This window comes from Catenuloplanes indicus (assembly GCF_030813715.1).
GTDB lineage: Bacteria > Actinomycetota > Actinomycetes > Mycobacteriales > Micromonosporaceae > Catenuloplanes > Catenuloplanes indicus.
On sequence record NZ_JAUSUZ010000001.1, the window covers coordinates 7732501 to 7959626 of the forward strand.

The window sequence follows — 227126 nt, forward strand, 5'->3', positions numbered from 1 at the left end:
GTTCTCCCCGAAATGCATTTAGGTGCAGCGTTGCGTGTTTCTTGCCGGAGGTAGAGCACTGGATGGCCTAGGGGCCCTACAAGGTTACTGAAGTCAGCCAAACTCCGAATGCCGGTAAGTGAGAGCGTGGCAGTGAGACTGCGGGGGATAAGCTTCGTAGTCGAGAGGGAAACAGCCCAGATCGCCAGCTAAGGCCCCTAAGCGTGTGCTAAGTGGAAAAGGATGTGGGATCGCATTGACAACCAGGAGGTTGGCTTAGAAGCAGCCACCCTTTAAAGAGTGCGTAATAGCTCACTGGTCAAGTGGTTCCGCGCCGACAATGTAGCGGGGCTCAAGTACACCGCCGAAGCTGTGGCATTCACACTTTGTGTGGATGGGTAGGGGAGCGTCGTTCAGCGGGTGAAGCTGCCGGGTGACCGAGTGGTGGACGCTGGACGAGTGAGAATGCAGGCATGAGTAGCGAATGAAGGGTGAGAATCCCTTCCGCCGGATGACCAAGGGTTCCAGGGCCAGGCTAATCCGCCCTGGGTGAGTCGGGACCTAAGGCGAGGCCGAGAGGCGTAGTCGATGGACAACGGGTTGATATTCCCGTACCCGCGAAGAAGCGTCCCTGCCGAACCTCACTGTGCTAACCACGCGAACTGATTGACGTCTTCGGACTGATAAAGGGGAGTCTGGGATCCTGGTGGGTAGTAGGCAAGCGATGGGGTGACGCAGGAAGGTAGCTGAGCCCGGTGAGTGGTTGTGCCGGGGTAAGCGTGTAGGCCGTGTCATAGGCAAATCCGTGACGCATATAGGCTGAGACGTGATGCCGAGCCGATTCAGGTGAAGTCAGTGATCCTATGCTGCCGAGAAAAGCCTCTAGCGAGCTTTGAGCGGCCCGTACCCTAAACCGACACAGGTGGTCAGGTAGAGAATACCGAGGCGACGGGTGAACTGTGGTTAAGGAACTCGGCAAATTGCCCCCGTAACTTAGGGAGAAGGGGGGCCGGACGCGTGAAGCCACTTGCTGGTGGAGCGTGGTATGGCCGCAGAGAGCAGGGGGAAGCGACTGTTTACTAAAAACACAGGTCCATGCGAAGTCGTAAGACGATGTATATGGACTGACGCCTGCCCGGTGCTGGAACGTTAAGGGGACCGGTTAGCCAGTGATGGCGAGGCTGAGAACTTAAGCGCCAGTAAACGGCGGTGGTAACTATAACCATCCTAAGGTAGCGAAATTCCTTGTCGGGTAAGTTCCGACCTGCACGAATGGCGTAACGACTTCCCCACTGTCTCAACCACAGGCCCGGCGAAATTGCAGTACGAGTAAAGATGCTCGTTACGCGCGGCAGGACGGAAAGACCCCGGGACCTTTACTATAGCTTGACATTGGTATTTGGGTTGGCTTGTGTAGGATAGGTGGGAGCCGGTGAAGCTCGGACGCCAGTTCGGGTGGAGGCAATCTTGAAATACCACTCTGGTTGATCTGGGTATCTAACTTCGGGCCCTTATCGGGTTCAGGGACAGTGTCTGGTGGGTAGTTTAACTGGGGCGGTTGCCTCCTAAAGGGTAACGGAGGCGCCCAAAGGTTCCCTCAGCCTGGTTGGCAATCAGGTGTTGAGTGTAAGTGCACAAGGGAGCTTGACTGTGAGACTGACGGGTCGAGCAGGGACGAAAGTCGGGACTAGTGATCCGGCACTTGCGTGTGGAAGCGGTGTCGCTCAACGGATAAAAGGTACCCCGGGGATAACAGGCTGATCTTCCCCAAGAGTCCATATCGACGGGATGGTTTGGCACCTCGATGTCGGCTCGTCGCATCCTGGGGCTGTAGCAGGTCCCAAGGGTTGGGCTGTTCGCCCATTAAAGCGGTACGCGAGCTGGGTTTAGAACGTCGTGAGACAGTTCGGTCCCTATCCGCCGCGCGCGTAGGATACTTGAGAAGGGCTGTCCCTAGTACGAGAGGACCGGGACGGACGAACCTCTGGTGTGCCAGTTGTCCTGCCATGGGCATGGCTGGTTGGCTACGTTCGGAAGGGATAACCGCTGAAAGCATCTAAGCGGGAAGCTCGCTTCAAGATGAGGTATCCCACCCACTTCGGTGGGGTAAGGCTCCCAGTAGATGACTGGGTTGATAGGCCGGAGATGTAAGCACGGTAACGTGTTGAGTTGACCGGTACTAATAGGCCGAGGACTTGACTACACAAACTTTTCGAGACTGCTCGCGTCCACTGTGTGATATCTGAACAAACAACCGTGAACACCCCGGTTTGTAAAGTTCATAGTGTTACGGCGGTAATAGCGGAGGGGAAACGCCCGGTCACATTCCGAACCCGGAAGCTAAGCCCTCCAGCGCCGATGGTACTGCACTCGGGAGGGTGTGGGAGAGTAGGACACCGCCGGACTTCTTTACAATTGAGGGCCACCCTTCCCGGGGCGGCCCTTAGTTGTATTTACGGGCTCGCCCGGGCCGGGCGTCATGGATCGACAGTTTCGTCGGCGCTGCGAGCCGCAGCGCCCCCAGGAAGGATGTACTCGTGAACCCAGGACCGGACGGCGACAACCCGCGTTCCCGGCGGGATGACGGCCGCGACGGGCGGGGCCGCGACGACGCGCGCGGCAACCGCGACTCTCGAGGCGGCGACCGCGACTTCCGGGGCGGCGACTCCCGCGGCGCCGGCTTCCGCAGCGGTGGAGACCGCGACGCCCGTGGCGGTGGTTTCCGCTCCGGCGGCGACCGTGACTCCCGTGGTGGCTTCCGGTCCGGTGGTGACTCCCGTGGCGGTGGCTTCCGGGCCGGTGGCGGCGACCGTGACGGTGGCGGGTTCCGTGGTGGAGACCGGGACTCGCGTGGCGGCGGATTCCGCTCGGGCGGCGACCGTGACGGTGGCTTCCGCGGTGGCGGTGGTGACCGCGCCGGTGGGTTCCGCTCCGGCGGTGACCGTGACTCCCGTGGCGGCGGTTTCCGGTCCGGCGGCGACCGCGATTCCCGTGGTGGTGGCTTCCGCAGCGGTGGGGGCGACCGAGAGGGCGGCTTCCGCGGTGGCGACTCGCGCGGTGGCGGCTTCCGGGACCGGGACGGTCAGGGCAGCGGCTTCCGCAGCGGCGGTGGCGACCGCGCCGGTGGGTTCCGCTCCGGTGGTGACCGTGACTCGCGCGGTGGCGGTTTCCGTTCCGGCGGTGACCGTGAGGGTGGCTTCCGCGGCGGTGACCGGGACTCGCGCGGCGGTGGTTTCCGCAGTGGCGGGGACCGGGACGGTCAGGGCAGCGGCTTCCGCAGCGGCGGTGGCGACCGCGCGGGCGGGTTCCGCTCCGGTGGTGACCGTGACTCGCGCGGTGGCGGTTTCCGTTCCGGCGGCGACCGTGAGGGTGGCTTCCGCGGCGGTGACCGGGACTCGCGCGGCGGTGGTTTCCGCAGTGGCGGGGACCGGGACGGTCAGGGCAGCGGCTTCCGCAGCGGCGGTGGCGACCGCGCCGGTGGGTTCCGCTCCGGTGGTGACCGTGACTCGCGCGGCGGTGGCTTCCGTTCCGGCGGTGACCGTGACTCCCGTGGCGGTGGTTTCCGCAGTGGCGGGGACCGGGACGGTCAGGGCGGCGGCTTCCGCAGCGGCGGTGGCGACCGCGCGGGCGGGTTCCGCTCCGGTGGTGACCGTGACTCGCGCGGCGGCGGTTTCCGTTCCGGCGGCGACCGCGATTCCCGTGGCGGTGGCTTCCGGTCCGGCGGCGGTGACCGTGAGGGCGGCGGGTTCCGTGGCGGTGACCGGGACTCTCGTGGCGGTGGCTTCCGGGACCGTGCGGGCCAGGGCAGTGGCGGCGGCGAGCGCGCCGGCGGGGACCGCGAGGGCGGCTTCCGCGGCGGTGACTCCCGCGGTGCCGGCCGCGAGGGTGGCTACCGTGGCGGTGATCGTGACACACGCGGTGGTGGCTTCCGCAGCGGCGGCGGCGACCGCGCGGGCGGGTTCCGCAGTGGCGGCGACCGTGAGGGTGGTTTCCGTGGCGGTGACCGGGACTCGCGCGGCGGCGGCTTCCGCAGCGGCGGCGAGCGATCCGGTGGGTTCCGTGGCGGCGACCGCGAGGGCGGTCCTCGTGGCGGTGACTCGCGCGGTGGCGGCTTCCGGGACCGCGAGGGTCAGGGTGGCTTCCGCAGCGGCGGCGACCGTGACTCCCGTGGCGGTGGCTTCCGGTCCGGCGGCGACCGTGACTCGCGCGGCGGTGGTTTCCGCGGTGGTGACCGGGACTCGCGCGGCGGTGGCTTCCGCGAGCGTGAGGGCGGTGCCCGCGGTGGTGACTCGCGGGGCGGGTTCCGGGAGCGCGAAGGCGGGTTCCGCAACGACCGTGGCGGGTTCCGCGAGCGTGAGGGCCAGGGTGTCCGCGATGGTGACCGGGTCGAGCGCGGCGACGAGCGCGTCGAGGCGGCCCAGGTCGCGCCCACGATCCCGGACGAGGTCGAGGCGACCGAGTTGGACCGGGACGTACGCGCGGAGCTGCTCTCGCTGAACAAGCCGGTGCAGGAGAGCGTGGCCCGGCACCTGGTGATGACCGGCCGGCTGATCGACGAGGAGCCGGAGCTCGCGCTCGCGCACGCGCTGGCGGCCCGGCGTCTCGCGTCCCGGATCGCGGTGGTGCGGGAGGCCGTGGGGCTCGCCGCGTACCACGCGGGGGAGTGGCAGACCGCGATCGCGGAGATCCGGACGTACCACCGGATGACCGGCAAGCAGTCGCACGTGGCCGTGCTGGCCGACTGCGAGCGGGCGCTGGGCCGTCCGGAGCGAGCGATCGACCTGTTCCGCAACACGGACAGCGCGGCGCTGCCCAAGGACACGGCCGTGGAGCTGCTGATCGTGGCCGCCGGTGCGCGCGGTGACATGGGCCAGAACGACGCGGCCGTGTCGATGCTGCAGGTTCGTGAGCTGACCGCGGAGGGCAAGGTCGAGCCGTGGACGGCCCGGCTGCGCTACGCCTACGCGGACGCGCTGCTGGCGACCGACCGTCGCGAGGAGGCGCGTGAGTGGTTCGCCCGCGCGGCGACCGCGGACGAGGACGGCGCGACCGACGCGGCCGAGCGTCTGCTCGAACTGGACGGCGTCGAGATCGAGGGCGAGGACGAGCCCGACGGCGACTCCGCCATGTCTGCGGCCGCCGGCCGTGACGCGGACGCGCCCGGCGACTCGGACGACGACGAGTCGGACGATGACGACGAGTCGGACGACGATGACGATGACGACGAGTCGGACGACGACGATGACGACGACGAGGAGTCGGACGAGGACGACGAGCTGACGGGCGCCGCCGCGGAAGCCGGGGCCTCCGACACCGCCGCGGACGAGGACGACGAGGACGCGAAGCTGAAGGCCAAGGAGGCGGAGGAGTCCGCCGCACCGCGCGACCTCGGCCCGAAGTTCGACGACGGCAGCACTCGCTGAGCCGTACCCGTCGCTGATCAGAGAAAGGCCCCGACCACCCGGCCGGGGCCTTTTCGCATGCCGCCGGCGGCTACGAGACGACGGCCAGCGGGGCGGACAGCTCCGGTGCGACGTTGCGCGTGCACGAGGCCGGATTCTGCGAGTGGGCGATGACGGCGTCCAGCCGGTTCCGCGTGGAGATCAGCTCTTGGATCTGCCGGTCGATGCGGTCCCGTTCGGCCTTCATCAGCGCGGTCGACTCCTCGCTCGGCTCGTTCGCGTCGACGCACGGCATCAGCGCCGCGATGTGCCGGCTGGACAGACCGGCCGCGTAGAGCTGCTGGATCAGCCGCACGCGCTCGACCGCGGCCTCCGGGTAGTGCCGCTGCCCGCTGGCGCTGCGCGTCGCGTGCAGCAGGCCCTGCTCCTCGTAGTAGCGCAGCGCGCGCACGCTCACGCCGCCGCGCGTGGCCAGATCGCCGATGCGTATCACGGAAGGGCTCCCGCAGGGTGTCGAAGGTACCTTTGACGTCAACGTCAGGTCCCAGCGTAGCTCCCGGCCCGGCGCGCAACCCGCGGGCGTGCTACGCCCGGACGGTCTGCGCCACGGGTGGGTAGACCAGGTGGCCGCAGGTGGCCGGCGACGCGCCGGCGCACTCCTCGATCACCTGGTCGAGACGGTCCCTGGTGGTGATCAGCTCGCGGATCTGCCGGTCGATCCGGTCTCGTTCCGTCCGCAGCAGCGTCATCGCCTCGTCGGTGGCTTCCTGTGCGTCGACGCACGGGAGCAGCACGGAGAGCGAACGGCTGGACAGCCCGGCCGCGAACAGGTCCTGGATCAGGCCGACCCGGTCGACCGCGGCCTCGGGATAGAACCGCTGGCCACCACCGGTACGGGCGGCGGGAAGCAGGCCCTGCTCCTCGTAGTAGCGCAGCGCGCGGGTGCTGACGCCGGTCTTCGCGGCGAGGTCGCCGATGCGGATCACTGAGCGCTCCCGGGAGGTGTCGGTCGTCACGAGACTTGCCTTTGACGTCAACGTGAAGTTTTAGCGTAACCCCGGCAGGATTCACTACGTACAGGGAGCAATGGTCATGGATCTGAAGAATTCGGTCGTGCTTGTCACCGGGGCGAACCGCGGGCTGGGCCGGCACTTCGCACGCGAGCTGCTGGCGCGGGGCGCCGCCAAGGTCTACGCGACCGCGCGCCGGCCGGAGGCCGTGGACCTGCCCGGTGCCGAGGTCATCGGCCTGGACGTGACGGATCCGGCGCAGGTAAGCAGAGCAGCGGAGATCGCCACGGACGTGACGCTGCTGGTCAACAACGCGGGCAACTCGTCGTTCGCGAACCTGGTGGACGGCGACGAGGCGGAGATCCGCGGTCAGCTGGACGCGTTCTTCTGGGGTCCGCTGTGGATGGTGCGCGCGTTCGCGCCGATCCTGCGGGCGAACGGCGGCGGTGGTGTTCTCAACATCAACTCGGCGATGTCCTGGGTGGCCGGTGACCGGGCGAACGCCTACCACGTGGCGAAGGCCGCGCAGTGGGCGATGACCAACGCGGTCCGGGCCGAGCTGGCCGGGCAGGGCACGCACGTGGCGGGCGCGTACTTCGGCATGACGGACACCGGGCACCAGGACTTCTGGACCGGGCCGCTGAACGACGCGGCGGACATCGCGCGGCGCACGCTGGCCGCGTTCGAGGACGGTCAGGTGGAGATCATCCCGGACGAGCTGGGCGCGGCCGCGAAGGCGATGCTGGCCGGCCCGCCGCAGGCCTACCCCACGGCAGGGTGACGCGCGCCTGGAATGATCGGGGGCGGAACAGCGACGGCCGAGGAGGCAGCGTGAGCGATCGTCTGATCGACGGGTACGACCTGGTGATCTTCGACCTGGACGGGGTGGTCTACCTGATCGACCAGCCGATCCCGGGCGCGGTCGAGGCCATCGCGCGGCTCCACGAGGCCGGCGTCCCGGTCGCCTACGCCACGAACAACGCGTCCCGCCGGGCCGCCGACGTGGCCGCGCTGCTGACCGGCATGGGTATCCCGGCCACGCCGGAGGAGGTGCTGACCTCGGCCGGCGCGTCCGCGGCCGTGCTCGCGGACCGGCTCCCGGCCGGCGCTACGGTGCTGGTGGTCGGCGCGGACGCGCTGCGCGCCGAGATCGAGGCGGTCGGCCTGACCGTGGTGAGCAAGGCGGAGGACCGGCCGGCCGCGGTCGCGCAGGGCTACGGTCCCGCGGTCGGCTGGGCGGACCTCGCCGAGGCCAGCGTGGCGATCCGGGCCGGCGCGATGTGGCTGGCCACGAACACGGACAAGACGCTGCCCAGCCCGCGCGGCCCGCTGCCGGGCAACGGCTCGCTGGTGGCCGCGCTGCGGCACGCGCTCGGCCGGGACCCGGACGTGATCGTCGGCAAGCCCGCGCCCGCGTTGTTCACCACCGCGGCCGAGCGGGTCGGTGCGACGAAGGCGCTGGTGGTCGGCGACCGGCTGGACACCGATCTGGAGGGCGCGGTCCGGGCCGGCATGGACGGGCTGCTCGTGCTCACCGGCGTACACACGGTCGAGGACCTGCGCAACGCGCCGGCCGAGCAGAAGGCCACGTTCGTCGCGCCCGACCTCTCCGGCCTCTTCGCACCGGCGGTCAAGGCCGACGACTACAAGGCATAGAACCATCGCCGGGTACGCCGTGAGGCGCGGGTGACCGGAGAGGGCGGGGCCGGCCGGACACGCTCTGTCGTCCGGCCGGCCCCGCCCTCGCAGGAAGTGGCGCCGAGCCCGGGGAGCGGAGCGACGGCCAGGACTACAGCAGTTTGCGGAGCTTGAGCAGGTCGAACGGGTTGGCGCCGATCTTGACCTGGCCGGAGCCGATCGCCTTCATCACGTCGAGCTGCCCGTTGATCAGGGCGATCAGGTCGTCGCTGTTCGCGGTGAGGGAGATCTTCGCCTTCGGGTCGTCGCCGTCGGCGATGTCGACCAGGCGGCCGTCCACCAGCGTGCCGTGGAACGCGGTGGCCAGGTCCGGGACGCGGGCGGCGAGCGTGCGGTTGAGGTCGATGCGCTGCTGGGCGTCCGCGTTCGCGGCGAGCCGCGCCGCGAGAGTGTTCAATGCCGCCCGAACCTCGTCTACGCTGGCCACGCCTGATCCTCTCCACGCCGGTCACCGAACCTCCCGCACGGTACCGCACGGGTCCGGCGACGTCGCCCGGTAGCGTGGCACGCGCGGGGGACCGTATCGGAACAGTGAGGGGACGACCGGATGCCGAAGGAAGCGTGGCGGGCCTACCTGGACCTCGCCCTGGGACTGACCGAGAACTCGCGCAAGCAGGCCACCAGAACCGCGATGAGGCTGGTGGGCAAGGGCGGCGCGACCGCGGTCCAGCTGCAGGCACTCGTCGAGGACGCGCTGGCGGCCGGCACCGCGAACCGGGCCGTGGTCGAGCGCCTGGTCCGCACCGAGGTCGACCGGGCACTGACCGCGGTCGGGCTGGTCACGTCCGACGAGGTCGCGTCGCTGCGGCGGCGGGTGGCCGAGCTGGAGGGCCGGCTCGCGGCCCGGCCGGTGGACGTACCCGGTGACCTGACCGTCGAACCCGCGGTGGAGGCGGCTGCGGCCGTGTCCGCGGCGAACCCGGCCCCGGTCACGGTGAAGAAGGTCGTCGCGAAGAAGGCGGTGGCGAAGAAGGCGGTGGCGAAGGCGCCGGGCGGCGGCACGGCCGTGCCGGACGCGACGGCCGCGCCCGCGGCCCCGGCCGAGGACGAGCCGGTCGTGGAGACGCCCGCCACGACGCCGGCCGCGAAGATCACGCCGCCGCGCAAGGTCGCCAAGAAGGTACCCACGATCAAGGCCACGCCGCCGGCGAAGAAGGCCGTGCCGACGCCCGCCGACCTGCCGCCCGCGGCGAAGAAGGCACCGGCCAGGCGCGCGAAGAAGGCGGTACCGCCGCTCTTCGACGACGGGACCACCCGCGCATGAGCACGCCGTTCCCGGTCCCGCGCCCACCGGCCGTGCCGCGGCCGCCGCTGCCGGCGAACGCGCCGCCGGTGCGGATGACCGAGCCCGGCGACGGGACCACCGGGCACCCGGCCGTGGACGCGATGCTGGCCTCGCTGGCGAACGCGGCGTCGCTGTCCCCGGCCGACCAGATCGCCGAGTACGAGGCCGCGCACCAGATCCTGCGCGAGACGCTCGCCACCATCGACCAGGCCTGACCGGCCCTCCCCCCCCGAAAGACACGTGAAGAAGACCGCATGGCACGCCGCATCCGTCTAGACGCCGAACTCGTCCGCCGCGGCCTGGCCCGCTCCCGGGAGCAGGCCGCCTCGCTGATCGAGGCCGGTCGCGTCGAGGTCCGGGGCGTGGTCGCCCGCAAGGCCGCCGCGCAGCTCGACCCCGCCGAGCCGATCGTGGTCACCGGCGCGGACCCGGTCGACGAGTACGTGTCCCGCGGCGGGCACAAGCTGGCCGGTGCGCTCGCCGCGTTCGGGCCCCGGGGCCTGGCGGTGGCCGGGCGGCGGTGCCTGGACGCGGGCGCGTCCACCGGCGGTTTCACCGACGTGCTGCTGCGTGCGGACGCGGCCGAGGTGGTCGCGGTGGACGTCGGCTACGGGCAGCTGGCGTGGAAGCTCCGTACCGACGAGCGGGTGCGGGTCTTCGAACGCACGAACGTGCGCACGCTCACGCCGGAGACCATCGGTGGCCCGGTCGACCTGGTCGTGTCCGACCTGTCCTTCATCTCGCTGCGCCTGGTGCTGCCCGCGCTGGCCGGCTGCACGCTACCGGACGCGGACCTGGCGCTGATGGTCAAGCCGCAGTTCGAGGTCGGCAAGGAGCGGGTCGGCGAGGGCGGCGTGGTCCGCGACCCGGCGCTGCGTGCGGAGGCGGTGCTCGACGTGTGTGCCGCCGCGCTGGAGCTGGGCCTCGGGCTGGCCGGGGTGGCCGCGAGCCCGCTGCCCGGGCCGAGCGGGAACGTCGAGTTCTTCGTGTGGCTGCGGCGCGGCGAACCGGCCGCGGATCCGGGCCACGTGCGCGCGGTCGTCGAGGCCGGACCCACGGGTACGGTGGCGGAGCACGCGCCGCAGACCGGCGCGGAATCGCTTGTTGACAGGGGAGTGACGAGTGACGAGCACCGCTAACCGGTCGGCGCTGCTGGTGACCCACACGGGGCGCCGGCACAGCACGGAGCACGCGGCGTCGATAGCGAACGACCTCGTGCGCGCGGGCTTCGAGGTGCGGGTGGTGGCCTCCGAGATCGGCGATCTGGACCTGCCGCCCGGCGTGACGCCGGTGTTCGGCCCGTCCGCGGCCGAGGGCGTGGAGATCGTGTTCGCGCTCGGCGGTGACGGCACGTTCCTGCGTGCGGCCGAGCTGGCCCGGCCGAACAAGGCGCCGCTGCTCGGCATCAACCTCGGCAAGGTCGGCTTCCTGGCCGAGGCCGAGATCAGCGACATCGACCAGGCCGTGGCGGACGTGGTGCGCGGTGCGTACACCGTGGACGAGCGGCTCACCCTGGACGTCAAGGCCGAGCTGGACGGCGAGCTGATCGCGGAGAGCTGGGCGCTCAACGAGGTCACGGTGGAGAAGGGCCAGCGCGCGCAGATGCTGGAGCTGCGCGTGGACGTGGACGGGCGGCCGCTGTCCCGGTACGGCTGCGACGGCGTGGTCTGCGCGACCCCGACCGGCTCGACCGCGTACGCGTTCTCGGCCGGCGGCCCGGTGGTCTGGCCCGAGGTGGAGGCGCTGCTGCTGGTGCCGGTCGCGGCGCACGCGCTGTTCAGCAAGCCGCTGGTGACCGCGCCCACGTCCACGTTCGTGATCACGGTGGATCCGTACACGTCGGTCGCCACGCTCTGCGCGGACGGCCACCGCGTGTTCGACCTGCCGCCCGGCGCGAAGGTCACCGTCCGGCGCGGTGCGCAACCGGTGCGTGTCGTCCAGCTGGCGCCGCGACCGTTCACCGATCGGCTGGTGGCGAAATTCGACCTCCCGGTTCTCGGCTGGCGGGGTACGAAGCGGCGGTAATCACGGTGTTCCCGGCAATTGGCGCACCGCTCGGCTGGAAATGTGTCAGAGGACGCGGCTACTGTCTTTGCCTGTGCTGGAAGAGCTGCGTATCACCGGCCTGGGCGTCATCGAGGACACCACACTGCCGCTGACCGGCGGGATGAACGTGATAACCGGTGAGACCGGCGCCGGGAAGACCATGGTCGTGACCGGCCTCGGCCTGCTGTTCGGCGGGCGGGCCGACGCCGGTCGCGTGCGAAGCGACCCGGGCCGCGCGGTCGTCGAGGGGCGGTTGCGCCTGACCGGCAAGATCGCCGACGCCGTGCTGGCCCGGATCACCGACGCGGGCGCGGAGGCGGACGACGACGGCGCGGTCATGCTGTCGCGCACCGTCACCATCGAGGGCCGCTCCCGGGCCCACGTCGGCGGCCGGTCCGCGCCGGTCGCCGTGCTGACCGACGTCGGTGAGCGCGTGCTGGCCGTGCACGGTCAGTCCGACCAGCTGCGCCTGCTGCGGCCGGCGGAGCAGCGCGCCGCGCTCGACCGGTTCGCCGGTCCGGAGCACGAGAAGCTGCTGGAGACGTTCCGGGAGACGTTCACCAAGTGGCGTCGCACCGCGGACGACCTGGCCGACCGGCGCCGCAACGCGCGCGACCGCAACCAGGAGGCCGACCTCCTCAAGCTCGGGCTGGACGAGATCACCCGGGTCGACCCGCAGCCGGGGGAGGATGACGAGCTGAAGGCGGAGGCGCAGCGCCTCGAGCACGCGGAGGGTCTGCGGACCGCGGCCGCGCTGGCCTACCAGTCGGTGGCCGGCGGCGCCGAGGCCGGCGACGAGACGCCGGACGCGACCAGCCTGCTCGGCGTCGCCCGGCGCACGCTGGAGGGGCAGGCGGGCGTCGACGCGAAGCTCGGCGACCTCGCGGGCCGGATCGAGGAGGCCGCCACGCTGGTCGCGGACGTGACCGCGGAGCTGTCGTCCTATCTGGACGCGCTGGACGCGGACCCGAACCGGCTGGCCGCGATCTACGAGCGGCGGGCGCTGCTGCGCGGGCTGACCCGAAAGTACGCGGACGACATCGACGGCGTGATCGCCTGGGCGGAGACCGCGCGGACCCGGCTCGGCGAGCTGGACACGTCCGACGAGCTGCTCGAGGAGCTGGAGAGGGAGCGCCAGCGGCTCGAGGCGGAGGTGGCGGAGCAGGCAGCCCGGCTGACCGCGGCCCGCACCGAGGCGGCCGGCCGGTTCGCCGAGCAGGTCAGCGTCGAGCTGGCCGGGCTGGCGATGCCGCACGCGCGGGTCGAGGTCGCGGTGCTGCCCCGGACCGCGGGCAAGAGCGAGCCGTCGGTGACCGTGGACGGCACCGAGGTCGGCGTGACCGCGGACGGCGCGGACGAGGTCGAGCTGCGCCTGCTGGCCCACCCGGGCGCACCGGCGCTGCCGCTGCAACGCGGCGCGTCCGGCGGTGAGCTGTCCCGGGTGATGCTGGCGATCGAGGTGGTCTTCGCCGGTGCCGGTGGCCCGCCGACGCTGGTCTTCGACGAGGTCGACTCCGGTGTGGGCGGCACCGCCGCGGTGGAGATCGGGCGGCGGCTGGCCCGGCTGGCGCGCAGCCACCAGGTGCTGGTGGTGACGCACCTGCCGCAGGTGGCCGCGTTCGCGGACCGGCACCTGGTGGTGGCGAAGGACACCGGCGGCGCGGTGACCACCAGCGGCGTGCGGGTCGTCGAGGACACGGACCGGGCCCGGGAACTCTCCCGCATGCTCGCCGGCCTGCCCGACTCCGACCTGGGCATCGCACACGCGGAGGAGCTGCTGGCGGTCGCCGACCGCGAGAAGCGGCGCTGAGATCCGGCTTCTGCTGCCGGGCTCCCGTCCGGGAGCCCGGCAGCTCGCCACCGAGCCTGGCTGCGGCCTGCTCTCCCGGCCCCGCGGGGCCGGCGGTTCGCCGCCGGGGATCCGGCGGGTCCGCTGCCCGGCTGCCGCGCGACCGGCTGATCGCTGCTCGGCCACTCCGCCAGCGGCGGTCAGCTGCCCGGCGCCACGAGCCCGGCGGTCGCCACGAGGCCATGCCGCAGCGGCGGTCTGCTGCCTGTCGCCAGGAGGCTGGCGGTCGCCAGGAGGCCATGCCGCCAGCGGCGGTCTGCCACCCGCGGACACGAGGGTGGCGGTTGCCATCCGGCCACGCCGCCAGCGGCGGTCTGTGGTCCTGCCGGGCCGGGGGCCGGCGGTTGCTGCCTGGCCACGCCGCCGGCGGCGCCCTGCGACCCGGCCGGGCCGGGGACGGCGGGTTGTGTCCGGCCACGCCGGGACCGGCAAGGAGGAGCGCCAGCGACGACTGGTGCCCAATGCCACTTAGCTTATTTTGATCTTGATGGTGGGTGGAGGCGGATGGTGGCGGGGCCGGTGTGTCGGGTGCTGGCGGGTTCGTCGCGTCGTTTGGGCCGGTACATGTTGCGGCGGCAGCGTTTGACGGCGCGGGGGCAGGTGCGGTGGCGTCGGGTGGGGTTGAGTTCCCGGGTGATGTGGGTCCAGATGGTGGGTAGCTGGGTGGTCCAGTCCTCAGGGGGAAATGGCCGCTGAGCCGGTGGCTGAGCGGCGGACGAGGCGCAGGGTGTCGGTGAAGCTGATCCGGTCGGGGTCGATCGCGGCGGCGTCGGCGGCGGCGGTGATCAGGACGGTGAGTGCGTGCTGGACGAGCAGCCAGGCCCAGATTTCCTGGTGGACGAGGTCGGGCAGTTTCGAGCGCAGGATCCGGCCGGGCCCGCGGAGGTGGGTTTTGAGCTGGTCGTTGGCGGTTTCGTGTTCCCATCGCAGGTGGTATGCCTCGGCGAGTTCGTCCGGGCCGGCCTGGGCGGGGTCGGTGATGGTGGTGGCCAGGGTGATCAGCTCACCGGTGCCGTTACCGGCCCGGTCCGGGACGTCGTACTCGACGATCCGGACCAGGTGGGCGGCGGGCAGGCCACGGTCGTTGATCGCGTCGTCGCAGGTGTCCAGGGTCCCGCCGGCCGCGGCGGCCAGGATCCGGTCCCGGCGGCCACCGCGGATCGTCTTGTCCATCAACACGGTCAGATAGGTGCCGTCGCCGAGGATCTCGATCACCGGGAGCCTGATCCCGGCCTGGATCCGCCACAGCAGGTCCGCGCCGGTCGCCTGCGCCCGGTCCCACGCCGTAAACGAGTAGAAGGCACGGTCGGCGGTCAGCAGTTCCCCGCGTCGCAGCCGCGAATACAACGGCATGGCCAGGGTCTGTTCGGCGACCGCATACGCGCCGACCTCCGCCGCCAGGAACGCGTGTGTCCCGCACTCGGTCAACGCCACGACCCGGGCTTTCGGGAACGCCGACGGGCCACCACCGGTCCGGGAGTACCCGAACTCGGCCGCGTTCTCCATCGTGTCCGGCACGTCCACGTCGAACCCGTCGATGGCAAGGACCCGCCGGTCCCGCAACCACGCACCTGACGTGACCGGTGACGCGACCGGCCGGGCGACCCGCTCGAACACCTCCGCCAGCACATCCCGGCCCAGCCGCTTCCTGGCCTGAGAAATCCCACCCGGCGTCGGCGCCAACCAGCCCGCATCCCAGCACCCGAACCGGTCCAGTCCACCGGTCACCTTCTTCGCGACCTCGGCATAGTCATCATCCGCGAACAGCCACAACCCCATCGTCAGATACGCCGTCACATGCGGCGGCAACTTCCCATCCGACCGTTTCGCACCCACACCGCACTGCGCCACCGCCCCATCAACCGCATCCCGCGGCACCGCCGTCACCAGCACACCGACCGACACCTGATCCGGCCGCACCCCCACACCCGACACCACACCATCGAAGCAGACAAAGCCACCAGACCACCCACCAGGCAACCAAGATCAAAATAAGCTAAGTGGCATTGGACTGGTGCCCGCGGGAGCATGCGGACCTCGGCCACGCCGGAAGTGGGAAGAGAAAAAGACGCAGCGTGACGTGACTGCGGACACAGGCGAAAATGATTTGGCTGGAAATCAGCTGGTCAAAGCCGATTTGTCGGCATGTCGTGCGAACACGAGGTCGAGTCAACGTGTCACCATGATGGCGATGCGCCTACCCACTCTTCGCCGCACCCGGGCCGCCGAACCCGGGATCGTCGCCGGCACCGCTCGGCTCGATCGGCGTACGAAGCGGCTGACCGGCCGGCTGCGACCCGGCGACATCGCCGTGATCGACCACGTCGACCTGGACCGGGTCGCGGCCGACTCGCTGGTCGCGGTCGGCGTGGCCGCGGTGCTGAACGCGAAGCCGTCGATCTCCGGGCGTTACCCGAATCTGGGGCCCGAGGTGCTGGTGAAGGCCGGTATCCCGCTGCTGGACGATCTCGGCGAGGGCGTCTTCCAGCAGATCCGCGAGGGCGACACGGTACGGGTCGACGGGAACACCGTGTACGCCGGGTCCGAGGCGCTGGTGCACGGCACCCGGCAGGACGCGGAGACCGTGGCGAAGGCGATGGCGGACGCGCGCGAGGGGCTGTCGGTGCAGCTCGAGGCGTTCGCGGCGAACACAATGGACTATCTGAAGCAGGAACGCGACCTGCTGCTCGACGGCGTCGGCGTGCCCGAGATCGAGACCAGGATCGACAAGCGCCACGTGCTGATCGTGGTGCGCGGGTACGACTACAAGGCCGACCTGGACGTGCTGCGGCCGTACATCCGGGAGTACCGGCCGGTGCTGATCGGCGTGGACGGCGGCGCGGACGCGCTGATCGAGGCCGGCTACACCCCCGACATGATCATCGGGGACATGGACTCGGTGAGCGACGACGTGCTGCGCTGCGGCGCGGAGATCGTGGTGCACGCCTATCCGGACGGCCGGGCACCGGGCCTGCCGCGCGTGCACCAGCTCGGCGTGCCGGCGATCACCTTCCCGGCCGCGGCCACCAGCGAGGACATCGCGCTGCTGCTGGCCGACGAGAAGGGCGCGGAGCTGATCGTGGCGGTCGGCACCCACTACACGCTGGTCGAGTTCCTGGACAAGGGGCGCGGCGGTATGGCGTCGACGTTCCTCACCCGGCTGCGGGTCGGCGGCAAGCTGGTCGACGCGAAGGGCGTGAGCCGGCTCTACAAGCAGACCATCCCGGGATCGTCGCTGCTGCTGCTCGCCGGGTCGGCGATCGCGGCGATGACGGCCGCGGTGACGGTCTCCACCGTGGGCAAGGCGTACCTCGGTGTGGTCTCCGAGTGGTGGGACAATCTCGTGTTCCAGCTCGGTCAGCTGTTCTAGGGAAAGCGCTACCTGTGATCAATTTCCGGTACCATGTCGTGTCGCTCACCGCGGTCTTCCTCGCGCTGGCGATCGGGCTGGTGGTCGGCACCGCCGCGCTGAACGGGCCGGCCGTCGACGCGCTGGACGGCCAGGTGCAGAAGCTCAGCAAGGACAACAGCCAGCTGCGGGACAGCGTCGGCCAGCTGCAGAACGAGGTCAACTCCCAGGAGGACTTCGCGGTCGGCGCGGCACCGATGCTGCTCGGCGGCAAGCTGACCGGCCGGCGAGTGGCGCTGGTGGTGCTGCCGACCGGTGGTGACTACGCGGAGCAGCTGCGCACCATGCTGGCCACGGCCGGTGCGACCGTGACCGGGCGGGTGGACATCAGCGAGAGCTTCACCGAGCCGGACAACAGCGTGAACCTGCTGGACCTGGCGCACCGCGCGGTGCAGACGTCACTGCCGGCGGCCGGGCTGCCCAGCAACGCGGACGGCGTGGAGACCTCGGCCGCGCTGCTGGCGACCGCGCTCTACGACCGGACGCCACCGGCCACCGACTCGGACCGCAACGCGGTGCTGGCCGCGTACGCGGCCGCGAACTACATCACGGTCGAGGACGACAAGGTCACCGGCCCGGCCGAGGCCGTGGTGATCGTGGGTGGGCTGCCGCCGACCGACGAGCGTGCGGACGAGAAGAACACCTCGACGGTGACGCTGGTGGCGCAGTTCGACGCGGCCGGGAAGCTGGTCGTGGGCGGCAACGGCGTCGGTGACGGCAACGTGGTCGCGGCGATCCGCGGCGACGCGGCCCTGTCCAAGACGATCTCCACGGTGGACAACGTGAACACCGCGCAGGGCTCGGTGGTGACCTGCCTGGCGCTGACCGACCTGCTCGGCACGAACAAGGTCGGGCACTACGGGCTCGGCGCGGGCGCCACGTCGATACTGCCCACTCCCGCTCAGTGATCGCCCGGTTCCTAGAATCGCGTCATGCCCGTTCCTAGGATTCTGGTGTTCGCCGCCGGTGCACTCGCCGCGCGTGCCACGCTGACCGCGGTCCGCCGCAGTCCGGTCAACCCCTCGCTGGAGCGGGCCAACTTCCGCGGCCGCACGGTCACGCTGGCCGGTGGGCCCGCGCTCGCCGCCGGTGCCTCGGTCGCGGCCGCGTCCGGCGCGCTCAGCGGCCCGGCCGCCGCGGCCGCGCTGACCGCCGGGCTCACCGCCGGTGCGGTCGGCCTCTACGACGACGTGGTCGGTAACCGGCCGGAGCAGAAGGCCGCGAAGGGTTTCGCCGGTCACCTGCGCGCGCTGCGGCAGGGCCGGGTCACCAGCGGGCTCGTGAAGATCGCCGGGGTGGGCGGGGCCGGGCTGGCCGCGTCCGCGCTGCTCACGCTGGACCGGCCGCGCCGGTCACGGTGGCGCACGGTGGCGGACGTGGCGCTCGGCGCGGGCGTCATCGCGGGTACGGCGAACCTGGTCAACCTGCTCGACCTGCGCCCCGGCCGGGCGATCAAGGCAAGCGCGCTGATCGCCGCGCCGCTGCTGCCGATGGCCGCCGCGGGCGGGCTCGCCGCCGGTGCGACCGGCGCCGCGGCCGGGCTGCTGCCCGACGACCTGGACGAGCAGATCATGCTCGGCGACTCCGGCGCGAACGCGCTCGGCGCGCTGCTCGGCGTCGCGATCGCGGCCAAGGCCGGCCCGGTCGGCCGTGCGGTGATCTTCGCGGGCCTGGCCGGGCTGACCGCGGCCAGCGAGCGGGTCAGCTTCACCGCGGTCATCCAGCGCACCCCCGGCCTGCGCGAACTCGACGAGCTCGGGCGGCGGCAGAGCTGACGTGGCGCCCGGCGTGAGGTCGCGGACCGTCGTCGGAGCCGCCGCGCTGATCGCGGTGCTCACCGTGGTGAGCCGCGTGGCGGGCTTCGCGCGGACCACCGTGTTCGCCTGGACGGTCGGCCCGACCGACCTGGGCGACACCTATCTGGCGGCGAACACGCTGCCGAACATCATCTTCGAGCTGGTGGCCGGCGGCGCGCTGGCCAGCCTGGTGGTGCCGCTGCTGGCCAGGGCCGTGGCGGCGGGTGATCGGGAGCGGGTCGGGCGAATCACCTCGGCGCTGCTCGGCTGGGTGCTGGTACTGCTGGTGCCGGTCGCGGTCGTGGTGGCGCTCGCGGCCGGCCCGCTCGTCAAGGTGATCATGCCGTCGGCGACGCCCGCGGAACTCGAGACCGGCGCGCGCCTGCTGCGGGTGTTCGCGCCGCAGCTGCCGCTCTACGGCGTCGGCGTGGTGCTCACCGGCGTGCTCCAGTCGCACCGCCGGTTCGCCTGGCCGGTGATCGCACCATTGCTGTCCAGCCTCACGGTGATCGGGGTCTACGCGGCGTTCGGCCTCACCGAGGGCACCCGGACCGGCATCGCGGACGTGTCCGGCACCGGTGAGCTGATCCTGTCCGCCGGCACCACCGGCGGCGTGCTCGTGCTCTCCGGATGCCTGCTGATCCCGCTGTCGCGGCTGCGGCTGCCGCTGCGGCCCACGCTGAGCCTGCCGGACGACGCCCGCGCGCAGGTCGTCTCGCTCGGCTGGGCCGGTCTGGTCACGGTCGGCGCGCAGCAGCTCGCGATGCTGGTCGTGATCGGTCAGGCAAGCGGCGGGCCGGACGGCACCACCGTGCTGTTCAACCTGGCGCAGACCGTGTTCCTGCTGCCGTGGGCGGTGCTCGCGGTGCCGCTCGCGACCGCGGCCTACCCCGGGCTGACCACCGCGGACGACGACGGATACCGCACCGTTCTGGCGCGGACCGCCCGCCAGACCACGCTGGTGAGCTGCCTGGGCGCGGCCGGGCTCACCGCGGTCGCGATTCCCGCGGCGGCCGTGCTCGCCGGCGAGCCGGCGATGGCGCAGGGCGTGGTCGCGTTCGCGCCCGGACTGATCGGTTACGGACTCTTCGCGCTGCTGTCCCGAGCGCTCTACGCCCGTGGGCGGGCACCGGCCGTCGCGGTCGCGACCGGGGCCGGGTGGGCCGTGGTCGCCGCGCTCGCCGTCGTGCTGTCGCGCGCCACCGCGCCGGAGCACCGGGTGCTCGTGCTCGGCCTGGCGCACACCGCCGGCATGCTGGTGCTCGGTGCGCTGCTGCTGGCCGCGGTGCGGCGCACAACCGGCCCGGACGCGCTAGCCGGCCTGGCCCGTACGCTCCCGGCCGGGCTGTTCGGTGCGGTTGCCGCCGGTACGGCCGGGTACGCGCTGGCCGCGCTCACCGACCCGACCCCGGCGCCCGGCTTCGCGGTGTTGCAAGGCATGCTGTGCGGGTTCGTCGGGGTCGCGGTGTTCCTCGGTGTCGCCTTCGTGCTCGACCGGGACCAGGTCAGAAACCTCGCCCGGCGTGGCGGCGCGCGGCCCGGTGCGCCTGGGTCGGGTACCTTGCCGGACGGTGAGAACGACGCGCGGACTTCCGCCGCGCGGGACGGAGGGGACCGCACGTGACCGCAGGCGACTGGGCCGGTGGGGTGGCGCTCGTGCTCGCGTCCAGCACCGGTGGCGTGGGGCAGCACGTGGCCTCGCTGTGCCGGGGGCTGACCGCGGCCGGCATCACGGTCACGGTCTGCGGGCCGGACGCGACCGAGCGGCTGTTCCACTTCTCCGAGCTGGGCGCGCGGTTCGTCCCGGTGGAGATCCCGGCCAACCCGGCGCCGTCGGACGCGCGCGCGGTCAGCGCGCTGCGCGCCGCACTCGCCGCGGACGGGATCGACGTGGTGCACGCGCACGGTCTGCGCGCCGGATTCGTCGCGACGCTCGCCCGCCCGCGCCAGCCGCTCGTGGTCACCTGGCACAACGCGATGCTCGCCGGTGGCCTGCGCGGCCGGGTCGCCCAGCTGCTGGAGCGCGCGGTCGCGGCCGCCGCCCGGGTCACGCTCGGCGCGTCCGAGGACCTGGTCGACCGGGCGCGCGCGGTCGGTGCGCGGGACGCCCGGCTCGGCCCGGTCGCCGCGCCCGCGCTCGGCCCGGCCCGGCGCAGCCGCGCGGCCGTGCGCGCCGAGTTCGGCGTCGGGCCGGACACGCCGCTGATCCTGTCCGTCGGCCGGCTGCACCCGCAGAAGCGCTACGACGTGCTGGTCGCCGCGGCCGGCCGGTGGCGGGAGCGCCGCCCCACGCCGGTGGTGCTGATCGCCGGCACCGGCCCCAGCTACCTGCCGCTGGCCGCCAGCATCTCCGCCGCGCACGCGCCGGTCACGCTGCTCGGCCACCGCACCGACGTGGCCGACCTGCTGGCCGGCGCGGACCTCGCGGTCGTCACCAGCGACTGGGAGGCGCGGCAGCTGTTCGCGCAGGAGGCGCTGCAGGCCGGCCTGCCATTGGTCGCGACCGCGGTCGGCGGGCTGCCCGGCCTGGTCGGCGACGCGGCCGTGCTGGTGCCGGCCGGTGACGTGGAGGCGGTCGACGCGGCCGTGCGCCGCCTGCTGGACGATCCGGACCTGCGCGGCGACCTGAGCACCCGGGCTCGCGCGCACGCGGCCGCGTGGCCGACCGAGACGGACACGGTCGACGCGGTCCGGGCGGTCTACGCCGAGCTGGCGCCCCGCGGGGAACACGGCTGATGCTGCGCCGCCTCACACCGTGGCTGATCGTGCTGGCCGTGGTGATCGGCAGCATGGTCGCGCTCAGCGTCCGCCCGGTCTCCGCCACCGTGGACACCGACGCCGACTACGTGGTCATCGTGGGCGTGCCCGGCCTGCGCTGGGACGACCTCGACCCGGCGACGACGCCGTCGCTGTGGGCGCTGGCCGAGCGGGGCGCGATCGGCGCGCTGTCCGTCCGGTCCGCGAGCGAGCCGACCTGCCCGGTCGACGGCTGGCTCACGCTCGGCGCCGGCAACTACGCCAGCTGGGGTGACGAGTCGGACGGCGCGGACGTCTGCGCGCCGCTCGACGTGGAGATCGGTGAACCGGACGGCATCGGCGCGAACGTCTCCCGCCAGCCGGTCGCGGTCGACTACAACGCACGCCAGCCGTGGGGTGCGGTGCCCGGCGCGCTCGCCGAGTCGGTGCGCTGCACCACCGCGGTCGGGCCGGGTGCGGCGGTCGCCGCGGCCCGCCCGTTCGGCCGGGTCGACCGCTACCGGGCGACGCTGCCGGCCGACGCCGCGCCCGTGCTCTCCCAGTGCGTGCTCAGCATCGTGGACGCGGGCACGGTCGCCGGGACCGGCGCGGCGCGCGCGACCGCGGTCGAGGCCGCCGACGACCTGCTCGGCCGGGTGCTCGCGGCACGCCCGGACCGGTCGCTGGTGCTGGTCGCCGGGCTCGCAGACACCGGCACGGACCAGCGGCTGCACGTGGCGATCGCGGACGGGCCGGGCTGGGACCGGTCCTGGCTCACGTCCGGCAGCACCGCGCGGGACGGCTACGTCGCGCTGGTAGACCTGGCGCCGACCGTGCTGACCGCGCTCGGCCGGGAGCTGCCGGCCGGCCGGTTCGACGGGCACGCGGCCACCGCGGTGGACGGCCGGCCCGGCGCGCTCGTGGACGCGATCGCGCGCCCGGCGGACGCGGACCGGGAGGCGCGCGCCCAGGGCCGTACCTCGGAATGGTTCTTCTCGATCCTGACCGCCGTGCAGATCGCGCTGTACGCGCTGCTGGTGCCGCTGCTGCGGCGCACCTACGCGCACAGCGGGCCGCCCGGGCCGCCGCTGCCGCCGCGCTGGCTGATGGACGGCGCCGAGCTGGCCCTGATCGCGGCCGCGTTGCTCACCCCGGCCGCGCTGGTCGCGGACCTGGTGCCGTGGTGGCGCGCGGGCCGGCCGTCGCTGACGTTCGCGACCGTGACGGTGCTGCTGACGCTGGCCGGAACGCTCGCGGTGCGGCTGGCCCGCCCGTACCGGTCGACGCTGTGGCCGCTCGGCACGGTGGCCGCGACCTCCGCGGTGGTGGTGATCGCGGACGTGCTGTCCGGCTCGACGTTGCAGCTCAACGGCGTGGCCGGCTACTCGACGCTGGCCGGTGCCCGGTACGCCGGGATCGGCACGGTCGGGCTCGGCGTGCTCAGCGCCGGCATCCTGCTCGCGGCGGCCGCGCTCGGCCAGACGATGCGGCACCTCCGTCCGCTGATCATGGTGGTGCTGGGCGGCGCGGCCGTGATGGTGGTCGGCAGCCCGTTCCTGGGCGCGCACGCGGTCGGCGCGGTCGCGCTGACCGCCGGTGTCTGCGTGGCGACCGCGCTCTGCACCGGCGGCTGGATCGGCTTCGGCCGGATCGCGGCCACCTCCGCGGCCGGCCTGGTGGTGACGTTCGGCTTCGCGCTGCTGGACGTGCGGCGCCCGGAGGCCGAGCGCGGCAGCCTCGGCCGGATCCTGGCGTCGCTGGTGGACGGCACCAGCGGCATCGCGGTGCAGCGCGCCACCGGCTCGAACGTGGCGGCGCTGGTCAGCCCGCTGACGCTGCTGGTGCTGACGGTGGCCACGCTGGTCTGGTTCGTGCTGCTGCGGCCGTGGGGCGGTCTGCTGCGGCTGTACGGGCTGAAACCGGCGGTCCGGGCCGCGCTGGCCGGCACCGCGGTCACCACGCTGGCGGCCGGCGTGCTGGGCGGGTCGGCGCTGCACGTCGCGGGCGCGGCCGCCGCGGTGGCCGGCCCGCTGGCCGCGCTCACCGCGCTGCGCGTGCTCGACCACGCCGCGATCCGCACGCGCCCGCCGACGGTGCCGGCCAACCCCGCCGAGCGTACGGACGGGGCCGCCACCACCGACCGGAACGAGGGCGTCACGGCAGGTGATGACGTGGCCCTGCGTAACAAATCCGACGAGAGCTGACCAGCACCCGGGCGAGTGAACGCCGCGGGTGGCGAGCAGTGTTGATCTTTGTGGGTCTGACCTGCGGAAGTGGCTCGAGCTGCGGATCGACGCGAAGCGATCATGGTGGCCGGGCCGGGGGGCCGCACGCGGATGGTGTTACCGTGGAATCCCGTGGATCGCGTGATCACGACAGCCGCGTTAACTTCCGCTGACACTTCGGGCAGCCGGGACGAGATCGGGCTCGAGGGCGTCGCGCCGGTTCGTATTGGCAGCCAGACGACCACGGGAGCAGGCCTTGAGCCCTTCGACTCAGACCAGGCACATCTTTGTCACGGGGGGCGTCGCCTCCTCGCTCGGTAAGGGCCTCACCGCCGCCAGCCTGGGCAACCTTCTGACCGCGCGTGGCCTGCGGGTCGTGATGCAGAAGCTGGACCCCTACCTCAACGTCGACCCGGGCACGATGAACCCGTTCCAGCACGGCGAGGTCTTCGTGACCGAGGACGGCGCGGAGACGGACCTCGACGTCGGGCACTACGAGCGATTCCTGGACCGGCCGCTGTCCGCGAAGGCGAACGTCACCACCGGCCAGGTCTACTCCGCGGTGATCGCCAAGGAGCGGCGCGGCGAGTACCTCGGCGACACCGTGCAGGTCATCCCGCACGTGACGAACGAGATCAAGGAGCGCATCTTCGCGATGGCCGACCCGGACGAGGACGGCCGCGTGCCGGACGTCGTCATCACCGAGGTCGGCGGCACGGTCGGTGACATGGAGTCGCTGCCGTTCCTGGAGGCGATCCGCCAGGTCCGGCACGAGATCGGCCGGGACCGGTGTTTCTACCTGCACGTCTCGCTGGTGCCGTACCTGGCGCCGAGCGGCGAGCTGAAGACCAAGCCGACCCAGCACTCGGTGGCGGCGCTGCGCAACATCGGCATCCAGCCGGACGCGCTGGTCTGCCGCTCCGACCGGGAGATCCCGGAGAAGCTCAAGGTCAAGCTGTCGCTCTACTGCGACGTCGACCGCGAGGCCGTGGTGGCCTGCCCGGACGCGCCGAGCATCTACGACATCCCGAAGGTGCTGCACGCCGAGGGGCTGGACGCCTACGTCGTACGGCGGCTGGGCCTGTCCTTCCGGGACGTGCACTGGAAGGCCTGGGACGACCTGCTGGGCCGCGTGCACCAGCCGTCCGGCGAGGTCACGATCGCGCTGGTCGGTAAGTACGTGGACCTGCCGGACGCGTACCTGTCGGTGACCGAGGCGATCCGGGCGGCCGCGTTCGGGCACCGGGTCAAGGCGAACCTGCGCTGGGTGCCGAGCGACTCCTGCGAGACCCCGGCCGGTGCCGCGGCCGCGCTGGCCGGCGTGGACGGCATCGTGATCCCGGGCGGCTTCGGCGTGCGCGGCATCGAGGGCAAGATCGGCACGGCCACGTTCGCCCGGGAGAACAAGGTCCCGGTGCTCGGCCTCTGCCTCGGCCTGCAGTGCATGACCATCGAGGTGGCGCGCAACCTGGCCGGCCTGGACGGCGCGAACTCGCTGGAGTTCGAGGACACGGTCAAGCACCCGGTCATCTCCACCATGGCGGACCAGCAGGACATCGTCTCCGGCAAGGGCGACCTGGGCGGCACCATGCGGCTGGGCGCGTACCCGGCCGCGCTGACGCCCGGCTCGATCGTCGAGGAGGCGTACGGTGCGCCGGAGATCTCCGAGCGGCACCGCCACCGGTACGAGGTCAACAACGACTACCGGCCCCGCCTCGAGGCCGCCGGCCTGCGCTTCTCCGGCACCTCGCCGGACGGGCGGCTGGTCGAGTTCATCGAGCTGGACCGCGAGGTGCACCCGTTCTTCGTGGCCACCCAGGCGCACCCGGAGCTGAAGAGCCGGCCGACCCGGCCGCACCCGCTGTTCGCCGCGTTCGTGGCCGCGTCCGTGCGGTTCGCCAAGGCGGGCGAGCTGCCGCTGGAGATCCCGGCGGTCGGGGACGAGGCGCAGGCGCCGGAGCAGGGTCGTAAGCGCCGGGTCGGGGCGTCGAAGTGACCGGCTTCGCGCACTCCGTGGTCAGCCGCACCGAGCGGTTCAGCGGGCGGGTGTTCTCGGTCGTCACCGACCGGGTCACCATGCCCGGCGGCGGCGCGGCGGACCGCGACTACCTGCGGCACGTCGGCGCGGTCGGCGTGGTCGCGCTGGACGACCGGGGCCGGGTGGTGCTGATCAACCAGTACCGGCACGCGGTCGGCGGCCGGCTCTGGGAACTGCCCGCCGGGCTGCGCGACGTGCAGGGCGAGGACCTCTCCGCCGGCGCGCTGCGCGAGCTGGCCGAGGAGGCCGACCTGCGGGCCGGGCGGATCGACGTGCTGCTCGACCTGCACACGTCGCCGGGCATGACGAACGAGCAGATCCGCATCTTCCTGGCCCGGGACCTGACGCCGGTCCCGGCGGCCGAGCGGCACGACCGCACGGACGAGGAGGCGGAGATCGAGGTGCGGTGGGTGCCGCTGGACGACGCGGTCGCGATGGTCTTCGCCGGGGAGATCACCAACGCGGCGGCGGTCAGCGGTCTGCTCGCCGCCGCGCGCGCCCGGGATCTGGAGTGGGCGCCGCTCCGCCCCGCGGATACGCCGACACCTGCCTGAAACAAGGTATGCCGACGGCCGACGTTTCCTTCGAAACGTCGGCCGTAGCGCGTTTCGCCTTCATGATCTAAAGTGCGCGTCGGAGAGCGGGGGTCACCGTTCGCTCGTAGACTGCGGTTAAACGCGCGTGAAAGGGTCATCGACGTGAAGGTCGGCATTCCCCGCGAGGTCAAGAACAACGAGTTCCGGGTCGCGATCACGCCGGCCGGCGTGCACGAGTTCACCCGTCACGGCCATGAGGTCTTCATCGAGGCCGGCGCGGGTGCCGGCTCGTCCATCACCGACGAGGAGTACACGTCCGCGGGCGCGACCATCCTGCCGGGCGCGGACGACGTGTGGGGCACGGCCGAGCTGGTGCTCAAGGTCAAGGAGCCGATCGCGGAGGAGTACCACCGCATGCGCGAGGGGCAGGTGCTGTTCACGTACCTGCACCTGGCCGCGTCCAAGGAGTGCACGGACGCGCTGATCGAGCGGAAGGTCACCGGCATCGCGTACGAGACGGTGGAGACGCCTGACCGGCAGCTGCCGCTGCTCGCGCCGATGTCCGAGGTGGCCGGCCGGCTCGCCCCGCAGGTCGGTGCGTACCACCTGATGCGGTCCGGCGGCGGGCGCGGCGTGCTGCTCGGCGGCGTCTCCGGCGTCTACGCGGCCAAGACCGTGGTGATCGGCGCCGGCGTCTCGGGCATGAACGCGGCCGCGATCGCGCTCGGCCTGCAGTCCGAGGTGCTGCTGCTGGACATGAACATCAACCGGCTGCGCGGCGCGGACGCGATCTACCGCGGGCACCTGCAGACCGTGGCGTCCAACACGTACGAGGTGGAGCGCGCGGTGCTGGACGCCGACCTGGTGATCGGCGCGGTGCTGGTGCCGGGCGCGAAGGCCCCGACGCTGATCTCCAACGAGCTCGTCTCCCGGATGAAGCCGGGCAGCGTGCTGGTCGACATCTCCATCGACCAGGGCGGCTGTTTCGAGGACTCGCGGCCGACCACGCACGCGGACCCGGTCTACCGGGTGCACGACTCGATCTTCTACTGCGTGGCGAACATGCCCGGCGCGGTGCCGCACACCAGCACGTACGCGCTGACCAACGTGACGCTGCCGTACGCGCTGGCGCTGGCCGACCAGGGCTGGCGGGACGCGCTGCGCGCGGACGCGTCGCTGGCGAAGGGCCTGAACACGCACGCGGGCGAGGTCACCTACGGCCCGGTCGCGGAGGCGCACGGGATGACCGTGCGGCCGCTGACCGAGGTGCTCGCCTGACGGGTTGTCGTACCCCTGGTCTAGGGTCAGCGGCGTGTTGGCGACCGACCGGGCCGTGCGCGGCTACCTCGACCACCTGACGGTCGAGCGCGCGCTCTCGGCGAACACGCTGATGTCGTACCGGCGGGATCTCGATCGTTATCTGGAGTTCCTGGCCGGTGCCGAGATCAGCTCGCTCGGCGCGGTCACCGCGAGCGACCTGGACCGGCACCTGAGCGGGTTGCGGACCGGCGACGACGAGCACCCGCCGCTGTCCGCGTCGTCCGCCGCACGCGCCATGTCCGCGGTGCGCGGCCTGCATCGTTTCGCCGTGCGCGAGGGGATCGCGGCGGACGACCCGTCCCGCGACGTCAAGCCGCCGGTCCCGCCGCGCCGGCTGCCCAAGGCGCTGGAGGTCGACGAGATCGAGCGGCTGCTCGCGGTGCCGGCCACGGACACGCCGCGCGGGCTGCGCGACCGGGCGCTGCTGGAGTTCCTCTACGGCACCGGCGCGCGCATCTCCGAGGCGGTCGGCGCGGCCGTCGACGACGTCGACCTGGACGACGCGACCGTGCTGCTGCGCGGCAAGGGCGGCCGGTCCCGGCTGGTCCCGATCGGGGGGTACGCGCGGGACGCGCTCGGTGCGTACCTGGTGCAGGGCCGGCCGACGCTGGTCCAGGCCGGCCGCGGTACCCCGGCGGTGTTCTGCAACGCGCGCGGCGGGCCGCTGTCCCGGCAGAGCGCCTGGACCATCCTGCACCGCGCGGCCGGGGCGGCGGGCCTGCCGGTCGACGGCCCGCGCGCGGTCTCGCCGCACACGCTGCGCCACTCGTTCGCCACCCACCTGCTCGACGGCGGCGCCGACGTCCGCGTGGTCCAGGAACTGCTCGGCCACGCCTCGGTGACCACCACGCAGATATACACCCTGGTCACCGTGGACCGGCTGCGCGAGATCTACGCCACCGCGCACCCCCGCGCGCTCGCCTGAACCGGTCTGTATACACCGTCCCCGCGCGCGACACGCCGGGAAGGGTGGGCGGTGTGTGGGCGGGCGGTGTCGTAGAGTCGGGAATCGGCGTGGATCTCATGGAGGGCGCCGGTCGGCTGAGACGCTCCACCGGGTGTAGCGTCGGGCAGTCGTGGGAGGGGGCGCAGAGGACATGGCGGGCAACGGTGACCGTGCCGAGGCGTGGACCTCGGTCCTCCGAGAGCAGCAGAGTTCCCTGGACATCGGCGCCGAGCTCGGGCCGAGCGATCCCGCGGCGTACACGATGCGCAAGCCGATCCCGGAGCCGATGCCGACCGACCGGCACGGGCCCGCGCGGATCATCGCGATGGCGAACCAGAAGGGCGGCGTGGGCAAGACCACGACCACCATCAACCTGGGTGCCGCGCTCGCCGAGTACGGCCGGAAGGTGCTGGTCGTCGACTTCGACCCGCAGGGCGCGCTCTCCGTCGGTCTCGGCGTGAACCCGCACAATCTGGACCTCTCCGTCTACAACCTGCTGATGCAGGACGACGTGACGGCCGAGGACGTGCTGATCAAGACGGACATCGCCGGCCTGCACCTGCTCCCGGCGAACATCGACCTGTCCGCGGCCGAGATCCAGCTGGTGAACGAGGTAGCGCGGGAGATGGCGCTGGCCCGGGTGCTGCGCTCGGTCCGCAAGGAGTACGACTACATCCTGATCGACTGCCAGCCCTCGCTCGGCCTGCTCGCGATAAACGCCCTCACCGTCGCGCACGGTGTCCTGATCCCGCTGGAGTGCGAGTTCTTCAGCCTCCGCGGTGTGGCGTTGCTGCTCGACACGATCGACAAGGTGCGCGAGCGGCTGAACTTCGACCTGGAGCTGGAGGGCATCCTCGCCACCATGTACGACTCCCGCACCACGCACTGCCGCCAGGTGTTGCAGCGCGTCGTGGAGGCGTTCGGCGACAAGGTGTACCAGACCGTGATCACGAAGACCGTGAAGTTCCCGGAGTCGACCGTGGCCGGTGCGCCGATCACCTCGCTCGACCCGGCGTCCTCCGGCGCCCGCAACTACCGCCAGCTGGCCCGAGAGGTCATCGCGGCCCAGGCCGAGCGCGGATAGGCGCCGGTGCTCTTCGCTCTCGCCACGCCGGTCGCATTCATCGGCTTCGCGCTCTCGTTCCTGCTGGCCGTCGTGGTGCGCGCGACGGCGATCCGGCTGGCGATCCGGGCGACGGGCCTCGAACAGCGGCGCACCCGGATCGCGTTCCAGCCGCGACACGACTTCGACGTGTTCGGCGTGGTCGCCTGCCTGATCGGCGGCATGGGCTGGGGCAAGGGCCTCGAGGTCGACGACCTGCCGTCCTATCGCGGGCGCGGGCGCAAGGCGATCGTCTACGCGGCCGGGCCGGTCTCCGTGTTCGTGCTGTCCCAGCTCGTGCTGCTCGGGTTCGCGCTCGGCTTCCCGGACTACCGGGCGCTGATGTCCGCGGTCGGGCCGCTGAACGTGAAGCTCGGCCTGCCTATGTCGCTGGGCACCGACCCGGCCGGCATCGGCGCGGAGATCACCGCGGCGATCGGGATCGGTCTGTTCACGTTCGCGCTGTTCGACCTGATTCCGCTGCCGCCGCTGGACGGCTGGGGCCTGCTCTGGTGCAGCCTGAAGCGGCCCGGCACATCCGCCCAGAGCGCCCGGCTGTGGCTGGTCGACAAGAACATCGGTGTGGTGCTGCTCTTCCTGCTGCAGATCTTCCCGTTCGGCGGGCTGGCCTGGGTGTTGCTCAATCCGATCGGCACGCCGCTGCTGGGGATCTGGGCCTGGTGAGCGTCGATCACGTCACCGGGTCGGATTCTGCACAGCCCGGAGATGACACGTCCGGCTACGGTCAGCCGATGACGGACGGGCCGACGCAGGAGACCGTGGAGACCACCAGCGGTTTCCGGGTTCGGTTGCACAATTTTGAGGGTCCGTTCGACCTGCTGCTCCAGCTGATCGGCAAGCACAAGCTGGACGTCACCGAGATCGCGCTGCACACGGTCACGGACGAGTTCATCGCGTACATCCGGGCGATGGGCGACGACTGGGACCTGGACGAGACCAGTGAGTTCCTGATCATCGCGGCCACGCTGCTGGACCTGAAGGCGGCCCGGCTGCTGCCCGCGGCCGAGGTGGAGAACGAGGAGGACCTGGCGCTCCTCGAGGCCCGTGACCTGCTCTTCGCCCGGCTGCTGCAGTACAAGGCGTACAAGGAGGCGTCCGCGGTCATCGCGGATCTGGAGCGCGACGGCGCCCGGCGCTACCCGCGCGCGGTCAGCCTGGAGCCACGGTACGCGGAGGCGCTGCCCGACCTGATCTTCGGCTTCGGGCCGGACCGGATACTCAAGATAGCGATCAAGGCGTTCACGCCGAAGATCCCGCCGACCGTCGCGGTGCACCACATCCACCAGGTGCGGGTCAACGTACGCGAGCACGCGGACATCGTGCAGAAGATGCTGCGCCGCGCCGGGATCGCCACGTTCGACGTGCTCTGCGCGGACTGCGAGAACACGCTGGAGATGGTGGCCCGGTTCCTGGCACTGCTGGAGCTCTACCGGGAGGGCCTGGTCGAGTTCGCGCAGCCGGAGTCGCTGGGCGTGCTGACCGTGAAGTGGACCGGCGGCGACGAGGACGTCGATCTGCAGGTCGACGACTACGAGGGCACGAAGGACGTGGACACGGCCAAGGACGACCCGGTCCGGCCGGGCGCGGCGCAGGAAACGGAGGACGGGGCGTGACCAGCGAGGACGAGCGCGGATCGCTGGCGGACGCGGCGGCCGCGTGGGTCCCGCCCTGGGACCGCCCGAAGCCGCCCGCAGCCGACGATCAAGACCGGCCGGCCCCCGAGGGTACGGACGCGCGCGCCGCGGACCCCGCCGTCCGGCCCGCGGGCGACGCCGGTGTGGGTGCTGACGAGGCCGCCGGTGTGCGCGCCGGGGCGGCTGCCACGGAGCCGCCCGCCGGGGACGGGTCCGTGCCCGGTTCCGGCGATGTGGCCGAGCCGGTCACCGGCGACGGCCCGGAGCGGGTGCCGGGGGCGAGCGCCACCGTCGGTGACGGGGCGTCCCCGCCGGTCTCGGAGACCGAGCCGTCGCGCGCGGCCGCCGTACCCCTGCAGAAGTCGAAGCCGCAGGACACGACGGCGGAGGTGGCCGGCGGGGCGGCATCGGAGGCGCGGGCCGCGCCGAAGCGCCGGCGGGCGAAGCCCAAGCCGGCGGAGCCGGAACCGGATCCGGTGTCGCTGATCGACGACGCGGAACTGCGCGGCGCGCTGGAGGCGATCCTGCTGGTCGTGGACGAGCCGGTCGCCGAGGTGATGCTGTCCCAGGTGCTGGAGCAGCCCACCGAGCGGGTGACGCAGATGCTGTACCTGCTGTCCGGCGAGTACACCGATCGCGGGCACGGCTTCGACCTGCGGCGGGTGGCCGGCGGCTGGCGGCTGTACACCCGTCCGGAGTACGCGGCGTACGTCGAACGGTTCGTGCTGGACGGGCAGACCGCGCGGCTGACGCAGGCCGCGCTGGAGACGCTCGCGGTCGTCGCCTACAAGCAGCCGTGCAGCAGGTCACAGGTCTCCGCCATCCGCGGTGTGAACTGTGACGGCGTGATGCGTACGCTTGTCACCCGGGGGCTTGTCGAGGAGTGCGGCGCGGACGTGTCCGGCGCCTACCTCTACAAGACCACCACCCTGTTTCTCGAGAAACTCGGCATCGACTCGGTCGCGCAGCTCCCCCCGCTCGCGCCGTTCCTGCCGGACAATGTGGAAGAGATCGTCACCGATGCCTGAGAACGACGGCGCCGAACGGCTGCAGAAGGTCATGGCCGTGGCCGGTGTCGGGTCCCGCCGCGCCTGCGAGACACTCATCGCGCGCGGCAAGGTCACCGTGGACGGGCGTCTTGCCCGCCTGGGTGACCGCGCGAACCCGGCCACCTCCGTGATCATGGTCAACGGCGAGCGACTCGCCGCCGACCAGACCCTGGTCTACCTCGCGATGAACAAGCCCCGCGGCGTGGTCTCGACCATGGCCGACGAGAAGGGGCGCTCCGCGATCTCCGACTTCCTCGGCCGGGTCGAGCAGCGCGTCTACCACGTCGGGCGGCTGGACCAGGACTCCGAGGGCCTGCTGCTGCTCACCAACGACGGCACGCTCGCGCACAAGCTCACCCACCCGTCGTACGGCGTGGCCAAGACCTACCTGTGCGAGGTCGCCGGCCCGCTGCCGCGCGCGGTCGGCCGGCGGCTGCTGGCCGGCGTCGAGCTGGAGGACGGCCCGGCGAAGGCGGACGCGTTCAAGCTGGTCGACACGCTGGGCAAGACCGCGCAGATCGAGATCACGCTGCACGAGGGGCGCAAGCACATCGTGCGCCGGCTGATGGACGAGGTCGGGCACCCGGTGTCCCGGCTGGTCCGCACGTCGATCGGCCCGATCAAGCTGGGTGACCTGCGCTCCGGCCGTACCCGCCGGCTGAACAACGGCGAGATCGCGGCGCTGTTCGCGGCTGTCGAGGACTGACCCAGTTCGGTGGTGTGCCGGGTCACCGGGCATCATTGAACAGTTGTCCTGGGCATGGCGAGTGGAGGAACGGTGGAAGAAAACGGGCGATGTGTGGTGGCCGTCGACGGGCCGTCCGGGTCCGGGAAGTCCACCGTTTCGCGGCGGCTGGCGACCGCGCTCGACGCGCGTTACCTGGACACCGGGGCCATGTACCGGGCGGTGACCTGGGGTGTCATCCGGGCGGGTGTGCCGCTCTCCGATCCGGCGGCCGTCGCCGCGGTCGTCGCCGGTCTTTCGCTGGAGATCGGCACCGACCCTTCCGCACCTTTTGTCCGGGTGGACGGCGTCTCCGTCGACGGCCCGATCCGCGGCGCCGAGGTGACCGCGCACGTGTCCGCGGTCGCGTCCGTCGCAGCGGTGCGGCAGCAGCTGGTCGCCCAGCAGCGGGCGATCATCGCGGACGCCGGGCGGATCGTGGTCGAAGGACGCGACATCGGGACGGTCGTGGCGCCGGACGCGTCGCTGAAGGTGTACCTGACCGCGTCCGCGGAGGCGCGTGCGCAGCGGCGCAGCCTGGAGAACGCGGCGGACGTCGCGGCCACCCAGGCCGACCTGGCCCGGCGCGACAAGATCGACTCCAGTCGTGCGGTGGATCCGCTGACCCAGGCGGAGGACGCGGTCGTGCTGGACACCACCGCGATGGGCATCGACGAGGCCGTGGCGCGTCTTCGCGAGCTACTTGATACGCGGGTGACCGCATGACGTCAGTTGAGGTTTCGGAAATGTCGGAAATAGTGGATTCGCCGGCCTCGGTGTCCGTGGTCAATCCGGTCGTGGCCGTGGTCGGCCGGCCCAACGTCGGCAAGTCGACGCTGGTCAACCGGATCATCGGTCGTCGCCAGGCGGTCGTGCAGGACACGCCGGGCGTGACCCGCGACCGCGTGCCGTACGACGCGGAGTGGCTCGGCCGCCAGTTCACCGTGGTCGACACCGGCGGCTGGGAGCCGGACGCGAAGGACCGCGCCGCCGCGATCGCCGCCCAGGCCGAGGCCGCGATCGCCACCGCCGACGTGGTGCTGTTCGTGGTGGACGCGGTCGTCGGCAGCACGAACGTGGACGAGGCCGCGGTCAAGATGCTGCGCCGCAGCCACAAGCCGGTCATCCTGGTCGCGAACAAGGTCGACAACCAGAACCTCGAGGTCGAGGCGACCAGCCTGTGGTCGCTCGGGCTCGGCCAGCCGTACCCGGTCTCCGCGCTGCACGGCCGCGGCTCCGGCGAACTGCTGGACGCGCTGCTCGACGCGATGCCGTCCGCGCCGCGCGTGGTCGAGGAGACCGAGCGCGGCCCGCGCCGCGTCGCACTGGTGGGCCGGCCGAACGTCGGTAAGTCCAGCCTGCTCAACCGGCTCGCCAAGGAGGAGCGCGCGGTCGTCGACTCGGTCGCCGGCACCACCGTCGACCCGGTGGACAGCCTGGTCGAGCTGGGCGGCGAGGTCTGGCAGTTCGTCGACACCGCCGGGCTGCGCAAGCGCGTCGGCCAGGCCAGCGGCACGGAATACTACGCGTCGCTGCGGACCAACGCGGCGCTGGAGGCCGCCGAGGTCGCGGTGGTGCTGCTCGACGCGTCCGAGGTGATCAGCGAGCAGGACCAGCGCATCCTGAGCATGGTCGTCGAGTCCGGGCGTGCCGTCGTCATCGCGTTCAACAAGTGGGATCTGGTCGACGCGGACCGCCGCCACTACCTGGACAAGGAGATCGAGCGCGAACTGCGCCGCATCCCGTGGGCCGTCCGGGTGAACATCTCCGCGAAGTCCGGGCGCGCGGTCGACAAGCTGGCACCGGCGATCCGCACGGCGCTGGAGAGCTGGGAACTGCGCGTCCCGACCGGTCACCTCAACCAGTGGCTGACCGCGCTCACCCAGGCCACGCCGCACCCGGTGCGTGGCGGTCGCGCACCGCGCATCCTGTTCGCCACCCAGCCGGGCGTGTCGCCGCCGCGGTTCGTGCTGTTCACGACCGGGCCGCTGGACGCGGGCTACCAGCGGTTCGTGGAGCGGAAGCTGCGCGAGGAGTTCGGCTTCGAGGGGTCGCCGATCGAGATCGCGGTCAAGCCGCGGAAGCAGGTCGGGCCGGGCGGGCGCGGCAAGGCGCACGGCTGACCCACCTGCTCTGCACGAAAGGCCACGCCGGCGGTACGGCGTGGCCTTTCGTTTCTTCGGCGTGGTGCCGTTTCGGAGTCAGCGGAGGCCGAGGGTGAGCGTGCCGCGCGGGTGGCCGCGTTCGCTCCCGGCGTGCGCGGCCGCGGCGAGCGGGTGGCCGCGCCGAGGCGTGACCAGGACGCCGTGATCGGTGACCCGGCGTGCGATCTCCGCCGGGGGCGCGCGCGTCCGCTCGCCCCCGGTCGGCGATCGTGACGTTCCGGTCGGTGGTGCGGCGCAAGGACTTGCCGGTAGCGGCGTCACGCGACGCGGCGGCCGATGTCGTGGAGCGGCTCGCCGTGGATGACGTGATGCGACGGTTGTCGCGGCCGGTGGGCGGTGGGGAGATCGACGCGGTGCCGAGGCCGGGGGACCACGGTCGTCGCGGCGCTGCCCCTGGCCGGTGGCGTGGCCGCCGGGCCGGCCGCCGTGACGCGGGCCGGTGCGGTGTAGCGGGCACGGCTCAACGCGCGGGAGCTGGAGGTGCTGGACGGGATCGCGCGCGGCCTGCGTAACCGGGCGAACGCGGCGGAGCTGCGGCTGAGTGAGCACACGGTCAAGTTCCACGTGCTCAACCTGCTGGGAAGCTGGGCGCCGGTTCGCGTGGTGAGGCCGCCGCGCCCATGCCTGTCAACCGAGGTTGACGAACGTACAGCTGTCAACTACGGTTGACAGCATGAGTGAGGGAACGGATCTCGCCACCGCGGCGGCCGGGCCCGACGTGAAGGTCGGGTTGCGGGCCACGGTGGCACTGCGGAAGCTGGCCGAGCGCCTGGAGGCGCTCCAGGTCGCGAACGCGCGACGCCAGGGCTGGTCCTGGCAGGAGATCGCCGATGCGCTGGAGGTCTCCCGGCAGGCCGTGCACAAGAAGCACGCCGGACGAGCGAGGGGGAACGGGGATGTTTGAGCGATTCACCGCCGAGGCGCGGGCCGTGGTCGTCCAGGCCCAGGCCGAGGCGCGCGAGCTGGGGCACACGAGGATCGGCACCGAGCACGTGCTGCTCGCGCTGCTCGGCGCGGACGCGGGGGAGGCCGGATACGTGCTGCGTGGCGCCGGGCTCGACCGGGACGACGTCCGGGCGCGCATCCAGGCGCTGCTCGACAAGCCCGCGCTCGGGCCGGAGGACGCGGCCGCACTGCGCGCGATCGGGATCGACCTGGACGCGGTACTGGCCCGGATGGACGAGACGTTCGGCATGCAGCCGGTGGAGCCGCAGCCGGAGCCGGGCCGCCGGTGGTGGCAGCTGCCGAAGGGCGGGCACATCCCGTTCAGCTCGCACGCGAAGAAAACGCTCGAGCTGGCGCTGCGCGAGGCGCTCGCGCTGCGCTCCCGCGAGCTGCGGCCGGAACACATCCTGCTCGGCCTGCTGCGCGAGAAGCAAGGGCTCGGCGCACGCGTGCTGGCCGACGCCGGGCTCGACCTCGAGGTGCTGCGCCAGGACGTGCTGGCCACCCTCCCCAAGGCGGCCTGACCGTCCGGGGCCGGCTTGACCGTCCGGGGCCGGCTTGCCCGGCCGCTGCCGGCCCCGGCCCGCAGGGCCGCCACCGGCTGCGCACCGCGACACCCGTGCTCGTCGCGGTGTGCAGCAGCCGTCAGAGCAGCGGCGGGCTCACGCCTCGATCAGCTCGTCCGCGGTCAGTTCCCGCGCGACCAGCCATGCGCCCAGTTCCGGGATGCCGCCCAGCGTGCGCCCGTGTGCCGACACGCTCACGCCGAGCAGCTCGAAGACCCGGATCCGACGCTCCTCGATCTGGATCCGCCACCGCCGCCCGTCCCGGTCCGGTGGCGTGATCAACACGCGCACCGCGGCAGCCTAACCCTCTGAAGACCCAAAAATCAGGAAGAATCGGGGGTACGGGCGCCCCGCGCATCGATCCGGCGAAAAAATCGGCCGCGCCGGTCAGGCTTCGCATCCGCCCTGGTCGCGACCGCCTTCGGCGGGTGCACGACGCCGCCGGTCGCGTCGCTGATGTGGTGGATCGTGGCGTTTGTGGCGTGCCGATCCGGGCGTATCGGTCTAGGGTGGACGTCGCGGGGAAAGAACTGAGGAGGCGACCGGGGAGGCTCTTGTGGCGGTAAGGCCGTGGCATCTGTTCGGCGTGATCGTCGCGTTCGGCGTCGGTCCCGCGGTCTGGATCGGCGGCAGCCTGGTCCCGCAACCGGCCTCCGGCACCACGCCGTCGCCGTCCGCGTCCAGCACGTCCGCGTCGCCGACACCCACGGCCAGTGCCGCACCGGCCACCGCCGACGCCGCCGTCCAGCCGACCGGGGTGCCCGGCACCTGGGTGCCCACCGCGAACCCGGCACCCACCAGCGCCGTGCCGGCCACGCCCGCCGCGACACCGGCCACGCCCGCCCCGCCGGCCGGCACGCCGAGCCCCACCCGCCCGCCGGCCACCGGCTCGCCGCGCCCGTCCTGGTCGATCATCCTGCCGCCGATCTTCCCGCCGCCGAGCACCCCACCGGACGACGACGCGCCCTGACCGGCCGCGCGCCGGTCAGAACGTCAGCATGTGCAGGCGGAGCCGGCCGGCGCCCGCACCGGTCGACACCATCACCCAGCCCTCCCCGACGCCGGTCAGCCAGCCGCCCCGCCGGGCCAGTTGCCGCCCGGTCCGCGCGTCGTAGACCAGCACGTACGGCCGGTCGCCGGTCGCGCCCAGCACCGCCACCAGGTCGCCGTGCGCCACCGCCTCCCAGCTCGCGGACGTGGTCGCCAGCCCGGTGTCCGGCGCGCTCCACAGCCGCCGGCCGTCGGCCAGCGCGAGGAGCGCGATCGGCCCGGTCTCCGCGTTTGCCCGGACCAGCAGCGACTCGTCGTCGCCCGCGATCGGCACGCCCTGTTCCGGAGTGGTCCAGCGGGTCTCGCCGGTGGTTACGTCGACCAGCGTGGCCTGCCCGGAGCGGGTCACCGCGGCCACCTCGTTCCCCACGCCGAACAGCTCGGAGCTGCCGGAGTAGATCCTCGGGAAGGAACGGGTGCACTCGCCGCCGGCCGTCCGCCCGCTGTGGATCGCGCCGTCCCAGGCGGCCGCGCCGGTGCGCGCGTGCACCGCGGTCACCGTCACCGTGCAGTCGCGGTCGCCACGCGGCGGGTCATGATCCGTGACGACCAGTGTGTCCCCGGCCGCGAACGTGTACCAGGCCCGCTGCTCCGCCCGGCCCGGCAGCACCGTCCCGGTCGTGGTGTCCAGCAGCGCGGCCCGGACCCCCGGCTCGGACACGCTGACCGGCAGGTACGCGGACGCGGGCGGTGCCAGCGGCCGGCGCGCGCCGATCACGTTCTCGTGCACGCTCACGTGCGTGGCGTCCATGGTCCAGAGCGTCGCGCCGTCCGCGACCCGGCGCTTGGTGAGCACGCAGTCCGCCGGCGTGTCCCGGCGGTCCGGGCAGGAGTCCAGGTAGAGCGCGTCCGCGCGGGCCACCATGCGCACCGGACCGGCCGCGGACCACAGCGTGCGCCCGCTCGCCGGGTCGATCACGTCTACCGGCCCGTCCGTCCCGGCCTGCACCACCGCGACGCCACCGGCCACGGTCAGCGCGGTGTCCTCGGCCGGGTACGGCAGCTGCCACACCCGCCCGCCGTCGCCGCGGCGCAGGCCGAGCAGCGAGGTGCCGTCCAGCACCACCGCGGTGTCGCCGAACACCCACGCGTCCCGTGAGCCGTTCGCGGTGTCCACCGTCCACGCGATCGTGCCGCCCTCGCCGTCCAGCCCGCCCGGGCCGGTGACCGGGTCACCCACCAGGCGCATCACCAGCGGCACCACGGCGATCGTGGCGCACGCACCGACGATCAGGATCAGCAGGGCCGCCAACCGGGCGCGGTTCACCGGTACACCCCGTCTCAGGTCCGAAGGTAAGGAACGACCCGTCACGCTAGCGCCCGGCGTCAATCGTCGTCATCGCCGGGACCGTGCTGCGCCGGTACGCCGCCGGAGCAGCGGATCCGCAGCTCGGACTCGTCGCCGGCGCCTTCGAACTCGACCCTGACCTCGCGGGCCGGCCCACGCTCGACCCTCGCGATTGACCAGCCCTGCGCCGCCGACCAGGTGACCAGCTCCGCGCGGCCGTCCGCGGCGCACGCGGCCACGGCCGTGCCACCGGCCACCGCGAACGACCGGCGGTCATCCAGCGGCGCGGTCGGCTCCGGAGGCACGGCCGACGGGGACGGCGACGGGGACGGCGACGGGGACGGCGGCGCGGGCGGCGGCAGCGAGTCCAGCGCGGCCAGCACCTCCCGCTCGGAGAGCACGCCGCCGGGCGTACCCGTGATGCTCTCGCCGATCAGGCGGATCGCGGCCAGGCCGATGAGCGTGGCGGCGACCGCGGCGGCCAGCCACCCGGCGACGGCGATCACGGTACGGCGACTCATGCCCCGACTATGCCGCACGCCTCGCTAACGGCCGGACAGGCCAGGGATAAGGGACGGTCAAGGTGGCCGGGGCCGGTCCGGCCGGCGGCTACCCTGCCAGTCGTGGCCCGACTGCTCCTGATCGAGGACGACCTGACGATCCGCCTGCCGCTGGTCCGCGCGCTCACCGAGAGGGGGCACGCGGTCGCGGCGGCCGGCACCGCGATGGACGGCGTCCGCCTCGCCGTCGACGAACGCCCCGACCTGGTCGTGCTCGACCTCGGCCTGCCCGACCTGGACGGCCGGGAGATGCTCCGGATGCTGCGTGCGGTCAGCACGGTCCCGGTGATCGTCGCCACCGCGCGCGACGACGAGACCGAGATCGTCCGGGTGCTGGACGCGGGCGCGGATGACTACCTGGTCAAGCCGTTCAGTGCGGCACAGCTGGACGCCCGGGTGCGCGCGGTGCTCCGGCGCGGCGCACCGGCCGGCGACGGCGACGCCGCGATCACGGTCGGCCAGCTGCGCATCGACCCACGTGCCCGCGAGGTCACGCTGGCCGGTGCGCCGGTCGAGCTGACGCCGCGCGAGTTCGACCTGCTGTACCACCTGGCCGGGCGGGCCGGCGAGGTGGTCACCAAGCGCGAACTGCTCAGCGAGGTGTGGCGGATCCCGTACGGCGGCGCGGACAAGACCGTCGACGTGCACATCTCCTGGCTGCGCCGCAAGCTCGGCGAGAACGCGGCCGCGCCGCGATACCTGCACACGGTCCGCGGCGTCGGCGTGCGGCTGAGCGCGCCGTGAGGGGCCGGCTCGCGCTGCTGGTCGCCGCGACCACCGGCCTCACCATGATCGCTTTTCTGGTGCCGCTGGCACTGCTGCTCCGCGACGTCGCGGCCGACCGGGCCACCGTCACTGCGACCGCGGACGCGCAGGCCATCGTGTCCGTGGTCGGCGCCGCCGACGCAGCGACCGTGCGCCTGACCGTGGAGCGTCTCGCGCTCGCCTCCGGCCGCCCGGTGACCGTGTTCCTCGCGGACGGCACCGTACTCGGCGACCCGGTCGCGCCCACGCCCGCCACCCGGCTCGGCGCGACCGGCCGCAGCCTCACGGCGGAGACCGCGGACGGCGGCCGGGAGATCGTCATTGCGGTCCAGGGCCGCGCCGAGGGTACGGCCGTGATCCGCACCCTGGTCCCGGCCGCCGAGCTGACCCGCGGCGTACCCCGGTCCTGGCTGCTCCTCGCCGTGCTCGCGATCGTGCTCGTGTTGCTCGGGCTGGCCGTCGCGGACCGGCTGGCCCGCGCGCTGGTCCGGCCGATCGTCGCGCTCTCCCAGGTCTCGCACCGGCTGGCCGGCGCGGAACTGACCGCGCGCGCCGAACCGGACGGTCCACCCGAGGTACGCGAGGTCGCCGGAGCGCTGAACCACCTGGCCGCCCGCATCCAGGAGCTGCTGCACGCCGAACGCGAACACGTCGCCGACCTGTCCCACCGGCTGCGCACGCCGCTGACCGCGCTTCGGCTCGAGGCCGAGTCGATGCGCGACCGCGACGAGGCCGCCCGGATCCAGGCGGCCGCGGACGGCGTGGAGAGCGCGGTCACCGCCGTGATCCGCGCGGCGCGCGCCGCGACCGCGGCCGGTCCGGTCGCGCCGGGGGAGTGCGACGCCGCGGCCGTGGTGGCGGAACGCGTCGAGTTCTGGCGCGTGCTGGCCGAGGACACCGGCCGCGACGTGACCACCGAGATCGCGCCGGGCCCGCTGCCGGTCGCGCTGACCGCGGACGACCTGGCGGCCGCGGCCGACGCGCTGCTCGGCAACGTCTTCGCTCACACACCCGACGAAACCCCGTTCACGGTACGGCTGCGCCGCACGCCCGGCGGCGGTGCGGCACTCACCGTGGCGGACCGGGGTCCGGGCATCCCGGCCGGGCTGGTGCGCCGCGGGAAGAGCGGCGGCGGCTCGACCGGCCTCGGCCTGGACATCGCCCGCCGCGCGGCCCAGGCGGCCGGCGGAAGCCTGGAACTCGGCACGGCCGAACCCGGCGGCGCCGCGATCACGCTGCATCTCGGCGTGCCAGGAGCCTAAACGGCCCGGCCCGGCCCGGCGCCGCAGGTGCGCCGTGCCTCGGCCCGCCGAGCGGGCTGAACGGCGCTCTCCTGGCGATACCGGTCCGCTGGCGTTCACGGGTGGCCGGTTCGGCCTCGACGCTGGCGACTTGCGACGGCGTCAGCCCGGGGAAAGCGCAGAACGTCGCTACGGGTTTCGCGGCTAGCCGCCTTTATGATGAGATTTCGGGCGCGGAGTGCGCGATCATGAACCCTGCCGGTGCGGCCACCGGCCCGCTGGCCGCACCGGTGATTGCCGAAATGGGTTCGACCGGCGGCTGTGCTGGCAAGCGAACCACCGGCCCGCTGGCGCGGACCGGTGGTCGGCTCGGGCGGAGTCCACCGTGCCCCGGGCCGTTGGATCGGCTGGGGGATGCCCGAGGCGCCGGGATCAGTCGTCGTCGCGGTCGTCGCCACCGCGGCGGCCGCTGCGGTCGTCGTCATCGCCGCCGTGCCGGCCCTTGCCGTCATCGCTGCTGCCGTCGCTGCGGTCGCCGCCGTGACCGCCGCGGTCGTCGAGTTCGTCGTCGATCACGCGGCCGGTGGCCTTCTCGATATTGATCTCGCGACGCCCGTGGTCCGTGGTGAACTCGACCTTCCAGGTCGGGACGTCGTTCACGTCGTCGCTCTCCACCTCGCGTACGGTGCCGGAACCCAGGTGGGCCCGCGCGATCGCCACCGCCTGCTCCCGGCTCACCGGGCCGCCGGCGACCGGGGGCGTCGCCGGTGCGGTGGACACGGACGACGACGGCGACCCGGACGGATCGCCGGACGACGGGGCCGGCCCGGGCGTGCCCGGCTCGCCGGACGACGGGTCCACGGGCGGCGTGGCGGAGTCGTCGGAGGACGGTGCCGGGGACGGCGTGGCCGCCGTGCCCAGGCCGCTCGTGGCGCTGCCGGAGCCGTCGCTCAGGCCGGCGGCCACCGCGGTGCCGCCGAAGCCCAGCACCAGCGCGGCTCCGGCCGCCGCGGCCAGCATGGTCGTGCGCTTCATGGTCGTACCTCCGTTGGTCGATCGATCGTCGGTTGTCGACGACCACCGAAGGTTCGTCCGCGACCGGATAGCGGCGCGCTGTGCGACGGCTAAGGCGAGGTTAAGACATCAGCGCCGCCACCAGCACCGATGCGACCGACAGCGTGGTCGCGGCGGTGCGCAGCGCGTGCCACCGGGCCCACGGCACCTCGAACCACCGGCGTACCGAGCTGGCCTCCGCGTCGGTCGCGGAGTGCAGGTCGACCGCGTCCAGCCGGTTGTTCAGCGGGATGTTCGCGCCGACGGTGACGCCGAAGCCGCCCACGACGTACAGCGCGCAGGCCGCGAGCAGCAGCCCGCCCTCGGCGGACCAGCCGTCCTGCAGGCGGAGGATCAGCGCCAGCGGCAGCAGCACCAGTGGGCCGAGGAACGCGGCCAGGAACACCGGGTTCACGATCGCCACGTTGATCGACTGCATGGCGCGCAGGTATCCGATGTCGCCGAGGCGGCCGAGGCCCCGGTTCGTGACGAACGAGAACGAGAAGAACAGGCCGGCGATGAGCGCGGTCAGCGTGCCGGCCAGCACCAGCGTCGCGTCGGCGAGAAGATCCATGACGGCGACGGTACGCGGCGCGGCCAGGTCCGGCGTACCCGCGAAGGTGTGTGATTACCGGCCGAACGTGCCATCCGGATCGATCGACAACCTTGTCTCCGTCCGGACGCCGGTAGCAGAATCGGCGGATGGGCGACCGCCGTGAGCCGAGCATCCACCAGCTGCGCCTGCTCCTCGGCCTCGCCGCCCACCTCCACTTCGGACGCGCGGCCGAGGCGCTGCGGATCAGTCAGTCCGCGCTCAGCATGCAGATCCGCGCGCTGGAGGACCGGCTCGGCGTGCGGCTGGTCGAGCGCACCAGCCGGACCGCGGAGCTGACCACGGCCGGGCGCGCGCTGCTGCCCGTGATCGAGGAGACCGTCGCGGCCGTCGACCGGTTGCTCGAGGCGGCCGCCGCGCGCAGCGCCGACCTGGACCGCGAGCTGGTCGTCGGCGCGGTCGACACCGAGGCCGCGATGCCGCACACCGCCGCGATCCTGCGCCGGGTGCAGACCGGCGACCCGTCGATCCGGGTGAGCGTGCGCAGCATCGGGTTCGTCGACCAGATCCGCGCGCTGACCAGCGGCAAGGTGGACGTGGCGTTCCTCCGGCCGCCGCTGCCGCCGGGCATCGAGTCGCTCCAACTGGCCACCGAGCCGCGCGTCGCCTGCCTGCCGGTGAACGATCCGCTGGCCCGCGCCGGCCGCCCGGTGCCGCTGGCCCGGCTGGCCCGGCACCCCGTCCTGGACGTGCCGGCCGGCGTACCGCGGGACTGGTGGTCGTTCTGGGCCGCCGACCCGCGGCCGGACGGGACGCCGGTCACCTACGGCCCGGTCGTCGGCGACCTGGAGACGCTGCTCCGGGCGGTCGCGGACGGGCGCGGTATCGCGTTCCTGCCGGCGGCCGCGCGCACCACGTTCGCCCGGCCCGGCGTGGCCTACGTGGACGTCACCGGCCTGCCACCGTCCACCTCCGCGCTGGCCTGGCTCGCGGAGAACTCGTCCGCCCCGGCGATCGCGGCGATCCGGGCGGCCGCCGGGAGCCTGCTGAAGGCGTGACACCGTGCCCGCCACCGCGTCGGCGGTGGCGGGCACGCCCCCGTCAGAACCAGCCGGCCGTGTCGTCCAGCCGGTCCGCGAACTCCAGCCCGGCGATCACCTGCAGCGCCTGGGCCTGCGTGACCGGAGTGCCGGCGTCGGCGCGTTCGCCGCCGTCGCTGGTCGCGGTGACGAGCACGTCGTTGTGCTTCAGGTCGACGCTCCAGAGATCGCCCGCCGAGACCGCGTTGACCTGGTACGGGCCGGCCGTCTGCAGCCGCGGACCGTCGCCGGCGGTCCTGGTGCCGGTGGCGTCGAGCCCCAGCCGGCGCTGCCCGTCGCCGACGACCAGCCGCCCGTACGCGAACAGGCCGACCTCGCTGTCCGCACGGAGCGTCACGCCGGTCTCCCGCAGCTGCAGCCCGGCGGGCAGGCCGGCCGCCCCGAACGGCAGCACGATCCGCCGGCTCTGGTCGAAACGCACGCGCGTGAGCAGGGAGAGATCGGCCGGCCGGGAGCCGGCCGACACCGACGCGCGTGCCCACAGCCCGTCCGCGGGCTGCCAGGTGATCACGTTGAGGGCCGCCTCGGGGACGACGCTCATCTTCGCCGGCCGGTCACCCACGGTGGTGGGTGACGGATCAGGCAGCGGTACGTCCGGCAGCCCGGCGACGTCCAGCGGCGGCAGATCCTCCTCGGCACGGGCGACGTCGATCGTGATGTTCCCGTCCGGACGGAGGGCGGTGGCACTCTCGGCGCCCGGCCGGGACCGCCAGCCGGCCTCGTAGGCGTCGCCGGCCAGCGCGTCGATGGAGAAGTGCACGGTCAGGGGATCGGTACCGACCAGGTCCGGTCGCGCCGCCGCACCGGGCTGCCCGGCGTCCGGCATCCGGGCCAGGTCGCCGGTGAGCGGACCGGGCGCCTGCGACGGGCCGGTGGACGAGGCGGGCGGCACCGGCGGCTGCCGGTCGGGCAGCACCGTGGCCGCCGCCGCGCCGACCGCGACCACGGCCACCGCCGCGAGCGTCGCGGTGGCGATCCGCCGCCGGGTCCGCAGCCGCCGTCCCCGTACCAGCGCGGCGGCCAGCAGCAGCCCGGCCTCGACCGGCGGTCCGGCGTCCGCGCGGGCCCGGAGGCTGTCGGTCAGTAGCGTGTCACGATCGGCGGACATCGGCGGTCTCCCCTCGGCCGGTCAGGGCCTGCAACCTGTCCAGGGCGCGTTTTGCCTGGGTACGGACGGTGCCCTGGCTGCACTGCAACAGCTCCGCGATGGTCGCGTCGTCGTAGTCCTCGTAGTACCGCAGCACGATCACGGTCCGCTGCCGCGGTGACAGCCGGGTGACCAGCCGCCACATCGCGTCCCGCTCGTCGGTCTCGGCCGCGGGGTCCCGCACGGTCGCGGTCTCCCGCACCGTGTCCACGCTGACCTCGCGGTTCATCAGCCGGCGTCGCCACGAGTGGTGCGCGTTGACCAGCATCCGCCGCACGTAGAGGTCCGGCCGGTCCACCGCGCCCACCCGCCGCCACCGCACGTAGGCGCTGGCCAGCACGTCCTGCACCAGATCCTCGGCCCGGTGCTCGTCGCCCGTCAGCAGCCGCGCGAACCGCACCAGGGCCGGGCCCCGCGCCAGCACGTACTCATCGAACGTCACGACACATGAAACGCGCTCACCCGGCCGCCGCGTAGACAGCGTGCCGGGAAATCCGGTCGAGAATCTCGGTGAGCACGTCCGGGCCGGTCGCGAAGTTGATCCGGATGAATCCGGCGGTGTCCGGGGAGAACTCCGCGCCGGCGCCGACCTTGACGCCCGCGTCGCGGAGCAGCCGGCCGGCCGGGTCCGGGCCGAGCGGTGAGCCGGTGCAGTCGAGCCAGGCGAGGTAGGTCGCGTCCGGTGTGCGGTAGCCGGTCTCCCACGGCAGCGTCGCCGCCCACTCGGTGATCCGGGCGCGGTTCTCGGTGAGCAGGGCCATCAGGCCGTCCAGCCAGGGGCCGGCCTCCCGCCATGCCGTGGTGGTGGCGACCCGGCCGTGCAGGCCGGGCTGGCCGAGGTAGTCGAGCGGCAGCGCGGCCAGCCGCTCCCACAGCACGCCGTCGCCGATGTGGGCGACCGCGCAGCGTACCCCCGCGATGTTGAAGGCCTTGGTGGCGGACGTCGCGGTGACCGTGCGGGCCGCGGCGTCCGCGGACAGCGACGCGAACGGGATGTGCCGGTGCGGCGCGTGGACCAGGTCGGCGTGGATCTCGTCCGCGAGGACCAGCAGGTCGAGTTCGGCGGCGGCGGTCGCGAGCGCGTCCAGTTCCGCGCGGGTGAAGACGTGGCCGGTCGGATTGTGCGGGTTGACCACGACCAGCATGGCGCACCCGCGCAGCGTCTCCCGCAGATCGAAACCGTCCGGCGGTACGACCGGGAGCGGCACGACGTGGCGTCCGGCCCGGGTGATCGAGGCCAGGAACGGCGGATAGTTCGGCAGGTGGATCGCGATCCGGTCGCCGGGTCGGGTCGCGTGCTCGATCACGACCTGGAGCGTCTGGATCAGGTCGGATAGGACCCGGGTGCGGCCGGGCGCCGGGGTCCAGCCGTGCCGGGCGGCCATCCGTTCCTCGAACGCGGCGATCACCGGGTCACCGTCCGGCCAGTGCGGATAGCCGAGGTCGGTGAGCTCGGCGAGGCGGCGGCGGATGACCGGGGCGGGCGCGAAGTCCATGTCCGCGACCCAGGCGCCGAGCGTGCCGGGCGGCAGCGAGCCCCACTTCACGCCGTGCCCGGACCGCAGCCGGGCGGTGTCCACCGCGAAGTCGCTCACGGCCGGACCCCGCTCACCAGCGCGTCCCGGAGGATCTCCATCTGGCCGTGGTGCTGGGCCAGTTCCTCCAGCACGTGCAGCAGCGCGCCGCCGCGGGTGAGCGTGCGCGGCGGACCGGCGTAGCCGGCCGGGGGAGTCCCGTGCAGTGGTGCGTCACCGTCCAGGCCGGTGACGTCCGCGGCGAGCCGGTCGCGCAGCGCGCGCACCTCGGCCAGCAGTGGCGCGACCGGGCCGGCCGCGGTGAACTCAGCGTCGCGGTCACGGTGCACGGCCCGGCCCGCGACGAGCGCGCCGGACCAGTAGTCGGCCACGCCCACACAGTGCGTGAGCAGCGCGAACGGTGAGTTGGCGCCGGGCAGCGGCGGCGTCGTGCCGGCCAGTTCGTCGCCGAGCCCGGCCACGATGGCGGACATGCCGTCGAGCGCGCGCCCGACGAAGTAGAGGTAGTCGTCGGTTGATATCAAACCGGCCTCCCGGGGGTTTAGCGTCACCGCCTTAGCCGGTGACGGCAAGAACCATTGCGCGGGTACGTGTCACCTGTCAAGGTGGTGACGTGGAGTTCGTGTTCATCGGCGGGAACCTGGCGCTCGACCTGCTCGGCACGCTCAAGTGGCGCCGCACCGAGCCGCTCGAGGGCCTGCGCACAACCGACGACGCCGCCCGCTGGGCGGTCGAGGCCGGGCTGGTCACGTCCCGCCCGAAGCTGACCCCGATCGACGTGGAAGCGCTCCGCGCGCTCCGGGAGAGCATCTATCGCCTGGTCACCGCGCTGCGGGAAGGGACGCCGATCCCGCGCGCCGACCAGGCCGCGGTCAACGAGGCCGCGGCCGGCCCGCGCGTGCTCACCCGGCTCGTCGGCCTGGACGCCCGCCGCACCGGTACGGCCGCGGCGATCGAGGCCGAGGTGGCCGTCGCCGCGATCACGGTGATCGCCGACCTGTACGCCAGCCGCGGACCACGCCTGCGGGAGTGCGAGCGCCAGGACTGCACCCGGCTGTTCCTCGACCGCTCCCGCGGCCGCACCCGCACCTGGTGCGGCATGAGCGAGTGCGGCAACCGCGTCAAGGCCGCCGGCTACCGCGCCCGCAAGGCGGCGGTGCGGACGGCGTGACGTGGTTCGGTGGCAGGCTGTCGTGCCCGCCGGGTGGCCGTCCGGGGACGGGACGCGACGGACCGGGTGTCCGTCGCCGACCGGAGACCGGGTGGCCAGGATGAGGCGCGAGGGAGAGGAGCATCGTGACCGGCACGATCGACGCGCGGCTGGCCGCCGTCTACCGCTACGAGATCCTGGATACCCCACGGGACGGCACGTTCGAGGGCTTCGCGCGTGTTGCGGCGCGTCAGTTCCGGGTGCCGATCGCCACCGTGACCATCGTGGACGCCGACCGGGTCTGGTTCGCGGCCGCGGAGGGCCTGCCCGGTGTCGCGCAGATCGGCACCGAGCCGGGCCTGTGTGCGTCCGCCGTGCTGCAGGCCGGGCCGTACGTGGTGAACGACGCGCTGGTCGACCCACGCACGATGGACCACCCGCTGGTCCGCGGCGAACTCGGCCTCCGTTTCTACGCGGCCGCGCCGATCACCACCCGCGACGGTCACCGGCTCGGCACGGTCAACGTGATCGACTCCGCCCCGCGTGACGTCACCGAGGACGAGGCCATGCTGCTCACCGACCTGGCCTGCCTGGTCGCCCAGCACCTCGATCTGCGGCTGGCCACGCTGCTCGCGGTCCGCGCCGAGCAGACGCTGCGCCACGACGCGGATGCCCGCGCCACCGCGTCCGCCGCACTCGTCAACCGCATGCGCGCGGCCGGTGCCGCCCAGCGCGAGGCCGCCACCCTCCCGGAGTTCTGCCAGCTCGGCGGCGCCGGCGGCTGCGGCGCGGCGGCCGAGCTCAAGGTGGCGGACACCTGGGGCGACCACGCCTGGGGATGCCCGGCCCACGTCGAGGAGGTCCTCACCCACGCCTCCTCCGTCTTCCTGGCCAGCCAGGAACTCAACGGCCTCGCCGGCTACCGCGCCCGCTGAGCCACCGCTCAGTCGCTGCCGGCTGCTGGCAGCGACACGGGATTCGGCGCCCGCGGGCTCTGCGTACCGCGGTGGTCGTGTGTCGTGGGCGGCTGCCGCGCGAGCGCGAGAACGAGAGCGGTCGCTCCGCTCGACCGGCTCCCGGCGGCTGCCACGCTCAGCAATTCCGTGGTCGCGGCGTTGCGCCCGGTGGCACGGATGCTCAGGGCATCCAAGCGGTCGCGAAGACGACGAAGTCGGTGGCGGCCGCGGCGTCCGTCACGACGAACGCGATGCTGAGCAGCGCCAGCGCGAACAATCCGGCGCGGGTGCGCCGCGTCGTCCCGGCCGGATCGGTCATCGCCCGGACCCGGCCGACCGCGTGCCCGCGCCGCGACCCGTGCATACCCTGCACACCCGGGGCCTCGGCCCCGCAGCCGCGCCGACCCCGGGCTGTGCCGGTTGCGCGGCCTCCGGCCGCCGGGGTGACGGTTGCGTAACCTTCGGGCGCTGGATTGCCGGTCGCGCAACCGTCGGTCACCGGGATGCCGGATACGCGACCCTCGGTCACCGCGGTGCCGGTTGTGCGGCCTTCGGCCGCTGGAGTGCCGGTTGCGCGACCTTCGGACGCCGCGGTGCCGGTTGTGCGGCCTTCGGCCGGCTGGGGGCCGGATATGCGACCCCCGGCCGGCGGGATGCTGGACGCGCGGCCCTCGGAAGAGGCGGTGCTCGGCACGTGCGCCCCGGCCGGCGGCGTACCCGGGGTGAACGTCGGATGGTCGAGCGTGGCGAGGGCGGCCTTGGCGACGCTGCGGGCCGTCAGGTGGCGGTCGCCGACCTCGGTGGCGGCCTCCTCGTCGGCCCAGCGTTCCACCAGGTACGAGACCGCGTCGCGGGCCGGCAGCAGGATCGGGTTGAGTGCGGCCGCGGTGGAGGCCATCGCGGTCAGGCGGTGGTGGCGGCGGGCCAGGTGGGCGCGTTCGTGGGCCAGCACGACGCGACGTTCGTCCGCGGTGAGCAACCTGATCATGCCGGTGGTCAGGAGGATGTGGCCGGGACGGCCGGGGACCGCGATCGCGAACGGTGCGGACCAGTCGGCGACCACCACGCCGTCGCCGCCGGCGCGGCCGCCGTGGTCGACGGCGTCGCGGAGGCCGCGGTGGACGGCGTCGCGGCGGCGGACGTCCACGCCGTACCGGATCAGGGCGATCAGCAGCAGTACGACCGCGGTGATCGCGACCACGTCCGGCACCGGTTCGGGGAGCCGGGGGCGGCCGGGCTCGTTGCGGGCGACCAGTGGCGGTGGCAGGCGGTCGAGCAGCGTGGCGACCAGCAGGATCAGCGAGGCGGTCGAGGTCACGGCCGCGAGGAGCGCGGCACCGGCCAGCGCGCGGGCCGCGGCGGCGGGTGCGGATCCGGTCGCGATCGGGCGGGCCAGCAGCGCAAGCGCGGCGGACAGCACGATCGGGACGTAGACCCACACGGTCACGGGCGGCCCGTTTCCAGGAACGCGCGCAGCGTCGCCGCGTCCGCGTCGTCGAGGGTGGCGGCGAACTGCTGGAGCACTCGCTCCCGGTCGGGCCGGCCGGCCAGCGTGGCGCGCATCGTCTCGGCCGCGAACGCGGCCTCGTCCTTGGCCGGCCAGTAGACGTGGCCGCGGCCCTCCGGCCGCCGCACCAGCCGGCCCTTGTCCTGGAGCCGGCCCAGGATGGTGAGCACCGTGTTGTACGCCAGCGTGCCGCCCAGCGCGGCCTGCACCTCCGACGGTGTCAGCGGGCGCCCGGCCGCCCACAGCGCGGCCATCACCTCCGCCTCCAGCGCTCCCGGTGCCCGTCGTCCCTCACCGCTCACCGCACACCTCCCCAGGTTCCCGTCACTGTAACGCCGCACGGCGCCGGTGCAGGAACGCGCGGGCCGGGCCGTTCGCGGTGCGCGCGATCGCCTCGTCGTAGGCCGCGGCCGACTCCGCCGTGCGCCCGAGCCGGCGCAGCAGGTCGGCCCGGACCGCGTGGAACAGCTGGTACTCGTGCAGCGGCAGCGCGTCGACCAGCGCGAGCGCGGTCTCCGGGCCGGACACCTCGGCGACCGCGATCGCGCGGTTCAGTTCCGCGACCGGGCCGGGCGCGACCACGAGCAGCCGGTCGTAGAGCGTCACCACCTGAGCCCAGTCCGTCTCCGCCGCGGTGTGCACCGCGCTGATCGCGGCCTGGATCTGGTACGGCCCCGGCCGCCCGGCCCGCAGGCAGGCCCGGACCAGCTCCCGCCCCTCGGCGGCCAGCGCGGCGTCCCACAGTGACCGGTCCTGGTCGGCCAGCAGCACGAGGTCGCCGGCCGCGTCCACCCGCGCGGGCCGGCGTGCCTCGGCGAGCAGCATCAGCGCGAGCAGCCCGGTCGCCTCCGGCTCGTGCGGCATCAGGTGCACCAGCAGTCGGCCGAGCCGGATCGCCTCGGCCGCGAGGTCGTCCCGGGTCAGCGCGTCCCCGGCGGTGGCGGTGTGCCCCTCGTTGAAGATCAGGTAGATCGCCGCGAGCACCGCCTCCAGGCGCTCCGGCAGTTCGTCGCCGGACGGGATCCGGTACGGGATGCGCGCGTCCCTGATCTTCGCCTTCGCCCGGACCAGGCGCTGCGCCATCGTCGCCTCCGGCACCAGGAACGCGCGGGCGATCTCACCGGTGCTGAGCCCGCCGAGCAGCCGCAGCGTGAGCGCCACCCGGGCCGGCAGGCTCAGCGCCGGGTGGCAGCAGGTGAAGATCAGCCGGAGCCGGTCGTCGCCGTACTCGTCGTCGGCCGGGGATCCGGCGCCGGCCGGTGGGTGCAGCAGCGCCACCTTCCGCCGGCCGGCCGCCTCGCGCCGGAGCCGGTCGACGGCCCGGTTCCGCGCGGCCGTGATGATCCAGCCGGCCGGGCTGGGCGGCGGCCCGTGCTCGGTCCAGCGCCGGGCCGCCGCCGCGAACGCGTCCTGCACCACGTCCTCGGCCAGCTCGAGATCACCGTACGCGCGGGTGAGCACGGAGACGGCCCGGCCGTACTCGGCCCGGTAGATCGCGTCGAGTTCGCTCGCCTTCACCGTGCCGACCCTGCCATCCCCGGCTGAGAACTCGCTGCCGGGACGCGGTCACGACCAGTGGAACGCGCGCACCTCGATCGGCAGGCCCATCACCGTGGTGAGGCGCTTGGTCCAGTGCAGCGCGGTGTCCAGGTCCGGTACGTCGATGATGGTGATCCCGCCGAGGTGCTCCTTGCCCTCGACGTACGGCCCGTCGGTGATCATCGTGCCGCGCACCACGGTCGCGGACTCCGGCGCGGTCAGGCCGCCGCTGAACACCCAGACGCCGGCCTCGCGCATGGCGTCCTCGATCGCGCCGAGCTCGCGCATGATCGGTTCGAGGATCTCCGGCTCCGGCGCGGGGCCGTCCGGCTGTTCGATGCTGAGCAGGTACTTCGGCATGTCGTCCTCCGTCGTTCGCGGGTGTTCTCACCACCTACACGAACGAGCGGCGCCCCGATCGACATGCGGGCGAAAAAAAATACGGGCCGCCCCCGGAAGGAGGCGGCCCGGTACGGAAGATCAGCGCGCCGAGACGACGACCGTCTTCATGATCTTGTCAGCGAACGTCTGGTTCTTGTCGTCCCAGATCGGCCACAGGTAACCGATGTAGCACGGGAAGCTGTCCAGGATGTGCACGATGCCCCGGACGAAGACGAGCAGCGGGCCGATCGGCTGGCCGTCGTTCTCGCTGATCAGCTTGATGCCGAGGGCCTTCTTGCCCCAGCTCTGACCGGTCCTGCCCTGGAGCCAGACCTGGTTGTAGATGCCGAGCAGGCCGCCGAGCGCGAGGAAGATGAAGTACAGCGCGTTCGGCGCGGCCGGGGTCGCGATGCCGGTGGTCGGGTCGACCTGGGTGTTCATCGTGCCGCCGAGGATCACGGCGAGGATCGAGAACGGCGCGACGACCAGGATGTCGACCAGCGTGGCGCCGACCCGGTGGAACCAGCTGGCGTACTCCTGCGGCGCACCGTAGCCGCCGTAGCCGCCGGTCTGCGGGGTGCCGTAGGCGGGCTGGCCGTACGCGGGCGACTGCGGCTGCCCGTACGACGGCTGCTGCGGCTGGCCGTAGGACGGCTGCTGCGGCTGGCCGTAGGACGGCTGCTGCGGCTGGCCGTAGGACGGCTGCTGCGGCTGCTGCCCGTAGGAGGGCTGCTGCGGCTGCTGACCGTAGCCGGGCTGCTGACCGTACGACGGCTGCTGACCGTAGCCCGGCTGCTGGCCCTGGCCGTAGTTGGGCTGCTGCCCGTACGGCTGGCCCTGGTTCGGCGGGTATGTCACGTAAAGCTCCTTGAAGGATCAGCTCAGCACGAGCCGGTTCAATTGGAACACCCAGCTCGCCACGGCGAGGAGAGCGACACTCGACCCCAGCCACCGTCGCGCGGCGCCCCCGATGGGCCGCGGCGCCGCCATGATCCCTGCGGCCCGCAGTGCCAGCAACGGCACCACGGAGATCGCGAGCGCCGCCAGGGCCAGAACGCCCGGGTTGGCGGCGGCCGCGCCGGCCACGTCACCGTGGACCAGCGCGACGGAGGCGGTCGTCAGACCGCAGAACGGGCAGGGCACGCCGGTCACCGCGTACAGCGGGCACGGCGCACCCAACCCGGTCGCGGAGGTGAACGCGGGCCACACGAGCGCCGCGGCCCCGGCGGCGAGGCCGAGCAGGCCCAGCCGTTCCGGTACCGAGACATACCGCGTGGTCACGTTCATCCGTCCTGCTCAGGTGGAAGGGGCGACTGATAGTAGGACAACGGTCACTGCATCGGCCACCCCGTACACCTGGTGAGGTCAGGGGGTCCTTCGCAGCCACTGCTGGTTGGCCCCACCATTACAGCCGTACTGTGCAAGTCTCGCGCCGTCCGAGGCCGAGGCACTGATCACATCGAGGCAGCGGCCGCTGTGCCGGGCCACCAGCCGCACGTAGCCGGAGCCGGCGTCCTGCACCTGCCACTGCTGGTTCGTCCCGAGCCCGCACGCGTACTGGATCACGCGCGCGCCGTCCGCGGTGCTGCCGGACGTGACGTCCAGGCAGCGGGCGCTGTGCCGGGCCTGGATCTGCACGTACCCGCTGCCCAGCGGCTTGAGGAAGAACTGCTGGTTGTGCCCGGTGCCGCAGGCGTACTGCACGGCCTCCGCGCTGTTGGCCGCACTGCCGTTCACCACGTCCGCGCACTTGCCGGAGTGCCGGGCGGCGAGGGCGACGTAACCGGACGTCAGACCGGACACCGCGCCCGCGGCCGCGTCGATCGACAGCTCCGGGTAGTAGGACAGGCTCATCGTGGCCGGGGACGGGAACGAGATGGGCAGCCAGACGTACTGCGAGTCGTTGACCGTGCCGCCGATCGAGTTGCCCCAGCGGTCGCCCAGGTACAGGAACGCGTTGCCGACCGGCAGCACGAACGTGCTCTGCGATCCGAACGTCACGCTGTCGCCCACGTTCTGCCAGGCGCTCCACGTACCCGTGATGGATGTTGCGGTGGAGTATTTCGCCTGGTTGGGGTTCCAGCCGGTGGCGCCGGAGGTGAGCATGAAGTAGACGCCGTCGCGCTTGAACAGCGCCGGGGCCTCGCGGTGGTCACCGGGCCAGGACCGCACCAGCGCGGCCGTGTTCGTGTAGTCCGCGGTCAGCCGGTAGACGTGCAGGTCGTAGTTCTCGTTCGCCGCGGAGATCATGTAGCCGGTGCCGTCGGTGTCCACGAACGCGGTGATGTCCCGCGACATGTGCTGGCCGAGCGGCCGGAAGCTGCCCCGGTACGTGTAGTCGCCGTCGACCGTGCCGGACACCGCGACCGCCGCGCGCGCCTCGCCGTAGTCGACGCCGTTCTCCTTGTGCATCCACATCACGAACTGTCCGGTGCTCGCGTTGTAGATCACCTTGGGCCGCTCGATGTTCGCGACCCGCAGCTCCGCGGCCGACGACTGGGTCAGCACGTCGTTGCGGAACTCCCAGTTCCGCAGATCCGTGGAGCGGTAGACAGAGACGGCCCGGAACGTGTTGTCAGCGTTCCGGTTCTCGCCGAACCAGTAGTAGTAGGAGCCGTGCTTCAGGATGCCGCCGCCGTGCGCGTGCACGGGATTCCCGGCGGTGTCCCGGAACTGCACGGCGTTGGTCACCGTGACCGGCGCGGCCGACGCGGGCGCGGGCGGCGCGAGGAGCGCCGCCACGGCGGCGAGGACCACCAGAGCGGCGACACGGGTACGGGTGGACACACCGACCTCCTTGCGGGCGTTATGGGACGGTCGGATCCCAGGTGATGGACGGCCCGCCGCGTGGCGGCCGGCGGGAGTAGCGGGGGCTCTCGCCGAGGCGCACGCGGATCTCCTCCCCGTCCGGGAGCACCGCCACCACCTCGTCTCCCTGCTGAGCCGCTGCCGGCACGACGCCGGAGACGTCGCGGGACAGCGTGACGAGAGCGACGTACCAGGCCGCGGTGCCGTCGACCACCGGCCCGGTCAGATACGGCGTGGCGGACCGGCTCCCGAACGCGTTCGCGCCGGACATCCGCTGCACGCCCGCGGCTGACCAGCCCAGCAGCCCCACGACCCGGCTGGTCAACCCGTCAGGACCGACGACCTCGGCGGTACGGTCGTGCGCGCGCCCCGCGGGCGTCCCGGCGCCCGCGATCGCGAACCCGCCGGTCCGCGGCGTCCACCCGGCCGGACCGGTGATCCGCTCGATGCGCAGCTCGCCCGCGTCCCCGCACAGCACGCTCGAGGTCTCCACCCGCACGTCCCCGTCGGTGTAGTAGGACGCGGCGAACCGGTCCGCACACCCGATCCGGTGGATGCGCCGCCGCCTGGTCACCGCGCCGCCGCCCGGCGGCACCAGCCCGGTGTGCCCGTCCACGTCCGCCGACCACGCCCGCGCCTCGGTCTCCGGCGCGGTGTGCGTGCTGTACCCGACCTTCGCGTAGTGCGGATCGTCCCGCTCCGGGTCCTCGCCCAGCTCGGCCGGCACCTTGATGTGGTCGCTGCCGTGGTTGTACAGCCGCACCACGCCGTCCGCCCGGGTGCCGTGCAGCAGCCAGCCCGGCGCCGGGAGCGTGCGGATGAAGCTCGCGCGTTCGACCGCGGCCGGCTCCTCGGTCGCGGTCCACACCGGATGATCCGCGGGCAGCAGCAGACCTACGAAACCCTTGGCCGCCCAGTACGGCGAGGCCGGCCCGGAGTACGGCTGGGTGATCGGCGGGAACTGGCCGTGGTACCCGAGCCGCAGCAGCCCGGCCTCGTCCGGCGTGCCGCGGTCCGCGAAGTAGCGCAGCGCGCCGGACGCGAGCCGCCGCGTCTCGCCCGGCGGCAGCGGCGTGGCGTCCGCGAGCGCGCCGGTCCAGAGCGCGGCAGCGGCCGCGTACCGGTAGGTCAGCGACCGGCCCTGGTGCATCGGCGCGCCGTCCGCGCCGAACATCAGGCGGAAGTCGCCGAGGAACGCGTGCAGCCGCTCCCGGTAGCGCGCCGCCCGGTCACTGCCCGCCGCGCCCGGCATCCGGGCCCAGAGCAGCGGGTAGAGATGCATCGCCCAGCCGGCGTAGTGGTCGAAGTGCTGGCCGGCGCCGTCGGAGTACCAGCCGTCGCCCCGGTACCACTCCTCGATCGCGTCCAGGCCGGCGTCGATCTCCCGCTGTGCGAAGCGGCCGCCGGTGTCCGCCAGGAACTGCTCGACGATCACCTGGAACAGCAGCCAGTTGCACGGCCACGGGCGCTTGCCGACGATCTGCTCCAGCCAGCGGTGCACCGACCGCTGGGTGTCGCGGCCGAGCCGGTCCCACAGCCAGGGGCGGGTCTCGGCCAGCATCAGCGCGACGGACGCGGCCTCGACGATCGACTGCGCGTAGTCCTCGATCGGCGGCCAGGCGTACCGGTCGCCCGGATCCGTGCCGGCGGCCAGTCCTTCGGCGTACCGCTCGATCAGGATCTCGGCTCTGGGCGTTTCCCCACGATCGCCCGCGATCCGAGTGCCGGCCAGCAGGAACGTGCGGGCGAAGCCCTCGAGGCCGTCCGACTCGACGCCGGCCCGGCTGGTCCGGCCGGGCAGCCGGAACTGGGCAAAACCGGGCGCGGCGAACGGTACGACGGACTCCAGCAGGTGGTCCGCCATCGTCTCCCAGTGCGCGCGGGTCCAGCCGGTGTACGGCGAGCGGGTCCGGTCTTCCGGGGGGAGGTCCACGACGGCACCTTAGTTCTCACGCTGGAAACACTTCAATGCTTGACGAATGAAAGTCCATTGATTACCGTGCCCGTCTATGGATCGCCGGTCATCGATCACCGCGATCGTCCGCGCCGTGCTGGCGGCCGGTCCACTGCGCCGCGCCGACCTGGAGGCGCGGACCGGCCTGTCCCAACCCACGATCGCGAAACTGACCCGGTCCCTGATCGACGCCGGCTACCTCACCGAGACGACCGAGGGCGGCGGCCCCGGGCGGATCGGCCGGCCCGCGGCCGCGCTCGACGTGCGCGCCGACCGCGAGTTCTTCGCCGGCGTCAAGGTCACCCCCGGCGAGCTGATCGGCGTCGTCACCGATCTGCGCGCGGTCGTGCGCGTCACCGCCCACGCCCCGCTCGGCGACGCCCGCACACCCCCCGACGTGGTCCGCGCGATCACCCACCTGGTAGCCGGCCTGCGTGAACGTGTCGGTCCGGTGAGCGGGCTGGGGGTCTCGGTCGCCGGTGACGTCGACCGGAGTACCGGGCTCGCGCGTTACGAGCCGTTTCTCGGCTGGCGGGACGTCCCGCTCGCCGCGCTGTGCGCGGCCGCGACCGGCCTGCCCACGGTGGTGGACAACGACATCCGCGCGCTCACCGAGGCGGAGAACTGGTTCGGCGCGGGCGCGGGCGCCCGGTCGTTCCTGCTGGTCGCGGTCGGATCCGGGGTCACCAGCGGGCTCGTCGTCGACGGCCGGGTGCTGACCGGCGCGCACGGCGTGGCCGGCGAACTGGGCCATGTCCCGGTCGACCGCCGCGGTCCCAAGTGCTACTGCGGCGCACGCGGCTGCCTCGAGGCGATCGCGTCCGAGCCCGCGCTGCTGCGCCGCATCGCCGAGACCACCGGCACCCCCGCGATCACGCTGGATCGCGCCATCGAGTTGGCCCGCCTCGGCGACCCGCGGGTCGGCGAGGCATTCGCCGAGGCGGGCCGCGCCATCGGGCAGGCGGTCGGCGGAGTGATCAACCTGTTCGGCCCCGAACTGGTCGTCTTCTCCGCCGACCACCTCGACGGCTTCGCCCTCCTCGACCCCCACATCCGCACCGCCATCGACACCCACGCCTATGGCGCCGCCGCCCGCGCCACCGTCGCCGTCCGCCCTCTCCCGTTCGACCAGTGGGCCCGCGGTGCCGCCACCGTCGCCATCACCCACCACCTGACCTCCACCCCCATCTGACCCCACCCCGCCACCCACGCCGCACTGCCACCCACGCCGCACTGCCGCCCACGCCGCGCTGCTGCCGGTGTCACCCCGCCACCCGCTGCCCGCCCCACCACCCGCACCGCAGCGCTGCCGGCCCTCGCCCACCACTCGTGCCGCGCTGCTGTCGGCGTCGCCCGCGGGCGGCGTCCCGGCCGCGTCGGGTCGCGCACCACGCCTGTTCCCGCCGAGGGCTAGGGGGCTGGGCGGCGAGGGCGCGGGCGTGGCTGGTGGGGCGGCTGCGGCGCGGGCTCGGCGGCGGGCAGCGGTGGGGGAGGGGGTGGGGGTGTGGTGACCGGCGGCGGCACTGGGGCCCGCGGGAGCACTGGGGAAGTGGGCACGCCGGAAGTGGGAAGAGCGGCTCGTTGCCCTTGATCTTTATGGGGGTGGTGGGGTTTTCGGGTCCCGCGGGCGGGCAAGAGGATCTACGCTACCTCGGTGGATCGATGAAGATCCGCGGTAGGCCGGCCGGTGCGGGTCCGTGCGGGAAAGCCGAATGAAACGCGGTGGCCTGCCGATCGGGAGGGTGTTCATCGACCTTCAGGGGTGGGACGGCTGAGCGCACGGGCAGGGGCGGACGGCGGCGACCGGTGGCGTGACCGGTTGTGGTGGATGTTCGCGCTCGTCGGGGTGGTGGCGACCGGGCTGTACGTGGCCGATGTCGCGCCGCTGGTGGACTTCGCGCTGATCGGTGCGGGCGCGATCGCGGCCTGTTTCGCCAGCCCGGCCATGCACGACATCAGGCCGGCCCGGGCCTGGCACACGCTGGGGATCGCCGGCGCGTTCATGCTGACCGGGGCGATCCTGCGGCCGATCGTGGTGCCGTACGGGTCGGCGCTGCCGGCGGAGGCGTTCACCGTGCCGGGGTACGTGCTGATGATCGCCGCGCTGGCCGACTTCGCGTACGGGCGGCGGGCGATCGACCGGCACTCGGTGATCGACGGGCTGATCGTCTGTGTCGGCGCGACCACCGTGTTCACGCTGCTGTTCGCGATCCCGGCGATCTCGATCCCGGGCCGGCCGGTGCTGATCTCGGTGCTGGCCGGGCTCTATCCGACGTTCGACGCGATCCTGGTGCTGCTGGTGGTGATGCTGGCGTTCAGCACGGCGGCGCGGCGGGCCTCGTTCCGGCTGCTGCTCGGCATGATGGTGCTCATCTTCATCGGGGACCTGGCGTACGCGACCATCGGCAACCAGGGCGAGTTCTACACGTCGCCGGTGCTGGACGTGCCGTTCCTGCTGGCGTTCACGCTGGGCGGCGCGTCCGCGCTGCATCCGACCGCGCGGGAGCTGGTCCGGGCGGTGCCGCTGCCGGTGCAGCCGTGGTCGCTCGCCCGGCTCGCGGTGATCATTCCGGCGGTGGCGGCGCCGTTCGTGCTGACCGTCGCGGGCGCGGCGCGCACCGGCGTGGAGCGCTGGATCGTCGGGCTCGGCGGCGCGGTGATCGTGCTGCTGCTGATCCTGCGCGCGGTCAGCGCGGTGCAGGCGAACGCGGCGGCGCAGGCCCGGTTCGAGTACCAGGCCACGCACGACGAGCTGACCGGGCTGCCGAACCGGCGGCGGCTCACCCAGATCCTGGAGGAGCTGCTCGCGGACCCGTCCGGTCGCGGCGCGGTCTGGGTGTTCTTCCTCGACCTGGACGGCTTCAAGATTGTCAACGACTCGTGGGGGCACCCGTCCGGTGACCGGCTGATCCGGCGGATCGGCCAGCGTCTGCGGGACACGCTGCCGCCGGAGGCCACGATCGCGCGAATCGGCGGCGACGAGTTCGTGGTGATCCGGCGCGGCACCGAGGCGGAGGCGCTGGAGCAGGCGCAGCAGATCGTGGACTGCGTGGAGCCGCCGACCCGGGTCGGGCCGGCCGAGGTGGTGATCACCGCGTCGATGGGGATCGTGGCCGCGACGCGGCCGGACGACACCGCGGACTCGCTGCTGCGGGACGCGGACACCGCGATGTACCGGACCAAGGCGGCCGGGCGCGGGAAGTGGACCGTGTTCGACGCGTCCATGCGCGAGGCCGTGCAGGAGCGGCTGGAGATCGAGAGCGCACTGCGGGCCGCGCTGGCCGACGGCCAGCTCCAGGTGTTCTACCAGCCGATCGTCGACCTGGAGAGCGGGCGGCCGCGCGGCGCGGAGGCGCTGGTCCGGTGGGAGCACCCGGAGAAGGGCCCGATCGGGCCGAACGTGTTCATCCCGGTCGCGGAGGAGTCCCGGCTGATCACCGGCATCGGCGCGTTCGTGCTGCGCGACGCGGTGCGGCAGCTGGCGGCGTGGCGGGCCGACGGCGTGGTCGGCGACGACTTCTGGATGTCGATCAACGTGTCGCCGCGCCAGCTGACCGAACCGTGCTTCACCGGCGTGGTGGCGGAGGCGTTGCGCACGCACGGCGTACCGGCGCGGTGCGTGGCCCTGGAGATCACCGAGTCGGTGATGGTGGAGGGCGGCGACATCAGCGAGGGTGCGCTGCGCGACCTGCGCGCGCTCGGCGTCTCGATCTCGGTGGACGACTTCGGCACCGGCTTCTCGTCGCTCGGCTACCTGCGGCGGCACCCGGTCACCAGCGTGAAGATCGACCGTTCGTTCGTCTCCGGGCTCGGTGCCAGCAGCTCGGACGAGGAGATCGTCCGCGCGGTGGTCGCGATGAGCACCGCGCTCGGGCTGGCCGTGGTCGCCGAGGGCGTGGAGAGCACGGCGCAGCGGGACGTGCTCGGCCGGCTCGGCGTGCGGCTCTGCCAGGGATGGCTGTGGGGCAAGGCGGTGGACGCCCGTGCGTTCGCGGAGCGTTGGTCGGTTGATCACACCGTGAAAGCACGCTAAGAGAACGCTCTCAGATTTAGGGATCCTTAGGGTACGGACCCGTTGACCTGCCATTGTGCGGTTGGACAGACTCGCTTACGTCCAATTCAGCGGAGTCGCCGGAAAGTTGGCGGCTTGTGTGGTAAGAGGCGGTTTGCACATGGCGTCCCGGAGAAAGTTCCTCGGTCTCGCGGCGATCGGTGCGGTGGCGGTCGGCGCCCCGCTCGTGGCCACGGCCATCAACTCACGGGCGTTCGCCGCCGACGGTCTGCCGATGACGATCGTCAACTCGTCCGGGACGTTCGGCAACAACGAGATATTCGTCTACGTCGTCGGCACCGAGTTGGCCACCGGCCGCCAGGGCTACGTCAAGCAGAGCGGCGTCTTCACGCCCTGCTCCCCGTCGGACAACGGTGCCGACGGGTTCGCCGACCTGTCGGTGAAGCTGAACGCGACCGGCACCACCACGATCAACCTGCCGAAGATGTCCGGCCGGGTGTACTTCGCGATCAAGGACAAGCTGAAGTTCAAGGTGGTCACGGACGGCGCCGGCAACTCCGCGCTGCAGTACCCGGCCGGCTGGGTGGCGAACGACCCCAGCTTCTCCGTGCTGCACGACTGCGTCGAGTTCACCCACAGCGACGCCGGGATGTTCTGCAACTCGACCATGGTCGACATGTTCAGCATCCCGCTCGGGATCAAGCTGACCGGCTCGAAGGAGCAGGTTACCGGCGTGCTCAAACCGGGCGGCCGGGACGCGATCTTCGCGGCGGCCCGCGCGCTGCCGGACTTCCGGCGTCTGGTCATCGGCGACGACCTGCGGGTGATCGCGCCCGGTCACGGCATCGGCGCCGGCCTGTTCTCCGCGTCGTACTTCGACTCCGCGATCGACGAGGTGTGGGCCAAGTACGCCACCACGGACCTCAAGGCCACCACCAACGCGGGTACGTTCACCGGCCGCGTCACCGGCGGGCTGTTCACGTTCGACAAGGGCGTCAAGGCGTTCGCGAAGCCGACCACCAAGGACGTGCTCTTCTGCGACGGCGCGCTGGCCGCCCCGAACGACGGCATCACCGGCCCGGTCGCGGCCATCCTCGGCGCCGGCTTCAACCGCTCGACGCTGATCAGCCAGCCGAACCAGCCGAGCACCGACCCGTCCACGTTCTACCGGGCGCCGATCAGCAACCACTACTCGCGGATCATCCACGAGCAGACGGTGGACGGTAAGGCGTACGGGTTCGCGTTCGACGACGTGGTCGACTTCGCGTCCTACATCCAGGACACGGCGCCGCGGGCGTGGGAGGTCACGATCGAGCCGTTCGGGTCCGCGAACCCGAACCCCGGTCCGTCCGCCTCGGCGGCCGCCACCGCGACGGCCACGGCGTCCGCGGTCGCCACCGCACCGGGCGGCACCCGGAGCGCGTTCGCCGCGCTGCCGGCCGCGACCGCGGACGCGCAGGCCGGCACGCAGGTCGAGGGCAGCACGGTGGCGTACGTCGCGAACGGCGACTGGCTGCGCTTCGACAACGTGGCGTTCGGCACCGACCCGGTCCGGCAGTTCACGGTGCGGGCCGCGTCCGGCGCGCCGACCGGCGTCTCCGGCCTGATCGAGGTGCGCCTCGGCTCGCGCTCCGCCGCCCCGGTGGGCACGATCGCGGTCGGCAACACCGGCGGCTGGCAGTCCTGGCGCTCGGTCGCCGGCGCGCTCGGCGGCGGCGGTGTCACCGGCACCCACACGGTCTTCCTGACGTTCGCCAGTGGCCAGCCGGCCGACTTCGTGAACGTCGACTGGCTTCAGTTCGCCCGCTGATCACGCGCACCCGCCGGGACTCGGCCGCAGTGGGCGGCGGCCGGTCCCCAGGCCACGACTTGTGGGCAGTGGCCGGTCCTTAGGGGTGGCGGGAGCGCGTGCGGCGGGGTTGATGGCGGCACCCGGTTGCGTCGATCGGTCAGGATCGGCGGGGCCGGGTGCCGCCCCTTTCCCGTGCCGCTCCCGCGGCCGACGGCCACGATCCTGCGGCGGTACGGGCGCCGAGCGCGATATTTTCGTCCCGCCGGTGTCCGGTGGCGGCGGGTGGCTCCGACGTCTCCTGCGAAACCGTCACCGCACCACCGGAGGAGACCGCGATGAAGTACATGATCCTCAGCTACGCCGCCCAGCTCGACTACGACGAGATGGGCGGGCGGGACACCGGGCGGCCGGCCTGGACGCCCGAGGAGATGGCCGCGATGGGCGAGTTCATGGTCGCGTTCAACCAGAAGCTGGCCGAGTCCGGCGAGCTGGTCGAGACGCGCGCGCTCGCCGCACCGGTGCTCACCCGCCGGGTCGCGCCGGACCTGGCCGGCGGGCTGCCGGTGGTCACGGACGGGCCGTACGCGGAGACCCAGGAGGTCCTGGCCGGCTACTGGATCGTCGACGTGGACGGCATCGACCGGGCCACCGAGATCGCCGCCATGCTGAACGACACACCGGCCCCGGCGCACGTCCGGGCCGGGGCGTACGCGGACGTCCGCCCGCTCATGGACGAGCGCGCCGAGCTGCTCGAGTCGTGACCGTCCCGCTCGAGGACCTGTTGCGTGAGCTGGCGCCGCAGGTCCTCGGCGCGGTGGTCCGCCGGTACGGCCACTTCGACACGGCCGAGGACGCGGTGCAGGAGGCGCTGCTCGCGGCGGTCCGGGACTGGCCGCGCCGGGGCCGCCCCGACGACCCGCGTGCCTGGCTGATCACGGTGGCCGCGCGCCGGCTGACCGATCTGCTGCGCGCGGACTCGTCGCGCCTCCGTCGCGAGTGGACGGTCGCGCTGCGCCGCGACGACGCCGACGTCCCGGACGCGGACGACTCGCTCGTGCTGCTGTTCCTCTGCTGTCATCCGGCGCTGTCCGTACCGGCGCAGCTGTCCCTGACGTTGAAGGCGGTCGGCGGGCTGAGCACGGCCGAGGTGGCCCGCGCGCTGTTGGTCCCGGAAGCCACGATCACCCGCCGGATCACGCGCGCGAAGACCGCGATCCGGGACAGCGGCGCCACGTTCCGGCTGCCGTCCCGCGCCGAATGGGACGACCGGCTCGCGGTCGTCCTCCGCGTCCTCTACCTGATCTTCAACGAGGGGTACGCGAGCACCGCCGGCCCGTCGCTGCAACGCGTCGAGCTGGCCGCCGAGGCGATCCGGCTGACCCGGCTGGTGCACCGCCTGCTGCCCGCGGACAGCGAGGTGCTCGGTCTGCTCGCGCTGATGCTGCTCACCCACGCCCGGTGCGCGGCCCGGACCGCCCCGGACGGTGCGCTGATCCCGATGGACGCGCAGGACCGCACGCTCTGGGACGCGGCCGCGATCGACGAGGGCATCGCGCTGATCACGGCCGCGCTGCCGGCCGGGCCGACCGGCCCGTACCAGCTGCAGGCCGCGATCGCGGCGGTGCACGACGAGGCGCCGTCCGCTGCGGACACCGACTGGCCGCAGATCGAGGCGCTGTACGGCCTGCTGCTGCGCGTCGACGCGTCCCCGGTCGTCCGGCTCAACCATGCGGTCGCGGCCGCGATGGCCCGGGGCCCGGCCGCCGGGCTCGCGCTGCTCGACGACGTGCCGCCCGCGTCGCACCGCTGGTACGCGGCCCGCGCCCACCTGCTGGAGAAGGCCGGTGACCCGGCCGGTGCCCGGGACGCCTATCTGGCCGCGGCGGCCCGCACGTCCAGCGTCCCGGAACAGCGTTACCTGCGGGAACGTGCCGGACGCCTGAGCGGCGAGTGAAAGCCGGTCCCGGTGGGTAACCGGGTGTTCACCCTCACCCGCACGACCATCCGAGGTGGCGAGCATGGCCACGGACCGAAACGGGGATCCCATTCAGCCGAGCAGTCCCGCGACCCCCGACGATGACGATGAGCTCGACGCCCTGCGGCGCCGCGTCGCGGAGCGCGCCGGCGAGATCGAGCGCCTCAGCGCCCGGATCAACGACCTGCACGGCGAGATCGTGGCCTACCGCCGGAGCCTGGGTGGCCACTGACCGAACGGGACGGTTCCCGGTCGGCCGAGGCATCCCGGCGGTACGGCCGGCTCGGATCCGTACCGTTGCAGGGTTTTTGTCCGTGCGGCCCGCGCGGTGGCCGGGCCGGATGCCAGCATGCCGGGCATGGACGCGCAACGCTTGCTCGACGAGATCCGCGCCGCCGCCGCACCGGGCCCGAACCCGCTGGTCGACGCGGTCGCGGCGGGCCGGGCCCCGCTGACGGCCGTGGCCGCGCTCGCCGCCGAGGAACAGCTGATCATCCCCAGTGACCGGCGCAGCTTCCTGATCCTGGCCAGCCGCGCCGACGACCCGGAGTTCTTCATCAGCCTGGCCCAGGGCGAGGACCTGGTGCTGCCGCTGGCCGGCCGGCTCGCCGCCGCGACCGGCGTCGACCTCAGCGACTACCAGCCGCGGGCCGGCTGCCAGGGTTACGCCGCCTACGTGGCCTGGCTGGCGCTGCACGCGGACCCGGCCGAGGCCGCGCTCGCCCTGGTGGCGAACTTCGCCGCCTGGGGCGAGTACTGCCGGGCCCTCGCCGCCGGGCTGCGCGCCAACTACGGCTTCGACGACGCGGCCTGCGCCTTCCTCGACTTCTTCGCGACCCCCGCCCCCGAGCTGGAGGCCCAGGCCCTCCGCGCAGCCACCGGGAAACCCCTGCCCACGGCCCATCGCTACGCGCGCCTGCTGCACGAGTTCGAGACCACGTTCTGGCGCACCCTCGCCGGCTACTGACCCGGCAACCCGGCCAGCACGATCCGCAGCGCACCGGCCGCGTCGGTCTCGTCGTGGACCCGGCGGTCCGGCGTGTGCACCACGAACCGGCCCGCGGCGTGCGGTATCGGCGCCCGGCGTGGCGGGCGGAACGTATCCGTCATGCCGTCATGGTGCCGCCGGGACGCATTCCGCGGCACCCGCCGGATCGAGGCGCCGCCGGTCGGCGCCTCGATCCGGGGAGTGCGGGTCAGGCGATGACGCGGAGACGGACGGTCTGGGGGAGCGCGGCGAGCTGGTTGATCAGCTCGGAGGTGAAGTCGATGCCGATGTCGGTGAGCAGGTAGCCGTACTCGCCCTTGGTGGCCAGCAGCTGACCCTCGACGTTCACCGAGTGCTCCGCGAGCACGCTGTTGACCTGCGCGAGCACGCCCGGGGTGTTGCGGTGCAGGTAGACCAGGCGGTGACCGTCGCCGTGCGGCGGCAGCGCGACGGACGGCAGGTTCACGCTGAGCGTGGTGTTGCCCTCGGTCAGGTAGGTCGCCAGCTTGTTGGAGACGAACGCGCCGATGTCGGCCTGCGCCTCCTCGGTCGAGCCGCCGATGTGCGGGGTGAGGATCACGTTCGGCAGGCCGCGCAGTCCGGACTGGAACTCGTCGCCGCGGCCCTTCGGCTCGACCGGGAACACGTCGACGGCCGCGCCCGCGATGTGGCCGCTCTCCAGGTGCCGGCGCAGCGCGTCGTGGTCGATGACGAGGCCGCGGGACAGGTTCAGGAAGATGCTGCCCGGCTTCATCCGGGCGAACTGCTCGTCGCCGAAGAAGCCGCTGTTGCCCGGCCGGCCGTCCACGTGGATGGTCACGATGTCCGCCACGTCCAGCAGCTCGTTGAGCGTGCTGCACCGGCGCGCGTTGCCGAGCGACAGCTTGTCCGCGCTGTCGTAGAAGTAGACGCGCATGCCCAGCGCCTCGGCCAGCACGGACAGCTGGGTGCCGATGTTGCCGTACCCGACGATGCCGAGCCGCCGGCCGCGGACCTCGTGGCTGCCGTCGGCCGCCTTGTCCCAGATGCCGGCGTGCATGCCGTTGTTCTTCTCGGTCAGCCGGCGGGTCAGCGCGATGATCTCGGCGAGCGCCAGCTCGACCACGCTGCGGGTGTTGGAGAACGGTGCGTTGAACACCGCGATGCCGGCCTCGGACGCCGCGACCTGGTCGATCTGGTCGGTGCCGATGCAGAACGCGCCGATCGCGGCCAGATCCTTCGCGGCCTCGATGACGCGCGCGGTCACCTTCGTCTTGGACCGGATGCCGAGCAGCGACACGCCCTCGATCCGCGAGATCAGCTCCTCCTCGTCGAGCGCGGAGGAGACAGACTCGACGACATAGCCCTCGGACTCGAACCGGGCCACCGCGTCGGGGTGGATGTTCTCCAGGAGAAGGACTCGCGCCTTACCGTCGTCGATCATGCGGGTTGATTCCTCAATTTCCCTGCTGCTTGGTGCGGTCGCTCCCACCTTAGCGAGGTACGCATGCGGGTTTCCGTGACCGGCGGCACGGGTCCCACATTGCGTGACGCACGACTCCCGCGGTATCCAGGGATGTCGATCGGTATTGATGGGGTATGCACAGGTGGCTTCCGTTTTCGACCGTTCTGCTTCCGCTGCTGGCGGCACCGGCCCGGGCGTCCGCCCAGGCCGGTGCCGGTCACCCGGATCGGTGACCCGAGCCGGGCCCGGCCGCGCTGCGCCTCGCCCCCTACGACGGGCCGGCCGGCACCGGCCGGTTCCCGCCGCAGGGCATCCGGGTTCTGGACCTCCGGCTCGGCGGATCCACCGGTTCGCTCAGCCGCCCAGCTCCCGCTTGCGGCGCAGCAGCGCGGCGCGGTGTGCGCGCGCCCGCACCAGGTTCACCGCGGCCACGGTGAGCAGGGTCGCGGCGAGCGTCAGCGCGGCCGGCCGGGCCTGGTCGCGGGCGACCGAGACCGCGGTGACGAACGCGGCCAGCACCGTGCACGCGGTCAGCGACAGCCAGGCCGCGATCACCCGGTCCCGGGCGAACAGCGGGTGACGGCGGGTGAGCAGCCAGGCCGCATACGCCACCCAGGCCAGCCCGATCGCGATGACGCCGGCGAACGCGGCCCGGGTTGCCGCGGGCAGCGCCGGTTCGGTCGCCCACAGCGAGGCGACCACGGCGGCGACGGTGAGGCCGCCGAGCCCGGCGGCGACCGCGGCGATGCGGCGGGCCAGGGACAGCCGGGGGGAGAGCGTGCTGAGCAGGTCGTCGGCGTTCATCGCTGAGGTCCCTTCCGGGTGAGGGCGTCGCGCAGCAGCCGGCGGCCGCGGGCGAGGCGTGACTTGACCGTGCCGACCGGGACGTCGCAGATCTCGGCGCAGGACTCCAGGGAGAGGTCCTGAAGGTAGAAGAGGATCAGCAGCTCGCGTTCGCGGACCGGGACGCCGGCCAGCCCGGCCGCGATCGTGGCGCGGTCCGCGACCAGGTCGCCGACGTCGGGTTCGGGCGCGGTGGTCTCGGCGGCCGGCTGCGCGTACTCCGCGCGGAGCCGGTTGGTGACGGCCCGCCGGGCGATGCGGAACAGCCACGGCGCGAACCGCGCGGGCTCGCGGAGGCGGGGCAGGCCGCGGACGACGGCGAGCCACACCTCCTGGGCCACGTCGTCCGCGTCGCGGGGGCCGATCATGCGGCGGGCGAACGTGTGTACCGGATCGTGCCAGGCCCGGACCAGGTCGGCGAACGCGTCCCGCTCGCCGAGCTGGGCGCGGACGACCAGCAGTTCATCGTGCATCGGTGCCTCCTTTCCCGGGTTCAGTCGGGGAAGGAGGCATCCGGGTTCACGCGGCGTCGGGTGCCAGGTACTGCCGGGCCCACTCGGGGACGCGCTTGGCCTTCTTGTAGCGACGGGTCACCCGGATGCGCGGGGCCTCGACGCACTGGCCGCTGATCGACAGCTGCTGGAACTCGCCGTCGTCGAAGACCACGGTGACGTTGTCCGGCGCGATCGTGCGGCCCGGGTGGTCCGTCTCGACGACGGGCACGCCGGAGACGGGGTAGTGGTACTCGTCGGTGGTGCTCACGTGAGGGGTCTCCCGATCGGTCGGAACCAGAGATTCACTCTACGGCCGAGGCCGCACCGGCGCAGTCTCCGTGACGTCTGTGGCGGCTGTGGTGTCGCGCCTGTTTCGACGGCGTGTGCGCACCCGCCGTACGACCCCGGACCCGCGGCGGAGCGCGGTCACGACGAGAGTTCGGCCGCGGCGGCGCGCAGGTAGGCGTCGACCGCGCCCCGGTCGAGGCCGCGCAGCACCACCGGGAACGCGGCGCCGCGTGCCTCGGCGGCCACGGCCGCGCGCAGCGCCGGGTCGCCGGAGCGGCGCGCGGTGTCGACCCGGGCGACCAGTGCCTGCACGTGGCCGATGTCGTAGCCGCGCAGCACCACGAGGAACTGCGGCGTGCCGGTGTAGCCCTGCGGGCCCGGGGCCTCGGTGGCCCGGCGGGCCCGCCGGAGCGTCACGACGAGCACGGTGAGAGCGACCAGCGCGGCCAGCGTGCCCAGCGTGCCGAGTGCCGGCGGGAGCGTCGATGTCACCCGCACACCGTAGCCGCGGGCGTCAATCCGCCAGCAGCTCGCGGACCCGGGGGATGACCTGCGTGCCGTACAGCTCGATCGAGCGGCTCATCGCGTCGTGCGGGAGCGTGCCGTTGGAGTACTTCAGGTCGAACCGCTGGATGCCGAGCGCCTTGATCGTCCGGGCGATCTTCTGCGCCACCGTCTCCGGCGAGCCGACGTGCAGCGCGCCCTCGGCGATGTCCGAGTCGAAGCGGCGGCGGGTCATCGGCGGCCAGCCGCGCTCCCGGCCGATCCGGTCCATGATCACGCGCAGGTGCGGCCAGAGCGTGTCCGCCGCCTCCCGGTCGGTCTCCGCGACGAACCCGGGCGCGTGCACCGCGACCGGCAGCTTCGGCGTGCCCAGCTCGGTCAGCGCCCGGTGGTACAGCTCGACGTACGGCGCGAACCGGGCCGGCTCACCACCGATGATCGCCAGCACCAGCGGCAGTTTGTACGACGCCGCGCGCACCACCGACTCCGGGCTGCCGCCGACGCCGATCCACGTGGTGATCCGGCCCGACTCGGTCTTCGGGTAGACCTCCTGCTTCGCCAGCGCCGCGCGGACCGTGCCGGACCAGGTGACCGGGCCCTCGTCGAGCAGGTGCGACATCAGGTCCAGCTTCTCGACGAACAGCTTCTCGTAGTCGCGCAGCTCGTACCCGAACAGCGGGAACGACTCGGTGAACGAGCCCCGGCCCAGCGTGATCTCGGCGCGTCCGTGCGAGATCGCGTCCAGCGTGGCGAACCGCTCGAACACCCGCACCGGGTCGTCCGAGCTGAGCACGGTCACGGCCGTACCCAGCCGGATCGTGGAGGTGCGTGCCGCGATCGCGGCCAGCACGATCTCCGGCGCGGACACCGCGTAGTCGTCCCGGTGGTGCTCGCCGACGCCGAACGCGTCCACCCCTACCTGCTCGGCCAGCACGGCCTGCTCCACCACGTCGCGGATGACCTGCGCGTACGGCAACCGTTTGCCGTCCGGGCCGGCCGTCACGTCGCCGAAGGTGTCCAGCCCGAACCGCACGCTCTGTTCCTCGTTCACGGGTCCCAGTCAACCGCTCGATTCCCGGCAGCTGCAAATCCAGATCAAACGCATGCACCGGTACGAATCTCGCGCGCCGGATTCCGTACCGCTGCAACGGTTTTAGGGTGGTGTTCATGTCTCTCGATGTGATCAGATCATCACTGCCCGCATTGCTCGCCCGTTTCTCCGTGCCCGGCGCGGTGCTGGCGGTGTCCGCGGGCGGTGAACGGTTCGCGCTCGCGCACGGCGTGCTCAACTCGCGGACCGGCGTCGAGGTGACCACCGACTCGCTCTTCCAGGTCGGCTCGATCACCAAGGTCTGGACCACCACGCTGATCATGCAGCTGGCCGCGGAGGGCCTGCTCGAACTGGACGCCCCGGTCCGCGCCTACCTGCCGTCCTTCCGGCTCGGCTCGGAAACCGCCGCGGCGACCGTGACGATCCGCCACCTGCTCTGCCACACCGGCGGTTTCGAGGGCGACCTGTTCACCGACACCGGCCGCGGCGACGACTGCGTGGCCCGGTTCGTCGACACGCTCGGCGACACCCCGCAGCTCTTCCCGCCCGGCACCATGCTCTCCTACAACAACGCCGGTTTCGCCGTCCTCGGCCGCGTCGTCGAGGTGCTACGCGACCGCCCGTTCGACGTCTGCCTGCGCGAGTCGATCGCCGCCCCGCTCGGCATCACCGCGCTCGCCACCGACGCCTACGAGGCGGTTCTGCACCGCACCGCGGTCGGCCACATCGCCCCGTCCCTCGGCGCCCCGCTCGCCCCCGCCCCGGTCTGGGCGCTGCCCCGCTCCAACGCCCCGGCCGGCAGCATGCTCGCGATGAGCGCCGGCGACCTGCTGCTCTTCGCCCGCATGCACATGTCCGGCGGCGACGGCCTGCTCTCCCCGGCCAGCGTCAAGGCGATGCAGCAGCGCGCCGCCGACCGCCCCGCCCCCGGCCTGCCCGGCGCCGGCTGGGGCCTCGGCTGGGAGATCATGAACGACACCGGCACCGTCATCGGCCACGACGGCGGCACCATCGGCCAGGCCGCCTTCCTCCGCGTCATCCCGGACCGCGACGTCGCGATAGCCTTGCTCACCAACGGCGGCGACGCGGCCTCGCTCTACCACGCGCTGCTACCACCGCTGATCGAGGAGCTGACCGGCATCACGCTCCCCGCGCCCGCCCGGCCGCCGGCGCGGCCCGAGCCGATCGACGCCACCCGCTACCTCGGCACCTACTCCTCCCGCGTCGCCGACCTCACCGTCACCCAGGACCCGGCCGGCCGCCTCTGGCTGCACGACACCCCGAAGGGCATCTTCACCCAGCTCGGCCCGCCCACCCCGCCCCAGGAACTCGTCCGCCTCACCGGCGACACGCTGATCGTCCGCGACCACCCCGGCACCGCACACCCGGTCTACGCCTTCCTCGGCACCGACACCGACGGCCGCGCCCTCTTCCTCCACGGCGGCCGCGCCACCAGACGCGTCCCCCGGCCCCGTCAGCGATAGGCGACCGCCGGCACGCCGGGCGCCGGCCGCGCCCGGTAACCCCAGCGCCCCAGCGCCTGGACGAGCGCGGCCACGCCCGGCGGGTTGGCCGAGTGGACGACGACCGTCCCGATGCTGAACGGCTCCCCGTCGAACGCCGCCCGCTCGAGCAGCGCGACGACCGGCCAGACCGTGTCCGTGCCGCCGAGGTCGTGATCGAGCCACAGCTCGTCGATGTGCTCCCCGCGATGCCGGTCGAGCAGCACGACGCCCTCGGCACCGCTGCGGGCCACGAGCACGGCGCGCTCATCGGTGAAGGACCGAAGATCGTCGACGAGGATGGTCGGCACGCGGCCACTATTCGGCCCACGCGCCAGTCCGGCTGAACGGCGACGGCCGCGTGCTTCGCTCGCCACCCCGGGCGGGGCCAATGCCCGGGATGATCTTCCATCCGTGTGGGATCGAAGATCCAGGTGTGGTGGTGGCCGCTTCGATCCGGGCGAAGCGGCCACCAGCGGCATCCAGATCTCGCACCGCACCACCGAGCCAGCGACCGCCGCACCCCGCGCCCTAAATATCGCGATATCGGGGACGAGGCGTCCGGCGACTCTCCGGCCGGCCTGGCGCGAAGGCGGCGCCGCCGGCCCTGAGTGATCAATCAGTGGTGCGAAAAGGAGATCACATATCGAAGTTGACCTCCTTTTTGCGCCACTGATTGATCACTCAGCCGGGCAGGCGGGATTCCTGCGGACACCGACACTCGAAGGTGGAGCGAGATACGGCGATATTTCGGACGCGGGCTTCGCACGCGCTCCGAAGCAGCTACGGCGCATCGCCATTGCGCAGAGCAGCGCCGCGCCGTGCGGTCCGACGCTGCGCTTCGCGCGTTTGCGCTGTGCTGCGCTTCGCGCGTTCGTGTGGTGCCCGGCGTGCCCGTGCCAGGCCGGGTCGGGCCTCCGCCGGGCCGGGCCTCCGCCGGGTCGGGCCTGCGGGCCGGGTCGGGTTTCCGCGCGGCCCGGTCTCCGGAGCGGGGCGGGGCGTGCGCCGTCAGGGTTTGAGCCTTGCGCCGCTTGCGACGTATTTCGGCTGGTTGCCAGGGGTGCAAGCAAATGTAGGTGTTCGGGTAGGGCAGGTGTTCCAGGTAAGCAGAGCAAAGCGATGACGGTGCAGGGCGCGCACCCACCGACTGGCAGGGAGGAGCGCCAGCGACGACCGGTGCCCGCGGGAGCGTGCGGGAAGCGGCCACGCCGGGAGTGGGAAAAGCGGTTCGTCAGTCTGCCGCGGTGACGCGGTTGCGGCCGGCGCGCTTGGCGGCGTAGAGGCGGGCGTCGGCGCGGGGGAGCAGGAGTGCGGGGTCGCCGTGGTCGTGTTCGGCGACGCCGATGCTGACCGTGACGGCGAGGCCGGGCTGGAGGGCGGACCAGTCGTGGTTCGCGACGACCAGGCGCAGCTTCTCGGCCAGGTGGGCGGCCTCGGGCAGGTCGACGCCCTCGAACGCGATCAGGAACTCCTCGCCGCCGAGGCGGGCGACCAGGTCGATGCCGCGGACGTGTTCGCGGAGCAGCGCGCCGATCCGGCGCAGCACGTCGTCGCCGGCGGCGTGGCCGTAGCGGTCGTTGACCAGCTTGAAGTGGTCGACGTCGGCGATCGCGAGGCAGAACGGGCGGCCGGTGGCGTCCGCGAGCGCGGCCATCTCCGGGAGGCGCTGGTCGGCGGCGCGGCGGTTGGCGAGGCCGGTGAGCGCGTCGGTGAGCGCCTGCTGCTCCAGTTCGGCGCTGCGCATGCGGTGCAGCTCGGACTCCAGGCGCGCGTTGTCGGCCTCGAGGCGCGCGTTGTCCAGCTCGAACAGGTGGACCATCATCCGGGCGCGGACCGCGGCGACGTCGTTGTGCGCCTCCCGCTCCAGCGCGTGGTACGACCGGTAGTGCGCCAGCGCGGCCTTGAAGTCGCCGATCCGCTCGTACGCCTGGGACAGCTGGAGGTGGATGGCCATGGTCATCGGCTTCTCCTTGGCCTCGGTGACGCGTTCCAGCGCCTCCAGCAGGCCGAGCACCGCGATCGCGCAGTCACCGCGGAGCAGCCGGATCTGCGCCTGATGCTGCAGCGCGGCCGACTCCAGCGACCGGTAGCCGTGCGCGAGCGCGATCATCCGCGAGTTCTCCACCAGCGTGAACGCCTCGCCGTAGTCGCCCCGGTGGGCCATCAGCATGCCGTAGTTGTCCAGCACGATCGACTGCCGGTACGGGTGGTTGGCGGCCTGGGCCAGCTCCAGCGCGGTCCGCACGTGGCCGAGCGCGATCTCCAGCAGCTCCTCCGCCTCCGCCTCCCGGCCCAGCTCGCGCAGCTGCGGGATGCGGAACACCGCGTTGTCGCCCAGGTTGTTGAGCACGCAGAAACGGGCCTCGTCGTCGCCCGGGTCGACCACCGCGAGCGCGTGCCGCAGGCACTCGTTGCTGGCCGCGAGGTCCCCCATGGCCGCGTGCACCACGCCGGTGCGGTTGTGCACCCAGTAGAGCAGCGCACGGTCGTCCAGCCGCTGCGCGATCCGGCGGGCCCGGTCCAGCGCGTCCAGCGCCTCCTCGTGCAGCCCGAGGTCGTTGAAAGGGATCGCCTGCACGGTCAGCGTCTCGCAGATGCCACGCTCGTCGCCGATCGACTCGAACAGCCCGGCCGCCTGCGTGCAGGCGGTGATCGCGGCCTCCTGCTCGCCGACGCGCAGCAGCTGGTTCGCGGCCAGGCGCAGCGCGGACGCCTGACCGGCCACGTCGCCGCGCTCGGCGCTGAACTCCGCGGCACGCCGCGCGAGCGTGACCCCGGCCCGGTAGTCGCCGCGCTGCCGGGCGGCCTCCGCCTCGTCGTAGAGCGAGGCGGGCCGTCTGTCAGCCTCCGTGACGCCGCTGGTCGACAAGCCGTGCCTCCTTCGCGCACGCAGGCGGCCTCTCCGGCCGTTTCGTGCGGCCCCTTCGGCCCAACCTAGGGCATCCGGAGGAATTACCACCAACTGAGACCCCCGTCACACGAACGGTGATTGAGGTTGCCCGAGGTCAATGCCCATGTCATCGATTTCGTCCGGATCCGCTACGGTGCGGTATTGCACGTGATCTCCGGGGGGACTTGGAACGGCCCCGACCACACGAGACCGAAGGGAAGCCGACCTTGACGCCCACCTCCGTCCGCAGCGGTGCCTCCACCGCCCAACCGACCGATCCGCGGTGCCTGCACTGCAAGGAGCCCTTGGTCCAGGACGACATCTGGGGCTGGATGCACGAGGGCCAGCGATACCTGTGCCGCGACCCGCGCACCGGTGAGCTGCTGACCCAGGCGGCCACGCTCATCTGAGACCCCGGGCGGCCCCACCGGGTCGCCCGGGTTCTCCCGGCTATGCCGGAAATGCCGATATTCCCGCTTCCGGCGCGGTCACCTGCCGCATGCTCCCGCGGGCACCGGTCGGCCGCGGGCGGCCTCCCTGCACGTCGCGCGGTGGTCCGGAAAACCCGGGGCGTGCTCGCCCGGCTCGGCCCCGTTGTTCACATCCGGCCGTAGCGGCGGGACGTGTCCGGATCGCGCCTGACGGCCTCGGCGAGATCCGGCGCGAGCAGCGCGCGGAGCCCGCCGGGAGCGTCCCCGCGCACCGCGCCGGGCTCGTCGTGCAGGGCTGCTGCGACGAACGTGAGCGCGGCGCGCATCGCCGCGGTCGCCTCCGGCTCGTCGTGATCGGCGTCGCGGACCAGGTGGTAGTCGTGGGCCACGTCCAGATCCCACAGCTCGCGATGCAACCGCTCGGTGCCGTCGTGCAGCGCGAACACGTCGCGGTCGCCGCAGCGCAGCATGATCTTCAGGCCGCTCCGCCGGATCGAGTCCGCGTTCCCGCGCAGCCGGTGCCGCACGCTGCTGTGCTCCCAGCCCGCCGCGGCCATCGCGTCCCGCAGCTCGCCCAGCACGCCGATCGTGTTCCGCGGCCCGGGCTCGTCGTCGAGCAACGCCGGGGACACCGCCGCGACCGCACGCCACCGGTGCGGGCTCGCGAACGCGATCTTCAGCGCGCCGTAGCCGCCCATCGACGCGCCCAGCAGCGCGACCCGCTCCAGGTCCGTGCCCAGCCGCCGGTGCAGCACGTCCGGGAACGTCTGCGCCACGAACGTCTCCCACCCGCCCAGGTAGAAACCGCCCACGGTCGGCGTCGAGGCGCACGCGACCACGGCCGGCGCCAGCTCGCCCCGGTCCAGGAGCCGGTCCACGAGCGGCCGGATCCGGGTGACCAGATCGGCCGAGGAGAACGCGCCGTGCAGCAGCACGATCAGCGGAAGCCCGGCACCCGCCCCGGACGGCCGCAGTGCCCGCCAGCGCACGTCCCCGGCGACATCGTCGACGATCTCGGTATCCACCCGGTGCAGCGTGCCAGAACCGCGGCGGTGCGGGAACCGGATATTCCGGCTAGGAGAGCGCGGTGACCAGGGACTCGGCGAGTACGTACCCGGCCGGCAGCGCGGCGCCGCCGGGAGCCTGGCCGGCGTCGACCCGGTAGTACATCTCGGTCTCCCGGCCGGTGCGCCGCGACGGGCCGGTGACGGTCCAGCAGGCGCCGGTCAGGACCTGATTGCGCCTCGCGTACGCCACCGGCTCCGGGTCCGACCGGGACCGGTAGATCCCCGCCGACCGCCAGCGGACCTTCCACCGGCAGGGCTCGGCCCGGCCGTCCGCGGTGGGCGGTGGCGCTGACGGCGCGGCGCCGGTCGGGGCCGGCGTGGGCGCGACCGAGGCGACCGGCTCCCGGCCCTCGTCGCCCGCCACCCGATCGGTGCCGGTCCCGCCGCTCCCGGACCGGCCGGCGGCCGGCGGCAGCTCGCCGTGCCCACCGGCGGGCTGCCCGTCGGCGGGCTGCCCGTCGACGGCCGGAGCGGCGGGCTGCCCGCCGTGGTCAGGTGCGGTTTCCCGGCCCGCCGGCGGGCTGGTCGCGGGCAGGCCGGTCGTCACGTCCGCCACCGGGCCGGGGCTCGCCGTGACCGCCGGCTGCGGAACGTCCGCCACCGGCTTCGACAGGTAGACCTGGTGCACGGTGATGGCGAGGCCGATCGGTCCCGCGATGCCCACGACGAAGGTGAACGTCGCGCGCGCCGCCCGGAAGGCGCCGGTGCGCCGGTTGCGTCGCCCCTGGCGGCGTCCGTTTTGTGGCATATCGCCACACTAATCCACCCGGGCAACGGCGGCCCCGCGACGGGCGATCAGGTAGAGGTCGTGCGGGGCGCCGGTGAGCTGACGACCGGTGGGCCAGATGACGCGCAGCGAGCGGTGCAGCGGTACACCAGGGACCGGTACCTCGACGAGCGTGCCGGCGGCCAGTTCCGCGGAGACCGCCAGCGAGCTGAGCACGGCCGCGCCGCTGCCGGCCAGGATCGCGTGCTTGATCGCGGTGGTGGAGGAGAGCTCGAGCAGCGGCGGCGCCACCGAGGTGACGCCGTGGGTGCGCAGCGCGGCCTCCAGTGCGCGCCGGGTGCCGGACAGTGCCTCCCGGGCGACCAGCGGCGTGGCCGCCAGCTCGGCCGCGGTGATGCCGCGCCGGCGGCGTGCCCACGGGTGGCCCGGTCCGGCCACCGCGACCAGCCGGTCCGTGGCGACGGTCTCCGCGTGCAGGCCGGCCGGCAGGTCCGGGCCCTCGACGAAGCCGAGGTCCGCGCCGCCGTCCAGGACCAGCGTCGCCACGGACGCGGAGTTCGCGGCCTGCAGCGCCACCGCGAGACCGGGGTGGCCGGCGCGGACCGCGACCAGCCAGCCGGGCAGCAGGTACTCCGCGACGGTCTGGCTGGCGGCGATCAGCAGCCGGCCGCCGGCGGTCTGGCGCAGCGTGGCGACGCCCTCGGCGAGCGCGGTGGCGGCGTCGAGCGCCGTCCGTGCCCAGTCCGCGACGAGCGCGCCGTCCGCGGTGAGCGTGGAACCGCGCGGGCCGCGGTCGAGCAGCGTCAGGCCGAGCGTGCGTTCCAGCCGGCGCAGGCGGGCGCTCGCCGCCGGCTGGGAGACGCGGTGTTCCCGGGCGGCGCGGCCGACGCTGCCCAGCCGGGCGACGGAGAGCAGCAGGTCGAAGCCGGTCAGATCGGAAACCGGCGGCGGCAGAGGCATAAGCGCAGGTTATGACCTCAGGCGGACGCGCCGCCTACCGGACCGCCGCACACCCGGCCAGCCTGGGGATCATGAACTTCGGGCCGAACTGGTTCGCGACCGTGATGGGCACCGGCGTGCTCGCCACCGCCGCGCTGTCGCTGCCGCAGCACCTCCCCGGCGTGCACCGGGCCGCCACCGTGGTCTGGACGGTCGCGGTCGCGCTGCTGGCCGTGCTCACCGTGGGCTTCGCCCGGCACCTGCGCCGGCACCGCCGCACCTACCTGGACGATCCGGCCGCGGCGCACTTCTGGGGCGCGCCGCCGATGGCGGTCATGACGATCGGCGCGGGCGCGCTGATGGCCGGCGTGCCCGGCGCGGTCCCGGTCGCCGCGGCCTGTTGGCTGATCGGTGCCGCCGGTGGGCTGGTCACGGCCGTGCTGATCCCGTACCGGACGATGACCCGGGGGTGGGGTGGGCCCGGTGAGGCCCCCGGCGGGCGGCTGATGCCGGTGGTGCCGCCGATGGTCGCGGCCGCGCAGGGCGCGCTGCTCGCGGCGCACCTGCCGGACGGTGAGCCGCGCGCCCAGCTGCTGATCGCGTGCGCGGCCATGTTCGGCGCGAGCCTGGCCGCCGCGGCCGTGGTGATCGGTCAGGTGTGGGCGCGGCTGGCCGCACACGGGCCGGGTACGGCCGCCGGCGTACCCACGCTGTGGATCGTGCTCGGCCCGCTCGGGCAGTCGATGACGGCGGCGCACCTGCTGGCCGCCGCGGCCCCGGCGCACCTGGCCGAGGTGGCGAACGCGGCCGCGGTGCTCTACGCCGTACCGGTGCTGGGGTGTGCTCTGCTCTGGTTGTCGCTGGCGGCCGCGCTGACGCTGCGGGCCGCGCGGGACGGGCTGCCGTTCACGCCCGGGTGGTGGGCGTTCACGTTCCCGGTCGGCACGCTGGTCACCGGCGTGGCGGGGCTGTCCGGGCGCACCGGCTCGGCACCGCTGGCCGCGCTCGCCCTCGCGCTGTTCGCGCTGCTGCTGTGCGGGTGGGTGGTCGCGGCCGGTGGGACGCTGCGCTGGCTCAGAACGACTTCCGCAGCTGCTGTGTGATCAGGTCGTACCCGGACGAGTCGTACAGCCCGACCGCGGCCTTGTTGGTGCCGAACACGTTCAGCTCCAGCGCCGCGCAGCCACGGGTCCGCGCCTCGGCCTCCACCGCGGACAGCAGCGCCCGGCCGAGACCCTGCCCGCGATGGCCGGCGTCCACGGTGAGCATGTGCAGGTAGCCGCAGCCGGCGATGCCGTGCGGATGCCGCAGCCCGAACCAGGCCGCGCCGATCCGCCCGCCGTCCGACTCGCCGACCACCAATACGTGACCCGGCGTGTCGAAGCCGAGCGGAAGCAGCGCGCAGATGCCGTCGAACGCCTTCGACCGCGCCACCCCGGCCGCGATCCCCACGGACGTGACCAGCGAGTCCACCGTCAGATCCAGCACCGAGGCCCGGAAAGCGCCGAACTCGCCGGCGTGCATCGGGCGCAGCGTCACGGTCGTCATGCCCGCACCCTAAGCCTCCGCCAGGGCCGGCGAACCGGGGCACACAAAGGCCGGGCAAAAGGACGAATCAGGCGCGGCTCAGCAGGCGCTCGGCGAACCGGGCCTCCATCCGCGCCACGGCCCGGACCAGCGGCGCCAGCGTCAGCGCGAACAGCAGCCCGGTCGCCATGTAGAGCCAGATCCGGGTCTCGGCCGCCGAGCCCAGCCCGATCAGGGCGGGCAGCCCTTCGGCGCCCGGCCCGTACGGCACCGCCCAGTCCCACAGCGACGCGCTCAGCCCGGCGGCCGCGGCGGACCACCAGGTCACCACGAGCGCGCACGAGACCGTGCTCGGCACGACCCGGAGCAGCCCGTGCGCCAGCGCCCGCCGGCGCCGCCGGCGTTCCGGGGCCGGGACCGGGCGGCCGAGCACGCGCGCGGCACGCCGCCGTTCCGCGTCCGCCACCCGCGCGGACCCGGCGAGCGCACCGGCCAGGATCGGCACGCCGACCAGCAGCACGGCCGTGCCCAGGCCGAGCACGACCGCGGTGGCGAGGCCCACGGACGTGAGCACGCCGATCGGGAACCCGGTCAGCACGTAGCGCGTGTCAATCCCGAGCTGCCGCAGCGAGATGTCCGGGCCGGCGGTAACGATCACGGTCGTCATACCGTCGACGCTATCGATCGCGGCACCACCGGCCCATCCGGTGAACCCCTAGATACGGGGTAGGGCAAGCCCTACCTACGACAGCCCGAGTGCCCGCCGCCAGACGCTGTCGTGCTCCTCGATGTAGGCGGTGTCGTCGCGCCAGGCGTCGCCGTGGCCGGTGCGCCAGTGGGTCAGCCACGGCTCCACGCCGAGGCCGGCCTGCTCGCGCAGGAAGTCGTGCATCGCGCGGGTACGCCGGGCCAGCAACGGGACCAGCGCCTCGCGCATCGCCTCGTCCGCGCCGTACGCGTCCGCGAACACGCCCAGCCGCCGGCCGTGATCCCACCCGGACCAGCGGGCCAGCGGCAGGAAACCGTGCGCCGCGTAGGCCAGGTCCCACAGGCGTGACCCGGGCGCGGTCCCGTCCCAGTCGATGAACGTCAGCCGCTCGCCGGCCACCAGGTTCCACGGCGCGAGGTCGTTGTGCGTGATCAGCTCGGTCCGGTCCGGCGGGACCAGCGTGTTCCACACCGCGTCGTCCGGCGGTACGAAGCCCGCGGCCGCGTCGTGCAGGTCCCGGATCACCCGCGCCACCGCCCGGAGCGTGCCGTCGCCGGCGAGCAGCGGCAGGTCGTCGCCCCACGGGACGGTGCCCTCCGCGAACGTCAGCACCTCGCGCCCGCGTTCGTCGAACCCGAGCGGACGCGGCGCGTGCGCGAACCCTGCGCCGTGCAGGTGCTCCAGGAACGCGTGCACCGACGGCGTCCACGGCCCGGCCGGCCGCCGCACGGTGTCGCCGACGCGCACGATGTCGCCGCTCACGTTGCCGCGCGGCAGCAGGATCTCTTCGTTCACGGCTGCGGTCCTCCCGCTTCCGGCCACCCGTTCTCCGCACGCCAGGCGGCGGCGTCGATGCGGTAGAGGACGCACGGCTGGAGCGGGTCGTCCGGCGGTATGTTGGGGTGCCGGAAGTCCTCCGCGGGATCGTGGGTGAGGCCGAGGCGCCGCATGACCGCGCGGGACCGCGCGTTGGTGTGCGCGGTGAACGAGACCAGGCCGGGCAGCGCCAGCGCGGTGAACGCGTGGGCCAGCACGGCGCGGGCCGCCTCGGTGGCGTAGCCGTGGCCCCAGGCATGCCGGGCCAGCCGCCAGCCGACCTCCGTCGCGGGCGTGAAGTGGGCCTCGAAGCGGGGCCGGGCCAGGCCGACGAAGCCGATGAAGCCGTCCGGTGCGTCGACGGCCCAGAGCCCGAAGCCCTGACGCGCGAGGTCGCCGTCGATCCGGTCGATCATCGCGTCGGACTGCTCGCGGCTCAGCGTCGCCGGGAAGTGCCGCATCACCTCGGGATCGGCGTTCAGCGCGGCGAACGGCTCCCGGTCCGCATCCCGCCAGCGCCGCAGTGTCAACCGTTCGGTACGCAGCTCGGTCACCCGGTGATCGTACGGGTCTCAGTCGCGGTCCCGGTCGATGCGCAGGTCGCGTTCCAGTTCGGCGAGGAGCGTGCGGAGGTCGTCGATGCGCTGGCTGATCGCGATCCGGTCGATCTCGTCGGGGACACCGTCACCGTCCACGTCGTACCCGGACGAGAGGCCTTCGGTGATCTCCAGGCGGCGGGCCTCCTCCATGGAGTTGACGATGACCGCGATCAGGATGTTGACCAGCAGGTTCGCGGTGATCAGGACATAGCTGACGTAGTACAGCAGCGTCCACGGCGAGTAGGCCATGCCCTGCGCGATCAGGTCCGGCAGGTTCTCCTGGGAGAGCAGTACGAAGAGCGTGATCGCGGCGCGGCCGACCGTGCCGTACTCGGCCGGGAACTCGTCGGCGAAGATCAGCCAGCCGGCCATGCCGTACAGGTAGACGGTGACCAGGGCGAGCGCGAGGAACCCGCCGATACCGGGGAGGCTGCGCAGCAGCGCGGTGACGATGACGCGCAGGCCCGGGGAGAAGCGGACCAGGCGCAGCACCCGCGCGATCCGCAGGATGCGCAGCAGCGCGGAGTCGCCGTGCAGGCCGGGGATGAAGACCGCGGCGATCACGAGGAAGTCGAAGACGTTCCAGCCGTTGCGGAAGAAGTCCTGCGGGCGCCGGCCGTGCGCCAGGATCCGGATCGCTATCTCGACGACGAACACCGCGCGGAAGCTCAGCTCCAGCCCGTGCAGGATCGGCTCCCACGTGCCGAGGTGCGGGTACGTCTCGATGCCGAGCACCACGGCGTTCGCGCCGATCACCACCACGATCACGATCTCGAAGGCGCGGTGGTCGCGGATCGCGGCGCAGACGCGGGCGAGCGGGGAATGCGTGATCATGGATGCAGGGTAGATTCCTCAGCGTGATCGAGTTGTCCCGCCCGGTGGTCGTCGCGCCGATGGCCGGGGGACCGTCCACGGTCGCGCTGGTCGTCGAGGCGGCCCGCGCCGGTGGTCTCGGATTCCTGGCGGCCGGCTACCGTACGCCGGAGGCGACCGCGCGCGAGGTGGCCGAGGCACGCGCGGCCGGCGTGCCGTTCGGGCTCAACATCTTCGTGCCGGACCTCGCGCCCGCCGATGCCGCCGAGGTGGCGAGATACCGGGCGACGCTGGAGGCGGACCACGGGCCGCTGCCCGCACCGCCGCTCACGGACGACGACCACTTCGCGGCGAAGGTACGGATCGCCGCCGGTGTGCCGTTCGTCAGCTTCACGTTCGGGCTGCCGCCCACGGACGTGATCACGGCACTGCGGGGGAGCGGCAGCGCCGTCCTGCTCACCGTGACGAACGCCGGCGAGGCCCGGCGCGCGCTCGCGCTCGGCCCGGACGCGCTGATCGCGCAGGCCGGCACCGCGGGCGGCCACTCCGGCACGTTCGACCCGGCCGGCTACGACGGCTCCGGCACCGCGCTCACGCTACTGCGCACCGTGCCCCGGACGGTACCGGTCGTCGCGGCCGGTGGCACCGGCACCGCGGCCGGTGTGCGGGCGCTGCTGGACGCGGGTGCGACCGCGGTCCAGGCCGGCACCGCGTTCCTGCTCGCGAACGAGGCGGGTACCCGCGCACCGCACCGCACCGCGCTGAGCGAGGGCAGGGAGACCGTGGTCACCCGCGCGTTCACCGGCCGGCCAGCCCGCGCGCTGCGCAACCGCTTCACCGACGCGTACGGCCCGCACGCACCGCTCGCGTACCCCGCGGTCCACCACCTGACCGCGCCGATCCGGGCAGCCGCGGCGGCCCGCGGCGACGCCGAGTCGATCAATTTGTGGGCCGGCACCGGGCATGCGAACGCACGTCCCGGGCCGGCCGGTGAGATCCTGCGCACGCTGGCCGGTTGCAAATAGTCACAACACGCCCCTGAACTGGTGGTTCTCAGGAATCATCCAGGGAGAGCCCATATGGTTGCCCGTCGAGGGGAGTACCCCACAAAGATCGTTCCGGTCAGTACGGGTGCACCCATGTGACCCCCGGACGGTCGCCGTGCCCGAGTCGTCGCACGGTGGGGGAGACCTCAGGCGATTTCGCGTGCGCCTGAGGAGGCACACCCGTGGATGTCCTGTCCGCTCCGCTCCAGACGATCGGATCCCCCGGCCTGTGGGGCATCACGCTCGTCATCCTGCTCGGCCTGCTGGCCGTCGACTTCGTGATCACCCGGCGGCCGCACGACGTGCACATGCGGGAGGCCGTCGGCTGGACCATTTTCTACCTGGCCCTCCCGGTCGCGTTCGGCCTGATCATCTGGCCGCTCTACGGCGCCACCCCGTCGATCGAGTTCTTCACCGGCTACGTCGTGGAGAAGTCCCTCTCGGTCGACAACCTCTTCGTCTTCATGCTGCTCCTGGCCGCCTTCGCGGTGCCGAAGGAGCTGGCCCAGCGGGTCCTGCTCTACGGTATCGTCGGCGCGCTAGTCCTCCGGGCCGTCTTCATCGCCATGGGCGCGGCCGTGCTCAGCACCGGCACCTGGGCGTTCCTGCTGTTCGGCGGCATCCTGCTGGTCACCGCGGTCAAGGTGATGCGCGACGCGGTCAAGGGCGCGGACCACGAGGTCGACATCGACGGCATGCGCAGCGTCAAGATCCTGCGCCGCCTGATGCCGGTCACGAAGCAGTACCACGGCTCCAAGCTGTCGATCGTCGAGCACGGCAAGCGCACGCTCACCCCGATGGCGCTGGTCGTGGTCGCGGTGTTCATGACCGACATCGTGTTCGCGGTCGACTCGGTGCCGGCCGTCTACGGCGTGACCGAGGACCCGTACATCGTGTTCGCCACGAACGCGTTCGCGCTGCTCGGCCTGCGCGCGCTGTACTTCGTGCTGCAGAACGCGCTCAGCAAGCTCCGCCACCTCAACCACGGCCTGGCGATCATCCTGGCGTTCATCGGCTTCAAGCTGGTGCTGCACTGGGCGCACACGGTCTGGTCCTGGGTGCCGGACGTGCCGACCCCGCTGTCCCTCGCGTTCATCATCCTGACGCTGGTCACGGTCACGCTCACGTCGCTGGCGGCCAACCGCCGGGACGAGGCCGCGGCGGCCGGGCACAAGCCCGAGCCGGACAAGGCGCGCGTATAGCGGGAAACCGCTACGTGGCCGGGGGTCCGCCCCCGGCCACGTAGCGTTCCGGCGCCGTCACCAGCGTCGACGCGATCAGCGCGACCGGCCGGTCCGGATCCCCGGCCAGCTCGCGCAGCACGTCCAGCGCGACCGTGCCCGGCATCTCGGCCAGCGCCTGCACCAGCCGGATCCGCACCGCCCGGTCCGCCGCGTGCGTGGCCAGCTCGGCGGTCAGCGCCGCCATGATCCGGCCGGCCCAGGCCGGGTCCCGCGCCAGCGTGCCCAGATGCTCGCTCGCCTCCACCTCGTTCGGGCCGTGCACCACCATGGCCAGCAGCGTCGGCACGGCCGCGGTCACGCCGCGCGACCCCAGCGCCAGCGCCGCATACCGCCGGATCGCCGGGTCCGGATCGTCCAGCGCGCCGGTCAGCATCGCGGTCGCCTCCCCGCCGGGGAGCTCCGCCAGTGCCTGCACGGCCCGGCGCCGCACCTCGGCGTCGCCGGCGGCCAGGCCGGACGCCAGGCTAGCGGCACCGTCGCCGCCGGTCCGGGCCAGCGCCCAGCGCAGCGCGCCGGCGACGTACGGGTCCGCCTCGGTCAGCACCGCGCCGGCCAGCAGCCCGGCCGGGAGCGGCGTGGCCAGCACGGCCTGCTGCCGCCGCTCCGCGCTGCGCGACCGCAGCCCGTGCAGCAGCTCGACCACGCGTGCCACGTCCTCCCAGCCGGCCGGCTCGGCCGCGCCCACGGTCCGGAGCCGGTCGAGCAGCTCACGGTCCCGGAGCAGCCGCTCCTCGGTCTCCCGGACGAGGTCGCCGACCAGAGCGGACGGCGTGAAACCGGGGTCGTCCAGCGTGCGCGCGATCTGCCGCAGCGACAGCCCCAGCGACCGCAGCCCCTCGACGTGGAAGATCCGGCGGACGTCCGCCGGCGTGTACTCCCGGTAGTTACCCACGGTCCGGCCGGTCGGCCGCACCAGCCCGAGCGTGTCGTAGTGCCGCAGCATCCGGGCACTCACCCCCGAGCGGCGCGCCACCTCACCGATCAGCACCCGCGGCCCCCTGCCCGGCGTGGTCGAGCGCGACGACCCGGGTCGCCTCGTGGACGGACAGGTCGAATCCGGCGTCCGGGTCGTGCAGCAGCCGCTCCGTGGCGCGCGCGTGTGCGCGCACCGCCGGATCGGGGTGTGTCCTCGCGGCCGCCAGGACCGGCCCGGCCACGTCGTCCAGCGCGACGATCGCGCGGCTCAGGCTCAGCCGCACCTCCCGGTCGCCGCGGCCGAACTCGGCGGCCAGCTCCGCGGCGAGCGCGGCCCGCTCGGCGTCCGGCACCAGCACCACCGCGGTACGCCACGCGGTGCGCGCCACCTCGTCGTCCACGTCGTGCAGCAGCGACCGGGTGATCGCCGGCCAGGCGCTCCGGTCGCCGATCTTGGACAGCGTGTGCAGCGCCTGACCGCGGGCCTGGGCGCGCTCGGCGGTCAGCTCGGCGCGCAGCCGCGGCACCGTGACGTCCGCCGGGAGCCGGGTCAGCGCCCAGGTGAGCATGTCACGGACGAAGAAGTCCGGCTCGAGGCCGGCGCGCGTCACCAGCGCGTCGGTGAGCGCGGCGTCCGGGCGCGTCCCGATCGCCAGCGCCGCCTGCAGCCGGGTCGCCGGATTGCCGGCCGCGAGCGCGTCGCGCAGTCGTTGCGGGTTCATCGTGACCACCTCCGCCCACCAGTGAAGACCTTGTCACAGTGACAAGGTCAAGCCCGCGGTTCCCCGGAACGGGGTGGCGGCGGGCGCCGCGGGCGTGTGTACTGGGCGGCGAGCCACGGGTAGGGAGGCGCCATGGACAACGATCCGGCCAGGACGCTCGGCATGGTCGTCGGCCGCGGGCTCTGCCTGCTGGTCTGCCTCGGCGTGGTCGCGGCGATCGCCTTCGGCATCTACAAGCTGACGACCAAGAACCGGGCAAGTCCCCAGGGGTACGGTGGCCAGCAGGGCTATCCGGGTCAGCAGGGCTATTCGCAATCGTCTTACCCGCCGCCGGGTTATCCGCCGCCGTCCTCGGGTGATCCGCAGTCGTCCTATCCGCCGCTGCCGAGCTACCCGCCCCCATCCGGTGATCCGCAGCCGCCCTACCCGGGCCAGCCGGGTTATCCGGGCCAGCCGGGTTATCCGGGCCAGCCGGGTTATCCGGGCCAGCCGGGTTATCCGGGCCAGCCGGGTTATCCGGGCCAGCCGGGTTATCCAGGCCCGTCGTCCTACGACCCGCCGCCCTCGCACCCCGGCCCGGGGCCCCAGTCCTACGATCCGCCGGCGTCCGGTCCGTCCCCGGACTCCTCGCCGTCGTCGTCGCCGGATTCGTCCTCCGGCTCGTCGTCCTCCGGCTCGTCGTCGTCCTCCGATTGAAGCCGCGGGCCGGTCTGCGGCGGTGCCGCCCGCGCTTGCGGCGTCAGGCCATCCAGGCCCCGGCGACCCGCCGCCGCTGACCGCAGCCGGACCGCCCGGCACGCTCACCGGTCACCGCGCCGCCGGCGGGGCGACCCGGCCGGCGAACGCGGCCGCCACCGCGTCCAGGTGCGCGCCCGTGTGCGCGGCCGTGATCGTGATGCGCAGCCCGCAGCGGGCCGCCGGTGGCACCACCGGGTTGACGTAGACGCCCGCGGCCAGCAGCCCCCGCCACGCCGCGAGTGTCGAGGCGAGATCCGGCAGCGGCAGCGCGACGATCGGCCCGGCCCCGGCCGGCACCGCGTGCCCCTGCGTGCCGAGCACGGCCCGCAGCCGGGCCGCGCCCGCGATCGCCCGCTCGCCGCGCCACGGCTCGGCCGCCGCGATCCGCAGCGCGGCCAGTGCGGCCGCGACCGACGCCGGTGGCGCGACCGCGCTGAAGATCTCCGGCCGTGCGTGGTGCCGCAGGTAGTCCAGTACCTCCGGCGGCCCGAGGACCGCGCCGCCGACCGACGCCAGCGCCTTGCTGAACGTCACCGTCAGCAGGTCCACGCCGGTCACGTCCAGCGGCCGGACGCCGAAGCCGTGCGCGTCGTCGACGAGCAGGCGGGCACCGTACCGGCGGCAGGTGGTGATCATCGCGGGCAGCGGGCAGGCGTCGCCGCTCATCGAGTAGAGCCCGTCCACCACCACGAGCCGCGCCGCGTCGCCGGGGCACGCGGCCAGCCGCCGGGCCAGGTCGTCCGCGGCGTTGTGCCGGAACCGCAGCGCCCGTCCCGGCCCGAGCCCGGCGCCGTCGTACGCGGACGCGTGCGCCTCCGCGTCCACCAGCACCGCGTCCCGCCGCCCGGTCAGCCCTGCGATCGCGCCCACGTTCGCCTGGTAGCCGGCCGGGAACAGCAGCGCCTCCGGCAGCCCGGCGAACGCGGCCAGCTCACGCTCCAGCTCCGCGTGCAGCGGCGTGCCACCGTTCAGCATCCGGGACCCGGACCGCGACGTGCCGTAGCGCGCCGCCGCGTCCCGGGCCGCGCGGATCACCCGCGGGTCCGCGGCGAGTCCCAGGTAGTCGCTGGACCCGCACATGATCACGGTGCGCCCGTCCAGCTCCGCGACCGGCCCGCCCGGCCCGGCGAACACCGGGTAGTACGGGTACACCCCGGCCGCCCGCGCGGCCCGGGCCACGTCGTAGTCCCGGCACCGTGCGAAGAGATCGACGCTCATGGAGTGCAGCGTGGCACCGGCGTGCCAGCCGGTGCCACGGAGCGTCACTTCCAGACGTACCTGCCGGCCGTGGCCAGCGAGCCCGCGAACGCGGCGTTGACCTGCGCGATCTCCGTGCTGTTCGGGTTCGGGTTGCGGCAGGAGACCGGCGCGCTGGAGCCGGACATGAGGTCGGTGCACAGCCCGGTGCGACGGTCCGGCAGTCCGAGCAGGTGGCCGAACTCGTGCGCGGCGATCCGCGGCTGGTAGTAGCCCTGGCCGGTCGCCTCGCGGCCCATGTACCAGCGGCCGTTGCCGAGCGAGTTGACGTACGCGCGCGGCCAGCCGTTGTCCGCGTAGACCCGGATGTTCGGTGTGCGCCCGGCGGTGACCGGCTGCAGCTGCACGTTGGTGACGCGCGCGTTCCAGATCTGCGCGCCCTGGTGTACGACGGACACGAACTCCTGCGCCGCGCTGGCGTCGTAGTAGAGGACGCGCACGGCCGCCTGGGCGGCCTGGGCCGGGTGTGCCGCGACCAGCATGCCGCCGAGCAGTAACGCGAACGCGGCGCACAGCGCGGACAGTCTTCGCAGGACCATCACGGAACCTCGCAATCGAGTGGCGAACGGTGTCTCGACGCTATCCAGCGCACAGATGATTGTGGATATATCGGTTTCGGCCTACCGTCCGTGTGATAGCGGATAATCCGGCGGAGGACAGAAATCAGGGGGTACGCCCGTGCGCGCGATCCAGATCACCGAGTTCGGCGGCCCGGAGCTGCTGACCGTCTCCGAGGTGCCGGACCCGGTGCCCGGTGACGGCGAGGTCGTGCTGGACGTGCTCGCGGCCGGTGTCAACTACGCCGACACCCACCAGACCGATGACTCCTATCTGGCGAGACAGGAGCTGCCGCTGATCCCGGGCGGCGAGGCGATCGTGCGCGGCCCGGACGGCCGCCGCTACGCCACCATGGTCGGCTCCGGCGCGTACGCGGAGAAGGTCGCCGCCCGCCCGGACCGGCTGATCCCGGTGCCGGACGCGGTCGACGACGCGGCCGCGCTCGGCACGCTGGTCCAGGGATCCACCGCGTACCTGCTGCTGCACCAGGCCGCGCGCCTGGAACCGGGCGAGTCGGTGGTGGTGCACGCGGGCGCGGGCGGCACCGGCTCGCAGGCGATCCAGCTGGCCCGTCGGGCCGGCGCCGGCCGGATCATCGCGACCGCGTCCACCGCGGAGAAGCGCGCGATCGCCCGCGAGCTGGGCGCGGACGTGGCCGTCGACCCCGCGCCGGACGCGCTGCGGGACGCGCTGATCGAGGCGAACGGCGGCCGGAAGGTCGACGTGGTGCTGGAGATGACCGGCGGCGCGGTCTTCGGCGAGAGCCTGCGCGCGCTGGCCCCGCTCGGGCGGCTGGTGCACTTCGGCATGGCCGGCCGGACGCCGCCGGCACCGGTCGTCCCGGCCGCGCTGATGCGCGCGGGCCGCAGCGTGATCGGCTTCTGGCTGATCCACGTGATCCGCCGCCGCCCGGACCTCTACACGAAGGCGATCGGCGAGCTGCTCGGCGCGATCGCGGACGGCTCGCTGCGCGCGCTCAACGGCGGCGAGTACCCGCTCGACCGGGCCGCGGACGCACACCGCGCGCTGCTCGCCCGTACCACCGCGGGGAAGTTGATACTCCGGCCCTGAAACGGTCTCAGCGGTCGACGGTGTCGGCCGGGGCCATCACGCGCAACGCGTTCGCGTCCAGGCCGATCCGCATCGGGGTGCGGCCGCGCGGCTCGCCGTCCACCTCGACCGGCGCGGGCCGGTCCGTCTCCACCCACAGTTCCCCGACCGGCAGGAACACGTCGTCGTCGAGCGTGCGCCGATGCCCGATCGAGGCGTTCCGCAGCGTCTCCCGCACCAGCCCGAACCTCCCCCGGCCACCCACCGGGTACGCCACCAGGAGCCGGTCGTCCGCGTCCGTGTCCTTCGTGATCGGCCGCCCGGCGTGGAAGCCGCCGTTCGCCACGTAGAGCTGGTGCGTGCGGAACTCGTGCTGCACGCCCTCCGCGCGTACGCGCACGCGCATCGGCCGGTGCCGCATCAGGAGCAGCGCACCGGTCAGCGGGTACGCCCAGCGCCCGGCGAGCCGCTTCAGCGGCGGCGGTGCCGCGTGCATCACGGCCGCGGACAGCCCGACGCCGACGTGGTTGGTGAACGGCATGTCCCCGGCCAGGCCCAGGTCGACGTCGACCACCTTGCCCTCGGCCAGCGTGCGGATCGCCTCGTCGAGATCGATCGGCACCCGTACCGTGCGGGCGAAGTTGTTCGTGGTACCGAGCGGCAGCAGACCGAGCGCGTTCTCCCGGTGCGCCATCATCCGTGCGGCCGTGCTGATCGTGCCGTCCCCGCCACCGGCCACCACCAGGTCCGCGCCGGACTCCCGCGCGGTGATCAGCGTCCGCTCCAGGTGCTTGGGCTTGTCCACCGGGTACGACGCGATCAGGTCGAACCCGGCCGCCAGCAGCCGGGTGCGGGCGCCCTCGTAGAGCAGCCGGCCGCGCCGGGAGTGCGTGTTGACCACCAGCACCGCTCGCCGGTCCCGGTGAATGTCCTCGGTCAAGCGTTGCTTCGTGCGCATCGGTGCGCAGCCTACCGAATGATCAACTAGTCGGCGCGGCGCACACCCGCGAAGAAGCGGTCCGCCACGAGCGTGTGCAGCGGGAAGCCGAGCTCGGCCGGGCCGTCCAGCACGTAGTGGCCGAGGGACTCGTCGTTCGCGAACGCGGCGGGCGCCACCCCGATCGGTGGCAGCAGGCCGAAGACGAGCAGGGTGCCGTCCGGCGCGCTGTGCACGTCGAACAGCGTGACCGTGGCCGGGTCCGCGTCCACGCCGGTCTCCTCGCGCAGCTCGCGCACCACCGCGGCCTGCCAGCTCTCGCCCACGTCGATGTAGCCGCCGGGCAGCGCGGGCCGGCCGTACGCGGGCGGGATGCCGCGGCGCACCACCAGCAGCCCGTCGCCGGCCGGCTGCACCGCGACCGCGACCGGGGCCGGATTGCGGTAGGTGACGTTGCCGCAGGCGGCACAGCGCCGGGGCCACGGCGCGTCCGGCGCGAACGCGGCGCCGCAGAACGAACAGTGGGCGTGCATGTCCCCGAGCCTTTCACGAAACGCCGGTCCGGGGCCGTACCGGCTGGGATCATGTTTGCTGTGAAGGCTCCGGTGCCCGTCGACGAGCCGCAGCGGGTGGCGGCCCTGCGCGAGACGGCGATCCTCGACACGCCGCCGGAGGCCGAGTTCGACGACATCGCCGTGCTCGCCTCCGAGATCTGCGGCACGCCGATCGCGCTGGTCAGCCTGGTCGACGCGGACCGGCAGTGGTTCAAGGCCAGGATCGGCACGGACCTGCCGCAGACCGGCCGGGACGTGTCCATGTGCGCCCACGCGGTGGCCGCCCGCACCATGCTTGAGGTCGACGACACCGCCGGCGACGCGCGTTTCGCGGACAACCCGCTGGTCACCGAGCAGGGCGTCCGGTTCTACGCGGGCGCGCCGCTGATGATGCAGGACGGGCACGCGATCGGCACGGTCTGCGTGATGGACCACCGGCCGCGCGAGCTGACCGCCGACCAGCGCCGCGCGCTGCGCTCGCTGGCCCGGCACGCCGCCGCGCACCTGGAACTGCGCCGGTACGCGGCCCGTGTGCTGGACGCCGCCGACCGCCTGCGCGAGCTGGACCGGCTCAAGGACTCGTTCCTGGCCAGCGTGAGCCACGAACTCCGTACCCCGCTGTCGTTGATCCGGGGTTATCTGGAGGTGCTGCTGGACGACGGTGCCGACCCGGACACGGCCCGCCGCTTCCACGCGGTCATGCAGCGCAACGCGGACCGGCTGCTGCGGCTCATCGACGACCTGCTGCTGGTCGCCCGCATGCACGAGGACGGGCTGGAGCTGGAGAGCACCTCGGCGGACCTGTCCGAGCTGGCGTTCCAGGTGGTGGCCGCGTCCCGGCCGCTGGCCGAGCACAAGCGCATCACCGTGGTCGAGCACACCGGCACGCCGATCGCGATCTCCGGCGACCCGCGGCGGCTGTCCCAGGCGTTCAGCCACCTGCTGTTCAACGCGATCAAGTTCACTCCGGAGGGCGGCCGGATCGCGGTCGTGACCAGCGGCGACGACGAGCCGGTGCTGACCGTGATGGACACCGGCGTCGGCATCCCGCAGGCCGACCTGCCGTTCCTGTTCGACCGGTTCCACCGCAGCAGCACCTCGGACCTGCTGGCCACCCAGGGTTCCGGCGTGGGCCTGACCATCGTCAAGGCGATCGTCGACGCGCATCGCGGCACGATCACGATCGAGAGCGAGCCGGACGAGGGGACCACCGTGCGCGTGACGCTGCCCCGGGCGTTGCCGTGAAGGTCACGGACCGGGTCGAGCGGCCGGAGCGGCTGGCCGCGGTCGCCGCGACCGGGCTGACCGGCCGGCGCGACGTGCCCGGCCTGGACCGGCTGACCGGGCTCGCGTCCCGGCTGCTCGGCGTGCCTACCACGCTGGTCTCGCTGGTCACCGCGGACCGCCAGGTGTTCCCCGGCCGGACCGGGATGGCGCTCGGTGAGACGCCGCTGTCCCACTCGTTCTGCCGGCACGTGGTCGCGGACGACGCACCGATGATCGTCACGGACGCCCGTACCGACCCGCGGGTCAGCGACAACCCGGCGGTCCCGGAACTGGGCGTGATCGCGTACGCGGGCATGCCGATCCGGGTCGCGGGCGAGACGCTCGGCGCGTTCTGCGCGATCGACTCGGTGCCGCGCGCCTGGACCGGCACCGAGCTGGCCGTGCTGGAGGACCTGACCGCCGCGGTCGAGTCGGAGATCGCGCTGGACCGGGCCGCGCACGACGCGGAGCGCTCGGCCACCGCGTTCAAGGCGGTGCTGGACGTGGCGCACGACGCGTTCGTCAGCATCGGCCCGGACGGCGTCGTGCTGGAGTGGAACCACGCGGCGGAGAACCTGTTCGGCTGGACCCGCGCGGAGGCGATCGGCCGCGAACTCACCGGCCTGATCATCCCGCCCGAGCACCGCGCCGCGCACGACGCCGGCCTGGCCCGGGTGCGCGCCACCGGCGTCTCCACGCTGGCCGGCCGGCGCATCGAACTGCCCGCGCTGCACCGCTGCGGCCGCCGCTTCCCGATCGAGCTGACGCTGCAGGTCACGGCCGGCCGGTTCCACGGGTTCCTGCGCGACATCAGCGAGCGGCGGGCGGCCGAGGACCTGCTGCGCCGGCAGGCCGAGCTGATCGACGCCGCGCCCGCCGCGATCATCGTCCGGGACCGGGACGGCACGATCCGCTCGTGGAACCGGGGCGCGGAGGAGACGTACGGCTGGCCCGCGACCGCGGTACTCGGCCGCAACATCCACCGGCTGCTGGCCACCGAGTTCCCGGCCGGCCGGGAACAGGTCGAGCGCGCGCTCACCGAGCACGGCGCCTGGCACGGCGAGCTGATCCACCGGCGCGCGGACGGCACCGAGCTGGTCGAACTGAGCCGGCAGACCCTGCGGGCCGGCCCGGACGGCGCCGCCGAGATCATCGAGACGAACGCGGACATCACCGAACGCCGGCACGCCGAGCGCGCGCTGCAGGTCACCGAGCGGCAGTTCCGCACGCAGTTCCACCAGTCCACGATCGGTCAGCTGATCATGGACGCCGGTGGCACGATCATGCATGCGAACAGCGCGTTCGCCGCGATGCTCGGGCTGACGCCACCGGAGGTGGCCGGCCGGCACATCGCCGACGTCACCCACCCCGAGGACCGCGAGGAGGACGCCCGCAGACGGGCCGGGCTGAACGGCGCCGACTTCGCCTCCTACGAGCGGGTGAAACGGCTGCTGGACGTGCACGGACACCCGGTCGACGTGCGCGTCGCGGTCCGGATGGTCCGCGATCACGACGGCACCCCGCTGCACCTGCAGGCCGTCGTCCAGGACATCACCGCGCAACTGCACGCACAGCGCGAACGCGACGCCGCGCTGGCCGCGCTCACCGACCGCAACCGTCAGCTGGAGCAGGCCAACCTGCTCAAGCTCGACCTGATGGGCATGCTCTCGCACGACATCGGCACACCCCTGGCCACCATCATCGGGTACGGCGAGGTGCTCACCGACTCCCCGCTGGCCCCGCGCCAGCAGGCCGCGATGGACCGGATCCTGCGCGGCGCCCGCCGGATCGACGAGCTGCGCCACAACGTGCTCGCCATGTGCGCGCTCGACGCCGACCGTCTGGAGACCCGCCGCGAGCCGGTGCTGCTCGCCACCGCGCTGGCCGACGCGGTCCGCGCCGCCGACATGACGGTGCCGATCTCCTGCCCGCCCGGGATCGTGGTCCTGGCCAACCCGGCCCACCTGCAGCAGATCGTGGTCAACTTCCTGTCCAACGCGGCGAAGTACGGCGGCGGCGCCACGCTCGTCACGGCCGTGGCCGGGGCGGAGACGGTGGAGATCGGCGTCCACGACTCCGGCCCCGGCGTGCCGGCGACGCTGCGCGCCCACCTCTTCGAGCGCTACACCCGCGCCGCGGACGTCACCGCCACCGGCCACGGCCTCGGCCTGCACATCGTGGCCAGCCTCGCGGAGGCGAACGGCGGCTCCGTCGCCCACCGCGACAACCACCCCACCGGCAGCATCTTCACACTCACCCTGCACCCGGCACCGCGCGCCTGAACCGCCGCGCCGCTGCGCTCCCGCGTGCCACCAGGCTCCCGCACGTGGCCGCGCTCCCGCACGCCGTCGTGCCGGGCGGGGGTGACGCCGGTTCAGGCGGCGCTGCGGGCCGCCGTGACGGCCGCGACCGTCTCCGTGGTCTCGTCGCGGCGCGGAGTCGCGGCGGGCGCGTCGCGGCGCGGCGAGCGGGTGGAGAGCCAGCAGCCGGTGGCGATCAGCGCGAACCCGGCGATCGTCCCGGTGCCGACCGGCTCGCCCAGCAGCGCCACGCCGAGCAGCACCGCCACCACCGGGTTGACGTAGGTGACCAGCCCGGCGCGGGCCGCGCCGATCTGGGCGATCAGGCCGTAGAAGGCCAGCAGCGCGACCGCGGTGCAGAGCACGCCGAGCGCGATCAGCGCGGCCCAGGACACCGGCCGGACCGGGCCGGCCGGCAGCGCGAACAGAGCGAACGGCAGCAGCACCAGCGAGCTGATCGTGGTGGTGCCGGCGGTCAGCGCGACCGGTGGCACGTCGGCGGCGTGCCGCTGCACCAGCATGGTGGCGACCGCGTAGCCGAGCGTGGCCAGCAGCACCATGCCGGCGCCGAGCAGGCCCAGCCGGTCGCCGGACAGGTCCGCGCCGACCAGCACCGCGACGCCGGCGAAGCCGAGACCCAGGCCGGCCACCCGGGCCGGGCCCAGCGGCTCGCTGCGCAGCATCAGCAGCGCGATCACGGCCGGCTCGATCGCGATCAGCAAGCCGGTCATCGAGGAGCTGATGTGCACCTCGCCGTACGTGATGAGGAGGAACGGCCCGACGATGTGCACCAGCGCGATCGCGGCCACGATCGGCAGCCGGCCGCGCAGCGCGCCGAGTGTGCCGCGGGCGGCTGCGAGCGGCAGCAGCACCAGCGCCGCGACGGCGAGCCGGCCGAAGACCACGGCCAGCGGCGACAGGTCCTCGATAGCGACCTTGATCAGCAGGTACGGCATGCCCCAGAGCAGGGACGCGGTGAGGAAGAGGATCCAGGCTCGTCTGTTCACGGGAGCAGTCTTACGCCGTACCGTTGTAAGTTGTAGTGATGATTTTCTGGGGTCGTTTTAAGGGATGCTTATGATCGACATCAACCGGCTCCGGGTGCTGCGGGAGGTCGCGCGGCACGGCAGCTTCAACCAGGCCGCGGCCGCGCTGCGGATGACCGCGTCCGCCGTGTCCCAGCACGTGGCGGCGCTGGAGCGCGCGGTCGGCGCCGCCGTGGTCGAGCGCAGCACGCGCGGCGTGCGGCTCACCGAGGCCGGCCGGATCCTGGCCGAGACGGCGGACACGGTCACCGCCGAGCTCGACCGGGCCACCCGCGACGTGCGCAAACTCGCCGGTGACACGGACCGGCACCTGTCGGTCGCCACGTTCACCAGCGGCGGTCAGCGGCTGCTCCCGGCCGCGCTGGGCCGGTTCTCCGAGCACCATCCGGACGTGCTGTTCACCGTGATGGAGAACGACACCGAGCAGAGCCTGCCGCAGGTCAGCGCGGGCGTGGCGGACCTGGCCATCGCGTACCACCTGGACGGCCCGCCACCGGACCGCCCCGGCCTGTCCTGGACGCCGTTGCTGGACGACCCGCTGTGGGCGGTGCTGCCGGCCGGGCACCCGCTCGGCGACCGGGACGAGGTCGCGCTCGGCGAGTTGTCGGCCGAGCGGTGGATCCTCGGCTGCGTCGAGCTTGACGACATCCTCGGGCACCATGCGGCGCTGGCCGGATTCGAGCCGGTCATCGCGTGCCGCGGCACCGACTACGTCTTCGCCCAGTCGCTCGTCCGGGCCGGCATCGGCGTCAGCCTGGTCCCGCAGGTCGCGCTGGCCGGCGATCGCGGCGGGCTGGCCGTGGTGCCGTTGCGGCAGCCGGGCCCGGTCAGGTACGTGGGCGTGGCCACCCCGGCCCGGCGGGTTCGTCCGCTGGCGGCCGCGCTGCTGCGCGCGCTCCAGGAGACCGTGGCCGCGCTGCCGATGTAAAACTTTCTAGACATGATGTCCGGCTTCCTTTACCTTGGTGATGTCAAAGATTCTGTACATCACCGGCAGCCGGGAGTCCGTCATGACGCTGGAGGAGAGACGCGCCTGGATCAGGCTCGTCGTCGCGGTGCTCGCCTACGCGGCGTACGCCGTGGTCGTCGCGGCGCGCGCGGCCGGTGGCCCGCTCACCGACGTGCCGTACGGTGGCGTGCTGCTGCTGTCCGTCGGCGGCGCGATAGCCGCGAGCGTGCTCGCCGAGACGTTCCTCGGCGGCCGCTCCCGTGAGATCGACGTGCGCGACCGGGAGATCGGCCGGTTCGGCGACCACACCGCACAGTCGTTCGTGGTCATCGGCGCGGTCGCCGGCATGCTGATGGCGATCGCCGGCTGGGACCACTTCTGGATCGCCAACGTCATCTACCTGTGCTTCGTGCTCTCCGCCGTGCTCGGCGGCGTCACCAAGGTGATCCTCTACCGCACGGGCATGCCGTGGTGAAGCCGACACGGGTGACGAACAGCATCCGCGCGCTCCGCTTCGCCGCCGGTGAGATGACCCAGGCCGACCTGGCCCGCCGGATCGGCGTCACCCGCCAGACCGTCATCGCGATCGAGCAGGGCCGCTACTCGCCCTCGCTGGAGATGGCCTTCCAGATCGCCCACGTCTTCGGCGTGCCGCTCGAGGACGTCTTCCAGTACCCCTCGTCACCGGGAGAGCCCACATGAGAGCCATGATCAATCGACGGTACGGGGATCCGTCCGCCGTCCTGCAACCGGCCGACCTGCCCCGTCCCACGCCCGGCCGCGGCGAGGTGCTGGTCGAGGTCCACGCCGCCGCCGTCGACCCGGGCGTGTGGATCCTGATCACCGGCCGCCCACCCGCCGCGCGCCTGGCGTTCGGCGTGCGCCGCCCCCGGCAACCGGTTCGCGGCCGGGACCTGGCCGGTGTCGTCGTCGCGGCCGGTCCCGGCGTCACCGCGTTCACGGCCGGTGACGAGGTCTACGGCACCAGCGGCCGCGGCTCGTTCGCGGAGTTCACCGTGGCGCCGGTGCGCCGGCTGGCCCGCAAGCCCGCGCGGCTGTCGTTCACCGAGGCCGCGGCGATCCCGGTCTCCGGCCAGACCGCGCTGGACGCGATCCGCGCCGCCGGCCCGCTCACCGGCCGCCGAATAATGATCATCGGGGCGGGCGGCGGCATCGGTGCGTTCGCGGTCCAGCTCGCGGTCGCCGCCGGCGCACACGTCACCGCGGTCTGCGGCCCCGGCAAAGCACCGCTGATGGAGTCGCTCGGCGCGGACCGCGTCATCGACTACACCCGCGCGGAGATCGACAGCCACGGCCCGGTGCACGACGTCATCCTGGACACCGCCGGCTGCCGGCCGTTCCCGCTGCTCCGCCGCGCGCTGACGCCGACCGGCACGGTCCTGCTGGCCGGCGGCGGCCACGACGCACCCGGCTTCCTCGGCGGCTTCACCCGCCAGCTGCGCGCCCCGCTGGCCGGCCTGTTCGGCCGCCGGCGCCTGCGCCCGGTGGCCGGCCACGAACGCGCGGCCGGTCTGGAGGAGATCAACCGGCTGGTCGAGGCGGGGCGGCTCACCCCGGTGATCGACCGGACGTTCCCGCTCACCGAGGCCGCGGCGGCCGTCGGCTATCTCGCCCGGGGCCACCCCACCGGCAAGATCGTGGTCACCGTCGAGCGATCGTAGTGATCTCCGCCGGGGTGAGCGGCCGGTCGTAGGCGCGGATGTCGTCGATCGCGCCGCCGAACCGGTCCGTCCAGGCGCCGTCGACCAGCGCGCGCCCGGCCAGCAGCGGCCCGGACGCGTTCCAGCGCACCGGCCGGCCGACCGTGTCCTCGGCCGTACCGTCGACGAACAACGTGACCCGCCCGGTCGCCGCGTCGTACGTCACCGCCAGATGCGTCCACGTCCGCAGCCGCGGCGTGGACGTCGACGTGACCATGTCGACGTCCGGCCCGCGCGAGTCGGTCCGCGGGAACAGCGCCCGCCAGGTGTCCGTCACCCGGTCGTACCGCACGACGAACCCGCTGGTCGTCGTCCCCGGCTGGGAGAGAATGCCCCGGTTGCCGCGCCGGTCGTTGATGAAGACCCAGGCCATGACCGAAAAACTCTGATCGGTACGGACCGCCGGACGCACCGACGCGGCATAGCTGTCCGAGGTGGACGCGGACAGCTGCACCGCGTGCCCGGACCCGTCATGCCCGGCCGGTGCCCAGCCGGTGATCGGCGAGAGCAGCGCGCCGTTGCCCCCACCGGAGCCGTCCACCAGCGTACGCCCGGTACCGACATCCGCCGGCCACCACAGCGCGAGACCGTCGGTGACACCGTCCGGCGGCGTCATCCGGGCCGGCCGCGGGGGAGCGGCCACCGGCCCACCCGCCCCGGAAGCGGGCGCGGCCGGAGTCGGCGGCACGGCCGGTTCCAGATTGTCCACCAGCAGCGTCCGGGTGGCCGGCACGGCGGCGACACCGATCATCAACGCACCGGTGGCGAGCGCGGCCACCGTGATCCGCCGCCGCCGCGCATTCCGGCGGTGCATCAGCTCCAGCCCGGTCGGCGGGGCCTTCCCGGCGTTCTTGCCGGCCGGTTCGGGTCTTCCGGCGTTCGGGCCGTCCGGTTCGGTCATCGCGGCGTCCTGGCCGGCCGGTGCCGTTTTGTCGGCGTTCTTGCCGCCCGGGTCCGCCCTCTCGGCATCCTTGCCGGCCGGCTCGGCCTTCGCGGCGGCTTCACCGCCCGGCGAGGACACCGGCGCCGGCTCACCCACGGAAAGGCCGCCCGGCGCCTCACCGGCCGGAGGAAGGTCTTCGTCGATCGCACCGGACCCCGGGCCGTCGCCGAACGAGCCGCCCGGGAGCGGGCCGGCCATCGTCCCGGGCTCATCGCTCGTGCCCGCGTCGCTTGTGTCCGCGCCTTCGGCACTCGCGTCCGCGTCGACATCACCAGGGTCGCTTGAGCTGGTCCTCTGCGCGCCACTCGCGCCCGTGCTGATCGAGTTCGCGCCACCGGCGCCGGTCATCCCGGTTGCGCCGGTGCCGCCCGCGCGTGCGTCGCCGGCACTCGCGACGCTCGCGTGTGCGCTGCTCCCGCCCGCGTTGGCGCCGCCGGTGCCGGTGCCGCTCGCCCCCGGATCGGCCGCGATACCGGCGCTGCCCGCAGTACCGGCGGTGCCTGTGACGCTTGCGTTGCTGGCACTGCTGGCACTGCTGGCACTGCTGGCACTGCTGGCACTGCTGGCACTGCTGGTACTGCTGGTACTGCTGGTACTGCTGGTACTGCTGGCGCTGCCTGCGTCGCTGGCGATACCGGCGCTGGCACTGCCCGCGATACCGGCGCTGCCCGCGCTGCCGGGACTGCCCGTGCTGCCCGCGTCTTGGTTGGTCGCGCTACTCGCGCCACCGTCCCCTTCGCCGGTGTTGGTGGAGCCTGTGCTGTCCGCGCCTGTGCCGGCGTCGATCGCTCTTGCTCCGATCGCGCCGTCGCGGCCCGCGCCGCCGCCGTCGCCCGCACGCGTGGCGTTGATCATGGGGAAGTGGTCCGCCGCAACGCCGGCCGAGTCGGCCTCGATAGCGTCGTCACCGTTTCGCACGCGGTCGTCCGCTGCCGTGCCGTTGTTCACGGAATCAACCGCACCCGCGCGATCCGTCGTGGGGCCCCGGCCGCTCGCGGTCGTGCCGCTCGCGGTCGTGCCGCCCGCGAGGCCCGGCACGCTGTCGCTGACGACCGGCGGCGCCGGCCTTGCCGCACCGGTCGCGGAATCAGCCGTCGAGGTGACATCCGTGGCACCGGTCCGCGCCTCGGCGGTGCCGTGCGAACCCGCCCGGCCGCCCGGCCGGTGCCGATTCGGGCGCTCCCCGTCCGTACCGCCGGAGGGGTTCTGTGCCGTGCCCGCCTCGCCGGAACGCGCGGGAGAGCCGGACCCGGCATCGGGAATCGCGGCCGCACCCCACCGGCGGCGCTGCCGCCCGATCCCGAAGACCGATCCACGCTCCGCCCTGGACGCCGCCGGCGGCCGCGCACCGCCGTCATCGCCCGCCGGCGTGCCGGCCGACGATCCCGCCGGCGTGCCGGCCGATGACCCCGCCGGCTCCCCGGCGGACGGACCCGCCGGGGAGCCGGGCGGCGAACCGCCGGCCGGCCCCGCCGGAGAACCGGCCGACGTGTCCGCCGGCGCGGACGACGGCGTCCCCGCGGAATCGGGCGTCCGCCTCGCGCCCGGGACCACCGACGGTGGCTCCTGCCACGTGTCCGGTGCGGACACCGGGTAGCCGGCCGCTGCCTGCACCTCGCGCAGCCGCGCCGCGAACGCGCGCGCCGACCCGGCCTCGATCGCCGACGGTACGCCCAGCGCCGCGCCGAGCACGTCGGCCAGTCCCGGTACGGCCTGCACGCCGGCGGTCGCCAGACCCGCTCGCACGCCGAAGCCGGGTTGCGGCACCGTGCCGGTGAGCAGTGCGAACAGGACCTCGCCGAGCGCGGAGACGTCCTCGGTGCGGGATGCGTCCGCCGATCCGACGCGGAAGTCGGACAGCATCGGGTTGCCGTCCAGGTCGAGGAGCACGTTGGACAGCCGGACCGCGCCGTGCGGCACGCCGAGCCCGTGTGCGTAGGTGAGCGCGTCCGCCAGCCGTACGCCGGCGGCCAGCACCCACGCCTGGTCGACCGGGCCGGTACGCAGCAGCGCCTCGCCGAGCGTGCCACCCTCGGCGAGCCGCATCGCCTGCCAGGCGCGGCCGGTCGGGGTGACGCCGACCGCGTACACGGCCGCGATCGACGGGTGCCCGCCGAGCCGCCCGATCGCCACGCACGCGTCCTGGAACGCGAGCACGGCCGCCTCGCTCCGCACGTACCGGTGGAAGAGTTTCAGCGCGACCCAGCGCGCGGCGCGCTCGTCCCAGGCCCGATAGACGGTGGCGCCGCCGCCGGAGCCGATCCGATGGGTGCCGGTGTATCCGGCGGGGGTGTCGATCCCCGGACCGCTCATCACGTCCACGTGCTGCTCCGCCTTCCGCAACGGCTTCCGAACGCCGGACGACCCGGATGACCCGGACGATCCGAACGCCTGACGATCCGAACGCCTGACGACGAAGCAAACGCGACACCCCGCGCTCCGGCAACGGCCCCGCGACGGGCGGAAAAGCGCTCGCGATTGAATCGGGGGATGCGTCCCGAACCCGGCCAGGTCCTGCACTTCTCCGAGGACCCCGGCATCGCCCGTTTCGTGCCGCACGTCGCCGCGACCAGTACCCGGACCGAGCCGCTGGTCTGGGCCGTCGATCACGACCGGGCACCGGACTACTGGTTCCCCCGCCAGTGTCCGCGTGCCATGGCCTGGCTGATAGCCGGCACCACCGGCGACGACCGGGACCGGATCCTCGGCCCGGGCGGCGGCACGCGGGTGCACGCGATCGAGTACGGCTGGCTGGAGGCGATCCGCACGGTCCACCTCTACGCGTACCGCCTCCCGGCGGACCGGTTCACCCCGATCGGTGACCCGGAGCCGCACGCGCACGCCGCCCGCGAGCCGGTCACCCCGCTCGGCCCGCCCGAGCCGGTCGGCGACCTGTTCGCGCTGCACGACGAGGCCGGTATCCAGCTGCGCGTCCTGCCCACGCTGTGGCCGTTCTGGGACGCGGTCACCGCCTCCTCCCTCGGCTTCAGCGGCATCCGCCTCAGGAACGCCCGGCCACGGGCGGATTGACCCGGGTGCTTCGGGCAGTTGCCGAGCACCTGCTCGGTGCGCACGATCAGCCGTTCCCCGTCCTGCCGGGCCACGCCGCCGACCCGGATCCGGCGCCGTGCAGCGGGTCGCCGGGCGCGGGCAGCGCGTCGACCGCGATGGTCCGCTCGTCGGCCGCCTGCACGAACCCGGGCCGTCCGGTGAGGACCGTGGACCAGAGCGCGCCGTGGCCGTTCGCGGCCCCGGCGATCAGCATGTGCTGGGCGCGCAGGAACGGGACGAACCCGAGCGGGATCTCCGCCCCGAACATCGGCGAACCGCGCCCGGGCCCGCCCTCGCCGGCCCGCTCCTGCACCGCCTGCTCGCCGGCGTGGTCGCCGCCCGCGGCCCGTCCGGCCGAAAACTCGATCATGAGCCCTCCCCAGTTCTGGATTCTGGAGGACAAAATCAGCGCAGAAAATGCCGTCAGGGGCGCAGCGCCCGGAGTCCGATCGTGGCGGTGGCGCGCAGCGTGGCGGCCGGCGCGCGCCCGCCTGCGCGTTGACCCGGATGCCCGCGATCAGCCCGGAGATCGTCCAGGCCAGGTCCGCCGGGCTCTGCTCCCGGGTGATCGAGCCGTCGGCCTGCCCGGCGCGCACCGCGAGCGCGATCGCGTCCTGCCGGCGCCGACGGCCGTGCAGAGCTGCTCGGTCGTGGTGTCCGCGAAGCCGTGCCGGCGGAACGTGGCGGCGGCGGCCGCGAGCGCGGTGGTCTCGTCGAACGTGCGGGGCCGGGCCATGCGCCCGGCCCTATACCATTTTTGACTTTGGAATACAGAACCGCTCAGCGGTCCTCGAGGTCGCCTTCGGTACGCAGGTACGCCTCGCGCAGCCCGTCCAGCGTGGCCTGGTCCGGGTGCTCCCACATGCCCCGGTCCGCGGCCTCCAGCAGCCGCTCCGCGATGCCGTGCAGCGCCCATGGGTTCGACTGCTCGAAGAACTTCCGGTTCTCCTCGTCCAGCACGTAGGTCTGGGCGAGCGTGTCGTACATCCAGTCCGCGACCACGCCCGCGGTCGCGTCGTAGCCGAACAGGTAGTCCACGGTCGCGGCCAGCTCGAACGCGCCCTTGTAGCCGTGCCGGCGCATCGCCGCGATCCAGCGCGGGTTGACCACCCGGGCCCGGAACACGCGCGCGGTCTCCTCGGAGAGCGCGCGGGTGCGGACCGCGGAGGGCTGGGTGCTGTCGCCGATGTACGCGCGCGGTGCGGTCCCGGTCAGCGCGCGCACCGTGGCGATCATGCCGCCGTGGTACTGGAAGTAGTCGTCCGAGTCCGCGATGTCGTGCTCACGCGTGTCCACGTTCTTCGCCGCGATCGACATGCGCTTGTAGACCGTTTCCATGTCGGCCCGCGCCGCCACGCCGTCCAGCCCGCGGCCGTAGGCGTAGCCGCCCCACACCGCGTACACCTCGGCCAGGTCCGCGTCGCCGCGCCAGTTCCGGCTGTCGATCAGCGGCAGGATGCCGGCACCGTAGGCGCCCGGCTTCGACCCGAAGACCCGCAGCGTGGCCCGCCGTTCGTCACCGTGAGCGGCGAGATCGGCCGCCACGTGCGCCCGGACGAAGTTGAGTTCCGGCGACTCGTCGAGCGAGGCGACCAACTGCACCGCGTCGTCCAGCAGCGCCACCACGTGCGGGAACGCGTCCCGGAAGAACCCGCTGATCCGGATCGTCACGTCCACCCGGGGCCGGCCCAGCTCGTCCAGCGGGATCACCGCGAGCCCGTTCACCCGGCGCGACGCCTCGTCCCAGGTCGGCCGTACGCCGAGCAGCGCCAGGATCTCCGCCACGTCGTCACCGGCCGTGCGCATCGCGGCCGTGCCCCACACCGACAGCCCGACCGACCGCGGCCACTCGCCGGTGTCCGCGCGGTAGCGGCCGACCAGCGAGTCGGCCATCGCCTGCCCGGTCTCCCAGGCCAGCCGGCTCGGGATCGCCTTCGGGTCCACCGAGTAGAAGTTCCGGCCGGTCGGCAGCACGTTGATCAGGCCGCGCAGCGGCGACCCGCTCGGCCCGGCCGGCACGTAGCCGCCGTCCAGCGCGTGCAGCAGGTGCGCCATCTCGTCCGTGGTGCGATCCAGCCGCGGCACGATCTCCGTCGCGGCAAAAACCAAGATCTTTTCAACCAGCTCCGGGGTACGTACGGCCGCGCGCGACACCGCACTCCGAGCGGCGGCGGGGTCCCACCCTGCCGTTTCCATCTCCTCGACCAGGGACTTCGCCACCGCTTCCACCGCGTCCACGTCGGACATCGACTCCGAGCCGTCCTCGGCCAGGCCCAGCGCCTCGCGCAGCCCGGGCAGCGCCGCGACCTGGCCGCCCCACATCTGCCGGGCCCGCAGCATCGCCAGCACCAGGTTGACCCGGGCCTCGCCGCGCGGCGGCTCGCCGAGCACGTGCAGCCCGTCGCGGATCTGCACGTCCTTGACCTCGCACAGCCAGCCGTCCACGTGCAGCAGGAAGTCGTCGAACTCCGCGTCGTGCGGCCGGTCCGTGATGCCCAGGTCGTGGTCGAGCTTCGCGGCCTGCAGCAGCGTCCAGATCTGCGCGCGGATCGCCGGGAGCTTCGCCGGGTCCAGCGCCGCGATGTTCGCGTGCTCGTCCAGCAGCTGCTCCAGCCGGGCCATGTCACCGTACGACTCCGCGCGCGCCATCGGCGGCACCAGGTGGTCGACCAGCGTGGCGTGCGCGCGGCGCTTCGCCTGCGTACCCTCGCCGGGGTCGTTGACCAGGAACGGGTAGATCAGCGGCAGGTTGCCGAGCGCCGCGTCCGGCCCGCACGCGGCGGACAGGCCCACGGTCTTGCCGGGCAGCCACTCCAGGTTGCCGTGCTTGCCGATGTGCACGACCGCGTGCGCGCCGAAGTTCGCCGCCAGCCAGCGGTAGGCGGCCAGGTAGTGGTGGCTCGCCGGCAGGTCCGGGTCGTGGTAGATCGCCACCGGGTTCTCGCCGAACCCGCGCGGCGGCTGCACCATCACCACCACGTTGTTGCCGCGCAGCGCGGCCAGCACGATCTCGCCGTCCGGGTCCTGCGAGCGGTCGACGTAGAGCTCACCCGGCGCCGGTCCCCAATGCTGCTCGGTGACCTCGCGCAGCTCCGCCGGCAGCGTGGCGAACCAGGCGCGGTACTCCGCGGCCGGGATCCGCACCGGGTTGCCCTCCAGCTGCTCCTCGGTCAGCCAGTTCGGGTCCTGGCCACCGGCCGCGATCAGCGCGTGCATCAGCGCGTCGCCGTCCTGCGCCGCCACGCCGGGGAAGTCGCCCACGTCGTACCCGCGCTCGGTCATCGCCTTGATCAGGCGCACGGCGGAGGCCGGGGTGTCCAGGCCGACCGCGTTGCCGATCCGGGAGTGCTTGGTCGGGTACGCCGACAGCATCAGCACGATCCGCCGCTCGGCCGGCGGGACGTGCCGCAGCCGCGCGTGCCCGAACGCGATGCCGGCCACCCGCCGCGCCCGCTCCGGATCCGCGACGTAGACGGTCAGCCCGTCCGCATCGGTCTCCTTGAACGAGAACGGCACCGTGATGATCCGCCCGTCGAACTCCGGCACCGCGACCTGGGTCGCCGCGTCCAGCGGCGACAGCCCGTCGTCGTTGCCGTCCCAGGTGGCCCGGTCGCTGGTCAGGCACAGTCCTTGCAGGATCGGCACGTCGAGCGCGGCCAGCGCGCCCACGTCCCACGCGTCGTCCTCGCCGCCCGCCTGCGCCGCCGCCGGCGCGATGCCCCCCGCGCCGCCCGCGGCCAGCACGGTCACGATCAGCGCGTCCGCCTCCCGGAGCGAGTCGAGAAGATCCTCCCCGGGAGTACGCAGCGAGGCGCAGAAGATCGGCAGCGCCTTCGCACCGGCCTCCTCGACCGCGTCCGCCAGCGCGTGCACGAACCCGGTGTTCCCGGCCATGTGGTGCGCCCGGTAGTACAGGATCGCGATCCTCGGCCCGTGCTCGTTCGCGCTCCTCTCCCGGGGCAGGCGCCCCCAGGCCGGAGCCGGTTCCGGCGCCGCGAACCCGTGCCCGGTCAGCAGGATCGTGTCGCTCAGGAAGTGGTGCAGCTCGGCCAGGTTCGCCGGGCCGCCGTGCGCCAGGTACATGTGCGCCTCGGCCGCCAGGTTCGGCGCCACCGTGGACCGCCGCATCAGCTCCGCGTCCGGCGCCTGCTCGCCACCCAGCACCACGACCGGCCGGTCCTGCGCCCGCAGCGCGTCCAGCCCTTCCTCCCACGCTCGGTAGCCGCCCAGGATCCGGACCACCACCAGCTCCGCACCGTCGAGCAGACCCTCGAGATCTTCCACCGCGGTACGGGCCGGGTTCGCCAGCCGGAAGTCCGCCCCGCTGGCACGGGCACTGAGCAGGTCGGTGTCGGACGTCGACAGCAACAGGACGCGGGCCACCGCGGGCTCCTCCCTGGGGTCCGCGCCCCAGATCGTGACGGTTGTCGCGGCGACCGGAGTCTCCTGGCTCCCGGATCGACGCTCGCCCCCACCTTCCCGCCGTACCGTCCGGCAGTGGTCTTGCTGGGGTCCGCTCCCCGGTGACAGTGGCGGGACCGCGCCGGCCTCGCACCGGACTTCCTCCACCGTCGCCGCGCGCTTGTGCAGCCCTCCCACTTTCCCGACCCCGCCACCCACCCGTCAAGCCACCCCCAGTGATCTTGCTCGCCCTCCCCGCTCTCCGAACGCGCCGCGTCTCGCTGTGGCGCTCCGGTCTCGCGGTGGTGACCCGGCTTCGCTGCGCCCTCGGTTTCGCTGCCCCCGGCTTCGCTGCGGTCAGCCGGCTCCGTACGGGCAGCCGGGCGCTCCGCGCTCGAAATATCGCAATATCCCACCCCGCGCGACAGGCGCCGTCGCCGGCGAACGACGCTGCTCAGCCCTGTGTGATCAATCAGTGGAGCGTTTGGGATATCAACTTCGCTAGATGACCTCCTTTTCGCTCCACTGATTGATCACACAGGCTTCAGACCCGCAGCGGATGCGATCACCAAGTGCGGCAGCGGCAGGCTTTATCCGGAAATTTCGGGCGGCTGGCACACCTGTCCGGTGCGGTTCGTGCTTGAGAACGTCGGCATCCGCCGGTTCCGCGGTTGCGGTCGGGTCCCGGGGTGAACGCGCCGGGCACGTTGCGCCCGACATTTCGACATTTACAGGTCTCGCGGTTGCGGTCGCCCCTCGCGCCAGACACACCGGGCGCTTCGCGCCCGACATTTCGGCGTTTAGCGCCGCTGGCCCCGCAGCGCCCCGCGCTTCGGCCCGAAACGTCAGTAGCGGCCGGGCCTCGGCATCGATCCCTCACCCCGGCCCCGGAACGCTCGGACCCGCGGACGGTGAGGCGTGCCTACGGCAGTGGTACGGACCCGGTGCGTGCGGCGGGCGCGGTTGTGACGCACGTCGGGTCGTGGTGGCCGAAGGTGAAACGGTCTCCGCGACAACCCGTAGTATCCGCCGCATGTCCCCGCTTCCCGCTTCCGATCACCGGACCGTGCCGCAGCCGGCACCCTCCGGCGTCTCCGGCGGCGTGACGCGCACCGGTCCGGATGCCTGCCCGACCGCGCTCCAGGTCCACGCGGCCGCGGACGGCGGCCTGGCCAGGGTGCGGATTCCCGGCGGCGTGATCACCGCGGACCAGGCCCGGGTGCTGGCCCGCGCCGCCCGCGACCTCGGCGACGGCCACCTCGACCAGACCTCACGCGGCAACCTCCAGCTCCGCGCGCTCCCGCCCGGTGCCGAGATCGAACTCGGCGCCCGGCTGGCCGACGCCGGCCTGCTGCCCTCCGCCACCCACGAACGCGCCCGCAACATCGTCGCCTCCCCGCTGAGCGGCCTCGACGGTGCCACGCTGATCGACGTGCGCCCCTTGATCGACGCGCTCGACCGGGCTCTGCTGGCCTCGCCCGCGCTGGCCGCGCTCTCCGGCCGCTTCCTGTTCGCCCTCGACGACGGGCGCGGCGATGTGGCCGCCCTCCGCGCCGACGTCTGCCTCGCCGCCACGAACACCACCGAGTTCGCGCTGCTGCTCAACGGCGTCGACCACGGCCTCCGCGTCCCCATCACCGCCGGAGCGAACAGTCCCGCACCCGCCGGCGCGAACAGTTCCGCGCCCGCCGAGGCGAACGGCCCCGGTCCCGCCGAGGCGAACGGCCCCGCGTCCGCCGAGGCGACGCTTTCAGGTGGCGCCCAGGTGGCCGGTGTCATGGTCGCGGCCGCGGAGGCCTTTCTCGCCGAGCGCGCGGCGCAGGGTTCCGCTGGCTGGCGCATGTCCGAGATCGATCAGGGCGCGGACCGCGTCGCCGCACGTCTCGGCGCGACCGTCGCCGCACGTCTCGGCGCGACCGCCGCCGCGGTCACCCCGGCCTGGACGCCGCCTGATCCGCCCGCCGGCGTGATCACCGGTGCCACTGGCGCCACCGCGCTCGCCGCGATCATCCCGCTCGGCCGGATCTCCGCGACCCAGCTCGACCTGCTCGCCGCCGTCGCCGCCGAGGGCGCGGGCGAACTGCGCTGCACGCCGTGGCGCGGCGTCGTCATCCCCGGCCTGCCGGACGCCGCCCGGCTGCCCGCCCTGGCCGCCGCCGGACTCGCCGTCGACAAGCACTCGCCCTGGTACGGCATGACCGCCTGCGCCGGCCGGCCGGGCTGCGCGAAGTCCCGCGCCGACGTGCGCGCGGACGCCACCACGGTCGCGCTCGGCCTGCCGCAAACCGCGCCGGGTCCGCTGCCGGTCCACTGGGCCGGCTGTGAGCGCGGCTGTGGTCACCCCGCCACCCCGCACGTGCGCGTCCTCGCCGAGCCCGGCGGCTACCGCGTCGACGTGCCCGGCCGCACGCCCGCGGTGGCCCTCACCGATCCCGGCCGTCTCGCGGCGGCCGTCGCGGCCGCGCGGGCGGCCGGCACCTCGAACACCGCACAGGAGACCGGCGCGTGACCGATTATGACTATGTCCGGGACGGCGCGGAGATCTACCGCCGCTCGTTCGCCACGATCCGGGCCGAGGCGCGGCTGGACGGGCTGCCGACGGACGTCGCGCGCGTCGCGGTCCGGATGATCCACTCCTGTGGGATGACCGATCTGGTGGACGACCTCGCGTACTCCCGGGACGTGGTGGCCAAGGCCACCGCGGCGCTGCGCGCGGGCGCGCCGATCCTCTGCGACGCGCACATGGTCGCGGCCGGTGTCACCCGGAAGCGGCTGCCCGCGGACAACGAGGTCGTCTGCACGCTGCGCGACCCGCGCGTACCGGCGCTGGCGGACGAGCTGGGCACCACGCGTTCCGCGGCGGCGCTGGCACTCTGGCGGGACCGCCTCGACGGCGCCGTGGTCGCGATCGGCAACGCGCCGACCGCGCTGTTCCGGCTGCTGGAGATGCTGGACGCGGGCGCGCCCCGGCCGGCCGCGATCATCGGCATCCCGGTCGGTTTCATCGGCGCGGCCGAGTCGAAAGAGGCGCTCGCCGTACACCCGATGGGTTGTGAATTTCTGGTTGTGCACGGCCGCCGAGGCGGCAGCGCGATGACCGCGGCGGCGCTCAACGCCATCGCCAGCGAGGAGGAATGATGAGCGGTCGGCTCTACGGCGTCGGGCTCGGACCGGGCGATCCGGAGCTGGTGACCGTCAAGGCCGCCCGCCTGATCGGCGCCGCCGACGTGATCGCCTTCCACAGTGCCCGGCACGGGCGCAGCATCGCGCGCGGGATCGCCGCACCCTACCGGCGGGACGGCCAGATCGAGGAGGCACTGGTCTACCCGGTGACCACCGAGACCACGAACCATCCGGGCGGCTACCGCGGCGCGCTGGAGGACTTCTACGCGGAGGCGGCCGCCCGGCTCGCCGCGCACCTCGACGCGGGCCGCGACGTGGTGGTGCTGTGCGAGGGCGACCCGTTCTTCTACGGCTCCTACATGCACATGCACAAACGCCTTTCCGCACGGTACGTCACGGAGGTCGTCCCCGGCGTCACCTCGATCGCGGGCGCCGCGGCCGAACTCGGCCGTCCCCTGGTCGAGGCCGAGGAGACGCTGACCGTGCTGCCCGGCACGCTGCCGCCCGCGGATCTGGCCGCCCGGCTCGCGTCGGCCGACTCCGCCGCGATCATGAAGCTGGGCCGGACGTTCGGCGCGGTCCGCGACGCGCTGGAGACCGCCGGCCGGCTCGACGACGCCTGGTACGTCGAGCGCGCCACCACCGCGCAGCAGCGCATCGCGCCGCTGTCCGAGGTGGACCCGGCGACCGTGCCGTACTTCTCGGTCGCGCTGCTGCCCAGCCGTGTGCACGCGGCGACCGCGGCCGCGCTGGCCTCGGCTGCCTCGGCGGAGGAGCCGGCCGGTGCGGTGACCGTCGTCGGGCTCGGGCCGGCCGGCCGCGAGTGGCTGACGCCGCAGGCACAGGAGGCGTTGAGCGCGGCCACCGACCTGGTCGGGTACGGTCCGTACCTGGACCGGATCCCCGGTAACCCGCGGCAGGTCCGGCACCCCAGCGACAACCGGGTCGAGTCGGAGCGCGCCGAGTTCGCGCTGACGCTCGCGTCCCGCGGCCGGCGGGTGGCCGTGGTGTCGTCCGGCGACCCCGGCGTCTTCGCGATGGCCAGCGCGGTGCTCGAGGTCGCCGCGACCGAGCCGTACGCGTCGGTCCCGGTCACCGTGCTGCCCGGCCTGACCGCGGCGCAGGCGGTGGCGAGCCGGGTCGGCGCGCCGCTCGGCCACGACTACGCGACCATCTCGCTCTCCGACCGCCTCAAGCCGTGGGACGTGATCGCGGAGCGGCTGTCCGCCGCGGCCCGCGCGGACCTGGTCATCGCGGTCTACAACCCGGCGTCGAAGTCCCGCACCTGGCAGGTGGAGAAGGCCCGCGACCTGCTGCTCGAGCACCGCTCACCGGACACGCCGGTGGTGCTGGGCCGCGACGTCGGCGGCCCGGGCGAGCGGATCAGCGTGGTCCGCCTCGCCGACCTGGACCCGGACGCGGTCGACATGCGCACGCTGCTGATCATCGGCTCCTCGCAGACCCGCCACGTGAACGGCACGGTCTTCACACCGCGCCGCTACCCGGCGGACTGAGCCGCAGACCCGTCACCCAGGCCACCGCGTCCGGCGCGGTGGCCACCGACGGCACGCCCGGGGACACCGGTGGCCGGTCGACCATCACCACCGGGAGGCGGAGCAGCCGGGCCGCGTCCAGCTTGGCCGCGACCGCGGGGCTGCCGCTGTCCTTGGTGACGACGACGTCGATCCGGTGTGCGCGCAGCAGCGCCTCCTCGCCGTCGGCCGTGAACGGGCCGCGCTCCAGCAGCACCGTCATCCGCGCCGGGACCGGCGGCTCCGGTGGCTCGACGGCCCGGACCAGGAACCAGACCCGGTCCAGGCCGGCGAACGCGGCCAGCGTCTGCCGGCCGGTGGTGAGCAGCGCGCGGCGCCCGACGCCGGGCAGCACGGCCGCGGCCTCCGCGATCGACGGGACCCGTCGCCAGTCGTCACCGGCCCGCTCGGTCCAGCCGGGCCGGCGCAGCACGAGCAGCGGTACGCCCACGTCGTGGCAGGCCCGGACCGCGGACGCGCTGATCACGGCCGCGAACGGATGGGTGGCGTCGACGACCGCGTCCACCCGGGACGCACGCAGCCATGCGGCGAGCCCGGCCGCGCCACCGAAGCCACCGATCCGCACCTCGCCCGGCGGCAGCAGCGGTGTGCTGGTGCGGCCGGCCAGCGAGCTGACCACCGCCAGGCCGGGCAGCGCGACCAGCGCGGCGGCCAGCGTCCGGGCCTCGGCGGTGCCGCCGAGGATGAGCACGCGCATGCCGTTGATTTGATCATGTGTTGCCGACCCGGGCGGATCGCGGTGCGCGTCACCAGGCATGCTGAGGACCGTGACATCTCCGGGGAAGCTGCGCTACGGCTGGACCACCGGCGCGTGTGCCACCGCCGCGACCACCGCGGCCTACCAGGCGCTGCTCACCGGCGAGTTCCCGGACCCGGTCACGATCACGCTGCCCAAGGGCCAGCGGCCGGCGTTCGCGCTGGCCCGCGAGGAACTGGCGGACGATCACGCCCGGGCCGGCGTCGTCAAGGACGCGGGCGACGACCCGGACGTCACGCACGGCGCGCTGGTGCAGGCGACGGTGCGGCGCGCGCGGCCGGGCAGCGGCGTGACGTTCCGGGCCGGCGAGGGCGTCGGCACGGTCACCAAGCCGGGCCTGCCGCTGGCGGTCGGCGAGCCGGCGATCAATCCGGTGCCGCGCGCGATGATGACCGCCGCGGTCGCGGAGCTCGCGGGCCGATACGGCGACCCCGGCGACGTGGAGATCGAGATCTCCGTGGAAAACGGCGCCGAACTGGCCCGGAAGACCTGGAACCCGCGGCTCGGCATCCTCGGCGGGCTGTCCGTCCTGGGTACCACCGGCATCGTCGTGCCGTACTCCTGTGCGGCCTGGATCGACAGCATCCGGCGCGGCGTGGACGTGGCGCGCGCGGCCGGCCGGACGCACGTGGCCGGCTGCACCGGCAGCACCTCCGAGCGGGTCGCGGCCGAGGTGCACGGCCTTCCGGAGGACGCGCTGCTGGACATGGGCGACTTCGCCGGTGCGGTGCTGAAGTACCTGCGGCGGCACCCGGTACCGCGGCTGACCATCGCGGGCGGCGTCGGCAAACTGTCCAAACTGGCCGACGGCCATCTCGACCTGCACAGCGGGCGCAGTCAGGTGAACCTGGCCGCGCTGGCCGCGCTGGTCCGCGCGCACGACGGCCCGGCGGAGCTGGCGGCCGGGATCGCGCACGCGAACACCGCGCTGGACGCGCTCCAGCAGAGCCGGCGGTACGGCTTCCCGCTAGGTGACCTGATCGCGGCCGGGGCGCGGCGTACCGCGGTCGCAGTCCTGCGCGAGGCGCCGGTCGAGGTCGACGTGATCGTCATCGACCGGGCCGGGACCATCGTCGGCCAGGACCCGCCAGTCCGACGCGCGGACCAGGGCGCGGGCGACCCTCCCGTACCGCCCGGGGTCGGTGGTTGAAAAGATCTTGACGGCGGCGCCGCGGTGGTCGGCCCACAGCTCCCAGGCGCGCGGCCGGCGGGCGACCAGGAGCGCGGCGGCCAGCAGCACGACCGCGGCACACAGCACGACGGCGGCCGCCCGGGCGCCGGCCGCGATCCAGGCGACCGGCACGGCGAACGCGGCGAGCAGCGAGAGCGAGACCAGGCGGGGGAGCGCGCGGGGCAGCGGTGGCCGGGTGGTGCGCGGCGTACCCAGCTCGCCGAGCGGCCAGGAACGCCCGCCGGTGGTGATAGTGTCGGCCGTGACGCGCACCCCGTCGCCGGGGTCGTCGAAGAAGACGATCATCGGGATCCTTCAATCCGGTTTTGCGCGACGTTACCGCCCCGACACGAACCGGAAAACCGGTGGCTCGCGCGGCGGACGGGGGCGAATACTCCGCGCATGGGGTTCGAGAAGGCGCGTGAGCTGTTCGCGGCCGGTCTGGCCGGTGGCGACGAGGTCGGCGCGTCGTTCTGCGTGGTGCGGCACGGTGAGGTGGTCCTGGACCTGTGGGGCGGCCACGCGGACCGGGCGCGCACCCGGCCGTGGGAACGCGACACGATCGTCAACGTCTGGTCCGTCACGAAGACCGTCGCGGCGCTCACGACGCTGATCGTCGCGGACGAGCACGGCATCGCGCCGGAGGAGAAGGTCACCCGTTTCTGGCCCGAGTTCGCGGCCGGCGGAAAACGGGACATCACGCTCGCGCACGTGCTCAGCCACTCGTCCGGCCTGTCCGGATGGCGGGAACCGCTGGCCACCGAGGACCTCTACGACTGGGCGAAGTGCACGTCGCTGCTGGCCGCGCAGGAGCCGTTCTGGACGCCCGGCACCGCACCCGGCTATCACGCGGTAACCCAGGGCTATCTGCTCGGCGAGATCGTCCGGCGGATCACCGGCGACACCATCGGCACGGTCCTCCGGCAGCGTGTCGCGGCCGATTTCCACATCGGACTGGCGGCCGGCGAGGACGCGCGCGTCGCCGAGCTGGTGCCGCCGGAGACACCGCCGTTCAGCGGCGGTGGGCTCACCGAGATCCAGCGCAACGCCGCGCACAACCCGCCGATCCCGCCCGAGGTCACTGCCACCCGCGCCTGGCGGGCCGCGGAGATCCCGGCCGGCGGCGGGCACGGCAACGCGCGATCGATCGCGCTGGCCCTGTCCACGCTGACCGATCCGGACCGTGAACACCTGGCGGTGCAAGCCCTGCACGAGCATTCCGCGGGTACGGACCTGGTGCTCGGCATGCCGATCCGCTGGGGCCTCGGTTTCGCGCTCGGCGGCACGTTCCTGCCGAATCCGCGCACCATGTGCTGGGGCGGCTCCGGCGGCGCGTTCGTCGCGGTCGACCTGGACACCCGCGCGGTCCTGGCCTACGCGATGAACCGGATGTCCGGCGAGATCACCGACATGCGCGGCCTGCTGCTCGCGCTGGCCGCATGGGAGTCACTCGATCGGTGACTTCCCGGCGCCGGCCCGCGACGTCCTCGCCCGGGTGGCTCACCGCGACGGCCCGGCCGTCGCCGCGGACGCCGCCGTGCTCGTCGACGTCCACGCGCTCTGCACGGAGGGAGGATCCATCGACCGCCCGCCCGGTAACATCATCAGATGGCGCACTTCTTCGAGACGCTGGTGGACCGGAAGATTCGTGAGGCGCTGGAGCGGGGCGAGTTCGACAACCTGCGTGGTGCCGGGAAGCCGCTGCCCGGGCACGGTGGCGACTACGACGAGGACTGGTACGTCAAGGAGCTCGTCGAGCGCGAGCAGGTGGGCGGCGCGGTCTTGCCGGGCACGCTCGTGCTGCGCAAGGACATCGAGGATCTACCGCGGACGCTGAGCCGGGTGCGGCAGGAGCGTGAGGTGCGGCGGATCGTGGCGGAGCTGAACGAGCGGATCGCCGACAATCACCGCGGGCTGCTCTCCGGGCCGCCGACGATCGTCAAGCGACTCAACGCGGAAGAGATCGTGCGCGAATGGCGCGAGCGCGTGCGGTAGGCTTGCGCGTCGGGCATCCAAAGGCACGCAGGAAGGCAGAGCGTGCTGCCCGTTGCATATTAGACTTACAGGGGGCGGTTTTGTCAAGCACCGTGGAGCAGAAATCGTCGCTCGGTGAGGAACAGGCCTACCTCGACGCGCTCTACCGCCGACTCGACGGCATGCGCGCGGAAGCGGCCGCCCGGCTCGCCGAGAAGATGCGGGAATCGGGCGGCACGCCACAGGAGCGGTCCCAGCGGGACAGTGCCGTCACCATGTACACCGACCAGGTCGCGGTCCTCGGCGCGGTCGAGAACGGCCTCTGCTTCGGCCGGCTGGACTTCGCCGGTGAGGCGGAGAGACGGTACATCGGCCGGATCGGCGTCTTCGACGACCGGGGCGACTACGAGCCGCTGCTGGTCGACTGGCGTGCCCCGGCGGCCCGCCCGTTCTACCTGGCCACCGCGGCCGCGCCGCTCGGGGTGGTGCGGCGCCGGCACATCCGCACCGCCGGGCGTACCGTGGCCGCGCTCGACGACGAGGTGCTGGATCTGGACGACGCCGGCGCCGGCGCGCACGACCTGACCGGTGAGGCCACGCTGCTGGCCGCGCTGGACGCGCGCCGCACCGGGCGGATGCGGGACATCGTCGAGACGATCCAGGCCGAGCAGGACCGGATCATCCGCGCGGACCTGTCCGGCACGCTGGTCGTGCAGGGCGGGCCCGGCACCGGCAAGACCGCGGTCGCGCTGCACCGCGCGGCGTACCTGCTCTACACGTACCGGCAGCAGCTCTCCAAGCAGGTGGTGCTGATCCTCGGGCCGAACCCGACGTTCCTCGGCTACATCGGCCAGGTGCTGCCGTCGCTGGCCGAGACCGGCGTACTGCTGCGCACGCTCGGCGGCATGTTCCCGGGCGTGAACGCACGCCGCGCCGAGCCGGACGAGGTCGCGGAGATCAAGGGCCGCGCGGTGATGGCCGACGTGATCGCGGCCGCTGTCGCGGACCGTCAGCGCGTGCCGGACGAGCCGATCGAGATCAACATCGAGGGCGAGACACAGTTGCTGCTGCAACCGGCCACCGTCCGCGCGGCCCGCGACCAGGTCCGCCGCACCGGCAAGCTGCACAACCTGGCCCGGCCGGACTTCGACACCGAGATCATCCACGCGCTGTCGCTGCAGCTGGCGGAGAAGATCGGCACCGACCCGTACGCGAACGACGCGCTCGGCGGCGAGGACGCGCCCGGCGACCCGATCATCTTCGACGAGGCCGACCTCGCGCAGATCCGCCGCGAGCTGCGCCGCGAGCCAGAGGTTCTGGCCGTGCTCGACTGGCTCTGGCCGGTCCTCACGCCGCAGCAGATCGTGGCCGGCCTCTACGCCTCGCTCACCCGGATGACCGCGGCCGCGTCCGGGCTGCTCACGCTGGCCGAGCAGGAGGCGCTGCTGCGCGAACCGAAGGGCGGCTTCAGCCCGGCCGACGTGCCGCTGCTGGACGAGGCCGCGGAACTGCTCGGCGAGGAGGAGAACACCCGCCGCGAGCGTGTCGCCGAGCTGGAGCGGCTGTTCCAGCTGGAGTACGCGCAGGGTGCGATCGACATCGCGCTCGGCTCGCGAAGCGTCGACCTGGAGGACGAGGACGACCCGGAGCTGCTGATGGGCACCGACCTGCTGGACGCGAGCCGGATGGCCGAACGCCAGCAGTTCGACGCCGCGCTCACCGCCGCGCAGCGCGCCGCCGCGGACCGTACCTGGGCGTTCGGGCACGTCATCGTGGACGAGGCGCAAGAACTCAGCCCGATGGCGTGGCGCCTGCTGATGCGCCGCTGCCCGAGCCGCTCGATGACCGTCGTCGGCGACGTCGCCCAGACCGGCGACCTCGGCGGCACCTCGTCCTGGGACGACGCGCTCGCGCCGTACCTGGAACGCCGCTACCGCCTCACCGAGCTCACCGTCAGTTACCGTACGCCGGGGGAGATCATGGACCTCGCGGCCCCGGTGCTGGCCCGGGTCAACCCGGCCCTGGCCGTGCCGCGCGCGGTCCGGCACACCGGCGTCCGGCCGTGGCGGCTCACCGGTGACCTGTCCATGCTGGTCAAGGCGGTGTCGGAGTGGTCCGGTGACGGGCGCCTCGGCGTCATCGTCCCGGCCGGGCTGCTCGGCGCGGCCACCGCGGCGCTTCCCGAGGCGGCCTCCGGGGCACGCGCGGACCTGACCAGCCCGGTCGTGGTGCTCACCGTGCGTCAGTCCAAGGGCCTCGAGTTCGACGCGGTCATCGTCTACGACCCGGACCGCATCGTCGCGGAATCGCCGCGCGGCGACGGTGACCTCTACGTCGCGCTGACGCGCGCCACCCAGACCCTGGGCCTGGTCTCGCCGGGGCCGATCGCGTCACTGCCGGATTAGGGCCGAAGGCGGATGTACCCGCTTCCGGCGTGGCCGCTGTCCGCACGAGAAAGGCGTTTACCCCGCTCGGCGGTGGGTGGCCGGGGCGGCAGCCGGGCTCCCTGACCGGACCGTGGGTGGTCGCGGAGAACCGCGATCACCCGGCCGGGTCCGGTTCCGGCCGCGTGTTCCAGATCCGACAGCGGGTTTGTAAGAACGCGGACGTATCACACACAGGAAATCAAATCCCTGGATATGTTCCCGTGCGGGCCCGGCACTGCGCCGGGCTCGGAGGGGGGTTACATCCATGCGACTCACCACACCGGGCGGCCGGCTGCGGTCGGCACTGATCGGCGGCGCCGCGCTCAGCCTGGCCCTGGCCGGGCTCGGCGCACCCGCCGCCGCGGTACCGGCCGACTCGGCCGCCGCGCCGGTCGCTCCGCACACCACGGTCGCGGACGACAACGCGCCGCCGCGCGCGGTCGTCCCGGCGCGTGCGGCCGCGGCCGGCGGGGCCGGGATCTCCGGCACGACCGGCTCCGGCGTGCTCACGCCGACCACGTCACCCGCGGTCACCGGCGCGCGCGCCCCGGGCGCCGGGCTGTCCGGCGGCTTCGGCACGGACACCGTCATCGGCACCGACAACCGTACCCGGGTCAACCCGACCACCCCGTTCCCGACCAGCGCGATCGTGCAGATCATCCGCGTCGACGGCAGCACCACCTGGGGCTGCACCGGCTGGGTCTACGGCGCCAACATCATCGCGACGGCCGGGCACTGCGTGCACCCGGGCGGCGGCGCCAACGGTGGCGGCGGCAACGGCTTCTACCCTCGGGCCAACTACACGATCATCCCCGCGCGCAACGGCACCACCAACCCGTTCGGCACCTGCACCGCCACCCAGCTGATGTCCGTCAACGGCTGGATGGCCGACGGCAGCGCCGACTACGACTACGGCGCCATCCGGCTGAGCTGCAACGCGGGCGCCAGCACCGGCACGTTCGGCTTCTGGTGGCAGAGCGCGTCGCTGACCGGCACCGCGACCACGGTCTCCGGCTACCCCTGCGACAAGACGTTCGGCGAGCAGTGGCGGCACGCGGGCATGACGGTGACGTCCACCGCGGCCCGGCGCGTCTACTACCAGAACGACACGGCCGGTTGCCAGAGCGGCTCCCCGGTCTACCAGACCCGCGCGGCCGGCAGCTCGTTCTGCGTCGGCCAGTGCACGATGGCGATCCACGCGTACGGCGGCTCCAGCAACTCCGGCACCCGGATCACCGAGCCGGTCTACAACAACCTCATCTCCTGGCGCGGCTGATCCACTCCCGTGGGCAGGGCCGGCCCGCACCGGGCCGGCCCTGCCCACGGGCGGATTCGCCGTTGCCCGGTGAAGCGTTCGGCGGCCTGCTGCGTCGCGCCGGCGCCCCGGCGGCGCGCGGCCCGGGAACCGGCGCCCCGGCGGCGTGCCTCGGAACCGGCGTCCCGGCGGGGTGCGTCCGAACGGTAGGCCCGGCACATTCCCGACCGAGGAGGCTCCCGTGCGTGTTCCCCGCCCGATGACACTGGTCCTGCTGGCCACGGTGCCGCTGCTGCTCGGTCTCGCGTTGATCGTCGCGGACGGCGACCGCCCGTCCTCGGACACCGGCCCGGCCGCCTCACCGGCCGGTCCGCCGGCCGTCGGCACGGTCACCGGCTTGGTCACCGACGCCGGTGGGGCTCCGGTCGCCGGCGTCGGAGTCCAGGTCAGCTCCCTGGACGACCCGCCGCTCCCGATCCCGGAGACCGGCGTGATCACCGGCGCCGACGGCCGTTACGAGTGGCGGCTGCGAGCCGGCCGCTACGAGTTCAGCGCGGCCACCGGCACCACCCGCGCCGCGCTGCCGGCGACGGTGCTCCCCGGCGGGACCGTCACCCTCGATCTTCCACTGACCTGAGCCGGGGTTCCGCCCGGGATCACCAGGTGTGCGCGCGGAACCAGGAGCGCGCCGCCCGCGTGTTCAGCAACAGCAGGTAGAGCGCCGGCCCGGCGAGGCCCGCGGCCTGTGACAGCTCCCCGGTGGACGCGACCGTGACCGCGACGCCCGCCACGCCGGCCAGACTCAAGATGATCATCAGAACGCGTGCCCACTGCCGCCCGCGCTGCAACGTCCGCCCGATCACGAACGAGATCAGCGCGGACACCGCCAGCACGCCGGCCACCACGTACGACACCGCGGTCAGCCGCGCCGGGTCGACGAACTGCGCGTCCCCGGCGAACAGGTCCGCCGGCGCCACCCACAGGATCAGCGCCACCCCGGCCAGCTGCACCAGCCCGCTCAGGTAGTGCAGAAACGCCAGCACGTGCACTCCGGGCGGCGCGGACCGCCGCACCGCCCGCACCGGCGCGGCCGGGTAGGCCGGGTACTGATAGGGCTGCGCGTATCCGTACGACATCGTTCGCTCCTCGTCGTTGGGCTCGGGCTACAGCCTCGCCGCGGCCGCCCCACGCCGAATCCCCGAAAGGTGCCAGTCAGGAGCGGCAGCGGTCCGGGCTGTAGAGGTGGCTGTCGGGGAAGGCGGCGGCGGTGAGGGCGGGGCCGACGATGATCACGGCGGTGCGCTTGATGCCGGCGTCGTGGACCAGCGGGGCGATCGTGCTCAGGGTCCCGCGGAGAATCTGTTCGTCCGGGCGCGACGCGCGGGCCACGACCGCGACCGGGCAGTCCGCGCCGTAGTGCGGGAGCAGTTCGGTGACCAGGTGGTCGATCCGCTGGACGGCCAGGTGCAGCACGAGCGTGGCGCCGGACGCGGCCAGCGTGGGCAGCTGCTCGCGCGGCGGCATCGCGGTGGCGCGCTCGGCGGTGCGGGTCAGGATGACGGTCTGCGCGACCTCCGGCACGGTCAGCTCGCGGCACAGGCTCGCGGCCGCGGCGGCGAACGCGGGCACGCCCGGGACCACGTCGTACGGGATGCCGGCCGCGTCCAGCCGGCGCATCTGCTCGGCCATCGCGGAGAAGACCGACGGGTCGCCGGAGTGCAGCCGCGCCACGTCGTGACCGGCCGCGTGCGCCGCGACCAGCTCGAGGACGATCTCGTCGAGCGACATCCGGGCGGTGTCGATCAGCCGGGCGCCGGGCGGGCACCAGGTGAGCATCTCCGGCGGGACCAGGCTGCCGGCGTAGAGGCAGACCGGGCTGGCCGCGATCAGGTCGCGGCCGCGCACGGTGATCAGGTCGGCGGCGCCCGGGCCGGCGCCGATGAAGTGCACGGTCATGCTCTGCGTACCGTCCATTGGGTTACCGGGAGCGCCGGGCGCCAGGCGGTGAACCCGCCCACCGCACCGGCGCGGGATATCTCGATGCGGGTCAGGTCGCCGCCGAGCGCGTCGCGCGCGGCCGTGACCACGCGCTCGGACTCGATCGTGACCGCGTTGACGACCAGCCGGCCGCCGGGGCGCAGCGCGGCCCAGCACCGCTCGATCATGCCGGGTGCGGTGACGCCGCCGCCGACGAAGATCGCGTCCGGGTCCTCCAGGCCGTCCAGCGCGGCCGGCGCCGCACCGAGGACCAGGGCCAGCGACGGTACGCCGAGCGCCGCCGCGTTCCCGGTCAGCCGCGCGGCCCGCACCTGGTCCGCCTCGATCGCCACGGCCCGGCACGACGGTGCGGCGCGCATCCACTCGATCGCGATGCTGCCCGCGCCCGCGCCGACGTCCCAGAGCAGCTGCCCCGGGACCGGCGCGAGCCGGGCCAGCGTGATCGCGCGGATCTCCCGCTTGGTCAGCTGGCCGTCGTGGTCGTAGGCGTCGTCCGGCAGGCCGGGGACCGTGGGCAGCAGCGCGGCGTCCGGTCCGGCGACGCACTCGACCGCGAGCACGTTCAGCGGCGCGGCCTCGGGCAGCGGCCAGCCGGCGGCCGTGCCGGTCACGGCGCGTTCACCCGGCCCGTCCAGGTTCTCCAGCACGGTGAGCGCGCTCTCGCCGTACCCGCGGCGGGTCAGCAGCCCGGCCACGGCGGCGGGTGAGCGGCCGTCGGCGCTCAGCACCAGGATCCGGCGGCCGGGCTGGATCGTCGCGTGCAGCGCGTCGAGCGGCCGGCCGACCACGCTCACCACCGTGGTCTCCTCGACCGGCCAGCCGAGCCGGGCGCAGGCCAGGGAGATCGACGACGGGTGCGGCACGACCCGGAAACCGTGTGCGCCGGCCAGCCGGGCGAGCGTGCCGCCGATGCCGAAGTGCATCGGGTCGCCGCTGGCCAGCACGCACACCACGCGATCCGCGAACGAGGCGAGCAGTCCGGGCAGCGCGGGCCGCAGGGGCGACGGCCACGATACGCGCCGCGCCGTGACCTCCGCCGGGATCAGCGCGAGCTGCCGGTCGCCGCCGAGCAGCACATCGGCGTCCGCGACCGCGGCCCGGCCGGCCGGGCCCAGCCCGTCCCACCCGTCGGCCCCGATCCCGACCACGGTGACGCTCATCCGACGTTGCCCAGCACCCGGGTCAGCGTGATCTCGAGGATGACGCGGTGCGGGTTGACCCGGGGCGTGCGGTAGCGCTCGGCGTAGCGGCGTTCCGCGTCCGCGACGAACTCCGGCTCGGTGCGCACCCGCGCGCGGCCCTCGACCGTCGACCAGCGGCGGCCGTCGACCGAGCAGAGCGCGACCGTGCCGGTGGCCGCGGCGTTACGGGCCTTCGTGCTGGTGGCGGACGTGAGTACCAGCGCGGTACCGGCAGCCCAGTTGATCACCGCGCCGACCGGGGTGACGTGCGGCGTGCCGTCCGGGCGGATCGTGGTGAGCGTGCACAGGTGCCGCTCGGTCCAGAACTCCCGGAACTCGTCCCCGACGTCCGCCGGACCCCGCCGGCGCTGCACGCTGCTCACCGCACGACAGTGCCAGACCGTCCACCCGCCGTGCATCCGGCCCCGCGTCGCGGTGACGCAGCACCCAGCGGCGGACGGTTCGGGGGCGTCCGTCGCGCCGCGGGAACGGCAGATGACCGGCGCCTCGCTCCGGTCCCCACCTCGATAACGCTCTAGTTGTTGGGGCGGCGGCCGGGGCGGGGGTAGAAGCCGCGGCCGGGCCGGATCAGGCGGCGGCGCGGGCCGCCGGGGACCGCGCAGGACGGCAGGCCGCGGTCGCCGACCACGAGCTGCGACCGGCGGCGGCCGGGAATGATCGCGACGGCGTCCGGCACCGGCTCATCGTCTCGGGCCCCCGCCGCACGCGTCGCGGCGGCCCCGCGAGCGGGAGGAGCATCCCGGACGGCAGCGTCGCGGGCGGTAGCGTCGCGGGCGGTAGCGTCCCGTCCGGCAGCGTCGCGGCCGGTGGCCTCACGAGTAGCGGCGTCACGGGGGGCGGCGTCGCGAGTAGCGGCGTCGTGGACGGCAGTGTCGCGGGCGGCGGAGTCCCGGGAGGCAGCCCCGGCGGTGTCCGCGTCACGTGCCGGAACGCCGTCCCGGCCGTCGCGCGACGTGGCGGTGGCCGGGTCGCCCGCGCTCGTCTCCGGAGTTTCGATGATCTCGCTGTCGGCCGGCCGGGTGAGCAGCAGCACGCCCGTGATCGCCAGCACGCCCCCGGTCGCCGCCACGCCGCCACCGGCCGCACCGCCGACGAACCGCTCGTCCAGCAGCAGCATGCCGATCACCGCGGACGCGACCGGATTCGACAGCGACACCGTGGCCAGCGGCGCGCCGAGCCCGCCGTCGCGGTACGCGGCCTGGGAGAGCAGCACCCCGGCCGACATGAACGCGGCCAGCGTGAACGCGGCGGGGGACAGCACCGCGAGCGGCCCGGACGCGGTGACCTGCAGCGACACGGTCTGGGTGAGTGCGGACGAGCAGGCGAACGCGATGCCGGACGCCACCGCGTAGAGCAGCCCGGACGACGTGGCCGCGTGGATCTGCCGGGCCAGCAGTGTCAGGCCGAGCACGGTGCCGCCGCCCAGCATGGCCACGGTCAGCACCTCGGTGGAGTCAAGCTCCCGGGCGCTGCCCATCGGCGCGGTGATGACCAGCAGGCCGAGGCCGGCGATGGTGAGCGCGGCGCCGCGCCAGTGCACGGCGGCGACCCGGCGGCCGATCACGGCCGCGCCCATCGGCAGCGCGAAGACCAGCGTGAGCAGGCCGAGCGGCTGGACGATGCTGAGCGGCCCGAACGCGAGCGCGCCGACGTGCAGGCCGGCGCCGGCGCCGTTCAGCGCCACGGAGAGCCACCAGTGCGGGATGCGGAGCGACGCGAGGATGCCGGTGCCGTGCGCGGCCACCCGCTCCTGGACCACCGCGCCCGCGGCGTAGGCGCTCGCGGAGGCGATGCTGAGCGCGATGGCTATCGCCAGGGCGTTCATATCGCTGACCAGACCGGACCGTGCGTCGTCATGCTCTCAACGATCCCCCATTGATCGGCGGCAGTCGTCCGGATAACGAGTGATTGTTGCGTAGAGCACGTGTCATACCTCAGATTGTGACCGTCATCCCTAGGGATGACTCCACTCGTGCACCGGGCGGTTCGTGTGCATGTGGTCGAGGTAGCGGCCGAGCATCTCGTGCAGCGCCCCGGTACGCGAGAGGTTGCCGCGCTCCTCCAGGTCACGGACCGTCTCGACCTGCCAGGTGGCGCCGTTCGCGGAGGCCAGGCAGCGCGCCTCGATCACGCCGAGCAGCCGGTCACGCTCGTCCGCGCGGACACCCCAGGCGTCCAGCCCCTGGTACGCCAGCGGCAGCAGCCGGCGCAGCACCAGCTCGGTGACCGGGAGCGTGCCCGCGTCCGGCCAGTAGACGGACGCGCCGATGCCGTGCCGGGACGCGGCGTGGAAGTTCTCCTCCGCGGCGCCGAACGACATCCGGGACCAGAGCGGGCGCTCCGACTCGGCCAGCGCGCGGACCAGCCCGAAGTAGAACGCGCCGTTCGCCAGCGTGTCGACCACGGTCGGGCCGGCCGGGAGCGTCCGGTTCTCCACGCGCAGGTGCGGCACGCCGTCCACGATGTCGTACACCGGGCGGTTCCAGCGGTAGATGGTGCCGTTGTGCAGGCGCAGCTCGGGCAGCGACGGCGTCTCGCCGCGGGACAGCGTCTCGACCGGGTCGTCGTCCTCGCAGACCGGCAGCAGCGCGGGGAAGTACCGGACGTTCTCCTCGAACAGGTCGAACACCGAGGTGATCCACCGCTCGCCGAACCACACCCGCGGGCGTACCCCCTGGGCCTTGATCTCTTCCGATCTGGTGTCCGTGGCCTGCTCGAAGAGCGGGATCCGGGTCTCCCGCCACAGTTCCCGGCCGAGCAGGTAGGGGGAGTTGGCGCCGAGCGCGACCTGTACGCCCGCGATGCTCTGTGCCGCGTTCCAGTACGGGGCGAAGTCCTCCGGACTGACCTGCAGGTGGAACTGGGTGCTGGTGCAGGCGGCCTCCGGCACGACCGTGTCCGCGGTCAGCTCCAGCCGCTCCGCGCCGTCGATCCGGATGTCCAGGTCCTCGCCGCGGGCCGCGAAGATCTGCTCGTTGAGCAGCTGGTAGCGCGGGTTCACCGAGAGCGAGTCGAGCGTGAGGTGCTCCGGCCGCAGCGTGGGCAGGATGCCGATCATCGCCATTCGCGCGCCGACCGCGCGGGCCTTGGTGTCGGCCTCGTTCAGGCTGTCCCGCAGGTGCTTCTCGAAGCCGGTGAGCCCGCCGTCGGAGAGCGCAAGCGGCGGTACGTTTATCTCGATGTTGAACTGGCCCAGCTCGGTCTGGAACGCCGGGTCCGCGATCGCGGCGAGCACGTCCGCGTTGCGCATGGCCGGGTCCGCCGCCGGGTCCACCAGGTTGAACTCGATCTCCAGCCCGGTCAGTGGCCGGTCCGCGTCGAAGCGGTGCTCGGCCAGCATCTCGGCCAGGACGTCCAAGCAGCGCCGGATCTTCTGCCGGTACCTCGCTCGGTCCTCGCGGGTGAACTCCCGCGGTCCGACCTCCTCGCCCATGAGCGCCGCCGCCTTCCAGAAACGTCTCAGGCACCTCTTATTACGATCTGCTACCTAACATTTCCAACCGGCGGAGGAATCATGCGACGCGCCACGCTGTCCCTGTTCACCATCGTGGCGATCGCGGAGGCCGGCTCCTGGACCGGCCTGCTGATCGGCATGTTCTTCAAGTACGTCGTGGTCGGCAACGAGATCGGGGTGAAGATCTTCGGGCCCATCCACGGTGCGCTGTTCACCGCGTACGTGGTGCTGACCCTGGCGGTCGCCTGGCTGAACCGGTGGCGCTGGACGACCGCCCTGGTCGCGCTGCTCGCGTCGATCCCGCCGCTGGCCACGCTCGCCTTCGAGCGCTGGGCCCGGCAGAGAGGGCTACTGGAGAACCACCCAGGCGGTCACCGCGAGCGCGATGATGAGCAGACCGGCGATGGCCTGCAGCAGCATGCCCGGGCCGAGGTGTGACCAGATGGTCGGCGGGTGCGGCTCTATCACCTGCTGCGTGGTGATGTTGACGATCCGCTCGACCCGCGGCTGAAGCTGCGGGTCCTTCTGCCGGCGTACGGTGACCTGGACGTGGTCCTGCCGGATGATGGCGCTCTGCCCCACGTGCCCGTGCAGCTCCATCTCGTAGAGCTGCCCGTCGTCGCCGCGGATGCGCATCGGCGTGACCAGGAACTCCGGTCCCTTCTTCAGCTCCTTGAACTTTCGCCGCGTTGCACCCTTGCCCGCCGCGCCGCGGACCAGCGTGAGCAGTGCGGTGCCGACCAGCTGGGCCGTGGTCGCGGCCACGAAGACGAGCATCAGGATCGGCTGGTCGACCTTGAGTTCGCGGGTGTAGCCGGCGAGGTAGTTGAGGAACCGGCCGGTCACCACGGGACCGAATCGGCGGACGACGGGCTCCGGGAAGAGCTCCTTGTCCCAGACTGCCTCGGGCATGGGTGTCACTCCGTTTCTGCTGCCACAGGTTGAACGCCAGGTGAGCGTGGCACCCTTCGATTCTACTTTCGGTAGCCGATAGGCGACATTGAGTGAATCGCGCGTGAGAACAAGCTCTAACAACCGCAAAACGCGCATACGGTACGGGTGTGCCGCGCGCGGGTCCGGCTTTCCGCCGCGCCGACCCCGGGTTCGGGGGACAATATCGGGCATAGGCCGCGGATCATCTGGGGGCACAAAAGTGATGAGCAGCCACTCGTACATCAATCCGGAGAGCGTCTTCGCGCAGACGGCGCTGGAGATGGTGGCGACCCACGGGCCGGAGGACGGGGCCTCGGACGACACCATGTGCGACCGCTGTCAGCAGCCGCTGCCCTGCCCGCCGGTGCGCAACGCGATCCCGGTGCTCGAGGCGGCGGGCCTGCCGGTCTACCCGGCCGGCAGTGCGGAGGCACGCCGCGCCGCGGCCGAGTCCGCGCTGGGCCGCACGTCCGGGCCGCCGTCCGGCGTCACGCTGCCCGGCTCCTCCGGGCCGTCACGCCCCGGCCTGCCCGAGCCGTCGCTGTCCGAGTCGTTACTGCCCGGCCTGCCCGAGGGCGTGCTGCCCGGCCTGCCGGAGGATGCGCTGTCCGGCCAGCCGGAGAAGGGGTCGCGCGGCCGGCCCGAGGGCGCGGAGGAGCCGGTGGAAGCGGCGGTGGGGGCGCCGGCCGCGGAAGGGGACGGGCCCGCGCCGCCGGCCGGCCCGCCGATGTGGCCGGACCCGTCCTCGGTTCGCGCGGTCGCCTGACCGGCTAGCCGGCGTCCGTCTGCAGGGCGGCCCAGACGACCTTGCCGCCGTCGGGCAGCGCGAGGCTGCCCCAGGCCTGGGACATCTCGCCGACCAGCAACAGCCCGCGACCGCCCGGCGTGTGCGGGTCCGGATGGGTGGCGACGGCCGGGCGAGGGCTGCCGTCGCGGACGGCGAGCAGCAGTTTCCCGTCCGCGATGGCGAGCGTCATGTGCATCGGCGTGCCCGCGTGCCGGACCGCGTTCGTGACCAGCTCGCTGGCGATCACGCAGGCGGTGTCCGCGACCGCGGGCACGTTCCATCGGGTACAGGCGTCGACGACCAGGTGCCGGGCGGTACGACTGGAGTCCGCGACCGGTGGCAGCGATGCCCGGACCGTATGGTGCGAGGGCTGGGCTGTCATCACTGGCGACGGTCTTCCCGCTCGGCGGTACGCGTTCGGAGCAGGTCAGCAATACCCACGATGACGGAACGTGAAACAATCCGTCATAAAGTAACTTTAAGTACCTACTCAGTTGCTCCATGTGCCTGAGTTTTCGCTGAGGGCGGAGGGCGGATCCAGGCCCGCCGTGGCTAACGTCGACCGCATGACGGGGGAGACCACACCGCCGGTCGGGCTGCGCGCGCTCGCGCCCCACCTGCGCGCGCACTGGCCCACACTGGCGGTCGTCGCGCTGCTGTCGATGCTGGGCGCGGCCGCCTCGCTGGTCCAGCCGCTGCTCACCCGCGACCTGCTGGACGCGATCGGCGCGTCCGAAGCGGTCGGCGGCCTGGTCGCGCTGCTGGCCGTGCTGGTGCTGGCCGCCGCGGGCATCAACGCGGTGCGGGACTACCTGCTCCAGCGCACCGCCGAGGGCGTGGTGCTCGGCACCCGGCGCCGGCTCGCCCACCACCTGCTGCGCCTGCCGATCGCGGAGTACGACGCACGGCGTACCGGCGATCTGCTCTCCCGCGTCGGCGCGGACACCACGCTGTTGCGCGCGGTGGTCACGTCCGGGCTGTTCGACATCGCGGCCGGTGTGGTGATGGTGATCGGCGCGATCGTCGCGATGGCGCTGCTCGATCCGCTGCTGCTCGGCGTCACGCTGGTCGCGCTCACGCTCGGCATGGGGATCGCGATCACCGCGTCCCGGCGGGTGCGCGCGCTGTCCCGCGCCACCCAGGCCCGGATCGGCGAGATGACCTCCACGGTGGAGCGGGCGATCTCCGCGGCGCGCACGATCCGCGCCGCGCGCGCCGAGGGCCGCGAGGCCGGCCTGGTGGTGGCGAGCGCCGAGGGGGCGTACGCGGCGGGCCTGCGGGTGGCCCGGCTGCAGGCGCTGATCTCCCCGGTGGCGACCACGGCCACCCAGGGCGCGTTCCTGGCCGTGCTGGGCGTGGGCGGCGCGCGGGTCGCGGCCGGCGACATCACGGTCGGCGACCTGGTGGCGTTCATTCTCTTCCTGTTCTTCCTGGTCATGCCGCTCGGCCAGGCGATCGGGGCGTATACGCAACTGCAGACCGGCCTCGGCGCGCTGGAGCGGATCGAGGAGGTGCTGCGCATCCCGGCGGAGGAGAACGGCGCGGACTCCACGGAGCCGGGCGCGGGTCGTACCGCGGTGGAGTTCGTGAATGTCGGTTTCGGTTATCCGGCGGCGGACGGGCCGGTGCTGAGCGACGTCAGTTTCACCGTGCCGTACGGTACCCGGACCGCGCTGGTCGGCCCGTCCGGCGCGGGTAAGTCCACGCTGCTCGCGCTGGTCGAGCGGTTCTACGAGACCACGGCCGGCACGATCCGGGTGGACGGGCGGGACGTGCGCGCGCAGAGCCGTGACGCGCTGCGGTCCCGGCTCGGCTACGTGGAGCAGGAGGCGCCGGTGCTGGCCGGCACGATCCGGGAGAATCTGCTGCTCGCCGCGCCGGGAACGGACGACACCCGGCTGCTGGAGGTGCTGGAGTCGGTCAACCTGACCGGCATCGTCACCCGCACCGAACAGGGGCTGGACGCGCAGGTCGGCGAGGGCGGCGTGCTGCTCTCCGGCGGCGAGCGGCAGCGGCTCGCGATCGCCCGCGCGCTGCTCACCGACGCGCCGATCCTGCTGATGGACGAGCCGACCAGCAACCTGGACGCGCGCAACGAGGCCGCGCTGCGCCGCGCGATCGACGCCGCGGCCGAGTCCCGCACGCTGCTGGTGGTCGCGCACCGGCTCTCCACCGTGGTCGAGTCCGACCAGATCGTGGTGATGGAGTCCGGCCGGGTAGTGGCGACCGGGCGGCACGAGGAGCTGGTCGAGTCCAGCCCGCTCTACCGGGAGCTGGCCGCGCATCAACTACTGGTCTCGGAGGCGGAGCCTCTCCGGTGAGGGGTGGGTGGCCGGGGCGGAAGCCGGGGATTCGACAGATGCCCCTCACCACTCAGCGGCATGATGAAGTAGCGTTTCGCACCATGGGTGTGTCGTCACGGTTGAAGAGCCGCTTCCAGAAGTTCCTGCAGCGCCCAGGGACGACCGTCGATCTCGCGCCGCTGCAGAAGCGGCTGCCGGCGGTCGAGGCGCTGGAGGAGGAGCTCAAGGAGCTCGACGACGCCGCGCTGACCGAGCGGGCCGGCGAGGCGAGCGAGATCGTCGAGATCTGCGCGATCGGTCGAGAGGCCGCCCGGCGCGGTCTCGATCAGCGGCCGTACGACGAGCAGATCCTCGGCGTGATGGCGCTGCTCTCCGGCAAGGTCGCCGAGATGGCCACCGGTGAGGGCAAGACGCTCACCGCCGCGATCGCCGCCTACGGCCACGTCCGCCAGGGCCGCGGCCCGGTGCACGTGCTCACCGTCAACGACTACCTCGCGGCCCGCGACGCGGACTGGATGCGTCCGGTCCTGACGCTGCTCGGCCTCACGGTCGACTCGGTCACCGAGGCGTCCACGCCCGAGGAGCGCCGCGCGGCCTACGGCTGCGACGTCACCTACGTCTCCGTCTCCGAGGCCGGCTTCGACTACCTGCGCGACCAGCTGGTCGTCGACATCGCCGACCGGGTGCAGCGCGAGCTGTCCACCGCGATCGTCGACGAGGCCGACTCGATCCTGATCGACGAGGCACGTGTGCCGATGGTGCTGGCCGGCACCGTGCCCGGCGAGCAGGACCCGGTGCACGCCGCCGCCGCGCTGGTCAAGGGCCTGAAGCGGAACCGCGACTACGAGATCGCGGAGGACGGCCGCAGCGTCGCGTTCACCACCGAGGGCACCGAGAAGATCGAGAAGAAGCTCGACGGCATCGACCTCTACGCCGACGAGAACTTCGACCAGCTATCCGCGCTCAACGTGGCGCTGCACGCCCACGCGCTGCTGCACCGCGACATCGACTACATCGTCCGCAACGGCGCCGTCGAGCTGGTCGACGAGTCGCGCGGCCGGGTCGCCCAGCGCCGCCGCTGGCCGGACGGGCTGCAGGCCGCGGTCGAGGCGAAGGAAGGGCTCTCCGCGACCAGCGAGGGCGAGGTGCTGCAGACCATCACGGTGCAGTCGTTCATCGCGCTCTACCGGACGGTCTGTGGCATGACCGCCACCGCGGTGCTGGTCGGCGACCAGCTCCGCGAGTTCTTCAAGCTCGAGGTCGCGGTCATCCCGCCGCACAAGCCGAACATCCGCGAGGACCTTCCCGACCGCATCTTCGCGACGCGGCAGGAGAAGGAGGACGCGCTCGTCGTCGAGATCGGCAAGGCGCACGAGGAGGGCCGCCCGGTCCTGATCGGCACGCGCGACGTGAAGGAGTCGGAGACGCTCGCGGCCGCGCTCGAGGCGAAGGGCATCTCCTGCGTCGTGCTGAACGCGAAGAACGACGCCGAGGAGGCGGCGATCATCGCGGAGGCCGGCAAGCGCGGTGCGGTCACGGTCTCCACCCAGATGGCCGGCCGCGGCGTCGACATCCGGCTCGGCGGCAGCGACGAGGCCGACCACGACGAGGTCGCCGAGCTGGGCGGGCTCTACATGATCGGCACCGGCCGGTTCGACAGCGGCCGCATCGACGACCAGCTGCGCGGCCGCGCGGGCCGGCAGGGCGACCCGGGCACGTCCGTCTTCTACGGCAGCCTGGAGGACGACCTGATCGTGCGGAACGCGGGCGACATGATCCCGCCGTCGCCGCACATGGACATGGACGGCGTGGTCACCGACGAGCGGGTGGACTACGCGGTCGGCCACGCGCAGCGCGTCGCCGAGGGCGTCGGCCACGAGATCCACCGCAACACCTGGCGGTACAACGTGGTCATCGAGCAGCAGCGGGTGGCGCTCTCCGAGCGTCGCGAGCGCCTGCTCACCACGGATGTCGCGGCGGACATGCTGCGGTCGAAGTTCCCGGAGGAGACCGCGGAGATCGACGACGAGGTGCTGAGCAAGGTCTCCCGGTCGATCGCGCTCTACCACCTCGACCGGCTCTGGGCCGAGCACCTGTCCTACCTGTCCGAGGTGCGCGAGGGCGTGCACCTGCGCGCGCTCGGCAAGCTCGACCCGCTGGACGAGTTCCACCGGGCCGCGGTGCCGGCGTTCGGCAAGATCATGCCGGAGATCGAGGACCGGACGGTCGACACCTTCGCCGAGATCGACGAGGTCACCGACACCTGGGAACCGGCTCAGGCCAACCTGGTGCGCCCGTCCGCCACCTGGACGTACCTGGTGCACGACAACCCGTTCGGCTCCGAGCTCGACCGGCTCATCGCTGCGGTCGGCCGTCGCCTCGTCACCGGCCGGAAATAAACGACATACCTCGCACGGGTGAAGCCCGCCTTGTCCGGATTGAACCGGTAGGGCGGGCTTCATGCTGTCTCATTCACTACCCACCGCATCGCAGGCGTCAGCCCAGCGTGATGTGGTTGCCGCCTCATGAAAATTCTCGGAATCCGTTAATCCCTCCATGGCTACCGGTGCGTACACCGTGGCGAACACAGCAGGCGTGCGGATGAGCCCCGCACGCGAGCGGGTTCACGCAGATTTCTGGACTTCACCGGGCGATGGGGACAGCAGGGATGACCGTGGGTTGCGCGAAACGACTTCATAGCTGAGGCCGTACGAGGAACGCGCCGGCCGTCAGGGATCCGGCCGGCGCGCAGCGGTGGTGGCGCGAATGCAGAAGATCGAGGAGCGATGGCTAAACGCAAGCAGGTTCAACGGTCCACCCGCGAGACCGGCCCCGCCGTGGCCCCGGCCGACGGCGAGAAGAAGAAGGGCATGTCGGCCGGGATGTCCTGGCTGATCGTCGGCCTCGGCGTCGTCGCCTCGCTGTGGGCCATCGGCGCGCTGACCAACGCGGGCGTCGTCCCGGCCGCGTACCTCTTCGCGTACCTGGACTTCTACGCCGGTGTGGTCGTGCTGGTGTCCCTGTCGATCACGGTCATGGTCGGCCTGGCCGCCACCGACCGGCTGATCCTCACGCCCAAGCACCGCGTGCTCGTCCAGGGCGTGCACCGCACCACCGGCACCATCGCGGTGTCGTTCCTGCTGCTGCACGTCATGGTGAAGATCCTCGAGGCGCACGCTTCCGTCATCGACCTGGTCATCCCGTTCCTGAACCCGAACACGCTGTACGTCGGCATGGGCACGATCGCCGCGTGGTGCCTGGTCGGCACGTTCTGGAGCGGCGTCGCCCGGGTGAAGTTCGCCGGCAAGGGCAAGCCGTGGATGTGGCGTGCCGTGCACTCCGTCGGCTACCTCGCCTGGCCGCCCGCGCTCGGCCACGGCCTGCTGGCCGGCCGCGCGGCCGCCACCTGGGTCATCGTCTCCTACATCCTGTGCGTGGTCGGCGTCGTCATCGCGATGCTGGTCCGGGTGATCGGCGTCTACAACAAGCGCATCTCGCAGCCGAAGGCCGTGCCGTCCGCCGCGAAGGCCGCGGGCAAGGCACAGGCCGGCCCGCTGGAGGCCGCGAACGGCGCACGGGCGACCTCGAACCGCCCGGTGTACCGCGGCGCGGTCCGTAACCAGCCGTCCGCCGAGGAGTCGCTCAGCGCGCCGCGCGGCGCCGCCTGGGGCGGCTTCTCCGACGAGGGCGCCGAGCAGCGCCGCCAGCGCCAGACGCCGCTCCCGGCGAACGCGCTGGAGGAGACGCAGCTGATGTCCAAGATCTCCCGGGACGTGGTGGAGGAGGCGGAGGAGCTGGTTCAGGCCGCGGCCCGCCGCGCCCCGGCCACGGCCACGCTGGACGAGGACCTGATCGAAACCCGGCCGGCCCGCCGTGCGCCCGCGCCGCGCGAGCCGGAGCCGGTCGACGACTACGAGGACGAGGCGCCGCGTCGTCCCGCCCGCCGCCCGCTCGTCCCCGAGCTGGTGGAGGAGGAGACGCCGGCTCCGCGCCGCCCGCGCCGGGAGGACGACTACGAGGACGCGCCGCCGGTCCGCCGCGCCGGCCGCGACCCGGAGCCGGAGTTCGACGACGACTACGAGGACGAGGTCCCCGCGCCGCGCCGCACCCGCCGGCCGGCCGCGGAGGCCCCGGCCAAGCCCGCGCCGCGCCGGTCCCGGCGCACCGAGGACGAGGAGGAGTTCGGCGAGGCGCAGATCTCGGCCGCGGCCACGCCGCCGCGCCGTACCCGCCGCGCCGTGGAGGAGCCGGAGGAGACCGCCGCGCCACGCCGCGCCCGCCGGGCCGCGGAGGAGGACGACGATGCGTACGTGACCGGCGAGTACGAGACCGTGTCCCGCCGCAGCCGCCGGGCCGCCGTGGACGAGGAGGACGAGGTCGCGGCCGCCACCGCGCCGCGCCGGGCCCGCCGCGCCGTGGACGAGGACGAGGAGGACGAGGTCGCGATCGCCACCCGGCCGCGCCGCGCCCGCCGCGCCGCCGAGGAGGACGACGAGGAGGAGGCCGCCCGCCCGCGCCGCTCGCACCGCGCCACCGAGGACGCCGAGCCGGAGGTGGCCGAGGTCGCCCCGCCGCGCCGGGCCCGCCGGGCCGCCCCCGCGCCGGCCCCGGAGCCGGAGGAGGAGGCCGCGGTCGACGAGTACTGGCGCCCGCCGGCGAACCCGGTCAGCCGGTACGAGGAGGAGCAGGCCCGCCCGGACTTCAACGGCGACGACACCCCGACGCTGGTCGATCTGACCGCCCGCCGGGCCGCCCGCTCGGCCCGCCCGGCGAAGGAGGCCAAGACCCGGCGTCCGGGCCGCGCCGCCGCCGACGAGGTCTCGGACGACGAGTTCTGGGCGCGCATGCGTGGCGAGGCCAAGTAGAGTCGCTTTCTCGTCCCGGGGAGCCCACTCCCCGCACGACCCGTACAGCACGTGAAGGAGACAAGCGGTGAGCACAGGCGTTGTGCCTCCGGTGGGGTGCATCGGCCCGGCCCGGTTGACGGCGGGATTCGAGGACTTCGGCCGTCTGGACCTCTATGCCCACCTGGAGGTCCACGGCGACCTGCGCCCGCTGTCCGCCGACGATCTGATCGACCTCGCCGAGAAGATCAAGCTCACCGGCCGCGGTGGGGCGGGCTTCCCGTTCCACCGCAAGGTGAAGGCCGTCGTCGAGTCCGCGGACCGGCAGGACCGCGCACCGGTCGTGGTGGTCAACGCCACCGAGGGTGAGCCGCCCTCGTGGAAGGACAAGATGCTGCTCACCCGGGCACCGCATCTGATCCTGGACGGGGCTGCGCTCGCCGCCTGGGCGCTGGAGGCCGAGGAGATCGTCATCGGCGTGGCCGACGACGGCGTCGGCCAGAGCTCGCTGGAGGAGGCGCTGGCCGAGCGCCGCATGCCGGCCCCGACCCGGATCGTGACCGTCCCCCACCGGTTCATCGCCGGTGAGGGCGGCGCGCTGGTCCGCGGCATCAACGGCGAGGCGCACATCCCGCCGGGAATCAAGCAGCGCTCGTCGGAGAGCGGCGTCAACGGCCAGCCGACGCTGCTGTCGAACGCGGAGACGTACTCGCAGATCGCGGTCGCGGCCCGGCTGGGACCGCAGGAGTACACCGCGGTCGGCACGAAGAAGGAGCCGGGCACGGTCCTGCTCACGGTCGGCGGCTCCGCCGCGCAGCACATGGTGCTGGAGTGCCCGACCGGCGTGCCGCTGCGCGAGGTGCTGGACATCTGCGGCGCCACCGAAGGCCCCGGCATCCTGGTCGGCGGCTACCACGGCAAGTGGATCACCTGGGAGAACGCGCAGAAGGCGGAGATCTCCCGGGAGAGCTTCGCCGCGATCGGCGGCACGCTCGGCGCCGGCATGATCATCCCGCTGGGCAACGACACCTGCCCGCTCGGCGAGGCCAGCCGGATCGTCCGCTACCTGGCCGGTGAGTCGGCCGGACAGTGCGGCCCGTGCCGGCTCGGCCTGCCCGACGTGGCCAACCAGTTCCAGCTGCTCACCGCGTCCGGCTCGGCCGCGGCCGAGCAGGCGGTGCGGAACGCGGCCGGCATGGTCCGCGGCCGCGGCGCGTGCAGCCACCCGGACGGCACGTCCCGGTTCGCGCTCACCGCGCTGGAGGTGTTCGCCGAGGACATCAAGCGTCACCGGCTCGGCGAGGGCTGCGGCAAGCCGGTCAAGAAGCTGCTGCCGATCCCGAACGAGCTGCCCGGCGGCCCGAGCATCGGCAAGCTCAAGCTGGACTGGGCGCGCTGCGACGGTCACGGGCTCTGCGCCGAGGTCTTCCCCGAGCTGATCAAACTGGACGGCAACGGCTACCCGACGTTCCCGGACGCGCCGGTCCCGATCTGGCTGGAGTCGGCCGCGCGCAAGGCGATCCTGGTCTGCCCCGCGCTCGCACTGCACCTGGACAAGGGCGGCAGCGACCGGGACAAGGGCAAGCCGAAGCCCGCGCCCCGGCGGCGCTGAGTTTAGAGTTCGGCCAGGGCCGGGTACACCCTCCTCAACGGACGCACTCGCACCCCTCGAGGAGGGCCGCACCCATGGCTTACCAGACCGGTCGCCGCAGCAACGTCTCGACCGCCCGCATCCTGACGATCATCGCCTTCGTCTGCGCGGCGCTCGCCCTGTTCGTCTCGCCGCTGATCTTCGGCCTCGCGGCCATCGTGCTCGGCGCGGTCGGCGCGTCCATGGGCGACAAGCCGCTCGGCTGGTACGCCGCGGCCGCCGGTGGCGTGGCCCTGCTCCTCGGCTACCTGCTCGCCATGGCCATCCTCTGAGATTCTCCCGAGAGCCGGCCGTGAGGTCTCCTCACGGCCGGCTCTCCGCGTTCTCCAGCAGTGCGCGCATCGCGGGCAGCGAGAAGAAGTCCGCGGTGGCGAGCGCGCTCGGCGAGCCGTCCTCCGGCCGGGCACCGGCGCCGAGCAGGATCGTCACCGTCTCCGCGTTCTGCCGGAAGACCGCGGCCGCGAGCGCGGTCTGCCCACGATCGTTCACCCGCGTGTGGTCGGCGCCCCGGGCCAGCAGCGCGGCCACGGTCTCCGGGTGGTTGTGGTAGGCCGCCAGGATCAGCAGCGTGTCACCCTTGTCGTTGGTCAGGTTCGCCGGCACGCCGGCGTCCACGTTCGCGGCGAGCTCCTCGGTGTCCCCGCTGCGGGCCAGGTCGAACATGCGGTGGGCGAATTCCAGCGTCGCCTCGTCGAGCTCGTGCGTAGTCACGCCCCGACCCTAGTAGCTACTCCCGGGGCGCGCCGATGTTGACCATCCAGCCGATGCCGAACCGGTCGGTGAGCTGCCCGTACTCGTCGCCCCACATCTGTGTGGCCAGCGGCGTGTGCACGGTCGCGCCGTCCGACAGCCGCTCCCACTGTGCGCGCAGTGACTCCGCCTCGTCGCCGCTGAGACAGATCGTGATCACCGAGCCGGACGTGATCTCCACGTCCGGCGGCGTGTCCGCGGCCATCAGCGTCATCCCGGACGGCGTCTCCAGCTGCCCGTGCATCACCTGGTCGGCGAGCGGCCCCTCCTGCCCGTACTGGCCGAACGTCATCACCTGTACCTCGCCGCCGAGCGCGCCGCGGTAGAACTCCAGCGCCTCCCTCGCCTGGCCGCGGAAGTTGATGTACGGGTTGAGCCGAGCCACCATGACATGCCTCCTGAGCTGCGTGGACGTTCGTCGGTCGCAGCCTAGCCCGCACTCGCGTACCCGGTGCGCGGTTCGTCGTTACGCCATCGGCACAAGACACTGTGGAGTGGTCCGGATGTGCCTAGATTGGGATCCATGAGCAGACTCCCGGTCTGGTTCGAGGCGCGCGGCGCCGGACCAGTGATCATCTTCCCGTGCCGGACGCGCAAGGAGCACGCGGATCTCGCCGAGCGGCTGGCCGACCGGTTCCGGGTGGTGCGCTACCTGCCCCGGCACGTCACCGGCATCGACGCGCCCGAGGGCGACGCCGAGGACTGGGTGACCTGGGAGGAGCAGGAGGACGGCCCGGCGTTCTGGGGCGGCAAGCCGATCGAGGACTTCCCGGTCGAGCTGGAGGTCGCCGACCTGCACCGGGTCGCGGACGAGGCCGGCGCCGCACGCTTCGTGCTGGCCGGCTACTCCGGCACGGCCGCGCTCGCCGCGTTCCTCGCGCCGCTCACGCCGCGCGCGGCCGGCCTGCTCGCCGGTGGCTTCCCGATCCTCGGGTCGAAGGAGTACTGGATGGGCTCCGCCGAGGGTGCCCGGCTCGCGTACCTGACCGCCGGTCTGCGCGCGCTGGCCGACAACGCGTTCGCCACCGCGCTGATGTACCGGGCCTGGCACGACCGCGACGACCGGCCCGCGCTGACGGCGCTCCCCGGACCCAAGATCGTCTGGTACGGCGCGAACGACGGCGAGCCCGGCTGCCTGCTGCACGAGTCACGTCCCGGCATCCGGCTGGCCCGCCGCCTCCGCGAGACCCGCGCCGAGCTGGAGGCGTGCGGCGTCACGGTCCTGGAGCTGCCCGGCCTCGACCACCTGTCCGTGCAGGCCGCACCGGACACGGTCGCCGCCCGCCTGCGCGTGCTGCTGGCCGGCCGCACCTGGTGAGGCCGGAACCCGGCGCCGTGTAACCGGTTACGGGATGGTCGACTCGTGCTGCCACAGATGGCCGCAGACCAGGTCGAGGCCGCGCTGCAGGTGCCGGCGGTAGGTGCTGAACGACAGTCCCAGGCGCTCCGCGGCGGCGACCTGGGTGGGCAGCCGGTGGAAGAACGCGGTCGCGACGACGCGGTGCAGACGCGCCTCGCGCGGATCGTCGCGCAGCGTGTCGACGGCGTCGGTCAGCACCTCGCGGAGCGCGTCGACCAGGTCACCGGCGCCGCCGGACTCCGCGGAGCGGGACGCCGCCACGGTCATCCGGGTGCCGAGCAGCGGGCTGGTGGCCAGCGCGGCCGGGCGGTGGAAGTCGCGCAGCGCGTCACGGACGGCCGCGTCGAAGTCCGGGCGGGACAGCGCGGGCGCGACCGGCGGCGCCGGCGTCACCGGCGGCGTGGCCAGCGCGAACCAGACGTCCCGCGGGGTCACCCGCCAGTCGCAGGCGAACAGCGTGTACTCCCGGCCGCCGGCCGTGGTGGTGACGCCGGCCGGGTGGTGGCCGACCAGGCCGAGCAGGCGCTCCCACTTCGGTGCGCCGGCCGCGGGCACGTAGGTCCAGGCCAGCCGGCCGGACGTGATCCACAGTGCGTAGACGCGCAGCTGGAGCGTGTGCATCGCGGACGTCACCTCGTCGTACGCGGTGCTGTCGATCATGAAGCGCAGCATGCCGACGTGCTCGCCCGCACCGAGCGGCCGGGTGCGCTCCGCATGCGCGAGCGCGGCCGCGGCCAGCGGATCCGCGGTGGCGAGTGTGGCCGCGTCCGGGGCGTCGCCCGGCAGGCGCAGCCAGAGCAGGAAGCCGGCGGCCGAGTCGTCGGTGGACCGGCGGTAGACGCGGAACGAGCCCGGCTGCGCGCCCAGCCAGAACGTCACGGTCGCGGCGGCCTCCTCGCCCTGGGCCGCGCGCGTCATCGCGGTGATCGCGTCGTGGTCACCGGGCCGCAGGCCGTCCTCGTAGCCGTGGCCGTGCCGGGGGAGCAGCGTCAGCCACTCCGCGGCCGGGCCGTATCGCTGCAGGTGGGCCAGTGCGCGGGCGGCGGCGAGCGAGTCCGCCGGCGTGGCCGCCGCGCGTACCCGGGAGAGCAGGTGGTCGCCGATCGCGTGGTGCATGCGCTCGTACTCGGCCGGATCGCGCCAGCGCAGGTCGGCGTCGACGGCCTCGCGGACCATCTCGTGCAGCGTCACCCCGGGCCGGCCGTCCTCGGTGAACGGCAGGCCGCGCAGCCAGCGCATCAGCGCGCCCGGATCGACGCCGCCGGTCCGGCCGAGCACGTCGGCGAGCAGCGCCTCCGTGGTGTGCGGCGCGTGCGCGCAGATCTCCAGCGCGCGGCGGTGCGACGCCGACGGTACGTCACCGATCAGCGCGCTGAGCAGCGACGCCAGCACCTCCGGCGCCGGCCGCCACGGCCGTCCGGACCGCTCCCCGCCCGGCGGTCCACCGGGCACCGTTCCGCCCCGCGCGCCGCCGGTCGGCGCCGTGCCCGGAACGCCGGCGGGCGGTTCCGTGCCCGGTGCGCCGCCGGGCGCCGCCGTGGCCGGCGGGACCGTGGGTGCGGCGTCGCCGGGCAGGGAGCCGTCCGGGAGGGTGGCGGCGAGGGTGAGCGCGAGCGGGTGACCGCCGGTGAAGGACAGCACGGCCGGCCGGGACCCCGCGGGTACGCCGCGCAGCTCCAGCAGCCGGTCCGCCTCGGCCGGGCTCAGGTCGCCGAGTTCACGGGACTCGGCCACGCACGGTTCCCGGCCCGCGACCACCACGGTGGTGCCGGCCGGCAGCCGGGGCAGGAACACGTCCCGCAGCCAGCCCTCCAGGCCCTGGCAGTGCTCGAACGCGTCGACCAGCAGCACGGAGCCGCCGGCCCGGCGCACCTCGGCGGTGAACGCGGCCGGGGACGGCTCGATCGTCCGGCCGTCCACCTCGGATACGGTGCGGCCCGCGTCCCGCGCCTCGTCCGCGAGGCGGCGCAGCAGCGTGGACTTGCCGATGCCACCCGGGCCGTGCAGGCCGAGCACCCCGCCGTCGCGCAGCACGGCGCGGAACGCGTCCAGCTCGCGCTCGCGGCCGACGAAGAACCGGTCACGCGCCGCGCGCAGGCGCTCGCCGAGCGACATCGCGGGCATCATGACCTGGCCGCCAGCATTCATGGACCGGGATCCTAGCCCTGACTCCGACACGCCGACGATTGCGCAGAGTGACGGACGATCCGCCGGCATGTCGGTAGGCCGCCGAGCGGCGTGCCGGGTGACGCGGATTTCTTTTCCGCGTATCCCTATCAAACCTATAGGGTTTATCGGCTACACTCGGCAGTGCTTCGGTTGTTCGACGAGTGCTGAGGACCTCAACGATGAGCGCACTAGACCTGGAAGCGCCCGGCCGCGTCGGCCGGTTGCGCGATATCGCCCGCCGGGCCGCCGCCGACCCCGCCTCCTGGGGTGTGTCGCCGCGGTTCGACGCCACCGCCCGGTGGTACGCGCGGTTGTTCGCCGCCGGCGACCACGAGGCCTGGCTGCTGACCTGGCTGCCCGGTCAGTCCACCGACCTGCACGACCACGGTGGCTCCGCCGGCGCGTTCGTCCTGGTCTCCGGCGCGCTCACCGAGGAGACCGTGCACGCCGGTGCGGACGGTGCCGCGCTGCGGTCCACCTCGTTCACCGCCGGTGACGCGCGTCCGTTCGGGTCGCAGCACGTGCACCGGATCGTGAACACCTCGGCCGAGCCCGCGGTCAGCCTGCACGTCTACGGACCCGCGCTCACCCGGATGACGCGGTACCGGTTGCAGGACGGCGCGCTGCGCGTCCTCGAGATCGACCGCGCGGGGGTGGCCTGGTGATCACGCCGTGGAACAGCTCGGTCCTCGGGTCGTGTCCGGCCCACCACACCGCGCCGGCCGGCTCGACCGGCATCGCCGACGTGCTGGAGAACGCGCGCCGCCGCCTGCGCCGGCTGGAGCCGGAGGACGCACACCTGGCCGTCCACGCCGGCGCGATGCTGGTCGACATTCGCCCGGCCGCCCAGCGCGCGGCCACCGGCGAGATCCCCGGCGCACTGATCATCGAGCGGAACGTGCTGGAGTGGCGGCTCGACCCGCGCTCCGACGCCCGCCTGCCGTTCGCCGACCGGTACGACCTGCCGGTGATCGTCTTCTGCCAGGAGGGCTACACGTCCTCGCTGGCCGCGGCCGCGCTCCAGGAGCTCGGCCTGCACCTGGCCACCGACCTCACCGGCGGCTTCCGCGCCTGGCGCAACGCGGGACTGCCCACGTTCCCGCCGGCCAACGCGCCCCGGTTGCAACCCAGCTATCAGCACGCCTGACGTTCGTCGCAGTCGTTTCCCGTAGGAGGAGACATGTCGGTCATCGCCCTCGCCCCCCGTCACCAGCGGTCCGCCGCCGGTCCCGGCCGCGCCACCACCCCCGGCGCCCGCCGCCCGGCCGTGACCGTCACGCTCTCCATCCCGCTGGGCGCCGGTGACAACACGCGCCTGCTGGAGGTGATCCGGGAGCTGGCCGCGCTGGGCGAGGGGCAGGTGTCGGTGCTGGACGCGCCCGGTGGCACCGCGGCGATCGCCGACCTCGGCGGCCCGGTGGCCGAGCCGGAGCTGCGGCTGGTCGCGGACCCGGCGGAGCTGACCGTCTACGCCGGCTCCCGGACCGTCTTCGTCGGGCGTGAGCCGCTCGCGCTCACCCGCCTGGAGTTCGATTTGCTGCACTTCTTCGCGGACAACCCGCGCCGCGTCTTCAGCCGGGTCCAGCTGCTCTCCGCGGTCTGGGGCTACGAGCACGCCGGCGTGCGCACGGTCGACGTGCACGTCCGCCGTCTCCGGATGAAGCTCGGCACCGAGGTCCCGCTGATCACCACGGTCTACGGCGTCGGCTACCGGCTCGCCGACGACGCCCGGGTGACGATCCGTACCGACGGCTGAGCTGTGGGGGTTGTCCCGGATAGCTGAACTATCCATAATTGGATAGTCCGGCTATCCGAAAGGGTCCCTCCGTCATGTCTCCGATCTCGTTGATCGTCACCGGCGCCACCGTCCTCACCGTGGTCACGATCGCCTTCGGCGGTACGTTCGTGCTGCGCGTCGTCACCGGCGGCCAGCCCGCCAACGACCTGCAGAGGTCGTTCTTCCGGGCCGGTCACGCCCATGCCGGTGTGCTGGTCACGCTCGGGCTGGTCTGCGCGCTGCTGCTGGCCACCGGCGACGTGACCGGCCCGTGGTCGTACGCCTACATCGGTGTGCTCGCCGCCGCGATCCTCATCCCGGCCGGCTTCTTCCTCAGCGTCCTCGGCCCCGACCCGCAGCGCCCCGGCCCGCTGATCGCGCTGCTCTGGACCGGCGCCGCCGTCCTCACGCTCAGCCTGCTGACCGTCGGCATCGCCCTGATCGCCACCGGCGCCGGCGCGCTGTGACAACCGGCCGGCCCCGGCCGCCGCGCCCGGCTCGCCGGGTAGGTGCATCCGCTCGCGAACCGACTCCAGCAGCGTCATCGCGGCAGCCGGGTGGGGCGTCAGCATCCGGTGCACGAAGCACAGCGGGTCCGGCTCCGCCGGCGGCTCGGCCGCGCGCCGGCGCCGAGCGGGCCGGGCCGGTCAGCTGCCCACCCGGCCGCCGTCCGGGCGCCAGGCGACCGTGACCGCGGGCTTGGCGAAGTCGCCGTCCGGCCAGCGGGAGGCGGGGGAGTCGAGCGTGGCACCGTCGATCTCGCCGGGGTGCTGCACCGCGACGAAGACCGAGCGGCCGTCGCCGGTCAGGAACGGGCCGCAGGTCTCCGCGCCCGGCGGCACGGTCAGGAACTGCCGCAGGTGGCCGCGCTCCGGACCCTCGACCGGCGTGGCGAACAGGCCGTCGTTGCTGCCCAGTGCGTTGCCGTCGGTGGCCAGCCAGAGGTTTCCGGCGGCGTCGAACGCCACGTTGTCCGGGCAGGAGATCGGGGATACCGCGGACTTGGCGTACCCGGCGAAGTAGGTGTTCGGGTCGTCCGGGTCGCCGCAGACGATCGGCAGCGACCAGGTGAACGTCTCACCGGTGTGGTCGCCGTGGTCCTCGACGATCTCCAGCACCTGGCCGTGCCGGTTCTCCCGGCGCGGATTGGCCTCGTCCACGCCCGGGCGCCCGGCGACGCCCCGCTCGACGTTGTTGGTCAGCGCCGCGTAGATCTTGCCGGTCCGCGGGCTCGGCTGCACGTCCTCCGGGCGGTCCATCTTCGTCGCACCGGCCGCGTCGCCGGCCTCCCGGGTGAACGTGAGCACCTCCTCGACCGTCATCCCGGGTACGCACGAGCGGTCACCGGAGGCCAGCGGGACCCACCGGCCGGTGCCGTCGAACGCGCGGTCGGACGGCAGCGTCCCGGTCCCGTCGATCTCGGACGCCGGGCTGTCGCCGGTGAGCCGTGCGACGTAGAGCGTGCCGGTGGAGAGCAGCGAGAGGTTGTGCCGCCGGTCGCCCGGCCGGTAGCGGCCCGCGGAGACGAACTTGTAGAGGTACTCGAAGCGCTCGTCGTCGCCCATGTACGCGGCCACGTTGCCGCGCCGGGAGACGATCACGTTCGCACCCTCGTGCTTGAGCCGGCCCATCGCGGTGTGCTTGCGCGGCACGCTGCCCGGCTCGTACGGGTCGACCTCCACGATCCAGCCGAACCGGTGCGCCTCGTTCGGGTGCCGGGCCAGGTCGAAGCGTTCCTGCGCCCGCTCCCACCGGCGCGAGTCCGCGGGGAACCGGGTGCTCACGGCGACGCCGTACCGGGCCAGCCGGGGCTTGAGTGCTTCCGGTGCCTGATCACCGCCGACGAAGTACTGGTTGACGTTCTCCTCACCGGACAGCACCGTGCCCCACGGCGTGACACCGCCGGCGCAATTGTTCAGCGTGCCGATCGCGGTCCGGCCGGCCGGGTCCGCGGCCGTGCGGAGCCAGGCGCTGCCGGCGGCCGGCCCGTCGAACCGGAACGGCGAGGAGAGCATGGTGAACCGCCGGTTGTACGGTCGGCGCCCGCGCACCGGCCGCCACCGCCCGCTCCGGCCGGCCCGCTCGATCTCCACCACCGACATGCCGTGCGCCGCCATCGCCACCTCGACCTGGGTGACCGTCATCGCGTCCAGCGAGGTGAAGCCCGGGAACATCAGCTCCTCGTTGGTGTACTCATGGTTGGCCACCAGCAGCGCCCGGTCCCGGCCGAGCGGCAGCACACCGAGGAAGTCGTTGTTGAAGCCGAACTGCCGCTCCTGCCGTTGCGGCGTCTGCCGGTGCACGTCCAGCGCGGGTACGCCGGGCAGGATCGGGTCGCCCCAGCGGATCACCACCGCCGACTCGTACCCGTCCGGCACCACGACCCGGTCCAGCACGTTCGGCGGCACCGGCGTGAAGGTCAGCGCGCCGGTGGACGACGGCGGTGCCGCCGTGGCCGGGAGGCCGGTGCCGAGGACCAGCGCGCCCGCCGCGCCGGCCCGGAACAGCGTGCGGCGGCTGGCCAGTAGGTCACCGAAGTACGGGTTGGCCGACTCGTTCGGCGCCGCGTGCGCGCAGGCGTTGCCGCAGCGGTACCGGCAGGTCATGGCGGAGCGCCCGCCGATGAGGTGCAGACCGGACATCGGAACCTCCCTGTTCCGGCGCCGCTCCCACCGCGACGCCTGTCGATGTCTTGATCCCGCAGCCTAACGCCGGACGGCACCGGATGCGGCCGGCTGAGCCCGGACCGCCGCACGGTGACGTCTCGGGCACGGTGTGCCCGGTTGCCGGTTCTCCGGACCACGGCGGCACCGGTGCCCGCGGGAGCATGCGGATCGGGCCACGCCGGAAGTGGGAAAATCATGCTCTTCGTGGGTAATCACCGAAGGTGATCGTCGTCGGGACGTCCGGGTGGCAGTACAAGGACTGGCGGGGCCGGTTCTATCCGATGCGGCTGCCGCAGCGGCTGTGGCTGGAGCACTACGCGGAGCGGTTCGGCGCGGTCGAGGCGAACGGCGCGTTCTACCGGCTGCCGGAGCGGGAGACGTTCGCGGACTGGCGGGCTCGCACGCCGCGGGATTTCCGGGTGGCGGTGAAGATGAGCCGGTACCTGACGCACGTGAAGCGGCTGCGCGAGCCGGCCGAGCCGGTGGCGCGGTTCATGGGGCGGGCGGAGGCGCTCGGCGAGAAGCTCGGCCCGGTGCTGCTGCAACTGCCGCCGACGCTGCGGGCCGAGCACGACGCGCTGGACGAGACGCTGCGGCAGTTCCCGCGCGGCGTGCGGGTGGCGGTGGAACCGCGGCACCCGAGCTGGTGGACGCCGGAGACGCGGCGGCTGCTGGAGCGGCACGGTGCGGCGCTGTGCTGGGCGGACCGTCGCAGCCGGCCGCTGACGCCGCGCTGGCGGACCGCGGACTTCGGCTATCTGCGCCTGCACGAGGGACGGGCGGCGCCGTGGCCGCACTACGGGCGGGACGCGCTGACGTCCTGGGTGCGGCGGCTGACCGAGACATTCGGGGACGGGGACGCCTATCTGTTCCTGAACAACGACCAGGGCGGCGCCGCGGTCGGCGACGCGATGACGGCGGCCCGGGCCGCGGCGCGAGCCAGCAGAAAGGCGCCGAAAGGCTCAGCCCGCGCCTGAGCGGGCCGATGGGACGTGCGGTGGATACCGCGAACGGCCCGGAGGGGACCACGTGAAGCATCGGCTGGTGACCCGGAGCGACTTCGACGGCCTGGTCTGCGCGGTGTTGCTGCGCCGGCTGGACATGATCGACGATGTGCTCTTCGTGCACCCCAAGGACGTGCAGGACGGCGTCGTGGACATCCGGCCGACGGACATCCTGACCAACCTGCCGTACGCACCGCAGGCGCACCTGGTCTTCGACCACCACCACTCGGAGACGCTGCGGGTCGAGGGCAAGCCGGACAACCACGTCATCGACGCGAGCGCGCCGTCGGCCGCGCGCGTGGTCTACGACTACTACGGCGGGGTGGCGCGCTTCCCGGATCTGTCCTTCGACCTGATGGACGCGGTCGACAAGGCGGACTCGGCCGCGTACAGCGTGGAGGAGATCCTCCGGCCGTCCGGCTGGACGCTGCTGAACTACCTGATGGACAGCCGCACCGGGCTCGGCCGGTTCCAGAACTTCCGGATCTCGAACTACCAGCTGATGATGCAGCTGATCGACGCGTGCCTGCACCACCAGGACGTGGAGCAGATCCTGGCGCTGCCGGACGTGGCCGAGCGGGTGCGGCTCTACCGGGACCAGTCGGAGCTGTTCGTGGCGCAGCTGAAGCGGGTCACCACGCTGCGCAACGACGTGGTCGTGGTGGACCTGCGGGACGAGGAGATCATCCACGCGGGCAACCGGTTCATGGTCTACGCGCTCTTCCCGGAGGCCCGCGTCTCCGTGCACGTGATCTGGGGGCGGCAGAAGCTGAACACCGTGTTCGCGGTCGGCAAGTCGATCGTGGACCGCAGCTCGCCGGTGGACGTGGGCGAGATCTGCCTGCGCTACGGCGGCGGTGGCCACCTCGCGGCCGGGACCTGCCAGGTGCCGCACGACGACGCGGAGCGGGTGCTGGGCGAGATCGTCGCCGCGTGCAGCGCACCGCGCGTGCCGGCCTGACCGGCCGCGGACAGTTTTAAGGCCCCGGGCGAACGCCCGGGGCCTTCGCACTGCACGACCGTCAGAACGAGCGGCGCTCGCGGTTGCTCTTGCAGGCGACGCAGGTGGTGGCGGACGGGAAGATGGCCAGTCGCTCCACCGCGATCGGCTTGGTGCACGACTCGCAGTAGCCGTACGTGCCGGCGTCCAGCGACTCCAGCGCGCGGGCGAACTGGTCACGGCGGTCCAGCACGGTCTGCAGCAGCAGCGCCGCGGCCTCCCGCTCGGCGACCTTGGTGCCGCTGTCCGCGCTGTCGTCGCCGGCCGCGTCGTCCATCTCCGCGAGACGCAGCGCCTGGCTGTCGGCCAGCGCGGTCTCGTACTCCGCGGCGAGCTCGTTGAAGCGGTCCTGGAGGCTCTGCCGGATCTGGTCGGTCTCGTGCTCCGGCCGCGCGGTCTTGGTGCCACCGGTCATGACGCTGTTGACGAGCATGGTCCCCCCTCTTGCTTTCTCTGTGGGTCGGTGTGTCGCCTCGGCCTTCGTCCCCCGCACGAGGAGCCCGCATGCCGTCGCTGTTGTGAGGTCGGCCAGGTACCCCGCGTAATCGTCCTCCAAACCGGATCTCCCCGGGAAAGATCACGCATTTTCGACCAGGGCGGGGTGCCGGGGATCGTCCATCCGGACAACGACGTCGGCGAACGTGGCGGGTGCGACCTCGTCGTCATAACGAGCGAACGCCGGCACCGTCCACAGCTCACTCTCGGGGGTCCGCCGCGCGAGTGCCGCGGCGGACTGGGTCAGATGCACGGCCACGTCGAACGCGAGCAGCCCGCCGAGCAGGAACTGGCCGCTGACCAGCACGATCCCGTCCGCCGGGAGCTGCCGGTAGGGCGCGCGGGTGGCCCGGTCGGTGACCGGGTCCCACAGCGACGGCAGGATCCGGCCGGGCTCGGCCGGGTCCAGCACCTCGCGCATCAGCCCGGTCTCGTCCAGCCAGCTCTCGTAGAACGCGTCCGGATTGTGCCGGCCGAACTCGAACCGCAGCGACGCCGGCCGCAGGAACCCGCTCGCGGGCACGTGCACCGCCGCCCGGCCCCGCACCCGCAGCGGATCGACCAGCGCCGCCGCCAGCGCGTCCGGCCCGGCCGGTGCCGCACCGTCCACGGCGACGCGCAGGCGGCTGCCGGGCGCGTCCGCCGCGAGGCGGTCAGCGAGCTCCTCCACCAGCTTCGCCGGGGAGATCGGCCGGATCATCATGCGCACCATCGTGCCCGCCGAACCTGATGATTACCTGTACCGCGGCCCTGACTTCCTCCCCAGGGGAGGATCCAGAAACCTTTCTTCCCGCTTCCGGCGCGGTGCTGCCCGCCTGCTCCCGCGGGCACCGGTCGTCGCCGGCGCTCCTCCCTGCCGGTCTCGCGGTGGTCCGGCAGACCGATCCGTGGCGGCCGGGGCCGGCCGCGGTGACAGCGGCCTGCGCTCAGGCGGTGCCGCGGGCGGTCAGCGTGGTGGGCAGGACGATCGGTGGCGGCGCGGGGACTTCCGGGGCGGCCCGGATCATGGCGATCAGCGCCTCGGCGGCGGCGGTGCCGAAGCCGGTGCGGTCCTGGGCGACCGTGGTGAGGCCGGGCGGGATGAGCGCGGCCAGCTCGATGTCGTCGAAGCCGACGATCGCGATGTCGTCCGGGGTGCGCCGGCCGGCCGCGGTGGCGGCCTGGAGCGCGCCGATCGCCATCTCGTCACCGGCCGCGAAGACCGCGGTCGGCGGCGTGCCGAGCGACAGCAGCCGGTGCATGGCGGCCCGGCCGCTGTCCAGGTAGAAGTCGCCCTCCACCACGTACTCCGGCGGCAGCGCGACGTCGTGCGCGGCCAGCGCGGCGCGGAAACCGGCCAGCCGTTCGGCGCCCGGCCCGGTGCGGGCCGGCCCGGTGATGGTGGCTATCCGGCGGTGGCCGCGTGTCACCAGGTGGTCGGCGGCTTGACCGGCGCCGCCGGCGTTGTCGGACGTGACGTACGTGCAGCACGGCCCGGTCAGCGGCAGGTCCAGCGCCACGCACGGGATGCCGGCCTCGGCCAGCCCGAGCACGGCCGGGTCCCGGCTGCCGTTGTCGATCAGGACCACGCCGTCCAGGTTGTGCCGCCGTACCGCCCGCAGGTGCCGGTCCGGCTCGTCCGCGCCGGTGGCGAGCAGCAGCAGGTGCAGCCCCTGTGCGGAGAGCGCGGTCTTCAGCGCGACCAGGATCTCCTGGAGGAACGGGTGTCGCCAGCCGCTGCGCCGGTGGTCGGTGTCCCAGACCAGGCCGATCATGTTCGACTTCTTGGTGGCGAGCGTGCGCGCGGACTCGTTCGGCAGGTAGCCGATCTCCGCGGCCGCGGCCTCGACGCGCTGCCGGGTCTCGCGGCTGACCACCTCCGGCGTGTTGAACACGCGGGACACCGTGGCCACCGAGACGCCGCAGTGCCGGGCCAGTTCGCGGATCGTCGCCATGACGCCACCTCACCACACGGGGCTATGTAACCGGTTTCAGGCAGCGTACCATCGTGCCATGAGTCTGATCGAGATAGATGAGCGTGAAAAGCCGAGGCTGCCGGACGTGCCGGCCGGCTTCGTCTGGGGCACCGCGACGGCCGCTTACCAGATCGAGGGCGGTGCCGCGGAGGACGGGCGCGGGCCGTCGATCTGGGACACGTTCACCCGCGTGCCCGGCGCCATCGCGGACGGCAGCAACGGCGACGTGGCGTGCGACCACTACCACCGCTGGGCCGAGGACGTGGACCTGCTCGGCGAGCTGGGCGCGGACGCGTACCGTTTCTCGATCTCCTGGTCCCGGGTCCTGCCCACCGGCAGCGGGCCGGTCAACCAGGCCGGGCTGGACTTCTACCGGCGGCTCGCCGACCGGCTGGGCGAGCGCGGCATCCGCCCGTTCGTCACGCTCTACCACTGGGACCTGCCGCAGGCGCTGGAGGACCTGGGCGGCTGGCGGTCGCGGGACACCGCGGAACGGTTCGCGGAGTACACCGGCGTGATCGCGGACGCGCTCGGCGACCGGGTGCAGGACTGGATCACGCTCAACGAGCCGTACTGCACCAGCATCACCGGGTACGCGGAGGGCCGCCACGCGCCCGGCACGCGCGAGGGCCACGGCGCGCTCGCGGCCGTGCACCACCTGCTGCTCGGCCACGGCCTCGCCACCCGGGTGCTCCGCGAGCGCCGCCCGGACGCGCGCGTCGGCATCACGCTCAACCTGTCGCCCGCGGTCCCGGCCAGTGACAGCGAGGCCGACCGGGCCGCGGCCGACCGGCAGGACCTGCTGGTCAACCGCCAGTTCACCGACCCGGTGCTGGCCGGTGAGTACCCGGCGGGCCTGACCGACCTCTACGCCGGCGTGACCGACTTCGGCTTCCGGCGGGACGGCGACCTGAAGATCATCTCCGCACCGCTGGACTTCCTCGGCGTCAACTACTACTACCGCATTCACGTGGCCGACGCGCCGTTCGCGGAACCGGACCCGGCGAAGCGCTCCGCCTACGACATCGGGGTCCGCACGTTCAAGCCGGAGGGTGTGCCGGTCACCGACCTCGGCTGGCCGATCGAGCCGGAGGGCCTGCGCGCCACGCTCACCGGCCTGGCCGGCCGCTTCCCCGCGCTGCCGCCGGTCTACGTGACCGAGAACGGCCGGGCCGAGCTGGCCCCCGGGCCGGTGCCGGACCCGGAGCGGATCGACTTCGTCGCGGGCCACCTGGCCGCGGTGCGCGAGGCGATGGACGCGGGCGTGGACGTGCGCGGTTACTTCTACTGGTCGCTGATCGACAACTTCGAGTGGGCGCGCGGCTACGGCCCCCGCTTCGGCCTGGTCCACATCGACTACCCGACCGGCACCCGTACGCCGAAGACCAGTTTCCGCTGGCTCCAGGAGCAGCTGCGGGGCCGTTGAGCGGCGGTCAGTCGCCGCGCCGGTGCTCGCGTGTGATCCGCCAGATCAGGCGGCGCACCGGGTCCGGCTCGGCGACCCGGAAGTCGACCATCGGCACGTCGCGCAGGAACGGCGGCAGCTGCGGCTCCTCCGCCTTGGCCGGCAGCACCACCGGGACGAAGCGGACCCCGCGCGCGATGAACTCGTTCACGGTCGCCAGCTGGGACTCGTCGTCCCAGGGGCCGCCGTGCGCGCCGAGTACCATGACCACCACGCCGATCCGGGCGCGCTCGTCCGGGCCGGCGCCGGTCTCCTCGCCGTGCATCCACGGCAGCAGGCCCTCGTCCAGCAGCTGCTGGCGCAGGCGCTCCACGGTGCCGCGGTCGGCCGCCTGGTACGCCAGGTACACGTCGAAGTCGCCGACCGCGCGCTTGCCACGGACCGTCGCGGTCGCGGTCTCCCGGCGGCGCCGCAGGTCCGCGCTCGCGTTCATCGCGGACACCTCGTCCGCCACCGCCGGCACCGCCCGGTCCCGCTCGCGCAGCGAGATCTCACCGGACAGGCAGGCCGGGCACTCCATCGCGGCGTCGCCGCGGGCCAGCCGGCGGCGGGCCAGCTCCTCGTCCAGCTGGTAGCCGCACTCCGGGCGCGGGCAGGTGAACACGCGGCGGCGGACCACGGTGTCCGGCAGCGCGCGCTTGGCCAGGTGGTCGGCCACGTAGTCCTCGAAGATCTGCCGGGTCTCCTCGGCCGTGCCGGGCGCGTAGCACAGCTCCAGCCGGCCCACGCCCTCGTCCGGCTCGGTCAGCCGGAACCCGCACCGGCCCTCCGCCCGGGTCACGTAGACGGCCGCGTTGCGCCACAGCTCGTGCGTGACGAACGTGGCCGCGTGCGAGAGCCGGACCGCGAGCGTGGCGTACACGTTCTGCAGCGCGCCCTCGAAACGGAACTCCACGTCCGCCGGGCCCAGGTAGGGCGCGTCCGGCCGGTCCCGGGTCAGCTGTGACGGGAACACCAGGTCCACGCCGCCGTCGTTCGGCTCGCGCAGCGCCAGGTCGTGCTGCAGCAGCTCCTCCACCATGGCGATCAGCAGCAGCCGTTCCTCGCCCGGCTCGGCCAGCCGGGTCTCCTCCGGTATCGGGAACCGGCCGGCCAGCGCCTCCTCCTCGGCCAGGTAGCCGAGCCCGTCCGGCTGCGCGCGGGCCGCGTTGATCAGCGCGGACGCGTACCCGTCGAGCAGCTCCGGGCGCAGCAGCACGTACCCGCCGAAGGTGAACCGGCGGATCAGGTCCCGGCTCTCCAGCAGGCCCGCGCAGGTGTCGAACCCGGCGCGCAGCTCCGGCTCACCGGCCAGCTCCCGGTGCCGTGCCTGGAACAGCCGGAACAGCTCGTCGGCGCGGGACAGCGCATGCCCGTCCGCCTTCTCGTCGATCAGGAACCGTTTGATCGTCTCGAACAGCCGGGTGGAGATCGACTGCGGCTGCGCGGACCAGTCGATCGCGCCCTCGATCACGCGGGACAGGTCCGCGACGCCACGCAGCTCGCGCGCGCTGGTCTCCGCGTACCCGTCCAGTTTCAGCTCGGTGACCAGCTCGTTGATCCGGGCGCGGCTGACCTGCGGGCCGCCGCGGTCCTCGCGCGCGGAGACCAGCAGCGTGTGCACCGGCCGGCGGCCGTGCCGCAGCGCCCGGGCCCAGTAGCGCACGCCGGAGAACGGGTCCACCTCGCTGCGTGCGTCGAACACGATCAGCGCGACCGCGGCCTCGGCCAGGTGCAACTGGTGCACCAGACGGTAGCCGGGCTGTCCGGCCAGGTCCCAGAGCAGCACCTCGCGCGTCTCGATGCCGCCGTCCGGCTGCGCCGCGGTCTCCTCGCTGAACCGCCACACCTGCCGCCCGTGCGTGGAGTCGGTCGCCCGGTACGGCTGCCCGGACAGCACCAGCCCCAGCCCGGACTTGCCCACGCCGGTGTCGCCGAGCAGCACCACCTTCGCGTTCCGGTAGCGCGACGCGTCCTGCCGCGGCGCGTCGTACAGCCGCTCCACGTCCAGCTCCAGCAGGTTCAGCCGCCGGTTGCGGTGGCTGCGGAACGCCAGCAGCGGCCGCTCCGGGTGGAACGCCAGCCCGCCGGCCGACTCCTCGCCGCCACCGGCCAGGTCCACCACGGCCAGGCACTCCAGCGAATCGGTACGCCACAGCCGCAGCTCGCCGTCCTCCGACTCGGACGCGAGCAGGCTCCCGTCCGCGGACACCGCCAGCCCGATCACCGGTGCGGTGTGCCCCTCGGCCCGGGACAGCATCGTGCCGGTGTGACCGTTCGCGACGCCGATCGTCGCGTCCAGGGCCAGGCACACCTCCACGCCGTTCGGCATCCAGATCATCGCGTCGGCCGGACCGGCGTGCAGCGTCGTGGCCTGCTCCGGCGCACCGGCCGGGTGCAGCAGCACCGCGCCCGGCCCGTCCCGGTGCCGGCTGGCCAGCGTCCGGCCGCGCGGCGACCAGGACAGTCCCTCGGTGTGCGGCGACACCCGGAACGACGAGCGGACCCGGCCGGTCGCGCTGTCCACCATGGTCACCGAGTGCCCCGCGGCGGCCGCGACCCGGTGCCCGTCCGGCGAGATCGTCACCGCGTGGTGCGTACCCCGGTCCGGCAGGCTCTGGTCCCACCGCTCCCGGTTCGTCTGCACGTCCAGCATGGTCACCCGGCCGGAACTGACCACGGCCATCTCCCGGTTCGCCACCGGCGACCACCGGTAGGCCCGCAGCAGCGTCTGCCGCGCCACCGGCCGCTCCGCCACGTGCGACTCCGGCCCGAGCACGGCCGGCACCAGCCACAGGCACAACCCGAGATCCTGCCCGATCGCGGACAGCAACCGCCCGTCACAGGACCAGCCGAGCCGGGACCACTCCCGGTACTGCAGATCCCGCACGCTGTGCAGACTCAGCCCGGACCCGTGTGGGAGCGCATCGACGGGCAGGCGGCGTGAGGTGGCCACCCACGCAGCGTATTGGCCGCTGTCACGCCCCGGATGCCCACTGTTCGGCCGACCCCGTTCCGGCTACCGCGACCGTGCCCGTACCGAGTCCGCGATCGCCGCGATGGCCGGCGGGCCGACCCGGCAGCAGCCACCGACGAGCGCGGCACCGTCCGGGACCGCGGGCGGGTGCGGGTTCCCGGCCCAGGAGCGGGTGACCGCGTCCCAGGTCTCGCCGCTGTTCGGGTAGACCACCACGGGCTTTCCGCCGCTCGCGTGGCGGGCCAGTGGGACGGCCGCAGCCGCGTCGGCCGGCTCGCAGCAGTTCACGCCGACCGCGACGATCGTGTCGAGGCCGGTGACCAGGGCGAAGGCTTCCTCGAGCGGCTGGCCGGCTCGGGTGCGGGAGCCGTCGGCGGTGAAGGACAGCCACGCGGGTACGCCCAGGCCGTCCAGCGCGGTCAGCAGTGCCTCGGCCTCGCGGAGGTCCGGGACGGTCTCCAGCGCGAGCACGTCCGGGGCGGCCTCGGCGAGGATCTCCAGCCGCGGGCGGTGGAACGCGGTCAGCTCGCGCACGCTCAGCCCGTAGTTCCCGCGGTACTCGGAGCCGTCCGCGAGCATCGCGCCGTACGGGCCGGCGGACGCGGCCACCCATGCGCGGCCCCGCGCGGCCTCCCGGGCCAGCCGGACGCTGCGCCGCAGCAACGCGGCCGCCTCGGTTGCGGGAATCCCGGCGGCGGCGAAACCGGGCAGCGTGGCCTGATAGCTCGCGGTGGTCAGCACCTGGGCGCCGGCGCGCAGGTAGGCGGCGTGCGCGGCGACGATCGCGGCGGGGTCGTCGCGCAGCAGGCGGGCCGACCACAGCGCGCCGGACAGGTCCGCGCCGTCCGCCTCCAGCTGCGTGGCGAGCCCGCCGTCCAGCACGAGCGGCCCGGCGGCCAGCGCCTCGGCAAATCCCATGACCGCCACGGTACGCGTCAGACGTTCTGCACCACGATCGCCAGGCCCGCGGTGATCAGCGCGGAGACCACCAGGACGGACACCGCGCCGGACTCCAGCACCGCGCCGCGCCGGTCCGCGTAGACCTTCGCGGCCAGCAGCGCGATGATCGGGCCGAGCGCCAGCGTGAGCAGCAGCGCCAGCACCGGCAGCACCACCGCGAGGTCACCGCCGACCGAGTCGCCGGCCGCGCGCACGCCGAAGCCGGCCAGCCCGGCCAGCACGCCGCCGAGCACGCCGAGCCCGGCCAGGATGTTGCGGGTCTGCTCCGGCAGGCCGGGGCGGCGGCCGGAGCGGGCCAGCTGCGCCTGCGCCTCCATCAGCCATTCCTCGGCACCGCGCGGGTCGCCGTCCGGCGGCAGCACGGGCGCCGGCGGGGCGCCGATCCGGCCGAACCGCGAGGTCGTCTCGCCCCAGGCGTCGTAGACGCGCATCTCGATGTCCTGGTCGTGCCGGCCCGCCTCGCGCACGCGCTGACCGGAGGCGGCGGCGCGCTGCTCGGCCTCGCGATACTTCGCCTCCGCGTTCGCCACGGTCCGCTCGTACCACTCGTGTGCCTCGGCCCGGTGCGCGTCGACCTCCGCGTCGATGCCGGCCAGGCTGCGGATCAGCTCGCGATAGGACGTCATCAGGTCCACCCGTACGGGATGATCGCCTCGGCGACGCGGTGCACCGCCCGGTCGAAGAACAGCCCGCGCCACGGCCGCGGGTACCAGGCCGGGCCACGACCGTCCGGGTAGAACTGGGATAGCTCGCTGCCGTGCACGTCCAGCGCCAGCCAGGAGCCGATCGCGTCGGTCCGCGAGCCGATGCCGCCCAGGTCGTCGCGGAGCCGTCCGGGCTGCCGCCACCAGCCGAGCACGTGCGTGTGGTGCTCCGGCCCGGCGGTCAGGATCCGGCGCAGGTCGTCCAGACCGGTCGGAGCGGCGGCCGGCTGATCGAGACCGGCCGGTTTCGGGGACGCCCCCGCGTGCGCGCCGACCGGCGGGATGATGCCGCGCCGCTGCGCCGGGGCGGGTCCGGAGCGGGCCAGCCGCGGCGTGACCGCGTCCACCGCGTACAGCAGCAGGAAGTGGGGTTCGCCGCCGTCGTCCTCCAGGCCGGCCGCGGTCGCGCGGAGCAGCGCGGTCACGTTGTCCGCGTGGTAGACCGCGGTCCGGTCCGGCGGCAGGACGCCGTGCAGCGCGTCCACGGCCAGCGCGGCGGACGAGTCCAGCACCGCGACCGAGAACCGCGCACCGCCGTCCGGGTACTGTGCGGCCAGCGACCGGGCGGCCGCGTTCAGCACCGCGCAGGCCTCGTCCGCGCGCGTGCCGAGCACGGCCAGGTTGCGGCCGGGCGCGCGGTTGAGCACCAGCCGCGCGGACCGGGCCTGCACGTCGATCGCCTCGCCGAGCAGCGCGACCGGCGCGCCCGCCGACCACCGGCGCCCGGCCGGGTCCGCGCCCGGGGCCAGTGCCAGGTAGTCCGGTGCGGTCTCCATCCGCGGGATCGCGTCGCCGTCGAACAGCCGCGGCGGCAGCGACCCCTCCGGCCGGGACGTCCACAGTTCGCGTTGCAGCGTGCCCCACGCCTCGCGGTCGCCGGCCGGTGGCACGCGCAGGATCTGGTTCGCCTCCGGCACGCCGGAGTCCGGGTTGACGATCGCGTGGTGCCGGGGCAGCGTGTCCGCGGCCGTGTTCTGCTCGGGCAGCACCTTGCGCGCCTTGGGCAGCGCGATCCGGAGCGAGAACTGGGCGACCAGCGACGGCCGGCCCCACAGCGCCTCGATGCCGGAGACGTCCTGGCTGGCCAGGATCAGGTGGATGCCCTGCGAGCGGCCGCGCCGGGCCAGGTCGTCGAGCAGGTTGACCGACTCGGTGACCACCGCGTCCCGGCCGTTGAGCAGGACCTGGAACTCGTCGATCACGGCGACGATCCGCGGCCAGTGCCCGGCCGGGTCCTCCGCGCGCAGCTCCGGCAGCTTGGTCGCGTCGAACGCCTTGGCCGCGTCCGCGCGGCGGCGCAGTTCCTCGCCGAGGAACCGCAGCAGCGCCAGCCCGAACTCGCGGTCGGTGTTCACGTTCACGCCGACCAGGCGTACGTGCGGCAGCCAGCTCGGGTCGCGGCGGCCGGGCGCGAACCGGGCGAAGGACACCCCCTCCTTGAAGTCGAGCAGATAGAACTCCAGCTCGGACGGGGAGTAACGGGCGGCGAGCGCGCCCATCCAGGCGTAGATCAGGTTGGTCTTGCCGGTGCCGGACGGGCCGGCGATCAGCGCGTGCGGCGGGTAGTCGGCCAGAGTGACCGGCACCGGGCGGCCCTGCGCGTCCTCGCCGACCGGAGCGACCAGGCCCTCCGCGGACGACTCGCGCCAGAACTCGGCCGGCAGCAGATCGCCGAAGCGCACCGGGGCCGGGCCCTCGGCCGCACGCCGGGCCAGCGCCGCGGACGTCTCGGTGACCAGGCGCGGCGGAGGCGGTGGGTCGAGAACCACCGGCAGGCCGCCGAGCCCGCCGACACGGACCCGGCCGTTCGCGCCGGTGCGGACGCGTTCCACGGACGGGCCGGACGGCACCGGCAGGCCGCGCACGATCAGGTGCACGCCGCAGGCCACGCCGGTCCGCGCGATGCGTTCCAGCTGCGCCTGCTCGTGCGGGGTCAGCTCGTCCTTGCGGCCGGCGCCGAGCAGCACCGCGACCCGCCACGGCTCCGGGCGGCGGCCCTCGGTCTCGGCCAGCTCGCGCAGCGACGTGTGCGCGCCGGCGAGCACCTTCTCGTTGATCCGGCGGATGTGGTCGACCAGGCCGTCCAGCAGCGCGGACAGGCCGCCGGGGCCGACGAACGTGAGCAGTCCCGCGTTCGCCAGCGGCGCGAAACCGGCCAGGCCGCCGCCGAGCTGCTCCGGGTCGTACCCGGTGATGTGCACCTGGCCAGGCGGTGCGCTGCCGAGCGCGCGCAGCAGCAGCGTGGTGACCACCCGGTCGCCGGTCTCGGCGTAGCCGGGGGTGTGCGCGGGATCGGCGTCGCCCGGGCCTATCTGCCGTGCGGTTGCCGCGTCCTCCGCCGCCGGCAGGTCCGACAGGTGCACGTGTGCCCGATCAAGGAGCGGAACCAGCGCGGGTACGGGCACGGTCCGCGCGATCCGGACCGCACCGATCCGCAGCTCCGGCGCCACGTGCCCGCGCTCGGCCGGTGTCGGCTTCCACTCGTCCCAGCCGTCCCCGGCCGCGCCCGGCGCCTCCCGGTCCCCAGCCTCGGCCGCGGCCCGGGTCAGCTGCGCGAGCCGGTTCGCGTACATCTGGTCGATCTCGGCCAGCCGGGCGTCGCGCTGCCGGGCGGCCCGGACCGGCACCTCGTCCGCGACCGCGGCCAGCCGGTCCAGCCGGGCCAGCGCGGTGTCCAGCTCGTGTTCCGCCTCGGCCAGGTCGCCGCGGGCCCGGCCGAGCGCGTAGGACAGCGTCCGGCGGATCTGGCCGGCGAGCCCGGACCGTGAGTCAGCCATCGGCGTCCGGGTCCCGGTAGGTCGGCACCGTCTCCGGCGCGGCCGCGTTCAGCGAGCCGGGGTCCCGGCCGAGGCGCTTGAGCAGCACACCGGTGAGCACCGCACCGGCCACGGCCGCGTCCGCCGGGTGCGCGCGCTCGGCCTCGTTGCGGCGCCGGCCGTCCTCGGTGCGCTCCTCGGTGCCGTCGCCGTCGTTCTCCCGGGACTTGCGCTGCTCCGGTGGGACGCGGCAGACCCGCTCGGCGAGCACGTCGATGGTGTTCGCGGGCAGGCCGGGCAGCAGTTCGCGCAGCTGTTCGGCCTCCTTGCGGACCCGGGGCAGGTCCTCCGGCCGGGGTTCGTGGCCGAGCAGGTCGGCGGTCAGCCGGTGCAGCAGCGCGGGGGAGAGCGCGGCCAGGCCCAGCCCGACCGGCGGCTCGACCTCGCCCAGCTCGCGGCGCATGCGGCCGGGACTGTCCGAGCCGACCGAGGCGGCGACGCGGCGCAGCAGGTCCGCGCTGTCCGTGGCCGCGTCCCGGTCGTGCTTGTCGCGCTCGCCCGGCGTCGCCCGGCCGGGGCCGCCGGCCGCACCGGCCGACTCCTCCTCGCCGGCCTCGCCGCCGGTGAGCACCGTGACGCGCGCCTTCCACCAGCGGCCGAGCGGCGCCGCGTCCGGCGTCCGCGGTGTCTCCTGGGGACGGTCGCGCTCCTCGAACGCGACCGCGTCCCGCCAGCTGCCGTCCGCGCCGCGGGTGGCGTCGTGGCTCAGGCCGATCGCGGCCAGGTATTCGGAGATCGCGTCCTGCGCGCTGCGCAACGCGAACGCGGCGTGCTCGGCGTGCTCGGTGGCGTTGGCCAGCTGCGGCACGCCCATCGGCTGGGAGGACGCCTGGCGGACCCAGACCAGCAGCTCGGACGCGACCCGAAGGCGCTCCAGTGCGGCGAGGACCAGCCCGACCGGGAGCTCGTCGTTGGTGGCGCGGATGCGCGCACCCAGCTCTTCCAGCAGAGACATGACGTGGATCTACAGCGTCGCGGTGTAGGTCTGCGCCTGTTCCACCGCGGCGAGCGTGGCGGTGTAGCAGTTCTCCAGGTCCACCGTGGCCTGCTGGAGCGACGCGTACGCCGCCTGCGTGGCCTGATGGCCGGAGCCGTCCCATGCCGTCGCCAGACTCATCTGCGCCTCCGAGAGCTTCTCGTTGGCCGCGCTGATCGCCACCTGGGACTCGGTCACCTGCTGGATCGCGGCTTCGATAGCGGCGCGAACCTCAGCGACACTGGCCACCTCAACCCCTCTCCCCGCCGTGCGGGGAGATCCTAACGGAGACCGAGATCGTCCGTGGAGCGCCCCAAGCGGTCTCGTAGGGTATTCACCCCGGATTGCCCGGCTTTGGGCCTGCGCGACTCTGCGTGTGGCAACCGTAACCAGCGGTGTCCGGATTTGCTACTTGAAACACGGTGAATAGTTGCTCATGCCAAATCAGTCATCGGCGTCTCAGCTTTGCGGCCTCATCGCACCGTGCGCGGGCCGAGCACGTCCGCGCCGAGCGCGGTGACGCGCTCCCGCAGACCGCGATCCGCGGTGACCACCACGACGGCCGGGTCGGTCGCGTCACGCACCAGCTCGACGATGGTGTCGTCGCCGGAGCCGGGCGCGTCCACCACGGACACCCCGGGCGCGGCGCCGATGCCGGTCGCGCGGCCCTCGACGACCAGCACCACGTCCAGCGGTGGCGGCAGGCCGGGCAGGCCGGCCGCGGCGAGCGGGCGCAGCCGCTCGCGCAGGCGTACGGCGGCACCGGCGCGGTCCTTCCACCACCCGTCCGGAACCGAGCCGACCACGTTCGCACCGTCGACCACCAGCAAGGTCATGCGACCCAGGCTAAGCGCTCCGGTCAGGAGGCGATGGCAGGCTGGCGCTCGTCGGCGTGTACCGGGGCGGGGCTCTGCACGCCGAGGCGCGGCTTGTCGGCCACCCAGTCGAGGTAGCGGGTGTTGCGGGCGACCGAGTCCAGGTAGGACTCGGTGGCCAGCTCGACCACCCGGTGCGCGAACCCGGCCGCGCCGCTCTCCGGGTGCCAGCCGACCAGGTGCCGCCAGCGCAGCGGCGTACCGGCCAGCGGCACCGTCACCAGGCCGGGCGGTGGGCGGAACGTGGGCTGGCAGATGCCGATCGCGGCGCCGGACTCGACCATGTCGATCGCGGCCCGCACGTCGATCTCGAACACCTGGCGCGGCGTGAACCCGGCCCGCGCGCACGCGGCCGCGAAACAGTCCGCGAAGCAGCCGTCGCCGGGCGCGGCCACCCAGTTGTCGTCCGCGAGTTCGCCCAGCGCGACCTCGTCGGCACCGGCGGCCTTGTGGCTCTCCGGCAGCATCACGCACACGCCGTCCACCGCGACCGCGGTCCAGGCCAGCCCGAACTCGGCGGACGGCGACGAGTCGCCGCACATGCCGAGCATCGCGAAGTCCAGCCGGCCGCCGGCCAGCTTCTCGTAGAGCTCGTCCCGCAGCCACGTGGAGTAGGTGGTGATCTGCGCCTGGGGCTGGTCCTCGGCGAGCCGGCGGAGCAGACCGCCGACGATCGGCCCCATCGTCGAACCGATTCGATATCGGGTCAGCGCGCTGCCGTTGCCGGCCAGCCGCGCCGCCTCGTCCTGCAGGCCCTTCATCGCCGGCAGCAGCACCCGCGCGCGGGCCAGCACCAGCTCGCCGAGCGCGGTCGGCCGCGCGCCGCGCCGGTCCCGGTCGAACAGCGGGCCGCCGAGCGCGCGTTCGATGCGTTGCAGCTGCGCCGTCAGCGCGGGCTGGGCGAGCCCCAAGGTCGAGGCCGCCTTTGTGACACTCCCCGTTTCCGCAATCGTGCAGACCACCTTGAGATGCCGCAGCTCCAGGTTCATAGCGTGACGGTAGGACGAGCGGGGGAGTAAGCGAAAGAGTTTCAGGCGGGGAAGTATGACCGAAAATACGAACCATGTGTCGTCGGGACCGACCGGGCTGTGCGCCACCGCGATGTGCTGCGGCAATCCGGCGGTACCGCGCGGCCCACGCCCGGCGGCCGGCGCAGAACAAGGGAAACCCCGCTTCCGTCTGATGATCTCCATGAGCGCCTGGAGCTGGGGCTATGTTTCCGGGAGATCACCCGATCAGGGACTTGCGACGTTGCCATTCCCATCGAGTTGGATCGTTGCCGCAACAACCTTCGGTCGGCGATGGTGATCGGTTGATTTTTATCGCGAATGCAATTCGAGCGTGTCAATACCTGTAACATTCATGTGCGCTCCGGGGTTTTTCCCGGCCACACGGACGCCGGCAGGAAGGAGCGCCAGCGACGACCGGTGCCCGCGGGAGCATGCGGACCCCGGCCGCGCCGGAAGCGGGAAATGAAGATCTTCAAAGGTCTTTCGGGTACGTCGGGCGCCGCGTGACCGCGTCCAGGACCTTGTCGACCACCGCGACCGCCGGGTCGACGACCTTGTTCCACGGCGGCGTGGCCGGGGTGCCGGGGTGCGGGCGGGTCGGCGCGGCCTCCTCCGCGACCTCGATGCGGTTGCCGAGCCGGATCAGGTCGGCCTCGCTGGCCGCGTCCGCGAGTTCGGGCAGCAGCCGGCCGTCCGCGACCTCTGCGTGCCGGGCGAGCTTGCCGCAGATGTCACCGGCGAGCCGGTCGAACTCCGGGTCGGCCGGCTTGGTGGACGAGAGTGTGCGCAGCGTGAGCAGGATCTCCCGGTCCTCGGCGATCTCCCGCTCGGCCAGCGTCCGGCCGTCCTCCAGCGTGCCCGCGACCGCGGGGTAGAGGTACTGCTCCTCCGCGGAGAGGTGCCGGGTGAGCGTGGCGATGACGACCTCGGCCACCCGGGTGCGCTCCTCGTCGGGCGTGGCCGGGTCGGTCAGCCGGCCGCACAGCTCGGCGATGCGCCGATGCTCGCCGGTGAGCACGGTGACGATCTCCTCGCCGGCCGGCTTCCAGGTCTCGTCGCCGGGCACGTCGGGGAGCGGGGGGAGTGGGAGTGTCACGGGTCCTCCTCGAGGGGCGACGGATGCGGACGCGTGATTCCCGCCGCGGTCAACCGGCAAACTCCGGCCCGGTACGGCGGGATGGTAAGAAAGGCGGATGAGCGAAGCGGCCGAGGTTGTCGGCATCTGCCGGGACCTGCTGAGGATCGACACCAGCAACACGGGTGACCCGGAGACCAGCAAGGGCGAACGCGCGGCCGCGGAGTACGTGGCGGAGAAGCTGACCGCGGCCGGCATCGAGCCGGTCGTGCACGAGACGCTGCCCGGCCGCACCTCGCTGGTCGCGCGCATCCCCGGTGCCGACGCCGCGCGCGGCGGCCTTTTGGTGCACGGCCACCTGGACGTGGTGCCGGCCGACGCGAGCGAGTGGACCGTGGACCCGTTCGCCGGCGAGATCCGGGACGGCTACCTGTGGGGCCGCGGCGCGGTCGACATGAAGGACTTCGACGCCATGGTGCTGGCCGTGGTCGGGCAGTGGCACCGCGAGGGTTACGTGCCGCCGCGCGACATCGTGCTCGCGTTCACCGCGGACGAGGAGGCCGGCGGCAGGTACGGCGCGAAGGCGCTGGTCGACGAGCGAGCCGATCTGTTCGAGGGCGTCACCGAGGCGATCGGCGAGGTCGGCGGCTACTCGTTCACGGTCAACGACGACCTGCGGCTCTACCTGATCGAGACCGCGCAGAAGGGCATGGACTGGCTGCGCCTGCACGCCAGGGGCCGCCCCGGGCACGGCTCGATGGTGCACGACGACAACGCGGTGACCGCGCTGGCCGAGGCGGTCGCCCGCATCGGCAACCACAAGTTCCCGCTGACCGTGACTCCCACCGTGCGCACGTTCCTGGAGCAGACCACCGAGCTGCTCGGCATCGAGCTGGACCTGGACGACCCGGAGAAGGCGATCGCGAAGCTCGGCCCGATCGCGAACATCATCGGTGCCACGGTGCGCAACACCGCGAACCCGACCCGGCTGGACGCAGGCTACAAGGACAACGTGATCCCCGGCCGGGCGTCCGCGACCATCGACTGCCGCACGCTGCCGGGCCAGCACGAGCTCTTCTACGAGCAGCTGCGCGAGCTGATCGGGCCGGACATCGAGATCGACTCCCGGGACCCGCAGCCGGCGCTGGAGACGTCGTTCGACGGCGCGATCGTGGACGCGATGGCAGCCGCGCTGAAGGCGGAGGACCCGGGCGCGCGGGCGGTGCCGTACATGCTCTCCGCGGGCACCGACGCCAAGCACTTCAACCGGCTCGGCATCCGCTGCTTCGGCTTCGCGCCGCTCAGGCTGCCGGCCGACCTGAACTTCTCCGCGCTGTTCCACGGCATCGACGAGCGCGTCCCGGTGGAGGGTCTAGAGTTCGGCACGCGAGTGCTGGACCGATTCCTGCGCGGTTGCTGAGTACACCCCTAGATCTGAGGAAATTTCCATGACTGATGTGCAATCGACCGACCTCGACGCCGCGCTGGAGCGGGTGTTCGAGGCGGCGCGGGCCCACCTCGCGGCGGTCCGGGCCAGCGGTGGCGCGGTCGAGGACGACAACGTCGGCAAGGCGTACGTCGCGCTGAACAACGCCTCGTTCGAGTACGACGAGCTGCTGCTCGACGCGTTCAACGAGGTCACGCCGTGGGACGTGAAGCCGATCGACGAGGACGAGGCCGCGCACGACCACGACCACGACCACGAGGCGCCGTCCGACCCGTACCCGCACGCGATCGCCGTCCGCCAGCGCCGCGACTACCGGGTGCCGAGCGTCGCCGCGCTCATCCGGGTCGCCGAGTCCGCCCGCCGCGCCGCTGCCGGCCCGGACGCGGACGACGCCGACCTGGGCGAGCCGATCACTTCGGTCGGCGAGGCCGTGCTGGAGCTGCTGCAGAGCGGCGACGGCTCGCTCGGCGAACTGGACATCCCCGAGCTGGAGCCGCTCGACGGCCTGGTCACCGTGACCGAGGTCGCCGCGCCGCTGGACCTCGACGCGTTCGAGGAGGAGGACGGCGACGGCCCGTTCGCCCCCGGCCCGGAGGACCGCCTGCTCGGCCGGCTCGACGAGCACCCGTTCCTCGAGCTGCCGGACGAGGACCGCTAGATCGACAGGCCCGGTTGCGGTTGCTCCCGAACCCGGCGGCGCAGCATGATCTGCCGCGTCCCGTCCCGGAACAGCCGCACCCGGGCCAGCTCCCAGCCCGAGAACTCGGCCTGGATCGCCAGCTGCGCCGTGGCGGTCATCCGATCGACATTCGCTGGCAACCGCAACGGCGCGTATTCGTAGTCCATGGCGACCAGGATGCTCCTCGGCGCGACCCGCCGACAAGCTCTTCCGGTGCGCGTCCGATCCGGGCTAGTCGTCCCGCTCCGGGTAGGCGTACCCGATGGCGGACACGTCGTCCAGCGCCAGCGTTATCTCCGCGGGCAGTTCCAGGTACTCCGCCTGGAGCGCCCCGAGCAGCTGGCCGACGGTCCGCGCGCCCAGGATCGGGGCGACCACGCCGGGCTGGTCGCGGATCCAGGCCAGCGCGACCTCCAGCGGTGAGACGCCGAGTCCACCGGCCGCGGTGACCACCGCCTCGACGATGCTGGAGCTGCGCGGGTCGAGGTAGCTCTCCACGAACGCGGCGAAGTGCGGCGAGACCGCGCGGGAGTCGGCGGGCCGGCCGTTGCGGTACTTCCCGGTCAGCACGCCGCGGCCGAGCGGGGACCAGGGCAGCAGGCCGAGGCCGAGCGCCTCGCAGGCGGGCAGCACCTCGCGTTCGACGCCGCGTTCCAGCAGCGAGTACTCCATCTGGGTGGCGACCACGGGCGCGCGGCCGGGGTAGGCGGCCTGCCAGACGGCGGCGCGGGCGGTCTGCCAGCCGGAGTAGTTGGACAGGCCGACGTACCGCACCCGGCCGCTGGTCACGGCGTGGTCGAGCGCGGACATGGTCTCCTCGAGCGGCGTGGCGGGGTCGTAGCCGTGCACCTGGAACAGGTCGACGTAGTCCGTGCCGAGCCGGCGCAGCGATGCGTCCAGGCTGCGCAGCAGGTGGCCGCGGGAGCAGTCGCGGCGGCGGCCGTTGCCGGGGCGTACGCCGGCCTTGGTGGCGATGAGCAGGTCCTCGCGCGGGACCAGGCCGCCCAGCAGAGAGCCGATCACCGCCTCGGCGTCGCCGTCACCGTAGACGTCCGCGGTGTCGACCAGGTTGCCGCCCGCGTCCAGGTAACTCTTCAGCTGTGCGGCCGCGTCGTCGGCGTCGGTGTCCCGGCCCCACGTCATGGTGCCGAGCGCGAGCCGCGAAACCGCCAGCCCGCTTCGGCCGAGCGGTCGCTGTTGCATGGGTGAACCTTATTAAGAACTGTGCCGTACGGATATCCTCGTCGGCACTCTGACGTTACTCGTGGGTATTAAAATCGGTTAAAGGGGTTGAACGCGGTGAAACTCGGACTCAGCCTGAGCTACCAGTCGCGGTGGAGCACGCCCGCGGACCACCTCGCGCTCGCGCAGGAGGCGGATCGGCTCGGCTATTCCGTCGTCTGGGTGGCCGAGGCGTACGGCTCCGACTCGGTCAGCATGCTCGCCTGGATCGCCGGTCAGACGTCCCGGATCGACGTCGGCTCCGCGGTCATGCAGATCCCGGCGCGCACACCGGCCGCGACCGCGATGACCGCGGCCACGATCGACACGTTCTCCGGCGGCCGGTTCCGGCTCGGGCTCGGCGTGTCCGGCCCGCAGGTCTCCGAGGGCTGGCACGGCGTGCGCTTCGACAAGCCGCTCGGCCGCACCCGCGAGTACGTCGACATCGTGCGCCGCGCGCTGCGCCGCGACGTCCTCGCGTACGACGGTGAGCACTACACACTGCCGCTGCCGGACGGTCCCGGCAAGGCGCTCAAGCTCGGCTTCCGGCCGCTGCGCGCGGACATCCCGATCTACCTGGCCGCGGTCGGCCCGAAGAACCTGGAGCTGGCCGGCGAGGTCACCGACGGCTGGCTGGGCATCTTCGTCGCGCCGGACCAGATCGAGGGTCAGCTCGCGTCGATCGCGGCCGGCCGTACCCGCGCTGGTCTTGATCTCAAGGGTTTCGACGTGGTCGCGTCCGTGCCGACCGTGCTCGGTGACGACGTGGCGACCTGCGCCGACGTGATCCGCCCGCACGCCGCGCTCTACGTGGGCGGCATGGGCAGCCGGAAGCAGAACTTCTACAACGGCATCGCGGTCCGGATGGGCTTCGCCGCCGAGGCCGCCGAGGTGCAGGACCTCTACCTCACCGGACGGCAACGGGACGCGGCCGCCGCGGTCCCGCAGGACTTCATCGACCGCACGTCGCTGATCGGCCCGAAGGACCGGATCAAGGACCACGTCCAGCGGTACGCCGAGAGCGGCGTGACCACGCTGTCGCTGCACCTGTTCGCGACGGACCGGGAGTCCTCGATCGCCACGCTGCGCGCGGTCGCGGAGGCCTACGAGGCGGCGGGCGTCGCATAGCGGGACGGCGAGACATCGGCCTGGACGGCACGGGCGGTACGGGCTGGGTAGTGTGAAGCGCTGTGGCTACCGTCCTTCTCCTCCGTCATGGGCGGACCACCGCCAACGCCTCCGGCGCGCTCGCCGGCCGTCAGCCCGTCGAGCTCGACGACGCCGGCCGCGCGCAGGCCGCCGCGGTCGGTGCCCGGCTGGCCGGGCTGCCACTGGCCGCGGTGGTCTGCAGTCCGTTGCTGCGCTGCCGGCAGACGCTGTCGCTCGCGTTGCCGGACGCGCTGCCGCAGCTGGAGGACGGCATCGTCGAGTGCGACTACGGCTCGTGGGAGGGGCAGGAGCTGACGACGCTGGCCAAGGACCCGCTGTGGCCGGTGGTGCAGCAGCACCCGAGCGCGGCCGTGTTCCCCGGCGGTGAGGCGATGGCCGCGATGGCGTCCCGGGCCGTCGCCGCGATCCGCCGCTGGGACGAGAAGGTCACCGCGGAGCACGGCCCGGAGGCGGTCTGGCTGGCCTGCAGCCACGGCGACGTGATCAAGGCGATCGCGGCCGACGCGCTGGGCCTGCACCTGGACCAGTTCCAGCGGATCGTGGCCGACCCGGCCTCGGTGACCGCGATCCGCTACACCGCGACCCGGCCGTTCGTGCTGCGCTCCAACGACACCGGTGGCGACCTGGCCTCGCTGGTCCCGCCGCCGGCCAAGAAGCACCGCGGCCGGCGGGCCACCGCACCGGCCGAGTCGGACGCGGCCGTGGGCGGCGGCGCGGGCGGCGGCCGGCTGCCGTAGGCGCACACCGGACCGGCACGTGATCATGGCCACGAGTCTTGTCCCAAGTGCCCGGAATCCGCCGATCGGTTCGGTCTTCTTCGGCCCTGTGCGCTACGCGCGTGACCGTTCGGGCGGATAGGGTTCTCCGTATGACCCACCAGGTGCATGCGTTCGAACCGCCGGATCGGTTCGTCGCCGGGACTGTGGGGACGCCGGGCGACCGGACGTTCTTCCTCCAGGCCCGCGGCGGCGGCCGCGTGGTCAGCGTGGCGCTGGAGAAGGTCCAGGTGTCCCTGCTCGCCGAGAAGCTCGAGGAGCTGCTGGCCGAGGCGCACCGCCGGTTCGGCGTCGACCTGCCCGTGCTCGCCACCGCCGGCGACCCGGACAACGACCCGCTGGACACGCCGGTCGACGAGGAGTTCCGGGTCGGCACGCTCGGCCTGGCGTTCGACGTGGACACCGCCACCGTGATCATCGAGGCGATCGCGGCCGGCGAGGGCGAGCAGGAGCTGATCGGCGACGACGACGACGCCGACGACGAGGCCGAGGAGCCCGACGACGACCTCGACCGGCTCCGCGTCCGGCTGACGCCGGAGGCGACCCGCGCGTTCATCGACCGGGCGCGCCGCGTGCTCTCCGCCGGCCGGCCGCCGTGCCCGCTGTGCGGCCAGCCGCTCGACCCGAAGGGTCACCTCTGCCCGCGCCACAACGGCTACCACCGCTGACCGGGCCGCTGCGTGACGTCCACCGAGATCGACCGCGTGCTCGACGAGCCGGATGCGCTCCGGCTGCTCCGCCGCGGTGAGCTGGAGCTCGAGGGTCGCCTGGTCGACGCCTCCAACACGACGCTGCGGGCGTTCGTGACGCTCGACGGGGTCACCCGCCGCTGCGTCTACAAGCCGGTGCGCGGCGAACGCCCGCTCTGGGACTTCCCGGACGGCACGCTCGCCGGCCGCGAGGTCTCGGCCTACCTGGTCTCGGCCTGGATGGCGGAGCGAGACCCGGGCTTCGCGCTGATCCCGCCGACCATATTGCGCGACGGGCCGCTCGGGCCCGGCGCCTGCCAGCTGTGGATCGACGAGCAGGAGGACGCCGAGCAGGTCGTCGGCTTCATCCCGATGTGGGAGCTGCCGCCCGGCTGGTTCCGGATCGCGTCCGCCGAGGACGACGACGGCGAGCGGTACGCGCTCGCGCACGCGGACGACGAGCGGCTGGCCCGGCTCGCCGTGCTGGACGCGGTGCTCAACAACGCCGACCGGAAGGGCGGCCACGTGCTGCTCGGCCCCGGCGACCGGATCTACGGCGTCGACCACGGCATCTGCTTCCACGCGGAGGAGAAGCTGCGGACCGTGCTGTGGGGCTGGGCCGGCAAACGTCTGCCCGACTGGGCGCTGGCCGCGCTCGACGAGTTGCGCGCCGGCCTGCGCGGTGACCTCGGTGAGGCGCTCGACGAGCACCTCACCACCGCCGAGGTCCACGCGACCCGCCGCCGCGTCGCCCGCCTCCACGCCCGCCGCACGTTCCCCGACCCACCCGAGGGCTGGCCCGCCGTCCCCTGGCCACCGATCTGAGGCACAGATCACCCACGCGGCGGCGCAGAAACGCGGCACCGCGCGCATCCCTCTCCTGAGCGGCCCGATCGCCGGGCGCGCGACGAGGGGAGACATCGTGCCGATCGACGACCGAGGCCGCCGGGCGGCGCTCGCCGGTGGGGCGGCCGGAGCCGCGCTGTTCATCGTGCTGTTCCTGCTCACCGACGTGCTCAAGCCGGACTACGATCCGGTGCGGGACGCGGTCAGCGAGGCGGCGATCGGCCCCGGCGGCGGGCTGCAGATCATCAACTTCGTCGTGTCCGGGCTGCTGATCACGGCGTCCTCGATCGCGCTGGCCCGCACCACGACGCGGTGGACCGGCCGGCTGGTCGCGGTGTCCGGGGCGGGTCTCGCGCTGGCCGGTGTGTTCGTCTCCGACCCGGTGCCGGCGGTCGCGGCGACCTGGCACGGGCAGATCCACAACGTCGCCGGGACGGTGAGCTCGGTCGCGCTGGTCGCGGCGTGTGTCACGGCCGCCCGATGGCACCCGGCCCGGTTCTGGCGCCGGTACTGCCTCGCGGTCGGCGCCGCCATGCCGTTGGTCTTCCTGATCGGGCTCGCGTTCCCGGAGACGCTCGGCATCTGGCAGCGCCTGACCAACGTGCTCGGCTGGACCTGGCTGATCGCGCTGGAACTGCGGGCGCTGCGCCTCTATGCCGGCCGCTGAGCGCTTGATCACCCGGTGGTAGGGACCGAACCGGGGTACCGGTCGTTAGGCTTGCGCCATGGATCCATGGACCGGGCACGAGGTGCCGGGGCTGCCGGGTGACGGGCGGCCGTTGAGCTTGTACGACGCGTCCCGGCAGGGCGTCTTCCCCGTGACGGCGTCCGGCGACTCCGCGTCGATGTACGTCTGCGGCATCACGCCCTACGACGCGACCCACCTCGGTCACGCGGCCACGATGATCGCGTTCGACCTGGTCAACCGCGCGTGGCGGGACGCCGGGCGGGACGTGGCCTACGTGCAGAACGTGACCGACATCGACGACCCGCTGCTGGAGCGCGCCGAGCGCGACGGTGAGGACTGGGTGGTGCTCGCGATGCGGGAGACCGCGCTGTTCCGCGAGGACATGGAGGCGCTGCGGATCATCCCGCCGCGGCACTACGTGGGCGCGGTCGAGTCGATCCCGACGATCGCCGCCCGGGTCGCCGACCTGCTGGCCGAGGGCGCGGCGTACCGGCTCGCGGACGGCACCGGCGACGTGTACTTCGACCTCGCCGCCGCGGCGCCCCGGTTCGGGTACGAGTCACGGCTGACCCGCGAGGAGATGCTCCCGCTGTTCGCCGAGCGCGGCGGCGACCCGGAGCGCGCGGGCAAGAAGGACCCGCTCGACCCGCTGCTGTGGCGCGGCACGCGCGAGGGCGAGCCGGCCTGGGACGGCGGCGTGCTCGGCCCCGGCCGGCCCGGCTGGCACATCGAGTGCGCGGTCATCGCGCTCGGCCTGCTCGGCGACCGGATCGACGTGCAGGGCGGCGGCAACGACCTGATCTTCCCGCACCACGAGTGCTCCGCCGCGCACGCGGAGCGGCTGACCGGGGTGGAACCGTTCGCCGGTCATTACACGCACGCCGGCATGATCGGGCTGAACGGCGAGAAGATGTCGAAGTCCCGGGGCAACCTGGTCTTCGTCTCCCGGCTGCGCGCCGACCACGTCGACCCGATGGCTATCCGGCTCGCGCTGATGGCCGACCACTACCGGTCGGACCGGCAGTGGACCGACGACCTGCTGAAGACCGCGCAGCAGCGACTGGCCCGGTGGCGCGAGGCGATCACGCTGGCCGGTGGGCCGTCCGGCGCCGCGCTGCTCGACGCCGTGCGCACACGGGTGACCGACGACCTGGACACGGCTGGTGCGCTGGCCGCGGTGGACGAGTGGGCGGCCGCCGCGCTGCACGGCGACCGCAGCGACGCCGAGGCGCCCCGCCTGGTCGCGGAGACCGTCGACGCGCTGCTCGGCGTGCGTCTCTGAAAGCACGATCGACGGCCGCACCCGGGGTACGGGTGCGGCCGTCGCCTTCCCGTCCCGGCCCGGGCCGCGTCGCCCGGACTCAGGCCAGGGCGAGCCCGGGATCGGGGCCGGGGTCCGGTGCCGGGCCGGGGATCGTGTACTCCTCGGTCAGCGTGGTCTGCGGGCCCGGCCAGGTCGCCTGGGACACCTCGATCGGCTTGTGCGCCGGGTCGAACGCCACGTGCAGCAGGTGCAGCACCGGCGTGTCCGGCCGGATCTGCAGGATCATCGCCTCCTCGCGGGACGGCTGCCGGGCGCTGATCACGTCGCTGGCCGACGCGTACCGCCGCCCGATGACCTCCTCGGCCTCCTGGTAGAGCGGCCGGCCGAACGCCTCCATCCGTTCCAGGCTGGTCCCGGCCGCGTCCTGCGGCCTGAACCAGGCGGCGCCCACCTCGACCGGCGCGTCGTCCACCCGCACCAGGTGCCGCCGTACGATCAGGTCGGTCCCGTCCTTCACCCCGAACGCGTCCGCCACCTCGGCCGGTGCCGGTGCCCGCGTCACCTCGATCAGCTGCTGCCGGTACCGGGCCGCCAGGTCCGCGTGGTAGCCGCGGTGTCCGCCGTAGCGCCCGCGGGAGAGCCGGTTGAGGCGCCGTTTCGTACCCCGGACGTAGGTTCCCGAGCCCGGCTTGGTGATCAGCATGCCTTCGACGCGCAGCTGGTCGATCGCCCGCTGCACGGTCTGCTTGGCCACGCCGTACTGCTCCGCGATCCCCGGGATCGACGGCAGGCGTTCGCCCGGCTGCCAGTCGCCACGCCGGATCTGCGCCCTGAGCTGGTCGGCGATCTGCCGATGCGGAAACTCGGCGGCGCCGGGATTGATCTGGGCCATGCGACCTGCCCTTCTCTTGCGGCTAGGTTCCTAGGATGCCCTACGGTGGGTGGTGTGCGCCACCGTGACACCCGGTTAGAGTGGTGGACGATGCTGCCGGAGTGGGAACGGCTGGGAGTCGCGCGGGCGGAGGCGGAGTACGCGTCGGTCGCGAAGGACACGCGCGTCGCGTTCGCGCTGTGGGCCGTTACCGGCATCTTCGGCGGCCACCGGTTCTATCTCGGTGACACCGCGCAGTCGGCCGCGATGCTGTTCACGCTCGGCGGCCTGGGGCTGTGGACGCTGGCCGACGTCTTCTTCGTCCGGCGCCGGGTGCGGGTGGTCAACGCCCGCCGTCGCGCGGTCGTCATGGCCCGGTACGGGATCGTCGAGCCCGCCGTGTGACGTGCCGGGGGCGGGCCGCCCGCCCCCGGGAACAACCGTTTACCAGGAACCGGCCGTCGGGCCGGTGGAGCCGCCGCGGCGGCGCAGGTACTTCTCGAACTCCTTGGCGATCTCGTCGCCGGACAGCGGCTGGATGCCGGCGTCCTGCGAGCGCTCCTCCAGCTCCCGTACGTACTCACCGAGCTCCGCGTCCTGCTCGGCGGCGGCGCGGACGCGCTCCTCCCACTCCGCGGTCTCCTCCTCGAGGTCCGCGGTCGGCACCGGGATGTCCAGGACGTCCTCGATCCGGTGCAGCAGCGCGAGCGTCGCCTTCGGGCAGGGCGGATTGTTCGCGTAGTGCGGCACGTGCACCCAGAACGAGACCGCCTCCAGGTCGGCCCGCGTGGCCGCGTCGTGCAGCACGCCGACGATGCCGGTCGGCCCGTCGTACCGGGTCGGAACCAGCTTGTAGCGCTCGGCCGCGCCGATCTCGGTGGCACCGCCGCTGATCGGCAGGGGCCGCGAGTACGGCACGTCGGCCAGCAGCGCGCCCAGCAGGACCACCTTGGTGATCTCCATGCTGTGGCAGACCTCGAGGATCTGCTCGCAGAACGTGCGCCAGCGCATGCTCGGCTCGATGCCGCGGATCAGCACCACGTCGCGCTCGGCACCGGGCGGGCTGGCCACCATGAACCTGGTGCTGGGCCACTCGATGCTGCGCGTCTCACCCTCGGTCATGGTCACCGTCGGGCGGCTGACCTGGAAGTCGTAGAACTCCTCCGGGTCAAGCTCGGTGACCTTGCGTGCGTCCCACACCTGTTCCAGGTGCTCGACGGCGGCAGTCGACGCGTCGGCCGCGTCGTTCCACCCCTCGAACGCCACGACCGCCACCGGGGATCGCAGCATGGGCAGCCCGTCGAACTCCGTCACGCCATCACCCTTTCCATGCTCACCCCAAGCAGCCTACGTCCCGCCGCCGGAACTGGCTTGTCGGCCGCGCCGCCCGGGGCGGACCGAGCGCATTGCGTACAATGCCGCAATTGCCCTTTATGGACTTTTAGGCTTTGGAGGGTACGAGCAGCGTGGCGAGGTGCGGGACGTCCACGTCGTCGAGCGAACCGCGGAGGTGGATGCCGGTCTCACCGTGCAGGTGGCTGAGGTCGAGCTCGCAGGGGACCGCGAGCACGGTGGCACCGGCGGCGCGGGCGGACGCGATGCCGGCCGGCGAGTCCTCGATCGCGACGCACGCGGTGACGTCGACGCCGAGCGCGTCCGCGGCCATCCGGTACGGCGCGGGGTCCGGCTTGTTCGCGGGGACCTCGTCGCCGCAGACCACGGCGTCGAACGAGTCGCGGCCGAGCGTGTCCAGCGCGACCTCGACCAGGCGGCGGCTGGTCGAGGTGACCAGCGCGGTCGGGATGCCGGCGGCGCGGACCGCGGCCAGCAGCACCGTCGCGCCGGGACGCCAGACCAGGCCGGACGTGAACAGGCCGGCGACCCGGTCCTCCAGCTCGCGGGCACCGGCGTCCGGGTCGCGCCAGGTCTGGCCGAGGTCCTCGTACATGATCCGCATGGACTCGCCCATGGCCACGCCGACCATGGCGGCCCGGGCCCGCTCGGAGAGCTCGCCGCCGTACGCACGGGCCAGCTCGACGATCGCGATCTCCCAGACCTTCTCGCTGTCGATCAGGGTGCCGTCCATGTCGAAGAGCACGGCGGCCGGGCGGAGGACGGCCGGGGACGGTGTCTCGGTGCGCAGGTCACTCACCCGGCCCATTGTCCGGATCTCCCTGGGCAACTGCCACGGACTGTGAGCGGATCGGCTCAACCCGGCCGGCCGGCGGCCGATGAGCACCACGGCGTTGAGCGGTCACTACCGCCCCGGGAGGTTCTCCCGGGGCGGTGCGCCCGCCTCAGCCGATGTCGCAGGTCTCGAGGCCGCGCTGATAGCCGGTGAAGAACGCGTCGGTGCGCTGGGCGGCGGTGCCGTGCGCGTCCGGGGCGAACCAGGGCTGGCTGGGGTCGTCGCCGACCGCGAGCAGTCCGGCGCGCAACTCCTCCAGGTCGCCGTCCTCGATCTGCAGCCGGCCGGCCTGCACCGAACCGCCGATGTACGCCCCGGCCATGCAGTCGGCCTGCAGCTCCTGCTCGATCGTGTACTCGTACTGCAAGCCGAACCGGACCTGGACGCCGTGCGCGTACTCGTGACCGAGCAGGTAGTAGACGAACGCGTCGCCGATCTTCCGGAACGCGCCGAACGCCCAGACGATGTCGTACGCGATGAAGTCACCGGCCGAGCAGTAGACCGCGTTCTGCGCCGGGATCGGCTCCTGACCGCAGGCGACCTCGCCGTCCGCCCGGTACGGCGCGATCTGCCGGACCGGCTCGAACGCCAGCCCGTTCCGCCGGAACACGTCGCTCCAGTACTGCTCCGCCACCGTGACCGCGGACTCGATGTCCCGGGCGAACTCGTCCTCGGTGTCGGCGCGGCCGGGGTTGTCGGCCGCGCCGGTCGTCGCCTCGGGCTCGCCGCCGGGTGCGGTGCCGACCGCGCAGCCCAGCGCCAGCACCGCACCCGCGACCAGCGCGGCCACCACGCGTTTTCTCACACCTTCGAGGGTACGGCGGGGACCGGTTCCCCGCCGTCTGTCCTCTGTGTTCACTCGTACGCGATCGCGTCCAGGACGTTGAGCCGGGAGGCCCGCCGCGCGGGCAGGATCGCGGCCAGCACCCCGGCCAGCGCGGCGGCCACCAGCAGGCCGAGCAGCTGCGCGTACGGGATGGTGACGACGGACAGCAGGTCCTGCTGACGCAGCGCCACCGACGCGGCCGCGCCCAGGCCCACGCCGAGCAGGATGCCGAGCAGGCAGCCGTAGACCGCGATCAGCAGCGACTCGACCCGCACCATGCCGCGCACCTGGCGTCGCGTGGTGCCGATCGCGCGGAGCAGGCCGAGTTCGCGGGTCCGCTCGTAGATGCTGAGCACCAGCGTGTTCACGATGCCGAGGAACGCCACGATCACGGCCAGGGCCAGCAGCACGTAGAAGATCGCGAGCACGCCGTCGACCAGCGCGTTCTGCTGCGCGATGAACGACTCCTGATCGCCGACCGTCACCAGCGGGTAGTCCGCCATGATCCGTTCGACGCCGGCGACGACCGCGTCCGTGTCCGCGCCCTCGTCCAGCGCCACGAACCCCTGCATGGCCAGCGGACCGGCGAAGTTCGCCACCGCGGACTCGGGCAGCAGCAGCCCGGCCGTGAGCTGACTCCGGTAGATCCCGGCGATCGTGTAGCCGACCGGGCCGCCCTTCGCCGCCTCGACCGTGGCCGTGTCACCGACGCTCAGGTTCAGCGCCGCAGCCGTGTTCGTGTCGATCAGCGCGTCCGTGGCGCCGGACGGCGTGACCGTGCCGGACTCCTCCTCCAGCGCGAACATCGGCCCGGCCCGGGTCAGGTCCGTCGCGGAGACGAACTGCTGCGGCTGCCCGTTCACGGTCGCCATGCTGAAGTGGTATGCGATCGACTCACGGACGCCCGGCAGCGCGTCCACCTGCTCCAGCCGTGCCGGGTCGAAACCCTCCCGGCCGTCCGGCAGCTGCTGCGAGTTCGTCAGGATCATCACTTCGGCGCCGATGTCGTTCTCCACCAGGTCCCGTACGGTGGAGCGCAACGACGACCCGATCACGGTGACCGTGCTGACCAGCGCCACGCCGATCATCAGCGCGACCGCGGTCACCGACGTGCGCCGCGGGTTGCGCAGCGCGTTGCGGCGGCCCAGGTCACCGGCGGTGCCCCAGGCGACGAGCCGGCCGATCAGGCCCGCGACCGGCCGGGTCAGCGCGGGCGACAGCAGCGCCACCCCGACGATCGACAGCAGCACGCCCGCGCCGATCAGCACCGCGGCCAGCGGCGCACCGGCCAGTGCCGCCGCGATCGCGGCCACGCCCAGCCCGGTGACGACCGAGCCGGTGACGGTCAGCCCGAGCATCGGCTTGTCCGGCCGGGCCACCTCGCGCATCGCCGCGATCGGCGGCACGGACGCGGCCCGGATCGCCGGGATCAGCGCGGCCGTGACCGTCATCAGCACGCCCAGCGTGTACGACACCACGATCGCGAGCACGCCGACGACCAGGTCACCCTCGGGCAGCGGCAGGCCGAACGCGCCGGCCGCGGCCTGCAACGCGTACGCGACGCCGATGCCGGCCAGCAGGCCCAGCGTGGACGCGACGAAACCGACCACCAGCGCCTCGATCAGCACGGACCCGGTGAGCTGCCCCCAGCCGGCGCCGAGCGCGCGGAACAGTGCCAGCTCCCGAGCCCGCTGCGCGATGATGATGTTGAACGTGTTGAAGATCAGGAACATCCCGACCAGCAGCGCGATCAGGGCGAAGCCGAGGAAGAACCAGTTCACGAACGTCAGCAGCTGCTTGAACGCGCTGGCCTGCTCGTCCGCGATCTCCGCGCCGGTGACCGCCTCGAACCCGGCCGGTACCGCGGACGCGACCCGGTCCTTCAGCGCGTCGTCCCCGACGCCCTCGGTCGCGGTCAGCGACGCGGCCCCGTACACGCCGGTCTGCCCGTAGAACAGCCGTTGCGCCTCCGGCATGGTGAACGCGACCATGGTCTCGCCGGACAGCGACGGACGGCCGCCCGCGTACTCCAGCAGGCCGGTCACCGTGTACTCCCGGGACTCGTAGCGCGGCCCGATGTACACCTTCACCCGGTCGCCGACGCCGACCCCGGCCTGCTCGGCCGTGAACCGGGTCAGCGCCACCTGGGTGTCCGCCGTGGGCGCGGTGCCCTCGGCGAATCCCAGCAGGTCGCCGCCGTCGGTCCAGCCGATGCCGAGCTGCGGGGCGCCGGATGACGGCACCGCCTTGCCGTCCCGCGCCCGGAACGGCACGATGCCCTGCGCGGACGCGTCCCCGGACGCGCGTGCCACCCCGTCCACCTGGCCGAGGCGCGCGACGTCGGCGTCGGTGAGCGTCCGGCCGTCCGTCGCGTCCACGGCCCGCACCTGCACGGCCGTGTCCTGGTTGACGGTCTGGAACAGCCGCTCGAACCGGCCGCCCAGCGAGTCGGTGAGCACGAACGCGCTGGACACGAACATGACCCCGAGCACGATCGCCAGCCCGGACAGGACCAGCCGCAGCTTCCGGGCCAGCAGACTCTTGATCGTCGCGCGCAGCATCAGTGCACCGGCTCGGTGTCGAGGTTCTTCAGCTTGTCCAGCACGCCCTCGGCGGTCGGCGCGGACAGCTCGTCCACCACCCGCCCGTCGGCGAGGAAGACCACATGATCCGCGTACGACGCGGCCACCGGGTCGTGCGTCACCATGATGATCGTCTGCCCGTGCTCGTGCACGCTGTTGCGCAGGAACGACAGCACGTCCGCGCCGGCCCGGCTGTCCAGGTTCCCGGTCGGCTCGTCCGCGAAGATCACGTCTGGCCGGGCGAGTAGCGCCCGCGCGCACGCGACGCGCTGCTGCTGGCCGCCGGACAGCTGGGTCGGCCGGTGCCGCAACCGGTCCTTCAGGCCGACGGTGGTCACGATCGTCTCGAACCACTCCGGGTCCGGCTTGCGGCCCGCGATCGACAGCGGCAGCAGCATGTTCTCCTCGGCGGTCAGCGTGGGCAGCAGGTTGAACTGCTGGAAGATGAAGCCGATCTTGCTGCGCCGCAGTTTGGTGAGCTGCGTGTCGTTCATGCCGGTCAGTGGCGTCTCACCGATGTGAATCATCCCGCGGGTGACGGTGTCCAGACCGGCGAGGCAGTGCATCAGGGTCGACTTGCCACTCCCGGACGGCCCCATGATGGCCGTGAACCGGCCCTTCTCGAACCGGGTGGTGATCCCGGCGAGGGCCATCACCTGCGCCTCGCCACTGCCGTAGACCTTCCACACATCCACGGCCGATACCGCCGCCACGTTGCTCTCCGACATCATCCAGCTCCCCGCTCCCGGTCCCGGCCTGCACATCCGACGGTACGGGCTGTCCGCTCCCCAGCCGTCCGCCGCCGGACGGTTTGCCACCTCGCCCGCCGGACGGGCAACGCCTCATCCTCAAGGAGGAGAGAGCCCGGCGCGACACCCGGCGGCTTCCGGCATGCGAGGTCGAGGCTGCCTCTGGCGGGTCTCGAACGGCACCCGGGGATGTCCGCAAGCTTCGCCTGCGAGGCGCCGCCCAAGGTCGATGCCGGAGATTCCGGCATGTCGCGCCCCGGTCGCGTGGGTACACCTCAGCCCTCCTGCCCGTCGCGAAGCGGCGTCTCGCGTCACCGGGACGTCGCCGGCTGCCGCGGCCCATGACGCGAACATCGGGCGAGCGACGCGGCCGCGAGGAGGTCACGCTCCCGGGCGGACCAGGCCGGATTCGTAGGCGAGGACCACGGCCTGGACACGGTCGCGCAGGCCGAGCTTCGTCAGGACGTGGCCGACGTGGGTCTTGATCGTGGTCTCGCTGACCGAGAGGGCCCGGGCGATCTCCGCGTTGGAGAGGCCCTTCGCCACCTGGACGAGGACCTCGCGTTCCCGTTCGGTCAGGGAGTTCAGCGTGCGGGGTGGTTCGGCGGCCGGGTCGGGGAGGACGACGGCGAAGCGGTCCAGGAGGCGCTTCAGGATCCGGGGGGCGACCACGGCCTCGCCGGCGGCGACCGTGCGGATCGCGGTGACCAGGTCCTCGGCGGGGACGTCCTTGGCCAGGAAGCCGCTGGCGCCGGCCCGGAGCGCGCCGACCACGTACTCGTCGAGGTCGAAGGTGGTCAGGATCAGCACGCGGACCGGGAGCCGGGCGTCGACGATGGCCTTGGTGGCGGCGACGCCGTCGAGGCGGGGCATCCGGATGTCCATCAGGACCACGTCGGGCAGCAGGCGGCGGGACAGGTCGACGGCCTCGGCGCCGTCGCCGGCCTCGCCGACCACGTGCAGGTCCTCCTCGGCGCCGAGCACCATGCGGAAACCGGTCCGCAGCAGCGGCTGATCGTCGGCGAGCAGAATGCGCACCGGCCGTGCGTCCGTCACGAAGTACCCCCTCAGTCCATCGGAATCTTCGCGTAGACGCGGAAGCCGCCGCCAGGGCGGGGGCCGACGCGCAGCGTGCCGCCGTAGAGCGCGACCCGTTCCCGCATGCCGACCAGCCCGTGGCCGGCTCCGTGCTCGGAGCCGGGGAGCGGGCCGCGGCCGGTGTCGAAGACCTCGACGATCAGCCAGTAGACGCCGAAGCTGAGCCGGACCTGCGCGGTGGCGCGGCCGGCGTGCTTGAGCGCGTTGGTCAGCGCCTCCTGGACGATGCGGTAGACGGTCAGCGCCACGCCGGGCTCCAGTTCCGCGGGGGTGCCGTCGACGCGCAGCGTGACCGGCAGGCCGGCGTCGCGGACCTGTTCGGCGAGCGCCTCGAGGCCGGCTATGCCGGGTTGCGGGGCGAGTTCGGCGGCCGGTTCGGCCTCGGTGCGCAGCACGCCGAGCATGCGGCGCAGTTCGCGCATGGCGGCGCGGGACGTCTCCTCGATCGTGGTGAGGGCCTCGTCGGCCGCGTCGGGGTCGGTGCGCAGGACGCGGCGGGCACCGGTGGCGAGCACGCCCATCACGCTGACGTTGTGCGCGACCACGTCGTGGAGTTCGCGGGCGATCCGGCGGCGTTCGTCCGCGACCGCCTGCTCGGCGAGCGCGCGCTGGTTCGCCTCGGCCGCGATCGCGCGTTCCTCAAGCGCGTGGGCGGTGACCCGGCGGCCGTGCACGGCGCGGCCGACCAGGAACACGACCAGGCCGAGCAGCGCGTTGTTGACGGCCAGGTAGGCCAGCGGCAGCTCGTAACCCTCGACCATGATCGGGACGGCCAGCGGGGTGAGCACGACCGGCACCCAGAGCAACAGGCCGGCGGCGATCGCGCCGCGCAGCGACAGCCGGGAGCCGGCCGTGTAGGTCAGGACGATGAACGCGACCGGCAGCATCAGCGGCTGGGCCGGGACGAACGCGGGGGCGGCGGCCACGGCCGGCAGCAGCATCAGCAGGGCCGGCCAGAGCAGGACGCGGCGCAGCGCGATCGGCACCGCCAGCCACAGCGTCAGCAGCGCCACCGTGACCGGCACGCCGCCCTGCTCGTCCCGGTCGATCCAGACCACGAGCGCGTCCGCGGCCAGCGCGAGCAGCGCGAGCCGCAGGTCCCGGGCGAACGCGCGCCGCGGCCGCCGGCTCCGACCGGCCGCGAACCAGTCCCACACGGTTTTCATCACGTCGGAACCTATCCGCCCGGGGCGGCCGGCGAATCGGCCCGCGCGCCGACCCCGATCTCCTGCTGGAGGAGGAGACGAGATCTGGCACACAGCGCTAAAAAATCGCGGGATGCTGCCGAAGCGCAACCCGACCACACCGAACGGAGGCGACCTCAGATGGCACTGCGACTGCCCTGGAAACGGCGGATGCCGGCCCCCGAGGCGTTCGTCGACCTCCCCGAGGACGCCGAACTGGTGACGCTGATGATCGGCGAGAAGACGTACCGGGATCTGAGCGTGGTCCGTACCCCGGACAAGGTCTGGAACTTCCGGCTGCCCGGCGGCCTGGAGGAGGGCGTGACCGTCGAACTGGTCTGGACCGCGGACGGGCGGGGCGGCGAGGGCACCGGGTGCGTGGTCCGGGCCACGGACGCCACGATCGGGGTCCGGGCCACCCGGGTCGAGACCGGCATCCAGCGCCGGGGCAGCCTGCGGGTGCCGGCCACGGTGCCGCTCACGCTGAACGGGCCGGAGGGCGCGGCGTTCTCGCTGACCACCCGGAACCTGTCGCTCGGCGGCGCGCTCGCGTTCGGCCGCGGCCCGGAGCCGGGCGAGCCGCTGCCCGGGCGCCTGGACCTGCCCGGCCAGTTCGTCACCGTGAACGCGCAGGTGCTGCCCGGCCTGGACCCGGTGAACGTGCACCGGCTGCTCTTCGTCGGCCTCTCCACGCAGGCCGAGGACCTGATCGCGGACTACGTGGCCGCGCAGGAGCGGCGGCGTGCCTACGCCCGCTGAGCCGGGATCACCTCCGGGTACGGCGGGGGCGTCCCGCCGTACGCCGGGCACAGCGCCTTGTGGTTGCACCAGCCGCACAGCTTGCTCGGCTGCGGCCGGAAGTCACGGGCCGCGGTGGCCGCCTCGATCGCCTTCGCCAGCGCGAGCACGGTGCGCTCGAACCGCTGCAGCTCCTCCAGGTCGGGGGAGTAGTCGCAGACCTCCACGTCCTTGAGGTAGATCAGGCGCAGCACGCGCGGCACCACGCCCCGGGTCCGCCACAGCACCAGCGCGTAGAACTTGAGCTGGAACAGCGCCTTCGCCTCGAACGCCTCGCGCGGCGCACCACCGGTCTTGTAGTCGACGACCCGGATCTGCCCGTCCGGCGAGACGTCGAGCCGGTCGACGAAGCCGCGCAGCCGCAGCCGGTCGTCGATCACCGTGGAGATCAGCTGCTCCCGCTCGGCCGGCTCCAGCCGACGCGGGTCCTCCAGCGTGAAGTAGCCCTTGAGCAGGTCACGCGCGGAGCCGAGGAAGTCCTCCAGGCCGGCCACCGGCGCCTCGCCGGGCTGCACCTCGATCAGGACCTCGGCCTGCTGCCCGTCGGCCGGCCGGTCGAACAGGACGGACAGCGTGGGGTCCTCGTCGAGCAGCCGCTCCCAGGAGGGGGCGACCAGGTCGAAGGCGGCATCGGGGGTACGGTCGGCAGCCGGGAGGTCGTAGAGCCGCTCCAGCACCGCGTGCACCAGCGTGCCCCGCACCTGGTCGGCGGTGGGCAGCTCGGGAAGACGGTCGATGGTGCGGAAGCGGAACAGCAGCGGGCAGGTCTTGAAGTCGCCGGCCCTGGAGGGGGAGAGCGACGGACCGGTCCAGTCCGGCTCGGCGAGCTCCGCGGGCGTGGCAGTGTTACGGCCTGTCTGCAAGTGTGCCGCCTCCGTCTCCGTCGTCATGCCCCCAAAGATACGGCGGAGGTACGACGGTTTCAGTGGGCGCACGCGGTCAGCGGTCCGGCGGACATCCCACGTAGCATCGGCACGGTGGACAACGAGGCGCCCGAACCGGGCCGTCGCGCCGGCGTCACGGTGGGGCGGGTCTTCGGCGTCCCCGTCCATCTCAACGCGTCCATGTTGCTGCTGGCGGTCGCGGTCACCGTCATCTACGGCGAGTTCGTCCGCGGCGCGCTCGACCTGTCCCGCCCGGCCGGCTACGCGGTCGGTCTCGGCTTCGTGGTCTGTCTGCTCGGCTCGGTCCTGCTGCACGAGCTCGGCCACGCGCTGACCGCCCGCCGGTTCGGCATCGGCGTCCGCGGCATCACGCTCGAACTGCTCGGCGGCTACACCGAGATGGACCGGGACGCGCCGCGCCCGCGCGTCGACCTCGCGGTCTCGCTGGCCGGCCCGGCCGTGTCCCTGGTCCTCGGTGTGCTCGCCACCGCCGCGACGCTGCTGCTGCGCGACGGCACGCTCGCCGACCAGGTCGCGTTCCAGCTCGCGGTCAGCAACCTGGTCGTGGCCGTGTTCAACTCGCTGCCCGGCCTGCCGCTGGACGGTGGCCGCGCGCTGCGCGCCGCGATCTGGGCGGTGCACGGCGACCGGCACACGGCCACCGAGATCGCCGGCTGGTCCGGGCGCGGGCTGGCCGGGCTGACCGCGGCAGGTGTGCTCGTCACGTACCTGCTGGGCTGGTTGACGGTCTTCGGTGTGGTCTTCATGCTGCTGGTCACGATGACCCTGTGGCAGGGCGCCGGCCAGTCGATCCGGCTGGCCCGGATGAGCCGCCGCTTCCCGATGATCAACCTGTCGCACCTGGCCCGGCCGGTCTTCGCGGTCCCGGCCGGCACGCCGCTGGCCGAGGCGCAGCGCCGCGGCCAGGAGGCCGGGCCGGGCAACGCCGCGCTGGCCGTGGCGGACGCGTCCGGCCGGGTGGTCGCGCTGGTCGACGGCGCCCGCGCGGCCGCGGTGCCGGCCGAGCGGCGGCCCTGGGTCAGCGTGGACACGGTCGCCCGCGGCGTCGAGGGCATCCCGGCGATGTCCGTCGACCTCACCGGCGAGCAGGTGGTGCGCGTGGTGCAGACTCACCCGGGCGCGCAGTACCTGGTGACCGCCGGGGAGGACGTGGTCGGCGTGCTGCACCTGATCGACCTGGCCGAGGTGCTCGAACCACGCCGTGGCCGGGGCAACCCGGCCGTTTGACCCCCGATACGGTGTTCGCGCCCGTATCAATAGAGATAGCAAGACCGAGGAAGAGGAACACCGTGACCGTACCGTCCACCGCCGTCGTCCCGACCGACCAGCCGGTGCCCGCGCGCCGCGGGCCGTTCCGGGCCGGGGACCGGGTCCAGCTCACAGACCCGAAGGGACGGATGCACACCGTTGTCCTGGAACCCGGCAAGTCGTTCCACACGCACCGCGGCGCGCTGGAGCACAACGACCTGATCGGCCTGCCCGAGGGCAGCGTGATCACCTCCGCGAACGGTACGGCGTACCTCGCGCTCCGCCCGCTGCTCTCCGACTACGTGCTCAGCATGCCGCGCGGTGCCCAGGTGATCTACCCGAAGGACGCCGCCCAGATCGTGCAGATGGGCGACGTCTTCCCGGGTGCGAAGGTGCTCGAGGCCGGTGCCGGCTCCGGCGCGCTGAGCTGCTCGCTGCTGCGCGCGATCGGCGACGGCGGCGAGTTGCACTCCTGGGAGCTGCGCGAGGACTTCGCGGTCATCGCTCGGAAGAACGTGGAGGCGTTCTTCGGCGCGCCGCACCCGGCCTGGCACCTCCACAACGGCGACGTGGCGGACAACCAGGAGACCGGCTTCGACCGGATCATCCTGGACATGCTCACGCCGTGGGAGGCTCTGGACATGGTCGAGCGGTGCCTGGTCCCCGGCGGCGTCTTCATCGGGTACGTGGCGACCACACCGCAGCTGTCCGAGCTGGTCGAGGCGCTGCGTGAGCGCGGCGGCTGGACCGAGCCGCGTGCCTGGGAGTCGCTGGTGCGCGACTGGCACGCCGAGGGCCTGGCGGTCCGGCCGGACCACCGCATGATCGCGCACACCGCGTTCCTGGTCTCCGCGCGCAAGCTCGCCCCCGGCGTGCAGGCCCCGCCGCGGCGGCGCAAACCCTCCAAGGGCGCCGAGGCGTACGCGGTGCGCAAGGCCGCGATGCAGGCGTCCGCCGTCCCGGACCAGCCCGACTCCCCGGAGGTCGAGTGAGCCACAGCCTGGGTGGGGGAGGGGACCTGCCGGCCGTCTTCCCGGACTGGTCCCCCTACCACGACCTCGACTCGGCGGCCCGTGCCTACCTGCGCGACCCCGACGTGGCGCTGGAGTCGCTCGGCGGCGTGCTCCGCGGCGCGGACGTGCTGTGCTTCACGCTGGAACGGTTCGTCAACGAGGTCAACGGCGTCTGGCAGGAGGTCGTCGTCTGCGACGGCAACCGGCTCATACTGTGGCACGGTGAGGACGTGCCGCTCGGTGAGGGCCCGCCCGGTTCGATGACGTCGTCGCTGCGCGTGGTGCCGCTGTCCACGGTCACCGAGGTCGGCTGCCGGCGGCAGCTCACCCGCACGCCGAACGGGCAGGCGCAGGTCGGCAGCGTCGACGTCTACCTGCTGCTGAGCACGATGGACGAGGCGGCGCCGAGCGGCGGCACGCTGGAGGACGGCGAGCGGCCCCCGGTCCGGCACGACGCGCTGCGGTTCGGCAAGACGATAGACGACGGCGGGGCCGGGCAGATCGCGCGTCTGGAGGAGTTCGCGCGGGTCATCGCTTCTCTCGTGGGACGACCGACCCTGTAGCCCCGCCGCGTGAATCACGTGAATTATGCCGTGGGCGGACTCACTCCGTACCAAGGATGTGGGTTGACGTTCTTCGGGGGTTTTCGCGCCATGCGCGGGATGTTTTCGCACTCCGCAGGCAGGTTTCGACCCCGGTGACCGGTTGTGATCGCATGGACACATCTGATCAAGCTTCGGTGACGAGGGTGTTGCGTGGGTTGGAATCCCGGCGTTTGCGGCTAGTGTTATGGCAAGACGTTCGAGCCCCCGGGGAGGTGGGACGTGGCACGTAGCGACGACGCCGACCAGCGCGCCGCACGGTGGGAGAAAGAGGCCCACGATCTCTCCACGCAGGTCGCGTTTCTTCAAGAGGAACTCGCTCTGGTGCGGCGCAAGCTGACCGAAAGCCCCCGTCACGTGAGGCAGCTCGAGGAGAGGCTCGCGGCAACGCAGGCGCAGCTCTCCCGGCTGTCCGAGAACAACGAGCGACTGGTGGCCACCCTCAAGGAGGCCCGCAGCCAGATCGTCACGCTGAAGGAGGAGATCGACCGCCTGGCGCAGCCGCCGAGCGGTTACGGTGTCTTCCTGACCCGCCATGAGGACGGCACCGTCGACGTCTTCACCGGTGGGCGCAAGCTCCGCGTGGCGGTGTCACCCTCTCTGGAGGTCGACGAGCTGCAGCGCGGGCAGGAGGTTCTGCTCAACGACGCACTGAACGTCGTCGACGCGTTCGGGTTCGAGCGCGTGGGCGAGGTGGTGATGCTCAAGGAGATCCTGGATTCGCCGACCGGCGGCCCGGGTGACCGTGCACTCGTCATCTCGCACGCCGACGAGGAGCGCATCGTGCACCTCGCCGACACGCTCATCGGCACCGCGCTGCGGGCCGGTGACTCGCTGATGATCGAGCCCCGCTCGGCGTACGCGTACGAGCGGATCCCGAAGAGCGAGGTCGAGGAGCTGGTCCTGGAGGAGGTGCCGGACGTCGGCTATTCCGACATCGGTGGCCTGCACTCCCAGATCGAGCAGATCCGCGACGCGGTCGAGCTGCCGTTCCTGCACGCCGACCTGTTCCGGGAGCACCAGCTGCGCCCGCCGAAGGGCATCCTGCTCTACGGCCCGCCCGGCTGCGGCAAGACCCTCATCGCCAAGGCCGTGGCGAACTCGCTGGCGAAGAAGATCGCCGAGCGGCAGGGCAAGGAGAAGCACACCAGCTTCTTCCTCAACATCAAGGGCCCGGAGCTGCTCAACAAGTACGTCGGCGAGACCGAGCGGCACATCCGGCTGATCTTCCAGCGGGCACGGGAGAAGGCCGGTGAGGGCACCCCGGTCATCGTGTTCTTCGACGAGATGGACTCGGTGTTCCGCACCCGCGGCACCGGCGTCTCCTCCGACGTGGAGAACACGATCGTCCCCCAGCTGCTGTCCGAGATCGACGGCGTGGAGGGGCTGGAGAACGTCATCGTCATCGGCGCCTCCAACCGTGAGGACATGATCGACCCGGCCATCCTGCGCCCGGGCCGGCTGGACGTGAAGATCAAGATCGAGCGTCCGGACGCCGAGGCGGCCAAGGACATCTTCAGCAAGTACATCCTCGAGGGCCTGCCCCTGCACGAGGACGACCTGGCCGAGCACGGCAACGACACGGCCGCCACGGTCGCCGCCATGATCGAGTCGGTCGTGCTGCGGATGTACTCGGAGACCGAGGAGAACCGCTTCCTCGAGGTCACCTACGCCAACGGTGACAAGGAGGTCCTGTACTTCAAGGACTTCAACTCCGGCGCCATGATCCAGAACATCGTGGACCGCGGCAAGAAGATGGCGATCAAGGAGTTCCTCTCCTCCGGACGCAAGGGCCTGCGCCTGCAGCACCTCCTCGACGCGTGCGTCGACGAGTTCCGGGAGAACGAGGACCTGCCGAACACGACGAACCCGGACGACTGGGCCCGCATCTCCGGCAAGAAGGGCGAGCGGATCGTCTACATCCGCACGCTCGTCTCCGGCGGCAAGGGCGCCGAGGCCGGCCGATCCATCGAGACCGCGTCGAACACCGGGCAGTATCTGTAAGCGTCCCAGTGTCTGTAAGAGTCCGAGTATCTGTAAGTGTCTCTGCGAAAACGGGCGGCCCGAACGGGCCGCCCGTTTCTTTTTATCCATGTGCCGACACGTTTCGTCACCCCTCGTAGGGGCTAGGCTTCTCTCGACGGGTGATGGGGAGGGCTTTATATGTCTGTTCGTCGGATCATGGGAACCGAGGTCGAGTACGGGATCTCCGTGCCCGGCCAGCCGGGCGCCAACCCGATGGTGACCTCCTCGCAGGTGGTCAACGCCTACGGGGCACGGCCGGAGCTCAACCGCGGCGGGCGCACCCGCTGGGACTACGAGGAGGAGTCGCCGCTGCGCGACGCGCGCGGCTTCACGTACTCCGGCGCCGCCTACGACCCCGCCGAGGCGCTCGCGGACGAGGATCTGGGCCTGGCCAACGTCATCCTCACCAACGGCGCGCGCCTCTACGTCGACCACGCCCACCCGGAATACTCCACGCCCGAGGTCACCAACCCGCTCGACGTGGTCAAGTGGGACAAGGCCGGCGAGCGTGTGATGGCCGAGGCGGCCCGGCGCGCGGCCACCATCCCGGGCACGCACCCGATCCATCTGTACAAGAACAACACCGACAACAAGGGCGCGTCGTACGGCGCACACGAGAACTATCTGATGCGCCGTCAGACGCCGTTCGCGGACATCGTGGCGTACCTGACGCCGTTCTTCGTCACCCGGCAGATCGTCACCGGCGCCGGCCGGGTCGGCATCGGCCAGGACGGCTCCGGCACCGGCTTCCAGATCTCCCAGCGCGCCGACTTCTTCGAGGTCGAGGTCGGGCTGGAGACCACGCTCAAGCGGCCGATCATCAACACCCGCGACGAGCCGCACGCGGACGCGGACAAGTACCGCCGGCTGCACGTCATCATCGGCGACGCGAACCTGTCCGAGATCTCCACGTACCTCAAGGTCGGCACCACCGCGCTGATCCTCTCCATGATCGAGGAGAAGGCGCTCACCGGCGAGCTCGGCATCGCCGACCCGGTCTCCGAGCTGAAGCACATCTCGCACGACCCGTCGCTGCAGCACCTGGTCCGGCTGCGCGACGGCCGCAAGCTCACCGCGCTCGACCTGCAGTGGGCGTTCTTCGAGCGGGCCAAGCAGTTCGTCGACGACCGGCTCGGCACCGACGCGGACGAGGCCACCACGGACGTGCTGAACCGCTGGGAGAACGTCCTGGACAAGCTCGGCCGGGACGTCATGTCCTGCGCGGACGAACTCGACTGGGTGGCGAAGCTGCGGCTGCTGGAGGGCTACCGCGAGCGGGAGAGCCTCGGCTGGGCGTCGCACAAGCTCCAGCTCGTCGACCTGCAGTATTCCGACGTACGGCCGGAGAAGGGGCTCTACCACCGGTTGGTCGCGCGCGGCTCGATGAAGACGCTGCTGGACGAGCGGGACACCTGGGACGCGATGGTCAACCCGCCGGACGACACCCGGGCGTTCTTCCGCGGCCGGTGCCTCGCGCAGTACGCGTCCGAGGTGGTCGCGGCCAGCTGGGACTCGGTCATCTTCGACATCGGCCGGGAATCGCTGGTCCGGGTGCCGATGATGGAGCCGGAGCGGGGCACGAAGAAGCACGTCGGAGCGCTGTTCGACCGGTGCGAGAGCGCCAAGGACCTGCTCGAGGCGCTCACCGGCGGCACCAGGCCGGCGACGTAGAACTTCCGCGGTTGATCGGAAAGGGCTCGGCTGAGCGCGAAACACGCGCTTGGGCGAGCCTTTTCGTCATAACTCCGGGGTAGGTTTTAGGTACCTGATGTTGCCGGGGCGGTCGAGTCCCGCGGCACGAGGCGAGGGAGGGACCGGGATGGCTACCAGGGACACCGGCGGACAGTCGCAATCCAGCAAGAGCAGCCAGCAGGGCGAGGTCGACGAGGCCACGGTCGAGGCCAACCCGGAGACCGCCGAACGTGTCGCCGAACTCACCGAGGAGGTCGACGACCTCCTCGACGAGATCGACTCGGTCCTCGAGGAGAACGCCGAGGAATTCGTGAGGGGATACGTCCAAAAAGGCGGCCAGTGACCTAATTGTCCGCTTCCAGAGCTGCTGTGCCGGGTCGGGTGTGTAACGCACCTGACCCGGAACACGTAACAGATGATCACCACCGCGTGACCTCGCGCGGGATAGGGTGCTTCCACCACAACGGCGGCTCCGGCGTCTCACCGCGCCAGGGCGATCGACATAGCTGAAGGGACATACGTGGCTACGGGTTTTGATCCATCAGGGCGCCTACCGGATGCGTTCACCAACCTGGGGACCTCCTCCTTCACCCAGTTCCTGAGTGTCGCCGCCCCCGATCTGCTGCCCGGCCGCCGGCCGCTGCCGCCCGGCCTCTCCGCCGGTGACGTCGCGCCGCACGGCACCACGATCGTGGCGATCTCGTACGCGGGCGGCGTGGTGCTCGCCGGTGACCGGCGCGCGACCATGGGCAACATGATCGCCAGCCGGGACATCGAGAAGGTGCATCCCGCGGACGCGTACTCGCTGATCGGCATCGCCGGTACGGCCGGTGTCGGCATCGAGCTGATGCGGCTGTTCCAGGTGGAGCTGGAGCACTACGAGAAGATCGAGGGCGTCATGCTCTCGGTCGACGGCAAGGCGAACCGGCTGGCCGCGATGATCCGGCAGAACCTCGGCGCGGCGCTCCAGGGCCTCGCGGTCATCCCGCTCTTCGCCGGGTACGACCAGGCCGCGGCGGACCCGGCACGAGTCGGCCGGATCTTCAGCTTCGACGTGGCCGGTGGCCTCTACGAGGAGACCGGCTACGACGCGATCGGCTCCGGCTCGCTGTTCGCGAAGGCCGCGCTGAAGAAGCGGTACCGGCCCGGCATCTCCGCGGAGGAGGCGACCCGGCTCGCGGTCGAGGCGCTCTACGACGCCGCGGACGACGACACCGCGACCGGCGGCCCGGACCTGGTTCGCAAGATCTACCCGGTGGTGATGACCGCGTCGGCCGAGGGCACGCACCGGCTCACCGAGGAGCAGGTCTCCGCGATCGCCGAGGCCGTCGTCAACGCCCGCCACGAGAACCCCGGCGGCTGAGAAGCGGTTCCCCCGCCGCTTCTGACGCCAAAGACCAAGAAGGAGAGCCGCCGTGGCAATGCAGTTCTACGCCTCACCCGAGCAGATCATGCGCGACCGCTCCGAGCTGGCCCGCAAGGGCATCGCCCGGGGCCGGAGCGCGGTGGTCCTCAGCTACGCCGGTGGGGTGCTCCTCGTCGCGGAGAACGTGACGTCGCTGCGCAAGGTCAGCGAGATCTACGACCGGATCGGTTTCGCCGCCGTCGGCCGCTACAACGAGTTCGAGAACCTGCGCCGCGCCGGTGTGCGCAAGGCCGACATCGACGGTTACAGCTACGACCGGCGGGACGTGACCGGTCGCGCGCTGGCCAGCACGTACACGCAGGTGCTCGGCGCGATCTTCACGGAGCAGCAGAAGCCGTTCGAGGTGGAGCTGTGCGTGGCGCAGGTCGGCGCGTCCGCGGAGCAGGACGAGATCTACCGCATCATGTACGACGGCTCGGTCCAGGACGAGCCCGGTTTCATGGCGATGGGCGGCCAGGCCGAGGCCATCTCGAGCACGCTGAAGGACGGCCACGCGTTCACGCTGTCGCTGTCCGACGCGCTGAAGCTCGCGGTCAAGTCGCTGGCCAGCGTGGGCGGCGAGAACGGTTCGCCGCGCACGATCACGGCCAAGCAGCTCGAGGTCGCGGTGCTGGACCGGACCCGGAAGGGCCGCACGTTCCGCCGGATCACCGGTGAGGCGCTGACCGCGCTGCTGGAGGGCGGCGACCTCCCGGCCGACGCGGTCGAGAAGCCGGCCAGCCCGGCCCCGGGGCCGGACACCCCGACGGTCTCGGCGGCGTCCGCCGACCTGGAGTCCGCGGGCGAGTCGTCCGCGGTCGACGAGGACGGCCCGGCCGACAAGTAATCGCTCATGTCCGGCGGCCGCCGGAGCGGTCTCCCCGCTCCGGCGGCCGCCGCATGTGCGCGGTGGCAGGGCCGCCGCGTGCTCGCCACGGACGGCGGCGGCCGGGCCGCGGGGGAGGGTAACGGGAGCGCGCCGGTGACGGTCGCCACACATGCCCGGCCGTGCTCAAGGCAGCGGCAACCCCAGCGGCATCTCCGGTGCGGAGATCTCGGGCACGGAGTGCCGCTGTGCCACACTCGAACGGCCGGCGAGCCGGAAGCTTGCGCCGACCGGAATCGCCGCCGGCCCTTGGCGATCACCGCGCGAGCCGCCCGGATGCCCTGTGGGTTTGCCGGGCCACCACGGGACCGGCAGGGAGGCCGCCTGCGGCCGACCGGTGCCCGCGGGAGCACGCCCGACGTCACCACGCCGGAAGTGGGAAGAACGGTTCAGGATCGTGCCGCTTTGGCCAGATCGGCGAAGCCGGGTTCGCTGAGGGCGTGGTCGAGCTGGACGCGCCAGTCGGGCTGGACCGGGATGCCGGCGGCGGACCAGGCGTCGTGGCCGAGGACGCTGTAGGCCGGGCGCGGGGCCGGGCGGGCGAACGATTCGGCGGTGGTGGGGCGGATCCGGTCGGGATCGAGGCCGGCCAGGTCGTAGAGCGTGCGGGCCAGGTCGTGCCAGGAGGCCTGGCCGGCGGCGGTGCCGTGATAGATGCCGGGCGGTGCGGTGCCGGCGAGTGCGGCGGTGCCGAGGCGGACGAGTTGTTCGGCGAGCGCGGCGGTCCAGGTGGGCTGGCCGATCTGGTCGGTGACCACGTCGACGGTGGGGCGGGACGCGGCCAGCTTCAGCATGGTCTCGATGAAGTTCGGCCCGTGGTCGCCGTAGAGCCAGGCGGTGCGCACGACGTAGCCGCCGGTGCGGAGCGCGAGCTGCTCGCCGAGGGACTTGCCGCGACCGTACGCGTTGATCGGCGCGGTGGGGTGGGTCTCCGGGTACGGCGTGGTGGCGGTGCCGTCGAAGACGTAGTCGGTGGAGATCTGGATGAGTTTCGCGCCGTTGACGGTGCACGCGGCCGCGATGTTGTTGACCGCGCGGCCGTTGATGTCGGTGGCGACGTCCTCGTGGTCCTCGGCGGCGTCGACGTCGGTCCAGGCGGCCGCGTTGATCACGATGTCGTGGCCGGAGACCGCGGAGGCGACCGCAGCCGCGTCCGTGACGTCGAGCATGTCGCGGGTCGCGGCGGTGATCTCGACGGGCGTCTCGCTGCGCCGGGCGTGCCGGCCGTAGGAGGCGGTCGGCTCGGTCAGTGCGGCGACGAGATCGCGGCCGAGCATCCCGCCCGCGCCGGTGATCAGCCAACGGGTCATTGTGCCGGCCCCCCAGGAAAGCTCTACGTCTGCTCCGGCCAGGAGCGCAAGCCACGGTACCAGGACCGGAACCGAGCCTGGTCGCGCTCCGGTTCGCGTCGATCACAGGTTCATTGCGAAGTGACTGCCGGTAGCGGGCCGACGTGAGTACGATTCGCCGGTGCGCGGGATCCTTTTGGCAGGTGGAACCGGGTCTCGGCTGTGGCCGATCACCCAGGCGGTGTCGAAGCAGCTGATGCCGGTGTTCGACAAGCCGATGATCTATTACCCGCTGACCACGCTCGTCACCGCGGGCGTCCGTGAGGTGCTGATCATCACGACGCCGGACGACCAGCCGCAGTTCCGCCGCCTGCTCGGTGACGGTGCGCAGTGGGGGCTGTCGCTCACCTACGCGGTGCAGCCCCGCCCGGAGGGCATCGCGCAGGCGTTCCTGATCGGCGAGGAGTTCCTGGCCGGTGACGACGTGGCGCTGATCCTCGGCGACAACATCTTCCACGGCGGCGACCTGCCGACCAGGCTGAAGGAGAACGCGGCGCACGCCGGTGGCCGCGTCTTCGCCTACCCGGTCGCGGACCCCACGGCCTACGGCGTCGTCGAGTTCGACGAGTCCGGCCGGGTCATCTCCATCGAGGAGAAGCCGGAGAAGCCCAAGTCGCGGTACGCGGTGCCCGGCCTCTACTTCTACGACGCGGACGTGGTCCGGATCGCCAAGGAGCTGCGCCCGTCCGCGCGCGGCGAGCTGGAGATCACCGGCATCAACGACGCGTATCTGCGCCGCGGCGATCTCACGGTCACGGTGCTGGACCGGGGGACCGCGTGGCTGGACACCGGGACGTTCGCCGACCTGGTGCACGCCGCCGAGTACGTGCGCGTGATCGAAGCGCGCCAGGGCTTCAAGATCGGATGCATCGAGGAGGCGGCCTGGCGGGCCGGCCGCATCGACGACGATCAGCTGCGGGCGCTGGCCGGGCCGCTCCGCCGCAGCGGCTACGGCGACTATCTGCTCCGGTTGCTCGACTGGGAGCGATAAACCCGACAAAACACCCCACGGAGCAGATTTTTTCGCGCCCTGTCCCCGAGGCGGGTCACACAGGTGCCACAACAGGGTCACGTGGGGCTAATGTTCGTTCATGGAGCGGCGAATCTTCGGTCTCGAGACCGAATACGGCGTCACGTGCACCTACCGAGGTCAACGGCGTTTGTCACCGGATGAGGTGGCGCGCTACCTGTTCCGGCGGGTCGTCTCCTGGGGGCGGTCCAGCAACGTCTTCCTGCGTAACGGCGCCCGGCTCTATCTGGATGTGGGCTCGCACCCGGAGTATGCGACGCCCGAGTGCGACTCCGTGCTCGACCTGGTCGCGCACGACCGGGCCGGCGAGCGGATCCTGGAGGGACTGCTCGTCGACGCGGAGAAGCGGCTGCACGACGAGGGGATCGCGGGCGAGATCTACCTCTTCAAGAACAACACCGACTCGGCCGGCAACTCGTACGGGTGCCACGAGAACTACCTGGTGTCCCGGCACGGCGAGTTCGGCCGCCTGGCGGACGTGCTGATCCCGTTCCTGGTCACCCGGCAGCTGATCTGCGGCGCGGGTAAGGTGCTGCAGACGCCGCGCGGCGCGGTCTACTGCCTGTCGCAGCGCGCGGAGCACATCTGGGAGGGCGTCTCCAGCGCGACGACGCGCTCCCGGCCGATCATCAACACGCGGGACGAGCCGCACGCGGACGCGGAGCGCTACCGCCGGCTGCACGTGATCGTCGGCGACTCGAACATGAACGAGGTCACCACGCTGTTGAAGGTGGGCAGCGCGGACATCGTGCTCCGCATGATCGAGGCCGGCGTGGTGATGCGTGACCTGTCGCTGGAGAACCCGATCCGGGCGATCCGCGAGGTGTCGCACGACGTGACCGGCCGCCGCAAGGTCCGGCTCGCGTCGAACAAGGAGATCTCCGCGCTGGAGATCCAGCAGGAGTACCTGGCGAAGGCGACCGAGTTCGTCGAGCGGCGCGGCGGCGACGACACCGCGAAGCGCGTGGTCGAGCTGTGGGGCCGGGTGCTGGACGCGGTCGAGTCCGGCAACCTCGACCCGGTCTCCCGGGAGATCGACTGGGTCAGCAAGCTGAAGCTGATCGAGCGGTACCAGGCGAAGAACGATCTGCCGCTGTCCCACCCGCGGATCGCGCAGATGGACCTGGCCTACCACGACATCCGGCGCGGGCGCGGGCTCTACGGCCTGATGGAGCGCCGCAAGCAGGTCGACCGGGTCGCCGGTGACCTGGACATCTACGAGGCCAAGGAGACGCCGCCGCAGACCACCCGGGCCCGGCTGCGCGGCGAGTTCATCAAGCACGCGCAGGAGAAGCGGCGCGACTTCACGGTCGACTGGGTGCACCTGAAGCTGAACGACCAGGCGCAGCGCACCGTGCTGTGCAAGGACCCGTTCCGGGCGCACGACGAGCGCGTGGAACGGCTGATCGCGAGCATGTGAGCCGATCGGGGCCCCGGGCGCCGCGTCCGGGGTCCCGTTTACGCTGGCAGGACTATGACCAGACCTGAGCACGAGCAGAACCGTTTCGACCGGCGCCGGGAGAGGATCGTCGCCGAGGTGCAGGCCAACCGGCGTGGTGAGTACCGCGTGCCGACCTGGGTCTACGCCACGATCCTCGGCGTGATCGTGGTCGCCTGGACGCTGTTCGTCATCTTCGGCTGACGCGAAGTCGCCAGCAAGATCAAATTCTTGGAACCTGTCTTCCCGCTTCCGGCGTGGCCGCTTACCCAGCGCTCCCGCGGGCACCGGTCGTCGCTGGCGCTCCTCCCTGCCGGCCGGGCGGGTGGTCGCGAAGGAACCAGCGGTTCACAACGCGGGTGACACCCGGGCCGATGGCGGCGGAGAACCGTCGGGGCCTCGCCGCCGGAACGGTTCGGGCGGGTGGTGCAGAACCGTCGGGGTCCCGTCGCCGGAACGGTTCGGGCGGGTGGCGGAGAAGCGGTGGATCACGCCGCCGGCAACAGTGACGCGGCGTGGCGGCCGGCGGCCGCGGCGGCCAGGAAGTAGGCGTGGTCGCCGTCCAGGTCGCGGCCCATGGTGGAGAGCGGCACCGGAGAGGCGCGGAGCGCGTCGTCCAGGCCGTCGGCGGGGACGCGGACGATCGTGTGCCGTTCGGCCAGCAGCCGCAGCGTCGACTCCACGTCCTCGGCGACCGAGGACGGCAGGGGAGTGGGCACGACCAGGTCAGCCGGGGTGAGCGCGACCCGGCCGTACGCGGTGACGCTGTGGTGCGAGACGCCGCGGTGCCGGGGGCGCGGGTCGGCGTCGGAGATGCGCAGCGAGCCGACCGCGCGGCCGCCGAGCGTGTTGACCGCGTTGACCGCCTCGCCGACCGCGACGCCGGAGAAGCCCCAGCGGGTGCCGGTGCCGAGGTTGCCCGGGCCCTGCGCGACGATCGTGACGTCCGCGCCGAGCACGTGCCGGGCGGCCAGCAGCCCGCTGTGCACGGTGGTCGCCTCGAGGTCGCCGCCGAACGCCTGGCCCGCGGTCACCGTACCGGCGAGGTGGGGTCTGAGGGCCGACAGCGTGCGGGAGAACCAGGCGGGCAGCGCGCCGCCGTCGGTCATCAGGTAGGCGACGCGCGGGCCGGTGCCGATCCCGGCCAGCACCGCGGGCAGCGCGGAGTGCAGGTCGGCCAGCACGACCGGCATGCCCTCCAGGTCGTCCGCCTCGGCCAGCACCGCGCGGTGCGGTGAGGCCTCCTCGTCCACGCCCATCATGATCGCCTGCAGCGGCGTGTAGCGCGCCTTGACCAGGTGGCCGTTGTCCCGGTGGTCCGCCAGGTGCGAGCCCGGCAGGTTGTCCGGCAGCGCGACCACCAGCGCGTACCCGCCGGTGCCGAGGCCCATCTCGAGCGCGCCCACGTTGAGCAGCACCCGGTCGCCGACCGCGGGCTCGCCGACCAGCGGCGTGTACGCCAGCGCCTTGATCGAGTCCTGGTCGCCGTCCACCGTCACCGACAGCTCGCTGGCCCCGTCCCAGCTGCGCCGCAGCGCCGTCACCGTCCCCGACCGCCACCGAATCATGAGGAGCAACCCTATACAGCGCCCCGGGTCGGGTCGAGGAAGACATACGCGATGTTCGGGTAGCGGTCGCGCAGCCGGCGTTCGGCCAGGTCGGCGGCGGACTCGATCTCCGCGCCGGTCGCGGTGTCGGTGAAGTCGACCTTCGCGGCGACCAGCACGTCGGACGGGCCGAGCTGCATGGTGAGCAGCGTGCTGACCCGCTCCACCGAGGGCAGCGCCGCGATCTCGTCGTGGATCTCCTCGTGGATGCGCCGCGGCACCGCGCGGCCGACCAGCAGCGACACGTTGCTGTGCGCCAGCGTCGCGGCCACGAACAGCAGCAGCACGCCGATCAGGATCGACGCCACGCCGTCCCACGTCTCATCGCCGGTCAGCTGCGACAGCCCGACGCCGAGCGCGGCCAGCAGGATGCCGGTCAGCGCGGCCGCGTCCTCCAGGAACACGGCCTTGACCGTGGTGTCGGACGTGTGCCGCAGGAACCGGCGCGGCGTGGTCCGCCACTCCCGGGACGAGGACCGGACCTGCCGGACCGCGCGCCGGAACGAGATGCCCTCGGCGACGAACGACGCGGCCAGCACCAGGTACGCGATCAGGTAGTTGCCGCTGTGCTCGCCGGTCCGGATGGTGTTCACACCGTGCGTGATCGAGAATCCGGCACCGGCGACGAACGTGAACAGCGCCGCGATGAACGCCCAGACGTAGCTCTCCTTGCCGTACCCGAACGGGTGGCGCGCGTCGGCCGGTTTCGCACCCCGGCGCAGCGCGGTGAACAGCAGCACCTCGGTGACCGTGTCGGCCAGCGAGTGCACCGCCTCGGACAGCATCGCGGCGGAGTGCGAGACGATCCCGGCCACCAGCTTGGCGACCGCGATCGCGAGGTTGGCCAGCCCGGCCACGACGACGGTGCCGACGCTCTCGTTCTCAGGGGAGGTTGCCACGAGGGCATCGCATACCCGGATGAGGGAAAGCTAACCGGACGCGGGGCGCGGCCGGCCGGGCGGCACTGCTAGTTTTGCGGGCGTGTCGCGCATCCGCACCGAGCGGTTGGTCAACCTGGTCATCTGCCTCCTGTCCACGCGCCGGTTCCTGACCGCCGCGCAGATCGCCGCGACCGTGCCCGGTTACGAGCACGATCCGGAGGACCCGAAGGAGCACGAGGCGTTCCAGCGCAAGTTCGAGCGGGACAAGGCGGAGCTCCGCGAGCTCGGCGTGCCGCTGGAGACCGGGACGGAGAGCGTCTTCGACGCCGAGCCCGGCTACCGGATCGCCCACCGCGACTACGCGCTGCCGGACATCCCGCTCGAACCGGACGAGGCCGCGGCCGTCGGCATCGCCGGCCGGCTCTGGCAGCACCACGGTCTCGCCGCGGCCGCCTCCTCCGGGCTGGCGAAGCTGCGCGCCGCCGGCATCGACATGGACCCGCAGGCCACGCTGGGTGTCGAGCCGGTCGTCACGGTCGATCCGGCGTTCGCGCCGCTGACCACGGCCGCCCGGGAGCGCCGCGCGGTCGCGTTCGACTACCGCGCGCCCGAGGGCGACGAGCCGGCCACCCGCAAGCTCCAGCCGTGGGGCGTGGTCTGCTGGCGTGGGCGGTGGTACGTGGTGGGGCACGATCTCGACCGCGGCGCGGTCCGCTGCTTCCGGCTGTCCCGCATCCTCGGCAAGGTCCGCCCGGCCGGCCGCCCGGGCGCGTTCACGCCGCCCGCGGACCTCGACCTGATCAGCCACGTGTCGCGCTTCTCCGGCCCGGTCGAGTGGACCGGCCGGGCCACGCTGCTGATCACGCCGGGCGTCGGCGCCGGACTGCGCCGCTGGGCGCGGGTGGTCGAGCCCGGGCAGGGCGACAACCCCAAGGACAAGATCACCATTCGGTACGGGGACACCGAGCGGCTGGCCGGCACGCTGGTCCGCTACGGTCCCGAGGTGCAGGTGCTCGACCCGCCGGAGCTGCGCGACGCGGTCATCCAGCGGCTGAAGGAGATCGTGTCCCGGACCGAGGAGGTGCCCGCGTGACCACCGCGCCGTCCGCCTCGCGCGCGTCCGCCGACCGGCTCGGCCGCGTGCTCAACCTGGTGCCCTACCTGCTGGCCCGCCCCGGCATCGCGATCGTCGAGGCCGCCGCCGACCTGGGCGTCTCGGAGAAGCAGCTGCGCGAGGACCTGGAGCTGCTCTGGGTCTGCGGGCTGCCCGGCTACGGCCCCGGCGACCTGATCGACATGGCGTTCGACGGCGACAACGTCACGATCACCTACGACGCCGGCATCGGCAAGCCGCTGCGGCTCACGCCGGACGAGGCGCTCGCGCTGGTCGTGGCGCTGCGCATGCTGGCCGAGACGCCCGGCACCGGCAACCGGGACGCGATCGAGCGCGCGCTGGCGAAGATAGAGTCGGCGGCCGGGGCGGATGCGGACGCGCCGGTCGCGGTCCGGATGAGCGGCAACGCGAAGAAGGTCGACCGGGTCCGGAGCGCGCTGGAGAGCGGTAGGGCGCTGCGGATCACGTATTACACCGCGTCCCGGGACGAGACCACCGAGCGCGTCATCGACCCGATCCGGGTGGTGAACGTCGACGGCTGGGCGTACCTGGAGGCGTGGTGCCGCCGGGCCGAGGCGACCCGGCTGTTCCGGGTCGACCGGATCGACGGCTGGACCGAGCTGGACGAGCCGTCCGCGCCCCCGGCGGAGGCACGCCCGCACGACCTGAGCGCCGGTGTGTTCCGCCCCGGCGCCGAGCTGCCACTGATCACGCTGCGGGTCGGCCGGTCCGAGCGGTGGATCACCGAGTACTACCCGTGCGAGTCGGTCGAGCGCGGCGCGTCCGGTGAGGACTGGCTGGTCACCATGCGGGTCACCGACCTGGACTGGGCGCGGCGGCTGATCCTCGGCCTCGGGCCGGAGGTGACCGTGGTGAGCCCGCCGGAACTGATCACCGGCATCCGGGAGCAGGCCGCGGCGGCGCTCGCTGCGTATTCCGTACCCTCGGCATAGGGTTTGGTCATGATTTTGTGGATCATCGTTGGTGTCGCCCTGTTCTCGCTTCTCGTGCTCGGGCTGGCGGTGCGGCCGGTGCTGGCCCGCGTGCCGGAGCTGCACCGCGCCGTGCGGCGGCTGATGCTCAAGCAGGAGGCACTGGAGCGGTTGCAGGCCAAGGCCGAGGCGCTGCAGGAACGCTCGCTCGTGGTGGCTGACCAGGCCGGCCGGGCGGCGGACCAGGTCGCGGCGATCCGGGCAGCCAAGCCGTAACGGGCGCGGAAACGCCCGGTTTCGGGCTGTTCTGCTCGCCAACCGCCTGTTGACGTGCGGGTTCGGTGTGGCAGAGACTACGTCCAGCAAGGTCTTTCATGTCAACGCTGTCTTTACCCTGTGAAGACGTGCGGGCCCGATGGCAACGGGCTGTTCCGCACGTACCATGGGCTCGGCGCCTGACGTCGACGGGTCGCCCTCGACACCGAGTTGGAGAACGAAATGCAGTTCCTCAAGCCGTGGCACATCATCGTCCTCGTGGTGGTGCTCATCCTCCTCTTCGGCGCGAAGCGGCTCCCCGACGCGGCCCGCTCGCTCGGCCGCTCGATGCGCATCCTGAAGGCGGAGACCAAGAGCATGGTCGACGACGGCAAGGACGCGCCGGACGACCTGTCCGACAAGGCCGACGCGAAGAACGGCCGCGCACCGCTGCAGGGCGACGTGATCCCGCCCGCGCACGCGACGCACGCGACGGCCGAGCAGCCGGTCCGCGACCGCTGATCTGAGCCGTGAAACTCGCCCTGCCTGGCCGTAACAAGGGGCCGTCGAAGTTCGAGCAGGCGGCCAACGGCGAGATGACCCTGATCGAGCACGTCAGGGAACTGCGCACTCGGCTCTTCCGCGCCTCACTCGCGGTCGTCGCCGGTTTCGTGGTCGGGTTCTGGCTCGCGGACTGGGTGTTCGAGCTGCTCAAGCAGCCGTACTGTGACCTGCCGACGATGCGGCAGGCGGACGGCGGCTGCCCGATGACGCAGCTGGGCCCGGCCGACGGCTTCCTGCTTAAGCTGAAGATCGCGCTCTGGGTCGGCCTGATCGTCTCCGCGCCGATCTGGCTCTACCAGCTGTGGGCGTTCATCGCGCCCGGCCTGCACAAGCACGAGCGCGGCTACGCCTACGCGTTCGTCGCGCTCGCCGCGCCGCTGTTCACCGGCGGTGCGGTGCTGGCCTACTACGTGGTCGAGAAGGGTCTGTACTTCCTGCTGACGTCCGGCGTCACCGGCCTCGACACCCAGCTCGAGGTCACGCGGTACATCAGCTTCGTCACCAGCCTGATCCTGCTGTTCGGCGTCGCGTTCCTGTTCCCGCTGGTCGCGCTGATGCTCAACGTCGTCGGCCTGGTCAGCGGCGCGCGGCTGCTGTCCTGGTGGCGCGTCGCCGTGTTCGCGTTCTTCCTGTTCGCGGCCGTCGTCACGCCCACCCCGGACCCGTTCGGCATGACCGTCCTGGCGCTGGCGCTGTCCGCGCTGTACTTCATGGCGGTCGGCGTGGCGCTGCTGAACGACAAGCGCCGGGGCCGCGGCAAGTCGCTGTACGAGGGGCTCGACGACGACGCGGTGTCGCCGCTCGACCTCGGCGACACCGAATCGGTCACCGCCGGTGACCGCGTCACGGCCAGCGGCCCGGTCAGCGCGAGCGGCCCGGTGACCGTCGGCGAGCCGGTCGGCGCCAGCTCACCGGTGTCGGCCTCCGGCCCGATCGAGCCGGTCGAGCCGATCAGGCCCCGGCCGATCGAACGCGGCTTCGACGACATGACCTGATAGCGCAGCACAGCACGACGACCACACGGCCGGCAGCGATCTCGCTGCCGGCCGTGTGCGTGGCTGCCCCGGACGATCGGCGCCGGCGCGGGAGTGCAGGACGGCGGGAGGCCCCGGGGTCGGCGCGTCCCCGGGGCCTCCCGTGCGCGCCGGCCGCCCGGTGTCGACTCAGGCGGCCGGCGCGGCGGAGCAACGCGTCATTGCCGGATCGCCGGCGGCAGCCAGCCGGTGGGCCGCACCGCGTCGCGCAGCGCGGCGACCCGGATGGTGAACGTCAGGTGGCGGTGGTCCACCCTCCCGTCGTGCCCGATGCGGTGGCCGTGCACGACCAGCCATTCCGCGCCCGGCGTGCCCAGGGCGGTGACGCGCAGCGCGAGCGGCCCGACACCGAGCCGGTAATCGCGCTCGTCCGCGATGAACAGCACGGTGCCGGGCACGATCGCGGGGATCGGCGGCGGTGCCACGGCCATGGGTCCTCCAGGGTTCGCGAGAGGCTCGGCCCCGTCACGCCTGCCGGCAGTGACGGGGACGGCTACCTGCCGTACACGATGGCGCACCCGTACGCTTCCGAGAAGTGCAGAAACGGGATTTCCGGAATTCAGATTCCTGAGCCGTCATTGTGACGGCCCGGACCCGTCAGAAATCGCGTTCGGGAGGCTCAGATGTCACACGACGGGGGATCGTCCGTACCGCGCCGCCAGGTCGGTCGTTTGCTCCGCCAGCTCCGGGAGGGTGCGCGGACCACGCTGAAGGACGCGGCCGCGCACATCGAGGTCTCGCTGTCGAAGATGTCGCGGATCGAGGGCGGCGAGGCACCGGTCCGGCAGGTGGACGTGCGCGCGCTCGCGGACCTCTACCACGCGCCGCCGGACATGCTGGAGGTGCTGCTCTCGCTGGCCGCGGCCACGAAGGAGAAGGGGTGGTGGGCCGCGTACGGCAAGGCGGTCCCGGCCTGGTTCGAGCTGTACGTGGGCATGGAACAGGCCGCGTCCCGGCTGCGCCACTACGAGAACGGCGTGATCCCGGGCCTGCTCCAGGGCGAGGAGTACGCCGCGGCCGTGCTGGGCGCGGTCCCGGGCGTGACGCCGGAACAGGTCACGCAGCGGGTCCGGCTGCGCCGCGAACGCCAGCGGCTGCTCTCCCGCGCGAACCCGCCCGCGCCCGAACTGGACGTGATCATCGAGGAGGCCGTGCTGGTCAAGGGCCTCGGCGACCCGGACGCGTGGGCCCGTCAGCTCGCCCACCTGGTGAACATCTCGCAGAGGCCCGGGATCAGCGTGCGGGTGATCCCCCGCGACCGGGCGCTGCACTACGCGGGCTTCGCCGGGTCGTTCACCGTGCTGGACTTCCCGGAGGTGGGGCTGCGCCGGGCGGAGCCGACCACGGTCTACATCGAGGGCCTGACCGGCGCGCTCTACCTGGACGAACCCGCGGAAGTGGATACTTACCAGAGGGCGTGGGACGTGCTGGACCGGATCGCGCTGGGTCGGGACGCTTCGGACGACCTCATCGGGGAACTGATCAAGGAGAATATCGATGATTGACCTGACCGGTGCGACATGGCGTAAGAGCACCCGTAGCGGCTCCACCGGCGGCAACTGCGTCGAGGTGGCGGTGAACCTGCCCGGCGTGGTCGCGGTGCGGGACAGCAAGGACGTCACCGGCCCGGCGCTGGTGGTCAGCCCGGCGGCGTTCGCGGCGTTCACCGTTCGCGTGAAGGCCGTCTGACGACGACGGTGTTACCGTGAAACGAAGCCTCGGGCACACGGGGCGATGACGAAAGCCCCCGGGCCACCCGGCCCGGGGGCTTCCATGTCCGGGGCGTCCGCGGCGCGTGGTGCACCCGGACGTTCGGCTCCACGTGGACCGCGGAGGCCGGGTCGTGCCGCATGACCGGCGGCCACCGCCCGCTCAGGCGGTCGTGCAGCTCGGGGCGGGAAGCTTCTCGGGGCGGGGAAGCTACTTGGTCAGCGCGAGCGTGGCCCACAGGCCGTTCGCCCGGCCCGGCTCGGCGGCCGGCAGCACCAGCGTGGCCAGGCCGGCCTTGACCGCGCCCGCGTCCGCGGCGGAGTCGCCGACCATCAGCGTACGCTCCGGCGGCACGCCGATCAGCTTGCACGCCTTCTCGAAGATCTGTGGGTCCGGCTTTATCCGGCCGATCTCGTACGAGAGCACGAACTCGGTGACGTAGCGGTCCAGGCCCCATGCGGCGAAGTGCGGGCGGATGTCGAAGCCGATGTTGCTGACCACCGCGACCGGCACGCCGCGCTCGTGCAGCGCGGCGAGCGTCGCGGCCGCGTCCGAGTAGGGCGCCCAGCCCGCCGGGACGGTTCCGCGGTCGTAGAGCGCCTCGGCGAAGCCGGATATCCCGGATTCCACAGTGTCCGCCAGCCCGGTGTACGCGGCGCGGTGGCAGTGCGCGTACAGGTCGCGCTCCGCCCACACCTCCGCGAGTTGCGGCGGGATCCGGCGGGGGACCGGCCCACCGGCCCGGCCCGCGGTGATCAGCCGGTCGGCCAGCGCGGTGGCACGCCCGGGGTCGAGCGTCGCGCCGCAGGCCGTGGCCGCCGCGAGCACCCAGTCGACCGGCGGCTCCACCTGCGCGAGCGTGCCGTGGAAGTCGAAGAGGATGCCCTCGATCGCTCGTGGCGGCTCCACCTCCGCCGGGCTCGTCTCGCTCGAACGCTCGTCGTGATCCGCCACGTCGAGAACCATATCTGGTGGCCTCCCGCACCCCTCCTCACGGTGCGTGCCGTCGCCACGCCGCGCCGTGTGACCAGGCCCGCCGGAAAAGAGAAAAGCCAAGATCGAGCGGCCTCGGCTACTGTTGAGCACGTGACATCTCCCGCTGAGCGGTATGCGGCTTCTCGCCGGCGGGCCGCGGAGTCCGCGAAGTTCCCCCGTCTGGATGACTTCTCCGCCGACCTCGGCTTCGACCTCGACGACTTCCAGCGCGAGGCCTGCCAGGCCCTGGAACGCGGCAGCGGCGTGCTGGTCTGTGCGCCGACCGGTGCGGGAAAGACCGTGGTCGGCGAGTTCGCGGTGCACATGGCACTGTCCGCGCAGGCCCGTAAGAAGTGCTTCTACACCACGCCGATCAAGGCGCTCTCCAACCAGAAGTACCACGACCTCGTCGACCGCTACGGTGCGGACAAGGTCGGCCTGCTCACCGGCGACAACGTGATCAACGCGGACGCGCAGGTGGTCGTGATGACCACCGAGGTCCTGCGGAACATGCTCTACGCCGGCTCCGCCGCGCTGGACGGCCTGGCGTACGTGGTGATGGACGAGGTGCACTACCTGGCGGACCGGTTCCGCGGCGCGGTCTGGGAAGAGGTGATCATCCACCTGCCCGCCACCGTGACGCTGGTGTCGCTGTCCGCGACCGTGTCGAACGCGGAGGAGTTCGCCGACTGGCTGGTCACCGTGCGCGGCCACACCGAGGTCGTGGTCTCCGAGCACCGCCCGGTCCCGCTCTGGCAGCACATGCTGGTCGGCCGGCGGATGTTCGACCTGTTCCACGACGCGGACGCGGCCCGCAAGCACGACGTACACCCGGAGCTGCTGCGGTACACCCGCGAGCAGCTGCGCCGGATGGAGATGGGCGACCGCACCTCCGGCCCCGGCTGGGGCGGCCGCGGCGGGCGGAACAAGCGCTGGCAGCCGCCGCTGCGGTTCGACGTGATCGAGCGGCTGGAGCGCGCCGACCTGCTTCCCGCGATCATCTTCGTGTTCAGCCGGGCCGGGTGCGCCGCCGCCGTGCAGCAGTGCATGGCCGCCGGGCTGCGCCTGACCACGCCGGACGAGCGCGAGGAGATCCGGGCGATCGTCGAGGAGCGGATCACCGCGATCCCCGGCGAGGACCTGACCGTGCTCGGCTACTGGGAGTGGCTGGACGCGCTGGAGCGGGGCCTGGCCGCGCACCACGCCGGCATGCTGCCCGCGTTCAAGGAGGTCGTCGAGGAGCTGTTCGTCCGCGGCCTGGTCAAGGCGGTCTTCGCCACCGAGACGCTGGCGCTCGGCATCAACATGCCGGCCCGGTGCGTGGTGCTGGAGCGGCTGGTCAAGTACAACGGCGAGGCGCACGTCGACCTGACCCCGGGGGAGTACACGCAGCTCACCGGCCGGGCCGGCCGCCGCGGCATCGACGTCGAGGGGCACGCGGTCGTGGTCTGGTCGCCGGAGGTCGACCCGCGGCACGTGGCCGGACTGGCCAGCACCCGGACGTACCCGCTGAAGAGCTCGTTCCGCCCCTCCTACAACATGGCGGCGAACATCGTCGGCAGCGTCGGCATCGACCGTGCCCGCGAGCTGCTGGAGTCGTCGTTCGCGCAGTTCCAGGCGGACCGCTCGGTCGTCGGCCTGGCCCGCCAGGTGCAGAACAACGTCAAGACCATCCAGGGGTACGAGGACGAGGTGCGCTGCCACCACGGCGACTTCGACGAGTACTTCGGCCTGCGGGTGGCCATCGCGAACCGCGAGCGTGCGATCGCCCGGCAGGGCCAGGCGCAGCGCCGGGCGGAGACCGCCGCCTCGCTGTCCAAGCTGCGCCCGGGTGACGTGATCCGGATCCCGGCCGGCCGCCGCGCCGGACTGGCCGTGGTGATCGACCCGGGCGTGGGCGGCTTCGGCGAGCCGCGGCCGATGGTGCTCACTCAGGATCGCTGGGCCGGCCGGGTGCCGGCCAGCGACTTCCCCGGCCTGGTCGAGGTGCTGGACCGGGTGCGGGTGCCGAAGAACTTCAACCCGCGCTCGCCCGCTGCCCGCCGGGACCTGGCCGCGGCCGTCACCGCGACCGGTCTGGACCGGCGCGAGGGTCGCCGCAACCGCACCCGCTCCGGCGCGGCCGACGACCACGAGCTGGCGCTGCTGCGCATCCAGATGCGGCAGCACGCCTGCCACCAGTGCCCGGACCGGGAGGAGCACGCGCGCTGGGCCGAGCGCCGGCACCGGTTGGAGAAGGACACGGACGCGCTGCGCGAGAAGGTGGCCGGCCGGACCGGGTCGCTGGCCCGTACGTTCGACGCGGTCTGCGGCATGCTGACCGTGCGCGGTTATCTGTCCGAGGCCGGTGAGGTCACCGACGCCGGCCGCATGCTGGCCCGGATCTGGACCGAGACGGACCTGATGGTCGCGGAGTGCCTGCGGCGGGGCACCTGGGAAGGCCTGGCCCCGGCCGAGCTGGCCGCCGCGGTGTCGGTCGCGGTCTACGAGGCGCGGCGCGAGGGCGACGAGCGCGCGTCCGTGCCGCGTGGCCCGGTCGCGGACGCGGTCGAGGCGACCACGAAGATCTGGGCCGAGCTGGAGGCCGAGGAGGCGTCCCGCGGCCTGGAGCTGACCCGCGAGCCGGACCTGGGCTTCGTCTGGCCGATCTACCGCTGGGCGCGCGGCGAGTCACTGGAGAAGGTGCTGGCCAGCGGCCACAACCTGGACGGCGACATGCCGGCCGGCGACTTCGTGCGCTGGGCGCGGATGGTGGTGGACCTGCTCGGGCAGATCTCCAACGCCAGCGGCGCGTCCGAGGAGGTGCGCACGACCGCGCGGCAGGCGATCGGCGTGGTCAACCGGGGTGTTCTGGCCTACAACGCGGTCTCCTGAGCGCTCTCGCCCGTTTTCCCGCTCCTTGACCGAAGCTGACCCTTCGGTCAAGGAGGTCTCACCGTTAGTCACTGGCGATCCCGAAATGTGGGCGCGACCATCGGACGGGGTCTCACGTCCGATCGGGGAAGGCGCTGCGGTGTCGGGTCAGATACACCACTTCGAGTACGGCGTGATCACGCCGATTCTGAGCTACGCCCTCTCGGTGCTCGGCTCGGTGCTCGCGCTCACCTGCGCGGTTCGGGCCCGGGAGGCGACCTCCACCGGCCAGCGTGCGCGCTGGATCGTCGGCGCGTCGATCGCGCTCGGCGGCACCGCGATCTGGACCATGCACTTCATCGCCATGCTCGGCTTCGGCGTCGAGGGCACCACCATCCGGTACGGCGTCCCGCTCACCGTGGCCAGCCTGCTGCTCGCGATCGTCTCGGTCGGCATCGGCCTGAGCCTGGTCGGCTTCGGCCGGGCGAACGCTGTCACGATCATCGGTGGCGGGCTGTTCACCGGCATCGGCGTCGCGGCCATGCACTACACCGGCATGGCCGCCATGCAGCTGGACGGCACGATCGGCTACGACCCGGTGCCGGTGGTGCTGTCCGTGCTGATCGCGGTGGTGGCCGCGATCGTGGCGCTGTGGCTGTCCGTGCGGGTGCGCGGCGCGTGGGCGATCGTCGGATCCGCGCTGATCATGGGCATCGCGGTCAACGGCATGCATTTCACCGGCATGACCGCGATGCACGTCGAGCTGCACTCCGAGACGGTACGGCACACCGGCGTCTCGTCCGGCACGCTGCTGGTGCCGATCGTGGTCGGTGTGATCATCGGCGTCATCGGGCTGGTCTACGCGATGCTGGCCGTGCCGTCCGACGAGGACCGGGCCGCACTCGCCTACATGGACTCGCGCCGTGCCGCCGGTGCCGTACCCGGCCCGGCCGGTTCCACCGGTGCCGGTGGCGCGGGTCCGGCCTCCGCGGGTCTGCCGCCGGGGCGTGGCCGCCGCGGCGCCATCGCGGCCGGTGGCGCGTTCCAGCAGCAGCCACGCCGCGCGTCCACGCCGGGCGGCTCCGGCTTCAACGGCTTCGAGCCGAGGAACAAGGCCTGACACCACCTCCCCGAACGACGGCCCGGCGGTCACGCCGGGCCGTCTTCGTGTGCCGGCCTCCACGGCGCCGGGATCCCGCGCGCCGGTACCCGGGGGCCGCAGCGCCAGGACGCGGGTGACCGTAGGCGCGGGCACCCGCGCGCCGGGTCCCGCAGGCGCCGGGGCCCGGGCGGCCAGGACCCGTGCGCGCCGGTACCCGCGCGGCCGGGGCTCGCCGGACGCCGCCACCCGCGCGTGCCGGGATCTCGCCTTCCGTACCGCGGTGGTCTGGTTTCGCGAATGGCGGACCGATTCTTTACCGGCGATATATAACGGCGATATTTTTAGCGCATGAGCCCACGCGCCGCGGACCCGGAGGTCCGTACGAAACTGGTCGAGGCCGCCGGCCGGATCCTGGGCGAGGAAGGGCCGGCCGCGCTCACCAGCCGCCGCCTCGCCGCCGAGGTCGGCACCTCGACGATGGCCGTGTTCAGCCGCTTCCGGAGCATGGCCGAGATCCACCGTGCGGTCCGCGAGGAGGGTTTCGCCCGCCTGCACGCGGAGCTGGACGCGCTGCCCCGCGCCGACGACCCGGTCGCCGGCCTGGTCGCCGCCTGCGACGTGCTCTTCGCCGTCGGTGTGCGCAACCCGCATCTCTACCGCGCGATGTTCGTCGAACGCCCACCGGAGGCCGACGACCTCGGCGTCGGGACGTACACGCGGCTGGTCGCGCTGGTCCGCCGCTGCGTCGGCGCCGGCCGGTTCCCGGCGGCCGGTGGGCTGCCCGCGGCGCCGGAGGTGTGGGCCGCGCAGCTGTGGAGCATGCGGCACGGTCTGGTGACCATGGCGATCGCCGGACTGCTCCCGCCCGGTCAGGTGCGGTTCGTGCTCGACGACATGACGCTGCGGCTGCTGATCGGCTACGGCGACGACCCGGCGCGCGCCCGGGTCTCCGTCTCCGCCGGGAGGGCCGAGGCATGAGCACGCGGTTCGACGAGCTGTGGGAACGTGCCGGGGGATTCGCGGGTCTCGTGCAGTCGTCGCTGCCACCGGTCGCGCTGGTCGCGGCGAACGGGTTGTGGGGCCTCCACCCCGCGATCGCGGTCGCGGCCGGCGTGGCGCTGGCCGTGGCGGTGTGGCGCGCGTTCCGCGGTCAGTCGCTGCGGCCCGCGGCCGGTGGCCTCGCCGGCGTGGTGATCGCCGGTTCGCTGGCCGCCCGCAGTGGTGAGGCCCGTGACTTCTTCCTGGCCGACATCGCCTGGTACGGCGTGGCCGCCGTGCTCCTGGCGATCTCGATCATGGTTCGCCGTCCGCTGGTCGGCGTGCTCTGGAGCGTGCTACGCGGTGCCGGACCGTCCTGGCGGCACGACCCGGTCTCGCTGCACGGCTACGATCTCGCCACCGCCGTGCTCGCCGCGGTCTTCGCCACCCGCTTCGCGGTGCTGTACCGGTTCTACGCGCAGGACGAGGTCGGCTGGCTGACGGTCTCGAAGATCCTGCTGAACCATCCGCTGTGGGCGCTCGCGATCTGGGCCGCCCGCCGCTCCGATCGCCGCCTGGCGTACTGCACGACCTGAGACATGTCGCCATGTCCCGATCCGGGGCGATGCCGGGCACGGCATCGGCGCCACCACGTTCCAGGCGTCCACGCCCCGCTGCTGCGCGACGTCCGGGCCGGGTGCCCCCGGCCGCGGCCGGGCGACCGCGGCCCGGTTCGCACCCGTCGTGCCGGCCCGGATCCGAGGGATTCCTGACCGGGACGGCCTGTCGGCGTATCTACGCCGAGCGTCGCTCCAGGACGAAGACCGGGATCACGCGCTCGGTCTTCGTCTGGTACATCGCGTAGTCCGGCCAGGCCTCGCAGGCACGCTCCCACCACTCCGCCCGCTCGGCGCCGTGCACCTCGCGCGCGTCGTAGTCGTGCTTCTCGTCGCCGTCCTGCAGCTCGACGTGCGGGTGCGCGATCAGGTTGTAGTACCAGACCGGGTGCTTGGGTGCGCCGCCGAGCGAGGCCACCACCGCGTACCGCCCGTCGTGCTCGACCCGCATCAGCGGTGTCTTGCGCAGCTTGCCGCTCTTCGCGCCGACCGAGGTCAGCACGATGATCGGCTTACCACGCAGGTCACCGCGCTCCGCGCCGTCCGACGCCTCGAACGTCTCGGCCTGCTCGCGTGCGTAGTCGGACGGGCTGGGTGCGTACTCTCCGGTCAATGGCATGATCCGATCGTAGACACATCCGGGTCCCGGATGCTTGCGCGGGACGCTTTCGGTGCCGGTTGCCCGTCGCATCGGGGCGTCCGCGATCGCGCGCGCACCATCCTGTGAAAATGCGCCTTCTTCGATATGTCGCCGCTGTCCTGGCCGCGCTGGCACTGCCGGTCCCGCGGCTGCGCACGGACGGCTGGACGTTCGCGCTGCCGCCCACGCTCACCCGGGCTGCAAGCGCGAACGCGCTCACCCGGGCTGCAGCGTGAGTGCGGCGGACGGCACCAGGTTGAGGTCGCGGATCGCGCCGCGCAGGTCGCCCGGCCAGAGCCACAGCCGGTACTCCGGCCCGACCCGGACGTAGTCCTCCGGGCCGAACAACTCACGCGTCCGCATGTCCGCGCAGTACCGCTCCCGCCACGCGTGCGGGCTGCCGGTGAGCTCGCGGCCCTCCACCAGCGACCGGGTGATCTGGAACAGCCGCTCCATCGACCGGTACTCGTACGCCAGCAGCGTCTCCGCCGACTCCCAGATGCCGCGCCCGGCCGCGCGCGCCTCCACCGCGGCCTCGACCAGCAGCGCCAGGTCGGCCGCGCCCGGGATCGACGGGTGGATCACGAACGGCGCCGCCCACCCGGCCCGGACCAGGTCGAGGTTGAACGTGGACCGCTGCTCGCGCGTCATGGTGCGGCGTTCCGCGGCCGAGTAGTCCGGCGCGACGTACGCCAGCAGCCGGTGGTTGCCGTCGAACGGCGCGTCCGCGGTCCGTACGAACAGGTTCCGCTTCGTCCCGTTCGGCCGGGTGAGCCGCGCCGTCATGTTCGCCTTGCCGAACGCGGACGCGGCCTGCCCCTGGCTGAAGTGCAGCGTCCCGGCGTGCCCGGTCTCCAGCCGCGGCTTCAGGTGCTCGGCCAGCGCGTCGCCGATCGGCGCACGGCCCTCCTCCATCCACGACGCGAGCTGCTTGAAGTCCTGATCGATCGCGGCCGCCCGGTCCGCCGACCGCGCGGTCACCTCCGGCGTGTCCACGCTCAGCATGCGTACCGGCATGCGCAGATTCGGGGTGTCGCCGTCCGTCACGTCGACGAGCGCCTTCGCGCCCAGGTGCGGCATCGAGGCGCCGTCGGGCGCCCAGAGGATCTGTATCGGGTCCATATCGGCTCCAGCTGCCACCGGCTCGTCTGCCTGACCCCTTCAGGACAGCACCGCCGCCGGTTCTCCGGCACCCTCGCGCCGAAAGCCGACCCGATCGGGCGGAGGCCCCGCGGGATCGCGGCGACACCGGCGCCGTCGCGGATTACGCCCGCGTTCTCGGTGGACGCGACGCTGGAGAGCGGCATGGAAACGGCCTCCCCGAAGCCGTACGGTGGTCCGGGGCATTGAAGCTTGCCAATAGTCGAAGGTCGATGAAGGGCGCGAAGGCCCCCTCCCGATGCGCCGGGAGGGGGCCTTCGCGATACGGCGAGAAGGGGATCAGTTCTCGCCGACGGGGTTGCCGTTCGCGTCGTATGCGGCGCCCTCGGTGCCCTCCGCGGCGGCATCGCCCTCGGCGCCGGCGTCCGCTTCGCCCTCGGCGTCCGCTTCGCCCTCGGCGCCGGCGGCACCCGCCTCGCCCTCGGCGCCCGCGGCGTCATCAGCGCCGGCCTCGTCCACGCCGCCGACGCCCGCGGCGGCCTTCGCCTCGGCGAGCGCCAGGCAGGCCTCGAAGAGCACGGTCTGCGCGTCCGCGACGGCCTGAGCCGCGTCCGCGGCCTCCGCGTCGCCGGCTGCGGCGTCGTCACCCGCCGCGTCGTCAGCCGCCGCGTCGTCGCCCGCGGCTTCGTCCTGGTCCGCGGCCTCGCCCTTGTGCGCCGGGCCCTCGCCGGCGCCCTTCGCGGCCCGCTCCTCGGCCTCGGCCTTCTCCGCCCAGCCGGCGGCCATCTCCGCGGACTTCTTCGCCGACTTCGTGGTGGCGGCGATCTCCTTCTCCGCCTTCTCCCTCGCGGCGGCGTCCTCGGCGGACTCGCTCTCCTCCGGCGCCGCGGTCTCCTCGGCCGCGCCCCCGTCTGCGACGTCCTCCTGCGCGGTCTGCAGCGCGGCCGCGAACACGTCGCACGACTCGTCCAGCGCCACCGCCGCGGCCTGCGCCGCCTCCACCGCGTCCGCGCCGCCCTCCGGCGCGAGTTCCGCGCCGTCGCAGAGCACCACACCGGCGTTGATCTCGACCGCGGCGCACTCGGAGACGTCGAATTGCTGGCCCTCGACGTTGATCAGGCCGGCCGTGGCCGCCGCCTCGCTCTTGTTCTCTCCGGCGTTGGCGAAGCCGAGGCCCGTGACGCCGGCCACCACGATCGCGCCTGCGACGACGGCCGCGCCGATCGCCTTGCGGTTCTTCAGGGTGCCGTATCGCCATTGCATGTCTGCCACCACTCCCAGCGGGCTCGGATTCATGAACGTGCGCGCACCGGGTCCTACGCGGGTCGCCGCCGAAAAGGTTCAGACCCGGCCGGAATCGGCGCCGATTCACCCATACGGGGGCGTATACATCCGGACCCTCAAGATCGTTGACCAAGCGGATATCGATGTATAGGGTCTGCGCGACCCACCTGTGGAGGAGAGGGATGACCACCAGACCGCTGTCCCTCCCCGCACCGCCGGAGAGGGCGCCCGAGTTCGGCGGGGACTCGCTGATCGTCTGCGAGAACCTGGTCCGGATCTATCAGACCGGCTCGATCGAGGTGCAGGCGCTGCAGGGTCTCGACCTGACCGTGGACGCGGGTGAGATGGTCGCGGTCGTGGGCGCCTCCGGCTCCGGCAAGTCGACGCTGCTGTCCATCCTGGCCGGTATCGACGCGCCCACCGCGGGCCGGGCGCGGGTGGACACCTGGAACCTGCTCGACATGTCCCGCTCCGACCGGGTGCGCTACCGGCGGCACACGGTCGGGTTCGTCCGGCAGCAGACCGCCGGCAACCTGGTGCCGTACCTGACCGCGCGGCAGATGGTGGACCTGCCGATGACGGCGGCGCGCACCCCCGCCCGGGCCAGGAAAGCGCGTGCCGTGGAGTTGCTGGACATGCTCGGCGTGGGCGCGCTCGCGGACCGGCGGCCGGCGCAGCTCTCCGGCGGCCAGCAGATGCGGGTGGCGATCGCGGTCGCGCTGGCGAACCGGCCGCGCGTGCTGCTGGCCGACGAGCCGACCGGCGAGCTGGACACCACCACGTCGGCCGAGGTCTTCGGCGTGCTGCGGGACGTCAACCGCGAACTCGGCGTCACGGTCGTGGTCGTCACCCACGACCCGGCGGTCAGCGGGCAGGTCGAGCGCACGGTCGCGATCCGCGACGGGCGCACCAGCAGCGAGGTGCTGCGCCGCGCCGCCGTGAACGGCGACGGCGACCACGAGGTGATCGCGGAGGAGTACGCGGTGATGGACCGGGCCGGTCGCGTGCAGGTGCCGCGCGAGTACCGCGAGGCGCTCGCGCTGACCCGCCGGGTTCGGCTCGCGCTCGAGTCCGACCACGTCTCGATCAAGCGGGACAACGCATGAACATCTTGAGGGTACGGGGTGTCAGCCGCCGGTTCGGCGACGTGCACGCGCTGCGGGACGTGTCGTTCGAGGTCGAGGCCGGCACCATGGTCGCGCTGGTCGGCCGCTCCGGCTCCGGCAAGACCACGCTGCTCAACGTGATCGGCGGCCTGGACCGCCCGGACACCGGCACGGTCCACGTCGACGACGTCGAGGTCACCGCGCTCGACGAGGACGGCCTGGCCCACCTGCGGCGCGAGCGCGTCGCGTACGTGTTCCAGACGTTCGGCCTGATCCCGGTGCTCTCCGCGGCCGAGAACGTGGGTGCGCCGCTGCGCCTGGCCCGCACGCCCGCGGCCGAGCGGGAGAAGCGCGTCCAGCTGCTGCTGGAACTGGTCGGCCTGGCCGGCCACGCGGCGCAGCGACCGGGCGAGATGTCCGGCGGCCAGCAGCAGCGTGTCGCGATCGCGCGGGCACTCGCGGCCAGTCCCCGGCTGCTGATCGCGGACGAGCCGACCGGACAGCTGGACGCGGAGACCGGACTGGCCGTGATGGCGCTGCTGCGCGGCATCGTCGAGTCCGAGGGCGTCACCGCGCTGGTCTCGACGCACGACCCGGTGATGATGGCGCTGGCCGACCGCGTGATCGACATCCACGACGGGATCATCGAATGAGCGCGCTCACGAGCGGATCATGGGCGCCGGCATGAGTTTTCTGGCCCGGCGGGCGCGCGCGCAGTGGCCGCTGCTGGCCGCGCTGCTCGCGGTGGTCACGGTCGGCGTCACGCTGCTCGGCGTCTGCGCGCTGCTGGTCACCCGCACCGGCGAGCGCGCGGTCGAGGTCGCCGCCGCCCGCGCCTCGGCCGAGGACACGGCGGTCACCGCGTACACCGTCACGGTCGCCGGCCGGGACGCCCGCTCGGTGATGGACGACAGCGGCGCCGTGCTCACCGAGGCACTCGCCCCGCTGCCGGCCGCGCTCTCCGCCCGTACGTCCACGCTGCTCCGGCCGTTGCCGACGATGCCGAAGGGCGGCGACTTCCCGTCCCAGGGCTACCTGTCCGCGATCACCGACCTGGAGTCGCGGGTCGAGGTGCTCGAGGGCCGGCTGCCCGGCGGCGGGTACGAGGCCGCGCTGCTGCCCACCACCGCGTCACTGCTCGGCCTGACGATCGGCGACCGGCTCCCGTTCGGCCCGGAGAACTCGCCGGACCGCCCGGCCGGTTTCGAGGTCACCGTGGTCGGCATCGTCGCGGCGCTGCCCGGCAGCGGGTGGGACCGCGACCCGCTGGCCGGTGCCGGGTTCGACGCCGCCTACAACGACGGCCGGTTCCAGCGCCCGCTCGCCACGTACGGCCCGTTCCTGGTCGGCGTGGACGCGGTGCTGGCCAGTGGCTCCTCGCTGGACCGGCTGGACGTCACCGCGCTCCCGGACCTCTCCGCCGCGGACCGCCGGGACCTGGACGCGATCGAGACCCGGGTACGCGCGGCGGACCGGCGGCTCGGCGGCGTGCTCGGCGACCGGGTGGAGATCGAGCGGATCTCCACCGCCCTGCCGCGCACGCTCGCGGCCGCGGACCTGCAGCAGCGGGTCACCACGGCCACGGTGGCGTCGGTCGCGATCCTCGGCTCGGTGCTGACCGCGACCGCGCTGGCGCTGGCCGGGCGGCTGACCGCGGGCGTCCGTACCGTCGAGACCTCGCTGCTGACCGCGCTCGGCTTCGGCCGGCGGCAGCTGGCCGCGACCGCGATCACCGAGTCGCTGCTGCTCGCCGCGCTGGCCGTCGCGCTCGGGGTACCGGCGTCGTCCGCGCTGCACGCCGCGCTGACCCGGCTGCCCGCGCTGCGCGCCGCCGGCCTCGCCGAGGAACCGGGCGTCACCGTGATCCAGGTGCTCACGGTCGCCGGTGGCGCGCTCGCGCTGACCGCGGTCCTGGTCTCGCTCGCACTGCGGCCGGTCGCCGAGGTCAGGGACCGGCGCTCACGCGGCGAGATGCTGGCCCGCTCCGGTACGGACGTGCTGCTGGTCGCGTTCGCCGGCGTCGGGTTGTGGCAGCTGTGGACGCAGCCGGCCGGCGCCGGCGCCGGCCAGGACGCGGTCCGGGTGCTGGCACCCGCGCTGCTGCTGCTCGCCGGTGCCGCGCTCGCGCTCCGGCTGGCCCCGCCCGCGCTCGCGGTCGCGGACCGGCTGGCCCGCCGGGCCCGTGGCTTCGTCGTCCCGCTCGCGGCGTTCGAGGCGGCCCGCCGGCCGCAGGCGGTCGCGGCCGGGCTGCTGGTCGGGCTGGCCTGCGCCGCTGCCACGTTCGGTGCCGGCTTCGACGCCACCTGGCAGCGGTCCCAGGTCGATCAGGCCGCGCTCGGCGTCGGCACCGACCTCGCGATCACGCTGGACACCGCGGCCGCGGCCGGTCAGGGCGCGGCCGTCGCCGCCGCGACCGGTGGCACGGTGAGCGTGGTCGCCGACCGGCCGGTCGCGGTCGGGCAGTGGCTCGGTACCGGCGGCGACGCGCCCCGGCTGATCGCGGCGGACACCGCGCACGCGGCCGAGCTGCTACGTGGCCGGCTGGACGGCGGGCGCACCTGGGCCGGCGTGGGCGCGACGCTGGCGCCGGAGCCGCTGCCCGCGGGCATCCCGGTGCCGGCCGGCACCCCGATCACCGTGACCGGCACGACCACGGCCGCGCTGACCACGTTCGTCGCGCCGCGGCTGGTGTTCCAGGACCGGATCGGCGCGCGCGTGTCGTGCATCGCCGGTACCGTCCCGCTGGACGGCGCCGCGCACCCGCTGCCGGACTGCGTCGCCGCGGACGGCCTGGAGCTGGTCGCGGTGGTGATGCCGGTCCGGATCGACTGGGCGACGCTGTTCGCGGACCCGGACGCGCAGGCCACCGACGGCGACGGCACGATCTCGGTCGCGCTGACCGTGCCGGGCGCCGGGAGTGCCCCGGGTGCGGCGTGGCGGGGCCACTCCGCCGGGGTGATGCCGGAGACGATCCAGGACCCGGCCGTGGAACTCACCGGCGGCGTGCTCCGGATGAGCGCGGACGTGTCGATGGCCGGCCCGCCGGAGGCGAGCCGGACGCTGGTCGCGAGCGTGTTCGGCACGGTCGCGGCGGTACCCGTGATGATTTCCCAGCGGTTCGCGGACGAGCTGAGCGTCGGCCCGGGGCAGCTGCTCTCGATCGCGATCGGTGCGTCGCCGGTGGACGTGCGGATCGAGGGCGTGCTGCCGGCCGTGCCGTCCGCACCCGGCGCCGGTGCGCTGCTCGCGGACGTCGACTGGCTGTCCCGCGCGCTGATCCTGCACAGCGGCGACGTGACGCCGCCGGTGGACGCGCTCTGGGTCGGCGGCCCGGCCCCCGGCGCCGCGGAACGGGCCGCGGCGCTGCACCTCGGCCCGGTGCTCACCCGGGACGGCGAGACCGCACGGCTCACCGGCGGGCCGCTGCGCGCCGGGCTGCCCGCCACGCTCCGGCTGCTGGTGCCCGCGGCGGCGCTGCTGCTGCTCGCCGGCGTGATCCTGCACGTCACCTGCGACCTGCAGGTCCGTGCGCTGGAGGTGGCGCGGTTGCGCGGGCTGGGCATGACGCGGCGGGAGATCCGGCGGGTGCTGCTCGGCCAGCACGCCGGTGTGCTGATCCCGCTGATCGTCGCGGGCACGCTGGTCGGCGCGCTGGCCACGGTGCTGGTCGCGCCGTCGCTGGTCCGGTCGGACACCGGCGCCGCGCCGGTGCCGGACGCGCTGCCGTACTGGCCCTGGGTGGCCGAGGCCGGGCTGTTCGCGGCGCTGCTGACCGGATGCCTGCTGGCCGTCGCCGTGGTGGTGTCCGTGCAGGCCCGGCGCGCGGACGCGGCGCACCTGCGGGTGGCGTCATGAGGCCGGTACCGGCCCCGCACTGGCCGAGCGTGGCCGGGCGGGCGCGCGCCGACGCCGGACCGCTCGCGCTGGTCGCGATCGTGGTCGCGGTCACCGCGCTGCTGTCGTCCGCGGTGCCGCCGCTGCTGCGTGCCACCGCGGACGCCGCGGTCCGGCACGCGGTCCGCCGTGCCGGTGCCGAGGCGACCGTACGCGTGCAGGTCGGCTGGACGCCGGACGAGGGCCTGAACGGCACCCGGGTGCGCTACCCCGAGCTGCCGGAGGAGGTCGACTCGTCCCGGCGGATCGCCGGGGCCAGCCTGGACACCGGCATCGAGGCGCTGCTGAAGCCGGCGATCGCGTCCGTGCTCAGCGAACCGTTCAGCATCGTCGCGGGTACGGCGCCGCGCACGCTCCAGCTGACCTACCTCGCGAACTCACCGGACGCCGGCGGTGGACCCGGCGTCGTCTGGGTCGCCGGTGCCGCGCCCGCCGCCACCGAGGAGGGCCGGGTGGAACGCGCCCTGAACGCGCCGTGGACGGTCCAGGCCGGGCTTACCGAGCCGGCCGCGGTCACGCTCGGCGTCGGGCCGGGGGACCGCCTGGTCGTCCGTGACTCCACCGGCCTGGAGCGGACGATCCTGATCAGCGGCCTGTACCGCCCGGTCGACCCGGCGGACCCGGCGTGGCGGATCGCGCCCGCGGCGGTCGAGCCGGTGGCCGGCGCGGACGGGGCCGGCATCACCCGGTTCGGCGCGCTGCTGTCCCGCGAGTCGCTGCCGGACGCCCGGCTCGCGCTCTCCGGTCAGCAGCTCGCGCAGACGATCTGGCTCAACCCGGACACCGGCACGCTCACCTGGACGTCCGCGGAGGCGCTGGCCGCCGCCGTGGTCAAGCTCAAGACCACGTCCGCGACGTCCGGCGAACGCGGCGAGACGATTCGCTGGGAGACACGGCTGGACGAGGTGCTCAGCGACGCCCGGGGCGCGGTCGACGCCGCCGTCACCCAGGCGTCCGTGCTGCTCATCGCCGTGATCACGGCCGCCGGGCTGGTGCTGGTGCTGGCCGCGGACCTGCTCGCCCGGCGGCGCGCGCCCGCGTTGGTCACCGCCCGGCGGCGCGGCGCGTCGCTGCCCGACCTGACGCTCGAACTGCTCGTCGAATCCGTGCTGCTGGCGCTGCTCGCGGGCGCGGCCGGTCTCGCGCTCGCCCGGCAGCTCACCCCGGACGTCGCCTGGATCTGGGCGCTGCCGGTGGTGATCGTGGCCGCGGTCGCCGGCCCGGCGTTCGGCGCGGTCACCGCGGCGCGCGCCACCCGCAACCGCCGCGCGCCCGCGAACCGGTCCGCCCGGGTCTGGGTCGCGCGCACCGCGCAGATCCGCCGGGTCACGCTGGAGGCTGCGGTCGTGCTGGCCGCGATCGGTGCGTTCGTCTCGCTCCGCCAGCGCGGCATCGTGGCCGGCGACGACGGCCTCCCGGCCGGTGCCCCCGCGCTCGCCGCGGTCGCCGGTGGGCTGCTGGTACTGCGGTTGATGCCGCTCGGCACCGGCTTCGCGCTGCGCCGGTCGCTGCGCTCCCGCCGCCCGCTCGCGGTCTTCGGCGCCGCGCGGGCCGCGGTCACCTCCGGCCGTGCGCTGCCGCTGCTGGCCATGGTCGCGGGTACGGCACTGGCCACGTTCGCGCTGACGCTCGACGCGACCACCACCCGCGGGCTCGCCGACGGTGCCTGGCGTACCGCGGGTGCGGACGCCCGGCTCGACGTGGCGGCGAGCGCGGCCGGATCCACGCGGGACGTGGCCGCGCGGATCGCCGCGGCGCCCGGCGTCCGGCGGACCGCGACCGGGCAGATGCTGGACGGTGTGCGCGTGGTCGCGGACGGCCAGGCCGTCACGGTCCGGCTGCTCGCGGTCGACCCGGCCGCGTTCCGGCGGCTGCTGGCCGACACCCCGATCGAGGGCGCGGCCCGGCTCGACCGCCTGGGCCCGGCGACGGCACCGGTCCCGGTCCTGGTCCGGTCCGGTGACGGGGTCATGCGGACCGGCGGGCGCCTCGACCTGCTGCGCGAGGCGCAGCCCTCGGTGCCGCTGCTCGCGGCCGGTGACGCACCCCGGGCCGGTGACGCCCCGGACCTGGTCATCGCGGACGCGGCCGCGCTGGCCGCGGCCGGGCTGACCATCACGCCGAACACGGTCTGGGTCACCGGCCCCGGCGCGGCCGACGCGGTCCGGAACGCCGGCGTCGCCGGCACCACCGTGATCCGGGACGACGTCCTCGACGCCCGCCGTGACGCCCCGCTCACCGCCGGCCTGCTGCTGCTCGCCCGGGCCGCCGCGGTCGCGCTGCTCGGGTTCGGCCTGCTCGGCCTGTTGCTCGGCGCCGCCGCGGACGCACCGGAACGCTGGCGCACGCTCGGCCGGCTCCGCACGCTCGGCCTGCGCCCCCGCGACACCCGCTGGGTGGCCGCCGGTGAGCTGCTGCCGCCCGCGCTGGCCGCCGCGATCACCGGCCCTTTTCTCGGCCTCGGCCTGGCCTGGCTGACCCGGGAGCCGCTGGCCCTGCGCCTGCTGACCGGTCAGCAGGCCGACCCGGCCCTGACCGCGCCGTGGTGGCAGATCGCGCTGGTCCTCGCGCTTGTGCTGGCCACCGCCGCGCTGCTGGCCCCGGCCGAGGCCGTGATCCGCCGGCGCCGCAACCTCGCGGAGACGCTCCGGATCGGCGGCTGACGGCGGCACCCGGCACCCCTCACCGTGCGCGGGAGGGCGGGACCGGCCCGTCCGGCTGAGTGCCCAGGTTCGACGTGCGCGCCGGCCGGTCCGGCGATGCGAGACGGTCCGGCCCGCGCGTTCGTCACCGAGGGGAGGGTGGCGGTGCTGCGTGCATCGTCATCTCGACCGTGTAGCCGTCCGGGCCATGCCGCTCGGCCACCGCGTCGCAGCACTGGTGCGTGACCCACAGCCCGAGCCCGCCGCGCGCGCCGTCACCGGCCGGCAGCAGGCCCGCGAACGGGTCGGCGGGCCCGCGACCGGCGTCCGTCACCGACACCGTGACGCGGTCCGGCAGCGCCCACAGCCGCACCGTGACCGGTGGTGTGCCGTGCCGGTGCGCGTTCGTCACGGTCTCGCTGACCGCGACGGCCAGGTCGTCGAGCGCGTCCCGCGTGAGCCGGCCGGTGCCGGCCGCGAAGACCGCGCGCCGGGCTTCCGCCGGGGGCGGGCCGTGCAACTCCAGGTGCGGTGCGGGCAGCGGCTCGCCGGTGTGCGGGCGGGTGCGGGTCATCGGCAGGAACGTGGCCGGTGCCAGGTAGGACGGGTGCGGCAGGTGCTGACCGTGGGGCGCGGCGGTGCGCGGGTGGGTGCGGGCCACGTCCGCCAGCACGTGCGCGGGCGTGCGCAGCCGGTCGTAGGCGCAGATGCCCCAGACCGGGAAGTCGTCGAACGTGTGGTTGATCGCGGACTCGTAGCGCGCCCATGCGTCCCAGGACCGGCCGGACGTGGCCGCGGGCAGCTCGCCGACCACCCGGATCTGCGCGGCGCCGGCCTCGGTGTGCCCGGCGAACATCGCCCGGAACTCGCGGATCGCGGACGCCGGCCGGGCGTAGCGGGTGCCGGCCGCCACGAAGTCGACCTTGACGTCCGGCGGCAGCGCGTCCTTGATCAGCGCCGCGCGCTCGTCGCCGAGCGCGACCAGCGTGGGCTCGCCCGCGGCCACCCCGTCCAGCAGGAACGGCAGCACGATCGCGAGCAGTTCGGCGGGGGAGCCGTAGAACGCGGCCTCGTGGAAGTAACCGAGGTGCCCGGCGGCCGCACCCGTGCGTGTCGGAGCGGCAGGGCGGGCGGGGGTGGTCACGTGAACAGTCTATGCCCGCGCTGCCCAGGACCCGTCGGCGCGGCAAAAGCCGCCGACGACCGGAAAACCCGTCCGGGGGTACGTTCTCCCAGCCGTACCCCCGAACGGGTTTGATCTAGAGCGACCAGTCGCGGATCTCCGGCATGTCCTCCAGGTGCTCGACCACGTAGGCCTCGTGCTCGGCGAGCTTGGCCGTGCACCAGTCCTTCAGGTCGGCCGCGCCGCGCGGCAGCCGCTTCGCGTTGTTGATCGCGTCGAGCACCAGGTGGTAGCGCGAGGCCCGGTTCCGTACCGTCATGTCGAACGGCGTGGTGGTGGTGCCCTCCTCGACGAAGCCGCGCACCCGGAACCGGTCCGCGTCCGGCCGGCCGTGGATCAGCTGGTGGATCGCGCCCGGGTAGCCGTGGAACGCGAAGATCACGTCGACCGTGTCGGTGAACAGCTCCGTGAACCGGGTCTCGCTCATGCCGTGCGGGTGGTCCTTCGGCCGGACCAGCGCCATCAGGTCGACCACGTTGACCACGCGCACGGAGAGCTGCGGCAGCCGCTCCTTGAGGATCTGCGCCGCGGCCACGGTCTCCATCGTCACCACGTCGCCCGCGCAGGCCAGCACGATGTCCGGTTCGCGGGTCTCGTCGTCGTTGCCGGCCCAGTCCCAGATGCCGGCGCCGCGGGCGCAGTGCTCGATCGCCTCGTCGATGCCCAGCCACTGCGGCTGCGGCTGCTTGTCGATCACGATCAGGTTGATGTACGACCGCGACCGCAGGCAGTGGTCGGCCACGCTGAGCAGCGTGTTCGCGTCCGGCGGCAGGTAGACCCGGGCGATGTCGCCGCGCTGGGTGAGCACCACCTGGATCAGGCCGGGCCCCTGGTGCGAGAAGCCGTTGTGGTCGTTGCGCCAGGCCGTGGAGGTGAGCAGCACGTTCAGGCTCGGTACCTTCGCCCGCCAGTCCAGCCGCCGCGACTCCTGCAGCCACTTGCCGTGCTGCACGGTCTGCGACGCGGAGACCATCGCGAACGCCTCGTAGGTGGCGAACATGCCGTGCCGGCCGGTCAGGTTGTAGCCCTCCAGCCAGCCGTGACAGTTGTGCTCGGAGAGCACCTCCATCACCCGGCCGTCCCGGCTGATCGCGGTGTCGTGCTCGAACGTCTGCTCCATGAACCCGCGGTCGGACGCCTCGAAGACCGCGCCGAGCCGGTTGCTGTTCGTCTCGTCCGGGCAGAACAGCCGGAACCGGTCGTCGTTCGCCCGGTAGACGTCGCGCAGCAGTTCACCGAGTTTGCGGGTGGACTCGGCCTTCTCGGTGGCCGGCGCCTTCACGTCGATCGCGTAATCGCGGAAGTCCGGGATGTCCAGGTCCTTGGTGAGCAGGCCGCCGTTCGCGTGCGGGCTCGCGCTCATCCGCAGGTCGCCGGCCGGGTTCAGCGCGGTGACCAGCTCGGTCGGCCGGCCCTGGTCGTCGAAGAGCTCCTCCGGGCGGTACGAGCGCATCCACTCCTCGAGCAGCCGCAGGTGGTCCGGGTTCTCCCGGACGCCGGAGAGCGGCACCTGGTGCGCTCGCCAGGTACCGGTGACCTGCGTGCCGTCCACCTCGTCCGGGCCGGTCCAGCCCTTCGGCGTACGCATGATGATCAGTGGCCAGCGGGGACGGGAGCCGTCCCAGTCACCGCCGCGCGCGCTCTGCTGGATCGCGCGGATCCGGCCCCAGGCGTCGGCCAGCGCGGCCGCGAACCGCCGGTGCATGCCGGGCAGGTCCGCGCCGGAGACCTCGATGACCTCGTAGCCGTGGCCCTCCAGCAGCGCGTGCACCTCCTGCGGGCTCTTCCGGGCCAGCACGGTAGGACCGGCGATCTTCGCGCCGTTGAGGTGCAGGATCGGCAGCACCGCGCCGTCCCGGGCCGGGTTGATGAACGAGATGCCCTTCCAGGAACCCTCCAGCGGACCGGTCTCCGCCTCGCCGTCGCCGACCACCGCGATCGACAGCAGGTCCGGGTTGTCCATCACCGAGCCGAACGCGTGCACCAGCACGTACCCCAGCTCGCCGCCCTCGTGGATGGACCCGGGCGTGGTGACGGAGACGTGGCTCGGGATGCCGCCCGGCGCGGAGAACTGCCGGAACAGCCGGGTCATGCCCGGCTCGTCCTGGGACACCCTCGGGTAGATCTCGGAGTACGTGCCCTCCAGGTAACCGGCCGCGACCAGCGCCGGGCCGCCGTGCCCCGGGCCGGCCAGGTAGATCGCCTGCTGCCCGGTCCGCTGGATCAGCCGGGACACGTGCGCGTAGACGAACGACAGCCCGGGGCTGGTGCCCCAGTGCCCGAGCAGGCGTGGCTTGACGTGGGCGGCGGTCAGCGGCTCGCGCAGCAACGCGTTCGCCCGCAGGTAGATCTGGCCGACGGTCAGGTAGTTGTTCGCCCGCCACCAGGCGTCCAGGCTCGCGATCTCGTCGTCGCCGGGCTCGGCGAGCGTGTGCAGCAGGTTTTCGTCGACGGTGGTCACTGTCACCGCGTACCCCCTCATGCGATCTCTATCCACGGATCAGCGTGCCGGATCGCGGCCGATCGCACAGGGGGACCCGGGCCCGCGGGCCAGGGCCGTTGGTCCCTACCGGGACGCCTGCCTGCGCGCCTCCAGGTGGCGCTTCCACTGGTCGCGCGCCTCCTGGGTGCATCCCTGCAGCGCGTCGCCGGAGACCGTGGCCGGACCGAAGACCTTGTAGAGCTGCCGCCAGACCCAGCCGCCCTCGTCCGGTGCCCGCTTCGCCATGGATCCCTCCCGAGCCGTTGGTGTGCAAATACTTTGTACACCAACTATCGGTACGATGGCACCGTGGCTGAGGACATACTCGCGCTGGAACGACAGGTCTGCTTCGCGCTCTCGGTGGCGTCCCGCACGGTCGTCGGTGTCTACCGCCCGCTGCTGGAGCCGATGGGCCTGACCCACCCGCAATACCTCGTCATGCTCGCGCTCTGGCAGTCCTCGCCGCTCTCCGTCACCGAGCTCAGCCGCCTGCTGCTGCTCGACCCGGGCACGCTGTCGCCGCTGCTCAAGCGCCTCGAGGCGGGTGGGCTGATCCGCCGCGAGCGGGACCCGGGCGACGAGCGCAGCCTCGCGGTCACGCTCACCGACGCCGGCCGGGCGCTGCGCGCGGAGGCGGAGAAGATCCCCGGCACCGTCATCGAGCGGCTCGGCCTTCCGCTCTCCGACCTGCAGGACCTGCACGCCGCGCTGACCACGGTGATCGCGGCGGCGTCCCGGCCGAACGGCTGACAATTCGCCGAACAGGCCCGCTGGCAACCCGGGCGGCGTTCACTGGGACCCACGTCGCAGGGAGGTCGCCATGCTCAACTACCCCACCGGCCCGGGTGACCTGGACCGGATCGTCGCGGACGCACACGCGGTCGTCGAACGCCAGCTGCAGCACCTCGCGGCCGGCCGTGGCGACCGCCGGGTCCTGGCCGACCAGGTCTCCTACGAGCTGGCCCGGCAGACCGACGCGGAGGAGCGGGTGCTCTGCCCCGCGCTCGCCCGGACCGGCGCGGTCGCCGAGGCCCAGCACCTGCGCGACGAGAACAAGCGGCTCAAGGAGCTGCTGGTGGTGATCCAGCAGAGCGAGCCCGGCGACGAGGAGTTCGAGGAGGCGGTCGCCGAGCTGATCGACGACGTGCGCCAGCACGCGGCCGAGGAAGAGGAGGAATACCTGCCGCAGCTGCGCGATCAGCTCGGCCCGGACCGCATGCCCGAGCTCGGCCGCGACTGGCTCGCCGCGATGCGCGCGGCACCGGCCCGCCCGCACCCGTACGGCCCGGCCGGTGCGCTCGCCCACCGGCTCACCGACCCGGCCACCGCGGCCGTCGACCGGCTCCGCGACCGCGTCTCCGGCCGCCGCGACATCCTCGCCACCGACCCGTCCGGCCTGCTCGACCGGCAGTCCCAGCGGCTGCTCGACGCGTTCGCGGCGCTGCACCCGGCGCCGCTGGAGACGCTCACCGTCGGCCGCGCCCGCCGCCGGCCCGGCCTGGCCGCCGCGGTCCGCGCGCTCACCCCCGGCTTCACGCCGGAGCCGGTCGGCGACGCCCGCACACTGCTGCTGCACGGCGGCCTCCCGGTCCGCGTCTACCACCCGTCCGGCGGGCCGGCCGAGCCGCTGCCGGTGATCCTCTGGGCGCACGGCGGCGGCTGGGTGCTGCCCGAGGCCGAGGAAGCCGACACGATATGCCGGGCACTGACGAATCGGACCGGCGCGATCGTCGCCTGCCCGGGCTACCGGCTGGCGCCGGAGGAGCCGTTCCCGGCCGCGTTCGAGGACATCCGCACCACGTACCACTGGCTGGAGACGCACTCCCGGTTCCTCGGCGCCGACCCGGCCCGGATCGCGCTGGCCGGTGAGTCCACCGGCGCGACCATGGCCGCCGCCACCGCGTGGAACCTGCGCCTCACCGACAGCACGATCCCGGCCGCGCTGCTGCTGGTCCACCCGCTGACCACGCTCGCGCCGGCCGGCGACAGCATGACCACCGAGGCGGACGCGAAGCCGCTCACCCGGACCGCGCTTTCCTGGATGCTCACCCACGCGGTGCCGCCGTCCACCGCCGACGATCCCTGGCTCGACCTGCTCGGCCTGCCCCGGCAGTCGCTGACCGGCCTGCCGCCGACCCTGGTGATCACGGCGGAGCGGGACGTGCTGCGGGACCAGGGCGAGGCGTTCGGGCACCACCTCGCGCTGGCCGGCGTCCCGGTCACCACCACCCGGTACCAGGGCGTGCCGCACGGCTTCCTCGCCGCCGCGCCGGTGCTGGACACCGCACAGCGCGCGCTCGCGGAATGCGCCGCGCACCTCCGGCGCGCGTTCGCCGGCCTTCCGGCGAAGCCGTTCTGATCTCGTTGATCTACCATGCCGAGCCGTGAGGACCGACCTGACGACGCTCTACCGCGAGGCGTCCGGCGCCGCGGGCGGCCGGTGGCACGTGCTGGTCACCCGGTACGGCACGCCGGTGCTGGAGGAGGACGCGGACGCGGTGCTGCACGCGTACAGCGTGCAGAAGGTGGCCGTGGCGGTCGCCGTGCTGGACGCGGTGGACCGCGGCGTGTTCCCGCTCGACCACCGGATCGACGTACCGGCCGAGATCGTGCTTCCGGGCAGCGGCATCTACGCGCTGCAGACGGTCTGGGGCGACCGGGTCACGATCGCGAACGCGCTGGCCGCGCTGCTGCTGGTCTCGGACAACACGGCGGTACGGCTGTGCGGGCAGCTGGTGCCGGCCTGCGAGATCAACGAGATCCTGGCCGCGAAGGGCTTCGCGCACACCCGGGTCGAGCCGGTCGAGAACCCGCACCGGTTCTTCCTCGGCGTGACCACGCCGCGGGAGACGCACGACCTGCTCACCCGTCTGGCGGCCGGC

The 227126-nt window shown here is 73.1% G+C and carries 213 protein-coding genes, 2 rRNA genes, 3 pseudogenes and 1 riboswitch (2 of these 219 only partly in view); of the genes and pseudogenes, 121 read left to right on the forward strand and 97 right to left on the reverse strand.

The genetic code is table 11. The annotated features are described in order from the left end of the window. Together J2S42_RS34460 and rrf are read left to right on the forward strand one after the other, a co-directional pair. Positions 1–2182 (forward strand): 23S ribosomal RNA (locus J2S42_RS34460) (it extends 894 nt beyond the left edge of the window). An 85-nt stretch (positions 2183–2267) separates the two neighbouring features. After that, positions 2268–2384: ribosomal RNA gene (rrf, locus tag J2S42_RS34465) — 5S ribosomal RNA — on the forward strand. Between the two features lie 72 nt (positions 2385–2456). Here rrf and J2S42_RS34470 read toward each other — a convergent pair. Further along, the gene (locus tag J2S42_RS34470; protein WP_307246037.1) at positions 2457–4508 is read right to left on the reverse strand and encodes a hypothetical protein; all 2052 of its coding nucleotides are present in this window, start codon (positions 4506–4508) and stop codon (positions 2457–2459) included. Between J2S42_RS34470 and J2S42_RS34475 the strand changes: the two genes are divergently transcribed. Then, positions 4497–5402, forward strand: coding sequence for a tetratricopeptide repeat protein (locus tag J2S42_RS34475; protein ID WP_307249198.1), 906 nt, complete (start codon positions 4497–4499; stop codon positions 5400–5402). The two genes, J2S42_RS34470 and J2S42_RS34475, sit on opposite strands and share 12 nt — an antisense overlap. Before the next feature lie 70 nt (positions 5403–5472). Here J2S42_RS34475 and J2S42_RS34480 read toward each other — a convergent pair whose 3' ends face one another. Both J2S42_RS34480 and J2S42_RS34485 read right to left on the reverse strand, forming a co-directional pair. Continuing rightward, the gene (locus J2S42_RS34480) at positions 5473–5871 is read right to left on the reverse strand and encodes a MerR family transcriptional regulator (protein ID WP_307249200.1); all 399 of its coding nucleotides are present in this window, start codon (positions 5869–5871) and stop codon (positions 5473–5475) included. A gap of 94 nt (positions 5872–5965) precedes the next feature. Continuing rightward, positions 5966–6364, reverse strand: coding sequence for a MerR family transcriptional regulator (locus J2S42_RS34485; RefSeq protein WP_307249202.1), 399 nt, complete (start codon positions 6362–6364; stop codon positions 5966–5968). Between the two features lie 109 nt (positions 6365–6473). Between J2S42_RS34485 and J2S42_RS34490 the strand changes: the two genes are divergently transcribed. Both J2S42_RS34490 and J2S42_RS34495 read left to right on the forward strand, forming a co-directional pair. After that, positions 6474–7172, forward strand: coding sequence for an SDR family oxidoreductase (locus J2S42_RS34490; protein ID WP_307246038.1), 699 nt, complete (start codon positions 6474–6476; stop codon positions 7170–7172). Between the two features lie 50 nt (positions 7173–7222). Next, a pseudogene (locus J2S42_RS34495) lies at positions 7223–8020 on the forward strand (HAD-IIA family hydrolase); the annotation flags it as partial. 160 nt (positions 8021–8180) lie between these two features. Here the strand turns inward: J2S42_RS34495 and J2S42_RS34500 are convergent. Further along, positions 8181–8516, reverse strand: coding sequence for an alkyl sulfatase C-terminal domain-containing protein (locus tag J2S42_RS34500; RefSeq protein WP_307246040.1), 336 nt, complete (start codon positions 8514–8516; stop codon positions 8181–8183). Between the two features lie 120 nt (positions 8517–8636). Between J2S42_RS34500 and J2S42_RS34505 the strand changes: the two genes are divergently transcribed. The 5 genes from J2S42_RS34505 (at position 8637) to recN (ending at position 13230) form a co-directional block, all read left to right on the forward strand. Further along, positions 8637–9353 (forward strand): phasin family protein, encoded by a 717-nt coding sequence (locus tag J2S42_RS34505; RefSeq protein ID WP_307246042.1) that lies wholly within the window; start codon positions 8637–8639, stop codon positions 9351–9353. Further along, the gene (locus J2S42_RS34510) at positions 9350–9589 is read left to right on the forward strand and encodes a hypothetical protein (RefSeq protein WP_307246044.1); all 240 of its coding nucleotides are present in this window, start codon (positions 9350–9352) and stop codon (positions 9587–9589) included. The genes J2S42_RS34505 and J2S42_RS34510 overlap by 4 nt, the downstream gene beginning before the upstream one ends. 39 nt (positions 9590–9628) lie before the next feature. After that, the gene (locus J2S42_RS34515) at positions 9629–10513 is read left to right on the forward strand and encodes a TlyA family RNA methyltransferase (RefSeq protein WP_307246045.1); all 885 of its coding nucleotides are present in this window, start codon (positions 9629–9631) and stop codon (positions 10511–10513) included. Further along, positions 10497–11399, forward strand: coding sequence for an NAD kinase (locus J2S42_RS34520; RefSeq protein ID WP_307246047.1), 903 nt, complete (start codon positions 10497–10499; stop codon positions 11397–11399). The genes J2S42_RS34515 and J2S42_RS34520 overlap by 17 nt, the downstream gene beginning before the upstream one ends. A gap of 73 nt (positions 11400–11472) precedes the next feature. Beyond that, entirely contained in the window at positions 11473–13230 is a 1758-nt protein-coding gene (gene recN / locus J2S42_RS34525; protein ID WP_307246049.1) for a DNA repair protein RecN, read from the forward strand. A 714-nt stretch (positions 13231–13944) separates the two neighbouring features. Here recN and J2S42_RS34530 read toward each other — a convergent pair. After that, positions 13945–15207 (reverse strand): IS4 family transposase, encoded by a 1263-nt coding sequence (locus J2S42_RS34530; protein WP_307241803.1) that lies wholly within the window; start codon positions 15205–15207, stop codon positions 13945–13947. 253 nt (positions 15208–15460) lie between these two features. On the opposite strand from J2S42_RS34530, the gene steA reads away from it, so the two are divergent. The 20 genes and pseudogenes from steA (at position 15461) to J2S42_RS34630 (ending at position 36439) form a co-directional block, all read left to right on the forward strand. Beyond that, positions 15461–16639: a putative cytokinetic ring protein SteA gene (gene steA, locus J2S42_RS34535; RefSeq protein WP_307246051.1), complete on the forward strand. Its 1179-nt coding sequence runs from the start codon at positions 15461–15463 to the stop codon at positions 16637–16639. Between the two features lie 14 nt (positions 16640–16653). Continuing rightward, complete coding sequence (locus J2S42_RS34540; RefSeq protein WP_307246053.1) at positions 16654–17586, forward strand: copper transporter; 933 nt, start codon at positions 16654–16656, stop codon at positions 17584–17586. A 24-nt stretch (positions 17587–17610) separates the two neighbouring features. Continuing rightward, positions 17611–18453, forward strand: a complete 843-nt coding sequence (locus tag J2S42_RS34545) for a hypothetical protein (protein ID WP_307246055.1) — start codon at positions 17611–17613, stop codon at positions 18451–18453. Positions 18454–18466: 13 nt separating this feature from the next. After that, on the forward strand, positions 18467–20098 hold the full coding sequence (murJ, locus tag J2S42_RS34550) for a murein biosynthesis integral membrane protein MurJ (protein WP_307246057.1): 1632 nt from the start codon (positions 18467–18469) through the stop codon (positions 20096–20098). After that, a complete protein-coding gene (locus J2S42_RS34555) occupies positions 20095–21210 on the forward strand; it encodes a glycosyltransferase family 4 protein (RefSeq protein WP_307246059.1) in 1116 nt (371 codons plus the stop codon). The genes murJ and J2S42_RS34555 overlap by 4 nt, the downstream gene beginning before the upstream one ends. Continuing rightward, positions 21210–23414 (forward strand): hypothetical protein, encoded by a 2205-nt coding sequence (locus tag J2S42_RS34560; RefSeq protein ID WP_307246060.1) that lies wholly within the window; start codon positions 21210–21212, stop codon positions 23412–23414. The genes J2S42_RS34555 and J2S42_RS34560 overlap by 1 nt, the downstream gene beginning before the upstream one ends. A gap of 277 nt (positions 23415–23691) precedes the next feature. Then, entirely contained in the window at positions 23692–25431 is a 1740-nt protein-coding gene (gene pyrG, locus J2S42_RS34565; protein ID WP_307246062.1) for a CTP synthase, read from the forward strand. Continuing rightward, complete coding sequence (locus J2S42_RS34570; protein ID WP_307246064.1) at positions 25428–26027, forward strand: NUDIX domain-containing protein; 600 nt, start codon at positions 25428–25430, stop codon at positions 26025–26027. The genes pyrG and J2S42_RS34570 overlap by 4 nt, the downstream gene beginning before the upstream one ends. A 144-nt stretch (positions 26028–26171) precedes the next feature. After that, entirely contained in the window at positions 26172–27287 is a 1116-nt protein-coding gene (ald, locus tag J2S42_RS34575; protein WP_307246066.1) for an alanine dehydrogenase, read from the forward strand. 34 nt (positions 27288–27321) lie between these two features. Continuing rightward, positions 27322–28254, forward strand: coding sequence for a site-specific tyrosine recombinase XerD (gene xerD, locus J2S42_RS34580; protein WP_307246068.1), 933 nt, complete (start codon positions 27322–27324; stop codon positions 28252–28254). Positions 28255–28426: 172 nt separating this feature from the next. Continuing rightward, positions 28427–29359, forward strand: a complete 933-nt coding sequence (locus tag J2S42_RS34585) for a ParA family protein (RefSeq protein WP_307249203.1) — start codon at positions 28427–28429, stop codon at positions 29357–29359. Between the two features lie 6 nt (positions 29360–29365). After that, a complete protein-coding gene (locus tag J2S42_RS34590; RefSeq protein WP_307246070.1) occupies positions 29366–30061 on the forward strand; it encodes a zinc metalloprotease in 696 nt (231 codons plus the stop codon). Between the two features lie 68 nt (positions 30062–30129). Continuing rightward, complete coding sequence (locus J2S42_RS34595) at positions 30130–31011, forward strand: segregation and condensation protein A (protein ID WP_307246072.1); 882 nt, start codon at positions 30130–30132, stop codon at positions 31009–31011. Beyond that, the gene (gene scpB, locus J2S42_RS34600) at positions 31008–32060 is read left to right on the forward strand and encodes an SMC-Scp complex subunit ScpB (RefSeq protein WP_307246074.1); all 1053 of its coding nucleotides are present in this window, start codon (positions 31008–31010) and stop codon (positions 32058–32060) included. Before J2S42_RS34595 ends, scpB begins: the two co-directional genes overlap by 4 nt. After that, on the forward strand, positions 32032–32787 hold the full coding sequence (locus J2S42_RS34605; RefSeq protein WP_307246076.1) for a pseudouridine synthase: 756 nt from the start codon (positions 32032–32034) through the stop codon (positions 32785–32787). Before scpB ends, J2S42_RS34605 begins: the two co-directional genes overlap by 29 nt. A gap of 72 nt (positions 32788–32859) precedes the next feature. After that, on the forward strand, positions 32860–33531 hold the full coding sequence (gene cmk / locus J2S42_RS34610) for a (d)CMP kinase (RefSeq protein WP_307246078.1): 672 nt from the start codon (positions 32860–32862) through the stop codon (positions 33529–33531). Between the two features lie 20 nt (positions 33532–33551). Then, positions 33552–34928, forward strand: a complete 1377-nt coding sequence (der, locus tag J2S42_RS34615) for a ribosome biogenesis GTPase Der (RefSeq protein ID WP_307246080.1) — start codon at positions 33552–33554, stop codon at positions 34926–34928. A gap of 513 nt (positions 34929–35441) precedes the next feature. Beyond that, a pseudogene (locus tag J2S42_RS34620) lies at positions 35442–35639 on the forward strand (LuxR C-terminal-related transcriptional regulator); the annotation flags it as partial. Between the two features lie 4 nt (positions 35640–35643). Continuing rightward, positions 35644–35874, forward strand: coding sequence for a helix-turn-helix domain-containing protein (locus J2S42_RS34625; RefSeq protein ID WP_307246082.1), 231 nt, complete (start codon positions 35644–35646; stop codon positions 35872–35874). Beyond that, positions 35867–36439, forward strand: coding sequence for a Clp protease N-terminal domain-containing protein (locus tag J2S42_RS34630; RefSeq protein ID WP_307246084.1), 573 nt, complete (start codon positions 35867–35869; stop codon positions 36437–36439). The genes J2S42_RS34625 and J2S42_RS34630 overlap by 8 nt, the downstream gene beginning before the upstream one ends. A 138-nt stretch (positions 36440–36577) precedes the next feature. On the opposite strand, the gene J2S42_RS34635 is transcribed toward J2S42_RS34630, so the two are convergent. After that, the gene (locus tag J2S42_RS34635; protein ID WP_307246086.1) at positions 36578–36772 is read right to left on the reverse strand and encodes a hypothetical protein; all 195 of its coding nucleotides are present in this window, start codon (positions 36770–36772) and stop codon (positions 36578–36580) included. A gap of 265 nt (positions 36773–37037) precedes the next feature. Here J2S42_RS34635 and J2S42_RS34640 point away from each other — a divergent pair, with 265 nt between their 5' ends. Continuing rightward, positions 37038–37451 carry a hypothetical protein gene (locus J2S42_RS34640; RefSeq protein WP_307246088.1) on the forward strand — a complete coding sequence of 138 codons (414 nt, stop codon included), beginning with the start codon at positions 37038–37040 and terminating at the stop codon, positions 37449–37451. 15 nt (positions 37452–37466) lie between these two features. Here J2S42_RS34640 and J2S42_RS34645 read toward each other — a convergent pair whose 3' ends face one another. Both J2S42_RS34645 and J2S42_RS34650 read right to left on the reverse strand, forming a co-directional pair. Further along, a complete protein-coding gene (locus J2S42_RS34645; protein WP_307246090.1) occupies positions 37467–38798 on the reverse strand; it encodes an outer membrane protein assembly factor BamB family protein in 1332 nt (443 codons plus the stop codon). A 59-nt stretch (positions 38799–38857) separates the two neighbouring features. After that, positions 38858–39340, reverse strand: a complete 483-nt coding sequence (locus tag J2S42_RS34650) for a septum formation initiator (protein ID WP_307246092.1) — start codon at positions 39338–39340, stop codon at positions 38858–38860. Positions 39341–39442: 102 nt separating this feature from the next. Here J2S42_RS34650 and J2S42_RS34655 point away from each other — a divergent pair, with 102 nt between their 5' ends. Together J2S42_RS34655 and J2S42_RS34660 are read left to right on the forward strand one after the other, a co-directional pair. Further along, positions 39443–40123, forward strand: coding sequence for a response regulator transcription factor (locus tag J2S42_RS34655; RefSeq protein ID WP_307246093.1), 681 nt, complete (start codon positions 39443–39445; stop codon positions 40121–40123). Next, positions 40120–41406: a HAMP domain-containing sensor histidine kinase gene (locus J2S42_RS34660; RefSeq protein ID WP_307246095.1), complete on the forward strand. Its 1287-nt coding sequence runs from the start codon at positions 40120–40122 to the stop codon at positions 41404–41406. Before J2S42_RS34655 ends, J2S42_RS34660 begins: the two co-directional genes overlap by 4 nt. A 411-nt stretch (positions 41407–41817) precedes the next feature. Here J2S42_RS34660 and J2S42_RS34665 read toward each other — a convergent pair whose 3' ends face one another. Further along, complete coding sequence (locus J2S42_RS34665; protein ID WP_307246097.1) at positions 41818–42420, reverse strand: PepSY domain-containing protein; 603 nt, start codon at positions 42418–42420, stop codon at positions 41818–41820. Positions 42421–42520: 100 nt separating this feature from the next. Next, positions 42521–43012, reverse strand: a complete 492-nt coding sequence (locus J2S42_RS34670) for an anthrone oxygenase family protein (RefSeq protein ID WP_307246099.1) — start codon at positions 43010–43012, stop codon at positions 42521–42523. A 128-nt stretch (positions 43013–43140) separates the two neighbouring features. On the opposite strand from J2S42_RS34670, the gene J2S42_RS34675 reads away from it, so the two are divergent. After that, on the forward strand, positions 43141–44049 hold the full coding sequence (locus J2S42_RS34675) for a LysR family transcriptional regulator (protein ID WP_307246100.1): 909 nt from the start codon (positions 43141–43143) through the stop codon (positions 44047–44049). Positions 44050–44092: 43 nt separating this feature from the next. Here J2S42_RS34675 and J2S42_RS34680 read toward each other — a convergent pair whose 3' ends face one another. Genes J2S42_RS34680 through J2S42_RS34695 form a run of 4 tightly spaced genes read right to left on the reverse strand, consistent with a single transcriptional unit; the run spans position 44093 to position 47297 of the window. After that, complete coding sequence (locus tag J2S42_RS34680; RefSeq protein WP_307246102.1) at positions 44093–45199, reverse strand: hypothetical protein; 1107 nt, start codon at positions 45197–45199, stop codon at positions 44093–44095. Next, the gene (locus tag J2S42_RS34685) at positions 45183–45680 is read right to left on the reverse strand and encodes a SigE family RNA polymerase sigma factor (protein WP_307246103.1); all 498 of its coding nucleotides are present in this window, start codon (positions 45678–45680) and stop codon (positions 45183–45185) included. Before J2S42_RS34685 ends, J2S42_RS34680 begins: the two co-directional genes overlap by 17 nt. A gap of 16 nt (positions 45681–45696) precedes the next feature. Continuing rightward, positions 45697–46833: a MalY/PatB family protein gene (locus tag J2S42_RS34690; RefSeq protein ID WP_307246105.1), complete on the reverse strand. Its 1137-nt coding sequence runs from the start codon at positions 46831–46833 to the stop codon at positions 45697–45699. Then, positions 46830–47297 (reverse strand): mycothiol transferase, encoded by a 468-nt coding sequence (locus tag J2S42_RS34695; protein WP_307246107.1) that lies wholly within the window; start codon positions 47295–47297, stop codon positions 46830–46832. The genes J2S42_RS34690 and J2S42_RS34695 overlap by 4 nt, the downstream gene beginning before the upstream one ends. A gap of 89 nt (positions 47298–47386) precedes the next feature. Between J2S42_RS34695 and J2S42_RS34700 the strand changes: the two genes are divergently transcribed. Further along, positions 47387–47944 carry a CGNR zinc finger domain-containing protein gene (locus tag J2S42_RS34700; RefSeq protein ID WP_307246109.1) on the forward strand — a complete coding sequence of 186 codons (558 nt, stop codon included), beginning with the start codon at positions 47387–47389 and terminating at the stop codon, positions 47942–47944. 125 nt (positions 47945–48069) lie between these two features. Continuing rightward, positions 48070–48858, forward strand: a complete 789-nt coding sequence (locus tag J2S42_RS34705) for a GAF domain-containing protein (RefSeq protein ID WP_307246112.1) — start codon at positions 48070–48072, stop codon at positions 48856–48858. Between the two features lie 202 nt (positions 48859–49060). Here the strand turns inward: J2S42_RS34705 and J2S42_RS34710 are convergent, their stop codons facing one another. The 8 genes from J2S42_RS34710 to J2S42_RS34745 form a co-directional block, all read right to left on the reverse strand. Next, the gene (locus J2S42_RS34710) at positions 49061–50326 is read right to left on the reverse strand and encodes a M56 family metallopeptidase (RefSeq protein ID WP_307246114.1); all 1266 of its coding nucleotides are present in this window, start codon (positions 50324–50326) and stop codon (positions 49061–49063) included. Then, positions 50323–50688, reverse strand: a complete 366-nt coding sequence (locus tag J2S42_RS34715; RefSeq protein ID WP_307246115.1) for a BlaI/MecI/CopY family transcriptional regulator — start codon at positions 50686–50688, stop codon at positions 50323–50325. The genes J2S42_RS34710 and J2S42_RS34715 overlap by 4 nt, the downstream gene beginning before the upstream one ends. A gap of 22 nt (positions 50689–50710) precedes the next feature. Next, on the reverse strand, positions 50711–51904 hold the full coding sequence (locus J2S42_RS34720; RefSeq protein ID WP_307246117.1) for an RNA polymerase sigma factor: 1194 nt from the start codon (positions 51902–51904) through the stop codon (positions 50711–50713). Between the two features lie 48 nt (positions 51905–51952). Next, a complete protein-coding gene (locus J2S42_RS34725; RefSeq protein WP_307246119.1) occupies positions 51953–52285 on the reverse strand; it encodes a YciI family protein in 333 nt (110 codons plus the stop codon). A gap of 120 nt (positions 52286–52405) precedes the next feature. Next, positions 52406–53164, reverse strand: coding sequence for an RDD family protein (locus J2S42_RS34730; RefSeq protein ID WP_307246120.1), 759 nt, complete (start codon positions 53162–53164; stop codon positions 52406–52408). Between the two features lie 18 nt (positions 53165–53182). Beyond that, positions 53183–53593 carry a DUF2752 domain-containing protein gene (locus tag J2S42_RS34735; RefSeq protein WP_307246122.1) on the reverse strand — a complete coding sequence of 137 codons (411 nt, stop codon included), beginning with the start codon at positions 53591–53593 and terminating at the stop codon, positions 53183–53185. Between the two features lie 78 nt (positions 53594–53671). Beyond that, positions 53672–55093, reverse strand: a complete 1422-nt coding sequence (locus tag J2S42_RS34740; protein ID WP_307246124.1) for an RICIN domain-containing protein — start codon at positions 55091–55093, stop codon at positions 53672–53674. Positions 55094–55112: 19 nt separating this feature from the next. Continuing rightward, positions 55113–57047 (reverse strand): DUF2264 domain-containing protein, encoded by a 1935-nt coding sequence (locus J2S42_RS34745; protein WP_307246126.1) that lies wholly within the window; start codon positions 57045–57047, stop codon positions 55113–55115. A 76-nt stretch (positions 57048–57123) separates the two neighbouring features. Between J2S42_RS34745 and J2S42_RS34750 the strand changes: the two genes are divergently transcribed. From J2S42_RS34750 to J2S42_RS34780, 7 genes are all read left to right on the forward strand, one after another. Continuing rightward, a complete protein-coding gene (locus J2S42_RS34750) occupies positions 57124–58260 on the forward strand; it encodes an ROK family protein (protein WP_307246128.1) in 1137 nt (378 codons plus the stop codon). Between the two features lie 636 nt (positions 58261–58896). Continuing rightward, positions 58897–61101: a putative bifunctional diguanylate cyclase/phosphodiesterase gene (locus tag J2S42_RS34755; RefSeq protein ID WP_307246130.1), complete on the forward strand. Its 2205-nt coding sequence runs from the start codon at positions 58897–58899 to the stop codon at positions 61099–61101. Between the two features lie 139 nt (positions 61102–61240). Then, the gene (locus tag J2S42_RS34760; protein ID WP_307246132.1) at positions 61241–62890 is read left to right on the forward strand and encodes a beta-1,3-glucanase family protein; all 1650 of its coding nucleotides are present in this window, start codon (positions 61241–61243) and stop codon (positions 62888–62890) included. A gap of 317 nt (positions 62891–63207) precedes the next feature. Further along, positions 63208–63633 (forward strand): YciI family protein, encoded by a 426-nt coding sequence (locus J2S42_RS34765; RefSeq protein ID WP_307246133.1) that lies wholly within the window; start codon positions 63208–63210, stop codon positions 63631–63633. Further along, positions 63630–64826, forward strand: coding sequence for an RNA polymerase sigma factor (locus J2S42_RS34770; RefSeq protein ID WP_307246135.1), 1197 nt, complete (start codon positions 63630–63632; stop codon positions 64824–64826). The genes J2S42_RS34765 and J2S42_RS34770 overlap by 4 nt, the downstream gene beginning before the upstream one ends. Before the next feature lie 64 nt (positions 64827–64890). After that, complete coding sequence (locus J2S42_RS34775; RefSeq protein WP_307246137.1) at positions 64891–65079, forward strand: hypothetical protein; 189 nt, start codon at positions 64891–64893, stop codon at positions 65077–65079. Between the two features lie 126 nt (positions 65080–65205). After that, the gene (locus J2S42_RS34780) at positions 65206–65814 is read left to right on the forward strand and encodes a thiaminase II/PqqC family protein (protein ID WP_307246139.1); all 609 of its coding nucleotides are present in this window, start codon (positions 65206–65208) and stop codon (positions 65812–65814) included. On the opposite strand, the gene J2S42_RS34785 is transcribed toward J2S42_RS34780, so the two are convergent. The 7 genes from J2S42_RS34785 to J2S42_RS34815 form a co-directional block, all read right to left on the reverse strand. Further along, positions 65808–65957, reverse strand: coding sequence for a hypothetical protein (locus J2S42_RS34785; protein ID WP_307246141.1), 150 nt, complete (start codon positions 65955–65957; stop codon positions 65808–65810). The genes J2S42_RS34780 and J2S42_RS34785 overlap by 7 nt on opposite strands. Before the next feature lie 86 nt (positions 65958–66043). Further along, positions 66044–67258, reverse strand: coding sequence for a phosphoglycerate dehydrogenase (gene serA / locus J2S42_RS34790; protein ID WP_307246143.1), 1215 nt, complete (start codon positions 67256–67258; stop codon positions 66044–66046). Between the two features lie 375 nt (positions 67259–67633). Next, positions 67634–68083, reverse strand: a complete 450-nt coding sequence (locus J2S42_RS34795) for a hypothetical protein (RefSeq protein ID WP_307246145.1) — start codon at positions 68081–68083, stop codon at positions 67634–67636. After that, on the reverse strand, positions 68080–68595 hold the full coding sequence (locus tag J2S42_RS34800; protein WP_307246148.1) for an RNA polymerase sigma factor: 516 nt from the start codon (positions 68593–68595) through the stop codon (positions 68080–68082). Before J2S42_RS34800 ends, J2S42_RS34795 begins: the two co-directional genes overlap by 4 nt. A 46-nt stretch (positions 68596–68641) precedes the next feature. After that, positions 68642–68884 (reverse strand): hypothetical protein, encoded by a 243-nt coding sequence (locus tag J2S42_RS34805; RefSeq protein WP_307246150.1) that lies wholly within the window; start codon positions 68882–68884, stop codon positions 68642–68644. Between the two features lie 158 nt (positions 68885–69042). Continuing rightward, positions 69043–69396 carry a hypothetical protein gene (locus J2S42_RS34810; protein ID WP_307246152.1) on the reverse strand — a complete coding sequence of 118 codons (354 nt, stop codon included), beginning with the start codon at positions 69394–69396 and terminating at the stop codon, positions 69043–69045. A 22-nt stretch (positions 69397–69418) separates the two neighbouring features. Beyond that, complete coding sequence (locus J2S42_RS34815) at positions 69419–70459, reverse strand: LLM class flavin-dependent oxidoreductase (RefSeq protein WP_307246154.1); 1041 nt, start codon at positions 70457–70459, stop codon at positions 69419–69421. Between the two features lie 116 nt (positions 70460–70575). Between J2S42_RS34815 and J2S42_RS34820 the strand changes: the two genes are divergently transcribed. Continuing rightward, a complete protein-coding gene (locus tag J2S42_RS34820; RefSeq protein WP_307246156.1) occupies positions 70576–71943 on the forward strand; it encodes a serine hydrolase domain-containing protein in 1368 nt (455 codons plus the stop codon). Here the strand turns inward: J2S42_RS34820 and J2S42_RS34825 are convergent. After that, positions 71934–72272, reverse strand: a complete 339-nt coding sequence (locus tag J2S42_RS34825) for a cyclic-phosphate processing receiver domain-containing protein (protein ID WP_307246158.1) — start codon at positions 72270–72272, stop codon at positions 71934–71936. The two genes, J2S42_RS34820 and J2S42_RS34825, sit on opposite strands and share 10 nt — an antisense overlap. A gap of 920 nt (positions 72273–73192) precedes the next feature. After that, positions 73193–74830, reverse strand: a complete 1638-nt coding sequence (locus J2S42_RS34830; RefSeq protein WP_307246160.1) for a tetratricopeptide repeat-containing diguanylate cyclase — start codon at positions 74828–74830, stop codon at positions 73193–73195. 248 nt (positions 74831–75078) lie between these two features. Here J2S42_RS34830 and J2S42_RS34835 point away from each other — a divergent pair, with 248 nt between their 5' ends. Continuing rightward, entirely contained in the window at positions 75079–75261 is a 183-nt protein-coding gene (locus J2S42_RS34835; RefSeq protein ID WP_307246162.1) for a hypothetical protein, read from the forward strand. A 188-nt stretch (positions 75262–75449) separates the two neighbouring features. Here J2S42_RS34835 and J2S42_RS34840 read toward each other — a convergent pair whose 3' ends face one another. Genes J2S42_RS34840 through J2S42_RS34850 form a run of 3 tightly spaced genes read right to left on the reverse strand, consistent with a single transcriptional unit; the run spans position 75450 to position 78036 of the window. Next, on the reverse strand, positions 75450–76307 hold the full coding sequence (locus tag J2S42_RS34840) for an alpha/beta hydrolase (protein ID WP_307246165.1): 858 nt from the start codon (positions 76305–76307) through the stop codon (positions 75450–75452). 49 nt (positions 76308–76356) lie between these two features. Further along, a complete protein-coding gene (locus tag J2S42_RS34845; protein ID WP_307246166.1) occupies positions 76357–77097 on the reverse strand; it encodes a hypothetical protein in 741 nt (246 codons plus the stop codon). Positions 77098–77106: 9 nt separating this feature from the next. After that, entirely contained in the window at positions 77107–78036 is a 930-nt protein-coding gene (locus J2S42_RS34850; RefSeq protein WP_307246168.1) for a LysR family transcriptional regulator, read from the reverse strand. A gap of 11 nt (positions 78037–78047) precedes the next feature. Between J2S42_RS34850 and J2S42_RS34855 the strand changes: the two genes are divergently transcribed. Next, on the forward strand, positions 78048–79118 hold the full coding sequence (locus J2S42_RS34855) for an SLAC1 family transporter (RefSeq protein WP_307246170.1): 1071 nt from the start codon (positions 78048–78050) through the stop codon (positions 79116–79118). Here the strand turns inward: J2S42_RS34855 and J2S42_RS34860 are convergent. The 5 genes from J2S42_RS34860 to J2S42_RS34880 form a co-directional block, all read right to left on the reverse strand. After that, positions 79090–79563 carry a GNAT family N-acetyltransferase gene (locus tag J2S42_RS34860; protein ID WP_307246172.1) on the reverse strand — a complete coding sequence of 158 codons (474 nt, stop codon included), beginning with the start codon at positions 79561–79563 and terminating at the stop codon, positions 79090–79092. The two genes, J2S42_RS34855 and J2S42_RS34860, sit on opposite strands and share 29 nt — an antisense overlap. A gap of 67 nt (positions 79564–79630) precedes the next feature. Then, on the reverse strand, positions 79631–80209 hold the full coding sequence (locus tag J2S42_RS34865) for a sensor domain-containing protein (protein ID WP_307246174.1): 579 nt from the start codon (positions 80207–80209) through the stop codon (positions 79631–79633). Between the two features lie 75 nt (positions 80210–80284). Continuing rightward, positions 80285–81046: a phosphotransferase gene (locus J2S42_RS34870; protein ID WP_307246176.1), complete on the reverse strand. Its 762-nt coding sequence runs from the start codon at positions 81044–81046 to the stop codon at positions 80285–80287. Next, positions 81043–81621: a GNAT family N-acetyltransferase gene (locus J2S42_RS34875; RefSeq protein WP_307246178.1), complete on the reverse strand. Its 579-nt coding sequence runs from the start codon at positions 81619–81621 to the stop codon at positions 81043–81045. The genes J2S42_RS34870 and J2S42_RS34875 overlap by 4 nt, the downstream gene beginning before the upstream one ends. Positions 81622–81639: 18 nt before the next feature. Further along, complete coding sequence (locus J2S42_RS34880) at positions 81640–82500, reverse strand: ion transporter (RefSeq protein ID WP_307246180.1); 861 nt, start codon at positions 82498–82500, stop codon at positions 81640–81642. Positions 82501–82523: 23 nt separating this feature from the next. On the opposite strand from J2S42_RS34880, the gene J2S42_RS34885 reads away from it, so the two are divergent. Both J2S42_RS34885 and J2S42_RS34890 read left to right on the forward strand, forming a co-directional pair. After that, positions 82524–83504 (forward strand): nitronate monooxygenase, encoded by a 981-nt coding sequence (locus J2S42_RS34885; protein ID WP_307246182.1) that lies wholly within the window; start codon positions 82524–82526, stop codon positions 83502–83504. A gap of 203 nt (positions 83505–83707) precedes the next feature. Beyond that, the gene (locus tag J2S42_RS34890) at positions 83708–84727 is read left to right on the forward strand and encodes a TerC/Alx family metal homeostasis membrane protein (RefSeq protein ID WP_307246184.1); all 1020 of its coding nucleotides are present in this window, start codon (positions 83708–83710) and stop codon (positions 84725–84727) included. A gap of 10 nt (positions 84728–84737) precedes the next feature. Here the strand turns inward: J2S42_RS34890 and J2S42_RS34895 are convergent, their stop codons facing one another. Together J2S42_RS34895 and J2S42_RS34900 are read right to left on the reverse strand one after the other, a co-directional pair. Next, complete coding sequence (locus J2S42_RS34895; protein ID WP_307246186.1) at positions 84738–85757, reverse strand: HEAT repeat domain-containing protein; 1020 nt, start codon at positions 85755–85757, stop codon at positions 84738–84740. Next, positions 85744–86406, reverse strand: a complete 663-nt coding sequence (locus J2S42_RS34900; RefSeq protein WP_307246188.1) for a HEAT repeat domain-containing protein — start codon at positions 86404–86406, stop codon at positions 85744–85746. Before J2S42_RS34900 ends, J2S42_RS34895 begins: the two co-directional genes overlap by 14 nt. A 132-nt stretch (positions 86407–86538) precedes the next feature. On the opposite strand from J2S42_RS34900, the gene J2S42_RS34905 reads away from it, so the two are divergent. Beyond that, positions 86539–87102, forward strand: coding sequence for a hypothetical protein (locus J2S42_RS34905; protein ID WP_307246190.1), 564 nt, complete (start codon positions 86539–86541; stop codon positions 87100–87102). A 111-nt stretch (positions 87103–87213) separates the two neighbouring features. Here the strand turns inward: J2S42_RS34905 and J2S42_RS34910 are convergent, their stop codons facing one another. Then, positions 87214–88362, reverse strand: a complete 1149-nt coding sequence (locus J2S42_RS34910; RefSeq protein WP_307246192.1) for an aminotransferase class I/II-fold pyridoxal phosphate-dependent enzyme — start codon at positions 88360–88362, stop codon at positions 87214–87216. A gap of 44 nt (positions 88363–88406) precedes the next feature. Next, positions 88407–88940 carry a snapalysin family zinc-dependent metalloprotease gene (locus J2S42_RS34915; RefSeq protein ID WP_307246194.1) on the reverse strand — a complete coding sequence of 178 codons (534 nt, stop codon included), beginning with the start codon at positions 88938–88940 and terminating at the stop codon, positions 88407–88409. A 139-nt stretch (positions 88941–89079) separates the two neighbouring features. Between J2S42_RS34915 and J2S42_RS34920 the strand changes: the two genes are divergently transcribed. Next, positions 89080–90030, forward strand: coding sequence for an NADPH:quinone oxidoreductase family protein (locus J2S42_RS34920; RefSeq protein WP_307246196.1), 951 nt, complete (start codon positions 89080–89082; stop codon positions 90028–90030). A gap of 7 nt (positions 90031–90037) precedes the next feature. Here the strand turns inward: J2S42_RS34920 and J2S42_RS34925 are convergent, their stop codons facing one another. Together J2S42_RS34925 and J2S42_RS34930 are read right to left on the reverse strand one after the other, a co-directional pair. Next, positions 90038–90967, reverse strand: a complete 930-nt coding sequence (locus J2S42_RS34925) for a diacylglycerol/lipid kinase family protein (RefSeq protein WP_307246198.1) — start codon at positions 90965–90967, stop codon at positions 90038–90040. 26 nt (positions 90968–90993) lie between these two features. Next, a complete protein-coding gene (locus J2S42_RS34930) occupies positions 90994–91479 on the reverse strand; it encodes an NUDIX domain-containing protein (RefSeq protein WP_307246200.1) in 486 nt (161 codons plus the stop codon). A gap of 60 nt (positions 91480–91539) precedes the next feature. Here J2S42_RS34930 and J2S42_RS34935 point away from each other — a divergent pair, with 60 nt between their 5' ends. Together J2S42_RS34935 and J2S42_RS34940 are read left to right on the forward strand one after the other, a co-directional pair. Further along, the gene (locus tag J2S42_RS34935) at positions 91540–92745 is read left to right on the forward strand and encodes a GAF domain-containing sensor histidine kinase (protein WP_307246201.1); all 1206 of its coding nucleotides are present in this window, start codon (positions 91540–91542) and stop codon (positions 92743–92745) included. Beyond that, positions 92742–95048 (forward strand): PAS domain S-box protein, encoded by a 2307-nt coding sequence (locus J2S42_RS34940; RefSeq protein ID WP_307246203.1) that lies wholly within the window; start codon positions 92742–92744, stop codon positions 95046–95048. Before J2S42_RS34935 ends, J2S42_RS34940 begins: the two co-directional genes overlap by 4 nt. A gap of 92 nt (positions 95049–95140) precedes the next feature. On the opposite strand, the gene J2S42_RS34945 is transcribed toward J2S42_RS34940, so the two are convergent. Then, a complete protein-coding gene (locus tag J2S42_RS34945; protein WP_307246205.1) occupies positions 95141–96073 on the reverse strand; it encodes a DMT family transporter in 933 nt (310 codons plus the stop codon). Positions 96074–96143: 70 nt separating this feature from the next. Between J2S42_RS34945 and J2S42_RS34950 the strand changes: the two genes are divergently transcribed. Genes J2S42_RS34950 through J2S42_RS34965 form a run of 4 tightly spaced genes read left to right on the forward strand, consistent with a single transcriptional unit; the run spans position 96144 to position 98743 of the window. Then, positions 96144–97040 carry a LysR family transcriptional regulator gene (locus J2S42_RS34950; RefSeq protein WP_307246206.1) on the forward strand — a complete coding sequence of 299 codons (897 nt, stop codon included), beginning with the start codon at positions 96144–96146 and terminating at the stop codon, positions 97038–97040. A 40-nt stretch (positions 97041–97080) separates the two neighbouring features. Beyond that, positions 97081–97536 (forward strand): hypothetical protein, encoded by a 456-nt coding sequence (locus J2S42_RS34955; RefSeq protein ID WP_307246209.1) that lies wholly within the window; start codon positions 97081–97083, stop codon positions 97534–97536. Next, positions 97530–97763 (forward strand): helix-turn-helix transcriptional regulator, encoded by a 234-nt coding sequence (locus J2S42_RS34960; RefSeq protein ID WP_370879320.1) that lies wholly within the window; start codon positions 97530–97532, stop codon positions 97761–97763. The genes J2S42_RS34955 and J2S42_RS34960 overlap by 7 nt, the downstream gene beginning before the upstream one ends. Further along, on the forward strand, positions 97760–98743 hold the full coding sequence (locus J2S42_RS34965) for an NAD(P)-dependent alcohol dehydrogenase (protein ID WP_307246211.1): 984 nt from the start codon (positions 97760–97762) through the stop codon (positions 98741–98743). Before J2S42_RS34960 ends, J2S42_RS34965 begins: the two co-directional genes overlap by 4 nt. Here J2S42_RS34965 and J2S42_RS34970 read toward each other — a convergent pair. Then, the gene (locus J2S42_RS34970) at positions 98724–102038 is read right to left on the reverse strand and encodes a LamG-like jellyroll fold domain-containing protein (protein ID WP_307249207.1); all 3315 of its coding nucleotides are present in this window, start codon (positions 102036–102038) and stop codon (positions 98724–98726) included. The two genes, J2S42_RS34965 and J2S42_RS34970, sit on opposite strands and share 20 nt — an antisense overlap. A gap of 177 nt (positions 102039–102215) precedes the next feature. Between J2S42_RS34970 and J2S42_RS34975 the strand changes: the two genes are divergently transcribed. Continuing rightward, positions 102216–102755 carry a DUF6886 family protein gene (locus tag J2S42_RS34975; protein ID WP_307246212.1) on the forward strand — a complete coding sequence of 180 codons (540 nt, stop codon included), beginning with the start codon at positions 102216–102218 and terminating at the stop codon, positions 102753–102755. Positions 102756–102801: 46 nt separating this feature from the next. On the opposite strand, the gene J2S42_RS34980 is transcribed toward J2S42_RS34975, so the two are convergent. Together J2S42_RS34980 and cobN are read right to left on the reverse strand one after the other, a co-directional pair. Then, positions 102802–103146, reverse strand: a complete 345-nt coding sequence (locus J2S42_RS34980) for a hypothetical protein (RefSeq protein WP_307246214.1) — start codon at positions 103144–103146, stop codon at positions 102802–102804. A gap of 410 nt (positions 103147–103556) precedes the next feature. After that, the gene (cobN, locus tag J2S42_RS34985; protein WP_307246216.1) at positions 103557–107159 is read right to left on the reverse strand and encodes a cobaltochelatase subunit CobN; all 3603 of its coding nucleotides are present in this window, start codon (positions 107157–107159) and stop codon (positions 103557–103559) included. Positions 107160–107216: 57 nt separating this feature from the next. After that, a riboswitch (cobalamin riboswitch) is annotated at positions 107217–107341 on the reverse strand. Positions 107342–108210: 869 nt separating this feature from the next. Between cobN and J2S42_RS34990 the strand changes: the two genes are divergently transcribed. From J2S42_RS34990 to J2S42_RS35000, 3 genes are read left to right on the forward strand one after another with little or no spacing between them, the layout of a single operon-like run. Continuing rightward, positions 108211–109686 (forward strand): ferredoxin-like domain-containing protein, encoded by a 1476-nt coding sequence (locus J2S42_RS34990; protein WP_307246218.1) that lies wholly within the window; start codon positions 108211–108213, stop codon positions 109684–109686. After that, positions 109683–110315: a precorrin-8X methylmutase gene (locus J2S42_RS34995; protein WP_307246220.1), complete on the forward strand. Its 633-nt coding sequence runs from the start codon at positions 109683–109685 to the stop codon at positions 110313–110315. Before J2S42_RS34990 ends, J2S42_RS34995 begins: the two co-directional genes overlap by 4 nt. Continuing rightward, positions 110315–111814 carry a precorrin-2 C(20)-methyltransferase gene (locus J2S42_RS35000; protein ID WP_307246222.1) on the forward strand — a complete coding sequence of 500 codons (1500 nt, stop codon included), beginning with the start codon at positions 110315–110317 and terminating at the stop codon, positions 111812–111814. The genes J2S42_RS34995 and J2S42_RS35000 overlap by 1 nt, the downstream gene beginning before the upstream one ends. On the opposite strand, the gene J2S42_RS35005 is transcribed toward J2S42_RS35000, so the two are convergent. Next, complete coding sequence (locus J2S42_RS35005; protein WP_307246224.1) at positions 111786–112550, reverse strand: cobalt-precorrin-6A reductase; 765 nt, start codon at positions 112548–112550, stop codon at positions 111786–111788. The two genes, J2S42_RS35000 and J2S42_RS35005, sit on opposite strands and share 29 nt — an antisense overlap. Positions 112551–112620: 70 nt before the next feature. Here J2S42_RS35005 and J2S42_RS35010 point away from each other — a divergent pair, with 70 nt between their 5' ends. Continuing rightward, positions 112621–113760: a cobalt-precorrin-5B (C(1))-methyltransferase gene (locus tag J2S42_RS35010; protein ID WP_307246226.1), complete on the forward strand. Its 1140-nt coding sequence runs from the start codon at positions 112621–112623 to the stop codon at positions 113758–113760. 6 nt (positions 113761–113766) lie between these two features. Here J2S42_RS35010 and J2S42_RS35015 read toward each other — a convergent pair. After that, positions 113767–114087, reverse strand: a pseudogene (locus J2S42_RS35015) (DUF6232 family protein); the annotation flags it as partial. Between the two features lie 96 nt (positions 114088–114183). Here J2S42_RS35015 and J2S42_RS35020 point away from each other — a divergent pair. From J2S42_RS35020 to J2S42_RS35040, 5 genes are all read left to right on the forward strand, one after another. Beyond that, positions 114184–115242, forward strand: coding sequence for a serine hydrolase domain-containing protein (locus J2S42_RS35020; protein WP_307246228.1), 1059 nt, complete (start codon positions 114184–114186; stop codon positions 115240–115242). 147 nt (positions 115243–115389) lie between these two features. Continuing rightward, entirely contained in the window at positions 115390–115776 is a 387-nt protein-coding gene (locus tag J2S42_RS35025) for a DnaJ family domain-containing protein (RefSeq protein ID WP_307246229.1), read from the forward strand. Between the two features lie 92 nt (positions 115777–115868). Further along, positions 115869–118160 (forward strand): HelD family protein, encoded by a 2292-nt coding sequence (locus J2S42_RS35030; RefSeq protein WP_307246231.1) that lies wholly within the window; start codon positions 115869–115871, stop codon positions 118158–118160. Between the two features lie 286 nt (positions 118161–118446). Beyond that, the gene (locus J2S42_RS35035) at positions 118447–119457 is read left to right on the forward strand and encodes a trypsin-like serine peptidase (RefSeq protein ID WP_307246233.1); all 1011 of its coding nucleotides are present in this window, start codon (positions 118447–118449) and stop codon (positions 119455–119457) included. A gap of 220 nt (positions 119458–119677) precedes the next feature. Then, positions 119678–120073, forward strand: a complete 396-nt coding sequence (locus J2S42_RS35040) for a carboxypeptidase-like regulatory domain-containing protein (protein ID WP_307246234.1) — start codon at positions 119678–119680, stop codon at positions 120071–120073. Positions 120074–120092: 19 nt separating this feature from the next. Here the strand turns inward: J2S42_RS35040 and J2S42_RS35045 are convergent, their stop codons facing one another. The 6 genes from J2S42_RS35045 to J2S42_RS35070 form a co-directional block, all read right to left on the reverse strand. Then, entirely contained in the window at positions 120093–120572 is a 480-nt protein-coding gene (locus J2S42_RS35045) for a hypothetical protein (RefSeq protein ID WP_307246236.1), read from the reverse strand. Positions 120573–120648: 76 nt separating this feature from the next. Continuing rightward, on the reverse strand, positions 120649–121410 hold the full coding sequence (gene cobM / locus J2S42_RS35050; RefSeq protein WP_307246238.1) for a precorrin-4 C(11)-methyltransferase: 762 nt from the start codon (positions 121408–121410) through the stop codon (positions 120649–120651). Further along, the gene (gene cbiE / locus J2S42_RS35055) at positions 121389–122594 is read right to left on the reverse strand and encodes a precorrin-6y C5,15-methyltransferase (decarboxylating) subunit CbiE (RefSeq protein ID WP_307246240.1); all 1206 of its coding nucleotides are present in this window, start codon (positions 122592–122594) and stop codon (positions 121389–121391) included. Before cbiE ends, cobM begins: the two co-directional genes overlap by 22 nt. Then, positions 122591–122998, reverse strand: coding sequence for a PPOX class F420-dependent oxidoreductase (locus J2S42_RS35060; RefSeq protein ID WP_370879321.1), 408 nt, complete (start codon positions 122996–122998; stop codon positions 122591–122593). The genes cbiE and J2S42_RS35060 overlap by 4 nt, the downstream gene beginning before the upstream one ends. Before the next feature lie 152 nt (positions 122999–123150). Then, on the reverse strand, positions 123151–124461 hold the full coding sequence (locus J2S42_RS35065; protein WP_307246242.1) for a DMT family transporter: 1311 nt from the start codon (positions 124459–124461) through the stop codon (positions 123151–123153). Between the two features lie 129 nt (positions 124462–124590). After that, complete coding sequence (locus J2S42_RS35070; RefSeq protein ID WP_307246244.1) at positions 124591–126069, reverse strand: glutamate-cysteine ligase family protein; 1479 nt, start codon at positions 126067–126069, stop codon at positions 124591–124593. 81 nt (positions 126070–126150) lie between these two features. On the opposite strand from J2S42_RS35070, the gene J2S42_RS35075 reads away from it, so the two are divergent. Beyond that, positions 126151–126528 (forward strand): DUF3817 domain-containing protein, encoded by a 378-nt coding sequence (locus tag J2S42_RS35075; RefSeq protein ID WP_307246246.1) that lies wholly within the window; start codon positions 126151–126153, stop codon positions 126526–126528. Here the strand turns inward: J2S42_RS35075 and J2S42_RS35080 are convergent. Next, entirely contained in the window at positions 126439–127002 is a 564-nt protein-coding gene (locus J2S42_RS35080) for a hypothetical protein (protein ID WP_307246248.1), read from the reverse strand. The two genes, J2S42_RS35075 and J2S42_RS35080, sit on opposite strands and share 90 nt — an antisense overlap. Positions 127003–127246: 244 nt before the next feature. Between J2S42_RS35080 and J2S42_RS35085 the strand changes: the two genes are divergently transcribed. Further along, on the forward strand, positions 127247–127789 hold the full coding sequence (locus J2S42_RS35085; RefSeq protein ID WP_307246250.1) for a hypothetical protein: 543 nt from the start codon (positions 127247–127249) through the stop codon (positions 127787–127789). Positions 127790–127793: 4 nt separating this feature from the next. Here the strand turns inward: J2S42_RS35085 and J2S42_RS35090 are convergent, their stop codons facing one another. Continuing rightward, positions 127794–128192 carry an ATP-binding protein gene (locus tag J2S42_RS35090; protein WP_307246251.1) on the reverse strand — a complete coding sequence of 133 codons (399 nt, stop codon included), beginning with the start codon at positions 128190–128192 and terminating at the stop codon, positions 127794–127796. Between the two features lie 184 nt (positions 128193–128376). Between J2S42_RS35090 and J2S42_RS35095 the strand changes: the two genes are divergently transcribed. From J2S42_RS35095 to J2S42_RS35115, 5 genes are all read left to right on the forward strand, one after another. Continuing rightward, complete coding sequence (locus J2S42_RS35095; RefSeq protein WP_307246253.1) at positions 128377–130131, forward strand: ABC transporter ATP-binding protein; 1755 nt, start codon at positions 128377–128379, stop codon at positions 130129–130131. An 83-nt stretch (positions 130132–130214) separates the two neighbouring features. Next, positions 130215–132512 carry an accessory Sec system translocase SecA2 gene (gene secA2, locus J2S42_RS35100; protein WP_307246255.1) on the forward strand — a complete coding sequence of 766 codons (2298 nt, stop codon included), beginning with the start codon at positions 130215–130217 and terminating at the stop codon, positions 132510–132512. A gap of 387 nt (positions 132513–132899) precedes the next feature. After that, positions 132900–134978, forward strand: a complete 2079-nt coding sequence (locus J2S42_RS35105) for a ferric reductase-like transmembrane domain-containing protein (RefSeq protein ID WP_307246257.1) — start codon at positions 132900–132902, stop codon at positions 134976–134978. A 67-nt stretch (positions 134979–135045) separates the two neighbouring features. Then, a complete protein-coding gene (locus J2S42_RS35110) occupies positions 135046–136569 on the forward strand; it encodes an NADH-quinone oxidoreductase subunit NuoF family protein (RefSeq protein WP_307246259.1) in 1524 nt (507 codons plus the stop codon). Positions 136570–136643: 74 nt separating this feature from the next. Next, the gene (locus tag J2S42_RS35115; RefSeq protein ID WP_307246261.1) at positions 136644–136880 is read left to right on the forward strand and encodes a hypothetical protein; all 237 of its coding nucleotides are present in this window, start codon (positions 136644–136646) and stop codon (positions 136878–136880) included. 31 nt (positions 136881–136911) lie between these two features. Here J2S42_RS35115 and J2S42_RS35120 read toward each other — a convergent pair whose 3' ends face one another. Both J2S42_RS35120 and J2S42_RS35125 read right to left on the reverse strand, forming a co-directional pair. Next, on the reverse strand, positions 136912–137271 hold the full coding sequence (locus J2S42_RS35120) for an ankyrin repeat domain-containing protein (protein WP_307249211.1): 360 nt from the start codon (positions 137269–137271) through the stop codon (positions 136912–136914). Between the two features lie 64 nt (positions 137272–137335). Next, a complete protein-coding gene (locus J2S42_RS35125) occupies positions 137336–137746 on the reverse strand; it encodes a VOC family protein (protein ID WP_307246263.1) in 411 nt (136 codons plus the stop codon). Between the two features lie 135 nt (positions 137747–137881). On the opposite strand from J2S42_RS35125, the gene J2S42_RS35130 reads away from it, so the two are divergent. Continuing rightward, entirely contained in the window at positions 137882–138676 is a 795-nt protein-coding gene (locus J2S42_RS35130; RefSeq protein ID WP_307246265.1) for an alpha/beta fold hydrolase, read from the forward strand. Positions 138677–138703: 27 nt separating this feature from the next. On the opposite strand, the gene J2S42_RS35135 is transcribed toward J2S42_RS35130, so the two are convergent. After that, positions 138704–140866, reverse strand: coding sequence for an ATP-binding protein (locus J2S42_RS35135; protein WP_307246267.1), 2163 nt, complete (start codon positions 140864–140866; stop codon positions 138704–138706). A 200-nt stretch (positions 140867–141066) separates the two neighbouring features. Between J2S42_RS35135 and J2S42_RS35140 the strand changes: the two genes are divergently transcribed. The 4 genes from J2S42_RS35140 (at position 141067) to J2S42_RS35155 (ending at position 143131) form a co-directional block, all read left to right on the forward strand. Beyond that, entirely contained in the window at positions 141067–141552 is a 486-nt protein-coding gene (locus tag J2S42_RS35140) for a cysteine dioxygenase (RefSeq protein ID WP_307246269.1), read from the forward strand. Continuing rightward, positions 141549–142034 carry a rhodanese-like domain-containing protein gene (locus tag J2S42_RS35145; protein ID WP_307246271.1) on the forward strand — a complete coding sequence of 162 codons (486 nt, stop codon included), beginning with the start codon at positions 141549–141551 and terminating at the stop codon, positions 142032–142034. The genes J2S42_RS35140 and J2S42_RS35145 overlap by 4 nt, the downstream gene beginning before the upstream one ends. Before the next feature lie 33 nt (positions 142035–142067). After that, the gene (locus J2S42_RS35150) at positions 142068–142643 is read left to right on the forward strand and encodes a winged helix-turn-helix domain-containing protein (protein WP_307246272.1); all 576 of its coding nucleotides are present in this window, start codon (positions 142068–142070) and stop codon (positions 142641–142643) included. A gap of 74 nt (positions 142644–142717) precedes the next feature. Then, positions 142718–143131: a hypothetical protein gene (locus tag J2S42_RS35155; protein WP_307246274.1), complete on the forward strand. Its 414-nt coding sequence runs from the start codon at positions 142718–142720 to the stop codon at positions 143129–143131. A 180-nt stretch (positions 143132–143311) separates the two neighbouring features. Here the strand turns inward: J2S42_RS35155 and J2S42_RS35160 are convergent, their stop codons facing one another. Next, a complete protein-coding gene (locus J2S42_RS35160) occupies positions 143312–145306 on the reverse strand; it encodes a PhoX family protein (RefSeq protein ID WP_307246276.1) in 1995 nt (664 codons plus the stop codon). A 245-nt stretch (positions 145307–145551) separates the two neighbouring features. On the opposite strand from J2S42_RS35160, the gene J2S42_RS35165 reads away from it, so the two are divergent. Further along, positions 145552–146307 (forward strand): DUF72 domain-containing protein, encoded by a 756-nt coding sequence (locus J2S42_RS35165; RefSeq protein ID WP_307246278.1) that lies wholly within the window; start codon positions 145552–145554, stop codon positions 146305–146307. A 52-nt stretch (positions 146308–146359) separates the two neighbouring features. Next, complete coding sequence (locus J2S42_RS35170) at positions 146360–147295, forward strand: DHH family phosphoesterase (protein WP_307246280.1); 936 nt, start codon at positions 146360–146362, stop codon at positions 147293–147295. A 61-nt stretch (positions 147296–147356) separates the two neighbouring features. Here J2S42_RS35170 and J2S42_RS35175 read toward each other — a convergent pair whose 3' ends face one another. The 3 genes from J2S42_RS35175 to J2S42_RS35185 form a co-directional block, all read right to left on the reverse strand. Beyond that, complete coding sequence (locus tag J2S42_RS35175) at positions 147357–147767, reverse strand: TraR/DksA family transcriptional regulator (RefSeq protein ID WP_307246282.1); 411 nt, start codon at positions 147765–147767, stop codon at positions 147357–147359. A gap of 144 nt (positions 147768–147911) precedes the next feature. Next, on the reverse strand, positions 147912–148532 hold the full coding sequence (locus J2S42_RS35180) for a nucleoside/nucleotide kinase family protein (protein ID WP_307246284.1): 621 nt from the start codon (positions 148530–148532) through the stop codon (positions 147912–147914). 223 nt (positions 148533–148755) lie between these two features. Further along, the gene (locus J2S42_RS35185; protein WP_307246286.1) at positions 148756–149763 is read right to left on the reverse strand and encodes a LacI family DNA-binding transcriptional regulator; all 1008 of its coding nucleotides are present in this window, start codon (positions 149761–149763) and stop codon (positions 148756–148758) included. 58 nt (positions 149764–149821) lie between these two features. On the opposite strand from J2S42_RS35185, the gene J2S42_RS35190 reads away from it, so the two are divergent. Then, the gene (locus J2S42_RS35190) at positions 149822–151210 is read left to right on the forward strand and encodes a GH1 family beta-glucosidase (protein ID WP_307246288.1); all 1389 of its coding nucleotides are present in this window, start codon (positions 149822–149824) and stop codon (positions 151208–151210) included. A gap of 7 nt (positions 151211–151217) precedes the next feature. Here the strand turns inward: J2S42_RS35190 and J2S42_RS35195 are convergent, their stop codons facing one another. The 9 genes from J2S42_RS35195 to J2S42_RS35235 form a co-directional block, all read right to left on the reverse strand. Continuing rightward, positions 151218–154118, reverse strand: coding sequence for a TIR domain-containing protein (locus J2S42_RS35195; RefSeq protein WP_307246290.1), 2901 nt, complete (start codon positions 154116–154118; stop codon positions 151218–151220). A gap of 129 nt (positions 154119–154247) precedes the next feature. Then, positions 154248–155123, reverse strand: a complete 876-nt coding sequence (gene mmuM, locus J2S42_RS35200) for a homocysteine S-methyltransferase (RefSeq protein WP_307246292.1) — start codon at positions 155121–155123, stop codon at positions 154248–154250. Positions 155124–155140: 17 nt separating this feature from the next. Continuing rightward, the gene (locus J2S42_RS35205; RefSeq protein WP_307246294.1) at positions 155141–155791 is read right to left on the reverse strand and encodes a hypothetical protein; all 651 of its coding nucleotides are present in this window, start codon (positions 155789–155791) and stop codon (positions 155141–155143) included. After that, on the reverse strand, positions 155791–158646 hold the full coding sequence (locus tag J2S42_RS35210) for an FtsK/SpoIIIE domain-containing protein (RefSeq protein WP_307246296.1): 2856 nt from the start codon (positions 158644–158646) through the stop codon (positions 155791–155793). Before J2S42_RS35210 ends, J2S42_RS35205 begins: the two co-directional genes overlap by 1 nt. Beyond that, the gene (locus J2S42_RS35215) at positions 158639–159640 is read right to left on the reverse strand and encodes a hypothetical protein (RefSeq protein WP_307246297.1); all 1002 of its coding nucleotides are present in this window, start codon (positions 159638–159640) and stop codon (positions 158639–158641) included. Before J2S42_RS35215 ends, J2S42_RS35210 begins: the two co-directional genes overlap by 8 nt. Positions 159641–159649: 9 nt before the next feature. Further along, positions 159650–159910 (reverse strand): hypothetical protein, encoded by a 261-nt coding sequence (locus J2S42_RS35220; RefSeq protein WP_306831782.1) that lies wholly within the window; start codon positions 159908–159910, stop codon positions 159650–159652. Between the two features lie 224 nt (positions 159911–160134). Further along, positions 160135–160506: a hypothetical protein gene (locus J2S42_RS35225; protein ID WP_370879460.1), complete on the reverse strand. Its 372-nt coding sequence runs from the start codon at positions 160504–160506 to the stop codon at positions 160135–160137. 14 nt (positions 160507–160520) lie between these two features. Then, positions 160521–161525 (reverse strand): LysR family transcriptional regulator, encoded by a 1005-nt coding sequence (locus J2S42_RS35230; RefSeq protein ID WP_307246301.1) that lies wholly within the window; start codon positions 161523–161525, stop codon positions 160521–160523. Positions 161526–162018: 493 nt separating this feature from the next. Continuing rightward, the gene (locus J2S42_RS35235; protein ID WP_307246303.1) at positions 162019–162642 is read right to left on the reverse strand and encodes a hemerythrin domain-containing protein; all 624 of its coding nucleotides are present in this window, start codon (positions 162640–162642) and stop codon (positions 162019–162021) included. A 97-nt stretch (positions 162643–162739) separates the two neighbouring features. On the opposite strand from J2S42_RS35235, the gene J2S42_RS35240 reads away from it, so the two are divergent. Both J2S42_RS35240 and J2S42_RS35245 read left to right on the forward strand, forming a co-directional pair. Continuing rightward, entirely contained in the window at positions 162740–164041 is a 1302-nt protein-coding gene (locus tag J2S42_RS35240; protein WP_307246305.1) for a M20/M25/M40 family metallo-hydrolase, read from the forward strand. Between the two features lie 28 nt (positions 164042–164069). Further along, a complete protein-coding gene (locus tag J2S42_RS35245) occupies positions 164070–164726 on the forward strand; it encodes a hypothetical protein (RefSeq protein WP_307246306.1) in 657 nt (218 codons plus the stop codon). Here J2S42_RS35245 and J2S42_RS35250 read toward each other — a convergent pair. Then, positions 164723–164914: a DUF5703 family protein gene (locus J2S42_RS35250; RefSeq protein WP_307246308.1), complete on the reverse strand. Its 192-nt coding sequence runs from the start codon at positions 164912–164914 to the stop codon at positions 164723–164725. The genes J2S42_RS35245 and J2S42_RS35250 overlap by 4 nt on opposite strands. A gap of 64 nt (positions 164915–164978) precedes the next feature. Beyond that, positions 164979–165950 carry an aldo/keto reductase gene (locus J2S42_RS35255; RefSeq protein ID WP_307246310.1) on the reverse strand — a complete coding sequence of 324 codons (972 nt, stop codon included), beginning with the start codon at positions 165948–165950 and terminating at the stop codon, positions 164979–164981. Positions 165951–166046: 96 nt separating this feature from the next. Between J2S42_RS35255 and J2S42_RS35260 the strand changes: the two genes are divergently transcribed. From J2S42_RS35260 to mshC, 6 genes are all read left to right on the forward strand, one after another. Next, positions 166047–167096, forward strand: a complete 1050-nt coding sequence (locus J2S42_RS35260) for an LLM class F420-dependent oxidoreductase (protein WP_307246312.1) — start codon at positions 166047–166049, stop codon at positions 167094–167096. A 62-nt stretch (positions 167097–167158) separates the two neighbouring features. Continuing rightward, on the forward strand, positions 167159–167875 hold the full coding sequence (locus tag J2S42_RS35265; RefSeq protein WP_307246314.1) for an MSMEG_4193 family putative phosphomutase: 717 nt from the start codon (positions 167159–167161) through the stop codon (positions 167873–167875). A 131-nt stretch (positions 167876–168006) separates the two neighbouring features. Then, positions 168007–168582 (forward strand): DUF3090 domain-containing protein, encoded by a 576-nt coding sequence (locus tag J2S42_RS35270; protein WP_307246316.1) that lies wholly within the window; start codon positions 168007–168009, stop codon positions 168580–168582. A 12-nt stretch (positions 168583–168594) separates the two neighbouring features. After that, positions 168595–169428 carry an SCO1664 family protein gene (locus J2S42_RS35275; protein WP_307246318.1) on the forward strand — a complete coding sequence of 278 codons (834 nt, stop codon included), beginning with the start codon at positions 168595–168597 and terminating at the stop codon, positions 169426–169428. A 97-nt stretch (positions 169429–169525) separates the two neighbouring features. Beyond that, positions 169526–170116, forward strand: a complete 591-nt coding sequence (locus J2S42_RS35280; protein WP_307246320.1) for a DUF998 domain-containing protein — start codon at positions 169526–169528, stop codon at positions 170114–170116. A 58-nt stretch (positions 170117–170174) separates the two neighbouring features. After that, entirely contained in the window at positions 170175–171419 is a 1245-nt protein-coding gene (mshC, locus tag J2S42_RS35285; RefSeq protein WP_307246322.1) for a cysteine--1-D-myo-inosityl 2-amino-2-deoxy-alpha-D-glucopyranoside ligase, read from the forward strand. A 79-nt stretch (positions 171420–171498) separates the two neighbouring features. Here mshC and J2S42_RS35290 read toward each other — a convergent pair whose 3' ends face one another. Continuing rightward, positions 171499–172293 (reverse strand): GntR family transcriptional regulator, encoded by a 795-nt coding sequence (locus tag J2S42_RS35290; protein WP_307246324.1) that lies wholly within the window; start codon positions 172291–172293, stop codon positions 171499–171501. 54 nt (positions 172294–172347) lie between these two features. On the opposite strand from J2S42_RS35290, the gene J2S42_RS35295 reads away from it, so the two are divergent. Then, on the forward strand, positions 172348–172677 hold the full coding sequence (locus tag J2S42_RS35295; protein ID WP_307246326.1) for a TM2 domain-containing protein: 330 nt from the start codon (positions 172348–172350) through the stop codon (positions 172675–172677). 39 nt (positions 172678–172716) lie between these two features. On the opposite strand, the gene J2S42_RS35300 is transcribed toward J2S42_RS35295, so the two are convergent. The 7 genes from J2S42_RS35300 to J2S42_RS35330 form a co-directional block, all read right to left on the reverse strand. Continuing rightward, positions 172717–173586, reverse strand: coding sequence for a PAC2 family protein (locus J2S42_RS35300; RefSeq protein ID WP_307246328.1), 870 nt, complete (start codon positions 173584–173586; stop codon positions 172717–172719). Positions 173587–173713: 127 nt separating this feature from the next. Beyond that, positions 173714–174370 (reverse strand): HAD family hydrolase, encoded by a 657-nt coding sequence (locus J2S42_RS35305; protein WP_307249213.1) that lies wholly within the window; start codon positions 174368–174370, stop codon positions 173714–173716. Between the two features lie 199 nt (positions 174371–174569). After that, entirely contained in the window at positions 174570–175319 is a 750-nt protein-coding gene (locus tag J2S42_RS35310; RefSeq protein WP_307246330.1) for a neutral zinc metallopeptidase, read from the reverse strand. Then, on the reverse strand, positions 175316–177847 hold the full coding sequence (locus J2S42_RS35315) for an ABC transporter permease (RefSeq protein WP_307246332.1): 2532 nt from the start codon (positions 177845–177847) through the stop codon (positions 175316–175318). Before J2S42_RS35315 ends, J2S42_RS35310 begins: the two co-directional genes overlap by 4 nt. Then, complete coding sequence (locus J2S42_RS35320; protein WP_307246333.1) at positions 177847–178599, reverse strand: ABC transporter ATP-binding protein; 753 nt, start codon at positions 178597–178599, stop codon at positions 177847–177849. Before J2S42_RS35320 ends, J2S42_RS35315 begins: the two co-directional genes overlap by 1 nt. Before the next feature lie 399 nt (positions 178600–178998). Then, a complete protein-coding gene (locus J2S42_RS35325; protein ID WP_307246335.1) occupies positions 178999–179673 on the reverse strand; it encodes a response regulator in 675 nt (224 codons plus the stop codon). A gap of 11 nt (positions 179674–179684) precedes the next feature. Then, positions 179685–180881: a sensor histidine kinase gene (locus J2S42_RS35330; RefSeq protein WP_307249215.1), complete on the reverse strand. Its 1197-nt coding sequence runs from the start codon at positions 180879–180881 to the stop codon at positions 179685–179687. Between the two features lie 159 nt (positions 180882–181040). Here J2S42_RS35330 and J2S42_RS35335 point away from each other — a divergent pair, with 159 nt between their 5' ends. After that, complete coding sequence (locus J2S42_RS35335) at positions 181041–181658, forward strand: PilZ domain-containing protein (RefSeq protein WP_307246337.1); 618 nt, start codon at positions 181041–181043, stop codon at positions 181656–181658. Here the strand turns inward: J2S42_RS35335 and J2S42_RS35340 are convergent. Further along, positions 181646–182587 carry a RecB family exonuclease gene (locus J2S42_RS35340; protein ID WP_307246339.1) on the reverse strand — a complete coding sequence of 314 codons (942 nt, stop codon included), beginning with the start codon at positions 182585–182587 and terminating at the stop codon, positions 181646–181648. The two genes, J2S42_RS35335 and J2S42_RS35340, sit on opposite strands and share 13 nt — an antisense overlap. A gap of 174 nt (positions 182588–182761) precedes the next feature. On the opposite strand from J2S42_RS35340, the gene J2S42_RS35345 reads away from it, so the two are divergent. The 8 genes from J2S42_RS35345 to prcA all read left to right on the forward strand — a co-directional run bounded on the left by J2S42_RS35345 (position 182762) and on the right by prcA (position 191434). Beyond that, positions 182762–183829, forward strand: a complete 1068-nt coding sequence (locus J2S42_RS35345; protein ID WP_307249217.1) for a site-2 protease family protein — start codon at positions 182762–182764, stop codon at positions 183827–183829. Between the two features lie 62 nt (positions 183830–183891). Further along, positions 183892–184842 (forward strand): tRNA (adenine-N1)-methyltransferase, encoded by a 951-nt coding sequence (locus tag J2S42_RS35350; protein ID WP_307246341.1) that lies wholly within the window; start codon positions 183892–183894, stop codon positions 184840–184842. Beyond that, positions 184839–185426: a hypothetical protein gene (locus J2S42_RS35355; protein WP_307246343.1), complete on the forward strand. Its 588-nt coding sequence runs from the start codon at positions 184839–184841 to the stop codon at positions 185424–185426. The genes J2S42_RS35350 and J2S42_RS35355 overlap by 4 nt, the downstream gene beginning before the upstream one ends. Positions 185427–185687: 261 nt before the next feature. Next, positions 185688–187469: a proteasome ATPase gene (gene arc, locus J2S42_RS35360; protein ID WP_307246345.1), complete on the forward strand. Its 1782-nt coding sequence runs from the start codon at positions 185688–185690 to the stop codon at positions 187467–187469. Positions 187470–187628: 159 nt separating this feature from the next. Then, a complete protein-coding gene (gene dop / locus J2S42_RS35365; protein ID WP_370879322.1) occupies positions 187629–189161 on the forward strand; it encodes a depupylase/deamidase Dop in 1533 nt (510 codons plus the stop codon). Between the two features lie 148 nt (positions 189162–189309). Next, positions 189310–189525, forward strand: coding sequence for a ubiquitin-like protein Pup (locus J2S42_RS35370; protein ID WP_307246347.1), 216 nt, complete (start codon positions 189310–189312; stop codon positions 189523–189525). A 177-nt stretch (positions 189526–189702) separates the two neighbouring features. After that, positions 189703–190545: a proteasome subunit beta gene (prcB, locus tag J2S42_RS35375; RefSeq protein WP_307246348.1), complete on the forward strand. Its 843-nt coding sequence runs from the start codon at positions 189703–189705 to the stop codon at positions 190543–190545. Between the two features lie 52 nt (positions 190546–190597). Then, a complete protein-coding gene (gene prcA, locus J2S42_RS35380) occupies positions 190598–191434 on the forward strand; it encodes a proteasome subunit alpha (protein WP_307246350.1) in 837 nt (278 codons plus the stop codon). A gap of 428 nt (positions 191435–191862) precedes the next feature. Here the strand turns inward: prcA and rfbD are convergent, their stop codons facing one another. Then, a complete protein-coding gene (rfbD, locus tag J2S42_RS35385) occupies positions 191863–192783 on the reverse strand; it encodes a dTDP-4-dehydrorhamnose reductase (protein ID WP_307246352.1) in 921 nt (306 codons plus the stop codon). A gap of 160 nt (positions 192784–192943) precedes the next feature. Here rfbD and rfbA point away from each other — a divergent pair, with 160 nt between their 5' ends. The 3 genes from rfbA to J2S42_RS35400 all read left to right on the forward strand — a co-directional run bounded on the left by rfbA (position 192944) and on the right by J2S42_RS35400 (position 195494). Then, positions 192944–193813 carry a glucose-1-phosphate thymidylyltransferase RfbA gene (rfbA, locus tag J2S42_RS35390; RefSeq protein ID WP_307246354.1) on the forward strand — a complete coding sequence of 290 codons (870 nt, stop codon included), beginning with the start codon at positions 192944–192946 and terminating at the stop codon, positions 193811–193813. 100 nt (positions 193814–193913) lie between these two features. Then, on the forward strand, positions 193914–195272 hold the full coding sequence (gene pafA / locus J2S42_RS35395; protein WP_307246356.1) for a Pup--protein ligase: 1359 nt from the start codon (positions 193914–193916) through the stop codon (positions 195270–195272). 54 nt (positions 195273–195326) lie between these two features. Beyond that, a complete protein-coding gene (locus tag J2S42_RS35400) occupies positions 195327–195494 on the forward strand; it encodes a hypothetical protein (RefSeq protein WP_307246358.1) in 168 nt (55 codons plus the stop codon). A gap of 284 nt (positions 195495–195778) precedes the next feature. Here J2S42_RS35400 and J2S42_RS35405 read toward each other — a convergent pair whose 3' ends face one another. After that, positions 195779–196858: a DUF3866 family protein gene (locus tag J2S42_RS35405; RefSeq protein ID WP_307246360.1), complete on the reverse strand. Its 1080-nt coding sequence runs from the start codon at positions 196856–196858 to the stop codon at positions 195779–195781. Positions 196859–196869: 11 nt separating this feature from the next. Beyond that, a complete protein-coding gene (locus tag J2S42_RS35410; protein WP_307246362.1) occupies positions 196870–197796 on the reverse strand; it encodes a cation diffusion facilitator family transporter in 927 nt (308 codons plus the stop codon). Between the two features lie 82 nt (positions 197797–197878). Between J2S42_RS35410 and J2S42_RS35415 the strand changes: the two genes are divergently transcribed. From J2S42_RS35415 to tatC, 5 genes are all read left to right on the forward strand, one after another. Next, positions 197879–198871, forward strand: a complete 993-nt coding sequence (locus J2S42_RS35415) for a helix-turn-helix transcriptional regulator (RefSeq protein WP_307246364.1) — start codon at positions 197879–197881, stop codon at positions 198869–198871. Beyond that, positions 198868–199845 carry a helix-turn-helix transcriptional regulator gene (locus J2S42_RS35420; protein WP_307246367.1) on the forward strand — a complete coding sequence of 326 codons (978 nt, stop codon included), beginning with the start codon at positions 198868–198870 and terminating at the stop codon, positions 199843–199845. The genes J2S42_RS35415 and J2S42_RS35420 overlap by 4 nt, the downstream gene beginning before the upstream one ends. Before the next feature lie 9 nt (positions 199846–199854). Next, complete coding sequence (locus J2S42_RS35425; protein ID WP_307246369.1) at positions 199855–200100, forward strand: hypothetical protein; 246 nt, start codon at positions 199855–199857, stop codon at positions 200098–200100. Between the two features lie 222 nt (positions 200101–200322). Further along, positions 200323–200601, forward strand: a complete 279-nt coding sequence (tatA, locus tag J2S42_RS35430) for a Sec-independent protein translocase subunit TatA (RefSeq protein WP_307246371.1) — start codon at positions 200323–200325, stop codon at positions 200599–200601. Positions 200602–200675: 74 nt separating this feature from the next. Beyond that, on the forward strand, positions 200676–201638 hold the full coding sequence (gene tatC / locus J2S42_RS35435) for a twin-arginine translocase subunit TatC (RefSeq protein WP_307249221.1): 963 nt from the start codon (positions 200676–200678) through the stop codon (positions 201636–201638). 197 nt (positions 201639–201835) lie between these two features. On the opposite strand, the gene J2S42_RS35440 is transcribed toward tatC, so the two are convergent. Next, positions 201836–202108 carry a hypothetical protein gene (locus tag J2S42_RS35440; RefSeq protein WP_307246373.1) on the reverse strand — a complete coding sequence of 91 codons (273 nt, stop codon included), beginning with the start codon at positions 202106–202108 and terminating at the stop codon, positions 201836–201838. 192 nt (positions 202109–202300) lie between these two features. Here J2S42_RS35440 and J2S42_RS35445 point away from each other — a divergent pair, with 192 nt between their 5' ends. Together J2S42_RS35445 and J2S42_RS35450 are read left to right on the forward strand one after the other, a co-directional pair. After that, on the forward strand, positions 202301–203182 hold the full coding sequence (locus J2S42_RS35445) for a helix-turn-helix domain-containing protein (protein ID WP_307246374.1): 882 nt from the start codon (positions 202301–202303) through the stop codon (positions 203180–203182). After that, a complete protein-coding gene (locus J2S42_RS35450) occupies positions 203175–203366 on the forward strand; it encodes a DUF397 domain-containing protein (protein ID WP_307246376.1) in 192 nt (63 codons plus the stop codon). Before J2S42_RS35445 ends, J2S42_RS35450 begins: the two co-directional genes overlap by 8 nt. A 231-nt stretch (positions 203367–203597) precedes the next feature. Here J2S42_RS35450 and J2S42_RS35455 read toward each other — a convergent pair whose 3' ends face one another. Further along, positions 203598–204353: an HAD family hydrolase gene (locus J2S42_RS35455; protein WP_370879324.1), complete on the reverse strand. Its 756-nt coding sequence runs from the start codon at positions 204351–204353 to the stop codon at positions 203598–203600. 120 nt (positions 204354–204473) lie between these two features. Here J2S42_RS35455 and J2S42_RS35460 point away from each other — a divergent pair, with 120 nt between their 5' ends. From J2S42_RS35460 to J2S42_RS35475, 4 genes are all read left to right on the forward strand, one after another. After that, the gene (locus J2S42_RS35460) at positions 204474–207236 is read left to right on the forward strand and encodes a DEAD/DEAH box helicase (protein ID WP_307246379.1); all 2763 of its coding nucleotides are present in this window, start codon (positions 204474–204476) and stop codon (positions 207234–207236) included. A 139-nt stretch (positions 207237–207375) separates the two neighbouring features. After that, positions 207376–208335, forward strand: coding sequence for an MHYT domain-containing protein (locus J2S42_RS35465; RefSeq protein ID WP_307246381.1), 960 nt, complete (start codon positions 207376–207378; stop codon positions 208333–208335). 330 nt (positions 208336–208665) lie between these two features. Further along, entirely contained in the window at positions 208666–209295 is a 630-nt protein-coding gene (locus J2S42_RS35470) for a TetR/AcrR family transcriptional regulator (RefSeq protein ID WP_307246384.1), read from the forward strand. Further along, positions 209292–209891, forward strand: a complete 600-nt coding sequence (locus J2S42_RS35475) for a DUF3159 domain-containing protein (protein WP_307246386.1) — start codon at positions 209292–209294, stop codon at positions 209889–209891. Before J2S42_RS35470 ends, J2S42_RS35475 begins: the two co-directional genes overlap by 4 nt. Positions 209892–210090: 199 nt before the next feature. On the opposite strand, the gene J2S42_RS35480 is transcribed toward J2S42_RS35475, so the two are convergent. Continuing rightward, positions 210091–210531, reverse strand: a complete 441-nt coding sequence (locus J2S42_RS35480) for a nitroreductase family deazaflavin-dependent oxidoreductase (protein ID WP_307246388.1) — start codon at positions 210529–210531, stop codon at positions 210091–210093. A gap of 110 nt (positions 210532–210641) precedes the next feature. Here J2S42_RS35480 and J2S42_RS35485 point away from each other — a divergent pair, with 110 nt between their 5' ends. Then, the gene (locus J2S42_RS35485; protein ID WP_307246390.1) at positions 210642–210788 is read left to right on the forward strand and encodes a hypothetical protein; all 147 of its coding nucleotides are present in this window, start codon (positions 210642–210644) and stop codon (positions 210786–210788) included. On the opposite strand, the gene J2S42_RS35490 is transcribed toward J2S42_RS35485, so the two are convergent. Further along, positions 210769–211674 carry a thermonuclease family protein gene (locus J2S42_RS35490; RefSeq protein ID WP_307246392.1) on the reverse strand — a complete coding sequence of 302 codons (906 nt, stop codon included), beginning with the start codon at positions 211672–211674 and terminating at the stop codon, positions 210769–210771. The two genes, J2S42_RS35485 and J2S42_RS35490, sit on opposite strands and share 20 nt — an antisense overlap. Positions 211675–211992: 318 nt before the next feature. Beyond that, positions 211993–212916, reverse strand: a complete 924-nt coding sequence (locus tag J2S42_RS35495; RefSeq protein WP_307246394.1) for a hypothetical protein — start codon at positions 212914–212916, stop codon at positions 211993–211995. 203 nt (positions 212917–213119) lie between these two features. On the opposite strand from J2S42_RS35495, the gene J2S42_RS35500 reads away from it, so the two are divergent. Genes J2S42_RS35500 through J2S42_RS35515 form a run of 4 tightly spaced genes read left to right on the forward strand, consistent with a single transcriptional unit; the run spans position 213120 to position 220600 of the window. Beyond that, complete coding sequence (locus tag J2S42_RS35500) at positions 213120–214043, forward strand: ABC transporter ATP-binding protein (RefSeq protein ID WP_307246396.1); 924 nt, start codon at positions 213120–213122, stop codon at positions 214041–214043. Further along, a complete protein-coding gene (locus J2S42_RS35505; protein WP_307246398.1) occupies positions 214040–214696 on the forward strand; it encodes an ABC transporter ATP-binding protein in 657 nt (218 codons plus the stop codon). Before J2S42_RS35500 ends, J2S42_RS35505 begins: the two co-directional genes overlap by 4 nt. A gap of 31 nt (positions 214697–214727) precedes the next feature. After that, on the forward strand, positions 214728–217898 hold the full coding sequence (locus J2S42_RS35510) for an FtsX-like permease family protein (RefSeq protein ID WP_307246400.1): 3171 nt from the start codon (positions 214728–214730) through the stop codon (positions 217896–217898). Beyond that, positions 217895–220600, forward strand: a complete 2706-nt coding sequence (locus J2S42_RS35515; RefSeq protein WP_307246403.1) for an FtsX-like permease family protein — start codon at positions 217895–217897, stop codon at positions 220598–220600. The genes J2S42_RS35510 and J2S42_RS35515 overlap by 4 nt, the downstream gene beginning before the upstream one ends. 124 nt (positions 220601–220724) lie before the next feature. On the opposite strand, the gene J2S42_RS35520 is transcribed toward J2S42_RS35515, so the two are convergent. From J2S42_RS35520 to J2S42_RS35530, 3 genes are all read right to left on the reverse strand, one after another. Continuing rightward, positions 220725–221723, reverse strand: a complete 999-nt coding sequence (locus J2S42_RS35520) for an anti-sigma factor RsbA family regulatory protein (protein WP_307246405.1) — start codon at positions 221721–221723, stop codon at positions 220725–220727. A 115-nt stretch (positions 221724–221838) separates the two neighbouring features. After that, positions 221839–224244: a phosphoketolase family protein gene (locus J2S42_RS35525; RefSeq protein WP_370879326.1), complete on the reverse strand. Its 2406-nt coding sequence runs from the start codon at positions 224242–224244 to the stop codon at positions 221839–221841. An 84-nt stretch (positions 224245–224328) separates the two neighbouring features. Continuing rightward, complete coding sequence (locus J2S42_RS35530) at positions 224329–224490, reverse strand: hypothetical protein (protein WP_307246407.1); 162 nt, start codon at positions 224488–224490, stop codon at positions 224329–224331. Positions 224491–224553: 63 nt separating this feature from the next. On the opposite strand from J2S42_RS35530, the gene J2S42_RS35535 reads away from it, so the two are divergent. From J2S42_RS35535 to J2S42_RS35545, 3 genes are all read left to right on the forward strand, one after another. Beyond that, a complete protein-coding gene (locus J2S42_RS35535; protein ID WP_307246409.1) occupies positions 224554–224994 on the forward strand; it encodes a MarR family winged helix-turn-helix transcriptional regulator in 441 nt (146 codons plus the stop codon). Between the two features lie 70 nt (positions 224995–225064). Then, positions 225065–226603: an alpha/beta hydrolase fold domain-containing protein gene (locus J2S42_RS35540; protein ID WP_307246411.1), complete on the forward strand. Its 1539-nt coding sequence runs from the start codon at positions 225065–225067 to the stop codon at positions 226601–226603. 25 nt (positions 226604–226628) lie between these two features. Then, positions 226629–227126, forward strand: the 5' portion of a protein-coding gene (locus J2S42_RS35545) for a serine hydrolase (protein WP_307246413.1). Its footprint extends 318 nt past the window's final position; the window shows 498 of its 816 coding nt (coding positions 1–498); its start codon is at positions 226629–226631; the stop codon falls past the right edge of the window.

Coding starts and splice junctions, on each gene's coding strand:
- cobM (WP_307246238.1), bottom strand. CDS start 121,410: ATGGACGGTACGCAGAGCATGACCGTGCACTTCATCGGCGCCGGCCCG.
- tatC (WP_307249221.1), top strand. CDS start 200,676: ATGACCCTGATCGAGCACGTCAGGGAACTGCGCACTCGGCTCTTCCGC.
- J2S42_RS34775 (WP_307246137.1), top strand. CDS start 64,891: ATGGCCACGGACCGAAACGGGGATCCCATTCAGCCGAGCAGTCCCGCG.
- J2S42_RS35085 (WP_307246250.1), top strand. CDS start 127,247: ATGAGCAGCCACTCGTACATCAATCCGGAGAGCGTCTTCGCGCAGACG.
- J2S42_RS34785 (WP_307246141.1), bottom strand. CDS start 65,957: ATGACGGATACGTTCCGCCCGCCACGCCGGGCGCCGATACCGCACGCC.
- cbiE (WP_307246240.1), bottom strand. CDS start 122,594: ATGAGCGTCACCGTGGTCGGGATCGGGGCCGACGGGTGGGACGGGCTG.
- J2S42_RS34515 (WP_307246045.1), top strand. CDS start 9,629: ATGGCACGCCGCATCCGTCTAGACGCCGAACTCGTCCGCCGCGGCCTG.
- mshC (WP_307246322.1), top strand. CDS start 170,175: ATGGATCCATGGACCGGGCACGAGGTGCCGGGGCTGCCGGGTGACGGG.
- J2S42_RS34865 (WP_307246174.1), bottom strand. CDS start 80,209: ATGACGACCGTGATCGTTACCGCCGGCCCGGACATCTCGCTGCGGCAG.
- J2S42_RS34860 (WP_307246172.1), bottom strand. CDS start 79,563: ATGACGACCGTGACGCTGCGCCCGATGCACGCCGGCGAGTTCGGCGCT.
- pafA (WP_307246356.1), top strand. CDS start 193,914: ATGGAGCGGCGAATCTTCGGTCTCGAGACCGAATACGGCGTCACGTGC.
- J2S42_RS34670 (WP_307246099.1), bottom strand. CDS start 43,012: ATGGATCTTCTCGCCGACGCGACGCTGGTGCTGGCCGGCACGCTGACC.
- J2S42_RS35425 (WP_307246369.1), top strand. CDS start 199,855: ATGATTTTGTGGATCATCGTTGGTGTCGCCCTGTTCTCGCTTCTCGTG.
- J2S42_RS35210 (WP_307246296.1), bottom strand. CDS start 158,646: ATGGCTGACTCACGGTCCGGGCTCGCCGGCCAGATCCGCCGGACGCTG.
- J2S42_RS35330 (WP_307249215.1), bottom strand. CDS start 180,881: ATGAAAACCGTGTGGGACTGGTTCGCGGCCGGTCGGAGCCGGCGGCCG.
- J2S42_RS35125 (WP_307246263.1), bottom strand. CDS start 137,746: ATGGTGGCTCGGCTCAACCCGTACATCAACTTCCGCGGCCAGGCGAGG.
- J2S42_RS34765 (WP_307246133.1), top strand. CDS start 63,208: ATGAAGTACATGATCCTCAGCTACGCCGCCCAGCTCGACTACGACGAG.
- J2S42_RS35455 (WP_370879324.1), bottom strand. CDS start 204,353: ATGGTTCTCGACGTGGCGGATCACGACGAGCGTTCGAGCGAGACGAGC.
- J2S42_RS35095 (WP_307246253.1), top strand. CDS start 128,377: ATGACGGGGGAGACCACACCGCCGGTCGGGCTGCGCGCGCTCGCGCCC.
- J2S42_RS35540 (WP_307246411.1), top strand. CDS start 225,065: ATGCTCAACTACCCCACCGGCCCGGGTGACCTGGACCGGATCGTCGCG.
- J2S42_RS35485 (WP_307246390.1), top strand. CDS start 210,642: ATGCGCCTTCTTCGATATGTCGCCGCTGTCCTGGCCGCGCTGGCACTG.
- dop (WP_370879322.1), top strand. CDS start 187,629: ATGTCTGTTCGTCGGATCATGGGAACCGAGGTCGAGTACGGGATCTCC.
- secA2 (WP_307246255.1), top strand. CDS start 130,215: ATGGGTGTGTCGTCACGGTTGAAGAGCCGCTTCCAGAAGTTCCTGCAG.
- J2S42_RS35250 (WP_307246308.1), bottom strand. CDS start 164,914: ATGGACTACGAATACGCGCCGTTGCGGTTGCCAGCGAATGTCGATCGG.
- J2S42_RS35105 (WP_307246257.1), top strand. CDS start 132,900: ATGGCTAAACGCAAGCAGGTTCAACGGTCCACCCGCGAGACCGGCCCC.
- J2S42_RS34820 (WP_307246156.1), top strand. CDS start 70,576: ATGTCTCTCGATGTGATCAGATCATCACTGCCCGCATTGCTCGCCCGT.
- J2S42_RS35405 (WP_307246360.1), bottom strand. CDS start 196,858: ATGATTCGGTGGCGGTCGGGGACGGTGACGGCGCTGCGGCGCAGCTGG.
- J2S42_RS35505 (WP_307246398.1), top strand. CDS start 214,040: ATGAACATCTTGAGGGTACGGGGTGTCAGCCGCCGGTTCGGCGACGTG.
- J2S42_RS35245 (WP_307246306.1), top strand. CDS start 164,070: ATGACTGATGTGCAATCGACCGACCTCGACGCCGCGCTGGAGCGGGTG.
- J2S42_RS35070 (WP_307246244.1), bottom strand. CDS start 126,069: ATGGGCGAGGAGGTCGGACCGCGGGAGTTCACCCGCGAGGACCGAGCG.
- J2S42_RS35290 (WP_307246324.1), bottom strand. CDS start 172,293: ATGGCCCAGATCAATCCCGGCGCCGCCGAGTTTCCGCATCGGCAGATC.
- J2S42_RS35130 (WP_307246265.1), top strand. CDS start 137,882: ATGAGCAGACTCCCGGTCTGGTTCGAGGCGCGCGGCGCCGGACCAGTG.
- J2S42_RS34925 (WP_307246198.1), bottom strand. CDS start 90,967: ATGCGCACGAAGCAACGCTTGACCGAGGACATTCACCGGGACCGGCGA.
- J2S42_RS34910 (WP_307246192.1), bottom strand. CDS start 88,362: ATGAGCGTCGATCTCTTCGCACGGTGCCGGGACTACGACGTGGCCCGG.
- J2S42_RS35190 (WP_307246288.1), top strand. CDS start 149,822: ATGAGTCTGATCGAGATAGATGAGCGTGAAAAGCCGAGGCTGCCGGAC.
- J2S42_RS34560 (WP_307246060.1), top strand. CDS start 21,210: ATGCTGCGCCGCCTCACACCGTGGCTGATCGTGCTGGCCGTGGTGATC.
- J2S42_RS34665 (WP_307246097.1), bottom strand. CDS start 42,420: ATGAAGCGCACGACCATGCTGGCCGCGGCGGCCGGAGCCGCGCTGGTG.
- J2S42_RS34980 (WP_307246214.1), bottom strand. CDS start 103,146: ATGATCGAGTTTTCGGCCGGACGGGCCGCGGGCGGCGACCACGCCGGC.
- J2S42_RS34750 (WP_307246128.1), top strand. CDS start 57,124: ATGGATCGCCGGTCATCGATCACCGCGATCGTCCGCGCCGTGCTGGCG.
- J2S42_RS34990 (WP_307246218.1), top strand. CDS start 108,211: ATGTCCCCGCTTCCCGCTTCCGATCACCGGACCGTGCCGCAGCCGGCA.
- J2S42_RS34510 (WP_307246044.1), top strand. CDS start 9,350: ATGAGCACGCCGTTCCCGGTCCCGCGCCCACCGGCCGTGCCGCGGCCG.
- J2S42_RS35000 (WP_307246222.1), top strand. CDS start 110,315: ATGAGCGGTCGGCTCTACGGCGTCGGGCTCGGACCGGGCGATCCGGAG.
- J2S42_RS34915 (WP_307246194.1), bottom strand. CDS start 88,940: ATGGTCCTGCGAAGACTGTCCGCGCTGTGCGCCGCGTTCGCGTTACTG.
- steA (WP_307246051.1), top strand. CDS start 15,461: ATGCGCCTACCCACTCTTCGCCGCACCCGGGCCGCCGAACCCGGGATC.
- rfbD (WP_307246352.1), bottom strand. CDS start 192,783: ATGACCCGTTGGCTGATCACCGGCGCGGGCGGGATGCTCGGCCGCGAT.
- J2S42_RS35500 (WP_307246396.1), top strand. CDS start 213,120: ATGACCACCAGACCGCTGTCCCTCCCCGCACCGCCGGAGAGGGCGCCC.
- J2S42_RS34760 (WP_307246132.1), top strand. CDS start 61,241: ATGGCGTCCCGGAGAAAGTTCCTCGGTCTCGCGGCGATCGGTGCGGTG.
- J2S42_RS35490 (WP_307246392.1), bottom strand. CDS start 211,674: ATGGACCCGATACAGATCCTCTGGGCGCCCGACGGCGCCTCGATGCCG.
- J2S42_RS34780 (WP_307246139.1), top strand. CDS start 65,206: ATGGACGCGCAACGCTTGCTCGACGAGATCCGCGCCGCCGCCGCACCG.
- J2S42_RS35510 (WP_307246400.1), top strand. CDS start 214,728: ATGAGTTTTCTGGCCCGGCGGGCGCGCGCGCAGTGGCCGCTGCTGGCC.
- J2S42_RS35335 (WP_307246337.1), top strand. CDS start 181,041: ATGGCACTGCGACTGCCCTGGAAACGGCGGATGCCGGCCCCCGAGGCG.
- J2S42_RS35090 (WP_307246251.1), bottom strand. CDS start 128,192: ATGACAGCCCAGCCCTCGCACCATACGGTCCGGGCATCGCTGCCACCG.
- J2S42_RS35120 (WP_307249211.1), bottom strand. CDS start 137,271: ATGTTCGACCTGGCCCGCAGCGGGGACACCGAGGAGCTCGCCGCGAAC.
- J2S42_RS34505 (WP_307246042.1), top strand. CDS start 8,637: ATGCCGAAGGAAGCGTGGCGGGCCTACCTGGACCTCGCCCTGGGACTG.
- J2S42_RS34795 (WP_307246145.1), bottom strand. CDS start 68,083: ATGAACGCCGACGACCTGCTCAGCACGCTCTCCCCCCGGCTGTCCCTG.
- J2S42_RS35205 (WP_307246294.1), bottom strand. CDS start 155,791: ATGACGTCCTATCGCGAGCTGATCCGCAGCCTGGCCGGCATCGACGCG.
- J2S42_RS35450 (WP_307246376.1), top strand. CDS start 203,175: ATGATTGACCTGACCGGTGCGACATGGCGTAAGAGCACCCGTAGCGGC.
- J2S42_RS35215 (WP_307246297.1), bottom strand. CDS start 159,640: ATGTCTCTGCTGGAAGAGCTGGGTGCGCGCATCCGCGCCACCAACGAC.
- J2S42_RS34625 (WP_307246082.1), top strand. CDS start 35,644: ATGAGTGAGGGAACGGATCTCGCCACCGCGGCGGCCGGGCCCGACGTG.
- J2S42_RS35315 (WP_307246332.1), bottom strand. CDS start 177,847: ATGCTGCGCGCGACGATCAAGAGTCTGCTGGCCCGGAAGCTGCGGCTG.
- J2S42_RS35185 (WP_307246286.1), bottom strand. CDS start 149,763: ATGGCGACGATCCGCGAACTGGCCCGGCACTGCGGCGTCTCGGTGGCC.
- J2S42_RS35470 (WP_307246384.1), top strand. CDS start 208,666: ATGAGCCCACGCGCCGCGGACCCGGAGGTCCGTACGAAACTGGTCGAG.
- J2S42_RS35340 (WP_307246339.1), bottom strand. CDS start 182,587: ATGACGACGGAGACGGAGGCGGCACACTTGCAGACAGGCCGTAACACT.
- J2S42_RS34955 (WP_307246209.1), top strand. CDS start 97,081: ATGTCAAAGATTCTGTACATCACCGGCAGCCGGGAGTCCGTCATGACG.
- J2S42_RS35150 (WP_307246272.1), top strand. CDS start 142,068: ATGTCGGTCATCGCCCTCGCCCCCCGTCACCAGCGGTCCGCCGCCGGT.
- J2S42_RS35400 (WP_307246358.1), top strand. CDS start 195,327: ATGACCAGACCTGAGCACGAGCAGAACCGTTTCGACCGGCGCCGGGAG.
- J2S42_RS35445 (WP_307246374.1), top strand. CDS start 202,301: ATGTCACACGACGGGGGATCGTCCGTACCGCGCCGCCAGGTCGGTCGT.
- J2S42_RS35065 (WP_307246242.1), bottom strand. CDS start 124,461: ATGAACGCCCTGGCGATAGCCATCGCGCTCAGCATCGCCTCCGCGAGC.
- J2S42_RS35480 (WP_307246388.1), bottom strand. CDS start 210,531: ATGCCATTGACCGGAGAGTACGCACCCAGCCCGTCCGACTACGCACGC.
- der (WP_307246080.1), top strand. CDS start 33,552: ATGTCGGAAATAGTGGATTCGCCGGCCTCGGTGTCCGTGGTCAATCCG.
- J2S42_RS34970 (WP_307249207.1), bottom strand. CDS start 102,038: ATGAGCGGTCCGGGGATCGACACCCCCGCCGGATACACCGGCACCCAT.
- J2S42_RS34675 (WP_307246100.1), top strand. CDS start 43,141: ATGGGCGACCGCCGTGAGCCGAGCATCCACCAGCTGCGCCTGCTCCTC.
- J2S42_RS35155 (WP_307246274.1), top strand. CDS start 142,718: ATGTCTCCGATCTCGTTGATCGTCACCGGCGCCACCGTCCTCACCGTG.
- J2S42_RS35525 (WP_370879326.1), bottom strand. CDS start 224,244: ATGAGGGGGTACGCGGTGACAGTGACCACCGTCGACGAAAACCTGCTG.
- J2S42_RS35320 (WP_307246333.1), bottom strand. CDS start 178,599: ATGATGTCGGAGAGCAACGTGGCGGCGGTATCGGCCGTGGATGTGTGG.
- J2S42_RS34545 (WP_307246055.1), top strand. CDS start 17,611: ATGCCCGTTCCTAGGATTCTGGTGTTCGCCGCCGGTGCACTCGCCGCG.
- J2S42_RS34965 (WP_307246211.1), top strand. CDS start 97,760: ATGAGAGCCATGATCAATCGACGGTACGGGGATCCGTCCGCCGTCCTG.
- mmuM (WP_307246292.1), bottom strand. CDS start 155,123: ATGGGATTTGCCGAGGCGCTGGCCGCCGGGCCGCTCGTGCTGGACGGC.
- J2S42_RS34930 (WP_307246200.1), bottom strand. CDS start 91,479: ATGCACGCCCACTGTTCGTTCTGCGGCGCCGCGTTCGCGCCGGACGCG.
- J2S42_RS34630 (WP_307246084.1), top strand. CDS start 35,867: ATGTTTGAGCGATTCACCGCCGAGGCGCGGGCCGTGGTCGTCCAGGCC.
- serA (WP_307246143.1), bottom strand. CDS start 67,258: ATGATCGACGACGGTAAGGCGCGAGTCCTTCTCCTGGAGAACATCCAC.
- J2S42_RS34845 (WP_307246166.1), bottom strand. CDS start 77,097: ATGCCACAAAACGGACGCCGCCAGGGGCGACGCAACCGGCGCACCGGC.
- J2S42_RS35075 (WP_307246246.1), top strand. CDS start 126,151: ATGCGACGCGCCACGCTGTCCCTGTTCACCATCGTGGCGATCGCGGAG.
- J2S42_RS35255 (WP_307246310.1), bottom strand. CDS start 165,950: ATGCAACAGCGACCGCTCGGCCGAAGCGGGCTGGCGGTTTCGCGGCTC.
- J2S42_RS35530 (WP_307246407.1), bottom strand. CDS start 224,490: ATGGCGAAGCGGGCACCGGACGAGGGCGGCTGGGTCTGGCGGCAGCTC.
- J2S42_RS35080 (WP_307246248.1), bottom strand. CDS start 127,002: ATGCCCGAGGCAGTCTGGGACAAGGAGCTCTTCCCGGAGCCCGTCGTC.
- J2S42_RS35345 (WP_307249217.1), top strand. CDS start 182,762: ATGTTGCTGCTGGCGGTCGCGGTCACCGTCATCTACGGCGAGTTCGTC.
- J2S42_RS34905 (WP_307246190.1), top strand. CDS start 86,539: ATGGACAACGATCCGGCCAGGACGCTCGGCATGGTCGTCGGCCGCGGG.
- J2S42_RS34585 (WP_307249203.1), top strand. CDS start 28,427: ATGGCGGGCAACGGTGACCGTGCCGAGGCGTGGACCTCGGTCCTCCGA.
- J2S42_RS34725 (WP_307246119.1), bottom strand. CDS start 52,285: ATGCCGAAGTACCTGCTCAGCATCGAACAGCCGGACGGCCCCGCGCCG.
- J2S42_RS34605 (WP_307246076.1), top strand. CDS start 32,032: ATGTGGAAGAGATCGTCACCGATGCCTGAGAACGACGGCGCCGAACGG.
- J2S42_RS35495 (WP_307246394.1), bottom strand. CDS start 212,916: ATGCAATGGCGATACGGCACCCTGAAGAACCGCAAGGCGATCGGCGCG.
- J2S42_RS34950 (WP_307246206.1), top strand. CDS start 96,144: ATGATCGACATCAACCGGCTCCGGGTGCTGCGGGAGGTCGCGCGGCAC.
- J2S42_RS35160 (WP_307246276.1), bottom strand. CDS start 145,306: ATGTCCGGTCTGCACCTCATCGGCGGGCGCTCCGCCATGACCTGCCGG.
- J2S42_RS34490 (WP_307246038.1), top strand. CDS start 6,474: ATGGATCTGAAGAATTCGGTCGTGCTTGTCACCGGGGCGAACCGCGGG.
- tatA (WP_307246371.1), top strand. CDS start 200,323: ATGCAGTTCCTCAAGCCGTGGCACATCATCGTCCTCGTGGTGGTGCTC.
- J2S42_RS35230 (WP_307246301.1), bottom strand. CDS start 161,525: ATGAACCTGGAGCTGCGGCATCTCAAGGTGGTCTGCACGATTGCGGAA.
- J2S42_RS35175 (WP_307246282.1), bottom strand. CDS start 147,767: ATGCTCGTCAACAGCGTCATGACCGGTGGCACCAAGACCGCGCGGCCG.
- J2S42_RS35475 (WP_307246386.1), top strand. CDS start 209,292: ATGAGCACGCGGTTCGACGAGCTGTGGGAACGTGCCGGGGGATTCGCG.
- J2S42_RS34680 (WP_307246102.1), bottom strand. CDS start 45,199: ATGTCCGCCGATCGTGACACGCTACTGACCGACAGCCTCCGGGCCCGC.
- J2S42_RS35180 (WP_307246284.1), bottom strand. CDS start 148,532: ATGATGATCCGGCCGATCTCCCCGGCGAAGCTGGTGGAGGAGCTCGCT.
- J2S42_RS34755 (WP_307246130.1), top strand. CDS start 58,897: ATGTTCGCGCTCGTCGGGGTGGTGGCGACCGGGCTGTACGTGGCCGAT.
- J2S42_RS34855 (WP_307246170.1), top strand. CDS start 78,048: ATGACCTCAGGCGGACGCGCCGCCTACCGGACCGCCGCACACCCGGCC.
- J2S42_RS35240 (WP_307246305.1), top strand. CDS start 162,740: ATGAGCGAAGCGGCCGAGGTTGTCGGCATCTGCCGGGACCTGCTGAGG.
- J2S42_RS35515 (WP_307246403.1), top strand. CDS start 217,895: ATGAGGCCGGTACCGGCCCCGCACTGGCCGAGCGTGGCCGGGCGGGCG.
- J2S42_RS35370 (WP_307246347.1), top strand. CDS start 189,310: ATGGCTACCAGGGACACCGGCGGACAGTCGCAATCCAGCAAGAGCAGC.
- J2S42_RS34650 (WP_307246092.1), bottom strand. CDS start 39,340: ATGAGTCGCCGTACCGTGATCGCCGTCGCCGGGTGGCTGGCCGCCGCG.
- J2S42_RS35440 (WP_307246373.1), bottom strand. CDS start 202,108: ATGGCCGTGGCACCGCCGCCGATCCCCGCGATCGTGCCCGGCACCGTG.
- J2S42_RS35270 (WP_307246316.1), top strand. CDS start 168,007: ATGACCCACCAGGTGCATGCGTTCGAACCGCCGGATCGGTTCGTCGCC.
- J2S42_RS35035 (WP_307246233.1), top strand. CDS start 118,447: ATGCGACTCACCACACCGGGCGGCCGGCTGCGGTCGGCACTGATCGGC.
- J2S42_RS35020 (WP_307246228.1), top strand. CDS start 114,184: ATGGGGTTCGAGAAGGCGCGTGAGCTGTTCGCGGCCGGTCTGGCCGGT.
- J2S42_RS35005 (WP_307246224.1), bottom strand. CDS start 112,550: ATGCGCGTGCTCATCCTCGGCGGCACCGCCGAGGCCCGGACGCTGGCC.
- J2S42_RS34880 (WP_307246180.1), bottom strand. CDS start 82,500: ATGATCACGCATTCCCCGCTCGCCCGCGTCTGCGCCGCGATCCGCGAC.
- J2S42_RS34735 (WP_307246122.1), bottom strand. CDS start 53,593: ATGAACGTGACCACGCGGTATGTCTCGGTACCGGAACGGCTGGGCCTG.
- J2S42_RS34595 (WP_307246072.1), top strand. CDS start 30,130: ATGACGGACGGGCCGACGCAGGAGACCGTGGAGACCACCAGCGGTTTC.
- J2S42_RS35025 (WP_307246229.1), top strand. CDS start 115,390: ATGGCGCACTTCTTCGAGACGCTGGTGGACCGGAAGATTCGTGAGGCG.
- J2S42_RS35115 (WP_307246261.1), top strand. CDS start 136,644: ATGGCTTACCAGACCGGTCGCCGCAGCAACGTCTCGACCGCCCGCATC.
- J2S42_RS34850 (WP_307246168.1), bottom strand. CDS start 78,036: ATGCCTCTGCCGCCGCCGGTTTCCGATCTGACCGGCTTCGACCTGCTG.
- J2S42_RS34900 (WP_307246188.1), bottom strand. CDS start 86,406: ATGAACCCGCAACGACTGCGCGACGCGCTCGCGGCCGGCAATCCGGCG.
- J2S42_RS35140 (WP_307246269.1), top strand. CDS start 141,067: ATGAGCGCACTAGACCTGGAAGCGCCCGGCCGCGTCGGCCGGTTGCGC.
- J2S42_RS35045 (WP_307246236.1), bottom strand. CDS start 120,572: ATGTCGTACGGATACGCGCAGCCCTATCAGTACCCGGCCTACCCGGCC.
- J2S42_RS34800 (WP_307246148.1), bottom strand. CDS start 68,595: ATGCACGATGAACTGCTGGTCGTCCGCGCCCAGCTCGGCGAGCGGGAC.
- J2S42_RS35135 (WP_307246267.1), bottom strand. CDS start 140,866: ATGAATGCTGGCGGCCAGGTCATGATGCCCGCGATGTCGCTCGGCGAG.
- J2S42_RS34975 (WP_307246212.1), top strand. CDS start 102,216: ATGCGTCCCGAACCCGGCCAGGTCCTGCACTTCTCCGAGGACCCCGGC.